Below are 230,686 nucleotides of genomic sequence, written 5' to 3'. Positions count from 1 at the left end.
GCTGCAAGCTGTGATTAAACAAGCCTTAAATCTTCATTTGACCTTATCTATTGGCACACGTCCAACGGTCGTATCCGCTTGTATCTTTAGCTATGTGCCGTCATTATCTGAGCAGGCATACGAAATAGTTGTTGATCAGAGCGGTATCGTTGTCTCCTATAGCTCACCTGTCGGTGCCTTCTACGCAGTAGCCACTCTGAAACAAATCATTGAACAAAGCGGCAGATCTATTCCTCATCTGCATATTCGCGATGAACCTGATTTTGGAGCTAGAGGGATAACCGTTGATATCAGCCGCAATAAAATTCCAAAGCAAGAAACCTTGTACCGAATCATTGACCTTATGGCCGATCTAAAGATGAACCAGCTTCAGCTATATATAGAAGGTACGCCGTTCGCGTACGAATCTTTCCCTCAAGTGTGGGAGCTTGAGACTCCAATCACAGGAGAGGAAATCTTGCTTCTAGATGCCTACTGTAAGGCGCGTTATATTGAGCTTGTTCCAAACCAGAACAGCTTTGGACATATGGAAGGCTGGCTTTCCCGTCCTGAATTCAATGCTTTAGCTGAAATTCCAGAGGGATTTATGCTTCCCAAGGAATTGTACATGGGAGATGTATATCCAGAAGGACTATTTATGCATCCCGGTACGTTTGATACCGAAGATCCTGCCGTGCTCCCTCTGCTAGAAAAAATGTTCGACGATCTGCTTCCATACTTCTCCTCTAATCAATTTAATGTAGGCTGTGATGAGACGTATGAGCTTGGTCTTGGCAAAAGCAAAGCGCTGGCTGAATCACAAGGTAAAGGTCAGATCTATTTATCTTTTCTTCAGAAGATTTATGAGCTTGTTACGAAACGCGGCAAGACGATGCAATTCTGGGGTGATATTATTATCCAACATCCCGAACTGATCCCTCACCTACCTAAAGATATTATTGCTATGGAATGGGGTTACAGTGCGGAACATCCTTTTGAGTCCGATACCCTCAAATTCCGTGAAGCAGGCATTCCTTTCTATGTCTGCCCAGGTACCAGCTCATGGAACTCCATTACAGGGCGTAGCGACAATATGTTTGCCAATCTGCGTAGTGCAGCTATTCATGGCAAAAATAATGGTTCTATCGGCTATCTCATTACCGATTGGGGTGATCATGGGCATTGGCAGCATCTCCCAATCAGCTACACTGGATATGTTTATGGTGCTGCGCTTTCCTGGAATGTAGATAACAATCTAGATGTAGACACTGCAAAATATTTAAATACATTCATCTTCGCGGATCGTTCCGAGGGTATTGGTCAACTACTCCTTGATCTCGGCAATTACTATCAGCTTGAATCCGAGATTATTCGTTCAAATGATACGGAAATGTCCCTGCTTCTTCGTACTAATCTCGACAATTTGTTAATTGTAGAGAAGCTTACCGAAGAGCATTTCAACAATCTTGAAGAATACATGCTCTCTATCGAGGCACGTCTCTCGGGGCTTGATCTTCAATGTGATGATGCTGATCTTGTTCTTAAGGAACTGAGTAACGGAATCCATTTTGTGAAGCACGCTGTGCAGCTTGGAAGAATTAAACTGCAGCTGGCATCCGCGCCAGATTCGATTGACCCTAATCTGATTACGGAGCAAATCAATGATTTGAATGTTCTTCTTCATCAATATCGTCTATTGTGGACCGAGCGCAACCGAATCGGTGGCTTAGATCAAAGTATTTGGAGACTTCTACGTCTTAGAGGTCAATACGAAGCATTGAAATCGAAGTAATTTCCTTTTCATAGCTGCAATTGGCGAGTCGAACGTTGAATTCAACGTTTCCGACTCGCTAAGCGCAGCTCTTCATATTGATTTTCAAGCATTTCCCGCTCCCGCTTTTCATGCTTTTCTCTGCCGATTCCCTCTTTCATGCTTTCCTCATCCTCATAGATTTGCCACAGATCAGAGAACAAATAATCTTTGATTTCTACTGTTTTTCCATTCAATATCCCATTGGTCCAAATAAGTCCCGCAGAGGTACGCATCACAATGCGGCCGTCTGGCGTTTCAGCCTTTTGCCCCATTCGAATAGTCATAAGCATTTGTCCAAAAGTAAAGCACTCCATTCGTCCTTGAACCTCCTAAATTTTAGTTGTAATGGAATAAAGAGAAGGATATAATCAGGGCGAAAGAACCAGTTTTTTGCAATTTTATTGTAGGAGGGATGCAATGGATTGGCTAAATGATTACGAAGAAGAACTCCGCTTAGTATTTCAAGAAAGTAGAAAGATTATCTCCGAATTTCCTGAGCCTCTAAATTCACAAGGCATGTCCTATCTTGAACATTTTAACGTATTCAATGCGGAAAGCCACAAAAATTACATATGTTATCTATTACCCTTTTGGCTTCAGAAAAGCTGTGGGCTCTCAGCAGAAATTACCCGTCAAATGTCGATGGGCAATGTCTTCTTCATGCTATATTTTTTCATACAGGATGACCTGATGGACAGCAAAGAATCCTCTACATACGAAAGATTACCTTTAGCGAACCTACTCTATGTTGAATTTTTGAATATCTACAGACTTTTATTTCCGAATGACTCCTCTTTCTGGACATCGTTCAATCGTTATATCGCTCAATGGGCAGACAGTGTTAGTAATGAAACCACCAGTGATTATTTTCTTAATGATCGGATCAAGGTCCCTTATAAAGCCAGTCCGCTCAAACTATCCAGTACCGCTGCCCTTCTGCTATCTGGTAAGGATTCTCTTGTACCGCAGTCTGAGGAAATGATCGACTCTGTTCTACTTACACTGCAAATGCTTGACGACTATGAAGACTGGAACCAAGATTTATCAGAAGGCAGCTATAATTGTCTCCTCTCACTCACACGAAGCTATCTATCCACTGATAAAGCAACCACACTCACATCAAAAGAGGTCGAATTCTTCCTGTTTACAGCAAACGGACTACGTACCTATACTGAGCTAGCGCAGGATACGCATCGCAAAGTAATGGCTTCCAGCTTAGATATACCTCATCTCCTAGCATTCCACTCCATGTTGGTGACGAACTTACAACAGATCTCAGATTCTATAGAAGCAGAAAAGCAGCTTTTACAAGGTGGAGGCTTGTTTTACTATTTGTCAAAAAATATACAATAAATCTATTATTTTGTAATAAAAAGAATAGATTTAGCACAATTGCTATGTTATATTATTAAAGGTAAATATATACATTTTGGAAAGGGTGATTATTATGTCAGAAGCAGTTCTTAGAAATCAAGTCATTCAAAAGGCATGGGAAGATCCAAGTTTTAAGCAAAGACTACTCGCAGATCCAAAAGCAGCTCTCCAAGAAGCGCTAGGCGTAATCATTCCCGACAGCGTTACCTTGAAAGCCGTTGAAGAAGGTTCAAATGAATTCTATCTTGTAATCCCACCAAGTCCATCATCAGATGTATTGAAAGCAACCGCAGCACCACGCGGTTCTTGGTAAGACAGCAGGATTAACCTCATAGGGAGTAGGAATCATCCGGAGCTTCTGCCAATGGCAGTATGGTAATGGATTCGGTTCCTACTCCTTTTTTGCTTGTAAATCTTACTTCACCTTGCATAGTTTCAATGATGCGGAAGGTGACCATCAAACCTAAACCTGTTCCTTTATTTTTCTTGGTGAAATATGGTTCTCCGAGTCGATGCAGAACATCAGGGTCCATTCCTTCCCCGTTATCTTTGATGTGAATAATCACTTTATTATCTTCACCGTACACCGACATATAAATGAACCCTTCTTCACTGAATGATTCAATGCTGTTCTTGATAATGTTAATGAACGCCTGCTTAAATTTCGAGGAATTTCCTTTTACCCATAATTGGCCGGATACATCCAGAATCATTTTCCCTCCATTGATGTGACACAGGGGCTGCATAATACTCTCAATATGCTTGAATTCATCATATAAATTCAGACTAGAGATCGTCTCAAATTCTGGTTTAGCAAAGGTTAAGAAATCTGTAATAATATTGGATGCACGATCTAGTTCACTTAGGGCCATTGACATATAAATTTGCTCTTCGTTAATGGATTTCTCGCTAAGCAGCTGAAGAAATCCCCGGGTGACTTGTAGTGGGTTTCTTACTTCATGAGCTACGGATGCAGCAAGCTCGCTAATGATCTCCATTTTTTCCGAACGCTCCAATTCATTGTTGAAACGCTCTAGTTCTCTAGAGTAATTAACAACCTGTTGATGGTTATAGGCTAATCTTCGTTCCAGAATTACGATCAAGGAAATAATGAAAGCAACCAGCCCCCACTTCCACAAGAACAAATCATAATTCCCTTTTTGGATGTAATACCATAATAGCTCTGCAACTACAGTAAACGCAGCGGTTCCAAATCCAATGGCAAACACAATAGCATCTTTATTTCCTTTAAGAGAGAACATAACCACACATGCGATCAGCAGGATGAATTGGAGGATAAGGATAAACCCTATAATGGTGGTAGAAATAAAATAATAGAACTCAATATAGCGATTATTTGATAGGAGATTGATTATAAGACATAACAAACAAAAAGAAGAGTAAAGCACTTGAAATTGACGAAATTTTCGAATGATACTGAATTTACCACTACCGAATAATTTCTCAAATAAAAAGGTAAGCGCTGGGAGAAGTGAAAAAAGGGCTAAGTCTAGGCAAACGTTACTAATTGGCCCCAATTTATTGTAAAAGGTATAGATGAAGGGGGAGTAGGTTATAGAAAGGATTCCGGTAGCCGCTATAACCACTGCTAGTGAAGCAACACTGGAGAAATAATCTCTGTTTATGTATAGAGCACTTATAAATAGAACGATAGCCACCAGAAAAAAAGCGCAGCCCAAAATCACATCACTTAGTCCATTCTCAATATATTCATTAATTAATTGACTATGTTCACCGATCATTACACTTTTTTTAATTCCAATTCTGTCTTGCATGGTTTCTGTCCAGATATATAGTGTTTTCCCGTTATCTTCTTTACTTAAAGGCAACAGCAAAGAATAGTTATCCTTGATATATTTACGATTTTCCTCGAAGATCAAACGATCCTCCACATACACTTTCACATGAAGAGCATATAAAGTATCGATATACACCGAAGGAGACACATAACTTAAATCGGGTAAGGAAATGCGGGTCCAAGAAGAGGATACTCCTGAAGGTAACTCTGGGAGTTCCTTCTTAGAATCTACGTTCATCCAGCTTTGCTGGCCTTCACTCCAAGGAATCTCTTGTCCTGCATTTCCTGTTTCATCCACCCATTTCATTTGCCACTTTGTAATTTCTTGAGATGAATTTGGGTTCGCTGCCGATACAATAATAGAGCCACAACCTATCAAGAGGAGTGAAAGGGTGATTGTAATGTGGAATATTCTAACCATCAAGCGCATATAGGCACCTCAGAAGGAAGTTTCAGAAACAATATTCTGTGTGTTACTACTTCGCTCACTATGCTACCCTTTCCTTCTAAAAAACGGAATAATCATTAAATTCTCCTAATTTTTTCTAGCCGTTGGCAATTTAATGATAATCTCCGTTCCTTCCCCCTTCTCACTTTGAAACTCAGTTGTCCCTTCCATCGCCTCAATTATTCGGAAGGTTACCATAAGTCCAAGTCCTGTTCCTTTTGTTTTATTAGAGTAATAAGGCTCACCCAATCGGGCCAGTTCACTACCATTCATCCCTTCTCCATTATCACGTACACTAATCATTACATGGGCTTCGGATTTCCAGGCCGTAACTCTAATAAGTCCATTATCCTGCAAAGCTTCGATGCTATTTTTTATAATATTAATAAACGCTTGTTTAAATTTGGCAGATGATCCAATCACGCAGAGTTCCGACTGCAGGTTGAGTTCAATGACTCCCCCTTGCAAATTCGCAAGCGGAGCGAGAATACCCGACACATGCCGTAACTCCTCGGATACATCAAGCCTCTCAATGGTCTCTAGCCCTGGCTTAGCAAAGGTAAGGAAGTCTGAGATAATAACCGTAGCTCTATCCAGTTCTGCGATAGCCATCTGCATATATTCCCTCTCCTTATAATCTGAGCGTTCTCCTAGGATCTGAAGGAAACCACGGGTTACCTGTAAAGGATTCCGTACCTCATGCGCTACAGAAGCTGCCAATTCACTTATAATCTCCATTTTCTCGGAACGCTGTAAATCATTATTAAACGTCTCAAGCTTACGAGAATATTCAACGAGTTGTTCATGGTTTCTCGTAAACCTTCTCCCCAGAATGACGATTAAGGATAATACGAAAACCATCATCCCCCACTTCCACCAATATAATTGATAGGATTCTCTGGATATGTAGTATACGATCAATTCGACAAGAGATATAAATGCAAAGATTGTAAAACCTGTAGTAAAAACAATAGCATCCCTATTGCCGCGATAAGTATGAATAAACGCTAAGCTTAACAGCAATATAATTTGCACAATCATAAAGATGCCTAGAACGTTAGCAGTCATCAATCTATAAAAGTCTTCCAGCTGATAAGAAAGAAGGATATTAATAACCATTAGTGAAAGACAGAATATAGAATAAACCAATTGAAACTTACGGAATCGGGTGACGATTTGCTTTTTCCCTGAACCGAATATTTTCTCAAAATAAAATGTTAAGGATGGCAATAAGGTATACAAGGCTAAATCAAAGAAAACAAGCACGACTTTCCCATAATCCCCAAGGATAATTGGCAAAAACGAAGAATACGTAACCACTATGACCCCAATGGATAAGAGAATTAACACCAACAAAAATCCGGCCGTAAAAAATCCTTTTCTCAAGAATAATGAACAAATAAACAGGACAATAGCTATAAAGATAAACGTCATCCCAATGATGATATCCATTAAGCCCTGCTTCACATAAATGGACAACAGCTCACTGTAGCGATCTACCCTTATTTCGCCTTCTATTCCTAAATCCTTGCTTCCTCCGTGTGTCCATATGTATAGTTCCTTCCCTCCATCTTCTGTGGATAAAGGAATTAGAATTTTGCTGCCGTTGAAATTGTATTTATTCTCAGAATCATATACTAACGCGTTATTCACATAAGCTTTGACGCTATTTCCATATACCTTATTAATGAATAATGCGGATTTCTCGCTCATTTGCGGCAAAGAAAACCGGAGCCACGCTGAGGATGTACCTTTTGGCGTCTCTGGTTTGTTATTATGAGGCGTTACGCGAATCCATTCATCATCTGAAGCTGCTACAGCTTCTTCGACAGTCTCTGCTTCTGTATTTCCAAATCTAATCTCCCAACTTGGCAGCGCAGAGTCTGATGATCCAGCACTCACTATCGCCGCACCGTAAGGCACTATTGCTGTTAGCAATAGAAATAATAGCAAAGTAGCCGCTATCTTTGGTTTTGGCAACTTCATCGTAGCACCTCAGTAATTCATTAGTTGTTTAAATGATCATATATGATTCTTAATTTCGACAACCTTCGCACTATTCCTGCCTATTCTTGTAAATTTTCTCGAAAAAAGACGTTATTTATCGGCGTTATTTCCCTGATTATTTATAAAACGATTCGATCATAGGCAATCGGGTAAAGATACATATGAGAAGTCCAAATCTTAACCTACCGAGGGAGTGAACGGCTATGGAAGATACACCTAATAAAACTGAAGCCGATTTTGCATATGAACGTTATATACAAGCTGATATTGATGTAGAGGATGTTGTCAATGAAGATGCCGACCCCGTGTTGGTTGGCGATAAATATTTGGCGGCGGATATTGGTTTAAACCAACCTGAGGAAACACTCGAAAGAAATGACTTACTGGAATCCGATGCATTCCTCGCCGCTGAAACGGCAGGACTAACAAGTAGCGATAATGCTGAGGACGAGGAGCTGCTAGAATTGGAAGAGGAGGATCCGCCATTGGAAGATATTCCTGATGCAGATGAGGTGTATCCTGGATCCATCATCGACCCTGCTTCACCACCAGTAGATGGCATGCCTGGAACGGACGTCTTAAATGGATCACAGGGAGATTAGACTATATAAAGCCGCCGGGCTAGGATCCGGCGGCTTTATTTGTTTTTCAATATGAGCACTTTCCTCAGTAAGGGTTACTCTTGAGCTGCCGGTTATTCTACTGAACGCGCTGCTGCAATTTGGGAATCCAGCTTACGGGTCTTAACCAATACCGCTGCTACAAGCAGCATCACCCCATTGATCACAAACACCCAGCGGATCTGGATAAAAGCCCCAAGTAATCCGCCTATAATAGGCCCGGCCATTGTCGCGAGTTGAGATGCCGCTTGGTTGAGACCAAAAGCACGTCCGCGAAACCCGGGCTCAATCACTTGTACAATCATTGCATTTACAGATGGAAGCACACCTGCATAGAACAAGCCGTAAGCAAAACGAAGAACGGCGAATTCTACATACCCTGTAACAAAGAATTGCAGAATATTACCGATACCTCCACCGATTAATCCAATGAACAAGATCATCCCGAAGCCCTTCCGGCTTCCGATTCTCCCCCACTGAGGAGCCATTAGCACAGTAGCAATACCCACAGCGGAGAATACAATTCCTGAGCTTAGCGAGGCGCTGCTTTTGGCGATTCCCATGTCTAGCAGATGTATCGGAATAAGCGGCTCCAGAATCATAACAGAAAAGGTGCTTATCCCCGCCAGCGATAGCAAAGTCATAAATGCGCGATTGCTTCGCGCTTCCTTGATATCATCACTTACATGAGACCTCGGAGCAGATCGGTCAAAATTCTCTTCTTTAGCAAAAAAAGTAGCGATAAGTGCCGAAACGAGTACAATACCTGCTGAGAATAAAAAAGCAACCCGATTGCTTGTGTAAAAGCTCACTACACCGCCGATCAATGGACCAATGATACTGCCCGTTGCTCCGGCTGTAGACATAATACTCAGCGCATAACCGGTCTTATCCTCAGGTGTGTTCGTAGCCACCATGGCTATCGCAGCCGGAACAAATCCAGCAAGCAATCCTTGCAGTACGCGCACGAGCAGAAAGACGTAAGGATCATGCACGAAGTAATTAATCAGATATAAGGCTGCCAAACTGAAGCCCGAGCGAATAAGCATCGGCTTCCGACCATATTTGTCGGCGAGGGAACCCCAGTAGGGAGAAATTAAAGCGCTGGCTAGAAAGGTTATGCCAAAACTAACCCCAGACCAAATTTCCAAATGATTCGTAACCCCAAGCTCGTCACTCAAAAAAATAGAGAGGAACGGAATAGAGATCGAATACGCCGTACTACAAAAAAAGACACCCACCCAAAGCACGATCAAGTTCCGTTTCCATGAAAAGCGCATGATCTACACATCCTTTCTTGATGTTCTCGCGGAAACATTCCTATTATTGTAAACCTCTTTTGAGAATGTGCCAATCCCACATGTCATAACTGACCTTTGCATGTAAAGGGACAAAGAGGTTATTATGAGAAGTACCTACGAGATTATTCAAGAAAAAGGAGAGATTGATTAGTGAAGTCTACACGAGCAAGATCTGCTATCCTAATGGTCATGTTATGCCTGGTGATGGTTATTGCAGCAGGTTGCGGTAATAAGCCTACCAATAACAATGCCAGCAGTAATAATGGAAGCAGCAGTGGAGCAGCAGGAAATAACGCAAGCAGCGAGACAAATGCTGGCGCTAACGAAGGACTCCCTTCAGCTACAGCAAGCCACCCCATTGTGACTATTGAGATGGATAACGGAGGCATCATCAAAGCCGAGCTTTATCCTGAAGTTGCCCCTAACACTGTTAACAACTTCATCTCACTGATTCAAAAAGGATTTTATGACGGCACCATATTCCATAGAGTGATCCCTGACTTCATGATTCAGGGCGGTGACCCTGATGGTACCGGTATGGGTGGCCCAGGATATAGCATCGCTGGAGAATTCTCTGGAAACGGATTTACTAATAACCTGTTGCATACGGAAGGTGTTCTGTCCATGGCAAGATCACAGGCTCCAGATTCTGCCGGTTCCCAGTTCTTTATTATGGATGCAGCTTATCCTAGTCTAGATGGAAGCTATGCCGCTTTTGGTAAAGTTACCGAAGGCATGGACGTGGTTAAATCCATTGTTGGCTTGAAAACAGACAGCTCAGATCGTCCAGAAGAACCACCAGTGATGAAGAAAGTAACCGTCGACACTCTGGGCGTCACTTACCCAGAACCACAAAAGGTACAATAATAAGCAAAAACGCCGTTGGCGTCCTTAAAGGACGCCAACGGCGTTTTTGCTTGTGAAAGACTAATTTAAGTACCTATGCAACTTATCCCCGTAGTGATCTTCTGCTAAGAGCATGTTGACCGTTACGCAAGAAAGTACTACGAGTATTTCTTAATAAGGAAATCCGCTCCTCTGCAAGCTGATTTGCCGCAACAGAAGTAGGAATTCCATTTAGACGTGAGATTTCCAGCACGCGGGTGATGTTATCGTAAATTTTTGAAACCTGCTTAAACGCACGTTCCTTATTATAACCATTCAGTTCATCCGCAATATTAATAACACCACCAGCATTAATCACATAATCAGGAGCATATACAATGCCCATTTCGTGCAGAGTATCGCCATGATAGGCCTCTTTTAACTGATTGTTGGCTGCGCCAGCGATCACCTTCGCCTTAATTACCCGGAGGGACTCATCATTGATCGTTGCTCCGAGTGCGCATGGAGCATAGATATCACAGTCTGTACTGATAATATCTGCGGGATCGACTGCTTTGGCGCCGTAAGCCTCTACTGCGCGCCCCACAGCTTCTTTATGAATATCGGTTACGATAAGCTGAGCGCCCTCTTCATGAAGATGCTTACACAGCGAAAAAGCCACATTCCCAACGCCTTGAACGGCTACAGTCTTTCCTTCGAGCGAATCACTGCCAAACGCTGCTTTGGCCGCTGCCTTCATCCCTTGGTATACGCCGTAAGCCGTAGCTGGTGATGGATTACCCGAGGAACCATAAGTAGGAGATGTACCTGTAACATAATCTGTCTCCTGATAAATAATGTTCATATCTTCTTCTGTAGTGCCAACATCCTCGGCTGTTATGTAACGTCCATTCAAGCCCTGTATGTATCTTCCAAAAGCACGGAACATCGCTTCATTCTTATCCTTCTTGGGATCCCCTATAATTACTGTTTTCCCACCGCCTAAATTTAGGCCGGATACTGCATTTTTGTACGTCATCCCTTTCGCTAATCGAAGCGCGTCAACAATCGCTTCCTCTTCTGTAGCATAGGTCCACATCCGTGTTCCACCCAGTGCGGGCCCTAATGTCGTGTCATGAATGGCGATGATTGCCTTTAATCCTGATGCTTTATCCTGACAAAATAACAGTTCCTCGTAATCGTCCCGCTCCAATGCTGTAAACAATTCCATTCTTAATATCCCCTATCTCTTTGTTATATTCCAGATGTTGGTTGTTACTCTTACCTCTCAAAGTATTGTAGCAGAATGTGTCGTAAAACAAAAAGAACCACGTCACCCTTATAACTTTCAAAGGATGACGTGGCTCTTATATGAATGCTACTGCACCGAATAGAGTGCAATTGTCAAAATGCGTTACAGCTTAGCAATTGTTTCTGTAAGAACAGGAACGATTTGCGATTTACGGGATACTACACCTCTGAGAAGTGCTTTATTGTCATCAAGCTTAACATTGTACGCCGTTTCTACTGCACCTGCAACACGACCCAGAGCCAGACACACAGAATCGTTATTGAGGATATCTGTAACTACAAACAAAAACAGATCCAATTCTTTTTCAGCAATAATGGAAGTAAGTGCAGTTTCCAGTTCAGCTTGTTTGGAGAGAACATCATTAATATCCACCGCGTTCACTTGAGCGATTTCAACTTTGTATTCACCCATTTTAAATTCCTTTGCATCTAAGGAAATCAGTTGAGCGATACTCTTGTCGCTAAGATCAGCTCCAGCTTTCAGCATGTCGAGACCGTAGCTTTCTGCATCTACACCAGCGATTTCAGCAAGCTCACGTGCTGCAGCTACATCTTCCGCAGTGCAAGTTGGTGATTTAAACAGCAAGGAATCAGAAATGATCGCAGACAGCATCAATCCGGCGATTTCTTTAGGAATAGCAACTCCGTTTTCTTTATACAACTTGTTAAGAATAGTAGCTGTACAGCCTACTGGCTCAGCACGATAGTATAACGGATGTGCAGTCTCAAAGTTTGCGATCCGGTGATGGTCGATAACTTCAACCACGCGCACTTGATCAATGTCATTCGCACTTTGTTGGCGTTCGTTATGGTCAACAAGAATAACCTGATTTGCTTCACCAGCTACGTTCTCTACCAGACGAGGAGCAGCGACTCCGAAATGATCAAGCGCAAATTGCGTTTCACCACTAACCTCGCCCAGACGAACGGCCTCAGCATCCCAGCCCAATTCCTTTTTGAGTGCAGCATAAGCAATTGCAGAACAAATGGTATCCGTATCCGGATTTTTGTGTCCAAAAACCAAAGTTTTTTCCATTTCCAATCTCCTTACTATGTTTTAGTGAGATTAATATACCATACATTGATAGCGGCTTCCAGATTGTGTGGTTTGAAAAATGCTTTATCGGCATTCAATTAGCCTCTTCTAAGGTTGCTCACGCCCTAGTCTTTGGAAGTGGTACCGGCTTGTCCTCCCCATGCAGTGGCTCATTATCCGAGAAAAGGTCCGGATTCTCTGTCAGCATCTGGCTTAGAATATCCGTCGTTTCTACCGTCCCACATACCCTGACTAACGCGTCTCCAAAGTTACCCTTGCGCATGGCACCGCCCTCTTCAAGCTCACGCTCCACCTTCCAAAAATGCTCCGACCAAGAGAGGCCACAATGTCTGCGAGAAGGCACCATGATTTCATCTCCACCCGGCGTCACCGTATATAGCTCCTCATGGGTATCCGTCATTCTGCCTGGAATATCGACCCACTCTTCAATGCCATGGATGAACGTATTCCGCCGAAGATCGACTCCCAGCAGTACAATTTCCGCCTTTCGATCAAGTAGCTTGCCCCATGCTGAACCACGGGCGCACGGCGTATCCCAGCGTTCATCCCCCGTAGTGAACTCCTCAGCATCTGCTCCTAAAGCCGCTACAGAATGTGTCGGATGCCAAGAGCGAATAACACCTGGACGTTTACGGAATAACTCCGGTAATATCCCTACACAAGATGGGGAATCTTGAACAGAGAACCTTGGATTGTCTGCATTAATATAAGCCCATGTATGAGTTGGCAATACGAGCAGTCCATCTTTCATATATTCACTGAGTACATCCAGTACTGTGTTCGCGCCTCCATCTACTTCCCCAATGCTTTTTAATGACGAATGGACCAGAATAGTCCCGTGTGGATCAAGCTTTAGCTCCTGCAATTGTTTCATCAAACTAGTTGTTGTGTGCATTGTACACTCTCCTTATGTATGAACTGGATTTTATGATGCATAAACATCTACTTGCAAAAATCGCATTTTACTATTAAAATTATAGTAACTTAATAATACTCACTAAATCTTTTAAAGATCAAAATATAACTTACTCACATTTAGCATTTACATGGAGGTAATTACACATGACATTAACATTAAAAGGACTGCATCACGTATCCGCAATTACAGGTAAAGCGCAAGAAAACTTTAGGTTCTATACCGAAGTACTTGGACTGCGTCTCATTAAAAAGACAGTAAACCAGGATGATATTTCAGTGTATCATTTATTCTATGGTGATGAGAAGGGTAATCCCGGAACCGAATTAACTTTCTTCGAACTCCCGATGACGGGCCGCAACCGTGCAGGCAATAACAGCATCTCCGCGCTCTCCCTTCGAGTGCCAAATGATGCTGCACTTACCTATTGGGAGCAGCGTTTCACCGAGCTTAACGTAGAGCATGAAACGATTCAAACAATCGGTGACCGCCAGGCTTTAGCCTTCCGTGATCACGAAGGGCAACGTTTCATTCTAGTATCCGACGAAAATGATAATGGTGTTGCTGGCGGCATCCCTTGGGCTAAAAGCCCAGTACCTGCTGAATATGGGATTGTTGGCCTAGGTCCTGCACATCTTACAGTAGAAAGTGCAGAGCATACGGCGGTTGTACTGGAGCAATTGCTTGGCTTCCGCCGCAAAGGCACTTATCCTTCAACCATTGCGGGCCAGCCAGATGTGATTGTATTTGAGACTGGAGAAGGCGGATCAGGTGCAGAGGTTCACCTAGAGGAACGTTATGATCTAGAGCAGGAACATCTGGGACGAGGTGGTGTGCACCATGTCGCATTCCGCGTGGATAACGAGGAGGAATTGAAGCAATGGGTCGAGCATATACGCACAGCTCAGCTTCCTAACTCCGGATTCGTGGATCGTTTCTACTTCCGCTCCCTTTACTTCCGTGAGCCTAACGGCATTCTTTTTGAGCTAGCTACAGACGGGCCAGGCTTTGCAACAGATGAGCCAATGGAAAGTTTGGGCGAATCTCTTGCACTGCCACCATTTCTGGAATCGAAACGCCAGCAAATCGAAGCTTATCTGAAGCCGCTGGATACTCGGCAATAAGATTCTTCAGCTCACTTAATAAAAGGTGTGAGTCGCTGATGCGCTCACACCTTATTTTTTATTGAAGATCCGTTGTCTTGCCTACAATGTCTAAGAGCTCCGACAGAACTCGAATTTCATATTTCGGTTGAACACCCGACGTATTCTCTTTACCGAGCGGGTTAAACCAGCAAGTATCGATCCCATAATTGATTCCGCCTTGAATATCAGAGGTTAAGGAGTCCCCTACAATCAGTACTTTTTCCTTATCCGAAATTCCCAATTTAGCAAAAGCATAATCAAAAATCCCTGTCTCCGGCTTCTGACAACCAGCCTCCTCTGAAATAATGATCTGCTCAAATGTTTCACTAAGCGGTGATCCTTGAATTCTGGAAGTCTGCACTTCTTTAATTCCGTTCGTAATGATTGCTAATCGACAGCCGGCAAGCTCCTCGCACAGCTCGATCGCTCCCTGGATCAGAAAGGTTCCCTCGCCTAAGAAACGTAGATACGCTTCACTAAACGCCTCAGGATCTAGCTCCAGCGCATTCGCAGCGAATAACCGATTAAACCGTTCCACGCGTAATGCAGCAGAACTAATCTTCCCCTGCTCCAAATCACGCCACAGCGCATGATTAATCTCCTGATAACTGGCAGCATAATCCTCAGCACCTGTGGGCATCCCAACATGTAGAAATGCGTTAGATAACGCGTGACTTTCTGCCATTCCGTAATCAAACAGTGTATCGTCAGCATCGAATAAAATAACGTCGTATTTCATAAATATCCCCCAAAACTCTTTTCTCAAAAAGGTACTACAGTGATACAATCAAGTCAACTTATCAGTCAGACGACAAAAATTTACTTTTTTAAGGTAGTTTTAAGCGAATTGTGTTATTTTAAAAAGAAAACGGTGGTGAGCGTCATATTATACGTTTTATCGTTTCTAATGTCTTTTTCTATCGTCTACTTTCTAATTCCGCCGCTCGGCAGACTAGCTTTCCGACTCGATTTTGTGGACAAGCCTCGTCAGGACGTTGAGCGTAAAATTCATAGAGAGCCTATACCGCTTACGGCCAGTTACGCCATATTCATTGGATTCTTCATTACCTATCTGGTATTTGCCCGTGAATTCTCCATGGAAACCGTCGCGCTGTTTGCAGGGGGCGTACTACTGCTGACCATAGGTACCATAGATGATTGGTACAAAACAAAAGGTAAGGATTTCCCGGCACTGCCCAAAATGATTGTGCAGGTTAGTGCGGCTGTTCTTGTTTATCTTTCCGGCAACGCATTTACAGGCTTCTACAACCCATTCTCAGGGGATTATATCGTTCTACCCGTTGTATTACAGTTTCTATTGACGATTATCTGGATCTTCGGCGTAACCACTGTCATTAATTTCTCGGATGGTATGGATGGTTTGGCTGGCGCCTTAACTGCTATTTCGGCCATAACACTATTTATTGTCGCATTAACTAAGGGGCAATCCTCTTCTGCGATTATGGCGATTGCACTCGTCGGTGTCACCATTGCTTATCTGCGCTATAACAAACCGCCTGCCAAAATCTTTATGGGCGACGCCGGGGCTACCTTTCTAGGTTTCATCCTTGCGGTAATCGCACTCGACGGCGCGTTTAAGCAAGCTACGGCCCTGTCGCTGTTCATCCCGATTCTGGCGCTGGGCGTTCCGATCTTCGACAATATTTTTGTCGTCGTCAAACGCTTTATCCAAGGCAAGTCCATTTATCAGGCCGACGCTACCCAGGCTCATTACCGCCTGCTTCGTGCAGGTTTGAGCCAGAAGCAAGTCGTTGCCGTGTTATGCTTGATCAGCGTTTGTCTATCCTTATCCTCTATCATTCTATTGTTGATCGAGACTTGATGTATTATTTGCGGATTAGTATCGTACAAGAACAATCGCATCGGCTAGTCCATTGAAGTAATAAAAACGAGCAAGTTTCCAATCTGGAAACTTGCTCGTTTATTGTTTGAAGTTCATACTTCTTCAAGCCCATAACTCTGCAGCCAAACACATCATCCAACAACTCACCCATTATTCTCTTGCGTAAACTCGGCTAACCTACGGTAAATTCCTATAATTTCCTCCATAGGCATCCTCACTAATCCACTGGAAGAGGGAGCTACAAATTCACGTACACCGTCTACCTTCGGAGGTACATCCCCTTGAAATCCCCAGTTTGCTTTAGTCCTACGACTAAACTCTGTATATACACCTTTTCCTACAAAACAGGCGACCTGTGGGCGATACAATTCCAGCTTGGAGCGAAGCAATTCTCGGCCCTCATTATATTCCTCACGGGTAATATCGTCGATTCCGTGTGTAGGCCTGGAAACAATATTTGTAAAACCATAACCCAGCTTAAGTAGTTCCCCATCCTCAGACGCGTCGTATAGTCGAGGAGTAAGTCCTGAATTGTGCAAGATTCTCCAGAAATTATTTCGTGGATTCGCGTAATGGTGCCCTACCTCACCTGAACGAATACTCGGGTTAAAACCAATAAATACAATCTGTAATCCGTGATCTAGGTGATCAGAAATTCCATCCATGTGAGTATGCCTCCTAACCAAACGATGTTCTAATTCTACAATGGGGTATACACTTTAAGACAGGAAGCCGGAATTGGGTCCGCCAGCCATACCTCATTACCCGCACAATAAAAAGTTACACCCATTTGACCAGCGCTAATCGTATCAACAGTCAGTAGAATCAATTTCCCTCTGCGGCTTCCGGCCAGACTGGCAAAATGTGTCCCTTCGGACAAATGAACATATTGACGTCCCATCGATTGGAGTCCCTCTTCCAAAATAACTGAAAGAACGCCAGCATGAGTTCCGTGATAAAGCGTAGATGGCGGAGTTCCCGGATCATAGGAAATTTTGGTATGACTATGCCCGTACCGAGCTTTGATTCGATCTCCATTGATTTCAAATCGTTGCTTCTCGCATCCTGCAACCACTTGCTGAATATCTCCCACAGTCACCTCAGACCATCTAGGAGCTTTCACAAGCACGGACAACAAATCGTCCAATGTACAGGAACCATCCTCCGGGTCCAAAAAAAGGCCATACTGCTCTGGAGTATGCCGGAGCAATTTAGTCATAAATTTGCTTAACGACACTTCTGTAGCATTGCTTAACATTATATTTCTACCTCAATTCATAACTCATTTCTATTCTATTCTCTACAGCCGTGGATCTACAGGATCAGACTCCAAAGACAGCGCAGCAAGCACACATTCATGTACGCGTTCTATCGGCTCTTTACGAATAAAACGTTCCACCGATTCCCGGCTAAGCGCACATTCCATTAAGGCATTTCGCTCTTTTTTGCTTGTTTTGCGCTGCTTGAGGCGTACAAGATTGTCCGGCTGTAAATAATCTATTCCATAGATAATATGCAGATATTTACGCCCTCTCACCTTGAGTGCAGGCTGAACCAGTTTATCTCCATTACGTGTTATAAATGTTTCCGGTTTGATAACAATCCCTTCATGCCCATCATCCGTCATCTCTTCCCACCAACGGATTATCTGTTCCTCGTCCGCTTCATTACAAATCGTGCGGTATTCAGTCTCCATAAATAAAGGTGACAACTCCGCTAGTTCACGATTATGCTCCATATGCCAAAGATGGCTGTGCTCAAAGAAAGTTTGTCCGCTATGCGCAAGCGTATGGAAGGGAGCAATCTTAATCCCCTCTAATCCACTTACGTCCCAGCAATACTTTTGGAAAGCTTCCTTAAAAAGATGAGCATTCTGGAGCTTCTCCTCCATTTCCTGTATCCACGAGGTAACATCTCGCCCTGATCTTTCAGCCTCACGCAGCTTCTCCAAAAGATGCTCCCGATCTAACAGTGCTGCTTCAGCCACATGTGCATATTGGGAGGAAATCAGCTCACGCGCTTTCAAGTTCCACGGTACGATCTCCGCATCTAGGAGCAGCAAATCCGTGTTATTTTTCGCAAAATAATTCGCCTGCACGAGATCCGCGTTCAGCCTACGTAACACTTCAGATTCAGTATCCCTGTCAAAAAAAGCTCTGCCAGTACGTGTATAAATCGTGCCTAACGACGGCCTGCCCACATACGGTAATGCTGCCTCTTCATCCCGGAATAACAATAGGATGGCCCGGCTGCCCATATGCTTTTTCTCCGCGATCATTGTCTTCACACCTTGTGCGCGGAAATAAGCAAAAGCTTCACGCGGATGCTCCAGATAGTTCTCATCTATAGACACTGAAGGCGGCGGACTCATGGTCGGTGGGATATATACCAGTTCCTCAAGTGGAACCGTAAAGTGGGAGACCGTGTCTATGGCCGCTTTAACGAATTCTCCGCGCACAGTTATTTCACCATAAAGGTCAGTCTGGACTGAGTAGCCTTCCACGAATTTACGCAGGTTAGGCGGTGAGAATCTCCCCCGCTCCCAACGTATTAACGGACTGTCCGGATCACCTGCATAATCGTGTTTCGCTTTAACACTAACAAATTTCCCTTCAGGGTAACGGTACGCAGTTAAAGATCCGCCAAATACAGCACCCTGGTCGATGTTCACTGTATTTTTTACCACGGTTGGGAAAGGTCTAGGATCATGCCCCCAGACGATGATCTCCCCAGATTCGTGTTCGACATACCATTCTTTCCTTACAGGAGCACCCTTGCCATCCATTCCATCAGTGTCCCCATACCGGCAGAAGTCCTGAATCCGTTTGGACTGCTTGCCGATAAATTCATCTCGAATTCCGGCATGGGTAACTACGACCCGCCGCACGCCATTGCGGCCAAACAACAAGTGGCTAGGCGCGGACAACAGAAACTGTTTAAGTTCATCCCTAAGCCTTTTTGCTTCCTCATCGCCTGCTTCTAGCGCAAATGCCTCCAGCTCAGCGGCGATATTCTCGTCTCCGTGACTTAATGTAACTTTGCGACCATCCAGGTAGCGGGCGATTTTCCAGCCATGGTTGCTGTCGATCATGCGGGCGATTCCAGCATCTACATGCTTTTTCCAAAACCTCATCGTCTTCAGCGATTCCGGGCCCCGGCTCATCACATCCCCCACAGAAATTAACTGCCTACCCTCGGGGTGTTTGTACAACCCTTTCTCGTCTTCCTTATATTCCAATCTTTCGAGTAGCTCGATCATCTCTTCATAACAACCATGAATGTCGCCGATTATATCAAGTCCTTTATCGATTTCAACCCAAAGCGGGTTCTGCTTACGTTCAAAATGTACTGACTCCGTATTCTTCAAAAAATAAGTCGAGGCAAAGCCCTCGTCCTTAACACTCCGTAGCGAACGCTTGAACTGTCCATATTGTTGCTTGACCCGCTGGCGTCCTCGTGGATGCTCACGCTGTACATCCCGCTCCAGCAGCGTTTCCTCTGGAACATCGAGCACCCAAGCCATACATGGAACATTATACTTATCTGCTAAATCTAAATATTGCTTACGGTATTCCTCTTGCAGATGTGTAGCATCCACCACCGTCAGTTTTCCAAGTCGGCAGCGCATGGCAATGACTGAATTCATTGCTTCAAAGGCTAGACTTGAGAGCAGCTGATAATCATTAAAAATAATATCTGCTTCTTCGCGGGGGCGATTCTTCCAATCCATAAAATCAGTGTCGCCAAGCATGCTACGGAAATCATCCGATGAGACGATTTCTGTCTGCAACAACGCACCTTCATCTACTAATCTACGCAGTAAAGTGCTTTTGCCGCTATTGGAGGGACCCACCAATACAATAATTCCTGCATGCGGAAAAAGAATGGTTCGCTGCTTTTCTTTTTGCTCTTCTGTATTCATTACAATGCTCCCTCCTTCCTAAATATCGCCATCTGCGTCGGGTATCCAAAAGCGTCAGAACCCTCGCCAATTCCTTTAAAATCAACCGAATAATCAAAGGAGCTCGTCCAGCGCATACACCACTCGGAGAACTCTGCTCGTCCCCATTCAAAACGGTGATCACTATGCCGCATTTCTTCCGATTCCATCTCATACACCTCGTTATACTCCTTGTTCGGTGTAGTCAGGATCAATACCTTAGGACTATATTCCGCCAGAATAGTCTCCATCACTCGAGCCAGCCTATATTCGTCGATATGCTCAATAACCTCACATAGAATCATAATATCCTTGTTCCGCAGCGATTCATCGAAGTAGAACAAAGAACCTGTAACAGGCGTCGGCACGGTAACTCCTTCTCGGTCTTCAAGCTTCGAGAAGCGGTCTATTGCGCGTAGCTGTGCGTTTGCGGAAGGCTCAACCGCCCAGATCTGCTTAACGCCCGGCACACTTCCGAGCCTTGCCGAAAGTTTTCCTTCGCCGGAACCAAAGTCAACAATACTACTCTTGAAAGCCAACCCTTCTACTATTTCTGCAATCGCCGCATAACGCAGATCATTTAATCTAATTTTAGGCTCAGCTGAAACCTCAGCAGGAGTAACAGTCACTTTTTCAGAAGAAGGGGTGGATTCCTCACCATCAAATTGCTTAATAAGATTAGCAAATCGTAGTGACCGCTTGAGAATTAACGCACGCAACGGATGACTATCCAACCAGCCTTCGCCATAACGCCTGATTTTCTCAATCTCATCATCACTGATAAAATAATGCTTATCATCATCTAATGCCGGAATCAGAATGAACAGTTGACGAAGGGCCGTTTGCAGCGTCTGTTCTCCCCGCAGCCTAATGTATCGAGCAGAACTGCGGCTTTTTAAATCAAAAGAATACACAGCATCTCCTCTTTCAAGCTCAAGCTCGTAGCCAAGTGCATGAAACAGTTCCTCAATCGTGTGATCAGGCAGGTTCGATGCTACTGGGCCAAAGGACAGCTCCAATTGAAATTTGTGATCTACCCAAGGCAAAAATACTTCCTTAGGCTTTCCATTAAGAGCTGTACCTAGCGCTGGACGGATATAAGAGCAGAACCGGCTGCTCGTAACAAACTCCCGATCGTTAATATATTGTGTGATGTCATTATGAGCTGTATTTCCTTTAACTAGAGCTATTGGATCTGGTGTGACATAGATAACGGCCTCTGTCTCTTCGTCGGAAGCTGCAGTGAATACTATACGCACTCTAGCTTCTTTATCGCTCCTGTCATATAAATTATGCGGGTTTTTAGCCAGCAGATGGGACAACATCCCTGCTCCTGACCCCGTCGCCTTGATAATCAAATGCATAAGCTTCATCTCTCCTTAATTAACAATTATTGAATTGTGAACTTACCAGTTCCATTGCCCCGTTTCTCCCCAGACCTCTATCAGTGCTGATCGGAACAAGATATCTAACGCTTCATCCATAACACCAACACTCTGTTCAAAAGCAGAAGCAACCGCCTCGTAATGAGCAATTCTCTCCTCCAAATAAGTATTGATAACATCCAAGCGCGGCTCCAGATTTAGTTCATCACCGGACATTTTACGAGATAACAGGTTCTGCACGGCTTCCTGTAATTCTGAACCTTGTGGAATCAAATCCTGTACAAGCACATTAAAATCGAGCGGAGGCACTTCGTTGTATTTTTCAATCCAAGCGCATGCTAAGAGTGGTCTTAATACGTAAAAATATTTCTTAATTTTAACCTCACTGCCTTGCAGATAATCCCGGTAATTTCCTCGCGCCATGTTCAAATAGTGGTAAATGCATGATTTTGGCGAAAAGCTTTGTGGCGAGAGTTCACGGATACTTTCGGCTACAGCGTATTTTTCTTCATAGCGAATCGGTGATTCTAACCATTCCAGCAGAGGCGGATTAGATTTCCGAAATAGATTAAGCCCCTTCTTCAAGTCCCAACCGTTAATATCAAGCATGTCACTGATCGGCCGTTCTATTACATCCCTGTGCTCAAAAATAGATAAATACGCCTCAGGTCTTCGTATGTATAAGAATCTAACATCATAATCACTATCTTTGGATGGAAATCCCCAAGCCCGGCTCCCCGATTCACACGCATACAAAATGCGGACTTGTTCTTCAGATTCAATGGTCCGAAGTTGCTGAATGATCGATTGATGTATTTCCGACATATTAACCCCTCCCTTAAACCTTCTAAATATGCAAAAAAGACCATGGACTCCATCGTCCATGGCCGGGCTTCACCTAAATACAGAACTCCTTACCGGTTAATATAGCGTTGTTGATTCACCGGAAATGAATACACTGATTCTAAGGCTGACCTGTAAGCCAAGGTAACAGATGGACGCAAATATGGATAAGCATTATACGATGGCTGATTATTCATATTGTTATTCATCTGTCCTTACCCCCAAGTCAAATTATATTTTATTCAGTACCATTTCATCCTTAACCTATCTCCAAAAGCATAATCCAACTATCCAGTTTCTGTCAACCAGTAGTCTTTTTCTGTAATCTTCTACTCTCCTTATTCTTACCTTATTTCAGTAATACCTTCAGTTCAGGCGTCATATCCGATGCTTTTAACATTACGAAATCACTATAACCCTCCTTATACAGCAGCTTCACAATGTAGTTGCCATTCTCAACTCCATAATTGAAACGATGATCTATAATATCCGTTAATAGTGCCTTATCCTTCGTAACAACTGTAAGATTCTTTTCACGTGCAAGCACTAATCTTTGTTCAGGACTCGTAGGATTCTTAGGTGTTTGCTTATCCATAAAGTCATCTTTTACAATCTCTGCCGATTGGATATCTTCAGCGGTTGTTCGTATTTTATCGGCATAGCCTTTTTCGTTCATCCACTTTTCAAGCTCATGGAAAGAAGACTTCCACGGATAATAATAACCATAACTTGAAGAAACTTGGTTGCTGTCATCTTTTGCCTTTACCTCTGTTTGGATACCAGCCATATCAGGTTTCCCGTCCTTATCTATCTGTACTTCGTAGGACATATTCGAAATTTCGCGTTTGATAATCTCTTTTAGCTCTGAAATTTCCTGAGGATCAGAGATGGCTACTTTTTTATTCCTGTTAGTAACCCACATATAATCCAGGTCTTTGTCTAAGAGAGCTAAATTATACTTTTCATACTTGTAAGCTTCGGTATCCTTAACCGCCTTGAGCTCTGATTCAAACCCCTTATTAGGGATCCAGTATTCCCTCACTAGCTTGTGACCGTTCTCCAATTGATAGGCGATGGTAAAATATTCATAAGCGTATTGTTGTGAGGTATGTTCTGGACGTACCGCAATTACCGCTTGATGAAGTTTACGGACAACTTCTATATAATCTTTATCATCGGAAAAAGGGTCCTGCCCCATATAGGGTGTAGTAGTGTACAAATCATCCGTGGGGGTATACCAACGGTAGTTAGATCCCATATACACACCACTAATCTTATCACCGGAAGGTACTCTAGCTTCATATCCGGTAACACTTGATATCGGGATATACAGAAGTAACCCCAGCATTACTGCATAAACCGCAAACTCTGCTAACACTTTACGCGTCATAATCTGCCATGTTTTCCGAATAATCATTTCCGCAGCAACATAGCCGATAATGGCTCCAATGGCATATCCACTAATTACCCAGCCCATTTGCTGTTGCTTCATTTGTGCAAAATAATTCCCGGAAATAAGCATAGTACATAACATAACCCCTGCTTTAAACAGCGGGTTGAAATATCCAAAAGCAATAGCTTGACCCGCTTTTTCCGTATTACGTTTACGGTATAACAGGTAGGATAATCCAATAAATAAAAGGGACAATACTCCATAAATCCACAATTCTGTATTAGTAAATGGTTTGCCGGTAAAATAATACACGATATGAACAAACGGAGACCACATCTGCAAACTAGAATCACGGAAGTTTACATTTGCATTTGCATAACCATAAAGATACATGACTAAGTGGCTATTGATTAATGAGATCAGTACAACAGGAAGAATAAGCAAAATATAAATGATAATTCCCTGAAGAATAGATTGGCCCGTGCATATTCCCACAAAAACACTAAAGCAGAAGAGGAACAAAGTCAGAATACTAACTGTGATACACCATTGCCAAATATCTGCGCCCTGAAAAATATAAAAATTACCACTCCATCGCTTAACAACCGCAACCACCCCTGCAGTTAACCAAACCGGCACCAACAGTAAGGTAAGTCCACTTGTCAGATGAGCCGTAAATAAATGCTCTCTGCGTAAAGGCAGGCTATGCCATAGATCTGATGGAGATTTTGCCTGAAGGTATCGGAATAAAAAGAGTCCAGCAGCAACAGGGATCGTAATAATGAACAATGCTTGCACATTACCAGAGATGCGGAATAAATGATCGATTTCCTGCGGTTTTGCATTTGGATCGATACTCATAAACAGCTGCAATGGAAGTGCGAACATTAGGCCAAGTGCATATATAATCCCTATCCAGCCATGCTGGCGGAAATTCTGGCGAATAATACTGCTATTAAAGTAGTATCGGCTGCGCGTCATATCCGACATCCCTCATTTCATAAATAAAGATCTCTTCTAACGTTAATGGAAGCAAATCGAATACGTATGGCTCGTACACTTGAAAAGTCGCTTTAATTCGCTCACGATCCCCTTTTACTATGTACAGGTTCACGCTCCCCCGGCGTTCTTGATGTAATATTTGCAGCTTCGCTGCTAACGGAATTTCATGCCGTTCATCCCGGAAGGCCACTTGAATCTTATGTGTATCCGCCTTAAGATCATCCAGATCCTTCTCAATCAGCATCTTCCCACCATGCATAATCCCAACATGATCACACAGATCTTCGATCTCACGAAGATTATGTGAAGAAATGATTACCGTCAGCTCGCGTTCAGCAACCTCCTGAAATAGCAGGTTTTTGATCTGGCGTCGCATTACCGGATCTAACCCGTCAATCGGCTCATCCATAATAAGCACATCTGGCATACAGCTTAAACATAACCAGAATGACGCTTGCCGCTGCATCCCTTTGGAGAAACGACTAAGCTTCCGCTTCTTATCGAGCTGAAAGACGGTCCCCAAATCTTCAAAACGCTTCTGATTCCAGCTCGGATAGATCGAGCGATAGAAGGCTGCCATTTGCAGCATGGTGGATTGCGGGAAAAAGTAAGGAGAATCCGGCATAAAAATAACCCTTTGCTTAGTCGTCGGGTGTTCGAATACCGCTTCACCATCCACCTTCACGGTTCCCTTATCTGGAGAGTAAATGCCTGCCAAGGTCTTCAGCAGCGTAGTTTTACCCGCGCCATTAGAGCCGAGCAGCCCATAAATCGTCCCTTTACGTACTGTTAAAGAGATATCGTCTACTGCCTTCTCCCCTTGAAATAACTTACTGACGCCTCGAATCTCAATCATCACTTTTCCCTCCTTCTCTCTGCTTCTCCACTTGCTCATACAATGAACTAATCTCAGCTGCGGTGAACCCAAGGTATACCGCTTCCGCCATCAGTCTAAGCAACTCAGCACGTACTTCGGCTTTTTTAATCTCATTCTGTTCTTTTTTCATTGGGGCTACAAAACTCCCTTTCCCCTGCAGTGAATAGATATACCCCTCACGTTCCAATTCACGGTAAGCCTTCTGAATCGTATTGGGATTCACGGTTAGCTGCTGGGATAATGTCCTTACCGAAGGCAGTTGTTCATCAGTCTGCAAAATACCATGTAAAATCATCTCCTTAACCTTATCGGTCAGCTGCTCATAAATCGGCTTGCGACTGCGAACGTCCAATTCGAACATAACCATCCTCCTTTCACTGTCTTCCCTTAGTCTATGATGATGTGTATTAACTGTACTACTATTATTAATACAGTTTAATCTTTATGTCAACGCAAAAACCCCCACAGTTATAAAAAACTGTGGGGACTTTTTCTCATGAATAGACACTTTATTAGCCTGAGGCGGTATTCATACTCTCTTCTCTTGATTCAGAAAAATTCGAGTGCGCTCCTGCTGTGGATTATCAAAAATCTGTTCTGGTGTTCCAGACTCCGTAATCTCACCGTTGTCCATGAAAATCACACGATCAGCCACATCACGAGCAAAGTTCATCTCATGAGTGACAACAATCATCGTCATATTCTCCTCAGCAAGTTGACGGATGACGCGTAGTACCTCGCCCGTGAGTTCAGGATCAAGTGCGGAAGTAGGTTCATCGAACAATAGAATATCAGGGTTGAGCATTAATGCTCTCGCAATAGCAACCCGTTGCTTTTGTCCACCCGACAGCTTTGCAGGATACACATCCGCTTTTTCAGCAAGTCCTACCTTAGAAAGTAAGTTCTCACTTCTAGCCGTAATCTCCTTCACGCTCTCCCGTTTCAACATCCTTGGAGCTAGCTCTAGATTGCCCCGCACCGTTAAATGTGGAAATAGGTTAAAGTGTTGAAACACCATTCCCATGGACGCCGTGATCTCACGAATACTTGCTCCACTAGCATATTTTCCATTCTCCACGAGCGGCTTGCCTTGGATGAAGATGCTTCCACCCGTAATTTCCTCTAGATGTACTAGACTACGCAGCATCGTACTCTTACCTGAACCTGAAGGCCCGATAACAGCGACGGCTTCTCCCGCCTGGATATTGAAACTAACCTTCTTCAACACATCCAATTTGCCGAAGGATTTCTGTAAATCACTTACTTCTATCATGTTACTCATATTCAGACAGTCCCTCTACTCGAATTTAAAACGTTTCTCCAGTGCTTTGAAGAATAAAGTGAGCACCAGCGTCATCAGTAAGTAAATCACTCCCGCCACTACAAAGGGGGTTACAGTAAAGTCTCGATTTACTGCTGTTTTGGCATAGTTCAGTAGCTCAGGTACAGCAACGGCATACAGCAGAGCCGTATCTTTGACCAAGGAAATCGATTCATTGGCCACGGCTGGCAAAGCTACCCTAAACATTTGAGCTAGAATTACCTTGCGCAGCGTTTGCCATTTACTCAGTCCGAGTACTTTGGCTGCTTCATGCTGCCCTTTATCAATGGAGAGCATACCCCCACGGAAGATCTCCGCGAAATAGGCTCCATAGTTAAGAATAAATCCAAGACTCGCTGCAACGAAGCGGTCCATGACCAGATATTCCCCGATCACCGGAATCTGTGGTAAACCAAAGCAAAAAAATAACAATTGTAGTAAAAGTGGTGTTCCCCGCATGACATAGATATAGGTATGTGCAATCCAAGCCACGGGCTTGATCACACTCTTCGCCATCAAAGTGACTAGGAACCCGAGCGGAATCGACACCAAAATAACAATAAGAAACAATAAAATAGTTGTACGCGCGCCTTCTAACATCGGCCCGGAAATTTGTATTATATAATCCATTTTCATTTCTCCAATAAACTCTGTATATTGACCTTCTATTTTAATACCTTATTCTCACCAAACCACTTCGTGGAGATCTTCTCAGCCGTTCCGTCGTTGTTCATTTCATCCAAAGCCTTTTGAAGTTCTTCCAGTAGTGCCTCATTGCCTTTCTTAATTCCAATACCGTACTGCTCAGGAGCAAGCGATTCATCTAGTAGCTTAAAGGTATTAGGCTCTTTTGACATATAATATCTGGCTACCACTTCATCAATGACTACACCGTCCAGGCGCTTAGTCTTCAAATCTGTGAGCGCTAGCACATTATCCGGAAATTCCGACAGATTAGCAATTTGGTCTTTAATCGGATTAGCATTTAATGCATCGGCAGCGGAAGACAGACTTTGAAGTCCTACCTCTTTACCAGCCAAATCCTCAAGCTTTGAAATAGAGGAATCCGCTAATACGACCACAACCTGACTATTCTCAAGATAGGGCTTAGTGAATAACACCTTTTCCTTACGTTCATCTGTGATGGTATAACCATTCCAAATCATATCAATGCGCCCGCTATTCAGTTCTGACTCCTTAGCTGACCAGTCAATAGGCTGAAAAGTGATTTCTTTGCCCATTTTCTCAGCTGCAGCTCCGGCATAGTCGATATCAAACCCAACAATTTCATTGTTCTCATCTCTAAAGCCCATCGGAGCGAACTTATCATCAATCCCGATCACCAGCTTTCCATCCTTGCTCCCAGAAGACGAACAGCCTGATAAAGCTGCAATAACCATGATCATAAATAAAACTAAAAGTGCATTTTTCTTCATCTCTTTTATCCCCCATCGTTGACACAGTGCTGTGTGCTTTAGTTCGCTAATACGTTATCAGAGTATCATGATAACACGACAAATTAACTACGTCGATAGATTAGAGAAGCCTACATGTGTCAAATCTACAAAGATTTCAGACATCAAAAAAAAGACGGCAGATCATATCTGCCGCCGTAACAATATAAATGATTTAATTTCACTATCAGATTTAGCGCTTATCGTTCCAAAAATTGTTAGGCTCCATATCTGAAGTAATAATATGAAACGCATAGCCTTCTTTCTTCAGCGCCGCTAGGATGCGTGGAAGAACTTTAAGTGTAGCCTTTTGATCATGCATTAGAATCACCGGGCTGCTCTTCTTCAGACTATGAACTTCTCTCATAACCGTATTATAGATGGAATTACTATCGTTCTTATATCTCCAATCCTCAGAGTCAACGTTCCAATCCCACAGATGGTACCCTTGAGCTAGTATCTTATCTCTATAAGCTTTTGTTAAATAAGGTTTACTACCATAAGGTGTACGAATCAGTGTTGTACTTTGACCTGTAATCTTCTTCAGAATTGCATTATCGTCATTCATCTCTTTCAACGCAGAAGCTGGAGAAGCATAAAATTTATCTTTCACATGTGTCATGCCGTGCAAAGCAGGTGCATGTCCATCTTTCACTAAGCGTTTCACTTGAGACGCGTGTGCGTTCATGTTATTTCCTAACATGAAGAAGGTTGCCTTCGCATCATACTTCGCCAAGATATCAAGTAGTTGAGAGGTTGTAGCGGATGGGCCATCATCAAAGCTAAGATATACAACTTTCCCCTTTGTGCCTGTCGTCCCTGTAGGTACATTTTGTTGCAAAGCCTTTTTATGTTGATTCACGAATGCAGCATCGTCTAATTTAGCCCCGGAATTATACACTCTTAATAAAGATTGAGCTGGCTTAAACGAAATTGAAAATCCAAGATGAGAGGTCATCTTCACAGGAACCATCGTTCTACCATTTTCCACAAATGTTTTCAGCGGAATAGTCTTTCCATTAGGGAGAAGAGCTGTTGCGTGATCATTCAGCAGTTCGATGGAACCGTTGTTCCCTTGAACATGAATGCCAACACCCTGAAGGGTAAGATTCAGATTCAGTTCTAGGGACAAATCACGCAGTGAAACATAATATGTATCCTTTATCGACACTGCATCAATTTTAGTTAATTTATCGTTCACCCCTAATTTCAGGGATCCTGCTGCACCCGCTGCATTCACTGTATCTATCTCTCGTACCAAACCCGTACATACGAATAATACTACAAATAATAGCCACACTTTCTTTTTAAACATCTCAAAAAATCTCCCATCTCGTATATTTACCTATAACATTATCATAGATTAATAGATAGAAATTTGAGAGATTGTAACTTAATACAGAATAATTTGTTACCCTTTTTAAGACTTGCAGATATTTCGACAAAATTCATCAAATACGGATTTCGGCCAAATCCTGTCACACCAACAAAAAATGGTTAAATTCCAATCCTTTTGCACAAAATAGATGTGTCCAAATTAGCAACTTTAGTAAATTATTGAACAAAGTTTGAACAGAAATAAATAACCATTAAACAGCGTGGCTACAGTGATCTTTATCATATCATTAGGAACTTGTAACAAATTGATCACACATATTTAACTTGATCGCCATTATTAAGGTCTATTATGGCTCAGATGGAAAAATAAGTCTTTTGCTTTCTTTCTCATTAGTTCTTACTATATATGAAGGTAATGATGAGGGTTAATTAATAGAAGTATTGAAGGAAGGAGCTTAAGCATGAACAAAAAGGGACCGTTATACGCTTTATTTCTCAGCCTAATTTTACTCTTGCCAGGATGCAGTTCAATCGCTGTTCTGAATCCGAAGGGGCCGGCTGCGAGAACTCTGTCTGACACGATCATCCTCTCCATTGTTATGATGCTCGGTGTTCTAGCAGTTGTCTACATCTTATATGTCTTTGTACTTTTGAAGTACCGCGCTAAGAAAAGTAATGAAGATTATATTCCTCCTCACGAGGAAGGAAACAAATGGTTGGAGGCCATCTGGATTACAATCCCGATTATTATCGTGGCATTCCTCTCCGTGGTCACTGTCAAAACGACAGTAGATGTAGAAAACGTTGCAGCGGATTATAAAGATCAGAAACCGCTTGTAATCTACGCTTCCTCCTCCAACTGGAAATGGCATTTCAGCTATCCTGAGGAAGGTATTGAAACCGTAAACTACGTGAACATTCCAGTTCACCGCGCTGTCGAGTTCAGATTGTACTCTTTCGGTACGATCTCAAGTCTCTGGATCCCTCAATTGGGAGGACAGAAATATGCGATGAGTGACATGCTTACCACTCTGCATCTTTCAGCGGATACTGTAGGTTCTTATACCGGAAGAAATGCGAACTTTAATGGTAAGGGTTTTGCCCACATGGAGTTCGAAGCCCTTGCGATGACTGATAAGGACTATCAAGAATGGGTAAAAGACGTTAAAGAAACAGCAGGTCCATTAACCGAAGACGAATTCAAAAATCTTTTGAAAATGGAATATGTCGGACGCAAAACATACACCAACACTCACTTATCCTTTAGCCCTCCTCCAGGAGACCATGGCGACCATATGAGTAATAATGGTAAAGAAATGGATATGGATAATGGAACTATGGAACATCAGGATAATAAAGAAATTCATCCGTCTCCTGCACCATCTAGCGAGACAGAATTTAACAGTGAACCTAATCCAGAACTGGATGAACAGAGCACTACACATGAAGGACATTAGTCCATGTTAATTGAGCAACTTGAAAGGAGCGATTCCTAATGGATTGGGATAAATTTAAGGTCCATGGCGAACCCCTGATTTACGGGGCTATGGCAAGTATTGTTTTAGCTACAATCGGGATTATCGTCGGCCTAACCTATTTTAAAAAATGGGGATATTTATGGCGCGAATGGTTAACTACTGTTGACCACAAACGTATCGGGGTTATGTATATCCTTGCTGCGCTACTAATGCTTTTCCGCGGCGGCGTTGACGCTATTATGATGAAGCTGCAAACCGCAGCCCCAGACATGAAATTTCTTGACGCACAGCATTACAACGAGGTATTTACAACACACGGCTTGATCATGATCCTTTTTATGGCCATGCCGTTTATTATCGGTCTGATGAACGTTATCGTACCGCTACAAATCGGTGCCAGAGACGTTGCCTTCCCACGTCTTAACGCTGTCAGCTTCTGGCTCTTCTTCTTCGGAGCAATGCTGCTTAACATTTCGTTTGTTATCGGGGGATCACCAGATGCTGGTTGGTCTGCATACTTCCCACTAGCAAGTATAGAGTTCAGCCCAACGGTGGGTAACAACTACTACTCGCTCGCGCTACAAATATCGGGTATCGGTACACTCCTCACAGGCGTTAACTTTATTGTAACGATTCTGAAGATGCGTGCTCCTGGTATGAAGCTGATGAAAATGCCAATGTTTACATGGTCCGTACTAATCACGAACGTAATTATCGTATTCGCTTTCCCAGTGCTTACGGTTGCGCTCGCTTTGATGATGTTCGACCGGTTATTCGGCTCTCAATTCTTCACGATGGCCAACGGCGGTATGGATATGTTATGGGCCAACCTTTTCTGGGTATGGGGACATCCAGAAGTATATATCGTTGTACTACCTGCCTTCGGTATTTATAGTGAAATTATCGCCACCTTCTCCAAAAAGAACCTGTATGGATATACATCCATGGTCTTTAGTATGTTGATCATCTCCCTCTTGTCCTTCTTAGTATGGGCTCACCATTTCTATACAATGGGTCAAGGCGCTATGGTTAACAGTTTCTTCTCGATTACTACTATGGCCATTGCCGTTCCAACAGGTGTGAAAATATTTAACTGGCTATTCACCTTACGAAAAGGGCGAATATCATTTACGACGCCGATGCTATATTCGCTCGCGTTTATCCCGATCTTTACGATTGGTGGGGTAACAGGTGTCATGCTGGCCATGGCCAGCGCCGATTATCAGTACCATAATACAATGTTCCTGGTAGCACATTTCCACTACGTTCTCATTCCAGGTGCTGTATTCGCCGTTATCGCAGGTTTCCACTACTGGTTCCCTAAAGTATTCGGCTTCCGTTTGAACGAACGTCTTGGTAAACATGCCTTCTGGTGGATTATTATTTCCTTTAACGTATCGTTCTTCCCACTGTTCCTTCTCGGACTTAAGGGAATGACACGTCGACAATACACTTATTCTGCGGATACCGGATTTGGTCCGCTCAGTATGGTCTCGTTCATAGGGGCGATAGGTCTTACAGTCGGATTTGTAATTCTGGTGTATAACATCTACTGGAGTACACGTTATGAACCAAGAGATACAAATGGAGATCCATGGGATGCACGTACACTGGAGTGGGCAACGAAAAGTCCGATTCCAGCTTACAACTTCGCAGTGGTTCCAACCGTAAAAACACGCGATGCCTACTGGTTCTCTAAACAAGACAACGTACCTCTATACGAAGACAAGATTACTAAGATTCATATGCCTAGCAATTCAGGCAAACCATTTATTCTGGGTGTTATCTTCTTCATTGCAGGATTCTCTCTGGTATTCAGTCTCTGGATTCCAGCCATTCTCTCTGGAGTAGGTATCCTCATCGTTCTAGCTGCTATGTCCTTCGATCGGGATCATGGATTCTACATCCCTGCAGAAGAAGTTATTGCTACTGAAAAGAAATTGCGGGGTGAGACAATATGAAAATAGATGCGTCTAAGCCGCTTGAATACTCAACAGAAGAGAATAGTAATAAAATCTTTGGCTTCTGGGTCTTTCTAGGAGCAGAGATTGCACTGTTCGCTACGTTGTTCACTGTTTACTTTGTAATGGTAGACCGTTTTGCCAGCGGCCCTAGCGGGCCGGACCTTTTTGAAATTGGTCCCGTGATGATCGAAACATTACTGCTGTTGACAAGCTCATTTACGATCGGTCTTGCAGTTCATGCTATGCGGCATGGTTACCAGAAAGCTATGATGGTCTTTTTCGGACTAACCCTACTCATGGGTCTCGGCTTCCTTGGTATTGAAATCATGGAGTTTGTCACTTATGTTCACGAAGGGGCTACACTTCAAACCAGCGGATTCCTATCCAGTCTCTTTGTACTGCTGGGAACACACGGAGCTCACGTATCGTTCGGGTTCCTGTGGGGTGCGGCTATCTTAATCCAGTTGAAGCGTCAAGGTATTACTCCGGCTACGGCCAATAAATCCTTTATCTTCTCGCTGTACTGGCATTTCTTGGACGTTGTCTGGATCTTTATTTTCAGCTTCGTCTATCTGAAAGGACTGATGTAGCATGATGAAGCAACTGTTTCCAATTCGCCATGTGATGGGTTTCTTAGCCTCTCTTGTCCTTTCTGTGGCTGCACTTGCTGTAATCTACCTTGATCTATCTAATAGTGCGAACATGGCTATCCTGCTTATTACAGCGCTCATTCAGGCTTCCCTGCAGCTCTTCCTGTTCATGCATATTGGAGAATCAGCTGATACCAAGAAAGAACTCTACCTCAATATCGCCTATGCCTTATTCGTTGGCTTAGTTACGATCTTTGGTACGCTCTTCATCTTCGTATGGGGCTGGTATGCTTAACTCCATTCAATAACACACAAAAGGACGTCTCCAAAGCCTAAATGGCTCTGGGACGTCCTTTTTTTCATTTCGCGTTATAATTTAAATCGCGCTAAAGTCTTCTGCAGATCTTCCGCCAGCACCGCTAAATACTGAGCTGATGCGGACATTTCCTCCATAGCAGACAGTTGCTGCTGACTAGCTGCGCTGGTGTCCTGAACACCCACTGCCCCTTTATTGGATATTGCATTGACCTGTTCCATTGCTGCCGCTACACCTTGTGACTCTAAGGAGACATGCGCAACCGCCTCTCTAATCTCTTCCGTCTGCAGCGTAGCTTCTTTAATAGAACTTTGAATCTCATGAAACGCTTGAGATACGAGCTGACTTTGAGCTACGCCGTGAGAGACTAGCTCGGAGCCGAAAGCCATTGATTCTACTGCTCTTTCAGTTTGCTTTTGAATATGCGTAATAATATCCGTTACTTTCAGTGAACTGTTTCGCGTCGCTTCTGCAAGACCCCGAATTTCTCCAGCAACTACAGCAAAGCCACGTCCATGTTCTCCAGCTCTCGCTGCTTCGATAGAAGCATTAAGCGCCAGCAGGTTCGTCTGTGTTGCAATTCCGTTAATCGTAGTAATAATTGTATTTATATCCTGAGACAGCTGCCCAAGGTTACTAATAATCTCTTGGCTCTGAGTTACGCCGGAGTCGATTTCCTTCATCTGTTCAATGATGTTATCTACGGCGATTACCCCTTGATCTGTTGAACCAGAAGCGACTCCCATAAGGTCGGACATTTCAAAACTGCTACTTTCTACGGCCGAAATATTATTGGTCATAGCTTGTATAGACTGAGATGTACGATTAATGCTTTCCGTCTGTTCATCAAACCCTGCTGCAATCTCTCCAGAAGCTTCGGCGATCATTTGCGAAGCCAACGAGGTCTGCTCAGCACTAGCGCTCATCTCTTGCGATGAGGCTGATAACAATTCTGCACTCTCCGCAATGCCTTGCATCATCTTACGTAAGCTCTCCAGCATATTGTTAAAAGAGCTATTAATTTGGCCGATTTCATCCTTGGCGGTATACGTTGCTATCACGGTTAAATCCCCATTTTCCGCCCGCTTCATTAAACCTTGCAGTTCCTTAAGAGGTTTCGTAATCAGCCCAATGATTGCAACACTAAGCACGATACAAATGATCAAAGAGAAGGATATCAATACTATACTTTTAGTCTTCATGCTCTTAGCGGTATCCGCGGACTCTGAATTATGATCTTCAGCTCCCTTTAGCAGCGAATCGCTTATTCCTTTAAGCATATTGATCATTTTCTCACGGGAAATACTAAAATCGCCTGTGAATACTTTATAAGCCTCTTGACTCCCTTGGGTATCCGCAACCTGAATGATATTCTCTCTTTGTACACGATAGTCTGTTAAGGAGGACTCAAATTCCTTTATTTTACTCACTACCGTACTATCATTGTACTGGACGGTCTTCAGCTTGTTCAAAAGATCATTATTTTCCTGAACTTTCCTCTTAATGCTCTCTGACAGTTCTTTGTTTTTGTTTACATCAACGCTAATCAAGCGCTCCAAGAGAAAAGCTTCGATGGCCCGATTGTTTGTACGCATTTGCCCCACGTAAGAAACAGGCAACAAGTTTTCATTATACGTCTCTGTTGTTTTTTGGGCCATTTTGTCCATGGTAAGAAAGCCTGTTACTCCCACGATATTTAACATAATTACAGAAAACACCAAAAGAATCCCGATTTTGAATTTTACTTTCATATTCCTCATCTACACTCCGCCTTCACATGATCTTACTAACTATCTATTTTTATCGGTTGGAGAGGCGAATAGTTTGATGATTTCCAAATAAAATAATGAATAAAATGTCGAAAATAAGTTTATGTTGTCAAATATTGCAACAAAAGAAAACAAAAACGGACACTCGATCCGCTAATACTCCGAATCGTAGTGCCCGCCTAACAAATAATCAATCGTACTTATTCACCTGATGAATAATACCAATATAATGTATCACCGTTCTCTAAAATGTAGCTGTCCGCGCTGATACTTGGATCAGCATCTCTATTCGTCCTATACTTCCATCCACTGCTAGGTCCGCCATCAAATTCGGACAAACCATCTATAGATTTAACGTATTTACTTCCAGCGTTTCCGGATGATACTACCTTATCGCCCAATTGACTAATCAATAAGCTATAAGCCGTTTCACCTTCTTTTAGCGATACTGTTGTACTGTTCAGAATGGTACCCTTCTTGTTATCCCCAACGACTGAAATGTTAGCCGTAGCTTTAACAGGAGCAATAACATCTGAAGCAATGTTTAGTGACTGAGTATAACGCGCCACACTAGGCACACTATCTTTAGCATATCCGGTAACAATGATCGTATAGGTATTCGCTGGTAGACCTTGGTCAAATGCAGCTACACCCTTAGCATTTGTGATCGCCTTCTGATCACCGATCAAGACCTGCACGCCAGCGGCTGGAGAAGTCACTGGATCGGAAGTAAAGGTATCCTTATTCCACACCCATTTTTTCTGAGAAACTTTTACTGTGAAAGCTTCACCCGGCTTCGGCTGTGCAGAGGATACAACCGCAGTATCAACAACCTGTGTGGTTTCTCCGGCATAATATACAAGAACACGGTCGGATTCCTGTAATTCAAAAGCGTCCATACCTACACTTGGATAGATCCATTCACCGCTACGCCATACTACGAAGCTCCACCAGCCATCATAAAGGCCTTGAGTAACTCCATGAATGCCTGATACAAAATTACCATATGACGATTTCGTGATATCTACTTTAAAATCATTCGAAGACCCCAATTGCTGCAAAGCTTCAAGCGCATTGGAAGCCTTTAAAGTCCCCTCACCGATCAGCCCTTGCGGACCCTCAACGGTAAGTGAAGCCTTAACATTCTTAGGAATTACCTTTAGCTCTTGAGTATATTTAGCTATGGATGGCGCTTTTCCTTCACGATAGCCTGTTACAGTCAGCTTGTAATCACCTGCTGGAACATTCCCTGTGAATAACGCCTCGCCTTTAGCATTCGTTGTTATGATGCGATTTCCAATTTGGACCTGAACGCCAGAAGCTTTGGCGTTAACTGGGGAGGACGTATTCGTTACAGCGTCCCATTTCCATGTCTTACTATTTACTACAACAGTAAAAGAATCGCCCTCTTTAGGGCTTGGTTTGGACACCGTTACCGAATCTACAAGTTTAGTATCATCTCCAGCATAATAAACCAGCACCTGATCTGAATCTTTAAGCGCAAAATCACTCATTCCAACATCAGGATTGATCCATTGACCGTTACGGGATACGGCATACATCCATCCGTCATAGCCGCCGTAGCTTCCAGCCGGAATGCTTCCAATTCCTGTGACATAAGCACCGGAAGGATTCGTGATCGGCAGGTTCGTCTGAAGAGCCAACTTCTCTAGTGCACCAAGCACGTTGCTGGCATATCCATATCCCTGTGCTAATGTACTCTTAGGACCCTCTACAGTAACAGGTGCATAGATTAAGGCATTCTGAACGGATGACTTAGAAAAATCGTATAACTTGCTGTTGCTGCCTTTATAGAGCAGATTGTAGGCTACAAGCGCCTGAAGGCCTTGCTCTGTAGCTAAAATATTGCTGCTTCCGCCACGGTTATGAGCGAAACTGCCGTCAGCGAGACGGTAGCTCAGCAGGTTACCGATCAGATTCACTTTATTCTTGGTATATTCTAATCCACTTGGATCTACACCGAAGGATGTGAGACCTAGAATAGCTTGTGCAGCGCTCTCAGCACTATCTCCGTAACCTCCATGACTATCCTGAGCATTAGATAGCCAAGATACGGCTTGTAGCCCTGCTGTGTAAGCTTCTGGATTACGCTTATGTGCCGCTAGAGCGGTCAAAGCTATCGCTGTCATATCTGGCTCACTAGCGCCTGTCGTTAAGGCAAAGCCGCCATCTTGATTTTGCTTGGAGAGAATCTCAGCAATGAGCTTATCCGCTGTCCATTTCGCGTTATATGGAATGTTATATTTACCAGAGTCCAGTGCGAGCAAAGCATATACTGGATTATTAAGTGTCTGTCCACTGATTTTGTCATGATTATAGATCTTCTCTATTAAGTTATAGCCAGGTGTTGTTCCGCTTCCAGCAAAGTTAGTAGGATCAGCACCTACCGCTCTTACTGCGAGTACAATTCTCGCATAATCCGTTACGTTCGCGAAATTCCCCTCTGCATCTTTCACCTTTTTCTCAAGAGCTAGACGGTAACCTGCTGGCAGTTTGTATCCCGCTTGAGCCAGCCCAATCGCTTGCCAATCCGACTGCACGCCACCCTTTAGAATAAATTCTGCAGCTGTATAGGTCGCATCCGCAACATTAATCCGCTCCGCCTGAGCAGCTGCATCGCTAGATTCATCTAGTCCGGTGCTAACACCTGCCTCTGCGAAGATGGTTCCTGCCGGAGCAAGGGATGTTCCTAAAATTGAAATGACCATGAATATGGCCAGTCCAAGTACAAAAAACTTGGAGGTGACTATTTTCTTCATTGTTCAACCTCTTTCTATAAAGGAATGGATACTACATAAAATAAGAGCACACAACATAAAGACCGCCCCTAGAAAGGGCGGTATAACCTTATTTTCATAATCATATCTATTAATACATAGCATGTCTATAGAAAAGCTTTGTATGATTAATAAAAAAAAGAACAGCAGAACCAAACCTTTCGGCATCGTCCTGCTGATCAGAAATTCCTTTATTCAGCTGTTCCTTCCGGACTTGCAGTTGGAGAAGGTTCAGCACTTGAGTTAACACCCAGTGTATCCTTTGGAGCAGGATCTACAATCAATGTAAATCTTCCCGCCTTGATCATACTTTTCTCTACGATGGTCGCTCCCGGTTCTAAGGTAACCTCCACCTGATAGGATGGCTGTACCCCTTCTGTGACAGCTGTCGCGGATGGATCAACTGTGTTATTCTCCGCATCAGATGAAGGCGTTGGAGAAGGTGTGGCATCGGCTCCTGAGTTAGTAGCGTCCGCACCTTCAGCCGTTTCAGAATTAGCGCCTGTGGCATCCGCTGACGGAACTGGACAAGTTCCATGGCTAGCAGCGACTTTAAAGCTCTTATCCACCACATTGGATGAAGTCATCAGACTAATCTCCGGCGGATTAAATTGCACACAATCATCAGCTTTGGCAAACGTGAACACCAATATGCTGCTCCCCTTATCTCCTTCGACGCTCTGATCCTTCAAGTATACTGAAGCCGGAGGTAGCTCATTGCCTGCACTCTGAACGGGTGTCGGCTCAGGGCTCGTCCCCGGCAGAGCCGTCTTTGGATCATCCGGACGCAGCATACTGAATACGATAATTGCGATAATCACCAGAATGCCCGTGATGGAACCGGAGATCAGGAGTCGAAATCGACTGCGGCTGATCCAGCGCGCCAGCGGGGAAGCGAGCTGGGAGCGAGCTTCATTGTACACATTTTGAAGAGCAGGCCGTGCTGTAGTAACATAGCTTTTACGGAACTCACGATTCTTGAAGGCTTCGCGGTCACTGCTCTGGAAATACTTCAGAATCGCCCGGCGGTAACCCGGATAAAGCTTTTTATTCGATATCGTAAATAAAGAATTTCCTTGAGACCATGCAAAGAATCGATAGATAACATCCTTATCGGTACCGGCTTTATGCTTTACTAATTCCAAGAGTGCGTCATAATCCAGTGGACCACCCTCGCGCTGACTGGTGTAGTAGAAAGCTAGAGGCAGACGTTCAAAAGGCTCTAGCACTCGGGCTTCCTTCAGTAAACGGCGACCGAGCAGTTGTACATCGTCCAGCTCCTTTGGAGATAAGCCTGCAAAAATCTCTTCATTCGGCTTCTCTTCACCAAACCAGCGATAAGCAGCGCGGAGTGCATTTTCTTTCTGCTTGCTAATTCTATCTAGTGGCGGCTGCCAATCCACGACATTGCCATAACGTAAGAAAACAACCTCCAGTAAGTCCTCCTGCGTCATTTCAGTAAGGGATAGCCGGTTCAGCAAGAATCTGTCTGCAGATGCTGCCAGATCCTGCATGAGCGAGAGTACTTTAGGAGATACGCCTGTCCCTCTACGTCGATCTTTCTCCGCTTTATCTACAGTGCCATGAATTTCCGCCACCGCAGCAACCGGATCAGTCTCCAGTTGTAGCTTTTCTAGCAAATAATCCCTTACTGCATCCTGAGCAAAAGGCTGCTCTAACGCAGCTGGCAGAAAACGGCCCCAGTGGAGTACAAAATTCAGAATATCCACAGATTTAGATGCAGCAACTAGTCTTGATTCCATATAAGGCTCTAATAGCTGCTTGCGGAAATACGTTTCAGACATTACCCGTTGAAAAAAAGCAGCACTTAGCTCATCAGTACCCTCAATGATGCCGTAAGCTGCATTGAGAACATCTTTGCGTCCTGCTTCCACGCTGTGAAGCATTCCATTAATGAAATAATCAACGATTCTAACTTTGTAATTATGATCCTTGAGCAGAAAATAATCCTTAAAGCACTCCATAATCTCAGGATCCGGGACATTCCTTTGCCGGACTAAATCAAATTCTCGGTCGAATCGCTCCAAGAAAATATCATTCAGTCGGATTCTGGAATGAATAGCCCCCTCCGCTTTAAGATAAGAGAGCAATCCACTCAGCACCGCGCTCTTGTTCTCTGTATATAAGTGCTCATTCCCCTGCTCAATCTCATAAAATACGGCTAACTCATTATAGAGAGCGAGCGATAGTTTATGCTCAGAGCTTTCTCCACGCAGGATCTGATCGGCAAAACTTACGAAATCGTCGAGATCTCCTGGATTCAAAAGTAAAAGCTTCCAAACCAGATCAGCATACGGCTGACGGGACTCGCCAAAATCTACATTCCCCATCCGACCTGAAACCAAATCGAATGTAAAGTCCTTCTCGATGCTGCGATCACCGGGACGGAGCGAACCTTTTTCCACAAAGCTAAGATGAATATATTTACGGCTTTGCGGTTCATTCGCATACGTAATCACACCTAATCTGCGGCGGAATTCATACGGCAGCACGCTATATAAAATCTCTGTAAGCTCCACCGCACGTGCGGACAGCTCCGTGATAGGTACATTTAGAGCGATATAGATTTTTTTCTTACCTGCCACAGAGAGCATCACCGCTTGCAGCAATGCCTTAAATATCCCTTCATCAATCCCTAACAAGCGTAATCCCGCTATAGGATCAGGTCGGCGATCCGTACGTATAACTGGAATAGCAGACAGCTCCGGCAAGGTTCCGCCCAGCTCTCCTTCATAACTTTTTGCGAAATCAGCATGCAGAAAGTCCCCGTAGCTCTGAATAATCTCCTCTGAACGTGAGGCCGGAACTACAAAGTTATGTGCAAAAAAGGCGCTCCGCTGGCCCGTAAAATCCGTCGCTTGATAACGACTCGTCCCAAGAACCGTGTCGCCATTCTCTGCATGGAACAGGTGCAGCGCACTAGGATATAGAGTCTCATCCTTCTCCCCACGCGCGGCCAGCTCTGCTGGAGCATCGTAAAGACAGAAGGGATGCAGTGTTTTTTTGATAAAATTATTGTCCAGACTGTCCGATTTCGCTACTGTATCAAAACCTTCAGTGGAACGAAATAATCCGCGGCGTTCGCGGGTATACATTTGTTGGGCGATCTTAGACCCTGAGAAAACATTCACGGGCCGTCGCTCCCCTCAATATACTTCAGCTTATGCAGCAGCCAAATAAACGGCTCGTCTACACGAATCGGGCTTACTACACCCTCAATCTTCTGATTCACAGGATTACTGCCCAACGCAGATACCGCAAAATAGCCTGTATTCGAGAAGTACACATCCATCGTATCTTTAAAAGGTCTGTCCACCTTACCAATAAATCTGCGGATTTCTCCGTCGATGTTATGGAATTCATCCATATTCAATGTTTTGCGATGGACATAGTTATTGAACACATTACTGTTGGACTTGATGTAATCGCCATCCTCATCCTTCAGCGAATGCAGCATATCACTTTTCGCAAGAACGACTGCTGTTGGAATGTCAGTTTTGCTCTTTTCCTGATAGGCAATAAAATCACCGAACATCGTCAGCACAACATCACGCGGCTCGTCATATTGCGAGACCCATTCGCCCGGGCGATCACCGATATTAATATGAATCTTCTCACGGATCGAACGGATTTGCAGCGGATCGACCATAAACAGAATACCGGCAGAGTTCTTAATATGTTGACCGTGTAGTCCGAGATAATCCTGATCCACCATGCCCTCACCCGCTACATCAAAGAACACAAGTGTCAGCGGCGGCTTTTCTTCATCCTTAAAAACAAATTGAAAGATAAACGGCTCCTGCATTTTCTCCTTCTGTGTGGAAGCTAGCAGATCCCCGCGTTCAAACAGCGGTTCTTCATAGAGCGTACGGAACTTACGGCTAATCTCCGCGTTGAGCGGCATACAAGCGGCATCAAAATGACCTGCTGTCGTATGCTGCAAGGTATGAATCAGCGCGGTCATGTATACCGACTTCCCGACTTGGGAGGCTCCGATAATCGAGATAATGTTACTTGGAACCTTACCTGCAGTCACAGGCAGCTCGTTATGGCAAGATGGACATAGCCGTCTGCGTGTAAGCACTCCATAACGATCCGTAAGCCCTGTTAACACATGATCGGTATAATGATGGTATTCTTCCGGAATATCCGCCGGATTAATGATTGCTTCTATGTCATCCACCGTATCGAGCCCAAAGCGCTCACGGTATTTATTCAAGGCATCATCCTCGCCCAGCGCGTAATTCTCATCGTCCTCTCGGCTATGCATAGCCCGAAAGACTACATCCTCCGGAGAGAACTTAGTGAAGCAATACGGACACACAATATCATAAAAAAGCGGCCTTGGCTCCGGCTGATTCTTTTTCATAAAACGGCTAAAAAAAGACATCTACTCATCCTCCCAAAAGTTGTATCTGCGTATCTTGCTATGGACAGGCATTGTCCAACACTCGCTTGTACGCATAGACTGATCTTACTCCGGCACCAGCTCGTAATAAAGCCCATACCTAGGACCGTCGGTGAAAAAGATGCGTACAAAATCATCCTTACCGATCTCAATCGGCGGGAGTACATTGCGTCCAGGGGCGAAATCCTGTACAAAGGGAAAGAGAATACCATCCTCTTTCCCTGCCGGATGTCCTCCCCGTTTCTTAACATAACAGAGGACATCTCGAGCCACTGGAACTTCTGCCGTAATCGCCATATGTACGGTCTTTTGTTTTCCGAATAATCCTCTTTTTTGTTGAACGGAATAATAGATTCTGGCTTTGCCTGCACTGACCACCACACGGTTCGCACCGTCATTTTGCCTCACCAGCAGTGTCTCTCCGTTCTCAGCAAGGCGAGCGTATATGGTATAGGAGACTAGGCCGATCTCATCCAATCGATCACGGTATCCATTGTTAGATTTGTATTCCTCACGAGTGTAGAGCTTCATTCCGACCGGAGGAATATCCCCGGTGCCAATAGAAACCTCTTCTGCGGAGGTCTTATGGATGTACACCGCCTGCACGCCGTCCGGCCAGCGCCATCTCAGCGTACAGAACCGTTCATCCACTTGAGATGTCACATCCGTTATTACCAGAGCGGAAGCATTATCCTCGGCGTACCTCATCACTGTAAACCCCTTTCAACTACTAGAATCCTTTGCTATTCCGATTTCTCCGTCGATCAGGAAAGCTTTCTGACGGTGGATTAGGAGCTGCATTATTTCTTCTATTACGGTAAATACGTCCTTCACCTACCGGAATGACGCCTGTAAATAATGAGATGATTGCAGCCAATATAAGAACAGCAAGGAGGCGAATTAGGCCGTCAGTGAAATTGTGCCCGCTAAGTCCAAATTCCAGAATAAGCCCTGCGAACAACCCTGAGATCACACCGCCAATCCCGAAGCTTTTTGCTAAATGACGGTTATCAAACATAATACCAAGACCGAGTCCAAGTGCAGCACCGATTAGCATCAGCGACAAAATACGAACTGCAGCATAGTATGGACTATCTGCCGTAGCATCACTACGCACCGTAAGCAATGTCCGATCTCCCAAACGATCATAGATTTGCTGGAATACATCACCCAAAAGAGCCGTATCTGTCACATCATAATAGTGACCGCCCGTTATTTTCGCAATATCCTGCAGCAACTGGGTACCGGCAGGATCCTGCATCCCCAGACCAATGGTATTTACGGCAATTCCACGATCTATATAGGTCTGTAATTCTCGTGAGGTGTCGAAATTACTCACTCCGTCCGACAGCAAGATGACCATAGCGCCTTGATTTTTTCTGCCGTCACTGTCTATCTCCTTAAGTGCTTCCGAGATCGCACCACTTATGTTCGTGCCACCCTCAGTTGGTTTCAGATTATCAATGGCAGTCAACACCTTCTCACGATTCTGCGAATCCGAGAGTGGTGTTAACGGCTGGACGACTACAGCTTCGTGATTAAATGTCACCACCGCTACCTGATTGTCATTGTCCATTCTCGCAATTAACGCCTTAGCGGCTGAATAACGGCTGTTATCAGGATCACTCTGCGCCATACTGCCAGAGTCATCGATAGCCATTACAACATTTTTAACCGGTTTAGCACCGCCAAAATTCAGCTCATAAACGAATTCTGTTAATGCTCCAACTCCAAGTGCAAGGACAATCATCAGAGGCAGGAGCTTCCAGGATAAACCTAGGTAGCGCTGCTTCCACGAGGCTCCGTTCAGCCGTGGCGAGATCATTTCTGCAAGCAGACAACCGATGCCGATACCGAGTGCTACTATGGCAAAATAAATGCCTACGAGCAAGATGGAAGGCAGATCGTTGTACCAGCTTAGCAGCCACTCGCCAAAAAGAAAGGCGACCCCGCCGCCGATCAGACTGAAGAAGAGCAGGAGCAGATTGATTTTTCTCTGCATCGTTATACTTCCTTTCCGGGAGAAACCTGAATTGTACTCTTATGGCCTTAACATTGTTCGGGGGTTATGTAACCCGATTAACGGGCTGCCCGGATGTGTAATCATCCCCCAGATTGCACTTTGTGCAATAGAATGGAATAAAAGAAACATCTATTTCTATTCTATTGCATAATGTGCATTGGAAATAAGGAGAAATGTCCCTATTCCAGAAATCTACTTAAATCTATTGTATCAAATACAACAGAACTCTAATTAAAGGTTATATCCGATGAATCTATTGCACAAAGTGCAATAAAGAGACTCAAAGTGAGGGTACCCATCTATTACGCCATCAGCGCATCTCGGGAAGCTGCTCTTCACTCACCCCATGAAGCTGATAGCCATTCTGAGCATAGGTTTCATAATAAACCTTACCATTACGGTAATAGAGCAGGTCTTCTAAATGGAAACCACCCATCAGATTTAACTTCTCCACTCCGCTCCTGCGCTGTTCATGCACAAAGCCTAAGCGATAAATGCGGGTCGTCTCATCCACACCAAATGCATAGCGCAGGAATTCAGATGCGCTGTCTCCGAAGAAATATTTTTCCTCATGACGATGCTCTTGCGTGTATTCGAACAGTCGAACATTGATCGTCGCGCTATCCTCCAGATTATGGTACAGACGCTTGAACAATTCTTCCTTGGATAGAACCTGACGGTTCTCATAAGCAGCCGCAACATTTGCACGCCGCAGCAATTCTTCTTCGAAAGATATAGCAAACGGATCAGCCGTTAATATTTCCCGCTGACAAATGCCAATCAAACGCTCCGCTACCGCTTCTTTGCCTTGCTCTAAAAGCTTAGAAATGCTACCCATGTACTTGTCACTAAAGAATATTCCTGGCCCACGCCGGGTCTCGATCTCTTTCATTACTTCTTCTGTGACAACTCGATAGTATTCCATCACGTTCTGGCCAGTGGTTTCGTTCGTTCGCCCAATGCTGTCCATCACAGTAATACGTAGCTCTTCTTCGAGCGTCTCCATAGCTTTCACACGGGCCACACATTCCACGTGAAGCTGCTCAAGCGCAGATTCCAAACGACTGCACAGCGCAAGCTCACTTTCCATACATAATAGCTCATATTTTTTGCCATATACCGCAGAGAATAAGTAATGAATGAAGTTGCGTACCGTTCGTTTGTCAAAAAGCGGCACACGCTGGAACGGTTGGCGCTCCACACTTTCCGCATAAAGATCCTCAAGCTCATCCTGCGCGGAGACAAGTGCTGAACGCAATCCAGTCATATGCTGACGCAAAGCATGCAGCACACTGCCACCCTCATCGCGATCAGCTGTCCACTCCGCAAGCTGATAGAATGTTACTGCTGGCGTAGCTGTTTCCTGTGCCGCCAATAGGGTGCGCCATCCACGAAGAGGATGAATACCTTCTACTCTCCGGTTAGACTCTGCGACAAAATTATTACGGAAATAAGCTTCGCCCCCATCACCGAACAGCTGTTGTTCAGCTTCACGAAGTGACAACTGCTTCAGCTCATTGTAGGACGGACGTCCATGGCTCATTAGCCCCGTCATTTCACTAAGGCCGTCTTTCTCCGGGACTAGCTGCGCCCTATGCTCCCGCAAACTATCAGGATCCAGCCCTAATAGAGATTGACGCTCGCGCATAGTCCATGGACTACCCTCGCGCATATCCGCTGCAAGGCGCCGGAAGGCGTGATACAGCACGGCCAAGGCAATTTGGACATTAGGTCTTCTCACGCCAGAAAAGCCTGCGGAGGCGTAGCCTTGTCTTCCTGTGCTACCTCTAATACCGCTTTTGAAGGTCATATTGTTATAACCACCGTGTCCTGTAGCTTGATCAGAAGTCGGGCGGACACGATTCTTAAGTAGGCTAATATGGGAGATGATCTCATAGTTATCATCCATGCCGTGAGCCGACATCATGCCGCGCTCATTCTTATCGGAGAGCAGATACACAAGGTCAAATAAAGCGGAAGGACCATGACTTACTGGAATCGACAGACCATCCTCGGTTACAAGCAGCGGTGCATTAAACGTATAGTCCGTAGCTTGCATTCTGTCCAATTCACGCAGAAAAGCCAGCCCTACTGAGCTGGAATATCCAAAATTATCCCCTTGCTCCCGCTCATTGATTAAAGCGTAGAGATCCGTCTGTACCGACTTGAAGGACTGGCTGAGTATTGCTCGAGCCAGTAGTGTAATTTCTGGCAACAATACATTAAGCGGGTCATCGACCCGCGTAATGATAGAGAGATGGATCACGTCAAAAGATGAATATAGCCGTCCATAATCCGCTATACTGTTGCTCAGCCGCCGGATAACTTTATTCATGTCAGCAAGGTAACGTGTATCCTCATGAAACTTGCGGTATAGTTCATGACGCACAGTGCGTGGATCTGACCCTGCCATATCCGGCAAGGCCATGGCCAGCACCCGGTCTTTTCCTCCTGCATCAGAGCCCTTCTTACTTCTGTCTGTGTCCTCACTCTTCGTGCCTGACACAGCATGTAATGCCATAACACCGCCGGCGTTATCCCATTTTCGTTCGCAGCTATCCAGCACCGGACCGATGGCCGGAGCAACCTTGTCGCCTACGAACAGAAACAGGGCAGGGTAATGGATGCTGCTGCGTCCATCCCCTTTACTGCGCTGTGCCTCTTCCTGTACCGCATATTGTTCACCATAAGATAATGCCAGTGTTTTGATCATAGGCCTATTTCAACTTTCTGCGGATGCTGCCGAGTTTGCTAGTCATACTCTTGTAGAAACTATACATCTCATCGCCGCTCTCATACTCTACCCGTTCATACTCCAAGCTGTCGCGTGCTTCAAGGAAGGATACATACAGCCCTTCCAGCTTATAGAGCAATGGGGTTACGTCTTCAGCAGCAGTCATTTCACTCGCACGACGAGCTGCCTTACGCAGCAGAACGCTGCGGCTCTTCTCATCCAGCTCCCGGAAATGACGGTACACGGCATATTCCACGTAGCTACGTTCTTTCATCAAGTTGGCAAACGGCTCCCAAGCGTCCTCTTCTTCATCACGATCATAAACGTAGAGTGCGCCTTTCTTGATAATGCTGTCCGTATACAACGCCTCGATGAATTGGTCCATCCACTTGTCTTCGTCCAGATATTGATGGAGCAGCCCTTCAAGCTCCGTTGCTTTTGCAGTCAGCTCAGCATATTTGGCTAGCTCAACACGAACACGAGAAATCAGCTGCGGTGAACGAATTAGATTCTCCTGTGCCATTTCTTTGTTAATGCTGCCAAAAATATCTTTAATGCCTTCGCGTTCCAAGCCCTTCTCGCGCAGATTCTTAAGTTCATCAGCCGCCTTCTTCACTTCTCCGAGATTCGGACGTGAAGAATTTAACTGCATATCAAATCCACTCAATAGAGCATCCATATCAAATGGTTTCGTGAACACAACAGAGTATCTGTTGCTTGTGTTCTCGTCTACACCTTTTTCGATGATCACTCCGCTTGCCAACGCCTTTGCAAAGTCTGCACGCACACGTGCGTTATAATCACGTACACGAGAATTGACGTAGGTGTCACCCCATGATTTTTCCGGAATCGGAGAAGGCAGATACGTCCAGTTATTCTTATCCGTCATCACCAGATGGCGGCCGATCCCTTCCTTATCGAGAATGGTCCGCTCATAGTTCTCTTCAAACACCCGCAGCGGCGTGTATACGAAGAGTGGCACACCGTTGCGGGTGTTAAGCCAGAAAATACGGTTTTTCACTTGGCTTTCTTTGATTGTAAATTGTGATTTTCCAAGCGCATTATTCTGATAATTACGAATCCCTTTCAGGATGCCAGGTGCTTTAACAGGTACGGAAACGAAGCCCCATGATGGGAAATGCAAGCTGCCCGAGCTGTTGCTAAGGTGGAAGGTAGGCACAGCCTCTTCGTCCAATTTACCGGCAATAATCCGCTCTACGAACTTATCCAGCGGCTCTTCATGGCCGAATTTCATCACAAGGAAATCTTCCATCGAACGGGTGATCAGATCCCCGAACTTATCACTAAGGAACTCTGAAATCGAGCGAACGATATCAATCTCCTGTTCCTTAACCCAACGTCCGGAATGCTTCAGCATTTCACGGGTGAAGTCGCGAATCAAGTCGTCGCCGTCCTTCTGATCCATGATTTTGGAGATCGTCGCCGAAATATCCGGCACGTTAACAATGTTCCAATAATAAGTTTTGTTTCCTTTATAATCCGCTTGCTCTTCACCATTGATAAGGATGTCCCCATTCTTGGCAAAAATCGAGCTAAGCGCACTAAGAATCTCCGTAAACACACCATAAATCCGGCTGTTTTCATCGTTTAAGAGCTCGTATAAGTCCTCATAAAATTGAATCATTTGCTCAGTACGTTCTACATCGGCATGCAGCCAATACTCATTGATTTTAGCGTCAATATAGGCATTTTTCTTCTTCTCTTTGGATACAAAAGCACTGCGTGCATCGCTCAGCTTCTCATCCGCACTGTCCTGTGCCGTCTCGATATCGCGTGGCAGACGCAGCAAGCTTTCACGTAAAGCCTCAATATAAGACTGAATCAGCTTCAAAATACAGAAGCCCTTCTCGGTGTACAGCAGGCGGGAAACGTAGAACGGCCCTTGCTCTGGGTGCAGGAAGATGCGCTCCAGCTCTTCACTGAAACGTCCAACAATTTCGCCAGGCAGCTGCTTTTTCGATTTAATATATTCCTCACGGGCACGAGCCAGGAAGTTCTGCTCCAGCTCTGTATCCATACTTACCACTTGATTCTTGACTACATTGGCATGACTCAGGCGTTCGCTGTTCTCGTAACCTGGCAATGGCTCAGGCACTCGGGATTCAAAGGTTTTAATCATACTGTCGAGATCAATCCCAAGCTTACGTGCGAATTTCTCTACATCCTCTTGACCAGGCGCCTGCTGGAACATTTTTTCCATTTTATCAAACAAACGGAAGGCCAGATAAGTCGTCATTTCCTCAATCGGAAGCACGGCAGACGAGGCACCGATAATGTTGTACTCATAGTTAGCTGGATAAGTCTTATTCATCTGCGCAATATTGGTGCGGATATTACTGATATAGTCATGGATGGCGAATTCTTCGCCAGACGCTTTTTCTTCACTCGCCATAAAGTTCGTGATGTTCTCAGCTGTTACATTCATACAGTAATCATACGCATTCTCTAGCAGTTTACCTTCGGTATTCGTTGCAGAGATCAAATGGCATAGATTAAATGGAGCCAACGGTGAATTTACCGTTAAAATATTTCCGTATTGCTGCTGGAATCGCTCGCCACGGCTGTCCACATTCATCCAGTAATCCAGCTCTTTTAGCGCCGCATAACCGTTCTTGCGAATATATTCACGCGTGTGCTCGCTTAGGCTTTTATTAGACAGGTTCACGTCCGGTGTAAAGAGATAACCCAGAGTGTTCACACGGTCAATACCGGCTGATCCATAATCACGTTCAATAATACCGCGTACGATATAGGCAATATCAAGGAACGCTCCACTACCTGTACCCCCTGACAGACCTGTCAAAAGGAAGACCATCAGCTTTTTGTTCGTGCCTACGGATAAGGTCTTGATCTTCTTATCAATCGCTCCTACAACCTGATTAATCTTGGTGAACAAGAGCAGACGTCCAGCCTGCCGCACACCAGCGGCACCGTTCATACCATCTGTGATACTCAGCTCGGGTGACAGCCAATCCGTGATGTACGAATCAAGGATACTGCGGTTCTGCAGCAATCCGCCGATTTCAGCATTCGCCAGCAATACAAATTCATTCTGTGGATCGAGTCCGATCCCTTTGTATTTTTTTCCGCGATCCTGTTCATTCGTTTCAAAAGCTAGAAACTCTACATTATCCGGCTTGTCCCGCTTCTTCTTGGATATCGGATCTTCCGGCAGCTTAAAGCGGCGGTTAATCTGATATTTAAGACGCAGCAGGGCATCAATGCCCGTGCCGCCTAGTCCAATAATCAGGATCGGATTATCAATCGTATCCACCCTGATTTTATCGCTGACAATCCCGCCGCCTAGTGATACATCCAATTGCTGTATATGCTCTCTTACTACTGGTTTCATATGCTTTATCCTCCTAAAAGTTTTGCGGAAGCTGTACTTCAGATTTCTTGCAAAACCACTTCTATACTAAATATTCGAGATAAATCGTCTTATCTACCGTGTGCAGGGACACTGAAACGCGGTCACCACTCTTCAGCTCAAGACCACGCGAGGCATCCGCAGCACGTCCGGATCTCTCTACAGTAATACCTTCTCCACTGCGTAACAGCAATCGGTCATTCTTAGCTGGTGTGAAAATAATGCTCTCGCTTTCCTTCAGCTCAGGCGCTAATTGCAGCAGCTGATGAAGGGTGAACTTGCCTCTGAATCCAGCAAGTTTCTTATATTGTGGGTAGGTCTTCTCACCCGTATTGCCGTCTTTAACCTCAATTACCAGCTGTCCAACAAAACCACGTGCCGATTTCTTATTCAGAACATACCATGCGGCAGCGGCTGCCAACACCAGAAGAATACCACCAATAATGTAATACAAGGTATTGGACGAAGCTTCTTTCAGAGGTTCTTCTTTGCCCGTTCCTGTCGAAGGACTGGTAGTTGCAGCGCCACCTGCCTTCGCGCTGATTTTTACAGGAGCACTTTCACGATAGAAACTGCTTTCCTCTGCACGAACCTTCAGCTCATAGTCATGGCTTTCTTTTACCTCGAAGGTGCCCTTAAAAACATCCCCGGAGTTATCCAGTTCGATTTCTTGCACATCACCTGTATCGATATCTGTAGCAAGCAGTACCGCCTTCATATCTTGATACAAATTACTGAGTGTTACCTGAGTACCGTTGCTGAACAGATGCGAGGTGATGTCGATTTTATCACCCTTTTTATAGGTTGCTGATGGCAGCGCATCGATCTTAAGCTCCAGGTCATAGTTAAAGACTAGATTAATATCAATCTTATCCTTTGGCACACCTTTAACCTGAAGCTTCCAATCTCCTTCCTGCGGTGACAGTAGCTTAATCAAGCTATAAGTAGAAGACTTGGACAGCAGGACATTGTTTGAGGGGATCGCAACTTCTTTCCCTGACGGGTCCGTTAATTTCGCGGTCACAGGCTGTGACGACATAATTGAGATATTGGCTTCCAAAACACTGCCGTTAGGCACGTTAACGGTCACATCCTGATAATCCCCATTTGCAGTGATCGACTGCACAGGTACTACCTTTAGCTTCAGATGACTAGCAAAAATTTCACTAAGTATTTGCGGAAGATCATCTGCGGAGTCCGTCGAAAATGCTTTACCACCTGTCTCAGTGGACAGATCAGCGAGTTTCTGTTTATTCAGCTTGCCGTCTGCATTAAGCCCAATCGTATAAATGGGATAGCCATTCTTCTTGGCAACCTCCACAGCGGCGTTCAGTTCTTTATCCGATTCGCTTTGCGTCCGGCCTGTTGTTTTGTTGAAATCGTTATTGCCGTCAGCTAGCATTACGATGATTGGCTCATGTTTCGGATCGCTACCATTCTGGAGCACCTTCACAGCTTCTTCCACACCGACAGCAATGTCGGTATAAGCTCCACGGTCCAGTCCATCAATAAAATCCTTCAAATCCTGTTTATCTGTCTCTGAGTTAATTTCCAGCAGGGCCTTCTCCCGCTGTACCTTGTCGGTATAGGCAACAATACCTACTTTATCACCTTGGGTGGATAGCATATCTATGAACATTTTCATCGCTTCGTTCGCGACTTTATTCTTGTCACTAGTCTTCATGGAGTTGCTGACATCGATAAGAAGCACCGCATCAATGTGAGATTGCGCCGACGTTGCCGCATAGGCCTGAACCGCTGCAAAAGGCGAGGCAGCTAGACAAAGAGCCAGGAGCAATGCCGGAAAGATACGTAGAAAGAGAGTCTTGGTTGTTCTAATACTTTGATATTTACGAAGCATAAATAGGGCTCCTCTTGTGTTATATTAGGCACATATGACAGCTTCAGCACTGTCGCTAAAATCTGTAAATAGTATGCCATTATGATATAATTAAACCTTGTAAACTTCAACTTTAGGACCGCCGGACCAAAGTAGCAATGATGCATAGAGTTATCATTCTATGAGACATCCGGTCTGCAAGGCGTCCATGAGAAAGGACTGTTCCATGATTTCATACGTCATTCTTGGGATTACGTTCCTAATTGCCGTAATTCAGATTTCCATTTATGCCGCACATCAGCGCAAACCACTGACACGTGATGATATTAACGATCGACTGCTAGCCGCTTTGAACGGAGGCGATAAAGGCCGTGAATAAGAAAAGACCCGTTACCTTCCGGCCTTTCAAGGCCCCGCGTTACGCTTATGACAAGCTTCGTATTTGTCGCCACTGCGGACAATACACCGCTCTCGGTGAAGATCGATGCACCAAATGCAGTAAAGACTCACTTATTACGGTAGAAAAGCAAGCTGCATCTATTGCAGGAAGAAAAATGCATACGCGCCTCCTATTCATCTTACTGCTTACACTAGCCTCCGTCTATTTTGGGAATAGCATAGAGCAGATGATGTTATGTGGTGCCGGAGGGATTCTCCTCGCTGGACTATTGTACTATACGCAGCGAAAAGCACGGCAGAACGAGAATCTTCGTTCTCTTAACGAGCTGCTTGGACGAGGGATTGGCATCATCAAAGAGGGACTGGAGATCAACCGTCAGGAGGCTGTCTCCGTACTCCGTGAGGATGATGTGCTTGCCTACGAGAAGCTACGCGAACTCTCCATCCTGCTTCGTGGTGACCGGATCGCACGTCAACGTATCGCCTTGCTGCATGGATTTTTGCTTCGCAAAGATATGGATTTAGAACTGGAGCAGCTTCTTCTTAAGGATTTCGAGCCGCTACTAGCCGAATATATCGGCGAGATCGCTAAGGTCCGTCCTGATCTGATCAAAGATCGTACACTGCGATACGTAAAGAACTATGAAGTAGAAATTCGTCATATGAATAATGGTATGACCATCCTTACGGGAGTTGCCGGAGCTGCAGTAAGAATGAAGCGTTATACCCTGCTCTATTCCAATATGATCGGCCGATACGTGCAAGATCTGCCTAAAGACCGCTTTATGCGGTTATCCAAACTCATTGCTGCGAATCCCCATGAACCATGGAATGGCTTGGACCAAAGAGTAGCGGACATTCGTGAAGCCAAATACCGCTGGGACCCGGAAGTTCAATAGACATTCTTATATTTCAAGAAGAAACGGCATTGGCATCTTATTGATGGCAATTGTTCCTCGGTGAAATATAAGGATAAAGAATGATGTGAAACTATGCTTTCTTATATTTTGAAAAAAGAGGCTACTCTATATGACGTTCAAACAATTAATAACCCTGCGAAACTTTATGATCATTTTGTGTATAAGTATGTTTGTGATGCTTGGACAGAAGGTTTTTCTCATCGCCGACAAAATACAAATAACCAAGGAAGCCGACCGTCTCTATGCTGCTGGCGATCTGATAAGTGCAGAGAATCAGTATCACCTAGCGGCGGCAAACCATTCCATTCTTTATATGGAAGAAAAGGTTGCGAAGCGACTTGATGAGCTGTCACCAATCACGGCCATCCGCCAAGGTTTGAAGGCCTTGGTATCTTCCGCTAAAGCACAAGCTGCGACTAAAGATTTCACCGGATTTATGAAAAGTTATGATACTCTCCTCAGCTTAAAAGCTACATATATGAAGCCCGGTGGTCCTTATGAATCCTATTATCGCCAGTTATCGACCGATTCAGGCATTTCTGACCAGTTCACAACCTACTTCCGAGAATTTAAGGAGCAGTTTCTTACCGAACTTGCTCAGAGCCAAGACGGAAACAAGAGTGAAGAATACACTTTTAAATGGAATCTGTTGCAGATTCCCGATGCCTATTACGGAAGCGCTGCATCCAAGGAGGAGTTGCTAGCCTCCAAGTTCAAAAGTCATGATACAGCTAAACTAAAAGCCTTAGCAGGCACAGGAAACTTTACAGGCATGCTGGAGAGCACCCTCTCCATGATGAATGCTTACAGCCAGCATAGTTACGAAGCGCCATGGGTACTTGGGCAGGCAGAAAGTAGCGGAAAGATCATCCTGAACAAAGATCTAGAGAGCGATAACATCACCGCCTTTGCTGGGCATGCTGTTGCTTATCGTAATTTTGCAGGATCGGCAGGGATTACTTCATCTAAAGTACTAACCTTAGTAGATACTAGTAAAACTAAACTACTTAAAAATGCCAAGCGCATGACCAGTAAAGGTCAATATGCTGAAGCTATTCAGCTATACAGTGATCTTGCTCCGTTAGAGGATACTTCTTCAATCATTGCCGTTACAAGATTGGCTTGGAATATTGCCGAGCCTGTGCGCCTTCTCCCGGGCGGTGAAGAGCAAGGCAGATATGGGAACGTCATCTCCAGCAAGGGACTACACGATAAGAAGGTCATTGTGGCTGGAACGGATAGCAATGGTGTCCTCTATTATGCAGCAATGAATAGCGACGAAAGTGTCATAACTTTAACTGGAAATATTTTACCGAAATTCGAGAGTCTGCGCAGTCTAACTTTTAATGACCAGCTTACTGCCTCTTCAGATTCTGGTGCCCCTGTGGTTCTAGCTGAATCTGAGGTCGAAGGTGGACGTACCCTTTTTACAGCATATGAAATGAAATCGGATGGTATTTCGCAGTTGTTTTCAGTGTCTGGAGATAGCTATGAACTGCAGTCCGTTGATTCCTTACTCGTATCTAACGCGGATCTCGGAGACGGTGTCGTTGGACAGACGGCACGTTATCGTAAAGCAGATGGCAGCTATCAATTTGCTGAGATTGTTCAGGAGTATGCGGTAATTTCAGCTTCCGATGTAGCGCTTCATCCTTTTGAAAAGGTATCTTTTCACTGTGAAATCGTCGCAGATAACTTCGGTAATAAGCTGGCTTACTCGAATGGGGTTTATATTTTGCTTCAAGGAGACTTGGGTTCCGTTACAGGTAACGCGTTAGTTAGTGGTCAATATCAGAACGGTTATCAGCTTGTTGGAACGGACATGGGAGAGCAATATGTGCCTGTGTTTGTGGTGGAATCCGTGGGTAGTATGAGTTTTGGACAGTAGAATATATGAGATAACTGCTTAGTCGAATTGAGAGATCGCTCATCGTGACGAATGTGAAACTTTATATATACATGAACCTTGGATCACCATGTCCGCTTAGTTTTTTTGTCCAAGGGGTGTCGGTAGCCCGTCTATACTTGTGGTGTTCTTCTCTTGTCTATATTCTTTCAGACCTGCTTCGCCCTTTTGGATAGACCAACGTTGTAACGTATCTCGCTCACCATCATAACTCATGAATGGGACCGAAAATCCGCAGGAAGTCTGTACCTTATGAACATCAATTAAAATGATCTGTCTAGCTCCAGGCAGAGGTGTAAAAATAGGGTACAGTGCTTCCCATTCAAATGAACCAGGCAGGATTACTGTCCCTGTTCCATACAGTCTCAGAATGTTCGGCGGTCCTTCAAACGCACAAAACATAACCGTCACTCTTCCATTTTCCAGCAGATGCGCGCTCGTCTCATTACCACTACCGGTCATATCGAGATAAGCCACTTGATTAGGAGACAAAATCCGCAAGCAATCATGACCCTTAGGTGACAGGTTAACATGCCCTTCTTCAGAAAGCGGCGCTGACCCTACGAAAAAAAGATGCTGCCGAAGAATAAACTCCTGATGTGCAGGTAATATAGCCGTGAATTGTTTTCCCATTTGGTGTTCTCCGTTTCATTTTGGTTTGTGTGTGATTTGTTGGGTGGGACTGTCATGCTCCATTGAACATATTAACTCAACCAGCTACTTCGTCTACACTTCCTTAGTTCAACTCCATCAAAATTCATCCACTTCACTCAACAAGTTATTTCATTTACACTCCACTTGCTCCATCTCCTTCCAAACGGTTTGGAGCATCATTAGAGTAAATGTAGGGTATTTTTACCCTTGAAGATTGCTACTTCGGCTAGACGCAGCTAATGTGGGAGATTTTCACCGTTCTGTTGCACCACTTCGGTCTAACACAGCGAATGGTACGAATTTTTTTCCGTTTACTGGTTAACAACACATCCGCATTTAAATATGAAGCGTATTTACTCATTCCTTCTATTGATATATATTCGTTTTAATCGTTGAGTAACCCTTCACCCTCACCCAAGGGATTCAGCTCATCCGCGAAAAAAGGAACTGCCTCTCGGCAGCCCCCAAATCCCCACGAAACATTTCTTTTAGCTAAAATATCTTTCACCCGATCTACTCAATCGCAATATAAATCTCAACCTGTGTGTTAGCAGGATCAAAATTCCGCGAATCGTAAATTTCAAAATCGCCCGTATAAGTTCTTATCTCTGTAGAGCCCTTAAAATACGTCCAAATCTCCCCCCAAGCTTGCGAGACTACTTCAAATACCGGACCTTTTTTCGTCGTAAAAACCATATACTTGCTCTCTGGAACAGCCGCACTCACGATGCCGCTATCCGCTAAATGTCTCTCCCCAGCCACTTCATGCCCAATCACAACGGTATATGCACCCGACGCATCACTCTCATAATCTGTATACAAGGCATAGATATACTCAGGTTTAACCGTATCCATCTGCCCCGCAATATTACTTTGGAAATACGTTTCCCACAGCCGCGACAAGCCCCCATCAGGACCTATTTCCACTTCATTTGTCGTACGTATGCTAACCCCAGCCAAGGTCATTTTCGGTTTTTGTACAAAATAAGTATTCATCATTATCCCTCATTTCATGTGATTGAGTTCAGTATACACAGGAGAAGTGGACATCTGTCTGTCTAGTTAGAGTAGAATCATCGATTTGGGTTATAAAAGCATCATTGGGGTAATTAATAGTATGGAACTACACTCGAAGGGAATGACTACAGCATGTCAAAAATCAAATTAGCCGTCATCTACTACAGTGCCACAGGAACTAACTACCAGCTAGCACAGTGGGCCGCGGAAAGCGCCGAGAAAGCAGGAGCTGAGGTAAAACTGCTGAAGGTGCAGGAACTGGTTCCCGAGGACAAAATTGCGGCAAATCCGGCGATGAAGGCCCTGGCTGAGAAGACAAAAGATATCCCCGTTGCAACACCTGATGATATTGTGGAGGCTGATGCGATTATTTTCAGTTCTCCAACCCGTTACGGTAACATTGCTTCTCAAATGAAGCAGTTCATTGATACAACCGGAGGGATTTGGGGCAAAGGACTCACCGTAAACAAAGTCGTCAGCGCCATGAGCTCAGCACAGAATCCACATGGCGGACAGGAAGCAACGATCTTGGCACTCTACACATCGATGTATCACTGGGGAGCGATTGTCGCAGCACCAGGTTACACAGATCCCGTCACATTTGGAGCGGGAGGCAACCCGTACGGAACAAGCGTCAGTGTAGATGGAGACGGTAAAATGATCGAAGAGCAGGATCGGATCCGTGATGCTGTTTTTCATCAAGCGAAGCGTACTGTTGAAGTGGCTGGATGGGTCCAAGCAGGCAAAAGTAAAAACGCCAATAGTCAGAACTAGACGCCCACCTTCGATCGATATATCAAACACCCCTCGGAGCTACCTACGTAGCATATAAATCGAGGGGTATTATTATTTTTAAAAATTACTCTCCAGGATACTTAAGACCCCACTGCGCACGTACTTGATCCAGCAGTTGCAGAATCGCTAACGACTCATCCAGTGACATCACAGGACTCTCTGTAAATCCCGCTTGTAGACAACGCCCTACTTCCTCCGCTTCAAAACAATATCCAATAGAAGCTCGATCATCCACAAAGCTCTCTACCTTCTCATCCCCTATATAAAGCGAAGCAGATTTCGGGTTCACTAACGTCCCTTCAACAATAATACGGCCCTCTGTTCCAAACACATGTGCTTCCTCCAGCGTATTAAGACGAATACCCCCGTTCAACGAAGCGGTTTTCCCATTGCCATAATCCAGCAGCATGGAGAAATGCTCATCCACTCCAGTCTCACCAATATGCACCGTACTAGAGATAGATTCAGGATGAGGTCCAAACACCATCGAGGCAAAAGAAACCGGATAAATCCCAACATCCAGCAGCGCCCCTCCGCCCAGCTTCAGATTCAGCAATCTGCTTTCCGGATTCCAGTCGGTGCGAAATCCTAAGTCTGCCTTCACCAAGCGAACTTCACCGATTCTACCCTCGGCGATCCATTCTCTAACCTTCACAATCGCCGGGATGTAACGACTCCACATGGCCTCCATCAGGAATAGCTTATGATCTCTAGCGTAGGCCACTACTTCTTCTAGTTCTCCGCTATTCACGGTAAAAGGCTTCTCACATAGGACAGCTTTGCCTGCACGTAGCGCCAATAATGCATTTTCTTTGTGAAAAGGATGTGGCGTTCCAATATATACCGCGTCTACATTCGGGTCATTTACCAATTCCTCATAAGTAGCATAAGCATGTGGTACTCCATGATCCCTCGCAAATTTATCTGCACTTTCCTGTGAACGCGAACCCACGGCATATGCCACGCCATTGCTGGCGTGAGCTAAATCAGTAACAAACTGATGGGCAATCCAGCCTGTACTGAGAATTCCCCATCTTACCTTGTAAGCGTTATCCATTTTCATTTGCATGTTCCTCCTAATCCTTCTGCTAAGCCTCTTTAATTCTATCAGACCATTCTAATAAATGTATAGGAACTGATGCCAGCAAACACCACCGTCACCACCAAAATAGCAATATTCCAGATCCTGCTCAAAGCCGCTGAATGCTCGTTCGAGCTCTGAATAAACGCTTTTTTCAAAAGGAACTGCAGGAGTTTCATGATCATAAATCCCAAACATCCAAGCCCGCTTTGCAAAATAACCTCCAGACTAGACTTACTTACAAATCTATCAGCCATGTTCCCATCGTAATGAATCGGGACCCTATCAGGCATTTTGGAATATAGGAATAAATAAATAGCTACAGGGATTAAGGCTACCACACCGCTTAAGATCATCATCAGTTTGGTTTTGGACAACATTAATAACCTCCTTATACAGAACAATAATCTCTAGTTATTCTCCTTCCACTTCAATTAAAAATATCCGTTCCTTAAATCCACCACGACGTTCAGCTTTCTCCGCACGAAGCTCCTCCAGCTCTGCGCTGTTACTTCCATGGGTCTCCGCCAGCGCTTGAATTACTTCCAGCATGTCGGCAAGCTCCTCTAGAGCTTCTTCATTACTCACTGCCCGAAAATACTCCTCCGACTCTTCTTTCAATTTTTTACGTAGTTCAGTTATGTATTCTTTGGACTCTAATATCCTTGTTTTAAAGTCTTTACCTTGAGAAGCTATCAGGTTGGGAATTCCGTCACGCACTAGCTTTTCATATACGGGCACTTAAGTTCTTCCTTTCTACTTGATGTTCAGACTGCCTTCACACTTGATTTGCCCCCACCATTAGCCGTTCTACAAAAGGAATATCTGCAGGAGCAAAAGTGAACTGACCGAGTTCAGCTGGAAGCATCCACCTATATTCATCGTGATCGACAAGATCAATTACACCTCCCTGATACCGGGCTTTCCAAGCAAACAGTCTGATCTCGACACTTCCATAGTTGTGCTCGTTCACGCCAAAGCTTTCATAGGGAAGGATTGTTATCCCCATCTCCTCCTGAAGCTCTCTTTGCAGACAATCTGCGATGCTTTCATCCTGCTCTATTTTGCCGCCAGGAAATTCCCACAGACCTGCCTGAGATTTACCTTGCCTGCGCCGAGCAATAAGAATCTGTCCTTCTTCATTATGTATAATCGCTGCCGCCACCTGAATCACAAGGAACACCTCCTTTATTGCTATTTATTAGACAGATACTTCTATTAAAACATACATTTCATTCCAAACCAAAGAGACTCTCCCAAAAGCTATTAGGCCCGGGAAAGTCTCTTCCGTAAAGTTTCTCTATAAATTCACAGCAAAGTCTTCTTTACGGAAAGACTGCTATTTCGTCAATACAAGCTCTAATCGAACCTCAAGATTGTTCTCAGTATCCAGCACAACGGTGTGTGGATTGCTTAAGCCAAAATCAGAAAAAGCCACTGTTGTTGTACCCGACAACATCAGCTGTCCACCACTGTACGCTGCTTGAGACTGGAAGGTAACGTCCTTTTCCACACCCTTCACTGTAAGCGTTCCTTGCATTTCAACCGGCACAGTGGCTCCTTCGGTCCATTCCGTTGGCAGCTCCGAGAATGATTTAACGACAAACGTAGATTGTGGAAATTCCGTAACGGCTAGAAAATCTTCCCCTTTTACATGCTCATCTCTTTGACCATTGCCAGAGTCCAGAGTGCTCATATCTACTGACCCTTCTCCAACCATCGAAGTAGAATCATCTATATTAACTTTCCAGGTACCTTGAACTTTGTTATCCACGAAGTTTACTGTTTCTTTAGAGGTGGTTACTGACCAATATACTTTAGAAGCATCCGTAACCGTCCAATCACCGTTTAATTGATCGGCTGTGACCGTCGCTCCTGCTGGTGCTCCAGTGTTATTCGTGCTTTCTCCATTACCGGCTGTTGTGGCTTGCCCTGGAATCACGGACTCGATCTGTACATTATTGCCCAGCGATTTATCCAGCAATGTATAACCTGTGACTACTCCTACGATAATGACTCCGGCAGCGATCAAGGCTATTCTTTTTCTCTTCATCCTGTTCCCTCCAATATTCAAAATATTCTGTATATTTTCAAGCTCGTCCCTCATTCTAACAAAGCAATAAGTCGGGAAGAAGTCAGAGCAGAGCGAGCTATGATGTGTTAAACTTGTCGTAATTTTATAGATTGGAGGACCACCACTTGATGAGATCCATTCTAATTGTTGAAGATGAGGAAGCTATCTCCAGGGTCCTCAGTGCCTATCTGAAAAAAGCAGGCTTCCATGTCACCCGTGTAGCCGACGGACGTGCTGCGCTGGAGTCTTTTGCTATAACACCTCCCTCATTAGTATTACTCGACATCATGCTGCCAAACATGGACGGCTTTGAACTGCTAAAGCTGATCCGTGAAAAAAGCAGCTGTCCCGTGATCATGCTCACCGCAAGGGACGGGATCAATGACCGACTAGCCGGTCTCGACGGTGGTGCGGATGATTATATGTCTAAGCCCTTTATTCCTGAGGAAGTGGTGGCACGCGTGAATGCTGTGTTACGCCGTCCTTCGCAGTGGTCCGATGGCAGCCGCAAACGGCATTATGGCAGTTTGTTTATCGACTTTACTGCACGAGCTGTCTTTTTAAACGGGGTTGAGCTGAGTCTTAGTCCACGTGATATGTCGGTCATGTTATTTCTGGCTGAAAGACCTAATCAAATATGTACTCGCGAGCAATTAATAGAACATGTCTGGGAGATGGATTACGAAGGAAGTGACCGAGCCGTGGACTTGTCTATCAAAAGACTTCGCCAAGCGCTGTCGCATTGGCCAGTAGATGAGGGGGAAATCCGTACCCTGAGAGGGACAGGATATCAATTATGGACAACCTAAAGAAAAGCAGCCCCAAACGTACTTCGATTCTCTCCTATTGGACGATTCGTTATCTGATCATCATTAGTGTTGGCCTCCTCCTAACTGCACTAACGACGTTCTGGTGGATCCAACAAGAAGCTATGAGTAACCGGATGCAGACTACTGGATTATTAGCACAGGAGATTGCCGACCGTAGCGTAAATCGTGAGGGTTCCATAGAGATCAGCCAAAATCTTGGAATGCTCATTGAAGACCGAAAACGATTCTTCAAGTTAACCGTAGAAATGTGTGTAATCATTACGGATCAGCAAGATCAAATGCTGTACTCTATGCCACCACTAACTGAAGATGAGATGAGGCATAAACTTAATGATAGTCTTAACGACTCTCGCAGTCCGGAGTTCAAAGCTGCAGTAGCGTCCATACAATCGGATGGGAAAACACTGGGACAGGTGATTGTCCTTCAATCCAAGAAATCGCTGAGGCATATTCCGCAGGAGGAGATCATTTTTTTCTCCATTCTTTTGCTATTTCTAATCATATTAAGTTGGCTAACCATTTACCTCTTGTCTCGCAAACTGGCAAAACCGATCCAGAAAGTAGCCAAAGCAGCCGCTCAAATCAGCCATGGCCGTTATGATATCGTTCTGGATAAGGATGCCAAAGAACGAGAAATCCATGAACTGATGTTGTCTTTTGAAGAGATGGCAGGCAAGTTACAACAATTTGAGCAGTCCCGTGCGGTTATGTTAGCCGGTGTATCCCATGAACTAAAGACACCAGTAACCTCTATTAAAGGCCTAATCCATGCCGTTCGTGAAGGGGTCGTGGAAGACGATGAGGCGGTGGAATTTCTAGATATTGCTTTGCAGGAAGCTGGACGATTGCAACGGATGGTTGCCGATCTTCTGGATTACAACGCACTGACTGCAGGAATCGTTTCTGTCCGTCACGATCGACTGGATGCAGTGCCACTGTTATCTGAAATCGTGTATCAATGGAAGCTGACACAAGCAGATGAAGTTGCGGAGCCTATGCTCCATATGCCAAGAACTCCCTTATTTTTGTGTGGGGACCCGCTACGTATCCAACAAATCATCGTCAATTTACTTAATAACAGTGTACAAGCCAAAGCCCCAGACCGAATGGTGCAGCTTACAGTAGAGCTGCTTGAACAGCAAGGTCATGGCATGGCGGAGATTCGTGTTCAGGATAATGGACTGGGCATCTCATCAAATCATAGTGAGCATGTCTTCGAGGCTTTTTTCCGGGGTAGCGACAAACAGAGCACACTACGTGGTCTGGGACTCGGTCTCACCTTCAGCCGTCTTTTGGCCGAATCTATGAACGGAAGCCTTGTGCTTGAGAAGCACTCCCAGGAAGGCTGTACCTTCATGCTGTCTCTGCCGCTTGATCACTAAAAAATAGTCTGCGGGCCATCGTCATGGTATAATCATGTGCACAATCACACCGAAAACCGGAGGCTGTATATGCTTACTTTTGAACAAAAATTAGCGATTCTCGACTCTTACCCCCAACTGGAACGTAAAAACGTATCCCTTGGGCGCGTGAACTATCACTACGAGGAAAGCCAGCATGATAAGAAAACCGTTGCTTACCACCTGCATCCTAATGGGAATGGTTATGTGTTCGCAGGCTTATTGCGGGGCTATGAGACAGATGATAAGGGCTTTGTGAACATTCGCGACTACTCGGAATCCGAGCTGCGGAGTCTGCTGGATGCCTCCATCACCTCACTGTCCATTTACATTCCGGACGTCCCTGTAGCCAGCAAAAGAAAGAAAAAGGCTGCGGCAACTGCCGACTCACTCTGGACTAATGATGAGGGCCATACCCTAACCCTGAAGCTTGAGGATGATTTATGGTATGTCTATGCCAACCTTAATCTAGAAATGGCCTTTGAGACCCTTGAAGAAGCTAAAGAATATTTAGCGGAAGAGGGATTTACAGCACAGGGGTAAGCAGGGGTAATAACAACTCCTATCAGAAAAAAAATAAAAAGAGGTGTCCTAACAGCCATTTGTTTTGGCGATTTGGACACCTTTTTTCAGTTGCGCGCTTGCAAGCTCTACCCAAAACTTCGCTAATAAAAAACATTAATATCCCCCCTAACTGCCGAGACCATCATTCAATAATTTGTAGTATAAAAAGAATACTACCACTAAAACCCAAATTATGGTTAGATGAAGGGGAAGCTATATCCTAAAGGGAAAGAAGCGTGAACGCACATGAGTTTTGAAATCGTAGAAGCCACTATACCGGAGATCCAAGCTGCATTAGAAGCCGGAGAACTTACGTCAAAACAACTAGTTCTCATGTATTATGAACGCATAGCTGATCATGACAAAAATGGCCTGACGATTAACTCTGTGTTGGAGATCAATCCGGATGCATTATTTATCGCAGAATCTCTAGATGTTGAACGTACGATCAACGGCTCCCGGGGACCCCTGCACGGCATACCTGTGTTATTGAAGGATAACATCAATACAGGGGATAAAATGCATACTAGCGCGGGCTCGCTGGCTTTGGCGAATTCTTTTGCCGGGGAAGATGCGTTTATAGTTACCAAACTGCGTGAAGCCGGAGCAATCATTATGGGTAAAGCCAATATGACCGAATTCGCCAATTTTATGACAACCGGCATGCCCTCCGGATACAGCTCCCGCGGCGGGCAAGTCCTTAACCCCTACAATATATCTACACCAACAGGTGGCTCCAGTGCTGGTTCCGCGGTAGCTGTCGCTTGTAACTTTTGTACAGTTTCTGTTGGCACAGAGACCTCGGGATCGATCCTTAACCCTGGTAACTTGGGCTCCATTATTGGCATTAAGCCAACCGTTGGACTGCTCAGCCGTTCGGGAATCCTTCCGCTATCCAATACACAAGATACTGCTGGCCCTATGGCCAGAACCGTTCGTGATGCCGTTCTGCTGCTAAACGCATTGCTCGGCAATGATACTCAAGATGCAGCAATGGGAACGAATATAGGTAGAATCCACAAGGATTACACTGTATTCCTAGACGAGAATGGCTTGCAAGGCGCCCGAATAGGTATCCCGCGTGATTATTATTTCGAGGAGCTGACAGAAGAACAACTTGCACTGTTCAATGCTTCTGTAGATAGAATGAGAGAGCTTGGAGCTACTATTATTGATCCTGCGGATATTAAGACCGCCCGGGAAATTAGTTATTCTTCTGTGGTATTGAATGAATTCAAAACAGCTTTGAACGCTTATTTATCTCGTTTGGGCCCTGGGGCACCGATGCGAACGTTGAAGGATATTATTGATTTTAATCATGCACATCCTGTGGAGACTTTGAGATATGGTCAAGCTACGTTAATAGATGCGGAATATACCTCTTCCGGCACACAAACCGAACCAAAGTATTTGCTGCACCGTGCGACTGACATAAAACTATGTAAGGAAGAAGGCATCGACGCCACCATGAAGGAGCACAATCTGGATGCCCTGCTGTTCCCCGCCGATTTCGGCGCCAGAATTACCTCCAGAGCAGGATATCCGTCCATCGTTGTGCCTTCCGGTTATACATCAGCCGGCGCCCCCTTCGGTGTAACTTTCTCAGCGAAAGCTTATCAGGAGCCTACACTCATCAAGCTCGCCTATGCTTATGAACAAAACTACAAGGTGCGAAAAGCACCATCGCTAAAGAGTTTTATCTGATCACTTCTTATATCAAAAAGCCCGTAAACGGTGATGGTCTCATTCACTGTTTACGGGCCTTTACTTTTCCAAAATCTACATATACTTACTCATAGTCACGTTGATTCTCTTCATCGGCAATATTCTGAATTTCATCAGAGTGAATTAGAAACAACTCATACTCTCCTTCAGCATGCAGCTTCAGCGCCCGCTCTTTAAAAAACTTCGGACTCCCCTCCGCTGCATCCTCATCATAAAAGAGCAATATTCCGTCACTTTTGCGGAACAACAAATCGTCTCTAGCCCGAAACTGCCAGCTACCGTCATAAGGAGCATTACTGACCGCCCCGAAGAAATCCGCACCCGCAATAATACGCCGATACTCGTTCTGCTTTTCTTCTTTCCATTTCTCTTCCTGACCAGTATGCGCTGTAATGATCCCAAGCTTCAAGTCCGGATATTGCAGCTTAAGTTCGCTCACCACTTCGCATGCCCACAGATCCACACCATACTGGCCGGGCGTAATCACCCATTCCACGCCTTCTTCAATCAAAGGTTTTAATCGGTTAGCTAGTGCCTTTTTAATATAAGGAATCCCTAGATGCTTATTGTCAAAAATACCGAGCTCGTGCGCACGATACCCTGTTACTAGTAAAGTCTTCATGTGCTGCCTCTTTCCTGGTCGTTGGCTTATCCTTTAAGTCTACATATTTGTTCATTATATAACATTTGCATATTTCATTTCTTTAGGCAAACTCTCAGCGGAAATTAAGCAAACTTTCAGAACTGTTTGTTATATTTCTCCTAATCTATCTTTAACCTACTAAGGAGGAATAAAAAATGAGAAAGTTCGTCCCTATTCTAATATCTGGAGGCCTACTCGCTTCTCTATTATTGGCTGGCTGCAGCGCGAATTCGGAGGCCGAAGGAACAACTGCTGCAAATGACCAAGCAGACAGGGGTTCAGCAGCCAAACAACCACAAGCAAACGGCGATCAACAGAATGGCGGACCTAATATGTCCATGAATTTCGGTAAGATTAAGAGTGTAAGCGATACTACCCTTACCATCTATAAATCGGACATGTCTATGCCCCCACAAGGTGCTGGAGAAGGTGACGGGCAGAACAGTCAAGGCGGTACCCCGCCGGAAAGACCTGATGGCGATCAAAGTACAGGAAATGGCGCTGCGCCCGAGGGTGGGATGCCACAAGGGGAAATGCCGGAAGGTGGCGGACAAGGCGGTGGGCCACAGGGAGGTAGAATGCAGCAAAGCTTCTCCGATGAAACCACAGACATTACGATTGATGCGGATACTAAAATCGTAGCGGTTACCTTCGACAATGGCACGCGTCAAGAAAATGCGATCACCTTAGCAGAACTGAAGGCTGATGATATTATCCAATACACACTTAAATCAGATTCCACCGTGGCGGAGAGCATTACATTAAGTAATGGCAATCTCGGTGGAGCTACTCCAGATGACAGCGCGAGCAGCAGCAGCTAATGAAATGCTGCACCACAAAAAAAGATCTCCGGGGACAAGTTGGTTCCCCGGAGATCTTTTTATATATACTACGAATTAGTTCTTATCCGACAAAATCAATACTCCACGGGCTGGCACAACACAAGAACCGCTAACCTTATTGCCAGTCAGAAGATCCGTACGCTCATCAGCACCAATATCCGCACTCAAATCACCAGTGGTGTGGTTCAGCAAGAATAGGTAGGATACGCCTTCCTTCACACGTTGCACAGATTCGATACCTTCCGGTGCAGTTACTAGCGGCTGAATGTTCTTGTCGGCACACAGATTGGCTAAGAATCCTTTCAAGAATCCCGCTTCTGGGCTGGTAGCCACGTAATACGCTTTACCTTCACCAAAGTTATTCACAGTCAAGGCTGGCATTCCTTTATAGAAATCAGATCCGTACTCTGCCAAAACCTCAGCGCCTTCGGCATGAATCAGATCGCAGAGCAGATCACATTTGTAAGAACCACTCAAATTGCCCCACGCTTTGTCCATCACAATCTCATTGCTCATCCCTGGCAGCAGTGCATCAATTTCCTCTGCCCAGATCCCGAGTACGTTGCGCAGTTCCCCAGGGTAGCCACCTACGGTTACGAGGTCGTTCTCATTAACAATTCCGCTGAAATAAGTCGTAATGAATGTACCGCCTGCTTTTACAAAAGCTTCAACCTTCTCAGCAAAACCCGGCTTAACCATATACATCACAGGTGCGATTACAATCTCATATTTGAACAGATTCTCTTCTACACCGATCATATCGGCTTCGATATTTTGTTGGTAGAGTGCATCATAATATTTATGAATCTCATTCACATAATCCAAGGCTACGGATGGTCCGCTTGAAAGGTTGATGGCCCAGCGGTTTTCCCAGTCATAAATAATCCCTACTTTAGCTGCACTCCGCGCATCCAATAGCTGATCTCCAAGCTGTCCCAGCTCTTTACCTAGCTCAGCGCATTCACGGAATACACGCGTATGCTCATGTCCCACATGCTCAATAACAGCTCCATGATACTTCTCACATGCACCAATTGAACGACGCAGCTGGAAGAACAGAACAGTGTCTGCACCACGCGCAACAGCCTGATAACTCCACAAGCGCATAACCCCTGGACGTTTCAAAGAGTTATATGGCTGCCAGTTCTGCTGGCTTGGCGTTTGCTCCATCAGCATGAAAGGTTGTCCATTCTTCAATCCACGCATGAGATCATGCGTCATGGCTGTGAAGCTGACTGGTGTATCCAGTGAAGGATAGTTGTCCCAAGAAATGACGTCCATATGTTTAGCCCACTCAAAATAGTCCAATTCATCATAAAAGCCCATCAAGTTAGTGGTAACAGGTACGTTAGGACTGTGCTCCTTAATCGCATCGCTCTCAATTTTGTAGCATTCCAGCAAGCTATGAGACATAAATCTACGGAAGTCTAATGAAATGCCTTGGAAGTTGGTGCGGTTGCCATCCCATTCTTCACTCAGCTCACTAGGCAGTACAATTTCTTCCCAATCATAAAACGTATGTCCCCAAAAACGTGTATTCCATGCTTTGTTTAATACATCCAGAGAACCATAACGATCCTTCAACCAGACACGGAACGCCGCTTCAGATAAATCAGAATAATCATAGTTACTGAACTCATTCGAAACGTGCCAAGCTACAAGCGCCGGATGATCCTTATAACGTTCAGCCAGCTTTCCTGCCAGCTTCGCTGCAAACTTGCGGTAAACCGGACTGTTTGGATTCGAGTTATGACGTCCACCGAACTTGCGTTTTCTGCCCTTCACATCAACACGAGTAACTTCAGGATAACGATGAGCCATCCAAGCTGGGTGCGCTCCTGTACCTGTTGCCAGACATACGTAAGTACCATTTTTATATAGTCTATCCATTAATTCATCTAGTGATGAGAAATCATAAGTGTCTTCGGAAGGTTGGATCAGCGCCCAGGAAAACACATTAATTGTGGCAACATCAATTCCTGCCAGCTTAAACATACGCTCATCCTCTGCCCATACAGGCGCATCCCATTGCTCTGGATTGTAATCTCCACCGTACCAAATCTTAGGTAATTTATCGTTAATCACACTTCGCACATCCTTTATAGTATAATTATATATATATTGTAATCGGTTAACCTTACGCTATAAATATAAAATAATCTTCCCAGCATATAAGAATATGGAACCAAGAGGAGATGGAGTCATTGAAGGGAATCGTGCATCGTAGAATTGTGTTCCCCCATGAGGGTGGACAAGATCTACCTATCACAATAGACAGTATCGGTCACAATCATCAACAGGAAAAAGTATCCCGCTTAGATGGCTACGAAACCTATCATTGGCTCCAAACGGCGTCTGGTGAAGGGGTGATTCATTTTGAGAATAAAAGCTTCTCCCTTCCCGCAGGCAGTGGTGTATTACTTCTCCCCTATACTCCACATCGCTATGAAGCTTCGGCTGCTAACTGGAGCACCTCTTATTTAACGTTCGGAGGCAGCTCTGCAGGGTCTATTTTGGAGACGCTGGGGATGAATATGAATTCTTTTTACCGCTGGGAAAAAGAGGCGCCTCTCTCCAAGCTGCTAAGAGAAATACTTGATCAGTATGATGCCTCACAGGACATGTTTGGTCTGACTGCCTCCACTGATGCTTATCGCTTTCTGCTTACTTTAAGCAAATATGGGCAACTGCATAACAACACAACGATATCCCGCAATGTGGATAAGCTGCAGCCGCTTCTGAAGTGGATGGACAGCCATTATGGTGATCCTGATCTCGGACTTAACGATCTAGCCGATCAGCTCGGCGTCTCAGGGCGATATCTCAACAATCTATTCATACAAACCTTTGGGCTATCTCCTTATGCCTATTTCGTACGGCTACGTATCCGTAAAAGCAAAGAAATGCTCGTAAGCCAGCCGGATCTTACTGTAAAAATCATCTCGCAGAGAGTCGGCTTCCGTGATGTTAGCCATTATGTTGCCACCTTTCGCAAGCAGTCAGGGACTACACCGGAGCAGTTTAGACGACTTCACTAATACTCTAAGGTGTACAGCTTAATCGCCTCCTGCGTAGTGAAATGCTACATAAGGTTGTGATGATAGAGCTTATCGCTGTGTGAATCTCATTAGTATGGGCATGTGCGTCAGAGTAACTGCATTTTGTACACTTAAATCAGCCTGTTCAGCAGAAAATATCCATATAAGTGTATTCTGTGCAGTTATATTCTCAGCATTTGGCTGTGAACCGCGATACTTCGCATTATAGCTGCACTAAATACAACTAAATCCTTTTCATAGCCCGAGAGCATAAAATAAGTGTAGAAAGTGCAGCTATTCTGTATCAAACCAACTCTCCATTCCTTCTAGTTCAGCTATTCTGCATCGTACCAACTGGCTTGTCTCGACAGCTACAGTCCCCGTAAAACAGTGTATTCTATTGCACTTAATACATTAGAATGCACTTTTCCATCTCATTTCGAGCATTCTATTGCACAGAGTGCAATCACAAATCTCAATCTCAATCTCAATCTCAATCACAAGGGTTAACCCCCAAGGAGATAAAGCCCTCTCCCCATCAGCAATTACTTAAAATCTTTTACATCTCCAGAATATCCACACCATACGGCTCAAGCTGCAGCTCTCCTGAACAAATCAAGTGATTCAGCAGACTGTTATACTCCTGTGGCAACGGGATCGTCACAGACTCCCGGCTCAGATTAAGCAAGAATAAGAAGCTTCCTTGATCTCCCGAACGCACAGAGGTCTGTACTCCATCCGGCAAACCCTCAAATCTAAACAGCCCCTGCTGTTTGGAAAGGCGCTCCAATAAAACTGACCAGAATCTCTCTTCCATATGAGTCCCAAAGTAATAAACCTGACCTTTTCCAAAAGCATTGACGGTTACAGCCGGAGTTCCGCTATAGAAATCATCGCCATACCAAGCAATCGGCACTGCCACAACAGGCCTTAGGATGTCGCACCACTGCGTGCATTCATATGGGTTACCCTCAGCATCAACAACCTTATGGGTCTCAGTACCAATCGGATCATACTCCAGCACTTCAACCCCTGTGCAATAGCTCAGTAGCCCCGGTAGTGGCTGCATGACTGCGATGTTATTTGTAGTTTTCACGCCACTTCGATTGGTAATAAGCAAAGTTCCGCCAGCGAGTGCAAAATCCTCCAAACTACGTACGATCTCCTCATCCAGTAAATACAAATTTGGAGCAATCACTACTTTATACTCATCCAATGGTTGTCTAAGATCGATAACATCACAACCCATACCAAGCTTCGTCACCGCACGGTGAATCTGCTTAATATTCTCATAATAATCAAATCCCTCAGCCTGCGGCTGAATATCTAGCGCAGCCTTCTCTTCATGAGAATGGAGTATAGCTACTTCATTCTTTAGCGTCGTTCCAGTCAGCTTCTCCCCGAGTGTATTAACCTCATGGCATAACTGAGTGAACTCCGCAAACCTGCGTCCTGGGACATTGCTGTGATCAATCAGTCCGTGCCAGAATTGCTCTGCTCCCGCGACTGCACTACGCCAGCGGAAATGAACGACGGTATCAGCACCTCTGGCTATCGTCTGCCACGCATAAGCACGAATCATCCCAGGATACGGCGTTCTCCACATCGGCATCCAACAACCTGGTGAACCACTTAGCTGCTCCATGATCCAAAAGTTTTGACGTTTAATACCACGGGTTACATCTAGTGAAAGTGCTCCGCTATATGGTGTTGTCGCTTGCTTGGTTGGAGAAGTATTCGGATAATAGTCAAATGCAGCGACATCCAGATCAGCACCGACTGCGTACATATCCAGACGCTGCGGATAGCTATGAAAGTTATGAGTGATAAAATGCTGCGGACAAACAGACCGCAAAATATCAATCTGCGTCTTCTGGAATGCTACCACCGAATCCCACTGAAACCGCTGATAATCTAGCAGGAATGATGGATTCTGGTGTGGTGATCCGCCCAGTGGAACAGTAAGCTCATTCCAATCGCTATATTCTCCACTCCACACAACCGTTCCCCACTCTGCATTCACCCGATCAAGGCTGCCATATTTGGCTTTCACCCAATTGCGAAACGCTATATTACAAGCATCACAATGACAATCTAACATCCCGAATTCATTATCAGTCTGCCAACCAATAACGGCCGGGTGTTCACTATAGTGCTCCGCAAGTCGCTGCGTGATACGACTTCCGTATTCGCGCAAAGATGTACTATTATAGCAGCGGTGTCCGCGTACCCCTGGATGAAAGGTCTCTCCCTTCGCAAATACCGGCAACACGTCCGGAAATTTCGTAGTTAACCATCTAGGAGGTGTAGCTGTGGGCGTACCAATCACAACCTGTAATCCATACTTATGAAAAAGATCCAGCGCGCGGTCCAGCCACCCGAACTGGTAATTGCCCTCCGCTATCTCTAACCGGCTCCATGCAAACTCGGCGACTCGAACTACCTTGACACCTGTTTCCTTCATTAATCTGATATCCGGTTCCCACATGGATTCTTCCCAATGCTCCGGGTAATAGTCCACACCTATCTGAATAAGATCATATCGTTTCATCGACGTCCTCTCCCCCTATCTTGTTATCATCAAAATAAAAGGCGCTCCCCGTCTCATAATGATGAGGTATACGGAGAACGCCTTTGTTAACCACTAGTCCATTTTAATCTTCTTTATGAACGAGCTTCACTTATTTCTTAAGCTTGTCCCAAGCTGCTTGCATGCCTGTCATCCAGCCATTCACATCAACCTTGCCAGCGATCATCTGTTGAATCACACTAGCAAATTCTTGAGTTACACCATCAGGGAATTTAGAGGATTGCAAACCATACACTTTGTCTTCTTTTACATAGTTCCATACGTCAGATCCAAGCTTACCGATATCTTCAGGAGTTGCTTCGATGGTGGACAACGCAGGGATGAATTTCCATTTTTTAACGATGTACTCTTTACCCATATCTGAAGTTACCAACCAGTTCAAGAATGTTTTAGCTTCTTCTTTAGATCCGGAATCTTTGTTGATAACAAGGTTTGCAGGAATACCTACAGTCATTTTGTCATTCTTTGCAGCATCTTCATTGATTGGCATAGGGAACATACCGATGTTCATGTCAGGTGTAATGTTATCAACAAGGGTTTGTGCCCAGTTACCTTCTTGCATCATTGCAGTTTCACCTTTAGCAAACATAGCCAAGTGAGTGTTAGCATCTGTAGTCAACGGATTTTTTTGTCCGTATTTCAAAGTCAAGTTGAGCAAGTTGCTCCAATCTTCAAACACTTTGTTACCTACGATTGTACCCGTACCGTCATTCAAGCTCTTAATGAAGCCATTTACATCATCTTGTTGAGCAAATGCTACGCTGATCCCTTGGTTACCAAGGAGCCACCATTCTTGATACGCATTACCAAAAGGAGTTACGCCAATCGCTTGCAATTTCTTAGCTGCATCTTCTAGTTGTGACAATGTTTTAGGAGTTTCAGTGATGCCTGCTTTTTCGAACAGGTCTTTGTTATATACAAAACCAATTCCTTCAAGGTTCATTGGCATACCGTACACTTTACCGTCTTTAGTCATTGGCTCTGCTGCCATAGGAATCAGATCTTTCACCCAAGGTTGATCGGACAGATCTTCCATCTTATCTCCCCAAAGCTCCATTTCAGCATATCCACCATTTGAGAAAATGTCAGGCGCGTCGCCGGAAGCAAACTTAGTCTTCAGTGCTGCAGCGTAATCGGCACCACCACCAACGGTTTGAATGTCCAGCTTGATGTTAGGGTGTTCTTTTTCAAATTCAACCTTAAGCTCATTAAGACCTTCAACGATTTCAGTCTTGAATTGAAAGATCTTAACCGTCTTTACTTCACCTTTATCTGTGCCAGCGCTTCCATTTTGTGAGTTACTAGAAGCGTTATTGCCTCCACCGCATGCTGTTAATGCTAAACTCATAGCCATTACTGCCGAAAGTGCAACTGCCGAGCGTTTCTTATTCATTATATTTTCCCCCTTAAGATAGTGGACTACTTATGAAATATTTGGAACGGAGGGCTCGGTGTTAACCTTTCACCGAGCCAGCCGCTATTCCCTCAACAATGTAACGCTGCATGAACAGATAGAAAATGATAATTGGAGCAATCCCGATTACGAGAGCCGGAAGCGCCATATCCCATTGTTTGGTGTATTGACCAAAGAAGGAGAAGGTCGCCAGCGGAATGGTCCGAAGTTCTGGTGCCTGAAGAATCAAGGAAGGCAGCAGATAGTCATTCCATATCCCAAGTGCATTAAGCACGATCGTTGTCATTACCATTGGCTTCAGCAAAGGAAGTACTATGCGGAAGAATACGGTAATTGGATTACATCCATCAACTGTAGCCGCCTCTTCAATTTCAAGCGGAACGGACTTGATAAAGCCGTGGAATAGAAAGATTGCCATTGGAACACTGATCCCTAGATTCGTGATAATCAAACCCAGAAAGGAGTTGTTTACTCCCATTACATTTACAACTTTCAAGATTGGAATCATGATCGTTTGAAACGGAACAACCATTGCGGCTACGAACAACAGTAACAAAAACTGATTAAATTTCGTATTCGCCCGAACCATACGATAAGAAGCCATCGCACTAAACAGAGAGATTAGAATAACACTGATAACAGTTATGATAACCGAATTTCGGAAAGCTTCACCGAAACGTGCCAATTTCCAAGCACTTGTATAGTTCGACCACATAAATGTCTGTGGCCAGCTTGCAGCATCACTCAGAATTTCACCGAACGATTTCACTGAGTTTGCTAGCAAGAAATAAAATGGAGACAGGAAGAGCAGGGCCAGAAGAATCATCAACACTTCCACGCCGATATTCCATCTGCTTTTTGTCTTGGCGTTCATTAAGCTTCTACCTCCTTGCTCTTCGTAATACGGACTTGAATCAGGGTGATAATCGCCACGATAACGAAGAACAGCAGCGCTTTAGCAGTACCCAGACCGTAACGATTGTTCAGGAAGGCTTCATTGTAAATATTCATAGCAACCGATTCAGTAGATTTGAACGGTCCACCTTTCGTTAAGGAAAGGTTAAGGTCGAACATTTTGAAGGACCAAGAAATGGCTAAGAACAAACCAATAGTTACAGCAGGCATAATTAATGGAACTACAATGTTGCGTAGTACCTGCCAACGAGAGGCACCATCAATATCAGCTGCTTCCAGGACTTCTTTCGATACGTTACTGAGAGAAGCGATGTAGATAACCATCAGATAACCGGAAGACTGCCAAACAAAAACCATTACAATCGCCCAGAAGCCGGTTGTTGCATCACCCAGCCAAGGAAGATTAAAGAACGACCAGCCTGTGAGTTCTCCCATTGTTGCGAACCCTTTGATGAAGATAAATTGCCAGATGAACCCGAGCAACAATCCCCCAATAACGTTCGGCATAAAGAAGATCGTCCGAAGCATGTTACGTGTCTTTAATGGTTTCGTTAACAGATAAGCTAGGAAAAACCCTACCACATTAGTCAAAATTACACCTAACACAGTAAATCTTACGGTAAACCAAAAGGAAGACCAGAAGTCGGGGTCATTCGTAAATATAGTGGTGAAGTTTTGAAATCCGACCCAACTTACATTACCGGATACACCGTTCCAGTCTGTGAAGGAGTAATACATCCCCATGATAAATGGGATAATCGTTATTAAGGTAAAAAACAAAACTGCAGGACCAACGAAGAATACCTGTTGACCTAACTGGGACAACTTAGTGCCGCGCATTTATTGTCCCCCCCTTTCTTTTGCTCACTTACTTGTTTATGCTTTATACACATATTATCTGTTTTTTTGAGCGCACCTCACACCTACGGAAGTGATCTTTCAGGTGTAAAATATTGATCGGATGTGACAAATTTCGATGAAATGGAACACGATTCGCACAAAAATGATCGTTTTCATCCTACTTCCAACACTAATTTGTATTATGGCCACGATGTTTATAAGCTACCACTTTAGTACTCAATCCTTAAGAACAAGAGCAGTAGATGAGAATACGAACCTTCTCTTTCAAGGTACTAGAAACATTGAAAGTCTGATTCAGGAAATCAATCGACTCTCCCTTATCGTCTATTCAGATTCAGAATTCTACAGATCTCTCGAAGCTGGATACGAGGATATGCTAGCAAATGCACGAATTTATTCTTCTCTAAATTACATTTCATCATCTATGCCTGACATATCTCAGGTCTATTTATACGGTGTCAAGGACAGCAAAGCCACTCTGCTCACCCAAAATACACCAAAACGTTGGCAGGGTGTTCCACCTTATCCTGACTCCAAGATATCTACCGATTCTGCGGTATCCTTACAGAGTACGCATTTAAGTCATAGCTACGGCCTAACGGCACCGATCCCGCAATTTATACCGGAGCCAGTGTTTACCTTACACAGAAGAATCGAAAGAGTCCCTACCACAAAAGCGCTTGGCTACCTGTCGATTGATGTCAAGCTAACGGCTCTAACCGACATCATCAGTCAGTTATCTGATCAGAAGCAGGAGAAAATCTGGCTGCTGGATGGCAACGGAAACATTGTCTACGGGGACAATAGTGAAGAATACGGCAAGAAACTGAATGCAGCTTGGTACGATACGAATATCAGGGACAAGCAAAGCTCACAAGGATACTTTGAAGAGGACAAAGCTATGTTTATCTACCAGAATATCGAAGGTCCAGGGTTAAATTGGACGCTGGTGAAGCAGATTCCCGTATCTTATCTTTTCCGAGAAGCCAATGAGGCGGCAACGATCAATATAGCACTGATGGTCCTGCTGCTGATTACAATTACAACGTTAACGATCCTAATCTCTTTTCGAATCACCGCCCCGATTAAGCAGTTGACCCGCTATATGAATCAGGTCCAGACCGGGAAGCTTGATATCGATATCCGCCCCATGGGCAAAGACGAGATCGGTGTCGTTACAGAACGGTTTCGCAGTATGATGGATACGATCAACAATCTGATCCTGAGAGAATACAAGCTGGAATTAACTAATAAAACGAATGAATTGCGGGCTTTGCAAGCGCAAATCAATCCGCATTTCCTTAACAACACCTTGCAGATCATCGGTACGCTTGCCTTGGAGCTTAAAGTACCCCAAATCTACTCACTTCTTTCTGCACTAGCGAAAATGATGCGCTACAGCATGTACAATGAGGAGAAGATTGTCACGGTTAAGGATGAACTGGATCATGTCAAAGCTTACATCGAACTACAGAAGGAACGTTTTGAAAATAAATTCAGTTTCCGTTACGATATGGAGGAAGCTCTTTTAGAGAAATTTATGCCTAAGATGATTCTGCAGCCTATTGTAGAAAACTATTTCAAACACGGTTTTAACCATTCCCGCTCAGACGGATTTGTTGAGATCACCGCGGCCAAATTGGGCGACAAGCGAATGGAAATCTGTATTCAAAACAACGGAAATGCTATTCCTTCAACGAAACTGGATCTTTTGCGGCAGAAGCTTCAACATTCCACTAGAACAGATATAGATTTATTAAGAAATACAGAGCAAGACAAGGAAGCTACTGGATCTGGTATTGGTCTGCCGAACGTTCTGGCTCGGCTCAAGCTCGTATGCGGAGATAGCGCCATCTTGACGGTGGACAACCTCAGAGCAGGTGGAGTGGTTGTAAGACTGGAAATAGACATTATAGCGGAGCGTGAGACGATATGAAGGCGTTAATTGTTGATGACGAGGCGAGAGTTAGAAAAGCTGTTAGACTTCTTGTCGACTGGGACGCACATCAAATCAATGAAATTCTGGAAGCCGGAAACGGAAATGAAGCTATTGAGATCATTCGGCAAGCGAAACCAGCCTTGGTCATTATGGACATGATGATGGAATCCGGTAATGGCGTAGAATTAATGACATGGGTTAACGAATTTGCCGGCAACATCAAATTCATTGTGGTCAGCGGACATAATGATTTCGAGTTCGTGCGCCAGACTGTTCGTCATGGTGGAATTGATTATATCCTTAAGCCCATTGAATCGGAGGCAATCAATGTAGCAATCGCTAAGGCAGTGGCTGCTTGGCGTTCAGAGGAAGCTGACCGTAGCGAACGACAGAAGCAGAACATTCAGCTTAATGAGTTCAAGCCCATCTACGGAGAAAAACTGCTATCCGCGCTAATCGATGATCCGATCAACTCGGAATTATCTCTTCGAAGGTTGCGAAGCGATGGCATTATCCCGGACAACGTCCTCTCTTCGCGCCTAATACTGGTGCAGACAGATACAGGAAATAATCTCCTACTTAACCGTTTTGGAGGAGACACCGGTCTCCTGAACTACGCTATCGTCAATATTTGTAATGAATTTTTGCAAGGTCAGCGTAAGGGTGTGGCTTTTCGTTACTGGGGAGGTCCTTCGGAGATTGCCATCATTCTATGGGATATCCAAACGTCTGTTTTCGAGCTTATAGGGAGAATTAATCAGGGTATCTACTCTACTTTGCAGGTCCGAATGCATTTCGGAATTAGCTGCATCGGCAGCCTGCCTAAGCAATTATCTTATCAGCGTGCAGAGGTGGCTGAGGCCTTACAGCGTAGAAATTTATTAATTCATGAGGATTACTGCCATTTTTCTACTTCCTCCGAAGAGTTTAAAGAGCGCAATGAAACCGCAAAGACAGAAATTCAAGGACATGCATCGCCGACGATCTTCGCACATGTGAAGGAAGATTGGAAAATGGCGGTCATCAGCGGAAGCTCTGATGTATTGTCCGCGGCAGCACAGCACTGGGTGGACGAGCTTAGCCGATGCGGAATTGTTACACCGGAGATTCTAAACTCGTGGAAGAATGATGCACTCTTATTTCGTTCCCAGTTGGTACGGGAAACGTTAGGTCCTGATGCCGATAGCGCACTTGCCGAGTTAGAACAGGCCGACCAGCTTCACCCAGCTCCTTATACGAATGGTTACTCGTTCTCCTTATTTGCTTGGCGTGACTGGTCATTTGATCTGATGGAGCGAATATCAGAAGTGATAGCCGCTAAACAAGCTAAAGAAAGCAATCCTATGCATGATATCGTGAAATATATCGAACTTAATTATGCCTCAGATCTATCCTTGCAGGAGATTGCCGGAAAGTTCTTTGTTAGCCGCGAATATATTTCACGCCGATTCAAACAGGAATACGGCATTAATTTCTCCGATTTCATCGTTAACGTCCGGATAGATAAAGCTAAATTGCTTATGCAGAACCCTCGTCTAAAGCTGTCGCAAATTTCCGAAATGGTGGGGTTTCATGATGTGAAGTATTTTAGCAAGGTATTCAAGAAACAGGTTGGTGTATCACCCAAGGACTATCGAAACCAGTTTTAAATTTAATTAATACCACGCTACGAGAAACGGTTGTCTCCTTTATGGAAGACAACCGTTTCTCGTAGAAATATAAAGATAATGTATAGCGTGAAACTTATATTTTCTTATATTTTTAAAAAGGCGTCCGCAACCGTCTTACCGGCTATGCCGTTCGGATGCGGGTCGTCTGTTCCACTCATAAACTCTGGTCTGATCCGGTGATCGTCTGGTGCTGGCAATGACAATAGGCTTGCTATATCAAACACCCGGCTCACACCTATAGGCGGATTAGACAAAATCTCACGATTCACCTTGCGCCAAGTTTCTTCTCTTTCACCCTGAAAATTGAACGGTGGCACCGTACTTAGAATAATATTTGCTTCAGCATTTGCCCCCTTGATCTTAGAAATAATGGTCTGCAAGTCACCAAGAAGCTCGTCCGCCGAACGGCAACCAATATCAATATCATTTACTCCAAGTACGATCATCACTTCATCACTTTGCTTAGTTTTGTTTAGCCATGGACCATCCGCGGCGACATCATAAGCTCTAGCCCAGCCAGAGCCAAGATTCCATACACCAATATCCGTGCCAAGGCCTTCCGCAATTCTCGCGACCCAATATTCGTACTCATCCTTTAATGTCCGCACACCTTGAGTAATCGAATCCCCCAAGAATATTAGTTTCTTGGTAACAGATTTCTTATACCCAATGAAGCTTGGCAGTACCAAAAGATTATCAGACGCTGTAAAACCATCCGCTGATTGTTGTGCGGCAAGATTTCCGGGCGCGTCATAAGCTGAAACCAGCATCCCTTCAACATTGAAAGGAATCGATTTACCTGCAGTGAGTGTCTTAATCGTCCACGTAAACGCCAAGTAATGCCCCTCCGGTAGAACAATGCTTGTCTCATCACTCCAGAAACATTCGCCAGCCGCAACGGTTTTTGAGGCTTTGCCCTCAAAGGTAAGCGCATGCTGTGTATTTTCAGTTATCGTTCCGTCTGGTTCTGTTCCTCCGTCAGCGATATAAGCTGTCTCGATAACCCAGTCGCCTCCAGGTTCACTGCCTACAGCTTCTTGCCCTTGATCCCATGTAGAATCCACCGCGTTGCTATGCCAGAACTTTAACTTCAACGTACCATTTTCCCTTAAACGAATATAAGTCCGGAAGGTATGCGTAAACAGTTCTTGCCTATTCATTATAAAATTCGCTGCAGTTGAAAGAACCGTTGCTGAGGTATATTCCGTCTGGTTCAATACTCCACTTCCCTTTGTTAAATTAGTATCCATAACGTTCCCCCGTTATTCAGTAAGATTGTAACACTAAAACCTCTCCAATAAACCAAGGGAACAGATCGTCCACCCAGTTTACAAGAGAGGTAATGGCTATATCAATATGCTTTAAGAAACAATCTTATTTCAATGTAATCGTAAACGATACGGTTTTTGCACCTGCGTTTACTTTTACTGTAGTTTCATCTACTTGCTCTGCACCTTCTACAGAAGCGATAGCTCCCAGATCTTTAAGTGAAAGCGAGAATTCTTTACCGCTACCTTCCGCAGTAACTGTTACCGTACTGCCTTTACGGTCAGCCTTCACAGTCAATTCAGGAGTACCTTTGAGATCACGAACGGTTGCAGAAGTCGTAGTGACATCTTCAAGTGAATATAAGCCGAATTTAACGCCATTCGCATAGTCGTAATCCGGTTTGTTATCCACACTGCCGATTGCCAGCAAGGAATTCTGGCGAACGAATAATGGCAGGCTAAAGAAATCATATTTCTCTTTGCGCCATGATCCACCTTGTACGGTTTCACCAGTAAGCAAGTGAGTCCAGCGACCAGCCGGCAAGTAGTACTTCGCCTCGCCGTTTTCTTGGAAGATTGGGGCTACAAGCAAGGATTCACCTAACATGTATTGACGATCCAATACCTCACAAGTAGGATCTTCCGGGAATTCCATAACCATAGCCCGCATAGAAGCCCAGCCATGTTCATGTGCCTGTCCTGCTACATCATACAGATAAGGCATCAAGCTACATTTGAGTTTGGTGAAGAAACGGGTAACATCACAAGCTTCATCATCATAAGCCCAAGGCACACGGTACGAAGTGCTACCATGCAGACGGCTGTGACTGGACAATAGTCCAAACGCCAACCAGCGTTTAAATACATGTGCCGGAGCCGTGTTCTCAAATCCACCGATATCATGACTCCAGAAACCGAAACCAGACAATCCTAGAGACAATCCACCGCGAAGGCTCTCTGCCATGGATTCATAATCTGCGTAGCAGTCACCGCCCCAGTGAACTGGGAACTGTTGGCCACCGGCAGTTGCAGAACGTGCGAACAATGCCGCTTCATTTTTACCAAGCTTCTCTTCTAGCACTTCAAATACAACCTTGTTATACAATTGAGTGTAGTAGTTGTGCATTTTCATCGGATCAGATCCGTCGAAGTAAGCTACATCTGTAGGAATACGCTCGCCGAAGTCTGTCTTGAAGCTATCTACGCCCATATCTACCAAATCACGCAGGTAGCCGGCATACCATTCACAAGCCGCAGGGTTGGTGAAGTCCACCAGTGCCATACCTGCTTGCCACAAATCACATTGATAAACGTCACCATTAGGTTTTTTGAGCAGATAACCATTTTTCTTGCCTTCTTCAAACAAGCGGGAACGTTGCCCGATATAAGAGTTGATCCATACGCAGATCTTCAACCCTTTATCTTTCAGGCGTTTCAGCATGCCTACTGGGTCAGGGAATACGCGCTCATCCCACTGGAAATCGGTCCATTGATATTCACGCATCCAGAAACAATCGAAGTGGAATACGCTCAGCGGCAGATCGCGCTCTGCCATACCATCTACGAAGGAGTTTACGGTTGCTTCATCGTAGTCGGTAGTGAAAGAAGTCGTCAGCCACAGGCCGAATGTCCAAGCTGGAGGAAGTGCAGGCTTGCCAGTAAGTGATGTATAGTTGCTGATAACTTCTTTGATGGTAGGACCATCAATCACGAAGTATTCTAGGCTCTCTCCAGCTACGCTGAATTGCGCTTTTTTCACTTTTTCCGAAGCAATCTCATAAGAAACCAACTCAGGATGGTTAACAAATACGCCATAGCCTTTGCTGCTTACATAGAAAGGAACATTCTTATAAGCTTGCTCGGAGCTAGTACCACCGTCTTTGTTCCAAAGATCTACGGTCTGTCCATTCTTTACAAAAGCGGTAAAACGCTCGCCCAAACCGTAAACGAATTCACCTACACCGAGATCCAGCTCTTCACGCATATACGTGTTGCCGTCTTGATCCGTGATATAAGCCATGGACTTGAAACCGCTGCCTGTAATTCTCTCGTCTCCACGATAGAAATCCACAGCCCATTGTTGGCCTTTGCGAATCACTACACGCAGTCCGCCGCTGATCAGCACAGTCTCGGAATCGTTTTCTTCAATCTTAACGTGATCTCCAGTACCTTTCGTGAGTTCGAAGACTGGACCGCGTTCTTGTACGCCATCATGATGAATAATCTTAACCCCTACCACACCTGGAAGCGGGGAATGAAATTTTACAGTAAGCAGGGTTGAATTCAGCGTCGCTGAACGCCCTGTGATTGGAGTTGTTTGAGTAATTGCTGTTAATCCATCTGGAGTCTTTTCTACAACATAATTTTGAACTGCACCGTTAATCGTGATACCATCACGCACCAGCCAGAGACCATCAGTAAATTTCATTGTGTACTTGCCACCTTTCAATTTGGTGTTTATAGTTGCATTATACCGATAAAAAATAAACAAAACTAATACTATATAGCTCATTTATAACACTATTTTGATGTTTTATCCGAAAGGAGTGGCATTTATGGACCGTACAACCCAGAGTTTGCTAAAAGAAAACAGAGTGCATGGCGATAGCATGTTTCCGCTTGCAGCTTATTGGATAGAATTACCGGCTGGAACACATGTCCTCGATACCCATTGGCATGAAGAAGCGGAGTTTTTTATGCTGCTCGAAGGAGAAATTCTGTTTCAGGTGGATACCGAATATTTCCCACTTAAAGCCGGTGAGGCTGTATTTATCGAGTCTGGTGATATTCACGCTGCCTATGTACTGAACGAAGATACGCCCTGCAAATTTTGTGCGCTCGTGTTTCTTCCTGATCTTCTCGCTAGTGCCCAATATGATACGATCCAGCAGAACACCATCTTACCCCTTCAGGAGAAAAGACAAAGCTTTCCTCGCCACCTAACACCGGCTGTGAAATGGCAGCATGAACTTCTCGGGCACTTAGAACGCATGATGGACGCCTACGCTGCGCAATCTCCCGGGTTTGAAGCTTTTATTAAAGGCACGTTACTCATCATGCTCTCGCTGATTGCTCCAGAGGATCGTTTTGTAAACCGCAGCCAGCTGGATGACGCTGATACTACTAAGATCAATCGACTTAAGAAGATTATTCTCTATATTCAGGATAACTATCAGGAGCCGATTCGAACTCGGGACCTCTCCGACCTTATTCCCATGAGTGAAGGACAGTTCTGCCGCTTTTTCAAAGAAATGACCCGTAAGACTCCAGTAGATTACATTAACTCTTACCGAATTCGCCAAGCCGCCGATCTACTGCAACAAAGCAACAGAAAAATATCCGACATCGCATTCGAGGTCGGATTTGATAATGTGAGCTATTTTATTAAAGTGTTTCGCAGAGCGATGAAATGCTCGCCTTCGGAGTTTAGGAAGGGGTCCCATTAACATCTTATTGTTCGACTTCTATTCATCGGTCGTTCTGAAGCTAACGGCTCTCTTTATTAATTCTTCCTGCTGATTTTCCGATATATTATAGATAGATCTTATCGTCGTAGGAGGAGAATGAGCTATGCATATAACGAATATGACCTCTGCTATGGGAACGAGACTTAATGTAGCTGTTAGTCACCAAACTAACGATAAAACCATAAATTCAAACAGCAAGACAAGTGGTAGCGGAGACCACTTATCGATAAGCAAATCTGCAAAAGCAGCTTTTCAAAATCAATCTAAAATGAGCGGAATGGTTGATTCTCTACTTAAACAAAAACAGAGTATCATCGATAGCAAGAACAGCCTAATTGAAAGAACCACCAAAAGCTCACATAACCTTGATTCTATTCAAGATCAACTTAAGGAATTCGATAAACAGCTCCAAACGATTGACCAACAAATTGCGAAGTACACCTTTGAAGAGCAACAAAAGAACTTAGAAAAAGCTCAAAAAGAAGATCTATCGGATGAACCTAAAACCGAGCAAGAGATACAAAACGAAAGATTGAATACGATTGTTGCTATAAGCCAAAATGTTTCACAAATGGAGGTAGTTTCTTCTACCCATTCTAAGATGCATGGCGAGGCAAGAGTTCTGACCAAGGAAATCGAATCGGATGAAGCTCGTTCTACTCATTCTGCAACAGCCAAACGTGAGCAGTTATCCAAAATCGAAGATAGAATATCGGAAATGAATGAAACGTTAGGCGATACCATAAAAGACACCGGAGATAAAATTAAAGATCAGGAACGGACTGAGAAATTAGCCACCTACCAAGAAATTCAGCGTTTAGCCGAAGATTCTGATAAGTCGCAGCTAGAAATACTAATCTAACAAAGACAAAATTCTCTATATAGAAAAAGCAATCGGACCTCTACCACATCAAAGGGGTTGCCGATTGCTTTTTTATATGCAGATGATGTTATCTTTCAACTATTCCTTCCGAATCACGATAAAGCAGGTGCTGTCTGGCAAGGCCACTTCCTGTCCGCTCTCATCCATGAACCTTACTCTATCGCGCAGCGCTTCGGTATAACCTTCTTGCAAGTAATGCCGGAAGACTTCAATCTTCGCCTGCTTTCCTAAAGTCTGTTCAATAAATGAGGCAAACTCCGTTGGGGTAAAATAACCAAACTGTTCTTGGACCTCATGAATGTAGGCCTCCTCGCCCCAGGTATACGTATATAAAAATTCCATGGCATCATTAACAGGCATGAGTACTTCTTCTTCCCCTAATCTCTGATACTGAAGCTGACGTCCGGCAAAATCCTTCGCATAACGCTCCAGCCACGCCATACCGTCCTCCTCCAGAAAACGAACTTTCCGCAGCAATGCTGTGGGTTCGGTCATAATCCCATCACGGATAATGATAGCCCCGCCCACTGACAATACATCAAAGGCAATTCGCAGAGCGGCCGAGACGGTGTCATGATTGAACTTTTTACCATTAAGCGGTACATAAGAATATAGCTCATGCAAAATCGAAGAAAAAATTACCGTACCCACCGTTCCAGCCTCTACGAAATCTTCAAGGTTCAACGCATCTCCCTGCAGGACCTCCCACTGACGACCTTCCCGTTGCTTGCGCTGCCGCAGAGCTTCCACTACATTGCTCGATATATCAATGCCGATAGGGGTAACCTCTGGCATCCTCTCTTCCAGTAAATCCAGCAGCACACCGCCGCCTGGGCCGATATCCAGCACTTTTTTCCCAATGACATGCTCCAGAATCACAGCCTTATAATCTGCTGTATTATTCATTTGACTTAAGTAGGTATCTTCATTATGAAAACGGTCGAAGGCGTCCCTGCGTAGCTCGAACAAGTCGAATAACAGCAATACAGCACGTTCATACAAGGGCGATTTTTCAGCTTCCATACAGAATTCGATCAGCTTCTCTGCCGCTGCCGAGAATTGAAACTGAAAAAACACCGTGTCTGGCAGATGTTCCTTAGCGTATGGACGAAGCATTAGATGAGGATTCTCATCAGGTAAAGTCCCTTTTTCGATATCCTCCCATCTAAGCTCCGATAAATATTTTTCTATAATCCGCTTCTTATAAACATTGATCTTCTTAACACCCTTGTAGTCATAGTAAATACTGTTCATAACCTGCTCGAAGCTGATATGACGTAGGGGTTCATTCTGAGCCCTTTGAGCTGCAAGCAACATCACCTTCAGAAATTGCTCCAACGAGAAGGTCTGCATTGCAGATTCCACATACCAGAAGATAGTGTTACTTAAAGACTCCAACCGTTCCGCATGGAAGCCTTCCTGTGTCAGCTTTGCCCATTCCGTAGTGAAATCCTCTCCTCTAGAGATCGGACCTAGCCGCATTCTGCGCAGTCTTTCTTTCATCGGCATTGGACTAGCAAGTTCACCGGTTGCGATCAGAGTAATAAGCTGTTTCACTTCATGCTCTACATTCAGCCATAGCTCGGGGGATACAGCTCCGATGATGCAATGATTGAGTACGGTTAGCAAGCGTTCAAGTTCCTCGGCAGTCAGTAACTGTTCCTCCACAAGATCACGAAGCGGCTTATTTACTTCCGGAGGCACCTCCCCACGGATTTGCTGTCCTATCAGTCCATGGGTTTCAATAAGCCGATGAACCAGTGCACTTTTGTCAGAGACCGTACCGCTCAAATGTTTCCCGTATAACTGTGCGGAGCCAATGTTATGTACAAAACAGTTAATGCCTTCCTCCTGCCAAAGTAACCGCTCCTTCAATGTGCCACCCTTAGCTGCTTCTGACCAGATTAATGTTTCTTCCACAAGCTCTTTGATCCAAATCGAACGGGGAAGCTGGTCTAGCAGCTGCAAACTGCGTTCCACATAATCCAGCACGGGATTCCTGTGGTCCAACTCCTCCAGAGATTCCACACGCTCCAAATTTACAATCTGCTCCTCGGCTTGGACAATAAGCTTCAGCCAGAGGTTATCCTCCAAATGATCTTGTATTCCTTCACGGTATAAGGTGATGGCTTCCAACGATTTCAGCATATACTCCTCCTTCGCTCCAAAGTGGAGACTATAAAGACTTATTATTATATATACACTCCCGTTAATTAAAAAACAGAACCAGGATTCATGAAATTGCCATGTCCCGATTCTGTTTATATTCCAATCCTCAAGTTCCGAACCGTTGCCGATATCCGCACTTGCGGCACAGCTCTTCTACTGCCTCTCTACGAGAGAACCCGTAAAACAGATTGTTCGCTCGCTCACCCTCTACGATTTCTGAGAAAGGAGTCTCATGAATGTTTCCTAGGTTAATGACTCCTTCACCATCCAGACAGCACGGTACAACGGTACCATCCACGAGGATTGCCGCTTGGCTGCGTAGTGCATGACAGAACCCTTTTCCGTCATCTTCCGGCTCGTTCAGTGCAGGCCAACGGAACTCATGGTCCTGATTGAGATATACCCGTGGGGCAACCTTGACGCCGCTGCCAGGTACAACCTTTTCTTCGATCTTGAAATCAAGGTTAAAGGCTTCCTCCAGCACAGCAAGGGTCTCACGGTTCCGATTCTTCTCCAGATTGGTCAGATTATCCTCCGTCAAATTCCACAGCCGGAAGGAAATAATGACCCCTTGCGCGGAGGCTTCCCGTACAAAAGAAATAATCTCCGACAAATACCCTTCGCGGTTCTCAGATCCTTCATGCCCATCAAAGCTATGCAGAGAGAAGTTCATCTGTCGAAGTGCAGGTTTGCCGAGAATCTTAGGGCCAGCCTTATGAATTAACGTACCATTGGTAGTAATATTGACCTTGAACCCTTTGGCATGTGCCGCATCCAGCAGCTCACCAATCTTGGGATGCAGCAATGGCTCACCTTTTACGTGAAGGTAAATATGATTACTATGTGGCTTAATTTCATCTAATATCGTATTAAAAGTATCGAGCTTCATAAAGTTCTTCGTTCGGGCGGTTGGTGGACAAAAGCTGCAGGCCAGGTTGCAGACGCTTGTTATCTCAATGTATACCTTTTTAAAAGTCTTCAAGTGCTGCTCCCCATTCTATTTATAGATCTGCGGCATAGCGGAGGCCGATCTGTGCTCTGGCTTCCTCCATAACTTCTGCTACTGCCAAGGAATTCGCATGTGTATTAACTCTGCTTTCCCGTTCACCATTCTTAATTAAGTTGATAAATTCCTCAACCTCATAATACATAGACTCGAATACTTGAGGCTGCGTAAGCTCCTCGACGGTTCCGTCGCGATAATGAATCTTCACTTGGTAGGGTTGGTTGATCTTATCGATCACCATTGTACCACTTTCCCCTTGAATCTCGGCTGGCAAATAGGAATCAGCGATCTTGGAATGCATCACAACTGCATCCATATCATCATATTGCATGACAATACTTCCTTCTCCATCCACTCCAGAAGAGAGCATTAGACCCACAGCCTTTACAGACTTCGGTTTCCCGAACAACACTACCATAGGATACAGGCAGTAAACACCAAGATCCATCAACGAGCCATTAGAGAAGGCTGGGTTAAAAGCATTTAATACCGTTCCCTGTCTATAGGCGTCATATCTCGATGAGTATTGACAATAGCTCGCAAAATAACGACGTACTTGACCAATCTTATACAAATTGTCTCTGATCACTCCGAAATTCGGCATGAAGGTCGATTTCATCGCTTCTACCAACAACACATCATTGTTCTGAGCGGCTTCAATCATTGCTCTAAGCTCCGCACTGTTTGAGGCAGCTGGTTTCTCACAGAGCACATGTTTGCCATGATTTAAGCACATAATCGCCTGCTCAGCATGCATGGAGTTCGGGCTTGCAATGTAAATAGCATCGACATCTTTACTGGAAACCATATCTTCCAAATTCGTATAAATTGTAGCTCCAGCATATTTTGCAGCAAAGGCCTGACCTTTCTCCATTGTGCGGGAGTACACGGCTGTCAGGATAAAGTCCTCATTCTCCAAGCCGGCTTGCACGAAGCGGTCTGTAATAAAGTTTGTTCCAATGACCCCGAAACGAATTGTCATGATAATCCCGTCCTTTTTAGTTCTTACTAAAGCTCTATATGCTATTTTCTCACTCTCAGGGTAGTCATGTCTACTTTTCAGGACAAATTTCCGACAAATTCCGATAGATCCACCTTGTGAAAAAAAGCACCACCCCTTCATCTTTTGTCGATAAGAAACTATTCCTGGTAGACTGCGACATGATTTGTCGAAGGATGCAGTAAAAAGGCTCCCATTCTTAACTTAAGAACAGGAGCCTGCTGAGCCATATGGATTTACAACTTATTTATAAAAAGCCTGCAATTGACGCACAATTTCATCCTTGTCATGATCCACTACGGTTTGGTGTTGTGGCATCTCGAACAACGCTTTAATTTGTGCCGGGAATTCCTGCTTAATGTCAATCAGAGTAATCGCCTCATCAAACTTAGCTGGATGTGCGGTCGCGAAGGTAATCCCAATCTCATCCGAGCCATTAAAAGCTTCGTAAGCTGCGATTCCACATGCAGTATGCGGATCAAGTAGGTAGCTATATTCTTTTTGATACTTAGCAATTGTATTCAAGCATTGATCATTCTTCACGCCAAGCGCTGCAAAATCCTTCTGCACCTGCTGAAGCGCCTCGCCTTCAACCGTAATCTTGCCCTCGGTTTGCAGCTTGGACATATACGCGGATAGTTTCTCGGAATCCTCGCCTACCAAATAATATAGATAACGCTCAAAATTGCTCGCCACTTGGATATCCATCGAAGGACTGTATGTGCTTGTGAAGCTGCCCGGTTTGTATTCACCCGTGTTCACGAAACGCTCCAAGATGTTATTTTCATTTGTAGCAATAATCAGTTTGTTAATTGGTAATCCCATTTGCTTCGCCAGATATCCGGAGAAAATATTACCGAAGTTGCCGGAAGGCACGCTGATGTTAATCTTCTTCTCGCTACTGCCATCGACATGCAAATACGCATAGAAATAATAGACAGTCTGCGCCAGAATACGTACAAAGTTAATGGAGTTGATCGCACGCAGATGATAGCGACTCTTAAAGTCGAGATCCGCGAACAGATCCTTAATCACCTTTTGGCAATCATCAAAGTTACCATGAACAGACAGGTTCAGTACATTGCTGTCATCAACCGTAGTCATCTGCAGCTCCTGCACTTTACTAACCTTACCATGCGGATGAAGAATACAGATCTTGATTCCTTCTTTGCCGCGGACACCCTGAATCGCAGCCGCTCCAGTATCCCCCGAGGTTGCTCCGAGGATGTGGATGATCTTGTTCTGCTTTTTGGAAATATACGAGTACAGCTCACCCATAAACTGCAGTGCTACATCTTTGAAGGCAAAAGTAGGGCCATGGAACAATTCCAGTACATACAGGGAATCATTCACTTGGTGAATAGGCGTTACTTCCGGCGTGCGGAAATTGCCATAACTAGTATTGACCATTTCCTCCAAATCTTCTAAAGGAATCTCATCATTAGTGTAATAGGCGAAAATCTTCAGGAACAATTCCTGGTAGCTAAGACTTCTCCACTCTTCTAAAGTAGCTGCTGAAACGACAGGAATCTCGGAAGGAACCATCAATCCGCCGTCATCGGCAAGTCCCATCAACACCGTATCGATAAAGCCTTTAGGTTCCACATTGCCTCTTGTGCTTATATACTTCATGCTCATCCTCCTGAACCCCTCTATATACTATATATAAATATAAGTTTCACTTAATCGTTGCCTGTTTTCCCTATATACTACCACGTTTACGCGCTAAAGTCCGTTAATTCTTTGTCTTATTTTGCAGCTCTTTCCAGACGGTTTTGTTGCTGTACTGCCGTTCCGTGCTGACATCCTTGCCGAACCATTCCGGCGCCTTGAAGCTTTCCGCTTCCTCCAAAGATTCAAATTCAACCTCCAGAACGGACAACTTCAACTGAGAATAGACGTCGATCTCAACCGTTGTGCCATTCCACACCGCCGTAATCCGCTCTTTGACCAAGGCTACCGCATTAACCGCTTCAATCATCTGATTATATAAACCCTCCGAGATAAAATATTCGATCTCTTCGCGTTTGATCCCTTTGCCATCCTTAAACGTGTGTGTATACGTTACCTCACCTGAGTCCAGATCCGTAATTTTACGCACACGCAGCTCTTGTCCACCGTCTATCGCCAGATACGTCTGATCGATATTATGCCGGGTCACAATCTTCAATTCGCCTTCTTGAATAAGCTGCTCCGGAAATTCCGGCAGCAGAAACTTGCGTTCGATCTCCAAAGCCATGATGTTTCGCTCCTCTTCGTGCCATTTATTTTATATTAATAATCATCATAGGGGTGAGACAAACCCAAGTCAATGTAGATTATGGGGAAAAAGTTCTTGTTCTTATCGAATTACCTCAATAATAGAAACAGCGGCAGTCATGGACGTGGAGACAAAGCCCTAGACTGTCGCTGTTTAGTTGAGCTATAGTTACCCGTTAGATTAACGAATAGTGGTTAACTTTACGTTATCTAAAGATTTCCTAACAAAGCGGACATATTTTTTTGATTTTCCGCAAGCCAAATCATTTCCTTCGCAAAGCGAGCTGGCGGTACACTATGTTGATCCATGTTAGCATTAATCCACCATGTGCTTTCCATATACCACAACAACTGTAATGAATGTGTTAAATAGCCCTCTACCACGTCGTGTTCCTCACTGTACCCTTCCATAAACGCCGAAGCCAGGGAGACATCTAAATTATCATCTAAGGCACATGACATCACAGCACGAGCTACATCAAGCTGCGGATAGTCATATTTTAGTCGATCAAAATCTAGAATTGCAGATAATCCGTTATCATTAAATAAAAGATTATCTACCCAAAGGTCACGATGTGCCCAGCCTGTTTGAAGTAATTCGAGTAGTTCTATATTCATTTCTTCAGTAGCTTTAAATTGAGTTTCTATATCAGCAAGCAGCTGAGGTTTACCAAGTCCCTTAGTCTTTTCCCAAACGGAGTTCCAATGTGCTAAACGCTCCTCACGACTTGGAGGAATAAATTGTGGACTATTTTTAATGCCAAGTGTCCCGTCATTTAACAATCGATGCATTTTTCCTGTTGCTCGACCTAAATCATATATTTGATGGACATTGATTGTACCTGGTGAAATTAGTTTTCCCTGGCAATACTCCATCACCAGGAAGCGTTCTCCATTATCAGATTCAAGCAAAATACTTTCATTCTGTGATAGCACTTTGGGGCACGCTAGACCTTGGTCATACAATCTAATCTGTTGAGAGAGTGCTAACAATATCTCCTCTGACTTATATAATTTATATCTTTCTTTATTGTATTGTTTAAGTAACAATTCCCCTGCATCCGTCGTAACTTTCCACTTTAAGTTTAACCAGCCTCGTTTTATCGAAGTAGTTTCAATTACATTCAAACCGAATAAACGATGAAATGTTTTTAGTAGGTCATCCAAGATCATTTCCTCTGTTAATATTGTCTCCATCTGGTCAACTCCTATATTTATAGTGTATAAGTTTTTATTCCTTATGGAGACCTATATAACCTCTGGGATAAATCTAAGTTTTTGCGTTAAACTGCCTTTAATAATCAATCTGTTATTAATTTTGAATACATATTGAGATCTATAAACTTCCCGTTTACTCTTTCATACCTTCTTAAGGTTCCCTCAAACATAAAGTTCAGCTTTTGCAAGACTTTTACTGAATTCACGTTTTCGGGTTCCACTTTTGCTTCGATTCGATTCAGCTTCAAAGTTGAGAATGCGTAATCTAACAAAGCACTTATAGCTTCTGAAGCATAGCCTCTTCCCCAAAATGCTCTAGCAATGTCATATCCAATCTCCGCTTTCTCATTTTCAAAGTCTAAGGAATTAAAGCCACAAGAACCTATGATTTCATTGGATTCCATTTCAATTATAGAGAAACGAATAGCTTTGTTATCTAGAGAAAATTCTTCAAGAAGTTTTATCATATCTTTAGCCTGATTTTCATCAGTAAAACTATCAATATTCATGAACTTCGTAACCTCTGGATCAGACCAAATTTTAAACATACTTGGCGAATCCGATACCTTCATTTTTCTTAAATGTAATCGTTCTGTGTGTAACTCTGTAGTTAACATTATTTTTACCTCCATTAAATTTTAATAGTTGGTTTAAAAATAATGATCTCTGCGCATAGTTCAGTCCCTTCATTTTTCATTCCCCATTAGAATATCACACCATCGTTAAAACGAATAATATACCTCTTTCCCCTCAAGAAAATCCCGACATAACGTGCTGCATATTTTGGAGGCATGCTCTTGAATCCAGCCGTTCCTCTCAGGGTCATGAATAAAAAATACGTAACTAATAAAAATATCCATAAATATTTGTCCTTCAATGTACCGAATCTCATCAAGCGAAAAGCTTGATTTAGAAGCATAACCATCCAATAGCGTTTTACGGAGCTCACTTTTCAGCATGGAAGATGCAGAGCCCAAATCAAACAGGTAGTAACCATAACCAAATAAACAATAATCTATTAAGATAGGATTTTGTTCTGACACAACGACATTACCCAGTTGAAAATCAGCATGAATGAATCCCCATGAGTTGTCCCTAGCGTCTAGCTCTGCTAATTGTTCTTTTACTACGAGTAGAACGCTACTAATAACTTCGTAATCCTCCTGATTAAGGGCTCCATTGTCTGTTCCCTTTCCAAGTTCTATTAAAGTTTCATCAATCTTTGTGACATTGTATACAGGTCTATGTAACTCCAAGGGCATTAGCGTTCGTGAGAATTCATGTAGACTGGCAAGATTTCTACCTAATCTATAAACAATCTGTTCAATGTTATCTTCATCTTGGGTTAGCGTCGAGCCTTCGATCCATTCTAAAAGAGTGGCCAAACTAGTACCAAATTGCTCTGAACTATATTCAGTAACCAGTTCCCCTTTTTGATTTAGAACAGGTCTTTGAACTTTTAGTATGTTCTTCTGATCGATTTCTCGCAGAAAAAACATTTCTGCCTGTAATCCATCTCGGGTATGTTGTAAGCCTGAGAACCCTTCAGATATTGGTTTATGTATACGTAACAAATAATTCTTGTTATCCGTTTTGTCGGTCACTTTAAATGTAATATTCTCATTATGTCTAATGAATTCAATGATGGGATCGATGAACGAATACTGCAGCAATACTTTCTCAGCTTCAATGATCATAAGACTTCCCTCCTTCAAATCTAGAATATTCTTTATATTGTACCTGTTGCTCGTTGTATTTTGTTGGAATTAATAACTATATTTAAAAAGTATCCTTTTGAATATCTTCTATAAAAAAATAGAGTTACATATTAGTTCTCTAATACGCAACTCCATTAATATCATTATTTATTCATAGCGTTAATGTAATATCAATACACCAAAGCCTTCCATAGTAACCTCACCCGATAACGTTGTCCCGCTCAGTAAATCCATTTTGGTCTCATGAAGATGGATCGCGACAGGAGCTTCACTATAATTAAGCAAAAAAGTATAACTGGAAGAAGTCCCGTTACGAACTTGCAGCTCTACATCTTCAGGGAGCACCAGCCAATCTACTGGCGACTGCAGGCTGACTTGATCTATGATTATGGACGCTGCTTGTTCATTAAAGACTGCTCCGTAATACCAAACCTCGCCTTTGCCGCGACGATTTCTTGTAACCGCCGGTTTTCCCGCATAATAGTCCGAGGCATAGACCGCCATGACTTCGACCGAATCATCCTCAATCCGGAGAATATCATTAAAATCATCTGCCCCAGTAACCCCTTCTGCCGCACCCGACCAGCTAATCGTCGTTGGCTGACGACTACCTTTAACCATTGTGAATTCTTCGACTGTGATCCCGCATAGATCTCTAGCAGCACCTGGGAAAGGACGCATATAACATTGACCGCGTTCATCCTTATAGCCGGTTCTGCATCCGAAGATCAGTTTTCCACCTTGCTGAACGTATTCATCCAGAAGCGACGCTGTCTCATCTGTCATAATTGCCGGGTGAGGATAGATAAGCACATCGTACCGTGCGAGCTCTTCCAGCGTCGTCTTTTTGCGTAAATAGAGTACGTCATTCGGGATATGCTTCCGCTGGAGTGCCTTGTACCACTCCTTATTGCTCTTCCACATAAATGGACCATGCCACACATCATACTCTCCATCCCACTCATTAGCATAATCACGAACAATAGCAACGTTAGCCTGATTACGGGTGCCGATAAGTGCTTGCCCTGCCCCCGCCAGCTCTTGACCGATCTGTCCCGCTTCCCGTACTCTTCGGTTCGGCTGGTTATGGTAGTCGTTAATGCCATGCCAATAAATTTCATTGCCCATCGTGGCTGTCCGCCAGCGGAAATACAGCACCATATCTGCGCCATGAGCGATCGATTGATAGGTCCATAACCGCATCTGTCCCGGCTTCGGAGATGGCATATCCATCCGGTTCACCCAGCCACCCGGTCCCGACTGCTGCTCCATAATACAGAAATTAGGGGAAATAGAACGGACAACAGATAATGAAAGTCCCCAGCCTCTGTCATTCAGCGTATTCCGCTCATTCGGATCATAAAAAATAGTCGAGAACTGCGGATAGGAATCATAGCTGAAGAAATCCAGTAATTCATCCGTCAATTCATGGCTGTCGAGATGCCCGAACAGACCGTTCGTTGTTACCCACTGCTTAGGGGCAAGTTTACGGATGATATCCGCTTGGTTTTTGGCAAAAGAAATCGTATTGTCCGATATAAACCGCTTTTCATCCAAAGCCTGATGGGGATTGGGCTGCTTGGGTGACGGGGTAGGGCGCGGAAGATACACCTGAGACCAATCACTATAACTCTGATTCCAAAAAACAGCCCCCCAAGCCTCGTTTAGCCGCTCAAGCGTGACATATTTCTGCTGCAGCCATTCCCGGAAAGCCTTATGGTCACTCTCTGAATAAAATTCACTGATCTCGCAGTTGAGCTCATTATCAATTTGCCAACCGACCACACCTGGATGATTGCCATAATGTTCAGCCATCTGTTCCGTAATCCGAGCACACAGCTCACGGTATTTTGGGCTACTGTAATTATAATGACGGCGCATGCCATGCTGTAGGGTAACACCTTCATACGTCACGTTTAATACTTCTGGATACTTATGGGTCAGCCAAGCTGGAGGTGTTGCCGTCGGCGTACCGAGCACAATCTGAAGACCATGTTTATGAGCTAAATCAATCGCCCGATCAAAGAGCCCGAACTGAAATTCACCCTGGACTGGTTCAAAAATAGACCAAGCAAACTCCCCGATCCGAATGATTGTAAAGCCTAGTTCTCGCATCCGGCGATAATCGTCCTCCCACATGCTTTCCGGCCAGTGTTCCGGATAATAACAGACGCCAAGCTCGAATTTTTCTGTTGCGACAGGTTTCTTCATGATTACCTCCAAAGTATTAAAAATATGCTTTCAGTATTTCATAATTCTATTGTAGTATCAGTATTAATAAGGCTTATATAACAAAATATTGCGATCATATAACTATCTTGCGTTAATTACCTTAATCCAACTAGCGCTCTGATGCGCGACAGAAATGAGTGCCATATAACATGAAGAAACAATGGTATTTGCCGACGCCAGCTTTTTCAAAATATGTCTGTTATCCTGAATTTTTGGGACATTACAGTCACTTTCCACAGCATACCGAGAGAAGAAGTGAAGGATTCCTGGGAAGCTATAACCTGCATTTAATCTTTGGTGGGGAGGGTTATGTCTTCCATGAGGGCGAACGTATTCCGATGAGCAGAGGACGAGGGTTTCTTTACCCTAAAGGGGCCTACCAGCAGTACGGCTCTGATCCCGGAGAGCCTTGGGATGTTCGTTGGGTTCATTTTAGCACTCAAATTGTACTCCCCTTATTAGAAGAAGTGGACCAATCTAGTGCATACCTGTTCACTTTTGATTTGGACGCTAAGCTGGACGAGCTATTCGAGGAAATGTATTTGCTGAGCGCTTCCTATGTAACACGTAGTGAACCAAGACTATCCGCGCTTCTGTACGAGCTTCTAGTGAAATTGCTGCAGAACTCCGAACCGCTTCACGGCTCAGTACCGCACGAGGTCAGGCAGTCTATCCGCAGTGCCGCAGATATCATTCATGTCGAATGTGCCCGTCCTTGGTCACTGGAGTCGATGGCAAGACTAACCGGGTATAGCAGCTATCATTTTCTACGGCTGTTCCGAATGGTTATGGGCAAAACACCAAACCGTTATTTAACGGATTGTCGACTGGCCAGAGCCAAGCTTCTACTGGTTTCTACTGGACTCTCCATTGCTCAGGTTGCGACTCAGTCCGGTTTTGCCCAGTCCAGCTATTTCATTAAAGTGTTCAGAACGTTCGAGGGGATGTCCCCCGTAAAGTACCGTCAGGCTTTTGGATCATAATTCCTTAAACGTTAAACGAGAAAAAACCGAACGACAATCAGAGAAAACCCTGAAGTTCGTTCGGCTCAACAGTCATTTACTTAGCTTCTTCCATAAATACTCTGAAGTTTTCTACGATCCCTTTTGCTTTAGTACGATATAAATAATGACCTTCTTCAAATGTCAGCACTTTTCCATGTACAGAGTCTTTTACTTGCTTTTCATGCTCTGGTATCCATCTATCCGTTGCTGGTTGATTCGCTTGTATAAAGAAAATAAGAGGAAGATTTTTAGGAAATGTTAAGCTTTCAGCTGATTTAAAATTAGAATACATACTTCCAGCTTCATTTAATTGGGTGGGATTAAATATGTTTTTGCGATTGATCAGTCTCATTTGTTCTTTTGTTTTATCATCAAATGGTAGTTCAGCAATTGGGTCAGCACTAAATTTCATTTGCAATCTGATTAAACCTGATTTTTTGAGCAGATTTATAGTTCTTAATTCCGAAGCTTCGATCTTCCTCTCGCTTATCGATGGAACACTACTATCAAGCCCGACAAATGCACTCACTTCATTTTCATATTTGTTAACATAATCTAGTCCATATATGCCTGAAATAGAGTGGCCCATTAGAATATAACGGTCAATATTAAGAGCCTGTAAAGCTTCATGAATTTCACTTACAATATTCTCCGTGCTGCGCTCCTTTTTGGTCAGATCACTTAATCCATACCCAAAAGGCTCAATCATGACAACTTTGTAAAACGGCGACAGTTCATCTATTAATGCTTTAAAATCAAGAGCTGGCGCTGCTGTGCCATAACCCGGTAGTAGCACGACTGTTTCTTCACCTTTTCCTTGAATATAAACATTCATGTTTTTCCCATCTACGGGTACTAACTGACCATAGGGTTCTATTTTATTTTGTTCCGATTTATTGCTGATCAAATTAACTGTATAGACAATAGCGAGAAAAAGCACGATTGCGATGATTATTGCTCCTACTACTTTAAGTAGTATGTTTAGTATTTTACTTGTTCTCGTGCCCGCCTTCACACTCATTACCTCTCTTAGTTTCACTCACATCTTCTCCTGTCATCCTCTGTCTATTGGACCACCATAACCGACTGCTACAGTAAGGTTAACCAATGAAGATGTACTCCTCATGTCTTCAATATGAACGGAATATGAATTAACGAAAAAACGATACAGCATCATACTTTCATGAGTCCTCGAATCACTCACACAATGAAAATATAACGTGCTCTAAATCATCCATATCCATGCCCTCCGCAGGACTAGAGACTGGAGACTAGAGACCAGAGGCCAGAAAAATCCTGCAATAATACAGTTTTTTGTTAAGAAATCCTGATCACTATGTCCAAAAGCTGCGAAAATACAGGAATATCCCTACATATGGCTCGAGGGCTTTTTCTAGAGCAAGAATAACTGCAGATTTGCAGGAATATATTACTTTTGCCAACTTAGTACCATTAAAAACTGTACTTTTGCAGGATTATACCCTTGACCAGTCCTTGCATCTACATTAAAAAGCCAAGAGCCGGGCTCTTGGCTTGCTTTTTATTGAAAAAATAAAATATCTATTGCCACATCTTCAATTTAAAGCATCCGCTAACATAATCCTGCTGGACATCTGGCAGTGCCAGTCCTACCTGCCTTAGACCGTCACCGCCGAAGAAATAATCCCTCATCTTCCTGAATTGAAATCCCCATGCGATAGTCCTTCTCTCCTTAAGATTTACAGTAAATCTTCGCTCACAAAACCAACCATCGATTGAACCCTCAGCCCCTTAGGAGTGCCTGGAATCCAGTCCCTTCCATCGTTCCCGCGTTCCGAGAACGTTATCGTCTTGGGCTGCCCTGGGAGAAGATCAAAGTAATTGTCAGAGAATATTCCTTCATCTTCTGAGGTCAGGTATACGCCTCTAGCTAATACATCGCTTGTCACAGTGAAGCTTAGACCTCCGCTATCTGGAGTTTCCGTTATATTAATTACTGAACGCTGCAACCGAATTTCTTTTTCCGGGATAAAATAGTGCACCTTACGATCTATCATCTCGCCATTAGCCTGCAAGCTGATCTCAAGCAATACATCGTTCGATCCATGACCTTCTAACAATTCCGCCACTGGAGACGAGAATACGATAGCCGCTGAATCGGCTCCCAGCTCAACAGGATATGTCCACTCTCGCAGTACCGAACCGTTAAACTGATACAATTTAAGCCCCAAATCAGCGGTGACTGCTGTTCTTAAATCAGATACGACATGAACGTCTATCCGCTCGTGGTCGGTACCATCAATAGACAACAGAACATCTTGAAAGCTTGAGCGCACGGTATATTGCAATGCTTTCCAGCGTCCGTTGTAATCCATCCCCGCCCAAGAAGCGACCGGCCAGCAATCATTCATCTGCCAGTATAAAGTACCCATACAGTAAGGTTTATTTCTTCTGTGACTTTCAATCGCGATTCGAATCGCTTCGGCCTGCAGAATTTGACTCATATACAGAAATGCTTTAAAATCCTTCGGCTGCGGCAGATACATATCCATGTATTCCTTGATCAGCAGATTTCCGCGTCCATTCTTCTGATGAGCCAGCATCACCTCTGAGGTAAGCTCCAAATCCTTCTCTTCAGCATAGCTCATTACGGTCTTTAGTTCCGGGAACGACTGGAATCCGTATTCACTCATAAAGCGGCCAACCTTGGTATTATAATTCTCAAAAGGCTCAATCCCGTGCCACACGCCCCAGTAATGAACATCCCCATCGCCCACAATCCGCGTCGCGTGTTGATTCATATCTCCAGTCAAATTCCGCATCGGTGAAGACGGCCAATAGTCCACACCTGGATGGAACGCGGCTACAGCCTCCGGTAGAATCCGGTGGAATATTTCCTCATAATCAGCCCACATTGTAGCTCTTTGCTCCGCGCTGAGTTTTTCTTTCCAGCCCCAGCCCATATTTTCCTCGAACTGTGACCAGGCCGAATCAATCTCGTTATTGCCACACCATAGGGCGATGCAGGGATGATTGCGCAATCTTTTGACGTTATACTCAGCTTCTTTTTTCACATTCGCAAGAAACGCTTCATCCCCCGGATACATGCTGCAAGCGAACATGAAGTCCTGCCAGACCAACAGCCCGTATTCATCACAGAGCTTGTAAAATATCTCCTCTTCATAAAAACCGCCGCCCCACACTCGCAGCATATTCATGTTTGATTCTGCGGCCGTGGCAATTTCATGCCGATACCGCTCCTCAGTTACTTCTGTGATGAAGCTGTCATTCGGAATATGATTGGCACCTTTGGCGAAGACCGACACACCATTCAGTACAAAAGAAAATGAAGTCCCTTTCGCATCACGCTCCCGAATCAATTGAATGCTGCGGAGACCGGTTCTTACACTTTTGCTAACTTCAACTTCCTTACCTTTCACCAAATCCGCTTGGAATGTATATAAATGTGGCTTGCCCAGCCCTCTACACCACCAGAGCTGCGGCTGATCTACCACGATATCCATCTCTATTTGTTGCTTGCCACTCTTTAAGGAAACCGCTTGCATCGACTCTAAACCATCAGCACTCATTCGCAGCATTCCCTGCCATGCCGCAGGAGCATCTACTTCAATAATTGCGGTTAATTGAGCCTCTTCCTTTGTGATCACATTTTGGCGGATATAGAGATCTATGATTTGAACTGAATCACGTCCCTTAAGGGCCGCCTTACGCCATATTCCACTGGTCAAGAAACGCGGACCCCAATCCCAGCCGTAATGATAAGGTGCTTTGCGGGCAAAAACACTAATCCGCTGTTCCTCTAGTCCCCCAAGCTCGGATTGATCATTCGGTGCAGGTAACGCATACCCCAGCTTCTCTAGCTTAGGTAGATCCTCTTTAACTACAGAGCGGAATCTCACTAGTATATGGTTTTCACCAATCTTCAACTGATCTTTAACATCCACTCTCCACGCCAAAAACATATTGTCTGCAGCGAGCACATGTACATTATTCACATACACGTCTGCATATGTATCAAGACCTTCAAAAATCAGTTCTGTGCAAGTAAGCTCCAACCACTCTTCACCAAGCTGCAAAGTGGTTTGATATTCCCAATCCTTCTTATCAATCCACTGTAGGTTATGTTCATTTGTTCCATAGAAGGGATCTTCAATCTTTCCGTTCTTCAGTAAATCCGTATGGACCGTGCCTGGCACAGTAGCCGGAAGCCACTCCTCGTCACCACAGCTTCTAAATTCCCACTTCGCAAGATTTATCTCTAGATGTTTCATAATATCCTCCTAATTGCTAAAAGTTTTGTAGAGCATATGCTTCTCCAAGTGACTTCGTACAAAACTCACTTCGAAAGCGTCTGCTTAAGTTTTGTAAGCCTATTCATCTTTCAAAATAACATACCTCTTCTAGCATTTCATTGAATCCACTTGTTATTCTTGGTATTTTGTTATCCATTCGTTAGGTATACACTAATTATAATCGTTCAAACAAAACAAATAAAGACAATAAATAATAATACAATACATTTCTAAACGCTTTATTTAAAGCTATAATGTTCATGTAAACGCTAACAAAATAATGAAAAGGGGATTAAGTTATGAGAAATAAGTTATTTTCGTTATCTTTTGTTATGGTTATGGTTTTATCATCAACGCTGGCTGGCTGCGGCTCGAACAATGGCAACAGCACCAATAACGGGGCTTCTGCAACCGATAAGCCCGCAGCAACTAACACAGAGACTACCGGCGGTGACACGACAAGCAACGCAACAGCCGAACCTGCAGCAGGAGCTGACATTAGCGGCAAAATCATCTTCCTGACTAACAGAACAGACATGATTGGTAAAGAATACGATGAATATTTAAAGCGCTTTAATGAAAAATACCCGAACGTTAAAGTCGAATTCGAGGCTTCCCAGACCGACTATAATCAACAGGCTAAAGTCAGAATGGCCAGCGGCGAGCTTCCTGACGTTATGTTCATTCCTACCATTCCTAACTCCGACCTACCGAAATACTTCGCTTCACTGGATGATCTCGGCCTGAACGATCAAATCACCTTTAAAGACTTCAAATCCTTTGATGGCAAGCTGTACGGAATTACCACAGGGAACTCTACATCCGGGATTGTTTATAACAAAAAAGCATTTATGGATGCTGGCATCACAGAAACCCCTAAGACTTGGGATGAATTCCTGGCTGCCTGCGAAAAGCTGAAAGCAAAGGGTGTCATTCCGCTGTCCTCTAACTTCAAAGATAAATGGCCACTGGGTACATGGGCTTATGACACTCCGCGCCTAATTGCAGGCAACCCCGACTTCCCTAATGAGAAGCTGAACTCTGAAACACCATTTACCATGGACAACGGCTATGGTAAAGCCTTTAGCCTGCTCAAGGTGCTCAACGAAAAAGGGTATCTGGAAAAAGACATCAACTCCACCAACTGGGAGCAATCGAAAAAAGACATCGCTTCTGGTAAGTTCGCCATGTACTATCTCGGCAACTGGGTCATTAACCAAGTTATTGGAGTAGGAGCTCCTTCAGACGATGTTGGCTTCTTCCCGTTCCCTTATGACAATTCAGGTAAACCATCCGCTACTCTTAGCCCTGACTTCTTCTATGCTGTTGCTAAAAACAGCAAAAATTTAGAAGCTGCCAAAGCTTTCGTAAAATGGATGATTGAGGATTCCGGCTATGAGGACTTCGCGGGCTTTATCTCCCCACTAAAAGGAAAAGAATCTAATCTGGCTCAGCTAAAAGAATTCCAAGCTACCGGAGTAGAGTTAGTAGAAGGAACAGTTGACGATGCGAAGGTTACAGAAATCGGCAACAAGGCACAATTAGATCTCCCTGCTGTTGTACAGGAATTTGTGCTTGCCAAAGATCCACAAACTGTATTAGACAAATGGAATAAAGCCTGGGCTAAAGCTAAGAAAGATCTCGGCTATTAATACAAACTTTTGACCAGAAGTACAACACGGTGCAAAATGGATTATCGCCCTTACGGATAGTCCATTTTGCCTTTCCATACCAAGCTTTTATGAAAGAAGGGCTAGCGATGTTCGGAACACTTTCCTATAACAAACAAAAAATGATAATCATTGTATCATTCCTTACGATCCCATTGTTGCTCCTTGCGACATTCACGTATTATCCAGCGCTTAAGCTGATCTATTACAGTTTCACCAATTGGGATGGCTATAGCCCAGAGAAACCATGGGTCGGACTTGCTAATTACCGCGAGGTCTTCTCTAATCCTGATATTTTCAAAGTATTTACACATAACTTTGCTTACTTCGCTATGGGAATTGTTCAGAACATAGTCGCGATTTATTTTGCGGTTGTTCTGAATAGTAAGCTCAAAGGGAAAAACGCATTCCGAATCTTACTTTTCCTTCCTTACATCATGAACGGAGTTGCCGTTGCTTTTATGTTTGGTTATGTCTTTGACACTACTAACGGATCTCTGAATATGTTCCTGAATAGCATCGGTCTAACCGGACTAGGACAGACCAGCTGGCTTGGAACAGAAGGACTGGTCAACTATTCTCTGGCATCCACAGGATTTTGGCGTTTCATGGGTTATAACATGGTCATCTACATCGCCTCCTTGCAGGCCATACCAAACGATATCTATGAGGCTTCAAAGATTGATGGTGCTGGACCTTTCCAAACCCTTTGGAGAATTACTTTACCGAATATTAAGCCAGTCATTCAGCTTAACTTATTTCTTACCGTCACAGGAGCACTGGAAGTCTTTGATCTCCCGTTCGTATTGACCAAGGGTGGTCCTGCAGGCGCCAGCGAAACTTACGTACAGAAAGTTGTAGACACTGCATTTGCTTACAACAACTATGGTCTCGCTTCTGCCATGAGTATTATCTTGCTCTTCTTTGTCGTCATCGTACTATTAGTACAGCAACTAGTTCTTAGCCGGGGAGGAGACAAATAGACATGACAAACTCCAAATTCCGCTTTACAGATGTTATTAAATACTTCTCGCTAATCATCGGCGTATTTGTCGTGCTTTTCCCTCCTTATGTAGTTATCGTAAATGCCTTCAAATCGACTGATGAATTTAACAGTAGTAGCTCCATGGCACTGCCAAAAAGCTTTTTTAATTTCGATAATTTCATTGCGGTGTTCCAGCGTGGAGGTTTACTTAACGGATTTGGTAACGTATTAATTATTATAGCTATTACTTTAATTCTGAACATTCTATTTGGAACTATGGTAGCATTTGTACTGGGACGCTTCTCTTTTAAATTAAAACCTGTTGTCTTTGGTGCTTATCTAATAGCCACTATCATTCCTAGCATCACGACGCAAGTAGCCACTTTTGGTATCATCAAAAGCATGGGGCTTTATAATACACTCGGCGCCCCTATCGTGCTATATATCGGAGCAGATGTGATTCAAATTATTCTTTATTTGCAATTTATCCGTAACATTCCCGTGGATCTAGATGAGAACGCGATGGTAGAAGGTGCATCTCTTTTTAAAATCTATCGCTCGATTATTTTTCCATTATTGACGCCGGCTACGGCTACTTTGATTATCTTGAAGACGATTAGTATCTATAATGACATGTACATCCCTTATCTATATATGCCAAAACAAAGCCTGGGCGTAGTTACGACGATCCTGATGCGTTTTCAAGGGGTCAATTCGGGCGAATGGAATTTGATCTGTGCGGCCATTCTGCTTATCCTGCTCCCCACAATAATTCTGTATTTCTTCCTACAACGTTACATCTTTGAAGGCGTAACCAGCGGCGCTGTTAAATAAGGAAGCTCACTTTAAGAAAGGACAACGCAAATGGTATCATTCATCCGGCTAGCCTTACGAAAAATGTGGTTGTTCCTTGCCAATCTTCCGATGGAGCGAAAACTGATCGTCGTATTTGTCTTTCTGATCTCGCTTCCAATCACTTATGTTAGTTATTTGTCCTCCCGCTCCATGTTCAATTCTGTTCTTGTGAATGCAACGGAAGGCGCGAACCAAATGACATCGAATGCCTCTGATACCATTGACCGTTATGTTGCCGATCTAAAAAGATACACAGCGCTACCGCTGTATAACACCGATGTACAATTCTACCTAACCCAGCAAAATACCGACTGGGATAAAAGTACTGGCATGGCGATGTTCCTGAGCTACTTGAAGCATACGAAGGAAGAGATCATCGCCGTGTACATGGTGGATCAGTACGGTTCTGTTTTTTATGATAGAGTCCCCGGGATTCACGAGCTGTATCCTGAAGAACGACTAGCCGAATGGAGAACCTTAAGTGAAGAAGCTGGGGCCGCTCCTGTCATTCAAGGCAGACATACGATACGTATAAACTCCAATGTCCATAGAGAGGTTTTCAGTGTACTTCGCACCATTAATTCTGTAAGCACGCTAGATAATATAGGAATTCTCGTATTTGATGTAGACATCAACTTGTTTAAGGGGATCATTGATCCCGTAAACGCAGTTACACAAGGCAACACACTAATTGTAGATAATAACGGAAAATTGATCTATGACGGTGAAGACGCCTCAAATTCGATGCAAACCGGTGAGGGGCAAAGTCTGAACAAGCAGCTTTTGCTGCAGCATGTGAATCAGCAACAGGATCATTTTCAAATAGAAATGAATGGCCAGTCTTATCTTGCAGTATATACTGTCTCGAAACAGACAGGTTGGACGACTATGGTTACGATTCCTTTGGCCCGAATCCTGTCACCTGTACAGAAAAATCGCAATGCTCTTATATTAACTACACTGATCATTATTGCGTTTGCACTTTGTGTTGCGACGTTCATCTCCCATGCGCTGACCAAACCCCTTAAATCTTTGGTCCGTCTAATGAAACGGGTACAGCACGGTAATCTAGATGTCTGGCAGCACTCCAAATATAATGATGAGATTGGAATGCTTGGCAGTCATTTTAATCGAATGATCATAAGGGTCAAGGATCTGCTGCAGGAAGTATCTCTCACCGAGAAGCGTAAGCAGAAGGCTGATATGAGGGCACTTCAGAATCAGATCAATCCCCATTTTATTTATAATACGCTGGAGTCTATCCGTATGCTGGCAGAGAGCAATGATGACCCCCGTGTAGCGAAACTCACCTATTTGCTTGGACTTCAGATGCGTTACAGTATTGTCCGAAGCGAAGAAGCCGTTACGATCAGACAAGAGCTGGATCATGTACGAAATTATTATCATCTGCTACAAATCCGGTTTCCAGATAAGTTCAAGCTACACATTGATGTGCCTGAGAAATATCTACATCTTCCTGTAATCAAGCTTGTCTTCCAACCCATTGTGGAGAATGCAGTTTTTCATGGCTTAGATCAAAAAGTAGGTCTCGGTACCTTAAGCATCACCGCATGGAGTGAGCATGGAAATGTCGTATTCTGTGTAGAAGATGATGGCATCGGTATGGATGCAGCTACTCTTCGTTCCTTAAATAATAGTCTGCAAAATGGGACTGAAAGTGAAATGTTTGGTATTGGCCTACGAAATGTGAATGAGAGGATCCGTCTGCATTACGGCAGCTCATTCGGGCTCCTTGTAGAGAGTAAGCTCGGAGTGGGTACTCGTGTTACGCTGCGTATTGAGGACATTACCTTCACTACTCCTAGTGAAGATGATATGAATTACAGAGAGGAGATGCTCTGATTGCTGCGTATTGCAATTGTTGACGATGAAATCCTGATCCGCGAAGGTCTGGCCCGAATGATCAGCAAAGAAAATACTGAATTTCTGGTCATCGGCACCTACTCCGATGGGAAACATCTACTTGACGAGTTACCTTCACTTCAACTTGATGTTGTGATTACTGATATTCGTATGCCGCAAATTAACGGCTTGGAATTAATAAAACAATTAAAAGCCAGTCACCCACAAATCCGCTCCATTCTAATGAGTGGATTTGTTGAATTTAATTATGCCAGAGAAGCCATACGCAGCTCTGCAGTAGACTATTTATTAAAGCCAATCGATAAGGAGCAATTATTCGAGCTGCTTTATCAATTGGAGGAAGAGCAGCAGTTCTCTCGTGACAAGGAGGTACGTCACCGTTCTGGTCTCTTACTGACCCTTCTTCAAGGCGACGAGCCCCCTTCACCCTTGCTTTTGTCGAGCCTTACTTTGCCCCAGCCTTATTTCTCAGTTTTTGTGTTCAAAGGAAGATCAAGAGAACCCGTCTGTTTTTGTGTAGACCGTCTGCGGCAAGAGATGGCATTTAGTATCGACAGCTTAGAGATTCAAAATGGACTACATGTCTGTATCCTGTATTCTTCAAAGCAACTCTCAGATAGCGATAGGAATGAAATCGGCGACAGAATCCGTATCTCTGCCAATGGTATGATACTGCATGTAGGTACTAGCAGTTCCTATAATGATACCGCCAAGCTTAGACAAGCATATCTAGATGCTAAGTTAGCCTGCAGCGTCGGCATTTATAATCCTGACCGATTGCACTATGCAAATATTCAGAACATTCAGCAGCCAGAGATAAAAATTCTTGAGCCTTTTAATGCGATCAAGGAACCATTAATCCATGATCTGCAGATCCTGAATATGGAGGGTGCTTTAGAGCACGTGCATAACTTATTCTCAGTGCTGAAATCACTACAAGCTGCGCCTGATCAAATTCTCCGTGTCTGTCGATGGATTGTTGAATCTGCACAGAATGAATTGCAAGAATTTGAGGCCCTCTACAAAGGTGCACCCTATCTTGGGCTGGATGAAAGCATCGCGTCCAGTATGAGCTTCAGTGAAATCGAGCGTAGTTTCACCAACCATTTCTCAAGCATTCTTTTTGAGATCAGAGCCCATCGCCTAGAGATGTCCGGTACAGCTGTAGAAACCATAAAGCGCTGGATATCAGCCAACTATAATCAACATGCGGATCTGAACACCTTAGCGAATATGGTTTTTTTGACACCAAGCTATTTAAGTAAGCTGTTCAAACAAGAGACTGGACTTACATTAACAGACTACATCACGGAAATCCGGCTACGTAAAGCCAAGCATCTGCTCAAGAATGCCCCTGACCTAAAGATTCACGAGATTGGTGCAGAAGTTGGATATAGCGATCCTGCCTATTTCAATAAGCTTTTTAAACGTGTAGTCGGCGTTACACCCAATGAATATAAACGAATTTCTATCGTATAAGGAGTTTGATCACTTGCAATCACAGATTCACACAAGTAGCGATAATCATGAAATCACCGTCTATGACACCACCGAACTATACGGTGAACAAGGTGCGTTCCGCGTCATGCAGTTTTCCAATCAGGCCATTCAAGGTGCGCTGGATCTCAATCACCCAGAACGAGTTGTGTTTGAATATCCGCGAGCCATCATTCACTTGATGGAATGCAATGCTCCCTCTTTCGAGGATGCCTTTCTTATTGGTCATGGGATTGGAACGATTGCTGGGCATTTTCTAGACAAAAGATTTAAAGTAGCTGAGCTAGACAGTGAAGTAGTCGAATTAAGCCGCCGCTATTTTGGATACATGCAAGATAACGTAGTGATCGGTGACGGACGTCAGATCCTTGAAGGTGAAGAACCACAGAAATATGATTACATCATCTTGGATGCTTTCACCGCCGCGGGCACGCCGAGGCACTTAATCTCCAGTGAATTTTTCAGCATCGTGTATTCAAAACTGAATACTGAAGGGTATCTCCTAATGAATCTAATGGGAAAAGGTGAAAATGACCCACATATTAACGCGATTCACACCACGCTCGCGGAAGAATTCACCTATATCAAATCCTTTTCACTGCCTTCAGATGGGGCTGCGGATATCAAAAACATCATTATTATAGGTGGATTTAAGCCGATCCGCTTTCAAGCTCGCCACATGGCAGGCTTTAAAGAAATTCAGCTTGGGCAAGGATATCTTATTCGGGATTAAAGTTTTGCAAATAAAAATGACCTCATCCTCCACTTCACTGTGGGTTTTGAGGTCATTTTTGGGTTGTTACTATCTGATATCCTTTACACCGGATTAGGGACAAAACTGCCACCTCGGCAATACTTCAAATAATTTAGCGCATGTACTTGTCCAGTCATTTCTAGTTCACCCTGATAGACAGGATCATGCCAGCCTTCAATATCAATAGTTCCCTTATAGCCGGCTTGGCGCAGAATCGAGATGATATCCACCCAGTTCGTATCTCCGAAGCCAGGTGTCCGGTCCCACACATAAGACTTAGGTCCGTGAATTCCGTATTCCTTGACGATATCCCAGGCAATAGTGGCATCCTTGCCATGTACATGGAATACCTTATTCACCCATTTGCGTAGCTGCGGAATCGGATCAATGAGACCTATGAGCTGGTGGCACGGTTCCCATTCCAGACCCAGATTGTCTGCTGGTACAGCATTGAACATTTTCTCCCAGGCTGAAGGATTGTGAGCGATGTTCCACTCTCCGGCCTGCCAGTTTCCACCCATAGAGCAATTTTCAAAAGCAATTCTTAAACCACGATCGGCTGCCCTTTTGGACAATTCACTAAACACCTCTGCAAATCTCGGAATCGACTCGTCAATCGAAGATCCTGGAAGGCGTCCGGTGAATCCGCCGATAATATCTGTGCCGAATAAATGGGCATGATCAATCAATCGCTCCCAGCTGGCGAGTGTGTCAGCGTTGTCGCCTGTTCCTGAAAGTGGATTGCCATAAATCCCAACAGAAGAGATGACAAAATCATGTTCAGCAGCCAGTTCCCTAAGTCGTGCAGCTGTTTCTACAAGATTGGTTTCACCTGTGGTCTGCCAAAAGTTCAGGTTAAAGGATTCAAAACCATGCTGAACGATTTGCGGAATCACGGTGACGGCCTCCCCGCCACGAACCAGAGTACCTATTCTCAATGTGTCTTGCATTTGGGTTACCACTCCAATGATAGCGTTTATAGTCAGTATTAAACCTTAAGTGTTTTGAGCATCTTGCAAGAGCCTCGCTTGAGCAATACCGCATCGTAGACAATATGCTGATGACCTGACCGTCCAGAAATTAGATCAAACAGAACGCCTACACTGGATAAAGCCATTTCTGTACCCGGTTGGCTGATCGTATCAAGTGAAGGATGAAAATATTCAGCCATTTCGATCCCGTCAAAGCCAATGATTGAAATATCATCCGGAATAGACAACCCCGCGGTAAGCACCGCTTTGGCAGCACCGATAGCAATCGTGTCGGAGGCTGCAAATATTGCGGTTACTCCCTTATCCCTTTTAAGCAATCTTCGCGCTGCATCAAATCCAGAGCTAGGACTGTATTCACAATCTTCCACAAGCTGTGCATCATAAGGCAGATTTTGTTCTTCCAGTGCTTTTTTGTAGCCCAAATAACGCCGGTTGCCTGTCGTTTCATCCAGTAATGGGGACTTGGCTAGAAAACCAATATTCTCATGCCCAAGTGATATCAAGTAATTGGTGGCCTTATAAGCTTCCTTCAATTCATTAATGGTGACACTGGAAAAGATATCAGGGTCCACCTCTTGTGTAGAGGTGATCGTCGTCAGTACAAATGGGACCGTCAGCTGCTTGAATTTCTCTTCGGAATGATTGTAAGTTCCGCCCATGAAGATGATCCCGCATAGATTCTTTTCTTTGGTCAGCTGAATCGCCGCATTAATTTCATCCGTTCCATCCTCTACCTGATGAATGAGGAAAGGGTACCCTCGCAGATTAGCCTGCCGCTCGATTTCTTTGATCATATTAGAGAAGAACGGATTCGTAATCCCTTTAACCATGAGCGCAATATTCTTAGACTCCGTCGTTTTTAAATTTCTTGCATTGGAATTAGGAATGTAATTGTATTCCTTAACAACATTCAGAACCTTTTCCCGTGTAGCCTTGCTCACCAGCCCCTTATTGTTGATGACCCTGGAAACCGTCGAGATGCCCACTCCGGAAATCCGCGCGATATCCTTGATATTTACGTCCACTATACTCCCCCACTTATAAGTAAGGGAGCTATATGCTACTATAGCTCCCTTACACCTTTTAACGTTCTTTAGTTCACTGGAACAAACTCAGCCAATTGCTTTTCTACTTCGGCAATAACCTTGTCAATTCCTGCTTTTTTCAGTTGCTCACGGTATTCCGCTACAGCAGCTTTAGGATCTTTGCTTGTTTTACCAAGCATCAATTGAACACCAAGCTGGGAATTTACGTTGGAGATCGAAGCAATCTCTGTAGTAACATTCGCTGGATCGAAAGTAAAGCCGTTGTATGGATCATTGATAGCCACTTTATCCCACTCTGCGAACAGAGAGTTACGGATTGGGTTCTCTGTGTCCGTAGGAACTACGAATTTGTCATTACGAAGTGACCAAGCAGCGAAACCTCCGCCGTCTGTTTTTTCGTTGAAGCCTGCAGGCTGCTTTTTAACTCCATTTTCCATGACATATTGCTTACCTTCAATACCGTTTTGGATGAGGTTGTAGTAGCTTTCGTCAGTCATGAACTTCTCGATTACCATCAAAGAACGCTCTGGATTCTCAGAGTTGACACTAATTACGGTAGAGTTATCAACACCCATTTTACGTTTAATCTTCTTGTTAGCTTCTGCAAAAGTATAGAAATCAGTTTCTACCCCTGGTAGTGCCGTCTTATCCCCGCCATATTGACCGAGCCAGTCCTGAGTATGCGTCAAGTAACCCGCGGAGTTTGCTGCTCTGAAGTTATCCTTGCTTCCAAGTGATGAGGACAGTACATCTTTGCCCCAGTATCCCTTGTCTGCCCATTCACGCATCTTCACAGCCCAATCTTCGAATTCTTGGGTGTAGGCTGGAGAGAACACTGTTTTGTAGTCCTCTGCGCTCTTAGTCACTAAATTGATTTCATTTGTTGAGATCCCTGGTGCATTAAGCCACTGACCAGTAGTATCTACGAGCATTCTGAACATATTTTGTGCATCTTCAGCTTTACCATTAATAGGTGGGAATGATTCATTGGCAACTACATTGTCCATGTATTTAACCATATCGTCGATAGATGCAATTTTTTCCATGCCGTATTTTTTCAGCAAGTCTACACGATAAGCATAACCGCTTGGTGTATATTCGCTATAAAGACTCGGAACACCATAGATTTTACCTTTGACCTTCGTATTTTCCCACACACTTGCTGGAATTTCTGCCTTCAGCTTAGGAGCAACTTTATCGAGCATGTCAGTAATGTCTACCAATGCACCTTCACTTGCTAATGTATAGTAGTTTACCGGTGCTCCAGGAGAAGCATGTGACAAATCAAATGTTTCACCAGAAGCAAATAGCAATGGATATTTCGTTGCAATATCTGGCCAGTCGATATATTTAATTTCTAAAGTTGTATTGATATCTGCCTTGAGTTTTTTGTTAATCTCAGCTAGAATCGCCTTATTTTGAACACCTTCACTGCCCCACAAGTAGTACGTCAGCTTAGCTTCTTTGGAAGTATCGACTCCTCCTGTATTGTTAGCAGATGTTTCTGGTGATTTAGTAGCTGCTGCATCATTGCTAGAAGCATTGTCTTTGGATGATGAGCAAGCTGTAAGTGCCCCCGTAAGCATTAGGACAGCTAGTAAAGAAGACGCCGTTTTTTTACCTTTCATTAGGTAAACCTCCCTTTTTTTCTGTTAATAATGATTGCTTGATTTATAATAAACGCCCTATGAAAAGGAAACGTCCATTAACCCTTTACTGCCCCGATTGTGAGGCCTGTTACGAAGTAACGCTGCACAAATGGATATAGAAGAATAATAGGTCCAGTAGCTAGCACAGCTGTAGCCATTTTAATGGATTGCGTCGGAAGATCAGCAGTATTGATTACCGCCCCCGAATTGACTAGCGCTCCGAGATTCGCCTGATTGACCATTCGCTGCAAGAAGTATTGAAGCGGATACTTCGTCGGATCGTCGATATACAACATTCCGTTATACCATTCATTCCAAAAACCCAGTGCCGAGAACAATCCAATCGTAGCTAAGGATGGAACTGCTAGTGGAATGAATATCCGCCAATAGATGCGGAAGTCACCGGCGCCGTCAATTGTAGCGGATTCATATAGAGAATCCGGAATAGCTTTCATAAAGTTACGCATTAGGAAGATGGACCAAGCGCCCACTACACCCGGAAGGATCATGGCGAATAAGCTGTCCTTCATATGAAGATGTTTGACCATCAGGATATACGTTGGAATCAAACCACCGCTGAAAAGCGTTGTAAAGTAAATCATAAAGGAGAAGAAATTACGATATTTGAAATCTTTTCGGTTAAGTACGAACCCAGCCATTGACATCATGAATAGTCCAAGTACCGTACCTACTACGGTGATAAAAATCGTAACCTGATAAGCACTTACTAGTTTGCCAGAGTTATTTAACAGCAATTCATAAGCCTTTATTGAGAATTCCTTTGGCCAGAGCTTATAGCCTTCACGGACAATTTCCTGTTCATTCATGAACGAGGAAGAGATCATTAATGCAAAAGGAAATACACAAAATAGTGCAAAGATTGTAATGCAGAGATAGCTGACCGCTTTAATGAGAATACTGCCAGAATCCTGCTTGATTTTTGATTGTTCCACTGATATCACCCCTATTTCGTTTCTGAATTTAGAATAAAGCGCTGTCTGGTTCGACCTTACGAACAATAAAGTTTATCACCAGTACCAGAATCAGACCGAATAAGGATTGATAGAAGCCGACTGCCGCACCCATGGAGAAGTTGAATTGCCCCACTAATGAACGGAAGACATAGGTATCAATGATATCCGTCTGCGGATACAGCACGGAGTTAGTACCAATCAGGTTGTAGAATAGGTCGAAGGAGCCTTTAAGAATGCCACCCAATCCGAACAACAGCAATAGAATAAAAGTAGGCTTCAGAATTGGAAGAGTCATGTAGCGAATCCGCTGCCAGGTCGTAGCCCCATCCATATAGGCCGCCTCATACAAATCATGATTAATTCCTGTAATGGTTGCCAAATAGACAATCATACCGTATCCAGTTCCAGCCCAAATCTTAAAGGCAACAATGATATACTTCCAAATCCCAGGGTCAGAGTAAAATTCATAACGATCTAACCCCAAGCTTACAAACATCGTATTAATAAAACCTGAGTTGAAGTTGAACAAGTTGTAGGCAAATACACCGACGATAACCATTGAGATAAAGTTTGGAAGAAGAATGACGGACTGCGTTATCTTCTTGAACCACTTACCTGCTATTTCAGATAACATAATGGCGAAAACGATTTGAATAATATTCCCCAAGGCAAGAAATACAACATTGTAGAGTAGTGTATTTTTGGTAATATTCCAGAGATCACCGTTTTGAAACAGGAACTCAAAGTTCTTAAGGCCAATGAAATTACTACCGAAAATTCCCTTGTTTAGTTTGTAGTCCACAAATGCGACGTAAGCGCCAGGCATTACGGCATAGTGAAAAATAATGAAGTATAGGATTACAGGCAGCAACATTAGAAAAAGCACTTTGTTCTTAATGACTTCCCGGACAATATTTCCACCTGCAAGCTTAATTCTTGACAATGAGCCCACCTCCAATTTGAAAGATGCATTTCATCACATGCATAACTTAGCTTCCTTTCTTGTCCCGCAACCAGCTTAAAACTGATTGCTCATCCTTTATGATAAAGCGTATCGGATGATATAGAAACGTTTCCATAATTTCTTTGAAACTCCCTGTACGAAAATCATACTCCCTAGATGTATGCGCTGTCAATTCATTTTATTTTTGTTTTTCTAGTAATAAAAATCACATTTTACAACCTAAATATAATGAATCGGCCGATTTCGCGAAGATAATTGACTTTTTATGGTCTTCGGACTAAGATCGATATGTATCGTTAATGGAAACGTTTCTATCTGTTCTTTCACAGACATGTCAGTCTTATATATGATGTCTGACAATGAACTCCCCGTACCGATCTATTACATGTCTCATCCAATAATATTAATCTGCGTATGCACACGGAACAGGGTATTGAAAGCTATCCTTTACTCGGAATCCTCTCCCGCTTAAAGTAGCGGCGAACAGAAATCGCAAGCGCTTTCTTATTGGTATAGCACATCTAATTTTCACAATAACTTTCAATGCGCTCACGAGGAAGGTGTTAACCATGACTAAACTGTTTATCCAAGATCTTGTGAACGATATGACTCTAGAAGAAAAGCTGGCCCAATTAACCCAGCTAGGCCCTCACTATTGGGGTTTGGATGATACCGTAGATTTAACCGGTCCATTCAAGGAACTGAACATTAAGCCGCAGGTAATGCAGAACATCGGAAGCGTTCTGAACGGTATTGGAGCCAGGAATGTGATTGATCTACAGACCCGGCATTTGCAAGCCAGCCGTCAAAAAATCCCCTTACTCTTCATGGCGGATGTGATTCATGGTTACAGAACGATCCTACCGATCCCGCTTGCGATAGGTTGTAGCTTTGACATGGAGGCCTGTGAAAGGTTCGCTGAAATTGCAGCCAAGGAGAGTGCAGCTGCCGGTATTCACCTCACTTTCTCGCCTATGACGGATCTTGTACGCGATCCGCGCTGGGGACGGGTGATGGAGACATCCGGTGAGGACCCTTATCTGAATGCTCGTGTAACTGAGAGCATGGTACGGGGCTATCAGGGCAAAGACCTAAAAGAAAAAGGTCGTATCGCTGCCTGTGTGAAGCACTTCGCCGGTTATGGCGCTCCCGAAGGCGGTCGAGAATACAATACGGTAGATATGTCCCTCGGCGTATTACGTGAGTTCTATCTACCAGCCTATAAAGCTGCTGTTGATGCTGGTGTAGCCATGGTGATGGCCGCATTCAATACGATTGATCGTATACCTGCAAGCGGTAATTCCAAACTTCTCCGCGGGATTCTGCGTGAGGAATGGGGCTTCAATGGCGTTACCATCGCCGATTTCAATTCCGTAAATGAACTAATCCCTCATGGCGCTGCCGAAGATGGCCGTGAAGCAGCGGAGAAAAGTCTGGCTGCCGGACTAGATATTGAAATGATGTCCACCCATTATCTAAACCACGGTGCTGCTCTCGTCGAGGAAGGCAAGCTTGATATCTCCTTGATTGATGAGGCGGTCATACGGGTGCTAGAACTCAAAGACGCGCTCGGCTTGTTTGACAATCCGTTCAAAGATGCAGATCCGCTGGTAGATGAAGCGCCTACACCAAGCGCGGAGCATTTGCAAGCCGCGCGAGAGCTGGGTGCCAGCTCAGTGGTGCTGCTAAAAAATGACAATGATGCTCTGCCCCTTAAACGCGGCATGAAGATTGGTATGGCAGGTCCCTTCGCCACCTCCATTCATGTGCTAGGCGGCTGGTCTGGAACGGAAAAAGATCCTGCCGTATCACTCTACAATGGCGTTTCTCAAAAAACATCTGCCACAGATATTATTACAGCCATGACTGGTGAGCTGGGAAGCATGTTGGAGGGTATTTTTGATGTGGAGGATGAAATCGAAGAAGCCTTCCAGCGCCTGAAAGATTGCGACGTAATTCTCGCTGCTGTCGGTGAGAATCAGCAGGATACCGGGGAAGGCGGAAGCAAAACCAATCTGCGCTTGTCGACCAATCAGGAGAAGCTGATCTGGCGTCTAAAAGATACCGGCAAAAAGATTGTTACCATTGTATTTAGCGGCCGACCGCTGGAACTAAAGCCTGTTCTTGAGGCCAGCGATGCTTTGCTGCAAGCCTGGTTTCTGGGTACGGAATCCGGAAATTCATTAGCTGATGTGCTGTTCGGAGATTATAATCCGTCCGCTCGTTTATCTATGAGCTTCCCTTACTCGGTTGGGCAAATTCCTGTTTATTACAATGCCTATCAGACGGGACGTCCCTATGATCCCCTATATCCCAATGTGCGTTATGTAACCCGATATCTGGATTGCCCTAATGACCCTCTTTTCTGTTTTGGCTATGGTCTGAGCTATTCCAGTTTTGATTACAGCAACTTCAAGGTTGATGCTGCCGAGCGGGTTGTTGCCTCCATTGAGGTGGAGAATACTTCAGACATCACCGGCAAGGAAACCGTTCAACTCTATATCCACGATGTCAGCGCAAGTGTCGTCCGCCCGGTCAAAGAGCTAAAAGGCTTCCGACAAATTACACTCGCAGCGCATGAGAAACAAGTAGTTTCTTTCGAGATCACTAGAGATATGCTGATGTTCTACGGAAAAGACGATCAATTGGTCTTTGAACCCGGGGAATTTGATATTATGATTGGTAGAAGCTCCGGAGACCATTTCACCCAGCGGATCTGGATCGGCTAACTATATTAGACAGTAAGGGAGATAACCCCAATGAGACACAGCTTATCATTTCAGCAAGATGGAACCTTGAAAATTGTACAATTCACTGATCTTCACTGGATGGATGGAAGAGCCGAAGATCAGCGTACCCGTGAACTGATGGAACGCGTGCTGGAAGCGGAACAACCTGATCTTGTCGTTTTCACGGGAGATCTAATTTACACCGCCCCTGTATCACCTGGTGAAAAGGCTTGTGAAGACCCCGCCCAAGCTTTTCGGGATGCTGTCGCTGCTGTAGAAAAAACAGGTACCCCTTGGGCCTTCGTATTTGGTAACCATGATACAGAAACCCTGATTTCCCGTAGTGAATTGATGCAGATTGCCTTAGAACATCCCCACTGTCTGGCCGAAGCCGGTCCAGAGGATCTTGAAGGTTCAGGCAATTACACGCTTGAAATAAAAGATCAGGATGGCCAAGCAGCCGCTGTCCTTTATTTTGTTGACTCGGGCAGTTACTCCGAGATGGAGCATATCCCTGGCTACAATTGGGTTAGCCGGAATCAGATTAACTGGCTAACTGCTGAATCCGCTCGGTTGAATCCTAAAACTGCTGAGAACAGGCTGCCTGCATTGGCTTTCTTCCATATCCCGATTCCGGAATATCGTGAGGTCTGGTCTACACAAGTCTGTCATGGGTATAAGTATGAGCGTGTATGCTCACCTGAGGTTAACTCGGGATTATTCTCGGCTTTGCTTGAAATGGGTGATGTGCTTGGCACCTTCTGCGGACATGACCATATCAATGATTTTACGGGCAGCCTGTATGGCATACGTCTTTCCTATGGCCGTGCTACCGGCTACAATACTTATGGAAAAGAAGGCTTTATGCGGGGCGCACGCGTCATCAGACTGACCCAAGGCACCCAAGACTTCGATACCTGGCTTCGTCTTGAAGACGGATCTGTCCTGCTGGAACAGCCAATTCATCAGCCTGAACCTGCTGCCGGTTCAGAACATTAATCGTCTTACTTTATTGTCTGCAATCTTTTTGCTCATTAATAGTTATAAAAAAGAACCCGCATAGTGCTGGTTCTTTTTTATGTTCCAATATTAGCTTGTTCCCATACTCCCCATTACATCGCTTTTTTTGTTAAAATAGAGTAGTCGACGTATTAAGCACTACAGCGTCAGTCATGGAACGGAGGCAAGTACCTGTGGATTATATTATTCTGGACATCGAATTCAACGGCCGTAAGTTTGCCAGCGAGCACCCTATGGAGGTCATTGAGATTGGAGCTGTCCGGTTAGACTCTTCATTGCAGTATAAGGATGAATTTTCTTCCTTGATCAAACCCATATATTTCTCCACCCTTAATTCTTTCATTAAGAAAAAAACCGGTATTCCTCAAGAGGAAATCGATATCGCAGCCCGCTTTCCGAAAGTCATCACTGCGTTTAGAGAGTGGCTCGATCTAAGTACAAACGGAGTTCTGCTGCTTACTTGGGGCGGCGAGGACATGAAGCGAATCATTCAGGATGTGCGTATGCACAAGATGGACGAATCCTATTGGATGTCTGCTACGTATTTGGATTTGTTAAAAGGTGTGCTGCGAGCACGTGGGCTTAGCAATGATATTAGTGTCGAAGGCGCTATGGCATTGTTCGAGCTTGAGCCTTCCGGCTCCGCTCACCGGGCACTGGATGATGCACGAATGACATCGGAGATTTTCCGTGCGGTGTTTAACGAGCTAGATTTCGAGCGCTCCCAGCATTATGTAGATACCTTCTCCAACGCAAAGGAACGCAAAACGGTCAAAGCTGCCATCAAAGCCATAACCGCGCAAAAAATAGTACCTACCTGGGAGCTTGTTGTTGAGCATTACTTCTCAGACCCAGCAACCCTCGCCGATCCACGTAAACTAGAGGAATTGCATAACTATTTCGCAGCACAAATGGGACTTAAAAAGGTTCAATAGTCTACTAAAACAGCATGTAGGACAACCTAAACAGCGGCAGTCTTCCCAATGAGCACTCAGAGGATGGCTGCCGCTATTTTGAGTTAATATAACAAAGTACTAAGGAACTTATCTCTGAAACTGTGGTAGAAAGTCGGCATTCTGCTCTAGAATATCAGCTAGCACCGCCTTGGCAATTCGTTCATCGCCGACCAGCGGGTGGAGCGTCAATGCCTGAAGAGCAGAAGCATAATCGCCTTTCACCGCAGCTTCAATCGTCAGCTCTTCATAGGACTTCACCACCTGAAGCAATCCTCTGATCTGTGGAGGCAGTGGCTTAACTAGTCCCAAAGCATGTGGGCCATCCGATTTAATGACACAATTGATCTCAATGGATACATCATCCGGAAGACAAGGTATTGCCCCTTGATTGCGAACATTTACAGTCTGAATATCGCCTGTATCATTATAAATAGACTTCATGAGCTGAACGGCCGCTTCAGAATAATAAGCTCCGCCACGTTTCTCCAGCTGGGCAGGCTTTTCATGTAGTTCCGGCTGTTTATACAGCTCAAACAGCTCCGCCTCTACTTCCTTCACATCATCTGCACGAGTTTTGCCTGTCGCCTGATAATATTCTAGCATCTCGCCGTACATTTCTTCCTTCATATAATAGTAACGGTGATAAGCGCAGGGAAGGGCACCTACCGAATGAATAAACTCAGCATCCCATTCCAGATCGGGAATATTGGCTGGCGAAGATTGACCGATGCTGCCAAGTCGGGTCATGAAATCCTCTGTCACATCATCACCATCAAGCACTACCCGGGTCGTCCAATTCAAATGATTAATTCCGACAATCTCAATGAACATCCGCGTTTGCTCCACCCCGTATAGCTCGGCAATCTGCATTTTTGTACCAATAGGTAGATTGCATAACCCAACGGACTTAACCTTAGAATACTTGGAGACAGCTTCTGTAATAATACCGGCAGGGTTAGTGAAGTTAATCATGAATGCATTGGGCGCTAGCTCTTCAATATCACGGCAAATACCAAGAATGACTGGAATGGTACGGAGAGCTTTGGCGAAGCCACCTGCTCCTGTCGTCTCCTGACCGATCAGCTGATGAGACAACGGTATCTTCTCATCTCTTGAACGTGCGTCTAACATCCCTACCCGAATTTGTGTCGCTACAAAATCAGCATCTCTGATCGCTTCGCGCCGATCCAAAGTCGTATACAATGTAATCAGCTTTCCACTCGCATTAATCATCCGCTGAGCCAGTTCGCCAATAATCCGTAACTTCTCTGCCCCTTGCTCGATATCGGCTAAATACAGCTCAGTGACCGGAAACACTTCATGATAACGGATCAGCCCCTCAACCAGCTCCGGTGTATAGGAGGAACCTCCCCCAATAACTGCAATCTTTAAGTGTGACTTCTTCATTTATTGTTCTCTCCCTCTTGCACTCAATTAGTTTATAGTAACATCGTCATATCTTGTTCCTACAATTTTTTCTTTTGTCTTCTAATAAAATACTTTGAACAAGGTTAGGAACATTCACTATTCCAATATTAGTAATTTATTCGTCGTTTTCTTAGTTAAACCGCATTTATTTTATGTTTCCTCCGATTCTTCATCCGTGATATAATATAACAAATATGTAATCGGAGGATGTTTGTAATGACAAAGAGAATAAATAACTCATTATATTCCATCATAAAAGAACAACTTCTGAAACAAATTCAGTCTGGAGTATACGCAGTTGGAGACAAGCTTCCTACTGAGGCTGAGCTATGTGAGATGTTCTCCGCGAGTCGAACAACAATCCGCCTTGCCCTTAGCGAGCTTGAAAATCAAGATATTTTGGAGCGGTATCAAGGGAAGGGAACTTTCGTCAAACGTAAGGAGCTTCAGCTCAACCAGGCGCGCAGCTTCACTGAGGATGTGCTGATGAGTGGCAAAGAGCCCACCAGCAAAATTATCGAAGCCAAAGTAATACCAGCCGAAATGCCGATTAATGAATATCTTAATATCCCTTTAAAGGCACCCGTGAACCACTTGCTGCGGATACGTTATGCCGACAATGAGCCATTACTTTATGAAAATACTTATATCGCTTGGGATCTGGCACCTGGTCTTATCAATGACTACAAGGAGGGTTCGCTGTTTTCCTTTTTAGAGACAGAGCATAATCTAAAAGCCCACCGTTCCGTTGAACAGTTGAAACCCGTTCTAGCCAATAGTACCGCCAGCAAGCTGCTTGGAGTTAAGGAAGGCTCGCCCTCTCTGCAGGTAAGGACATTTACTTATTTAGCTGATAACTCCCCACTGGAGTACAGCTTTGGCGTATTCCGTGGTGATTTTCCCATCTATACAATTGAACGACAATTTTGAGGCTCATCACTGGCATCAGCTAATAATTAGCTAGAAGTAACCTGCCTTGAAGAATGCGAAGCGCCCTTGCGGGCGCTTCTTTCTGTACTCACTCTTTTATAATTTCAAAGTAGCGTCCCATCCAGTATGGCAGGGTGAATACCGACCCGGCTTCTATGCTACCCGTGCGATAGTTGTAGTTTGGATTGACGCCAGTGGATTGGCTCTCATTAGCAAACGGATTGGAATTGTGCTTAATAATCCGACGCTCATCAGGAGCGAGTGCGTAATTTGTCTGTTTGGCTTTATCGCGGTCTCCAGGTTCAATATAAAATACATCCTGGCGATCCCATTCAACAGGAAACTCAATCTGGAATTCAGGGAACCGGTAGAGGAATCGAACGGCCGACTGTAAATCTACATCTGTTTTGTCAGGATGCGCGAGCTGATACAGGAAGGTATAGAACGGATTCTCCTCCCGGACTTCGTTAGAGTACCACTGATCATAAGCCTCTACGATCTTGGCGTGTCTAAGCTCATCCTGTTCCAGTGTGACAAGTATAAATACCGGGAACCATCCAAGCTCTTCATCGGAATAGTTGATATATTGGGTCCAGTCATTGTGCAGCGTAGCATTGGCGTTGGTACTGTCGCCTGCATTGTCCATGGTTACCACCTCATTGCCGTTATCACTGTAAGCATTGGTAGCTTGGCGCACAATTCTCCGTTCAACATATTCCAACGCCATATCTATATAGCCCAGACCGTTCACATACGGATCTTCCTTACTATAGCTGCTAGCAAAAGCCTGTTCATATGCCATCTCGTATTTGAGCGAGTCCGCCGGATATCTTTTTTCAGTGACGAAGCTAGCTGTTTTCAGTACACCCATTACCTCGAGAGCATTGAGCGGTGCATCTTCATAGCCATAGGACAGTGCATCGTTCCCATCCTTATCGACACCAACACTGAATTCCCACTGTTTCTGCTTCTCCATAGTGCTAAGACTGTCGTTAAAATACTTCCCGAGCCATCTCGACCACTGTGTCGATTTGCCAGTAGCATCCTCAATATAGTAATGGTCATCCTTCAGAATCAGCTCTGTCATACGGTGCGTAGTTTCTTCAATAAAGGATTTCAGCTCTAACAATTCGGGATCATTACTGTCCCCTACCAGATATTTGAAGGCTGTATAGAACATAGCATAGTGGCCAATCACTTCATCTGATGAAGTATCCGCTTTATAGACGATCTGATTCATATCAATATGACCATCTACAATTACGCTACTAGGGAACAAATCATTGAAGAAATCAGGAATTTGCTCATACACAGGTGCTGTCAGCTGAAACAAAGGTTTATTCGTTTCGCTCGTTGTCTTATCTTCCTTTGCGGTGCTGTTGTTGGTGGCCGCCGTAATCACTGGAAGCACTTGATATACCGGACCGCTTTCCGTTGTTTCAACGATGGTTTTAATATCAATGCCTAGCTTCTGCCCCTCGGGACGTGTCAGGTTGAGCTCATCGATTGATGCTTGACTAAGACCGAGCCCATTATAATTCATTACATCAGTACCACCACTCGGGAATAACGTCGAGCCTTTTTTGTTCTCCGCATCCTTAGTCACCCTGACCATCGAATAGCCTATGGGTTCTACACCGTCATTGCGTTGCATGCTTGGAATAATCCCATTTGGATTATTCTTATCCGGACCGACGAAATTCTGGAACCAAAAACCATTCGTCGATTGATACCCATACACTGTATTTCCCACCGTAGCTGCAGTCGCCTCGCTAGTTAGCATATAGGAACGAACTGGGAAGCCATTTCCGCGGCCCGACACATAATCTAGTAGCAGCACTGCTTTGGTGGCACGGAGTGCAGCAGCCTTTGCGTCATTTATTTCCGCCACCTGCTCTGAGGTCGGATTGGTGCCGTATTGCTCCTGCAGCGCCTTATAGCGGAAGACCTCGCCCATCGCATACATTGTCGTCCATAAGCCATCATTATCACTGGTCGTAGGTGTTGAATTGAAAACACCAGTTGCCGAATTGTAGTTTACAGCATCTGTTGTGTTGTCCGTGTCAGTAAAGGTAAAGCTTGTGCCATGAACCATACCGCGTCTGTCCAGAATAGTCTGAACTAAATCCTCATAAATGAATGATTTCTCATGCAATGTTTGCTCCGGCATAGCAATATGCGTCACACCACTTGCTGTCCGCGCCCAAATACCTCCCGCTTCGTCACTAGCTAAACCAGTAACATGATTATCTCCGCCATACAAATATCTTGGACCTGCCATGTATTGAACGATATCCTTTGTATCACTTGCATTAAAATCGACCCGCTGTAGTCCATTCTGCGTACCAATCCAATAGACGCCTTCCTTATCGAGAACGACACTTGTCACATCACCGATCACTGACAGCGGCAAAAATTTCAACGCACTTGCGTCCGTAATCCAGTCAAGCGTATTCGGAATGGAAGCTGAGCCATTTTTATAGTAGGTCATTTTCTTTGACTGCACGGCCTCCAGCTGAACAGGTGAATAGCTAGCTCCAGGCAGCTTTGCTGCCCCTACAGGTATTGCCGACAGTGTGAATAACGTAACAGCAAGCAATGCGCCTGTTATTTTTCGAGCGCGTTTCTTCATCATTTGCATAAATTCATTCCCCTTCCCTTATTGATAAATATGCGATACACCTGTTTCCGTAATGGCCAAAACACCTGTGCTGCCGTCAGAGATTAGCAGAAGCACTTTATTATCCGTTAACTGCTTAGTCTCAGCTGTATAAGCTAGCATTTCATTGGTGGAAAGCTTAATTCGAGTAACCCCACTATCGGTTCCAATCCATAGGTACGTCCGATTTTTATCTAAAACTGAGCTGTTAATTCCTCGAAGGGAGGCAAAAATAGAAGGCTTAGCGTTGAATTGGTAGTTTACGAAGGTAATAGCGTTGGTGAGATCAGGCATAACTACTGCTGAGTTAGCGATTGAAGGTTTATACGAAGGATCTTGAAGAAAAGTTATATATTGCTTAGCCGTTCCTTCTGCCCCAGTAGAGCTAAAGGATTTAAGTACCTCTTCATAGCTGTACAGTACGGTAGCTTTTGGTTCGGGATCAACCGTACCAGGTTCTCCCGTTCCAGGATTTCCTGTACCCGGGTTTCCTGTACCGGGATTCTCTGTTCCCGAGCTACCGGAACCAGAACCGCCAGAACTACTCGACGTATTAGGCACCCCATTACCGCTGCCTTTATAATCGTGACCGTTTATTGTCACTTTACTAGCATTCACCGTCAGCTTGTTCGGCATCGATGCCAAGGAAACTCCCTCAGCATTCACTTCAGCTTCTGCAATTGTTCCTTCACCAGTTACTTCAGCCCCACCGTTAAAGAACAACTTCTTAATGCTCGCACCTTTCACAAGCTGAATTCTTGACTCTGCTGCTAAAGAGGCGACCTTAAAACTAGTGATTTCGCCACCATTAAAGACAAAACGTGTCTTTCCGGCAAGATTTAGCTGATTTACATTTCCATTCAATGAGACATCCGCAAGCCCATTTGTTAGTACATTAATTGTATCAATTGGGTTATTGGATTCATTAACAACCTGCGATTCCGAGAGGACATCTATAAGTGGGAGTGTCGTTGTCCCTTTAAGTACAACTCTTATTGGAGAGGACGGTTTATTGATTACAATTCTTTTTATTTTACTGTCCGTAATTGTGATACTGTTCGCACCCCCGCCGTTTATGTAAACGACGCCTCCGATTACTGCACTTTGCAGACTCAAATCTCCTTCCCCAACACCCGGAGTTATATATAAATTGCCTGTAAGGTTCAGATTGGATAGGACTGCTCCGGGCCTGTTGACAATCATACTGCTGCTAGAGATACCGGAATGTTCTCCGCCATCGGTGATCAGAATCCCCATAGCTCTATTAATCATCTTCACTGCCTCTGCACGAGTCAGCTCCTTCTTCGGCTGAAAGGTAGCCTCTAGTGTGCCTTCCACATAGCCGGCTGCCTTCATCGCATAGACCGCTTCCTTAGCCCAACTGGAGATTGCTGCATCATCAGCAAATGCGACACCACTGCTTGCCGAAGTCGCAACATTAAACACTCTGCTAAGAATAAGAGCAGCCTTCTCCCGGGTAAGTACCTCTAGCGGTTCAATGCCTCCCTCCCCATTGCCGAGAATTGCCCCAGCAGCAACCGCCTTGCTAATTTCTGGCGCATACCAAGCAGTCAAAGGTACATCCTTAAAGGTTTCACTACTCACTGCACTGAAATTAAAGATGCGATTGATCAAGGTAACGAATTCTGTCTTTCGAATTCCTTCGTTAGGCAATACCTTGCCGTCTTTATCACCTTTGAGTAGCCCCATTTCCTTCCACGAGGCAATTTCTGTTGCAGCCCATTTTGGAATAACCTCCGTCGTGTCTGCGAATGCGGCTGACGTGTACGCCATAGATGATGTAACAGCAAGTATAGCGAGTGCCTGCTTCAAGCTGAACTTCATATGCGCTCCTCCTTCATATTTTTGCTTTTAGTTTCACCATATAGAAAACTCAAATGCTAATATTATGTCACCTCCATGTAATATTCTCATAATTTGTAGTAACGTTTAATCACATTCTATTTTTAATCATAACAAATTGTCAATAGCTTATTTAGAGTGCATTCATTTTAATTTTATTCAGCATAATTCAAAACCCTTTAGAATATAAACCCTTATACATCCACTTTTGTTTGCGCTTTCATTCACTAATGTTAATTTTTAAAGCCCCCGGATTACAGTTAGCATTCCTGCATTATTTTTCTTATTAAAATCTCAAAAGTGATTGACATCACATTAAATATAATCAATAATGAGAACTAAGTTGTTACTACATTTATTTCATCCAATTTATTACTCCTCTTAGCTCATGCCAACATCGCCCTCCTGTGTTAACTTAAATCACACGAAAGCTAATGGAAGAAGAAACTTAGGCACTCTTAGCAGTATAGGAAGTAAGCACGATGTCAATTTCATTATTGTTTCTATTAAACTCAAGGAGAGATGATCGATTGAGAAAATGGATGATTGGACTAGTTGCATCAATGCTGATTACTACTTTGGCAGGCTGTTCCTCCACCTCAAACAAAGAGAGCACAGCAGTAAACACAGGCACTACTGAGGGAAAAACGCAGACACTTCGCATTGCCATGGGTTCACCAGGTGAAGGTTTAATTAAAGTCTGGGAGGACATTGGAAAGGAATTCGAAAGCCAACATGCGGGGATTAAAGTTGAGTTCAACTATCAGGATGATGATACATACCAGACCATCGGGCTACCCAATCTACTCAGCGGCAAAAATGCTCCCGACCTCTATTTCGAGTGGGCTGGACAACGGCTACAGACAAGAGTAAGCGATGGTTATGCCGCAGATATTACCGAACAACTACAAAGCTCAGGCCTGAAGGATATGTTTGCTGACGGCACCTTCAACGGTATGATTGTCGACGGCAAGACGTATATGATTCCAACAGCAGGCGATGTGACAAATGTGATCTTTTACAATAAAGAAATCTTCAGTAAGCAAGGTCTTGAACCGCCTACCACCTGGGAGGAGTTCCTTACAGTGTGCCAGAAGCTTAAGGATGCCGGCATTACGCCGCTTGTTATCGGTAACTCCGATCTATGGACAGCCGGCAACTGGATTGCCCATGTCATTTCTAGAGTAGTAGGAGAAGATGCTTACAGTGAAGCGCTGCAGTTAAAGCAACCGTTTCATTCAAAAGATTTCATTAAAGCATACACCTATGTACAGGAGCTATGGGATAAAGGCTACATCAACGACAATGTGAATGCCCTCAACGACAGTGAAGGTGACATGATGTTCCTGAACGGTAGCGCGGCCATGCACCCCATTGGTAGTTGGCTTGTCCCAACCGCTGTTGAAGAAAACCCTGATCTTCAGCTAGGCTACTTCAATACTCCAGTCATGCCGGAAGGTAAAGGCAATCAGGATAGTGTAATCGGCGTACTTAATGGTATGGTCGTCAACAAGAACTCTAAGCTGATCGACGAAGCCATTGATTTTATGAAATTATATAGTTCAGCTGAATCGTCTAAAAAGCTATCCGATGCCGGGGCTGTACCGATCACTAAAGATGGTATTAATACCGAAACGACCCACCCGCTCTCGTTAAGCTTAAATGATCTGATGGAAAATGCACCTGCTCTAGTATCGCCTCCTGATACCGGCTATTCCATCGAGGTTGCAAATGCCTTAAATATGGCTACATCTCAAATAATTGGTGGAGCCAAATCCCCGGAAGACGCATTATCCGAATTGGAAACAACCATAGCCCCACTTAAATAAACATTCCTCATCCTTTATATAAGTCTCATCAGACCGCTCATCAGCAGTATACCTTGGGCGGTCTCCTCATACTTATGAACTGGAGGTATTGTCATGTCCGGCAAAAGTAATAAGCTTTCCCCTTACTTGTTCACAGCCCCCGCTGTATTGATATTTGCCTTTGTCGTGCTTGTGCCTGTTCTCATGACCTTCGTATTCAGCTTCTATGACTGGAACGGGATCGGCGCAATGACCTTCACAGGCTTCGACAACTATATTCGGGCTTTTCATGACCGTATTTATATTAGCTCCTATGGACATACACTTATCTATATTGTTGCTACGGTATTTGTGGAAGTATTAGTCGGACTTGGACTTGCAGGTTTAATAACAATGGGTCGCAAAGGCAGCGGACTATTCCGACTCGCCTTCTTTGTTCCTGTCATGTTACCAATGATTGTTATCTCCTACCTGTGGAAATTTGTTTACAATTCCGATTTTGGGATCGTCAATATGCTGCTGGACACAATCGGCCTGGAGAGCTGGACACGCGTCTGGCTAGGCAACCCTGATACCGCACTATACGCAATTTGTATTGTCTCCGGATGGGTATATGCTGGATTCTATATGACTATCTTTTATTCTGGCATACAGCGTATTTCCAAGGAGGTCTATGAATCTGCTTATCTGGATGGTGCAGGAGAAAGACATATTTTTTTCAAAATTAAAATTCCAATGATTCGTAATTTGGTGGAAACGGGAATCCTGCTATGTGTGTTAACTGGGTTTCAAGCCTTCGACCTGTTCTATGTTATGACCAATGGTGGTCCTTATAACTCAACGGAAATTGTTACTACCTATCTCGTCAAAGTCGTGTTTACTCATATGAGCATCGGCTATGGCTCCGCGCTGGCTGTCATCATGACGATTGTTATCGCTGTGATCGGACTCGTTACCGGCAAATTAACTAAGAAGGACTCCGACGCGCTGGAGTATTGAGAAAGGAGAACTGTATATGCCCCCACTAACCACCACTGTCATTCCTATTAAAAAAAACAGCAACTCCGTCAAAGCTACGTCCAACAATAAATGGTTCTCGCATATTGGATACTATATCTTCATGATCGTGCTCTCGTGCTTCTATTTCTATCCGATTGTTTGGCTGATCCTTTCATCCTTCCGTGAAAATAATAAGATCTTCTCAACTCCGTTTGCACTACCGGAAACGATTAATCTACAGAACTGGTCAAAAGCCTGGAATATCGGCAATATGAGTACCTACGCTAAGAACAGCATCATTGTCACGATATTAACTGTCATTGGCATTCTGCTATTCGCAAGCCTCGCAGCCTTCGCCTTTAGCAAGCTTCGCTTCCGTGGAAGCAGCCTCCTAATGCTGATGTTCGTATTCGGTCTGTTTATGCCTCTGCAATCGTTTTTTATTGCACAGAGCTATATTTTTGAGCAACTGAATTTGAAGGATTCTTATTGGGCACTGATTATACCTTATATTGGAACTGGGCTGCCACTTGCGGTCATCCTGCTTAAAGCCTATTTAGACTCCGTTCCCAGAGAGCTTATGGAGGCTGCACGCATGGATGGCTGTGGTGACTGGTTGCTCTACCGAAAGATCATTTTCCCTCTGTTGATCCCTAGCATGGCTACGGTTGGCATTTTCTCGGCGTTAAATTCCTGGAATGAACTATTGCTTGCCATGCTGTACATCCAGAATGATGCCTTAAAAACCATCCCAGTCGGACTCTTGGCGTTCTCCAGCAGGTATATGACCGATTACAAGCTACTGTTCTCCGCACTCGCTATCATTACACTGCCGATGATTATTGTGTATATCTTCTTTCACCGCTATATCGTTGCGGGTCTGACCGAAGGTGCACTTAAATAGTCTCCTATCACAACATAAATAATATAATTAAACAGCGGTAGTCTTCCCAATGATCATTCAGAGGGTAGCTGCCGCTGTTTTTGGTAACTATAAAATAATATTTGACCTTTACGCTACGTAAAGGTGTACAGTGAATTTGTGGGAGGTGATACTACGGAATACACAGTGCAGAAGCTTGCGGAGTTAGCTGGTGTTAGTACACGGACCTTGCGATATTACGATGAGTTTGGCATTCTTAAGCCGGCTAGAATCAACTCTTCCGGGTATCGTATTTACGGTCAGCGTGAAGTAGATTTGCTGCAGCAAATTCTATTTTATCGAGAGCTTGGTTTAAGTCTAGAGAACATCAGAGAGATTGTTACACAACCGTCCTTTGACGGAACGAGAGCACTACGAAAGCATCATGATAAGCTACTGGAAAAGAGACAACAGCTAGATCTATTAATTGCTAACGTCGAACAGACGCTGGCTCATAAGGAAGGACAAATTATAATGAGTGATAAAGAGAAATTCGAGGGCTTTAAGCAAAAGCTGATTGAGGATAACGAGAAGAAATATGGTCAGGAGATTCGGGAAAAATACGGAGACAGCACGGTAGATCAGTCCAACAAGAAGCTGAAGGGTATGACTGAAGAACAGTATGCGGCTATACAGCAGATCGAGTCGGAAATGTTCGAGTTCCTGTTGCAGGCGATGGAAGCTGGAGATCCTGCTAGCGTATTGGCACAAAAGAGTGCTGACTTGCATCGCCAATGGCTCTCCTTCTACTGGAATTCTTATACCAAAGAAGCACATGCGGGTGTAGCTCAAATGTACGTGGATGATGAGCGTTTCACAGCTTACTATGACAAGCACCGTCCTGGACTTGCAGCGTTCTTAAGAGATGCAGTGCATGTGTATACAGGAGCAAAATAATGAGATAAAAATAGAGCAGTGCCGGAATTCCGGTCCCTGCTCTATTTTTTCGAATCTCTGTTGATACCTCTTACAAGCTACGATGCAGCAGCGATAAAACATTCCGAAGCTCAGCTACAGCGACCTGGCCTGGTGCAGACGGCTTATGCGTGGCCCCAAACGTTAATGCTGAACCGAAGATTTCACCCGACAGACGGCTGACTACTCCTGCTCCTGCCATGGACATCGTAATAATCGGGCGATCTGCATGTTTAGTTTTCATAATATGAGTGGCTTCTAGCAAGGTCAGAACGTCACCTGCATCTTGAGGCATAACTGCTATCTTAGGCAAGTCCCCACCAAGCTCCTGCATCTTACATAGACGCGAGATTAGCTCCTCTTTGGGAGGTGTTTTATGAAAATCATGATTCGATATGATAACAGCTACGTTATGAGCGTGAGCAGCCTCAACTAATCCTCGTACATCCTGTTCCTCATTAAACAATTCAACATCAATAATATCTACTAGCCCACTCTCAGCAGCAGCAACATTAAGAGCTATGTAATATTCTATACTGACCTGCTTCTCTCCACCTTCCTTCGCACTACGGAACGTAAAGATCAGCGGAAGATCCGGAATGATCGCGTGAATATCACTTAACGCTGACTTCACTGCTTCTAAATCCTCCACTTTTTCAAAAAAATCCGTACGCCACTCCACCAAATCAGGATTTAGCTCTTTTAAGGCTTCAGCTTCCTGCTTCAGTTCAGTAAGGGTAGCACCAATTAACGGGACGCATATTTTAGGTATTCCTTCACCGATCACTACATTTTTAACGATTAATGTTCTGCTCATGATTTTAGCTCCTTATCATCCGATACATGCTTTATAAAATTTTCAACCTCAGGCAAATACGGCAGTGACGGTATTGCACCTGCTTTCCCAACAGCCAAAGCACCGACAGCATTCGCGAAGCGTAACGCTTCCTCCAATGACTTACCTGAGACTAACTGCTGTGCGAGTGCACCATTAAAGGAATCTCCCGCAGCAACTGTATCTATTGCCTTTACCGGGAACCCAGGAACTAACTTGGTCCCCTCAGCATTAACTAACAATGTGCCTTTAGCACCTAAAGTTACAATAACGTTCTTAACACCCTTTTGTAGCAAAATACGGGCAGCCTGCTCAGCCGTCTCTATACTATCGACAGTCATCCCAGCTAGAATTCCTGCTTCCGTCTCATTTGGCGTCAAATAGGTTACTTGACTTAACATCTCATCCTTAAGCCTTCTGGCTGGTGCAGGATTTAAAATGATTGGAATCCCATAACCATGGGCAATAGCAACAGCCTGTTCGGTCATTGCTAAATCCATTTCAAGCTGTAGCACGATTAACTTAGCTTGTTGAATTACAGGCGCCAACATCTGAATATCTTCCGCAGAAAGCTCCATATTCGCCCCAGAAACAACTATAATACGATTCTCTCCATCTTCTTCAATAACGATTGAAGCTACACCTGTTGCCTCCGTTTCACTCACTGAGATATGTTCTATATGAATACCTTCCTGCTTAATAATCTCCAGCATTTCGCTTCCAAAGGTATCTTTTCCGACGCTGCCGATCATACTAACCTCAGCACCCAGACGTGCTGCGGCAACGGCTTGATTCGCTCCTTTTCCACCGGGAGATAGAGCAAATGCTTGTCCCATAAGCGTTTCTCCTGCATTCGGTGCCCGGTTCGTACGTACTACCATATCCATATTTAAGCTTCCAATCACAACTATACCCAACTTAAACACCACCAATAATTATTTCTTCAATCTCTTTATCTTAGGGTCTTCCCTTCACTTTATCAATCACTTCCGTTGATTTTGCCCCTAATTGGCTATTTTCACCAAATTGACGTTATGCTTTTGTAGATAAAGTGTGCTAGAATGATGGTGCAATCGCTTCCACAACGATTGATGACTGTTTTTTGAGCAAACGTTTGCATCGTAGATAATGCCAGCAGCTTTACTGCAATTCAATCTAATCCGCGATTAGGAGGCTTATCAAGTGAACGAACAAAAATTACCATCAGTAGCTTATTTCAGTATGGAGTACGGGTTACATTCCGATTTTAAAATGTATGCCGGAGGGCTTGGAATTCTCGCCGGAGACTACATTAAGGGAGCTAAAGACATCAATGCTCCTATCATCCCTATCGGGCTGAAGTGGAAACAAGGTTATACGGATCAAAAAATTGATGCGAACGGTAATCCATACGACTCCTATCACAATTATGTTTATGATTTTCTTGAAGATACAGGGGTGAAGGTAACCGTAAAAGTCAGAAAGACCGATGTGGTGTGCAAAGTATGGAAGATTGATTATTTTGGCAACAGCACGTTGTATTTACTGGATACGGATATCCCCGAGAATAATGATGCTTGGATTACTGGACAATTGTACGGCTGGTTCGGTGAGGAACGGATCGCTCAAGAGATCGTACTCGGGATCGGCGGAGTAAAAGCTATGCGTGCTCTCGGCATTCCGATTGATGTCTATCATTTCAATGAAGGCCATGCAGCCTTAGCAGCCATCGAGCTCATTCGTGAGAAGATGTCCGGAGGCAGCACCTTTGAGGAAGCTTGGAAAGCTACTCGGGAAGAGGTTGTGTTCACTACACATACGCCGATAAAAGAAGGCAACGAAACCCATCCGCTCGACCGCTTAGAGTATATGAGTGCATTCAATGGCTTAACCCGCGACCAGATGGAGCGTATCGGTGGTGAGCCGTTCAACATGACGGTTGCCGGTCTGCGACTCTCCCGTATTTCCAATGCAGTGGCTCAGCTTCATGCGGATACAGCCAATAAGATGTGGAAAGAGGTTGCCGGAAGATCGGACATCATTGGCATTACTAATGCCATTCATACCCCTACCTGGGTAGATGAAAGAATGACACAAGCCTATGAACAAAATGGCGATTTATGGGCAGTGCATAAAGAAATTAAGGGTGAACTGATTAATTTCATCAAAGAACGGTCCGGCATTAGTCTAAATGCTGACAATCTACTCATTGGCTTCTCACGCAGAGCCGCTCCTTATAAACGCAGTGACCTGATCTTCTCGCAGCCAGAAATTATTGAGCCTTATCTGGAGTCCGGCAAAATACAAATTGTCTTCTCTGGCAAAGCTCATCCACTCGATGATAACGGCAAAAAAATCGTCAGCAATTTAGTGGCGATGATGAAAAAATATCCGAAGAGTGTTGTCTTCTTGGAGAATTACGATATGACTATCGGCGCACAGCTGACACGCGGTTCTGATATTTGGCTCAACAATCCGCGTAGACCATTGGAAGCAAGTGGTACCTCCGGGATGAAGGCAGCCATGAACGGCGTATTGAACTGCTCTATTCTAGATGGCTGGTGGCCGGAAGCCTGTATAGATGGCGAGAATGGCTGGCAGATCGGAGACGGCTTCGAGACTACTGACTTCGAGGTTCTGGATAAGCATGATAGTGATGCGCTATACGACACCCTATTGAATCGAGTACTCCCAACCTATTATGAGAATCGTGAACAGTGGGTACAAATGATGAAGAAGAGTATCGAAACCACTCGCACCGAATTTGCCACCAAAAGAATGCTGGATGAATACTATAACAGAATGTACATTAAAAACTAAGTACAGAAAACGGATATTCCTATATCAAAATAGAACAGCGCACCCTCCAGTGATGGTAGAGGTGCGCTGTTTCTTTTTTAACTCTGCTTAGTAATTAATCACTCTATCTATCATATATATCTGAATGGGACGACGATTACCACATACTGTAATGTGTCAATTATTCAAAAAGTGTTGCATTTTCCCCAAAAAACATTAATATAGAACTTATACTAAATCTAAAATCAAATCTTACGAGGTGATTCTATTAATGAGCTCCAATAATAATAATCTTACGACCAGCTGGGGTGCTCCAGTAGGCGACAATCAAAATTCAATGACAGCCGGTGATCGTGGTCCTACTTTGCTGCAAGATGTCCATCTGCTTGAAAAATTAGCCCACTTTAACAGAGAACGTGTTCCTGAACGTGTCGTTCATGCTAAGGGTGCTGGCGCTCATGGGTATTTTGAGGTCACTCAGGATTTAACTCAATATACAAAAGCTAATTTTTTATCTGAGGTAGGCAAGCGTACCCCACTGTTCATCCGTTTCTCAACGGTAGCTGGGGAGCTAGGTTCTGCTGATACTGTAAGAGACCCACGTGGTTTTGCTGTGAAGTTCTATACCGAAGAAGGAAACTATGATCTCGTAGGTAACAATACACCTGTATTCTTCGTTCGTGATGCAATCAAGTTCCCCGACTTTATTCATACACAGAAGCGTGATCCACAGACACACTTAAAGAACCCTAATGCGGTTTGGGACTTCTGGTCTTTATCGCCGGAATCTCTACATCAGGTTACGATTTTGATGTCAGATCGCGGAATTCCAGCTACGCTAAGACATATGCACGGGTTCGGAAGCCACACCTTCAAGTGGGTAAATGCCGAAGGCAATGCTGTCTGGGTGAAATATCATTTCAAAACAGAACAAGGCATTAAGAACCTTGCTCCAGATCTTGCCGCCAAAATAGCTGGGGAGAACCCAGATTATCATACAGAAGACTTGTTCAATGCTATTGATAAAGGAGATTTCCCAGCGTGGAAGCTCTACGTGCAGATTATGCCGATCGAAGATGCGAACACTTACCGCTTTGATCCATTCGATGTAACCAAAGTATGGTCGCAAAAAGATTATCCATTAATTGAGGTAGGCCGCATGGTACTGGATCGTAATCCAGAGAATTACTTCGCGGAAGTAGAGCAAGTTACGTTCTCTCCTGGCTCGTTCGTCCCTGGTATTGAAGCTTCTCCTGATAAATTGCTACAGGGTCGACTGTTTGCTTACGGCGATGCTCATCGTCACCGTGTAGGTCCTAACCATAACAGCCTGCCTATCAACCGTCCAAAAGTAGAAGTGAAGAACTATCAACGTGACGGTGGCATGGCACTCGGCAACAATGGCGGATCCGGTGCCTATTACGAACCTAACAGCTTAGGTGGACCTAAAGAAGCACCACAGTACAAAACATCACCTTTCGAAGTATCTGGAAATGCCGAAAGTGTCTCCTACAATAGTGATGACCATTATACACAACCTGGTGACTTGTATCGCCTGATGAGTGAAGAAGAACGTACCCGTCTTGTTCAAAATATCGTAGGCGCTATGACACCAGTTGAAAGTAACGATATTAAACTTCGTCAAATTGTTCATTTCTATAAAGCTGATCCGGAATTGGGACAGCGTGTTGCATCCAGCTTAGGATTATCCGTTCCAGACGGAATATAAGACTGTAATTGCACTTATACAATCAAAGAGGACCTTTACCCGTAAATGGGAAAGGTCCTCTTTTTTCATAAGAAAAGCTAAAACATATAATATATAAGAACGATCACAATGCATAGCGTGGAGACAACAGATAAGCACGAAAAAAAAGTATTCCAGTTATTGCCCTTCATTTGTCTTATACACGACCAGTATACTGCTTCTTTGATGCTCTGCCCCATCACGTGAAGATTTAACTACCGAACCGTAACAGATATTCACAACCTGTTCCTCACGCAGCCCTGCCAAGAACTCATTAGCCTTATTCTCAGCATACGAATTATCAGCATCTACAAACTCTTTTACTTGAATCATCCTGATCTCTCCTTTAATAAATTATAGTTACTTTTTATGTCTAGATTCTATAGGTGAACTCAACGAAATGTACATGGCGTATCACTCCCCTGGTAACATTTAATGTAAAATTATCTTCGAAATATAGTATAGGCATTCCGCAGTTTTCTACGAAATGCCTATAACATCAGCCTATCATAGCACCCAACTATACAATAGTCAAACGTTTTAAATACAATATTTAGTAAGAATTTATTGCCTTTGCAAAATGGATTGGATTTACATATAGAAGCTGTTATACTGATCAGAAGGTTCCCTCTAGGGGACCTCTATTTGTATAGGGGGGATTTTAATATGGCAACGCGTCATAACAAATTTGCAAAGAATGTGCTACTTAGAGGGGGTGAAATCTACTATGAACCATAGTCTAATTTATGAAGGCTCAAGGACACAACTGGTCCAGCAGCTTATTTATTTTGATGAGGAAAAAATCGCATTTCTAAATCAGTATTTCCCGGAACGAAGCAAACAAAGAAGTAATGCTGAAACGCTGTTGTCCCATTATTGCTCCGAGCTGGAACAATTACTTTCCCGTTTTAATGGTGAAGAATTGAATTCACTCGTATTGATTGGAAGTCAGCTTCAGCTACGCTACTTAGACGACAATACTACAGATACCTACACCATCGTATTTCCAAACCAGGCAGAACCCAATGATAACAAGATTTCAATGTTCTCGCCTATTGGCATGCAGTTGCTGTTAGCTCAGATCGGCAGTACATGTCAGCTAGCTATTCCTTCAGGTGAGTTATCAGTAAAAATCGAAAGTATTAAGTTTGTGAATTGTGGTGAGGTAGCCGTTCTTATTTAAGCCCACTCGCATATATCACCAACATTAACAGCGTCCCTTTCCAATCTTATGGAAGAGGACGCTGTTAATCTATTCAGCCTGCTAAGCACACTTCATACTTTTATTTGAGCCTCAATCCTTCACCCAGTTTACTGACTGATTTTTCGATACGAGATGCTCTGGTCTCAGGTCTTTTCGCCGCTTCGATCCAAGATACATATTCCTTCTGATAAGAATAAGCCAGACCGTTATAATAAGCTTCTGCCTGCTCATGGCTACTCAACGCATCAAGGAAATCCTCTGGGGCTTCTACCTCCCGTAATTGATGATCTTGCTCCATCGTCACATGCACAATATCACCGGGTTGAGCTTTGGCTAGATCCCGTAGTTCTTTCTTTACCACCATAAAATGCTTTCCGTTTCCATGGGGCATAAGCGTTCCTCTATAGGGGATTCCATTTACACTTCCTTTTACCTGTATTCTGGACTTTGTTTCAAATATTTGTTCGGCATCAAAAGGGACGTTAAGATAAGTCCAGCTCCCACTTGCATCAGGTCGCACTAATTTAGCTTCAAATTCAAACATTGCTACCTCCTCAACTAAAAGCCCTAAGTTCTATTGTATCCATATGAATGTAACTATACAAAAAAACACCTGCCTATAATAGACAGATGTTTCTTAATTATAAGCGGGTGATGGGAATCGAACCCACGCTATCAGCTTGGAAGGCTGAAGTTCTACCATTGAACTACACCCGCAAAGGTATAAAATCGGGATGACACGATTTGAACATGCGACCCCCTGGTCCCAAACCAGGTGCTCTACCAAGCTGAGCTACATCCCGTCAAAACATGTAATTACTTAGTAATAAAAATGGCGCGCCCTGAGAGATTCGAACTCCCGGCCTTTTGATTCGTAGTCAAACGCTCTATCCAGCTGAGCTAAGGGCGCAAAAATTATGGAGCGGAAGACGGGAATCGAACCCGCGACCCTCGCCTTGGCAAGGCGATGCTCTACCGCTGAGCCACTTCCGCAAAATATGGTGCGCGTGAAGGGACTTGAACCCCCACGTCGTGAAACGCCAGATCCTAAGTCTGGTGCGTCTGCCATTCCGCCACACGCGCACACTTTAAAAATAATGGTGAGCCATGAAGGACTCGAACCTTCGACACCCTGATTAAAAGTCAGGTGCTCTACCAACTGAGCTAATGGCTCTCATAAATGGCTGGGGATATAGGATTTGAACCTATGCATGACGGAGTCAAAGTCCGTTGCCTTACCGCTTGGCTAATCCCCAACAATAATTAACTAAATGGCGGAACCGACGAGATTCGAACTCGCGATCTCCTGCGTGACAGGCAGGCATGTTAGGCCAACTACACCACGGTTCCATAGACATAATGCATAAGAGTAAATTGGTTGCGGGGGCAGGATTTGAACCTGCGGCCTTCGGGTTATGAGCCCGACGAGCTACCGGGCTGCTCCACCCCGCGTCATTTAATAATTATATACTATTCATTCACACTAAACCAGCTAGTCCCAAAACATCATGCTTAAGGAAAATTTGGTTGCGGGGGCAGGATTTGAACCTGCGGCCTTCGGGTTATGAGCCCGACGAGCTACCGGGCTGCTCCACCCCGCGTCGTTCTTAAATGAATATGGTGGAGGCTGAGGGGATCGAACCCCCGACCCTCTGCTTGTAAGGCAGATGCTCTCCCAGCTGAGCTAAGCCTCCATGTTATGACCCGTATGGGATTCGAACCCATGTTACCTCCGTGAAAGGGAGGTGTCTTAACCCCTTGACCAACGGGCCATGCTAATCTTATGTTCCAACGAACCACCAAGGCTTCTCATCCCTAACAGGGAAGTAAATTCATGGCGGAGAGAGAGGGATTCGAACCCTCGAGACGCTTGTGGCGCCTACACGATTTCCAATCGTGCTCCTTCGGCCAAACTCGGACACCTCTCCATAAATGGCTCCCCGAACAGGACTCGAACCTGTGACAACTCGATTAACAGTCGAGTGCTCTACCAACTGAGCTATCAGGGAATATGGTGGGCCTTAGTGGACTCGAACCACCGACCTCACCCTTATCAGGGGTGCGCTCTAACCAGCTGAGCTAAAGGCCCTTTTTAAGACACATCAATATTAAGGGCAAAAAAAATACCACGGGTAATGTGGTTGTCCGCTTGGCGACGTCCTACTCTCCCAGGACCCTTCGGTCCAAGTACCATCGGCGCTGGAGGGCTTAACGGTCGTGTTCGGTATGGGTACGTGTGGAACCCCTCCGCTATCGCCACCAAACGGGCATTTACATCGTAAATGCTCAGGCTTGATGCCTGAAAACTGAATCCGAATTGAATTTGCGTTCTAAGTATAGGATAAGCCCTCGACCGATTAGTATTGGTCAGCTCCATGCATTACTGCACTTCCACCTCCAACCTATCTACCTCGTCGTCTTCAAGGGGTCTTACTAATTGGGAAATCTCATCTTGAGGGGGGCTTCACGCTTAGATGCTTTCAGCGCTTATCCCGTCCGTACGTAGCTACCCAGCCATGCTTCTGGCGAAACAACTGGTGCACCAGCGGTACGTCCATCCCGGTCCTCTCGTACTAAGGACAGCTCCTCTCAAATTTCCTGCGCCCACGACAGATAGGGACCGAACTGTCTCACGACGTTCTGAACCCAGCTCGCGTACCGCTTTAATGGGCGAACAGCCCAACCCTTGGGACCTACTTCAGCCCCAGGATGCGATGAGCCGACATCGAGGTGCCAAACCTCCCCGTCGATGTGGACTCTTGGGGGAGATAAGCCTGTTATCCCCAGGGTAGCTTTTATCCGTTGAGCGATGGCCCTTCCATGCGGTACCACCGGATCACTAAGTCCGACTTTCGTCCCTGCTCGACTTGTAGGTCTCGCAGTCAAGCTCCCTTATGCCTTTGCACTCTTCGAATGATTTCCAACCATTCTGAGGGAACCTTGGAACGCCTCCGTTACTCTTTAGGAGGCGACCGCCCCAGTCAAACTGCCCGCCTGACACGGTCCCCGTACCCGATTAGGGTACTAGGTTAGAACCTAGATACGATCAGGGTGGTATCCCAACGGCGCCTCCACCGAAGCTTGCGCTCCGATTTCTACGGCTCCCACCTATCCTGTACAGATCGTACCCAAATTCAATATCAAGCTGCAGTAAAGCTCCATGGGGTCTTTCCGTCTTGTCGCGGGTAACCTGCATCTTCACAGGTATTAAAATTTCACCGGATCTCTCGTTGAGACAGCGCCCAAGTCGTTACGCCATTCGTGCGGGTCAGAATTTACCTGACAAGGAATTTCGCTACCTTAGGACCGTTATAGTTACGGCCGCCGTTTACTGGGGCTTCGGTTCATAGCTTCGGGTTACCCCTAACCACTCCCCTTAACCTTCCAGCACCGGGCAGGCGTCAGCCCGTATACTTCGCCTTGCGGCTTCGCACAGACCTGTGTTTTTGCTAAACAGTCGCTTGGGCCTTTTCACTGCGGCCCCCTCGTGCTATTCACACTACCGGGGCACCCCTTCTCCCGAAGTTACGGGGTCATTTTGCCGAGTTCCTTAACGAGAGTTCTTCCGCGCGCCTTAGAATTCTCTTCTCGCCTACCTGTGTCGGTTTGCGGTACGGGCACCTTCTCCTGGCTAGAGGCTTTTCTTGGCAGTGTGAGATCATGACCTTCGCTACTGTAATTTTCGCTCCCCATCACAGCCCAGCCTTAATGATGTGCGGATTTGCCTACACATCAGCCTCACTGCTTAGACGGACATATCCATCAGTCCGCGTCACTACCCTCCTGCGTCACCCCATCGCTCATAGCGGATTACGGTGGTACAGTAATTTCAAACTGTTGTCCTTCGACTACGCCTTTCGGCCTCGCCTTAGGTCCCGACTTACCCTGAGCGGACGAGCCTTCCTCAGGAAACCTTGGGCTTTCGGCGGATCAGATTCTCACTGATCTTTTCGTTACTCATACCGGCATTCTCACTTGTATGCTGTCCAGCGCTCCTTACGGTACACCTTCAACCCACATACAACGCTCCCCTACCCCAGATACATACGTATCTAGCCATAGCTTCGGTGGTGTGTTTAGCCCCGTTACATTTTCGGCGCAGAGTCACTCGACCAGTGAGCTATTACGCACTCTTTCAATGGTGGCTGCTTCTAAGCCAACATCCTGGTTGTCTGTGCAACTCCACATCCTTTCCCACTTAACACACACTTGGGGACCTTAGCTGATGGTCTGGGCTGTTTCCCTTTTGACAATGGATCTTAGCACTCACTGTCTGACTCCCGGCAATAAGTATATGGCATTCGGAGTTTGACTGAGCTTGGTAATCCTTGCGGACCCCGCACCCAATCAGTGCTCTACCTCCACTACTCTTATACCGAGGCTAGCCCTAAAGCTATTTCGGGGAGAACCAGCTATCTCCGAGTTCGATTGGAATTTCTCCGCTACCCCCACCTCATCCCCGCATTTTTCAACATGCGTGGGTTCGGGCCTCCAGTGCGTGTTACCGCACCTTCACCCTGGACAGGGGTAGATCACACGGTTTCGGGTCTACGTCCACATACTCATTCGCCCTATTCAGACTCGCTTTCGCTGCGGCTCCGTCTTCTCGACTTAACCTTGCATGTTAAACGTAACTCGCCGGTTCATTCTACAAAAGGCACGCCATCACCCATTAATAGGGCTCTGACTTTTTGTAAGCACACGGTTTCAGGTTCTATTTCACTCCCCTTCCGGGGTGCTTTTCACCTTTCCCTCACGGTACTGTTTCACTATCGGTCGCCAGGTAGTATTTAGCCTTAGCAGATGGTCCTGCTGGATTCATACGGGGTTTCACGTGCCCCGCACTACTCGGGATCCGTCTCGGAGAGAACACAGTTTAGGTTACAGGGCTTTTACCTCTATCGCGGGCCTTTCCAGACCTCTTCACCTACCATATTCCTTTGTAACTCCATGTGAGACGTCCCACAACCCCTAAGAGCAAGCTCTTAGGTTTAGGCTGTTCCGCGTTCGCTCGCCGCTACTGACGGAATCACTATTGTTTTCTCTTCCTCAGGGTACTTAGATGTTTCAGTTCCCCTGGTCTGCCTCTACATCTCCTATGTGTTCAGAGATGAGTAACTGCGAATTACCACAGCTGGGTTTCCCCATTCGGACACCCCCGGATCAAAGCTTGCTTACAGCTCCCCGAGGCAGTTTCGTTGTTCGCCACGTCCTTCGTCGGCTCCTGGCGCCTAGGCATCCTCCGTGTGCTCTTATTAGCTTAACCTTGATTTTTCCGCAGGAAAATATCATACAATGACATTCTCTTTGGAATCATCTCACTAATAACATTTACTTGTTTGCACAAGTTGCTAAAAGATGTTCTAAAACGCAAATTCGTTTCGGTATCCAGTTTTCAAGGATCAAGTCTTACTGAGAGCTTAAACTCTCAAAACTGAGCAACGAGTGAGTTGTGGAAGCTTAGCTTCCGATTTGAATGTCTTCATTGCAGAAGACGATTCTCCATAGAAAGGAGGTGATCCAGCCGCACCTTCCGATACGGCTACCTTGTTACGACTTCACCCCAATCATCTACCCCACCTTCGGCGGCTGGCTCCCTTGCGGGTTACCCCACCGACTTCGGGTGTTGTAAACTCTCGTGGTGTGACGGGCGGTGTGTACAAGACCCGGGAACGTATTCACCGCGGCATGCTGATCCGCGATTACTAGCAATTCCGACTTCATGCAGGCGAGTTGCAGCCTGCAATCCGAACTGAGACCGGCTTTGATGGGATTGGCTTCACCTCGCGGCTTCGCTTCCCGTTGTACCGGCCATTGTAGTACGTGTGTAGCCCAGGTCATAAGGGGCATGATGATTTGACGTCATCCCCACCTTCCTCCGGTTTGTCACCGGCAGTCACTCTAGAGTGCCCAACATTACTTGCTGGCAACTAAAGTTAAGGGTTGCGCTCGTTGCGGGACTTAACCCAACATCTCACGACACGAGCTGACGACAACCATGCACCACCTGTCTCCTCTGTCCCGAAGGCCGCCACTATCTCTAGTGGATTCAGAGGGATGTCAAGACCTGGTAAGGTTCTTCGCGTTGCTTCGAATTAAACCACATACTCCACTGCTTGTGCGGGTCCCCGTCAATTCCTTTGAGTTTCAGTCTTGCGACCGTACTCCCCAGGCGGAGTGCTTACTGTGTTAACTTCGGCACCAAGGGTATCGAAACCCCTAACACCTAGCACTCATCGTTTACGGCGTGGACTACCAGGGTATCTAATCCTGTTTGCTCCCCACGCTTTCGCGCCTCAGCGTCAGTTACAGCCCAGAAAGTCGCCTTCGCCACTGGTGTTCCTCCACATATCTACGCATTTCACCGCTACACGTGGAATTCCACTTTCCTCTTCTGTACTCAAGTCACCCAGTTTCCAGTGCGACCTCAGGTTGAGCCCAAGGTTTAAACACCAGACTTAAATGACCGCCTGCGCGCGCTTTACGCCCAATAATTCCGGACAACGCTTGCCCCCTACGTATTACCGCGGCTGCTGGCACGTAGTTAGCCGGGGCTTTCTTCTCAGGTACCGTCACTCCGGTAGCAGTTACTCTACCGGACGTTCTTCCCTGGCAACAGAGCTTTACGATCCGAAAACCTTCATCACTCACGCGGCGTTGCTCCGTCAGACTTTCGTCCATTGCGGAAGATTCCCTACTGCTGCCTCCCGTAGGAGTCTGGGCCGTGTCTCAGTCCCAGTGTGGCCGTTCACCCTCTCAGGTCGGCTACGCATCGTCGCCTTGGTGGGCCGTTACCCCACCAACTAGCTAATGCGCCGCAGGCCCATCCCTCAGTGACAGATTGCTCCGTCTTTCATTCTTTCTTCAGGAGAAAAAAGAAATTATCCGGTATTAGCTACCGTTTCCGGTAGTTATCCCAGTCTAAGGGGCAGGTTGCCTACGTGTTACTCACCCGTCCGCCGCTAAGTTATTTTGAAAGCAAGCTTTCAAAATAACTCCGCTCGACTTGCATGTATTAGGCACGCCGCCAGCGTTCGTCCTGAGCCAGGATCAAACTCTCCAATTAGTATTGAAAAGAGCGATATGCTCATTTTGAAACATCTGACGAGAAAATTAATTCTCTAATTTTGGATTTCACTTTCGTGATTTCCTACTCACTCGTTGTTCAGTTTTCAAAGATCAAGTTCTCGTTGGCGCCGTTTAATGTCTCAGCAGCAACTCTTATACTATATCATGTTCAGCCGTTTAATGTCAAGCTCTTTTTTCAACTTCTTTTTCGAGCTCGGCATGTGTGTTTCTCGGCCAGAAATAGAATATATCATGTATAGAGATTCATTGCAAGCATTATTTCAAAAAATCATATTATTTCATATTCCGTTACTTCTCCATCATAATACTCCGCTAACTTTGGTAGCTTCTTGGTCAGCGTAAGGCTTCAAATAAAAATCTTATTAAACACAAAGGGGCCTCAGCCGATTAGCTGAGCCCCCCTTTGTTCGATACAAACTAGGCTTGAGTTCATTTCACGCAGATAATAGTTTACTTTTGCCCTTTTTCTAATAATGCAAGGATTATGGTAACCGCCTCTGCTCTTGTTGCCTTCTGGTTAGGTGCAAATTTATTCTGCCCTACACCATTCACAAGGCCTGATTTCGCTGCTGCTGCAATATATGGCACTGCCCATGCTGGTACATCCTTAGCATCATTGAAGGTTAATGTCGCTTTAGGATCTACCGTAATACCAAGAGCACGAACAATCATAACTGCTAATTCTGTACGTGTTAGCTCCTGCGTAGGACGGAATGTTCCATCATCATAGCCACTGATAATTTGCAGAGATACAGCCTGTGCCACAAAAGACTTAGCCCATGCTGGAATCTTCGCAGAATCCTTAAAGCTTGAAGTGTCACCATTCTCCGGCAATTGCAATGCACGTGCCAGCATTGTGATAAATTCAACCCGATTTACTTTCTGATTCGGACGGAAAGTATCATCCGGATAACCACTAACGAAGCCAGCTGCTACTGCTTTCTCGATAACAGCAGCCGCCCAGTGATTGCTAGTATCCGTTAAAGATGGCTTACTAACTGGCGTCGCAGTTGGTGAAGGCGCCGTTGTCGGTGCTGGTGTAGCTGTTGGCGCTACTGTTGGTGTTGGTGTTGGTGTTGCTGTCGGTTTTGTTGTTGGTGCTGTTGTTGGCGCTGTTGTTGGTGCTGTTGTTGGTGCTGTTGTTGGTGCTGTTGTTGGTGCTGTTGTTGGCGTTGGTGTTGGTGTTGGTGTAACTCCACCATTCTCATCGCCCTTAACAATACCGAACTCTTCAAGAACATATGGTTTAGCCTCATTAACATTCTGATCAATCTCATAAGATACAGCTGTCAGCTTCCCTGCATCTACAGTAATACCAACAAAGGTCTGAACTTGACCGCGCATTGGACGCGTAGCATCACTTGGGTCCGCTCCGTATTTAGCTGCTGTATTCTCATTGGCTACTTCAAAGAGATTATAGTAAGCATCTCCCAATTCTTTCTTCATGTTCTTATAGTAAACCTTCGCTCCTGCCGTAGCTGGAATCAGATATATTGTTCCATCTGGGTTTACTGTGTACTCTACCGTTTGACCATTGAAGCTTTCCTTGATTTTCACTGTGTCTGCTGCAGTTCCGTCGGCCTTGATTGGCTTCGTCCGTGCATAAATATGGTCGTGGCCTTGAAGAACCAAGTCAATGCCCAGTTCAGCCATCATTGGAGCGACTTTCGCTCTTTCTCCATTAGCGCCCATAATATCTTTGTCAGTAGCATGGTTAGAGGTTGTATATGGTCCTTTATGCATAGCGACGATAATCCACTTCGCTCCAGCAACCTTCGCTGCTTTTACATCGGCCTTCATCCAATCCAACTGTGCTTTGCTGAAGTTAGCATATTCATCCGAATTCTCATTCGTGTTCAAGACTACAAAGTGCGCATTGCTGTAATCATAGGAATAGTATGCTCCTGTTTCTGTTGGTGAGCCTGCAGCTTCCTTAATATTGTAGTGCTCATAGAAGGCATTCGCTTTATCCTCATGGTTCCCCGCAACTGGAACAATAGTCGTATTGAGCAAGGTTTCCTGCGAATGGCCAAGCAACCAATTCCATTGTGATTCATTGGTTCCAGTATCTACGATATCTCCGTTAATCGCCACAAACTCAGCATTCGGGAATGTCGTAAGTGCTTTTGCCATCGTTTCTCCAGAAAGAATAGCCTCATCTTCGGTCTTAGCTTGTGTGTCCGCCAGATCGATGAAAGTAAATGCACCTGTCTTAGCAGCTGTTTCGAAAGTTCCCACTGCACTCCACAATCCCAGTGCTTTATCACCTACACGGAAGTAGTATTTCGTATCAGCCTTAAGGCCAGAAGCTTCAGCTTTATGAACTAATTCATCCTTTGAATTTCTGGAAACAGCTGAACGTCCTGTAAACTCAGCAGCTTTTGTAAAGTCTGGAGTAACGCCCGTGTTCTCTACAACCTGCAGGTCGCTTCCTGAAGATTTCAACGCTGTGTACCAAGTGAATCCTTTTGCACTCACTGGGTCGCCGTTAAAGGTAACTGTAACTTTTTTGATAGAGTCGGTAGAAGCAATTTTAGCTTCTGAATTGGTTCTGTCACTTACAGCTTTAATAACAAATTGATAGGTTTGGTTCGGATTAGTATTTTCTACAGTGTAACTATAAGAAGTTTGACCTTCCGTATTAGGAACACTGAGAGTCCAGTTTGCAGATATCAGATCATTTTGCTCATAAATGCGATATCCTGATACCGGTGCACCGGATGCAGGCGCATCCCAAGTTAACGTGATTTTACCGCCATCTGCTACAGTAGCTTTTGCATTTTGCACAGGTTTAACAGCTACGTCAGACTTATGAATGCTGTATTTATCATACAAGTCAGTAGATCCACCAGTTGTCGTGGTGTAGGCTTCGTATGAAAATTCATTATTCGTTACAGTCATTCCTGTGAACATTTCCTTACCAGGCTGCTCGTATTTAGCTGCAAAAGGAAACGGACCTGCGCCAACATTATATTTTTTATTACCCGCTGCATTTGTAATCAGGTATAACGTACCCTTAGGATCAGTTACCACTCCGTTTTTGTCCGGCTTAATATCCGTCAACGGCTGATTGTTGTACATTTGATAGCTTCTAGTATAGGTGTGGTCATGTCCTCCGATAACCATGTCAATACCAAGCTCATCAAATACCTTTGTCAAATTAGCTCTGTAATAGAGTACATCTGTATCATTTGTGTGACTGGCAACTGAATAAGGTGATTTATGCAAAAGCACAACCTTCCACTTCTGATCGCTTTTCGCGGCTTCACTGCGCAGCCACTCTACTTGTTTTTTGTAAATTTCGTTATTCTCAAGACTCGAGCTAGCACCATAATATTCTGTATTAATAACCATAAAGTGTGCTGAACCGTAGTCAAAAGAATATACAGAGCCATCTGGTTTTGCGCCCGTATTCGAGACATTAGGTAAATTAAAATGAGTTGTGTAATTGCTATAACTCTTACTTTCATGATTACCTACCAGTGGAACCAATGGAATATTTGCTAGAATATCCTTTGGTTTATTGAAGAACCATCCCCATTGCTCCTCAATATCACCGTTGTCTACCAAATCACCGGAATTCAGAATGAATTCGCTTGTCGGGAATTTAGCCAATCCTTCTTGAAGGGTATGATTCCAAATATCAAAATCACCTTCAGTTGTTCCTTGAGAGTCCGTTGTATATAAGAACTTAAATGCCTGATTACTGGAGCTTTCTGTTGTAAACGTTCCGATGTCACTCCAATTGTCAGCTTGTCCATCCCCAGCACGGTAAGCATACTCCGTTCCCGGCTGCAGGTGATCAGCAATGACCTTATGACTAGTCAGTACTACTGGTTTCTTGGCTGACTTATCCGCTTTGGTCATATACACGCTTGTTGTAACCGATGTTCCTTCGTAAGTTTGAGCACCTACCGGGAACTGACCGTCCACTAATTTAGAAGCTTCTAATACTTCAAGCTTGGTACCCGTCACACTCTCAGGTGCATACCAGTTGAATCCCATACTAGTCTGAGGGTTTCCGTTAAAAGTAAGTGCGATAGACTCAGGCTTACCAACTCCAGGTTCTACAGGCTCTACTACCGGATAAGCAATCAGGTTCATATCCCAATAGAGGTCAGAGCTACCATCACTCGACTGATGCACCTCAGCTGAAAGCTCATTACTTCCATCCTTCAAGTTAGCCTTTACTACTTCGGTAAGGTCTACCTTGGTATATTCGTTTGGATCACTTAAGTTAGTTGAACTTTTTGTTTGAAAATTAATTTCGCCCGCTGGCATAGCCTCACGGTAGATTTCTTTGCCGTTCAAATATAGTACAGCTCCGTCATCAAATGCGAAGTTACCCAAGATTTTATCTGATTTCGCAATCTCTTCCTTATTCACCGTTACGATTGTACGGAAGTAAGAAGTACGATATTTCATACTCTTATTAGAACCGTAGCTTATATTTGTATTCAGAGCACCAAATTGCTTGCTGCTGACTCCGGATCCACTATCTTTATAACCAAGCGGCGCTTGGCCAGACGCCCATGTTGAATCATCGTACACGGACCGCCATACCGTCCCTTGATCTGTTCCGTGATCTAGATACTTCCACGTAGAATTCCCTGCCAATAATGTAACAGGCTCTAACGATTGTAATTGCAGTAGTCCAGCATCCCCATTGCTGTCTTCAGCATAAGCTGGTATTCCTGTGAATGTAATTCCCAGTACCATAACGAAAGCTAAGGTCATGGATACAGCTTGTTTAAATAACCTGTTCATAATCAGTCTCCCTTACTGTTCTATGAAATGCTTGCATCCATTTATAGTAACTATTAAATATTTTCGCAATGTCTTTATAAACATAGAAGTTTGTAAAGTACATCGTGTATGTATTCTTACAAAAGTGGTTACAGTAACGGCAAGGTTGCCAATCAAGGAGGATAAACATGGACGATACTCATGCTTTTGTAGAAAAAGTACACGACACCCAAAAGAAAGCTGAAAAGAATAAAGAAAATCACGGTAAAAGTACACCAAGTCAAAAGCTGCCAAATAAACAGCACAGTAAGTAAAAGCGTTTAAATCATTGGCTCCCAAACACGAAAAAAAAAGCAGCAAGCCTCTTCAACTACGGGAGACTTGCTGCTTTACTTTTTAAGGCACAAAGATAAGTGCTAATGAGGGCTTATTTCGTCCATTTCACTACATTTACTGCTACTTTTTCTAATTGCGTCTTACTCAGTGTTTTATTCGGGGAACTAATAGTAACAAAACGATCATCCAGTTTATAGGTCAAGAACAACGAATCGGTGGATGGACTATACCATTTAGCTTCGGTTCCGTTAGAGAGCTTTACGGTTTCACCTTTATATTCGTAAGCGTAATCACGAGGAGAAATGTTCACCTTCATCTGCTTAAACAGAAAGTTCACACCATCATCTGAACCCACTACTTTTTGAAATGCGTCTCCACTCACCATTTGAGTAGGTGCATAGGCTGTTTCAAAACCTTGGAAATTGGCGAAGGCTTTAACAATCTCTTCTTTCTGAGTGTTGCTGTATTGTACTGGAGTCAGAGAAATAGTGTCAGTCACCGAGCCTCCTGTGCCAAGAATAACCTGATTGTTCACCGCATCAAAGGTCACAGGCACCTTCATCACATCAGCAATCGCACGTACAGGAAGATAGGTTGTATTGTTATACGTAATTGGTGCCAGTGCATTTCCTTTATTATCAACTGGCGTATAAGCCGTGCCATTCACCTTAAATCCAATGCTGTGATTGAGATATGCCGTAATTTTCTGAAGTTTAGTTCCTGCGTACACACCGGCTGATCCTGTGACTACCATCCCAAACACCATTGTTGCTATAATTTTTTTTTTGTTTTTCATAAGTAAGCCCTCCTCGAAAGTTCAATCTTTGTTCTTACTTTAGCTCAAACAAAATAAGATTATGTCTCTAAGTTGTTTCTTACTTGTACCCATTTTGTAATTAAAAAAATCAAAATATCATTAATTCAAAAAAAATAAAAACAGCAACCCGCTTGTCCTAAAAAGGATCGTACGGATTGCTGTTAGATTAACTTTGATACGGCGTTGTAACCTTATACACTTCTGTATATAAAATTTCTCTATAAAGATTGAATTCTTCTACATCGACAGGGTTAGGGTAAGTCATAATTTGAAGCGGTAAATCCGCATTTCCCTCACGCAGAGGGGGCTGCACATAAGCATAAGGATTCAAATGGAAGCCCAGTCGCTCATAAAAGCCAATTCTCCGTTGTTCCATTTCACCCAGTGGCGGCTCTACTTCAAGAAGCACAGGCTTGCCCGACTGACGGATATATTCTTCCATCAGCTTTTTACCAATGCCCCCACCTCTTATACTTGGGTCCACGGCAATATGTTCTACAAATCGAAATCCTGGAAACTCCCAGCAAGCTATAAAAGCAATGATTTTCCCCTCAGCATTCACTTCGGTAATCAATCGATAATGTGGAACATCCAATAACTCCTGTTGCCCCTCATAGGTTCTGATCTCGGAGGTAGGAAAAGAGGCTTCCATAATAGCGAATATTTCATCAAAAGTTGTGTGATTCATAACATAGTTCTCACTTTCTGGATTTATATTTACACAAGTTATCTTAACCTTCTGAACCCTATGATATCAAATTTAGGCATCAAGGTACTAGTACCTGGTACTAGGATAACGTGCTATACTAAGCATAACAGTTATACACATCTTGTTTTATATAGGAGAGGTTCATATTGAATAATCAGCAGTGGATCGCACCTGAGTACTACAATCTCACTTCGGAAATGGAACGTCATGCTCCGGAAAAGATTGCGCTTAAGTGGTTGAATGAACAAGGAGACTACGAGGAGATCACTTACGGAGATCTTCGCAAGCAAGCTAACCAGCTTGCCGGAGGGCTCGCAGCACTCGGCCTTCAGCAAGGGGATCGTGTTCTTGTAATGGTTCCCCGTCGAATCATCGCTTATGTCATCTATTTAGCATGTCTGAAGCTAGGACTTGCCATTATCCCTTCATCAGAAATGCTTCGCGCCAAGGATCTATCTTATCGTCTGCGGCATTCCGAAGCCAGAGCTGTTATTGCCTGGTCCGAGGTCACTGATGAAGTTAATAAAATCTCGGACGATCTGCCTGCTCTGGATTACCGTCTTTCCGTATCCGGCGACCCTGACGAGCTCGGTCATGGATGGCTAGATCTGGAAGGCCTAATGATTGATCAGCCAGATAAATTCACTGCAGTCGAAAGCCACCGCGACGATATGGCGATCTTGGCATATACCTCTGGAACAACTGGCAACCCTAAAGCAGTCGTTCACAGTCATGGCTGGGGTTATGCTCACTTACGTATCACATCGCCTCAATGGCTTGATATCAAAGAAACCGACACCGTTTGGGCAACAGCAGCACCGGGCTGGCAGAAGTGGATCTGGAGCCCCTTCCTAACCGTCCTTGGCAACGGGGCGACCGGCTTTGTATATAGTGGATCTTTTCATCCCAAAAAATATTTGCAGCTGTTACAAGATCACAACATCGAGGTATTATGCTGTACGCCAACCGAATATCGCTTGATGGCCAAATTAGAAAATCTCAATCAGTATGACTTGTCCCACCTTCGCTGCGCGGTTTCCGCTGGAGAGCCTTTGAATCAAGAGGTTATCAACACCTTCCAGCGGGAATTCAATATCACGATTCGTGATGGTTACGGTCAAACAGAAAGTACGCTTATTATCGGTACTCTCAAAGATACACCTATCCGAATAGGTTCTATGGGTAAGTCTATTGCTCCGGGTCTAATTGAAGTGGTAGATGAAGACGGCATTCCGTTACCTGCTGGAGTTGTTGGAGATATCGCAGTGCACCTAAGCATGCCAGCGTTATTTCATACCTATTACAAAGACCCTGGCAGAAAAGAAAGCTCTACTCACGGCGAGTTCTTCATAACTGGTGACCGGGCACGGAAAGATGAAGAGGGTTATTTCTGGTTCGAGGGCCGTGGAGATGACATTATCATTAGTTCGGGCTACACCATAGGTCCTTTCGAAGTAGAAGAAGCCCTTATGAAACATGCTTCGGTTAAGGAATGCGCGGTCGTAGCAAGTCCGGATGAAATCCGCGGACACATCGTTAAAGCTTTTATTGTACTAAAAGATGAGACCGCCGCTTCTCCAGAGCTTGTGAAGGAGCTGCAATCCCATGTTAAAGAGTGGACCGCTCCTTATAAATATCCACGCAAAATCGAGTTCATTCAAGATCTTCCGAAGACGACCTCCGGAAAAATACGGAGAGTAGAGCTTCGCGAGCAGGAGAAACGTGCTGCACAGGAGTAACATAACAGTAGATATTTAATATACAAAGAGCAGCTAGTCCGTAATAGGACTGCTGCTCTTCTTTATAGGGTATCAGCTTGTTACTCGGACCAATATTTCGCATCCGGGTTTAGAGCCGCGCCTACTTCGCCCTCTTTTACTAAATCGCAATCGAGGTAACCCTCTTCATCCAGGAAATAAACCTCCTGCTTGTAGAACTCACATAAAGTCTCCATGAACTTTTCAGGTGATTCATACATGACAATCAGATCCCCAAAATCATGCAGCAGGTCACATACACGTTCCACACCATCTGCAGATTTATAGTAACAAATGAAGTCGCTACCGTAGTTCGTTAAGATCGGCAAGATAACGCCATCCGCTTGATGGCCTTTTTCCTCCAATATTCCAGCTAAAATCTTCATCTCTGCTTCATATTCATTAATATGAATTAGACGATACCCTGGAATAAATTCGATCAGACTTGGTTCTTCTTCCTCACTGCTTGTACCCGAAACTGTGTTATAAATGGCCTTCAGCAGTTCAGGGGCTTCCGGAAAAATCGCCGTAATCTTCGCTTCATTATCACCCTTACCTAAGCTGGCAATATAGTCAGGACGTAAGTCAGCGGAAAGCTTGAGATATTCTTGAAATTGTTCTGTCAATTTGTTAGTTTGCATGTTGTCATCCTTTACTTGTTCGAGGAATTCCACATCTTCATCAGCCAAGCGTCAAAGTCAGCGCCCTTTTCGCCTTCGTAAATATCGTACACGTCGATTCTCATCTTCTTCAGTTTCTCTTTGAAATCTTCGTACGAATGATCTCTTGGCAAGCTCTTCTTGATTCTCAGGAGTATTTTGGATACGCCTTTTACTAGCTCCGGTTTATTCTTGGACGGTGCTTTAACATCTTCGCCGAATGCCTTCAGTTTAAGGTAAGCCGCTTCTTGAACTGTATATACAGGATCGCTCTCCATTAAACGCGTCAGGATATCGATAATTTGTTTGTGGTTAGTCTGTCCCAGTTCTTCAACAGCTTCTAGACGGGCTCTCCAATCCGCAGAGCGGTTGGCAGCTTTCTTTAATTCCTCGTAATTCTCCGGTAGTCCATTATTGTTCAGTTCTTCGATCATTCCGTTCAATCCCCTTCTATTCAAAACTATCTATCTAACATTAACAGTATAACCAACCATTGCGCAAGCTAAGAGAGGAAGATCTTTGCATGACCTTTTCCTTCAAACATATTTCCACAAAATTGGGGTAAAGTATTCGAAAGAAAGTGTCCCGCAACATTCTATATACTCTTTACGTTAGTTAACTAGAGAAACGTAGATCAAACACACCAAGGAGAGTGACCTAATTGAAAAAACATACCTTCATTCTAGCGTTAACTATTGTATTAAGTGTAATGCTTAGCGCCTGTTCCAGTAGTAACAATGAAGCCGTTATCGAAACCAATCTGACGCCGAAAGAAATGATCGACGAGATGCTCACAAAAGTGGAACAGCCTTCATTAATGGAAGTTGAAGAAGATATGGTGGCTCAGCTGTACCATCTAGCTCCATCATTACTTGAAGATTATAGCATTAGAATGCCAATGATGAATGTGAAAAGTAACGAAATTGCCATTTTAAAAGTTAAAGATGCAAAAGATATCTCTACTGTCGAAACCGCCGTCAAAGAGCGTGCAACTGATATTCAAAAGCAATTCGAACAATACCTTCCGGATCAGTATGAGAATGCCCAAAATTATAAGCTGGTCACAAAAGGCAATTACATCTTATTCGTGATTTCGGAGAGTGCTGATCAGCTGGCGACTGAATTTGATACCTTGTTTACTAAAAAATAATTAGCGATGGTATTCAGCAGCCTACTGTTCCTATTCCTGTTCCTGCCGGCTGTCCTTGCACTCTACTATGTTTCGCCTTGGCGAATCAAAAACCTCATATTGTTCTTAAGCAGTCTGGTGTTTTATGCTTGGGGCGAACCCGTCTACATTGTAATTATGTTGCTGTCCACCATTACGGATTACGGCTTTGGTCTACTTCTTAGTAGACCGAAGCTAACTAAGGTACAGCGCAAGTGGATTGTGGTTAGCTCTATGCTTATTAACCTGGGCTTATTGTCGTATTTCAAATATGCAGATTTTCTCATCCAAAATGTAAATGAACTCCTCGGTACTCATATCCCATTAACTGATTTACCACTACCTATTGGGATTTCGTTCTATACCTTTCAATCCATGTCGTACATCATTGACGTATACAGAGGAACTGCTAAAGCACAGCGAAATTGGATTGATTTCGGTACGTTTGTAGCCTTGTTCCCGCAATTAGTAGCCGGTCCTATCGTTCAATACAACACCATTGCAGAGCAATTACGAGCGCGTTCGGTGGATATCTCCATGTTCGCAGAGGGTGTACGAAGATTCATTATCGGACTTGCCAAAAAAGTGCTGCTTGCCAATAACATCGGTTTGCTCTGGCACACCATTTCCAGCTCCAATCTAGATTCTATACCTGCTTTAACCGCTTGGATTGGCATTATTGCATTTGCTTTTCAGATCTATTTTGATTTCAGTGGATATTCAGATATGGCGATTGGCCTCGGACTTATGTTCGGCTTCCGTTTTAACGAGAACTTCAACAAACCTTATATTTCACAGAGCATTACCGACTTCTGGCGGAGATGGCATATTTCCCTTAGCAGTTGGTTTCGTGACTACGTATATATCCCGCTTGGAGGCAACCGCCGGGGTTTAGGCATTCAAGTGCGCAATATCCTAGTCGTCTGGCTGTTGACGGGAATCTGGCACGGAGCAAGCTGGAATTTTTTACTCTGGGGATTATACTTTGGGATTATTCTTATCTTTGAAAAATGGTGGGGATTAAAGCTACTTAGCCGCCTACCGCGCTGGGTTAGGCATTTCTATGCCATTGTACTCATTCTCATCGGATGGGTCTTGTTCGCCTTTGAAGAACTTCCACTGGTACTTAGTTACTTGCAAGCGATGCTCGGCTTTAACGGTCAGCCATTGTGGAATACCACTACTTTATACTTTACTTACACAAACGCGATTCTACTTGTAGTACTAACTTTAGCATCTGTACCTTTGAAACTCTCCAAGCGTATGGATAATAGAACGATTCCTTCTCTGGTTTGGTATGGCGTGCTGTTCTTCCTATCTGTCGCGTACTTAGTGGATGCTACCTTTAACCCATTCTTATATTTCCGATTCTAGGGGGTGATTGTTTATGAAGCAGAGGACGGATCGAATACTAGTGGTGGGATTTGTCGCGACGCTGTTTCTGGTGGGTATAACCTTTTTCTTACTGCCTGTTCAACGTTTCTCCGAGTTAGAGAATCGATATTTGCAAAGTGCTCCCCATTTGACATGGGACAATTTATTATCCCACACCTACGCGGAAGAGGCGGAAAGCTTCGTAACCGATCATTTCCCTTTTCGCGCCAAATGGGTATGGGTGAAATCGGCGATGGAGCAAATGAGGTTGCAGCAAGAAAATAACGGAATATATAAGGGGAAAGACGGCTACTTATTCGAAAAATTCGAGGCACCTGATCACAATAAGGTTCAGCAATATGCAGCGGCTGTGAAGCGTTTTGCCGATAAAAATGCTGAAGCCAAAACGACCTTTCTGCTTGCGCCGACATCGGTAGGCTTGTACAACGAGCGTCTGCCCTGGTTAGCACCCGTATATTCGCAAGCCGAGGTGAATCAAACGATTGCTGAGGATGTAGGGGATAGCCTTACTTTTATAAATGGATTTGATGTTCTTGCTCCGCATGCCGCAGAGGACATTTATTATCGGACCGATCATCACTGGACAACCTACGGCGCTTATTTGGCTTACGTAGCTTATGCTAAAAGTATGGGATGGCAACCTCTGTCCCAGAGCGAATTCGAGATTGAGACGGTAAGCGATTCGTTCCTTGGAAGCTACCATACGCGGAGTCAATTTATCGGAGTGACGCCAGATTCCATTCAAATGTATAAGCCAGTTCATGATGTATCCACCAAGATGCATATTGTAGATACGGGTGAGAATTTAACAAGTATGTACGATCCAAGCTATCTGGAGAAAAAAGATAAATACTCTTATTTCCTAGGCGGCGTTCATGCCCTTATGAAAATCACAAGCCAGCTTGATCCAAAAGTGGTCAAACAGGAGAAGCTGCTCGTCATCAAGGACTCCTATGCGCATAGTGTCATCCCTTTTTTGACTCAGCATGTACCGGAAATCCACGTGATCGACATTCGTTATTATAACGGGAGTATCAGTGAGTACATTGCTCAGAATGATATTAAGGATGTATTGATGCTGTTTAACACAGCTACTTTTGTTGATAATTCGGCGATTTTAAAGCTTAATTGATGATATAGTGATGGATTAGGTGATGGCTATGGAGATAATACGATAAATCTGGTGATGGGACGTAACTGCGGGAATGTTTGGACTTTCGGTCGCTGTTGTCTCCAGATTTCTTTATTTATACCGTTTCTAACGGTTGAAATCCGGAGACAAAGGCGAACGCTCCGCTCCTACAGTTCCAAAATTCCCTCCGTTACTTTCCACCATATTTATGGGTTAAATATCAAGATCAAAAGCACCAAATAAACTACACGATTTTTCCAACTGCACTATGCCCCACCAAACAATAAATTAATTGCCATCTTCTAACACGTATGTCCTTATTACTGTATCACCATCAAATACATAAATCCTTTCGCAATCAATGCATCTCCATATATCATATCGGGGAAACGGTATTGTAACCGGGTCAATTGAATCTCCTAAATTTATAATTTTGTCCCATTCTCTATCTGTATAGACCCTTAATTCAACGTCATTGGGTGCATTTGAGTTTGAAAGTGCTTCACCACATTTACATTGTAATCTTGCCATTGACGCTCCTCCTTTTAAGGAATTGTGATAATTCCTTCACTCATCCAAATTTTCACCTTGTCGGGAATTGATCTGCATCTTCAACATCAAACCAAACACTAAAACTAATATACGAGTCCGCTAATGTGGCTTCATATTTGAGATCATTCTTAGCTAGAATCTCCGCGACAATAGACAGGCCAAGTCCAGTTCCGGAAATTTCTTTGTTTCGAGACTCCTCAATAACATAGAACGGGTCCCAGATATACGCTAGATGCTTCTCTTTTAGGCGCGTGGTTTTATTAGTGATGGTGAATTTCAAAGTGCCGTGGGTATCATTCGCTACTGAGATTCCAAAGACATTCTCTTCCCCATATTTAATGGCATTACTAATTAAGTTGTTGAATACAATTTCTATCTGGCTAATATCCTCTTCAACGATGGATTGTTCAACCGAATGGAAGTCGGTCTGTAACGTCAGGTTTTTATTTTTAAGCGTAATATTATATTGTGAGATCACTTTGAGCAGAAGCTCTTTAAGATCGAATTTTTCTTTATACACTTCGGTCTTTTGAATCTTGGACAGCTTAATTAAGTAATCTACCATATCCGAAGTGTATTTCACCTGCTCCAAAATGATATCGGTATACGTACCATCATCCAAATCGTCTTGAATGCCAATGGTATACGCCTGGATTAAGGATAACGGTGTTTTTACCTCGTGTGAAATGCTTGAGATCAGTGTGTTTAAGCTTTGATTTTTCTTTTCCAGCTCTGCATGGGCGCTTTTCAAACGCTGACTCATCTGGTTAATGCTTTTGGATAACTCTTCGATTTCATCCCCCGACTTAATCGTCACTTGTTTAAAATCAAGATTGGAGATATCCTTCGCTACATCCTGCAATTGCTCTAACGGAGTAATGATTTTCCTCGAAAAATAAGCCACTAACAGCAAGCTGATAATAATCCCCAAAAGAATAGAATAGAAGCTGAATTGATTTACGATGTTTAAAGCATCTGTATTATGCACAACCACAGTGCCGATGAGGATTAGACTGCCATCCTGCTCGTATATTTTCGTTAATAGACTGGACTTCAATTTCCCCTGATTAAATAATAGATTCACCGTTTTTCCTTCATTTACCTTTTGCAAAACTTCTTCCGTAATCCAAAACTTATTAAGTGCCACTTTATCTTTGTACAACGCAAATTGAATGTTCTCGTTGATTATTGTTGCGCTTCCGTTGTTCTCAACCCTAACTATCGTTACATTGTTATTGTTCTCGATCGCTGTTTCTTTCTCCATGAGCTGATCCAGACTGAGATCCTTTACTTCGTCATATATGTCGTTAATTTTGGTTTTCATTTTGTAAAGGTAATAATCAGACGAGAAAAAATTGTGCAATGAATAGGACGTCCCAAATACAATCAGCAGAATAATACTTACCATAATCAATAACTTCGTGCTTATTTTATTGATTTTTATCATGGAAGCTGTACCCCATTCCCCTGTGTGTAATTACGTGGTCAGCCCCAATCTTATCGCGTAATCTTTTGATATGTGTATCCACGGTTCTCTCTTCACCAAGATAATCCATCCCCCAAACGGAAGATAACAAAGAATCTCTGGACAAAATCCGCCCTTTATTCTCGTATAGGAAGGTTAGCAGTTCAAACTCTTTTTTATATAGGGACAGCTCCTCCCCATTCTTGAACACTTTTTTTCGCTCAAAATCAATTTCTAAGTCCCGTATAGCAGCTACTTTTTCGGTACCCAGCATTTTTTTGATTCTCAGCATTAAGATCCGTGGATCGAATGGTTTTCTTATATATTCATCTGCACCGATATCTAATGCGCTAAATTCATCGTCATAGGAAGATCGAGCGGTCAACATGACCACCTTAGCTAAACTAACCTGCTTGATTTCATTGCACACCTCAATCCCGCTTCGCTTAGGCATCATCCAATCCAGTACCACAAGGTCGATTTTATTCGAAAAAAAGAGCTCCAGCGCCTCCTCCCCATCCGCCGCTACCCAAACGTTATAGCCCTCTTTTTCGAAATAAGTCTTCAATATAGTGGTCATATGTTTCTCATCATCGGCAATTAGAATGTTCAAGTAGCATCATTTACTCCTTTCCTTCAAGTCCTTTCTTCAATACTTCCCATATCGGGCTATCGACTACTTTTCGAGGAGGCTGTTCGCCATTCTCTATCGCTTGCCAATATTCCCAGGTTGGGGGCTTACTTCCCAATTCATAATCCATACCGTCCCAAGTATCCTCGCGGAAAGCATAAAACGCCCAATGCCAGCCGAAATCATCAAAAATCGAAATTAAATCAGCCATGTATTGATCTGCACCTTTTACTAATCGATTCGTTCCAAACTCTTCTGCAACAATCCGATTTGCGGGGATGTTATGTTCCTTTGCCCACTGCGCAACAGGTTCCAGAAATTCCTTTAAGGCTTCCTTGTTAAAAGCTTTTTCCGTTTTATCTTCTCCGACTTTTATCGTTCCAGGATATTCATAGGTTAACCCTTTTTTCTTATTTTGACTGGTTAACTCGTAAGGCTCGTACATATGAAAAGCATACAACACATTCTCATCATCGATCGGTTTTAAATATTTAAAAGCCCAAGGTGTAGCATACAGCCCAGAATTTACGATAATTGGCGTCTTGGTATCTACGGTACGAATAGCGGTCACTATCGTCTCATATAAAAGATTCAAATCCGCAGGGGTATTCTCTACTGAGCTATACCATTCGCTGTAGTCCTGTGTCCAGAAGTCATTAAATCCCGTGGCGGTCTCTGGATGTGGCTCATTTATCAGGTTATAACCGATTACCGCAGGATGATCTTTCAACCGGCTTGCTAGATCTCTCCAAAACACTGCCGCTTGTTCATGATAACTGAAATCTTTCCATATCCGATCATCATTTTTGTAATTATTGAACTGTCTCCAGCGATCTCCGGGGAGACTGAGGACGGTCAGCACCACTTTGGAGCCCCGAGCTTCGGCTGCATCTAAGTCCGCTTTTAACTCGGCAAAATCCTCCTCAACAATCCCTTCATACTTATCTGCATTCCCTATTAGAAAATCTTTATCCGGGTTCGCATCCGGTTTGTCATTAAATAAATAGTCACTGTCTTTTGCCCATTTATCTGGTGCCAAACGAATGAATTCAATATTCTGCTCTTTGGCAGCATCATAGTTTTCCGGTAAAGATTTTGAATTCATGAAATTGGTTCCTGTTCTCTGGCCATCCCAGAAGGCTAACTTCTCATTCCTTTCTTTCGTTTCTTCCTTATTCTCTTCTTTCTTCAGTTCTGGATTGGCTAGCGGTGGTACCGAACTGCATCCGACAACCAACAATAAGATCAACACGATAAAAGCTTTAGAATTCTTCATTTTCTCACCTCGTAGCCTATCGTAGCGAATCTCTGTTACAAGAGTGTCACAAGGGGTGGAAATCAAACAACAGATCCAAAATTCGTTCATCCGCTTGGCGGTTCTTGCCTTTATAAGGATAACAATGAATATGAATCGCTGGATTAAAATTGATCTCAATAATGCTGTAATTGGTACCCTTCGCCTCTTCCCTAATATCATCAATCATCATGTCTACTCCACAAATAGTGGCTCCTGCAGCTTTAGCTGATTGAATGGCTAGATCTTTATAGCTGCCCGGAATCTCATCAGTAAAGTCTAAGCTATCTCCACCGGTACTAATATTCGAATTCTCCCGCAGGTAGATGATCTCATTCAATGGAGGGATATCGCTCCAAGTCATAGTGTGATTCTTTAAAAACATCTCTTCTGCTTCGCCAATCCGAATCTTCTCAAGCGGAGTTTTGTAGCCACGACCTCTTAGCGGATCCTTATTCTTTTCGTGGGCCAGCTCTTCAATCGTATGTACACCATCACCGACCACATTCGCCGGAACCCGGTGCAATACTCCGACTACTTCATCACCCATGACTAGAAAACGATATTCTTTCCCCGTCATAAATTCCTCAAGCAGCACTGTTCGATCATGCTCGAAGGCGATTTCGAAGGCTTTTTGATAATCTTCTTTGGAGAAATCATCTGTAAAAATAGTAATGCCGAGTCCAAAGTTGGTTGATTTGGGTTTGATCACTATTCGCTTATTACGATAAGTGCCATATGCATTCATTGCCGCTTCCAGATCTCCAAATGCCTCACCTGAGGGAACACGAATGCCTTGTTGTTTGAGAACTTCCTTCGTAACAATTTTATTCTCCATAATTAGTACCGTGCTGTAAGAATCCAGGGATGTCTTCGTAGCCTGCTTAACGTATTCTTTATGATCGCCTTTCGTAAGTACAACGAAGTTCTCTTCCCGATCGAGCAATTGGAACTTAATCCCACGTTTAACCGCTGCCTTCAGTAGAAGCTGTGTAGATAGCTCCAAATCCTCATATCCTACAAATCGGTATCCATTCGCAAGACTTTCCTTAGCATATTGTTTGGCTTTATTCAGATGATATTTAATAAAAGAGGATTGTTGAACTTCCGACTTCACAATCCCCGCAAAGCTCTGATCTGGATTTAGAATCTTATCCTTAGCCCCGTTCAGAACGTTCGAGAGCTGTTTATCCTCTGGGTTCAATAGCTGAATCATATCCTGCATTTCTTGCATACAAATTAAAGCCTTCTGTTCCATTGTCCCGCAAGAATCTCCGTAATCATGCAAACAGCCTTTGATCCCCTCCATGATCAATTGATCATGATTAAGATTCGCCATCTTCTGATCCTCTACTCCGAACGGTTCATCCTCTTTTAATAGCATATACAGGATAAACAGATGAATGAAAGTCATTGATTCTTTGCTAATTCCTATTTTATAGAGTGGATTGAGATCAATAAAACGAAGCTCCAAATAGGCAATCCCATCCTGCAGCAGCTCCTCTAACGGATGTTTACCTCTTGCCGTCTTCACTCTAACCGGGCTATAGAACTCTTTTACACTTAATAATTCTTCCGATTCAATCAACGCATGTAAATCATGTACATATTCCGTAAGCGAGTCAAAAGACACATAGAGAGGCTTTTCATTCCGATACCCGCATTCGCTATTTCGCAGTGAATTCATATTCAGATAATAGAAGCTTTTATCATCATCCGATTCACCACGTGCCACACATTGCTCCATATAAGTCTTATCAAAAACAGGACTAGCACCTGTTAAATAGATTAGAAGCCAGCGGTATCGCAATAGGTTGCGGGCTATTTTTAAATAGGTCGCATCTTTGAAATCTTTAAAACTCTCTTGTGGATCAGCGATATCATGAAGCTTTTTTAGAAATTGTTCATCAAAAGAGAAATTATAATGGATCCCACTCAGCAATTGTCTTTTACGACCATACTTATCGGCTAGCTGATGTCTATACTCGTCCTCTACCGGATTACCCATTTTGGCAATGGGAATGTCCTTATCATTCGGCAGCATGGGAGGATTACTACTCGGCCACAGATATTCTTCATTAAGCTCTAGCGACACAATATCCTGCAGTGCCTCCAGAAAGTTATAAGTCTCTTCAATAGAATCAAAAGAGGGTGTCACCATTTCAACCTGACTCTCTGAGAAATCCGTTTGAATATAGGGGTTCTCCAGCTTGTTTCCAAAGGCTTTTGGATGTGGTGTCAGCGCAAGTCTTCCCTCTGGATCCACTCTGACATTTTCTTTTTCCAGTCCAAATTCTCCGTGAAAAATCTCCTTATTCAAATGGTTATCCTTTAAAAGCTGTATGAGTTTACGATTTAATAAAGCCATTCCTACGCTCATCCTTTGCTTAGTAGTTTGCCTGCTGTTTATTCATTCTGAACAAAGATCTTCTAAACCAGAACACAAGAATAACACCCTTGAACACACTGCTTAGCGCAATCGACATCCACACCCCATTCAAGCCAAAAGGTTCGGATAAGAGTAAGGCTAGTGGAATTCGGAGTGCAGTAAATGAAATACTAAAGATCGGTGGGATGTGGGTTTGACCCATGCCGTTAAAAGCACCTACTGTCATCAATTCCATACACATGAATAATTGTGAGTAACCGATGATCCGCATATAATCTGCGCCCAATTCCAAACTTGTCTGGTCTGATAAGAACAATGAAAATAGCTGCTGCGGGAACGCAATAAATATAAGCGACACGATCACGCCAAAAATGGAGGTTAAAATTAAGGCCTGACGATACCCCTGCCCAATACGATCGAAGCGACGTGCTCCATAATTTTGACCAAAAAAGGCAGCAATAGCTCCCTGTAGTCCGCCAATGGTCATATAAGAAATGGATTCAATTTGGATTCCTACTTTTTGAACCGCAATAGCATCGGCTCCAAATCGTACAATGATCTTGGCAATGATGATCGATATGATCGTAAAGGTGACCCGTTGGATCGTTATTGGTAGCCCCATGCGGATGACTTCTTTCATTTGACGACTGTCCCACGCGGATGTGTTTGAAATGAGTTCTGACTTTCTTGTCTTCACGATAAAAAGAGCCGTAACCAAAATGTTCGCCGTTAATGTTGCAATAGCTGCCCCTGCTACTCCCCATCCTTCAAAACTGCCCCAGCCAAAAATCAAAAATGGATCAAGGACAATATTAACCATAAGACCAATGGAGAAGATCTGAAACGGTTGTTTACTATTTCCCATAGCGTTTAAGAGCGTTGCGAATAACGTATTCACGATGGAAAATACCGATCCAAATATCGAAATCACTAGAAATTGTCTAGCCATCCGCTCTACTTCATCACTCCCAAGATCAAAAAAACCAATCAACTGATTCTTAGTTAGTAGCACTAAACTCATATAGAGAAGTCCTAATAAAATAGACATCATAAATCCGTTCTTTATATAAGATTTAGCCTTCTCTAACTGACCAGATCCCATACAATGCGCCACCTTAATCCCTGTGCCGATCGTAACCATAGTCGATAAAGCAATCGCTAGATTAATGAAAAAACTCGCTGTACCAATCGCGGCAACCGGACCACTTCCTAATCTTCCAACCCAAATCATATCGACTAGACCATAAGTAGTAGAGATGAAATTCGTCGCAATAATCGGAAGCGTTAATTTCATTAAGGTAGGCATAATAGGACCCTGAGTCAAATCGTTTGTGTCCTTCAAGTCTAATTACACCTTCTTCATCTAATTTCAAATCCATTATATAACCATAAGCTTATATAAACAATTGATTATATTTGAACAATATTTTGAGTTCGGATTTTTCGGCGAAATGGCTATTGAAAACAACAAGAAGTTCGTTTACAATAAAACAAATAATAAGTTCTATATTTATCGAACTAGTAATTAATTCAGTATCTCACTGAAAGAATGGAGCAGCTCATGGATTATAAAGTAGAAGTCGATTTTGCACCCATGTATGAATGTGTTAGTAGTATGACTGTCTTTCTGAGCAAGCAGAACCATACTGCCATGGATTCCGGTAAGCTCTGGGTACGGGATGTTCAAGCAAGATTTGCACCCCTGCTACTTCGTAAAATGCAAGAGGTCGTTAAGAAACTTGATGATTTCAGTTTGGCTCCCTACATTTGGTCTTGTCCGGGCGAGCGTTCGGTAGAGGGCTTTTTGGTATGGTTCGATGCTTTAACATCTGGAGAGCTATATGAAATTTCCGGACGTTTCGGCCAATCGGTTCCCTCCAATCTTGCGGAGCTTAGGGATACTGCTTCTGATATCCTGCGCGAATGGAACGCGGGATACTTCAGTGGAATCGATCCTAATATCATTAAAGGACTTGAGCAGGAAGCCGAATCAAGACGCGCGATGCTAAACGGGAACAATGATATGGAGATCTTTGAAGCAGCAACTGCTGGAATGCGACTTTATCCAACCGAACATCTGAAGCAAGTCATTATCATTCCGCAATATCATGCTCGTCCACTGGTTACGACCGCTATGTATGATGAATTCGTATTCACAAGCTACTCTTGTGATGTTCTCCCTCCAGAAGCTGGACGGCCTGCGCCTGCATTACTCCGCCTTACCCGTGCGTTGTCAGATGAGACCCGGCTGTATATCCTTCGTTTGCTCACAGGCAAACAGCTCAATTTCACAGAAATCGTACGTGAGGTAGGACTTTCAAAAAGCACAATCCACTACCATCTTATCGCGCTGCGTGCAGCTGGGCTGGTCATTGTCCATACCCATGGTAAAAGCGCTTCGTACAGCCTACGTTTAGAAGCCTTAAATGGACTGCCTCAGCAGATTGGGGCGTATCTGGAGAGTTAAGCATAAACGTCTTTGGCGTCCTTATAAGGACGGTAAGCGTATTTGCGAGAAATATAAGATAGTATAGGTGCAAAACTTATACTTTCTTATTTTAAGAAAGGAGCTACCAAGCAATGATCAAACGCAGCTATTATGGTCTACTCTCCACCATCACTTTAAGCGCTTTTGGAGATGCTTTTGGCTTACTGGCTATGGAATGGCTCGTCTATGAGCTAACCGGTTCTAAGCTAGCGATGGGAGCACTCGCGCTCAGCTCCGGCATACCTGAGCTGCTGTTGCGCTTGCTCGGTTCACCGTTGTCCGATCGGCTGCACCGGGTCCGTTTTATGGCCTGCTTGGCAGCCATTCGCTTGCTGGCTATAGCACTGCCACTCGGCATGGGCCTGGCTGGCCAATTGCAGCTGTGGCATCTGTTTGTCGCCGCGGGTCTCAGCGGATCTTGCGCCGCATTGTTCATGCCAACAGCAATGGCTGTTATTCCTGGCGTTGCCGACAGCCGTAAGCTGGTGCGGGCTTTTGCTATCATTGATGGCAGCAAAAGCGCAGCAGTCCTGCTGGGGCCTGCATTAGCAGGTGCGTTGACCGCTGCTAGTGGAGCACTGCCCGCCCTTGGCATCAACATGATATGTTACGCAGCCGCCATCACTACCTTGCTGTGCTTACAAAAGCTACCGCAACCTTCTCCACCCCCAGGTCGTTTCTCCATCACCGTTTACGTTCGCGAGATAGCCGAGGGTTTTACCTTCTATAAACAATTCCCTGCAATGCTTACGATTATGATCATGGCCTCCATCAGTAATTTAAGCTCAATTGCCGTCTGGACGATGATGGTCCCTTTTGTACGCGAAGTGCTCCGCCGTGATGCGGCGACGATGGGCACGCTAAGTACAGTTCTCGCCCTGGGAACGTTAGTCGGGCTAAGTGTGATTTCCATAATAGGGGAAATTAAAAAAAGGCGGCTTGTTATGCTTGGCAGTCTGGGGACCATAGGTTTAGTGACTACCTTATGGGGGTTATTTCCTAGTTTTTCTTTTGCTCTCGCCGCCGTATTTGCTACCGGAACGTTAGGTCCCTTCTTCGGTTCGTTAAGCTCTTCACTCCATGGACGTCTAGTTCCGAGCCATCTGCAAGGAAGAGTCAATTCTATTCGCTTTCTGATCGGTGGCGGCTTGCAGCCTTTTGGTGCTTTTGCCGGTGGCGCGATTGCCCAGCATTATGGGGTGCCCGCACTTTTTGTAATCGCCGGACTGCTTCCAATGCTCTGTGCTAGCGCAGCCTTACTGCTCCCTGGACTAAAAGCACTGGATGGTGACCTTTCCACCCTTGAGGCTACCCATAGACGACCCGTTGTGGAAGTTCCGTCACAAGGTGTTGTAACTGAACGATAAGTGGGGATAAGTAGAAGAGTTCACTGATTCTAATAGAAACAGCGATAGCTTAGGACAAGGAAAGCACGTCCTAAACTACCGCTGTTTGAAAAATATTGTGTCCCGTTAGCTTAACCTACGAACTTCGAATAATAAGTATCCTTATTTTTTTCAATAATTTCATCGAGCAGATACTCCTCAGGCAAAATATACAGAAATTCATTATACGGTGTTTCTAACCCTTCAACTAAACAAGTGAATTTATGATGCAGATAGCTATAATGATCCTCCTTGGCTAGCAATAAGCCTATTTCGATCCATTTTCTGTTCTCTTCTAAACCATAATCGAGTAGAAATCTAGCATAGAAATAAATCGCTTCAGTGTAATAGTATCGAATAGGCTGCAAATCATGAATCGCTGACTCATAATATTTAATGGCTTTATTGAAATCCTTCTCTATGAACGCTAACATTAATGACTTAAGACCAGACGTATATTTGTTCGTAACAACTAACTGATTAATCGTTTTTTTGTCTATTCTCCCCATTTTCGCTTTAATATAATGGGTTTGCATCAGTTGTACGTACTCTTTTCTATACAAACTCTTTAATGTTGATTCCAACTCATTATATTCCAGCTTATTCAGATTAAACTTCATTTCCATGAATATAAATGGTAAAATATTACTGTATGAGATTAACGTCTCTAGCTTACTGTATTCCCCCGCCAAATACAATAAGGACGCTACCTGATCATGACTGTAAAAATTGCTCCTGATAATAAATTGCCTTACCTCATTTATATTACCGTACTGATAGATTTCAAGCGAGTATAAAATAATCTTCCTCTCTAGATCCTGGGTGTGATCAAGTTTATACAAATCTTCAATCGACACAGTTTTCTTTAATTGATCAAAACCTTCCTCAAATTCGACTTCATTGTATTTTGCATTTGCTATCATTGCATCAAATAGAATGTCAGATCTTTCTAAATCAAAATGATGTTTTATTTTTTCAAGTTTCCTACAGAACTGCTGGCTTTGCTCAATTTCGCCGAAAAATGAATAAATTATATGTATAAAGTTTATCTTCTCTTCTTGTGAATCTTTAAAATCAGTTATGTAATCAAAACTTTTAATGAAGTTCTCGACATTTTGATCGAAAATGCTCAATCCTAATGTTCGATCATCGTCATAAATATTATCAATCGTATTTGCCATGAAGTTCATAAAATCAAACGCCCGTTTATAAAAGTCGACCTTTTGTACTTCCGGCCTCTTCACAAACTGATGCTCCGCAAATCTCCCAATAATCGATTGTAGCTCAATAAAGCCCCGGTTGATCTCAATCAACGACTTGTTCTCCAACGAAGTGATTTCACGGTCCGTAATTTTTTTTGAATCTAATTTATAAGTATCTTGCAAAAAGAAAGTTTTCATATTGTTCATATGTATGCCATCCGGGAATAAATACAGCAATTCGAACAGCAGCTTTTCATTGGATGTCAGCCTGTTAAAGGAATACGCAATGGACTGGTACAGTGACTTTGAACGTTCGATATTAGCATCAGACTCGTCATCAAAAATGTCTTCGTAGCCATCCTTCGTAATATTAAAGAAATCTTTCTCCAGCTCATTCTTTAAAGCGATCATGTTCTTAGATTTGGGCAGGTTTCGGGCTGTAATTTTGATAGCTAGAGGGTTGTTGTTCAGCAGCTTTCCCAATATGTCATCCTTAAGAATTTTGTTTTCTTCCGGATTCAACCCTGATTTGTAATACTTGCCGAACAGTTGAAACGCTTCTTCGTTCGTAAAAGCCCTCAGCTCATGACGCTCCTCAAACTCCAGCCGTACCCACTCCCTAGATGTGATAACGACATTTGCTTGGTCGCATATAAAAGCCACGAGAGACTTGATCTCTTCTCTATCGTTGATATAGAGCAGTGGCTCGAAATTGTCCAAAATAATCATGGCGTCAAGTTCGATATTATTTTGTAAAATATGTTCCTTCAGATTAATCGTACTCTCGACGCTGAAACACTGAGCTATCTTGTATTCGAAGGATTTATAGTTTGTGATAAACTCGCAGTCGATGAAAAAAATCCCATCTGGGTAATATCCTCTCTCATATAGCTCCGTCGCAACCTTTTTAACTATAGTTGTTTTGCCAATGCCGCCCGACCCTTTAATGGTCAAAACTTGCTTATTGGTATCAATGATCTTTCTAGTAATATCCTCCAGATCTGTTTTACGGCCTACGAAATTGACCAGATTTTTAGTATCAATATTTTCGGATAGAATTCGTTTTGAATGGTCGACTCGTGTTACAGTTCTCGAAGCTCCCTTTTCCACCGCCTCTAAATCAAACTTTTCCTGATTGATGATGAACCCGTCTGTGAACTTATCCAATGCTTTCTTTTGGAATAGCTTAAAAAACACGCTACTCAAATCTTTCTCCCACAAGACTGCCATTGGTATTGAAATAGGGGACTCCGACAGCCGAATTTGCTTATCGGTAAAGATAAATAGCCCCTTTAAATGGTCCGTAATAAGATTGTCCTCGATCTCTTGCGGTGTTATCAGTTTACTTTTCAGGTACTGATCCTCAATGAGGAATTTATTCTTCACCGTCTGGGAGAGAATCATAATATAATCGAATTTCTCTAAATTTCGTAAAACCTCAATGGAGAAGTAGAAGCACTCGACGGTGACCTTAAATTTAGCGAGATGCTTGGTTACTTTCTCAACATGCGGCTTATTTTCTTGATCAATGGGGGCCGCTATTAACAGCGCAATTGATACCTCTTTGGCTTCTAAAGAAGTAAGTGATGCAGTCGTAAAGCTGGATAAAGTTTCTGATGCTACGCTAGCTTGGGTTGAAGCTTCTTTAATTTCAATTAGGCTGTCTAAAAAAGACCCTAGTTCATCCCAAGCGTTCAAGCTAATGGGTTGCACCCCATGTACCTCACTTGGGGATTCGTCTACGGTCAGATAGAAATGCTGTTTAGAAAACCCTTTGTAAATGGCATGAATGTATTCAAATTGTTTCTTAACATATTCGTCGGACAGGCTGAATCCAATAAAAAGGATCGTATGATCCGAAATCAGACTTTTAAGCTTTTCAATGGCGGCGGTATTATTGTACAATTCCTCATAATCCTCCTGAAATAAAATGCATTTCTCGGGATTTTCTATGCAACCGTGCAGCTTAAGAAGGAAATTTTCTTTGTCCTGCAAATTTGCAATATGATAGGTATTGTCAAACACAACCTTTTTAAAACTCGTCGCGGTCTCCAATAATCGGTCATAATTTGTTGTAATAATTTTAGAGGAGAGCTTGCCAACTTTTCTGTGAAGCTCAAGATTCAGCCCGTCCATTGGCCTGTCAATTTCACGATCCAATACCTCATATATCTGCTTCTTCTTGTCTTTGATTTTATCCAACAGTTCCAAGGAGGTGAACAGACCGGTATTTAAAACGTCATCTAATCTTTTATACTTGTCATCTTCCAATCCTAAATCTTTCAAAACAAGACTGATAAGTCCGTTCCAACTTGGAAAACCCAGTGGCTGTGAAAACCCTGCGCCAATGAACAATAGCAGTTTATCTTCTCTGATAGCCTCGATAATTTCCCGCTTCATAATGCCCCCCGTAAATTGAAGATTAATCGAATATTGTTAATTAATTCTTATACTAACTTATCTATCACTATATTACATCTATGGAAAATGAATAATTTAGCAATTGTCTGATATGATTTCATTCTCAATAAGAGCTTTCAAGTAACATTTTCGACTATATATTGGTAATGAGTAGGCGTGTCTTATTTTAAAAATCAAACTTTCTTACCATTCTTATCTATCGAAAATACCAGCCTCTAAAGGGACTGGTATTGGCTCACCATTTAGATATTCTGAGGGCTGACAATTTGAGTTTGATACTAACTATTCTCAATCAAATAGTTACTTACTAAGTTATAAATCTTCCTAGCGGCAGCAAAGACAGAATCGACAAAAAAAGGCGACGCCGATATTACCGGATCATCACCTATGGCTGCATTATTAAATATGATTCTAGGCCGACTAGAATCATATACTGTTAAAAAATACCACATCTTCTTTAATAGTGGCTTGATTCGTAGCCACTATCTGTTTTCTATCCCCCTTCGGCTAAAACCGAAGGGGGATGCGTTGAGCCTTTTGCTTTTTTATTTGTGCTTGTGTTTTAGTTTTTCGCGCTATGGCAGCGGAGAGAACGGACTGATTGTGGAAAAGCGGAGCGCTCGCCTTTGTCTCCGGATGTACACTACTAAGTGTAAAATCAATACATCTGGAGACAACAGCGATTGTAACAACAGTCCGTTCTCGGAGCGTCCGCCAGCGCAAAGCGACAGCACCCAGCACAAACACCCTAAGGCTCAATCAACCCATACTTCGTTTTTATCCGATCCAACTTTTCAATCATAGGGTTAGCAATGAAAAAGAGGAACACCACCGTAGAAATTGCATGCACCATATCAAACCAAAAGGCGGAAACATAAGTCGTCATCAAAGCCGATAATGAGAACTCAGAAGTGAACATCATCAGCGAGCCTATATTGATAATGCCACCATATACCAAGAATGTCGCTAGCCCTCCGAATATACACAGCGATAGCTTAGTCTTTTTAAGCAGACCCTTCTTGAAGAAAATGCCCGCCAGGAAGCCAATGATGCCAAAACAAAACATTTGCCAAGGCGTCCAAGGTCCCTGCCCAAAGAAGAAATTGGAGACGAAGCCCGCAACAGCACCGACCAGAAATCCTGCCTCAGCTCCCAAACTCACCCCTGCGATGATGACAATGGCAACAACCGGCTTAAACTGCGGCAACATGAAAAAGGCTGCGCGTCCAGCAACGGCAATAGCTGCTAGCACCGCTATGACGATTAGTTCCCTTGCCTGCGGCTTCCGATTCTCGAACACCAGCGCAAACGGAATCATCGTGTAGAGGACGATCAATAGGCTGATAAAGTAATATTTGCGATCGTCTAGGACAAAGATCCCTAACAAAATTGTAGCTGGAATAACTATAAAGATTAGCAGTCCCGCTAATAAAGTTCGACGACTCAAACGACGACCCGTTACCTGCTTCGTTGACATAAACCAATCACACCCTCTATCGTTACTCCCTCGCTCCAGACATGACGCGCCATTCGGTTGGCGGCAGTCGTATAGAAGCTGTTTCCAGCAAAAAACTTCTGGGCATCATTCGTAGTGATGATACTTCCATCAAAGAACATCGCGCAGACCTCCGCATATTTGGCACAGAATTCAACATCATGCGAAACCATTACGATGGTAACACCTTCAGCATTAAGCTTCTGTAAGAATAAAGCTAATTTCTCTTTAAAAGGTCCATCCAGTCCCTTCGTCGGTTCATCCAGCAGCAGAATCTTTGGTTCTAACAAAAGCACCTTCGCTAATGCCGCACGCTGCTGCTCTCCACCACTAAGGTCATACGGATGCATCGAGAGAAGATGTTCCAGTTCTGCGAACTTAACCACAGCCTCGACTTTAGCCACCTTTTCTTCCTTCGTTAAAGGAAGCTGGGATAACATTTCGAATAGATCTAGCTCGACTGTTTTTTTCACAAATAAGGTTTGTGGATTTTGCGGGAGAATACCCATATTGTTAGTAAACAGTTCCTTTGCGTTCATCTTCGCTGGATTCTTCCCACCGATTAGAACCTTCCCTCTGTACGGCTGAAGAATGCCACTCATCAGCGACAACGTCGACGTCTTCCCCGTTCCATTTCCACCAACAATAGAGTAGAATTGCCCCTGCTTCACTTCAAAAGACAAATCTTTTATGATATCGGGTCCGTGTTTATCATATTTAAACCATACATCTTTGAACTTTATGACAACAGGGCCGTCCTCTTTCATGCTTGGCTGAGATTCTGTCATCAGTGCAGGTGTCTTATCCTTCAAAAAAGCATCCAGCCATTGGCGACCTTCCTTCACAGTAACAGGCCATGCTAAGCCATTTTCTACGCCTGCGTATATCTGCATCGGTGAGGGCATGGACAGGAACATCGGATGATTCAGCTTACTTAAAGCCTCGCCCACCCTTTGTGGGGTATCATCAGCAATCACGATGCCCTCATTCAGCACAATCAGCCGATCTGTAAGCGGAAGAACATCCTCTAGACGATGCTCGCTCATGATAACGGTTGTTCCAAGCTCGCGATTAATCTTTTTGACCGTCTCCAAAAAATCGGAAGCGGCGATGGGATCTAGCTGAGAGGTAGGCTCATCAAGGATTAGAACCGAGGGATGCATAGCCATAATCGCTGCTAAATTGAGAAGCTGCTTCTGGCCACCCGATAGCTCTGTCACACTTTTATGGAACCAGGTCTGAATTCCGAAAAAGCTCGCCATCTCAGCCACGCGCAAACGAATCGTAGAATTGTCATAACCTAAGCTTTCAAGGCCAAAGGCCAACTCATGCCACACCTTGTCTGTCACAATTTGATTGTCCGGACTTTGGAGTACATAACCGATTTCCGCTGCTTGTGTCCGTTGATCGATCTCCTCTACAGGTTGACCCTTATAATAAATCGACCCTTGGCGTTTGCCATGTGGGGTTAGGATTGTTTTCAGTTGTCTTAGTAAAGTACTTTTGCCGCAGCCTGACTTTCCACACACAGTAATAAAGTCTCCGCTTGAAATCGTAAGATTAATATTCGAAAGAGCCATCTGCTCTTGTTCAGGAAAAGCAAAGCTTAGTTCTTCGATTCGATAGATTTCCATTTCATTGCCTCCACCATATTGATGAGCACAGGGATCATACATAGCGCAAAATAAGCGATATATACAAGGATACTAAAAGGTGTAATTGCGCTCGCTTTAATCGACGGATAATATCTCATCGTGTTCTCACCCATCGCTGCGCCGATGGCTACCATCGCAATTAAGCCTGTCATGATCAAGAGGGCTACTTTGTCCCGGGCATCTAGACGGAAGATCGAAAAGCTTGTACGTCCAGGCAATCCATATCCTCTTGATTTCATGGAATCCGCCGTCTCAATCGCATTTTCCAGAGCCCAGGTGGTCATTATCGATAGGATCGTAATCCCATTGCGCGCTCGAGCGAGGAGATTTCCCTGTGTGACATCCCGGCCTATGCAATTTTGGGCATTCGAAATCACCTTGATTTGCGCTAAATATCTAGGAACAAAACGAAGCACCATCGAAAAAATCAACGACAGTGCCGGCAGTATTTTTCCGAATATATAAATAAACTTATCCGAGGTCATCACGACGTTATAACAGGAGAACCATATGATTACCGTCACAAACATGCACGCCGCTGCTACACCATAAAGAATGGATTCCTTCGTAATGGGATTTCCATTGTTCAAATAGAACAAGATCGTTACCCCTTGATGATTAAAAACAGGGTTCATAATCGCCATAAATAGTAGAAAAGGAACCATGTACAGCAGATTAAACCGAACGGCTTTCTTTCCTTTTAACATAAAGGAGTAGACTACTGCACTGATAAGGGCAATCACCTGAAATATGGGATGCATGAACACCATGCTAAACAGCAATACAACGACAAAATATAGAAAATTCACAAACGGATGAAAGGTAGAAAAGCTATCCTTCATTATTTCTGAGCTCCTCCTGTGGCTACATAACCACCTACATCTCGACCTAAATCACAAGTGTATACCCATTCAACGACATCGCCATCCTTGAGAACATAACGACTACTGCCGTAGTTAGGGAACCAGCCATTTACTTTGTACATCCATCCACTAAGCTCTCCAGCATCAAATTCATAAAGATTATTTATGCCTTCAATATAATTACTGTTATAGATCGGAGTCATACTGAATTCCATATGGATTTTATTCTTCTTCATCTCTCTTAGCAAAACATCAAACACAGACTCACCTTCATAAAAGGTTACCTTCTGCGCTTTATAAATGATACCATCTGCCGGCAATACTTCAACCTTATCCTTATTGAAAATATCCATATTATCTAAAATCGTTGTTGCCGACACGGACAAAGTAGCCGTTAATTGCTTCTTCTTATCTACCGTTGCATCTTGCCATTCCACGGGCTTAGGTTTCCCGCTCGGCACTGGATCGGTAAGGAATTTATCCTTTTTCGGTTCCTGCTTTGTTTCTGTTGTCGCTACTTTTGAATCCGGCTTGGTTACTGGTTTTGCCGTCGCCTTCGTTTCCGGCACGGACGTTTTAGCCGCTTTCGGTGTTGCGGTTGGTTGTGCCTGTGTATCCGATTTAGGTGTTGCGGTCGGCTTTTCAACCTCTGTTGCCGCAGTTTCGGTTGGCGTTACCTCTTCAGTTGGTTTTACCGTTTCAACGGGCTTAGCTGTTTCATCAGGTGTAGCTGTAGGAGCTATCTCCGTTGTCTTGGCATCACTTGAGGTTGTAGGCTCTACATCAACATTCTGATTGGAGGTCGTATTGGCTGATCCTACAACTTGAGACTCAACACTGTTACTCGCAACCTTGTTCGGGCTCTTCTGATAATTCCCGCCCCAAAAGAAGGCAATCGCCAACACACCAATAATTAGTATCGCTGTTAGCCATTTTTTCTTGTTCATTTCTTAAGTTCCCCACCTTAAATAATAAGCAAGGGTATACATGCTACCCTTGCTTATCTCTTTAAATAAAGTTCTATTTAACGTCTGTCATGTCATAAAGACTCGTCTGACCCTTAACGAACCGATCATAAGCAACCAGTGCATACATCGCTTGATCCGTAGCCATAAGATCTACTTCTCCGGGTTTCGCGCCTCCGTTGCCTACGCCACCCTGCTTCACGTGATAAAAACCACCTTCAGGTGCAGCAAAGCCAAGCAACGCATCTACCGCTGAACGGCCATTTTTAATAAATCTGGAATCCTTATGCGGATCTATACCAAGTCCAGTTAAAGCTACAATAACCTGAGCAATGCTCTCGGAGTTCGTAGATTCCCAGCTTGCAAAGCCACCATCTGCTGTTTGCGTTTTGGATAACCAAGCAATTCCACGATCCACAGCAGCCGTTACTTTGGCATTCGTTTTGTAATAAGGGGTCAAGCCTTGAATAACCATTCCCGTAATATCCGGATCGGCCTCAGTAGCATTACTGCCTAGTGCCCATCCCCCGCCGTTGATCTCTCTGCCTAAAATGTAATCAATGAGCATCTCTCTTGTTGTCTGCGTCTTAACATCCTTAACCACTGGAATGTCGTAATGATTACTATCCAGTGCAATTAAGGCAAACACAGGTCCATTAATACCTTGCTTGATTACAGTATCAAAATCCGCGAGCGGTTCCAGTAGGTTATAACCCGCCACTTTATCAATATTTTTGCCGATTGAAGTTAATGCCAAAATAACTCTATCATATTCCGTATATTTTACGCTATGCAGCTTCCCAGCTTTTTCTTTAAGGGTGGCTTCTACATTCGCATAGTACTTAGCGTAATAACTATCTGGAACCTTCACACCAGAACGTGCCAGCCCGAACACTGTCCAATCCCCGCCAACCGAGGAGATGACCGGGTTTGTTACTGTTTTTTGCAAAAAGGCTGCTGTGTTTTGAATATATGGACTAACTGCTTTGTCGCCACTCTTATAATCATGGGTTCTAGAAGCTACAACAGCTGCCATTTCTCTAGTTACAAGCTCTTTAGGCTTAAACTGATTATTATCACCTAACATAAGTCCGGTGGCAACAATGGTTTCCACATCTGCTTTTGCCCACGCAGACACTGTATTGATATCTTTAATAGCTGTACCTGGCTTCGTAGCCGGGATTGATAATGCTCTGACAATAATGGCTGCCATCTGCTCGCGAGTAATCTTGTCATTTGGCTTAAATTCATTATTAAAACCTGTAATTAATCCTGCTTTATGAGCAGCATTCACATATGGATAGAACCAGTCACTTAGAGCGACATCCTTGTAGGTAATTCCTTTGTCACTCTTGATATCCAGTTCCAATGCTGATACTAGGATCTTAGTAAATTCTGCTCTTGTAATATGATCTTTCGGATTCACCTGACCATTGTTACCTTGGATGTACCCTTTTACTGTAGCTGTTTCAATCGCTGAGAATGCCCAGGATGAGATCTTATCGGCGTCTTTATACACTTGCTTGATATCGTTAGGAGTCGCTGTTGGAGATGGACTCGCTGTCGGATTACTGTTATCTTCCGGAATAGTTACATCACCCGGAGCAGGAGTACCGCTAGGTTTAGGCGTTGGTTTTGGAGTCGGACTCGCTGTTGGTATCGGTGCATTTAGATCCACACCCAAATTCGTAGTATAACGCCACTGAATTCTATCCCCGGCACTTAGATTATATGAAGATGCACCATAATTAGGATATTTTCCATTTACATTATACATCCATCCACTACCGCTACCATGGTCGAATTCTCCATCACCAGCTATGGATTCAACATACACACTTCCAAATGTACTGTTCCAAGAATATCTATAGTCGATACCGCGGCTATCTAGTACTCTTTCGAATACAGACCACACTGTGTCACCAGATAGTAGCTCTACCTGTACAGATGGAATAACATATCCTTTCTTAATCGTAAGCTTATCCACGGATAGGGTTACGTATGGCTTAGATGGAGTGGTTCCTCCATCGCCGTTACCGTTACCATTACCGTCACCACCAGGTGTTTGTACTGCAGTGGAGGAATACGCAATGTAATCAGTGAAATGATTGGTTTTTACGATTAAATCATTTCCATTATCGTAGGCATACTCTGACTTGCCGCTTGCCAAACCTAAGTCATCACTTGCAAATTTTTGAATCGCATGAGGTGTGCCGTTTTGAATATAAGCAGCATCTTTTCCTTTAAGGTCCTTAAAGGTTAACGTAATAAATTGACTGAATTCTACTCTTGCGCTGCCTCCCATGGAAAATGCTTGAACGATGCTATCAAGCTTCTTGTCCCCAGGAATAATTTGATTCAGACTATCTTTTAGTGCAGATTCTGTCCTTGTTGTAGGTGAAATCAATTCAACCTTTGAAGAATCTCCCTCTATAACCTGTGTACCCTTAGGGATGACTACAGATACGTCACCTTTGGTAACCTCTAATTTAGGCAGATTACTATTGCTAGGTAAATTAACACTTACCGAGGATTGCTTATATTTCGGGATTTGCACTGTAATTTCTTTGTTGCTATCCCCTGAATTTATCGGAAGAATATATTTATTATTATTTTGAAAAATGACAACTTTGGGTGTATCACCTGAGGGTAACTGTACTTCTATTTCTTTCGTTTCCTCTGGTTGCTGAATTACTATATTACTCATATCAAATAGACGGTTCTTATGATTGATCAGACGATCGTAAGCAATAAGTGCATACGTACCTTGATCCGTAGCCATTCCATCTACTTTTCCGGTTAGAATATGCTTAAATCCGCCATCCGGTCCAGCGAAGGTAAGCAACGCATCAATAAGCGAATTCCCTTTTTTCACAAACTTAGGGTCACTGTGTGGATCTACGCCTACGCCAGTTAAGGCTACTATTACCTGCGAGATACTTTCACTGCTTGTACTTCCCCAGCTTGTAAATCCGCCTTGATCATTTTGCGTACTCGATAACCAATTAATCGCCCGATCCACAGCAGCTTTTACATTTGGATTCGTTGCGTAATAAGGTGCAAGTGCTTGCATCGCCATCGCGGTCATATCAACGTCCGCTTTGGTTACTCCTAAAGCCCAGCCACCGGCATCTGCTGCACCTTTTTTAACCTCTTTATCCAAGATGTACTGAACCAGATTTTCTCTTGTGCTTTGGTATATTACTCCCTTTTCATCAGGATTAGGGAATAATACCGGGATGTCGTAGTTATGACTATCTAAAGCAATCAGAGCAAATATAGGACCATTATTCCCTTGCTTCTGAACATATTTATAATCAGCGAGTGCATTGATTAGATCATAACCCGCAACATTCGTGATATCTTTTCCGATAGAGGTAAGTCCTAGAATCGCTCTGGAATGCTCTGTGCTTTTAGTAGCATCGAGTTTTCCATCCTTCATTAATTCTTTTACTCTCTTAGCTACATTGTTGTAATAGAGATCATAATAACCACTTGGCACTTCGTAGTTGGCCTGTGCTAGTGAAAGAATTGACCATTCTCCGCTACCTGTTCCAAATGACGGATTCTTTACGGTGTTTAGAATATAAGCAAGGCTCTTATCTAACTGTTCTTTGACTCCCGTTGTAGCATTTATTTTGTAGGTAACTTGATAAGTTTGTGTTGTTCTATTTTCTGCTCCGTCTACTGCTGTGACAGTGATTACATTACCACCTGGGTTAAGAGAAACCTTATACTCACCATCTGTAGCAGATAGAGTGACTCCATTTAGTTTTACTACTGGAATGATACCGTTATATACATTATCTGTGACAGCTACTCTGAAACTTAAATCTTTATCGGATACTTCCTGTTTATCCTGCATACCACTTACAGTAATAATAGGTGGCTCAATATCTAAAGAATGGGTAAGCCCGACCAGCGCATGATCTACACTTAATTGAGAGCTTTCCATATTTTCTAGCACTGAATAAGCTTGGTAAACTGCTTTTTGTACTACTGTTTTGCCCAAAATACTTTCTTTATTCGGATCACTGTTAATTTCTGCGATTTTCGCAGTTAATGCATCCTTATTGGCAAATGGAAATGGAGGTTCTCCCCAGCCACCAAGATCAGAACTATAGCCATAAGTGGTGAACTGTGTTCGGATGATGTCACCGTCTTGAGGGTGATAATCAGACATCCCGAACGGAGGAAATTCATTATTTACGGCATACATCCAACCCGACATGTGAGTGTAGTCAAACTGACTTAGCCACTCTTGGTCTGCTTTAGTTCCGACTGTATTCCCATCGGCTGAAATCATATCTAAAATATACTGCGGTATATTGACTTCACTTCTGCCACTATCTTTAACTTCAGATAAATAAAAACTACTAGCTATACTTCCAAAGTTTCTATAATTACCTTCTCCTAGCGCACGTGTTATTAGTGATGCGCCATTATCCCCTTCGTAGAATGGAACTTTAATAGGATCCTTAATATATCCTTGACCCAATGTGAACTTCTCTACGGATACAGTGACATACCCTTTAAGTGTAGAGCTTGCTTCATTCGCATGAGCCGGGATTACGCTTGTAGAGAACGTCGTGATAAATACTGCTACAATAAGTAACCAAGCTAAAAACTTATTTTTCTTCATGTTTCCATAACCCTTCCCTTCTCTTTCTATGTTAAAAAACAGAATAAACTTTCATAGCACTACAAAAAAACCACTCAACATAACGTCAAGAGGTTTAAGATAGTGAACCGCAACAATAGCAGGCATATACTATATCAAACACCTCTCTATCGCTCGTAGAGTTTAACGGTGTATCAGAAACAGGCAGATATTCTGGCTCAAGTATCATCACCCTTGCTACCTTCCCAGTTTCCCAGTGGTACCTTGCAAGGACTCCTCTTTCACAGCGGCGGGACCGCGCGGGATTCACACCCGCTTTCCATTTAACCAATCTATGATTGTATTTCCGAAACATTCATAATTGGCACCTATTGCTAATATTAATTTTTCCATGCTTCATCATATCTAATATATATGCTTTTGTCATGCAATATTTGTTTTTTGTATAACGAGTAGTTAGCGATAATCCTATTGAATATCAAATCATTTTAACCACAATATACTCTTTTTCTCTCAGCTCAAAACCATCCTCCAGTGACAAAGAGGCCAAATCAAAGATTCGATCATACTTTTTATTACGTGGGAGTCCTTCTTCCTCAGCCCAGCATGTATAAAGCTCAAACTCGGCACCAGATACCCCATAATCTGTCATAAGCCTAAATAACTCCCGACAACACTTGAGTGAGGCGTTATACGATCCCGGTAGAGTATCTTTTAGCTTAGGGGATACAGAGAAGCCGCCCCAATTCGGTGAAATCCGATACACATATGGACTCCGAAAATGCTTGCGAATCTCATCGTTCCAATACCCAAGCTCCTCTATAAAAATACCCGCTGCATCTTCTTCCGAGTCGTATAAAAGACAGTCCTCATCTCTTAAATGAGACAGATCTGCGATGTCATCCAAAGGAATTATACCTTGCAGGCGCAGAGCCTCTCTTTGTTTCTTATACTCCGGGGAATTTTTCACTTCATTATATGTCTTTGCTGACGGTACACTGCCTCTTTCTCCTAACGGAAGCTCTGTAGCCGAGCCTATGTAATGAAATCTGCTCACTGGATTGCCCTCCATAACTTTGGAATCACTGCAAATCACTAATTCATATATGAATTTACCACAAATTAGTAAGGTACTCACAGCAAATGTTCTATGTTAGGGTATTTGGTAAGCGTTTACAACAGATTATTGGAGGTGTACGTGTTCATCTAAGCACCAAAGTACTAAGGAAGGTCAGGTTTAAGCATCCTCAAAAATGATCTTACAAAGGAGAATTCAATGACTACTCGAATCCAGAAATCCTTCTTATCATTGACCCTTGTCACCGCTCTTCTGCTCTCTTTGTTCTCATCCATTGCCGCCGCTGCCACTAAGGACGAGCAACAAGCTAAGGCAGCACCAAAGAGTAAGATCCAATCCTATGTAGACGATATGCAGCCCGGATGGAACCTTGGCAATACTCTAGATGCTACAGGTGAGGATGAAACCTCCTGGGGCAATCCGCGTGTGACCCAAGAACTGATTAAGAAAATCGCCGCACAAGGCTACAAAAGTATCCGGATTCCTATCACTTGGGATTCACACATAGGTGAAGCACCGAACTACACCATTGATCAAGCTTACCTCGACCGTGTCGAAGAAGTTGTAGGCTGGGCGCTAGACGCCAAACTATATGTAATGATCAATGTCCATCACGACTCCTGGTTATGGGTAAGTCATATGGAAGAGAAGCATGATGAGACGCTGGCGCGTTATAATGCAGCATGGACTCAAATTGCGGACCGCTTCAAGGATAAATCCGATAAGCTGATGTTCGAAAGCATTAATGAACCTCGTTTCACGGATGGCGGAAGTACGGATGAAGCGAAGATGGAACAGATGCTTGCAGAGCTCAACAATTCCTTCCATCAGATCGTTCGAAACTCAGGTGGAAAGAATGATGTCCGTCCGCTAGTGCTACCTTCATTAGAGACTTCTCCTACCCAACCTAGAATGGATCAGCTCTACAAGACGATTACAGCTCTTAACGATCCGAACATAATTGCGACCGTTCACTACTATGGCTTCTGGCCGTTCAGTGTGAATATCGCTGGTTACACCACGTTTGAAAAAGATACAAAAAACGATATCACCCAAACTTTTGATAACGTTCACAACACATTCGTAGCCAAAGGAATCCCTGTTATCGTTGGTGAGTTTGGACTGCTAGGATTCGATAAAGATACAGGTGTGATTGAACAAGGCGAGAAGCTGAAATTCTTCGAGTACCTTACCTATTATTTAAAAGAAAAGAAAATGACCTCCATGCTCTGGGATAACGGGCAGCATTTCAACCGCAAAACGTATAAGTGGTCCGATTCTGAGCTGCAGGGTGTATTAATGTCTGGTCTGAAGGAACGTTCCTCCAGCATTGAAAGCGATCTGATCTATCTAAAAAAAGGTGCAGCGATCAAAGACACCAAGGTGAAGCTGAACCTAAACGGCAATAAGCTAACCACGATTAGTGCAAATGGGAAGTATCTAACAAAGGGAAAAGATTACACCTTGAATGGCGAGGAGCTCACACTCAAAGCCAGTCAACTCAAAAAACTCACAGCTTCCCAAAAATACGGTGAAAATGCTGTGTTAACGTTGAAATTCAACAAAGGTGTTGCGTGGAGACTAAAGATCATCGTGAATGACACTGCCAAATTAAATGATGCCAAAGGTACGACTGAATCGTTTGCGATTCCAACTACCTTTAATGGTAACCAGCTTGCCACGATGGAGGCTGTCTATACCGCTGGTGGCAATGCAGGCCCGCAAGACTGGACACCATTCAAGGAGTTCGGCAATACGTTCTCACCCTCTTATAACACGAAAGAAATCAAGCTGCTTCCAGCCTTCTTTAAAGATGTTAAAGATGGAGAGATCATCTTGAAATTCCACTTCTGGAATGGTGATATCCTTACGTACAAGATCACGAAGAGTGGAACAAACGTTGTAGGAAAGTCTTCTTAGCTTTCGCTGTATAATATAAAAAGGAGTGTCCCTTCACGGGGACACTCCTTTTTTAACTACATCATACATATACTTCTTCATACGTCATCAACATCAAGCGATAGACCAGATATACTCCAAGATAAGCTCCCGTTAAAAGGAACATTGGATTCAAAAAAATCGCATGGATCGAGGTCATAAATACCGTGTTATCTCTTAATATTTCATATATAGCTAGGGCAGAAATATTACCTAAAATAAGCGTAGACAACACAGAAGCTACATTAAAAACAATACGCCACTTTATCCATTTCCGTTGTATCATTAGCATGGCGACGGGAACCACTATACTGCCAAATACGATTAGAAATTTCATTTAGCCAGCCACCTCAGTATCTCTTTAATCCTCCAGTTCAACACTTTCGATTTGCCCCTCGGCATTCACTGTCCACTCGATATCAACACCTGGCATCAGTCCAAGCTTGTCCTCATCTTCGATCACTACATGATCGGGGATGGTTAGGGTCTGCTCTCCCCCACCTTCGACTTTAACGGTAACCTGTTTACCATTAGACGTAGTAATCTTCCCATCATATTCAATCTGCTGCAAAACAATCTTTTGGCTCGGATCCGTAATGGTAACCCGCTTGCCGCCGTCTGTCAGCAGCTCAATCTTTTTATGATAACCATCCTTTAAAGTGACTTCCTTAATAACTCTCTGAACGCTAACATCCGCCGGAAGTCCCTCTGTATTTGTACCGGATGATGCATTGGGTTGTTCTGTTGCATTGTTCGTAGCCGCAGGTGCAGTGGCTTCTGTTATAGGCGTTGGAGTTACTTGTGTGGTTTCATTGGCAGCTTTAGAGCAGCCACTTAATAGGACGGTGCAGGCACAGATCAAACAAAGAATTGAAGTTCGAATCTGGCGTTGTGAATTTCCTTTATTCTGTATCATCATTTACCTCCGCATTTAAATTTCTTCCAGTTCTATTTTGTGAACATAGTTTTACCTCTTCCCTTCCTTTTATTCACCAGAAAATGGACCATCTGAATTACTCTCTGATTATCACAGCGTCATAGCACGCCCATATCTAGCTAAATACTCTTCCTTCTCCTTATAATCCGGCATGAGACTTCCAACCTTTCGCCAAAAAGAGCGGTCATGATTCATATGAAGTAAATGACACAGTTCATGAATGATTACATAATCGATAACATCCACTGGAGCCATCGCTAGGCGATAGTTAAAGGTTAGCTTTTTATCCGAGCTACAGCTTCCCCACTTGGTTCTAGATTCAACAATATCAATCGTCTTAGGCTTTACTCTAAGCTGTGTCTGATATTTATTGATCCGTTCAGCTACAACCTTCTTACAGCTAGCGAAATAGAATTTCTTCAGCTTAAGTTTAAGCTCTTCCTCATTTAAATCCCCTGTCTCTATTAGCTCTTGCAGCGAATAATATTTGCCTAGATAGAGGAACTTCCCCTCGTCTTCATACTCTTTGAGCTTTGGTGTTTCTCGGTTCGCTTCAATACTTTGCAGCTTCTCCACTATTAATTTCCCATTACGCTCAACCACGCCTTTAATCGTCTCTTCACTTGTTTTCTTGGGAGCTTTGAGCGTTATACGCCCTGAAGAATCTATGTGAATGGAGATTTTCTTGCCGTTTCCATATTGAACATTAAACTCGATCACCTGATTGTCGTACTCAATCTTCATACCCACCATCGTTTCTATAAGGTTATTCGCAAAAAAAGGAGAACGCGTTTAAGCGTCCCCCCCTATTTTAACATGATTCCTCAATACACTGGATATCCTGCCACAAACATCGCTAAATACAAAAGACTCCCCGCAACAGAAACTACAGTAAGGATAGCATCCTTTGATTTCTCTTCAGTGATCGCGACAGCAGCAAAAGCTAGTGGAAATGCAACAAGCAAATACCGCGGGGCTGACAGCAGCCAGGTAGCTCCCACTACGAACGCAAAATACACGATGAAATAGGCGGTGTATGAAGGTCGTATCTTTTTTGCACCCATGAACATGATAATTAGTGCTGAGAATATAGCGATTAAATTAGGCAGCCATAAGCCGAGAAAAGAACGACTATCTCCACTCTTAAAGGTGCCCACAGCGTATTCCATCTGATATCTTACCGTATCAAAAAAGAGATAAAACCGCTGAGACCAATGCTCTCTCTGGTAAATACTGAACTGAAACGCATTTCCCGTCACGTGATAATTAATAAACAGATAGGCCAGCAAGCCCGTTGATATGATAGCGAGAAAACTTACAGCGCTGATGATTCTATGTATAAAGACTTTTTTACTTAATAGCTTATAGTTGCCCATCAGATCCCGTCCAAATTCAATCGCAACCGGTACAATCAGAAGCACTCCGGGAGAACGTGTATAAGCTGCAAGTGCACCGCATAAGCATCCGATCAGCCATTCCTTTTTTCTCACAAAATATAAACACATCAAAGATAATGCCAGAAATAGAGCCTCGGTCATCGGAATGAAGAAAAAGAACGCGGCAGGGAATATGAAAATGTATTTCACGACCCGCATGGCATTCTTTCGATGCATGTCTAGTGCAGCAAGCTCATAAGCGACCAGGGCTGCGACAATTGAAGTGATATTTGAAACGATGAATCCAGAAACGAGATAATTCCCTACGAATGCCTGAACCACTCTTATTAAATTTGGAAAAAAGGGAAAGAACACGATATGGAATCTCGCATCACCCTCGGTCACGTATCCATTCTCAGCAATGCCCAAATAACTAGAAGCATCGATTCCAGAGATATGCCAAGTCTCTGCCATTTTGCTAAGCAGACCACCTGAATAGCCATTCTGTATGATCAAAAATGAATACCCGATGAGCATAAGCAGGATACGACTCACCAATATCCATCCAATAATATAAAGCCAAGCCTGTCTTCTATCCTGCTCCTTACACTTCCAAGTCACTTCAGGTGCTGGATTCGTCAAAACAAAATCCGTCAATACAGGTATAGTGCGGAGCCCCAATAGCGCAAAAAGCCCGAAACAGACCACAGAAGCGAGGGTGCCCAACATGGTCCAGCTCTGAGTCGAAATGGCCCAGTAAATAGCCGTCACCATCATAACAAGTATGAAGATGAAGGAAATGATTTTGTCGTGCTTTTTCATTTGATCCTCCAGTTATTTAGTCCGAACAATTGTTTAGGAAAAAAAGGATAGAATTACCTATAGAAATATAATAGTCTTTGTGTATTTTTTTGTAAATCACATCTTATCTCTTCGTTACTTACTCCTCTCATAGCTGAAATAAAAGTTCAAAGGCAATTCATCATCACTTTGAAAACTGTTTGACATCCTGTAGGTTATATACAATTTATCCTCACCCTTGCCGCATGACCATGATTCTTCAATAGAGCCTATTGATGGCTTTAGCGGAAGAGCCATCCTGTCAATCGTTTGGACTGATTTCTCGACTTTCTCAGCCTCTTCATCTTCCACAGGTTTGTAATGCTCCAGAAAAGCGCGCACCAGTTCTCTCGCATTTTGATAGCCGCTTTCCGATCTGGGAAAGACCGTTCCCACCCGGTAACCAATGATTTTATTGGTCTTAACATCTACCACAATCTGCTGTATAAACTCCTTTTGATTCACGGATAAGATATCATCCTGCATAATTGTACCCAAGGTTGTATCGTATTCACCCACAGCATCCGCAATTTGCAAAGCAGCAAGCCCCTCTTCACGCGGCTGCATGAACACAGCCCGATGCTCTTCCACATGTGTGAAAAGCTCAGCATACTTGGGTCTTTCCTTACTGCATGCAGTGAATACCAGCAAAAGAATGACTATTCCACAAATGAGATTGAAATATGCTTTTTTCAAACGAATACACCTCCTGGCCTGACGAAACCGGTTTGGTTGATCCCCCATAAACCTTACCATATATTTGAAAAAAGACACAGATATTCATGCCTTATATTAGAAAAATGAAGCCTGCCCACGGCAGTGGGCCCCAAAGAAAAAGCCCGAGCGTTTATGCTCGGACTTAATATCATTCAAATGGATAGATCCAGAAATGCTCTGTTCCAAAACGATCTTGGATTTCTTTATCCTCTAGCGTTTTGCTGCCTAACAGTTCAGCGGCTTGGAATTGGGATTTATGCGCCTGAATGGATGCCATCTTTTGCTTCAGGAAATCTTTCACTTCAATGATAACCTGAGGCTTTCCAATCTCTTCAATATTATTGGCGAAAGCTATACAGTGAACAGGAGGTCTCTCTGCCTTGGGCATTCTTCCAACCGTTCGAACCACTGCAGCTCCGGTAGCATCATGATCGGGATGAACGCTGTACCCCGGATAGAACGTAATGATCAGTGAGGGGTTAAGCTCCTTCAGAAGCGCATCAATATGGCCCTCAAGCAGAGCTTGATCCTCAAATTCAATCGTCTTATCGTGGAAACCAAGCATTCTCAAATCCTGTATTCCAATCGCTCGGCAGGATTCTTCCAGCTCCTTTTTACGGATCTCTGGGAGGGTTACCCGATTCGCAAATGGCGGCACGCCCATATTCCGGCCCATCTCTCCAAGTGTCAGACAAGCGTAGGTGACTTGGGTGCCGTTTTGCACATGTTTAGCTAGTGTTCCAGATATACCGAAGGCCTCATCATCCGGATGCGGTAATATAACTAGAATATGTCTTTCCACTGAACTCCTCATCTCCTCTACCATTAGAACGGCTCCCGGCTTAATTGCAAGGATACGACCAGTTTGCCTTGGCTGTCATGACCGGCCAGAATTAATCTTTCGTTCTCACTCTCTTCATAGTGAGTTAGTCCTTCCGAGTACACCCAGCCTTGTGACATTTTTAGGCCTACGCGATAAGGTCCATGACCGGAAATCGAACCATGAGAATATCGGATCACAGCATTAGTAATGAAAGTAGCCGCTGGGTGCTTAGAACTATCGAAATGGGCAGCGTATGCTCCCGTCGTCATCTCAAGATGGATATATAGATCCTGATCTTTAAGCAGGTCGATCCTCTCTTGTATTTCGGATTGATTGATTAGCTGCAAGGTTGCGCCTCCATATCTGAATGAAAATATACCTACGAAAAATAAGATCCCTGCCTTATTAAGGACGGATCTGTTAAAGGATAAGCGGGTCCGTATTTCTCATCAAAGTATAACTTGCATAGCTTTTTTATTCAAATAGAAGCGGTACGCTGCAAGCTTAAACATTGTATTCAGCCATTCATTCTTTCAGCCTTTTATCCAGAATTGGGCGGATGAACCAGATATAATAAACCAGACAGAGAAGCAATACTACAGATGTCAGAAAAAAGGGGATTTCATAATCCTGTCCAATCAAAATCCACCCCGTAAGCAGAGCGGCGCCGGATGATCCGAGGCTTCGAAATACGGACCTCATCCCTGCGTAGAGATTCCTCTCCCGCTCCTTAAAGGCAGACATCAACTGACTATCCAGCAGATTAGACAGCATCGTAAGCCCTCCCCCGCGAACCAGAAACACGATTGTGAACATCCAGACTGGCATAGCCCAGGATAATGAGGCGAACACGAGTATGTTAACCAAAAAGACAGATACGATGGCCACATTGTGGCCAAAACGCTCTAATACGTAAGGCGTCATTAAAGAAGCTGCAAACAAAACAACTCCGCTTACCGCCAGCAGAATGGACACTTTATCATCCATCCAGTTCAGTCTATACTTCACAATTACATTAAGAAATGACCCAGTGATGGCTATCGCTCCTCCGAGCAGGGCCATGAATACCGAGAACAGCCAGAGTGTGCCGGAAGGCAGATTTTTCCTCAAACTAGAGACTTCACGGTTCACTTCCAGAACTTCAGAGGTTCTAACCGTTTCGCTTTCCTTCCCCTCAGAGGGAAGCCAGAGTCCTCTAATCATACTGTGAACAACGAAAACCAGTGCAGCAAGCAGCAGCGTAAGCCCATATCCATCCCCGCTATCAGCCGAATTCGGCAAGTATCCAGCAGCCAGGGTTCCTGCCCCTGTAAATGCAGTAAACACGGCAAACATCAGGGAGAAAGCACTTGCTTCTTCCTTGCGCGAGGCACAATAGTGAAATAACAACTGCACCTCCGTCGTCTCCACAAGAGTAAGGCCAATCGAGACCAAAGTTTGAGCCAAATAGAATATGCCGGAATGATTACCAATCGCATAAAGTGCACTTCCTGCCGCTATAAACATGATGCCGGATACTAGCAGCTTTTTACGACCTATACGGTTTGCCGATATGGATACAGGAATAGCCAATGCACCCATGATCAGTATACCTATGGACATGAGCAGCCCGATTTCATCCTCCTTCATTCCTTTGGACAGCAAATGCAAATTAAGAACTAGCGAATACATACCGATGCCGATGCCATACATGGCTTCGGTCATAAGAAACCGGCGGACGCCGACAGACAGGCGCAGCAAGTTCCTCATATACCCAGACATACCCATAACCCCTTTCTTTGGTGATACAGTCAAATAGGAAGGGCTCCAAACGGAGCCCCTCTACTTTCAAATGTATATTTTAATTGTAGGGACCAAGCCCTATTCCGGCTGTGTCTTCTTTAGATAAGCCCGCCATGTAATACACCACTTTGCAGGATCATCAAGAGAAGATTCCACATTCCGGTGAACGGTGCTGTTGTGCGGAGCTAATTTGACGATATGCGGCTGCGTGTAAGCTTCATTCGAAATATGGGTCAGCGCCTCGATATATTCATCAAGATCTTCCTTCGAATAAGATTCAGTCGGCTCCAGGGTGAACGGCTGCGGAACGATGTACGGATGATGGGAAGTCCAATAATGCAGGCCGAAATCACACATCCGGCGGGTGATGTCTTCTGTCGTTACCCCAGTCTCATCCGTAAGCTGCTTCCAACTGTACCTTACCTGTTCAAGACGTCGACCTTTGATGTAAGGAGCGCTGGCTCCGCGGATTTGCAGAATTTTGTGATACAGGTAGTTATTATTCAATACAGCGATTTGGGCCACATTCTTAAGACCGTCTGGCCCCAGACTCATAATCCAAGCGTAGGAACGAAGTACAGTCTGGGCCACGCCGTGGAAGCTGCGGACTTTGCCGATGCTATCACCGCTTTGCTCTACAAGGACATAACGACTGCCGTCCCAGTCAACAAGCGGACCGGGCAGGAAACGCTTAAGGGAATCGGTTACCCCAAGAGCGCCTGTAGCCGGCCCTCCACACATGTGAGGTGCGGCAAAGGTCTTATGCAGGTTGAAGAAACACATGTCAAAACCGGCTTCCTTGGCCCGGGTGATACCCAGCAGCCCATTCGCGTTCGCCTGATCGTAGAAGCAGATTCCTCCTGCTTCATGAACCACGTCCGTGAACTCACGGATACGATGATTGTATATACCTGTGTCTTCCGGATTGGCCACGACGAAACCCGCCGTGCGTTCAGAAATGGCATTCTTCAGCTTCTCCAGATCCGGGAATCCGTCTTCGTCAGGATGCAGTGTAATAATCTTATATCCTTTAACAGCTGCGGTCGCCGCTTGGGACGGATGTGAAAAGATCGTCGTAATGATCTCATCCCGCTGTTCTCCCTCGCCACGTGAATCATGATATGCGCGTACAATGGAAGCCATGGCCAGCAAGGCCTGGGTGCCACTGCTTGGCTGGAACGAGAAAGCATTCATCCCTGATATTTCACGCATCGCCTGGTCCAGCCTATAGTAGATTTCCAGAATTCCTTGAACGGATCCAGCATCCTGCAGAGGATGCAGTTCCATCAGATTTGGGGTACGTATAAGCATTTCATTGATACGGGGAATATATTTCATAGTACATGTCCCCTGTCCGATCTCTACATTAAGGTCGGAACCCAAAGTCTCTTGAGAGAGTCTTAAATAATGCCTAAGAACTTTGGCCTGACTGATCTCGGGCAGCGCCGGTGCTTCTTTTCGCCGCATCGCTGATGGAATTCGGGCGGAGCCTTGACCGACAACCTCGGCAATCCCAGCCTCGGTGCCCGGCGGGATCACTCCGCGCTCACCCGATCGGTGAAGCTCGAAGATCACCGGTTCATCCCATTTGGCCTGGTGAAAGCGGCGCACCTTATGATCTCTACGAATCCGTTTCATGGCTTTCCTCCTACTCTTCTGTACTATTAATTCTTGCAGACAATGTTCTCGATAGCTGAGGCAAGCCGGTCCAGATCTGCCTGCATATGAATTTCAGTTACGCAGTATAGAGCACATTGTCCCCACTGGGGATAGGCGGAGGATAGATCCTTTCCTCCGAAAATCCCTACTTCCAAAAGACGCTTGTTAATCTCAGCAACAGATATTCCAGTCTCGTTGAAATCTAAGACAAATTCTTTGAAAAAGGCTGTATCTTTAAAGCGCAAAGAGATCCCGGGAATGGCACACAGCTTATTCGCCGCATATTGAGATTTCTGAATAATGGTCTCCCCTACTTCCTGCATCCCCACTGGTCCAAGCAGGGATAGATAGACTCCGGCGGTAATTCCCCACAGGGCTGTCTGTGTTCCCACCGACTCCTTCCCCTTCTCCCGTTGGGCAAAGGATGTACGCTCATAGGCTACATCACCGAAGCCATATTCACCTTCCACTTCAGTAGGAACAATACCGAACAGGCGGGACGGATATTCCATCACATAAGTCTCTTCATCCCGGGTAGCGATGAATCCGGCTTGACCCCCACCATAGTTCATATGCATGCCCAGCGGCTGCAAATCTCCACAGACAATATCAGCACCGTAGCGGCTTGGAGGTTCCAGTACGCCAAGGGAGATCGGATCAACGCCCACAATAGAGATAGCATTTACCGCGTGCACAAGCTCAGATATTTCAGCACCCTGATCCTCAATAATTCCGAGATAACCTGGATTCTCGAAGTAGAACGCCGCCGTTCCTTCCTCAAGCTTGCCCTGCAGATCATCCAAATCTATTTTTCCTGTCACCGGATCAATCTCCACGTACCTAATCTCCATTACAGGTGTACAGTAATTGGTAATGATCTTGGCTTTATCCGGATCGACGGATCTGGAGAGCAGCGCAATCCTGCGGCCTGTAATCCGGCCAGCCATTCGGATGGCCGTGGAGGCGGCCTGTGCCCAGTCGAAGGTAGGGACGTTAACTACGTCCATATCGACGAGTTCGGCCATCAGGCTCTGATACTCGAACAAGGACTGAAATCGGCCGTGGTCTTCGTAAGGCTCTCCTGCATAAGCCGTCACGAACTCCGAGCGCTGATTAATTTCGTCGCATACAGCCGGAACGAAATGCTGCCAGCAGCCAGCCCCGAGAAAGTTGATATAATCGGCGCCATGCTTGTTCTTCGCAAGCAGAGCCTCGATATGTCGACGAAGCTCATATTCATTCATAGCTGGAGGAAGATTCATCTCCCGCTTAAGCTTCAGACTGTCTGGAATTGCATCATGCAGCTGGTCGACGGAGCTCAGGCCGATTTCCTTCAGCAATGCCTCACGGACTTCCGGTGCTGTATTCGGGATATAGGGATGGGCATAAGTTCTGTGTTCAGACAAGGTTAACGCCTCCGTCCTTAAAAGGTTGATTTAAAGTATTTATTTCTTTAACCGTTAGGCAATGCCGCCGCCATCCACAACAAGTACGCTTCCGGTGACCCAGGAAGACAGATCGCTAGCTAGGAACAATACCGCATTTGCGATATCACGTGGTGTACCCAATCGCTCCAATGGACGTCCCCCAGCAGAGGCTACGAGGAAGGTAGCTTCGTCCTGTTGAAGCTGCTTGGCTTCATCGCGTAAAAGCGGCGTATCCGTGTCGCCTGGGGACACGCAGTTCACGCGAATGTTCGCGGGACCGTGGTCAATGGCCATGGCTCGGGTGAGATTGACCACTCCAGCCTTGGCTGCACAGTAGGAAGCGGCACGGTCCCCGCCTTTAAGGCCCCAGCCGGAGCCGGTATTAATGATACTGCCACCGCCTCCGTGCTCCATCACCGGGATTATATATTTGGAGAGTAGATAAACTCCCTTAAGTGATACATCCATTACCAGATCCCAGTCGGCTTCCTCAAGCTCGACAACGGTCTTACGGCGGATAATCCCCGCATTATTGAACAGAATATCGACTTTGCCGTACGCGTTCTCAATCTCTGAGGCAGCACGCTTACAGTCCTCCGAAGAGGAGACATCGCAGCGGTGGAAGCTTGCTTTCCTTCCCCGCTCTATCATCTCATGAACAGCCTGCTCCCCTTGCCTTACATTGATGTCCAGCACAACCACATGTGCTCCGAAATCCGCAAGCAGTCCGGCCGTAGCAAGGCCAATACCTGAAGCACCTCCGGTAACAACAGCTATCTTTCCGCTTAAATTGAGTACATCCTTTGTGTGGAGCATGCTGTCCCCTCCTCTCATTGATGCGATTGTGGTAACCCGTACAGCATTTGTCTACCAAGCCACTCTGGCGTGGTATCTTCTGATAAAAACGGAGTGAGCAGAATACGGAATGTAAAAGCTTCCGATGTTACCTTATGATCCGGCATCTGGGCAGGTCCACAACTGTTGCTGCCCAGCCCATTCTGCCGGTAATCCAGATTCAGCGTGACGAAGTCACGCGGAACAAGCTCGCTTGCATGTTGTGCCTCTTCAAGATCCTTGTCCGTATAACGGCGCGCGCTGAATTCAAGCGTCGGACTACCTGCAGCAAGTAGACCAAGTCCGGATGCGTCTGTGACGGATAACCATCTGACATCCATCCGGTTCCCATTCTCCTGCGGATATATATATGGAGTGAATAGTCCATCAATTGAAGCTGTGTACACTCCAACACGGCATGCCTCTTTGCTGTCCGAATAATTCTCACCAGGTCCCCGGCCATACCATTTCACTCGATCCATGTCGCCTGGAATCTCCATCTGAAGTCCAATCTTAGGCAGCATTTCTGGCGGCTTGCCCTCCGGTGTGCCCTGCACATCCATAGTGATTTGCCCTATACTGTTTACGGTATAGGTGTTTACACACCGGAAACCCCAATCAAAAACTGGCGGAGCAATCCTTGAACTCACAGTGATGCGGATGTTCCCTTCATCAAGCCAGGCCCAGCTAACCTCATCAACACGTTCTGTTAGCCGGTCCAGGTGTGCTTTGCGCCAGTCCGGTAGCACATACATGTCATTGTCGATCGGTGCACGCCAGAAATTCAGCCGCGGTCCGGCTTTCATTAGTTCCTTGCCATTCAGACGAAGCGAATCGATTCGCCCGCTCCGCGTGTCAAAGATCATCCGGAAGTCCTCATTTGCGAGAATGATCTGTCCAGCAGCTTCTGTGCAGTGAAGATTCCGCCTGATCTGCTGACTTCTCATCCCAATAGCAGCATTGGAATGGTCATCTGAATGCCCTGTATGATTTTCGCCAACACGATTTCCCAACTCATCCTGCATTAGAAACTGAGCCCAAGCCACTTCATGCCCCTGCTCCGCCCAAAGACAGTCAGCGGCGATCGAGAAGCTGATGTTCAGCCACTGTTCCGCATCCTCACTGCGAAGGAGAGCATCAAGACTGTGGTCATAAGGAATCTCCACTTCTGCCTGTCCGCCCGCTTCAATCTCTGGCAGTGCAAGAACCCCGCTTTGAACGGTACGTCCATCCATGGTAATGCTCCAATCAGCATATAGGTGATCCAGTGTCAGGAAATCATAGCGGTTAATCACATTAACCTTGTTCCTGCTTATATACTCGACGCGAACCGGCTCGATAATTTTCTTATATTCAAGCAGGCCCGGTGATGGCGTTCGGTCCGGCCGGACTAGACCATCTATGACGAAGTTGCTGTTATTGGGCACATCCCCGAAGTCCCCGCCATAAGCATAATCAGCCTTCCCATCCGCCGTCTTCCAGCTCAGCCCGTGGTCAATCCATTCCCACACAAAGCCGCCCTGCAGTCTATCGTACTTGTCAAAAGTATCAAAATAAGGTCTTAATCCACCGGGGCCGTTGCCCATGGCATGCGCGAATTCACACAGAATATGCGGCTTCGGATGATCAGTCAACTGACCGAAGCCTTCCATCTTCTCAACGGAGGAGTACATCGTGCTTACCACATCACAGACCTCAGCTTCGCGATCTTCTTCGTAATGAATAAGCCGTGTTGGGTCAGCTTCTCTGCACCACTGCGCCATCGCCCGGAAATTGCAGCCGAAGCCGGACTCATTCCCAAGCGACCAGAAGATCACGGAAGGATGATTCTTGTCGCGCTCAACCATTCGCTGAACGCGCTCCACGTAGGCTTCCTGCCAGGCAGGATCATCGCTGAGTCTGGAAATGTTGCCTAGCAGTTCGAATCCGTGTGTCTCCAGATCGGTCTCTTCCATAACATATAAGCCGTACTCATCACACAGATCATAGAACCGGGGATCATTCGGGTAGTGCGCGGTTCTTACAGCGTTAATATTGTGCTGCTTCATCATCTTGATGTCCTGTAGCATGGTGGAGACGGTGACTGTGCGACCTGTATCCGGGTGATGATCGTGACGGTTGACTCCTTTGAGTTGAATCGCCTTTCCATTCACCAGGAATTGTCCGCCGCGCACCTCAACTGTGCGGAATCCAACCCGCTGAGCCGTCATCTCTACCGTATCTCCACTTTCATCCAACAAAGTGATCTTCAGATGGTACAAATTGGGGGATTCCGCACTCCACAGTTCCGGCTGTCCTACCGGCATTATAAGCTGCACATTCTTTCCTGCAGTAACCCGATCCTCAGCCCATGCAACAGATTCACCACTTCGTTTAAGCAGTTCAAGCCGCAGACTGCCCTGTTCAGCAGCTTCCCCTTGTATGTTCACATGAACAGACAAGATCCCATCACGGCTTGATTCATCCAGTTCCGTTATAATCCGATAATCGGCAATGCGGAGCGAAGACGGCTCGGAGAGCAGATACACATCTCTAAAAATTCCGCTCATCCACCACATATCCTGATCTTCCAGATAACTGCCGTCCGACCATTGGTACACTCTAACGGCTAAAGTATTGTGGCCCGGTTTCACATAAGGAGTGAGATCGAATTCTGAGGTTAGGCGGCTGCCCTGACTGTATCCGACCGGTTTGCCGTTTACCCAGATATGAAACGCACTATCCACCCCGTCGAACTTAATGGCGACATTCCGTCCGTTCCAGGATTCAGGCAGCATGAACTCTCTAACATAACTGCCTGTCGGATTCTCGTCAGGCACATGCGGGGGGTCTGCCGGAAACGGATAATATAGGTCCGTATAATGTGGAGTTCCGTATCCCTGTAGCTGCCAGTGCCCCGGAACCTGAATCTCATCCCAGCCGGAAGTATCATACGCCTCCTCGTAGAAATAATCCGGAGCCCACTTTGGCCCTTTTGCATAATTGAACTTCCATATGCCATTCAAGGATTTGAACCAGGGGGAGCTTCCCCTATTGTAAGTTAGTGCCCCTGACCAGTCAGAATAGGGGATGAAGTAGGCCCGGCTTTTGGCCCGCCCTCGCTGAAGGATGCCAAGATCATCCCAATCCCTCCTGATAGTTTGCTGTGACATGGTTCATTTCTCCTCTCTTTTCTCTACTCTACTCTGCGCTGTGTGCTGTTATTAGATTTTCCGAACCCGCTGCGGCGAATTAACCTTTAATGCCCGTAGTCGCAATGCCGCCAACGATGTAGCGTTGAGCGAAAAAGAAGATTGCCAGCGGCGGAATCGAGATCAGAACTGTAATCGCCATAATGGACTGCATATCCACACCGTACATCCCTTTGAACTGTGAGAGCCCTAGGGTCAATGTGTATTTCGTCTGGTCGTTAAGGAAAATGAGCGGACCCAGATAATCATTCCAACATCCCATAACCTGGAACACAGCGACCAGGATCAGCGAAGGCCCCATCAGCGGGACAATAATCCGTGTTAATACGGTCAGCTTATTGGCTCCGTCGATTGTAGCTGCTTCGTCTAGCTCCCGCGGGATGGTGAGAATGAACTGCCGCAGCAGGAAAATGAAATAGGCGGACCCGAAGAAAGACGGTACAATAAGAGCTTTGAGCGTATTAATCCATCCCAGAACGTTGAACAGCATATACTGCGGGATCATAGTGACTTCCCAGGGAATCATCATGGTTGCCAACACAACCAGGAACAGAAAGTCCCTGCCCTTGAACTGAAATCTGGCGAATCCATAGGCTACGAGCGTGCATGAAATCAGTTGACCAAACGTCGACAGGATGGTAATAATCAGTGTGTTTTTCAGAAACATATTGAAAGGTTGAATGTTCCACGCCTCTGCAAAATTGCTGAACTTCCATACAGAAGGAATCCATTTAGGTGGAAAAAGATACAGCTCGGACTGTGACTTGAGCGCAGTCGTAACCGCCCAGAACAGCGGGGCTATGAACAACAGTGAAAAAAAGAGCAGCAGGACGTATACGAGTATTTTCTTCACAAAGAACGTCTCCTTCCTTGAGCCTTCAGCTTCTCCTGAGGATTCTTCTTCATTTCACCTTCGTAGAACACCCAGGCTTCCGAGGATTTGAACACAAGAAAGGTCAAGCCGAGCACGATCAGGAACATGAACCAGGCGTTAGCTGCCGAATATCCCATTTTGAAATACTTAAACGCATTCTCATACATGTACATGGCATAAAAATAGGTTGCTTTCATTGGACCGCCTCCGGTCAGCAATAAAGCCAGGGTCAGCTGCTGGAAGGCTGCAATGATGGATGTAATTAAGTTAAATAAAATCGTCGGAGTGATCATCGGAATCGTCACACTGAAGAATTGTCTGAGCTTACCTGCCCCATCAATGGAAGCGGATTCATAAAGATCTCTCGGAATCCCTTTGAGGCCAGCCAGAAAGATCAGCATCATCGAGCCTTGTCCCCAGAGACTTGCGACCACCATCGCTACTAATGACCATTGCTTATCGTTGAGCCAATCAGGGCCCTGAATTCCGATCAGGGACAGGAAGTAATTCAGAATCCCATAATCACCGCTGTACACCCAAGACCAGATCATAGCCAGAGCGACACCAGATATAACAGAGGGAATATAAAAGGCGGTTCGAAATATAGCACTGCCCCTTGTCTTCTGATTCAGGAGAATCGCAAGCCCAAGCGCCACAATGATGTTCAATGGAACGAACAGAGCCGCAAATTTGAGGGTGACCCCGAGTGAGGTCCAGAATAACGGGTCATCCGTAAACATTTCCGCATAATTGCCAAACCCGATAAAGTGCACTTCGCCGACAATCGGCCAATCAAAAAAAGAGATGATAAGGGAAAATAACAATGGCCCCAAGGTGAACACGAGGAATCCGAAGATCCAAGGAAAAATGAAGAGGTAGGGAACAGCCCTACCCCAACTACGTTTTCGTGTAGGCTTGAGCTGGGCCATAGGCTCCCCTGCTTGATGCAGAAAGGTCTGAGCCATCTCTTAACCTTCTTTCTGTAAATGTGTTATTTCAAATAACGTTGACTATCTTTAACAGCCTGATTTAGCACTTCCTGGGCATTGCTGCCGTGCATAACCGCTTCCACCGCAGCAGAGAGCTGGCGGTTCACTTCATTCCATTTCGGATTGAGCAGGAACGCAGGTGTATTGCTGGAGCGTTCCAGCATCGTGTAATACGGTTTATAGAGCGGATCCTGATCTTTCTTCAGCTCGTTTACGACACTGACCCTTACAGGCAGATCTGCCACACGCATCTTGATCGAATCATTAGACACATAGAATTTCACGAATTCCCAGGCCAGATCTTTCTGCTTCGAATCCTTGGCGATGGACAAAGCGGACTCCGCGAGCACGCCTTTGACCGGTTTGCCCGGGAACGCCGGGATTTCGACCGTACCTACATTTATGCCTGCTGTCTTGAACGATTCCAGCGGCCAGATACCGCTCTCCCACATAGCGATTTTACCCGCTTTAAAAATGTCATCTCCGCTCTGCTGGCCTTTGCCTCCGGTCAGCACAGCCGAGCCGTTCTTAACCATGTCGCCGAGCATCTGGATGGACTCAGCTGTCTCTTTGCTGTTCATAAATCCTTCAATCGTTTTGCCATCATCAGAGATGAACGAGCTTCCGTTGCTCCATACGAAGCTCTGAAGGTCATACGTATCGTTCTCTGCGCGAACCCCGAACCCGTACTGCTTCTTCGACTTATCGCTGAGCTTGGCCGCGATGTCCTGGAACTCCGCCCATGTCCATCCATCCTTCGGATAAGGGATCTTGGCATCATCGAACAACTTCTTGTTGTAATAGACGACGCGTGTGGTGAATCCTGCCGGAATGCCATATAGCTTGCCGTCAATTTTTCCATAGTTGAACAATCCCGGATAGAAATCTTCGATGTTCAATTCTTTATCTTTGCTCGAATAGCTGTCCAGTGGTTCCAGGGATTGATGATAGGTCGGAAAATCCCACATATACATCACATCTGGCGGATTGGTTGCCCCGAATCCGGCGGCAAGCTTCTGGTCAAAACCGTCTGCATAAGCCTCTACCTGAACCTTCGTACCCGGATGGGCTGCTTCAAATTTCTTGGCGATGTCTTGCTCAATCTTGAGCGCGTCTCCGGTATCCCATGTCGCAAAACGAAGCGTCTTCGTCTCCCCTGAGCCTGCAGCACCTGTGGATGATGAAGGCTCACTGTTCCCCCCGCAAGCTGTGACCATAGTTGCCATTAACGTAGTGGCAAGTACAATAAGAGAAATTTTCTTTTTCACTGTGGCAGCCTCCCCTTTGAATGAGGTAATAATAATTGAACCGCTTTCATATTAACTTTTATGAAAGCGGTTCAAAACCGATATCTATTCGAATGTTTGCGTACTTTTGTTCGATTTACAGATCGGGGTGTCCATCTGTTCGAATCACGGCGTCTTTTTGTTGTATTCGGTAATGACTAGGCGTCTGACCCGTGCAGCGCTTGAACCATTTGCTGAAATATTTGCTGTCGCCAAGCCCTGTCCGCTCCGCAATATCCTGCATCGTCAACTGCGTATCCCGCAGCAATGCCTTGGCAAGCTTAAGCTTTCTTTTATATTGAAAAGCCACAAAGCTGTCGCCAACCGTCTTCTTAAATAGGATCGAGAAATGGCTTCGGCTAAGTCCCACCTGGCTCGCCAAATCGCTAACCGACCAATCCGCTCCAGGGTTCTCATGCAAAAGCTTCACGGCCTTCCAGATCGGTTCAGGCCAGTCCTGAGACGAAATACCATGCAGCTTCTCCACTTCCGCTTCCTTGTGAAGCGCCATGAAGGCCTTGCTTAAATCTTCAGCGTTGCCCAGCGGTCCTCTCTTGGCCCACTTCAGCTTCTCGATTTGGCTTTTCATCTGAACGAGCAGACTGTCCGCAATCTCCAGCTCGTCACCAGGTACAATCCAGTAGCAAAGGTCCTCACCGTAAGGGATGATAACAGATGCGCTGTGGCGCATACGGCTATTCTCATCCTCATTAAGCTTGACGAGATCCAGGTAAGTACAATCGCATCCACAGGTCTTGATCAGATAAATGTACAAGGGTTCCCTATTCAGCGGCAGCTTCTCCCTAATGAGCTTATCTATTTCGTCAACAAATTTGCTGCTGTGTCCACTCTGCCAGGCAAACAAGAGAGAGCCTAGACGTTCTCCATAGATTTCGCTTGTTTCAGCATCCGCTACGGGAGCAGACGATGTCAGCTCCCTCTGGAACTTCTCCAGCATTCCTTCCAGCTCTTCATCTTCAAAGGCCGTCTTAAGCAGATATCCTGAAGCCCCAAGCTTAATTCCTTGCTGAGCAAATTCGAAGTCACGGTGACAGCTCAGCAGAATAATCCGGGTATCCTTATCGACCTCTTTAACTTTGCGTAACAGTTCAATCCCATTCATCTCCGGCATGACGATATCGGTAATCACTATTTGAGGCAGGTGAATCTGATAGGCCTCCCAAGCTTTAAGGCCGTTCGGCGCATCAGCCACCACTTCCATCCCATACTTATGCCAAGGAATTGTAGAGCGAAGTCCTTTTCGCACGATACTCTCATCATCTGCAATTAACACTTTAATGGTCTTGGTTGTCTCCATGCGGACTCTCCTCCTTCTTGGGCCACCGAATTACGATAGTAGTGCCTTCACCTTTCGTAGAATGCACCGTCAATCCATACTGCTGTCCGAAATGAAGCTTGAACTTCTGATTCGCGTTCTGAACACCGAGTCCTCCGCGTCCCTTCGGTTTGCTTTCCGGCTTTGCACGCATAAGCGCCTTCAGCTTCTCTTCAGTGATCCCTGCACCGTCATCAGACAATGTTAATAACAGATGATCGCCTTCCTCCCGTACACTTAACGAGATGTTACCCTCCCCATCTTCAAATCCATGAAAAAAGATGTTCTCGAAGAGCGGCTGAAGGGTCATACGAGGAATCAGATACGGCTTAAGCTCTTCGTCACAGGTCTGTTCATAACTGAATGCGGACCCGTAACGGATCTCTTGTATTTTCAGAAAATGCTCAATCATGCGGAGTTCACGGCCTAACGTGATCAACTCCTGAGAGATATCCAGATTACCTTCGAGCACCATCGTCAGATGATAGAGCATCTGGCGGATATCCTCTGCCCCTTGGAGCCTTGCCTTCCACTGGATAGAATTCAGCGTATTGAAGAGCAGGTGTGGATTAATTTGGTAGTGAAATGCCTTAAGCTCGGCCTCCTTCTTCAGCCGCTCACTCTGCTCCACTTCCTGCACAAGGGATTGAATTCCCCCCACCATACGGTTGAAGCTGGTATCCAGGCTGCCGAGTTCATCCTTGCCTTCCACCAGGGTCCTCGTGTGTAGCTTGCCAAAGCTGACCTTCTGCATCGAGTCTTTCAGCCTGCGAATTCGAGCTGTGAATTTCGATGAGAATATATAAGCTAACCCAAAGGCAAGCAGACAAGAAACAATGGCTACAAGTACTGTGTTGGAGCGGATCAGGCTCGAGGAAAAATAAAATGCTTTGGCCGGCAGCCTTGCTTCAATCTTCCATCCGTTGGCTGCCAGTGTCCTATTCCACACCACGTCACTATCGTCTGGAGTGAATGGAGAATCTGACTGGTAAATGGGTTGCCCTTCAGAACCAGTTATCGTCAAATGCGCTTTGGTATCTTCCTCAAACATATGGAACATATCAAGAAGAACCTGCGCATTCTCTTCTATTAAGATTGTGCTTCCATGCTGGGTTCCAGCCGGATTATTAATCCGTACAGCGAGCCCCAGTATAGGTTCTCCGGTATCCGAAGCTTCCATGCCATGATTCATAGGATAGAAGCCCAGCCAATAGGGCCCTTTAGATGAATAAGTAATGGCCCGCCAGGCGGGGATATCATTAAGCTTACTGACATCCAGATTATTCTCTCCATAGTAATAGCCAGAGCGGGTAATCAGATAAATACCTCTTGTCAGATCCGTCTTAAGTGATTTAAGCAGCGCCTCGAAGTCATCTTTATCCATAATCTCCTGATACGTAGTTGGAACGTGATCACCTAGTCCCACCCGTGCAGGATCAAGGAGATACGAATAGATTGTTCCTGTCGTCTGATTCATCCGGTTCAAAGCGGAGCTGATCTGCTGATCAAGTTGTGCCACGGTGTTCTCCCCGTATTTCCCGAATTGAGAGTTGATGACTATAGCGGATTGATAATAGTTCAAGGCTCCCAGTGACAGTAGCGGAATAATCGCGACAATAAGAAAGCAAAAGAGCAGCTTAGTCCGGATGCTGAAATAAGAGCGAATAGAGAAGCGATGATATAACTTCTTAAAGAAATAACTCCACATGACTTCTCATCCCCGCCTTATAAATTTCATTTTTATAGTTGAAGTGTAGCACGGACTGGCACACTCGGGAATATCTCGGAAAATGGGAAAGCACTTCCCCTCACGCCGATCTTGACCAGGAGGAAGTGCCCGTATGTTTTTAAGTTGTATACTCGTGCCCTAGGATTAAAAAGACACTTGAGGTCCAAGTAAATGCCCTGTCGCGAAGGCCTTGACCCGTCAGGGCATCGAAGTTCTCGGCCATGCCACTCTTGTTCAGCATATTGCAGAATCGGCGGGCTACCTCGCTTGCCAGTTCAACATCCCCTGCCGCGGCCACACCTTCCACGAGCAACATGGTTGATGGCGCCCAAATCGGGCCCCGCCAATAGCCATCCGGCGTGTAGTAAGGGCTCTTCACACTCTCTGTAGCCCAGCCGTTCGGCGTCAAGAAGCGGCTCTCATCCCGCAGGCCATCCAGCAGTGCGCGCAGGATTTGCTCCGGCAGCCGCTTGCCAAGCAGAATGGGCACGAAGAGCAGCAGGCTGTCGCCGTCGGATGCTTCGTGAGTTCCAGAACGGCAAGCGGTGAACCTCCCATCCTTCCAGAAATGACGTAGCATTTTCTCCAGGGTCTCCTCGCCTAATCGTCTCCATGCGGTGCTTTCGTCGGTAAGCCCCAGAAGCCCAGCAATTTCGGCAAGCAGTTCAATCTGCAAGATTAAAAATGCTGCCAGATCCGGACTCTCCACCGGAATCCCGTTATTAAAGGCAGTACTGTTGTCCCAACCCGAATCGTTTCCATGATTGTACTGTGGTATACCGTCCTTGTCGTTATCCCGGTAATGGAACCACCAGTTCGTCCACTTGCTCAAGGGCCCATACACTTCACGAAGATGGGATTCCTTAATATAATCCGTCCGCTGCATCATCCAGGCCAGCGTCCAGCCATGAATAGGCGGTTTGTTGCAGTTCCAAAGCTCGTACTTGTCGTTGATAAAGTCCGGAATCAGGCCACTCTCATCCTGGCGGTCGAAGAAAATCATAAACTGGTCCCAGGCCAGCTCCGGGTGATGTCTGACCAGAGCCATCGCATTGAAGCAGTGATCCCAGCTCCAAATATTCGTCATCCAGTTCTTCGACATATACATTGCTGGCCGGGTCAAACATCCTTCCGCGGGAACCAGACAGGACCAGGTAATATAAGCCGCCAGTTCACGGCCGTCTTGCCAGCGTTCGGGAACGGTCAAGCTGGCACCCAGCCACTGGTCATATTCCTGTTGCACCGCTAGTACCGCTTCCTCCCATGGTGTCCAGGCATCACGCCGTTCCCATACCGTGCGGAATTCTTCCACCGCGAACTCGGCAATTTCCTTACCCGCTTCGGGGGTGAACTCCGCCACAATGCGGGAACTTTTAATTTTGTCCCAAGGTACCTCCATCCGGAGAGCCCCGGTTAACCGGGTGAGCATGAACCGGCATTCATGGGTGAAGCTGTTTACTTCAAAGCTGCCTGCGCTGTGTTCATAAGCATAATCATAGGCTGAGGTACGAAAGGTGAGGCGAATGCCACATCCTCTGCTCTTGAAACGGACCGTACGGCCATCTGTGATACAGATCTCCGCATAGATATTGTCGGTATCCGTATTCAAACGAAGCAGTGCAGGCTCTGCCTTAGCCTCGTACGGAATATACTGATTACTCTCGTCCAGCAGTTCAATTTGAAAAGCTTCACCAAATTTATCATCCCCACCACGCACGGTCCGTAAGTAAAGCCCCTCCGCCCTGACATCCGATTCAGGTAGTTCAGAAATAGCCAGAAAGGTGCCTCTTCGGCTGAAGGGTACCGTGTTAAGATTAAAGTTCATATCGTTGGACTCCTTTCCAAAGGAAGTATGCGCTTTCAGTTTATCCAAGGCGTCAGAATTACGAAACAGACAGGTGTTAGCGATGGGGAGTCATATTGTTGGAGTGAGAAGTCTGAGGCGTACACGGGTGTCTTTTTGTTAGATGATCAGGGGGACAAATGTTAGCACGTCTTTGTAAACGAGCATGTCGATAGGGAAACGGCATATGAGTTTGGTAGAAAAAAAGGTTATCCGTAATACCTCATGTAGGCATTAACGGGATAACCTTCTGCTGGTAATTTAATTTAATTTAATTTAATGGGATCGAATAAAATAGTCTAGATCCTTTGTTGTTGGTATACCATACAATTTTGTCGCCGCTAACAATAGGGCTGCTTTCTGATAGTACAAAGTTCTTAATCGTTTGGATACCGCCAGTGGTTGCACCCGCTCCATCTATAAGAACATATTTCAGGTCACCCGGATGATTCTCTTTATCAAACTCCTGCCACAGCACCATCATTTTGTCGTCTGTGATTTTTACTAGTTTAGGGATGGACGCGATCAGGTTCGTACCAACATATTTAGCCAAGGTGATGTGGTTCACTGCTGTGCTAGACAGGTTGGCTTTTGGCAGAACACTAAGAACGATATCTCTCTGATCCTTCTCTAGTCCCACCATCTCATAAGACGTATATTCTTTGACAAGCGAATGGTCAATCGTATTCATAGCGACAATATAGTTCGCCGAAGACATCTCAAATCCGCCTATAGAAACGCCTGTGGTGTTCGCTCCGATTTTGCCGGGAATATTAAACAGGTCTACCTCGTTATAGCTGGTTCCATTTCCTTTATTCAGCACAATCGAACGAGGATAGGCATCACCATGATCCACTAGAACATGCGTAGCACCATCAAACAATACATATTGATCAAAAGAGTGGCTGACATGATTCTTCTGGAATCTTCCCAGATCATTCGTCACGGTCATTGTTTGGGTATTCACGATAATGGTCAGCTGGGATTGATGATTTAGTTTATCTTCTGTCGTGTACCTTGTACGTGAAGTGTGGAATACAAGCGTATCACCAGTCTCGGCCATACTACCAGAGCCAGAATCAAAAGGGCTAACCGTATAACTCTCGCCACCCTTAACGGAGACACTATCTACTCTATTGAAGCTTTTATCATAACGGACAATACGAATCACTTCTTTGCTATCATTCTCTTCGCGATTCTCTTGTCCAAAAGCAATATAGTTATACTTCTCCCCACTATAGAAACCACCAAATATCGGAAGCTCAAAAGGGATACTCTTATTTCCAGTTAGTTCAAACTTCTCATTATATGATTCAATCGTAACTTCCTTATTCGCCTCAAGGACACTTACAGTCCCGTCATTATTATTCACGAGATAGGAAGTGGCCGTACTTTTCCATCTGGGAAAATAAGAAGATACAGCGTTACTTTCGGTTTTCACCGCCGTCTTTACCCGGTAAGCATGATCTGGAACTTTTGAGAACAAGGATATTCGATCAGACTGAACGTCATATTCGATATCGAATGGAATTTTCCCCGCCAAATCTCGCAACTGAACATAGTTATTCTCGTCAATATTGTACGCCGTAATCGACTGTAGCTGTCCGTTCACTAGCACTTTAGAGGTCGACAGCGTAGCTGAATAATTTCTATTGCGACTATAGTAGTTGCTGCTAGCTTTCTTTTCGGGAGTATAGGCTTGCCCGGTTATGATCTCTATCGCATTGTTTGCTTTATTCCAAGTGATATCAAATTGACTGGCTGTTCCCGAGAAATACTCCGCTACATCGCGCAGCCGGAAATAATTGTTGTTCGAGATATTGAATCCGTTCAGGTCCCTTTGTTCTCCGTCAAAATATGTACTGCTCTCGGTTACCTTAGCCTTCACCGTACTGCTCGCAAAGGTTGTAGTGCCGAGCGCTGGTATAACCAGTAATACAATTAGCAAAATACTAAAAATCCTCTTCATCCAACTTTTCCCCCATTTATATATAAATAAAAATACTATAATTTTTATCGGTATTTTATTCCTATTCCTCCACCACATAACTTACAAACGCCAAGCGCTTACTATCCGGAGACCACGAATTCACGTTAATCGTACCTTGTCCTCCAAACAATTGTAATAGTGTGCGATAATCTCCTCCCGTGCTTGCCATCAATCGAATCTCAACATCCTTATTCGCAGGGTGATCGCCAGGATCTACATCTCCTTTGCGGTAACTCAGGTAGGCTATCGTCTGACCATCTGGCGATACATGCGGGAACCAGTTATTACTCTCATCAAAAGTCATCTGTGTTTGCTCACTGCCATCGGCATTCATTCGCCATATCTGCATCAGCCCTGTACGCACCGAGTTGAACCATATATGTCCCCCATCTGGTGAATATTCAGGCCCATCATCCAGCCCAGGCGAATCCGTCAGTTGTACCTCTACTCCCCCGTCTACTGGAATGGTATAAATATCATACTGACCATTGCGCTCTGCACAGTAAGCTAACTCAGCACCGTTTGGAGACCAACCATGTAAATAGCTTGGAGCATTCGGTGTAACTAGAACCGGTTCGCCACCCTCCATGGGAAGAATATATATACGAGATTTACCATCTTCTTTCGTATGGTGACTAATTGCGATCTTACTGTTGTCAAAAGACAGAACATGATCGTTATTACATTCCGCAGCAAACCCCGAGTCAATTTGAACAAGCTCACAGGTTGCGATGTCGAACGAATAGAGACAACCTCGACTATTATAAATAAGACGCTTACCATCGCTAGTCCAATTGGGTGCCTCGATTAAATAATCAAATGAGCGGAGCGCAGTACGTTCTCCAGTCTGTACATCTACGATTTCTAATGTGCTAATCACTTTCATTGTCCTCTCTCCCATCGTTAAAATATGTACATAACCCACTTCGACAGCTATTCTAAATCCCCTTTCTTTCTTGGTAATGCAATTATAAAGACAAAAAGATCTGCCTCGAAGAGAGTTCACTCCTCAAGGCAGATCCATAATCATCTTATAAACGTCCAGCCGCTTTTACTTTTACCAGCAAGGCATTGCCCGGCAAGTATGCAATCGGAATATCCTCAGACAATACGATCTGAACGGTATTGCGATCTGCACCGGCTAGAACAGCTTGCTCTATTGCATGGCTGCGGGCATCTTCCTTAGCTTCATCATAAGACATTTCGTCCAGGGAATAAATGCGCTCTGTCTCCCCGCTCACCTCACCTAACGCAGCGCCAATCGCATTCGCAGCATCATAGTGATCCGGTCTTACAATCCGTGATACACCTTCAAGCTTGTCTGCCACAAGAATACTTCCGCCACCGACCAAAATGACGTCAACAGGATCTGAGCTTGTCTTCATCCGATCAATCGCTTCCTCGATATCCCGCGTAATGATCTCATCTGCTCTTTTGCAGATCGATTCATCAAGTGCCTCAGTCTGCGCATCTTTCCACTCGTATCGATTAAGCTTCACCGCCACATCAGTTGCGGTGAGCGTATCACCACCAAAGATGAGGCCGCGCTTCAATAGCTCGTACCCCACGCTATCCGGACCCACTGTTACCTGATCCTGCGTTTCATCTAAGCGAACGATTGTACCGCCGCCGATCCCGATCGATAAGATATCCGGCATGCGGAAGTTCGTGCGAATCCCGCCAATCTCAACCGCAGCGGAGGATTGACGCGGGAAGCCTTGCATCAAGACGCCGATATCTGTCGTGGTGCCACCAATATCAACAACAAGTGCATCATTCAGACCTGACAAGTGTGCCGCACCCCGAATGGAATTCGTCGGACCGCAAGCAATCGTCAGAATCGGGTAACGAAGCGCATATTCACTGTACATCAGTGTTCCATCGTTCTGACAGATGTATAGGCTCGCGTCAATTCCATAAGTGTGAAGCGCCTCTTCGAAGCCCTTTACGACTCCAGCAATAACGTTAAGTAATGCGCCGTTCAGCAACGACGCGTTCTCACGCTCGAGCAATCCAATACTTCCAATCTCATGAGACAACGTCACAGGCATATCTGCGCCAAGTACTTGCTTCGCAAGTTCTTCGACACGTTTCTCCTGCGAGGTATTCACGGGGGAGAACACACCACAGATCGCAACCGCTTCGACTTCACCCTTCATTTTCAAAAAGCAGTCTAGAATCTCTTCTTCATCCATTTCAACAATCGTGCGCCCATCATATTCATATCCACCATGAACAACATAAGCATGTGGGCAAACCGTTGCCTTAAGTGTATCGTCCCAATCCGCAAGTGGAGGAACCGCAGTTGTTGCCGGTGCCCCGATTCGAATCAAGCCGACTTTCCCCAAGTGCTTGCGCTCCACAATAGCATTCGTACAGTGCGTAGTTCCGAGCATTGCATAACGAATCTGCGCCGGATTCACACTACTCTCTGCTAACAAACGACGGATGGATTCAGTAATACCTTCATTCACATCACGTGTGGTATGCACTTTTATCGTATGAATGGTGTTTAGCTTGGAGTCGAGCAAGGCTGCATCTGTATTTGTCCCGCCGACATCAATCCCAATGCGGTATATTTCTTCCATGTTGTTTACATTCGTATGAGACATTACTCTGCTCCCCCTTTCTCTGCTGCCAATTGTTCAATTGGAACATAAGGTGCATCATAGCCAAAATATTGTGGACCTACCGTCTCGAGGCCCTTTGGTGAACGCCATTTCGGATCACAAGGGAAACCAACCACACTCACCCGGGCACCGTATTTCAAATTCTCAGTCGTGATTGGCATACCGGTATCCTGGTCAAGCACAGAGATCAGGTCAGGAGTAATAGCAATTGAATGTCCATCTTCTGTGGCAAGAAGGAACTCATTCTGGAAGAACAAAGTCATCGTACGTCCCTTTTTAGCATCTGTACCTTCGAAGATCGCTTCACCGCGTGTAAATCCGCCTTCTGTACGACGGCGAATGTCTACTGCCTTCCCCTGGAACAACGCATATCCATTCAGCTGCTTCAGCAGCATTTCAATTGGATTCTGCTTCAATTCCTTGGACTCGAACAATGTTTTTCCGATTTCATACGCAAGCGTCAAGGTATGTGGGATTGCACTTTGCTTTACCTGCGCTCCAGTTACCGGATAATCACAAATCGAAGCTGATCCGCCCATTTGAATCGTAACTGCACGCGCCATCCGCTCTTCCCAAACACCGTCGATCGCATGCATAAGCACACCGTTGCCGCGTTCATCTGCCATCGTAATCGGACTGCAGTCAATACCGTCCAAGTAGAACGTCACCATTTGCGATTCTGGAAAAGCCCGTCCCATGGCATCCGCATCTACGATAGGAATATTGCGTTCCGCAGCCGTAATTACGGGAACCAGAGAGTTACCACCACCGACCTCAATCGGCATAATGGCGCTCACCTTGCGTCCAAGCTCTTTCTCAATCATATCTAAAGGCTTGATCATTTGCTGAATCGAAGGAATCTTCTCATTCATAACCGTAGGTGCGCCAATCATGGATATAGGAACAACCAATGCATCGTCCTCCAGATCCTCAGGACTTACTAAACGAACAGGACCATATTTGCGAATGGCTTCCATCGCCATCAATTTACCAATATGCGGGTCACCGCCCCCGCCTGTTCCAAGAACGGCTGCACCAACAGCAATGTATTGCACCGCTTGTTCATTTAATTCTGTTAGTTTGTGATTTGTCATGTTGTTATCCCTTCTTTGTCATGATTTTGCCGATAATCCACTGCACAATAAAGGCGAACATAAACGCATCTAATGCCGGAACGCTCGTGATTTGGAACCATCCAAATCCATCTGGCGCTGCGGTTGTCATAAAAGCGAACAACGTAGCTGCAACCCATACCGCTAAGGAGCGAATCACCCAGTTTTTGTTGCGATCCAAACCTTCAAAAGTGAATTTTTTTCGATCTACAAGCAAAAATTCGGACGTGTAGATCCCCCCGATTGGAGAGACAAACACCGTAATAATATTTAGGAAAGATAAAAACTTATCATAGATGCCAAGTACGGCAAGCAACGTAGCAAAGATACCTGCCACAATAGTAATTAGCTTTTTCGGAACCTTTTGGAACACGACAGAGAACCCTAGCGAAGCAGAATATAAATTGTTCGTGTTTGTCGTCCATTGGGCAAGGGTTAAGACGATAATGGCTGGAAGCCCAAGTCCTAGCGCAATGAAAATATTCGTCAGATCATCTGTGTCCATAATTCGAGATAGGAAAATAGCTACAATCGTCATGAAGCTGTTACCCACAAAGAAGCCGATAAAGGCCGCGGTTATAGCATGCTTAGGTGTGCGCGCCCAACGAGCGATATCCGGTGAAAGCACCGTGCCGACAATAAAGATACCAATAACAAGCGAGATCGCTGTCCCCATCGGGATCGCTGCTCCGCTAATCGGTTCCCACACGGCTGAAGCTCCTTTGGTGTGGAACGCGGAATAAATAGCCACTCCGATAAACAAAATAAGCAATGGTACGGACCAGGTGCTTAGTCGTTCAATAGATTGATATCCCCAAATAGCTGTCGACATCATTAGAAGCCCACCTATGAATGAAAGCAGCCCTAAGGACAGATGAATATCCCATAATTGACTAAAAGCAGTCTGCATATTCGAAGCGAAGAACCCGACCTGCACCCCAAACCAACCGAGTGAGAAAATACCGAGGATAACTGCTACGACACGTGCACCCACATTTCCGAATAGAAACCGAGAGATCATCGATGTCGATAACCCTGTTTTCGCTCCTACATACGCACATAACGCTCCGATCACCCCTAGGATTAACGAACCGATTATTGTTGCTGTGAGGGAATCCGTCAGATTCATTCCATTGCCAAGCTGAGCACCCAAGAACATCGCTGATAGGTCAATCCCGATGGCGATCCAGACGAGCGACATAGATAGCCATTTTTTACGCAAATGCGCTGGAACCGGCTCTCTCTCAAAATCCCCCGAGCTAAGCTCGTTCCCCTTTACTTCACTTACTTCTGCCATTCTCCCCATCCCCTTGTTGTTATCTTCTTCTGTAGCGCTATGAGGACGCACCCTTCCAATACATTTCAAACGCATGGTTTAGCTTACGCTCATAAATTCCTTTAGAAGTGTAATAGAAATACTGCATGCTTAATCCATCCATCAAGTTGAGAAAAGCATCTGTGAGAAGCTGCACGGATTGATCGCGAATTACGCCCTCTTCCATCCCTTTTGAGATGAATTGTTCAATGATCTTCGTCAGCATCGCGTCGGACTCTAGGAATGCTTCCTCAATCGTTTCCTTTAAGAATGCCGGTGGGAAGACCACATACCTCAGCACAATTTTGCTTGCTTCAGGACTCTTCTGATAGAACTCATACTGTCTAGACAATATGCCTCGTAGACTTTCCTGGGCACTCAGTACTTTCTGTTCTTCCGACAGCTCTTGAATATAAGTGTTATAGGACTGCATAGCCTCACGAAAGACCGTCATAAACAAATCCTCTTTATTCTCAAAAAAGGCATAGATCGCCGGAGTCTTCACGCCAACTTCCTTCGTAATTTCAGAGAGAGCCGTACCCTCGTAACCCTTCTCTCCGAATAGTCGCATCGCTACTTCTTTCAACTTGTTTTTGGTCAAGACATTCCACACCCCTTACTTACTTAATTAACGTTAATTAAAAAACACTATACATCTTTATGCATAATAATTCAATGTTTTTCATAAAAAATAGCCATCAATACATACAAAAAAGCCGACCAACATCAGGATAGTCCCTGAATTATGATCAGCTAAACGGTGAACTGGGTTTACTTTAGAAGCAAAGTTGTTAATGTAATCTTTCATCAAACATGAGTTGAATTTGAATACCAAAGGGATCTTCAATGATACCGTAGGCTTTACTAAACACATTACTAGATAAAGGAGCAATAATTTTTACGCGCTCATCCGTGATTAAGCTTTTATAGAAGTGTTCAATTTCCTCTAGGTCAGCACTTTGAATACATAATGAAGTGTTATTACCCACTGTATATTTCTCATTCGTATTCATTGTATCTTCTGCTATCATTATTTTTGTTTTTCCGATTAACAGGACAGAGTGAGTAATATAATCCTTATTTTCATCCGTAAGCTGTATGGAGCTGTCACGTTCTGCTAGTTGTTGATAGGTGACACGTAACAATTCCTCTGCGTTAAAATGTTTTTTGTAAAATTCTATAGCTTCCTTGGCTCTTCCCTTCATCGATAAGAAAATAGCTACTTCTAATGTTGTACTCATAGTGTAAATCTCCTTCGTATATTTGATATGTGATCTTAAACTTATTATCATATATAAAGGTATCAAAACATGACACCTTAATAAGGAGTTTTTTATATGAAGAAATCAGAACGCTTAAATGACATGATGAGATACTTAAACGGGCGAGAGTTTTTTAATCTAAGTGACCTTATGGAGAAATACAATATTTCAAAAAGCACAGCGCTACGTGATGTTACTTCATTAGAACAATTAGGTATGCCTATTTATTCAGAACATGGCAGACACGGACGTTATGGTATTTTGAAAAATAGATTGTTATCTCCTATTATTTTCACGATAGATGAAGTCTATGCACTGTACTTTGCTATGCTGACGCTAGAATCTTATCAATCTACACCTTTTCATTTAAGTGTTAATAAGCTAAACGAAAAGTTCGAGCACTGTCTATCGAGTACACAAATCAACCAGATTCATAAAATGAAAAAAGTTCTACAATTCGAAATGTATCAGCATAAGCATGTCAGTCGTTTTTTAGATAAAATCCTGGCAAGTATTCTAAATGAATGTGCCTGTACCATTGAATACACAAAAAATAACCAGACAAAAAGCTACCCTGTACAATTCTTCAGAATTTCCGCGAAGTTTGGTCAATGGTATGCTACCGGAATAGAGTTAAATACGAATACATATAGGGTGTTTAGATGTGATCGAATAACCTTCATTGAAGAAGAGGAAAGCAAAGCTCGTTATTCTATAGAAGAACTTCTTAGTCGTTCCTTAGAATTTTATCAATCCGAGAACAGTATTCACTTTGAAGTTGAGATTGCGGAGCAAGCCAAAGATATTTTTTATAAAGAGCATTATCCCTCTATGGAAATAGAAGCTGGACCGATAACCGTCATTAAGGGATTCTATAATCCAGGCGAAGAAGAATTTCTAGCTAATTATTTCATGCGTTATGGTCAGTATGTTAGAGCGGTGAAGCCTGATGCCTTGAAACAAATGATTCAGGATAAAGTTGACAATCTCTTAAATCATTATCAGAAATTATAAATTGGAAAAAGAAAAGAGGGGCCTACGCCCCTCTTTTTTGTATGAATTATGATTTTATTTTTCCAATGGATAGACTCACTCGATAATTGCCATGCTTCAAAAGTTGTGCCAGAAATGCCTCAAGCTCCTCATTCGTAGCAAAATGTCCAGTTAACACATAACATCCTTCTCCGCTAATTCGATGTACTTCGGAAATAGCTTCCTCCTCCATCACGAACTTATGGAATAAAGGATGATTGGTTGATTCCACAAAAAATGTAATAAAGGCCGTGATAGAAAGACCTAGCTTTGCTTTATTAGTAACGATCGTATATTGTTCGATAACCCCTAAATCTTCTAAACGCCTAATGCGATTTCCGACCGCTTGGCCGGTCATGTGTATCTTTTGGCCGATGTCCTTCCACTGAATTCTGGAGTTTTCTTTTAGTAATGCTAGTATCGCAAAATCGATATGATCAAAAATAAAAATCAATCCTTTCGTCATGAAAGCAAATGGATATATAGCGTTTCGCCAACTTATTCAGCATTTAAGCATGAATATCTATACTTAGTTATATCCTGATTCACTAGTTAGTAGCCATTGAAACAGTGATAACTAAAACACTTCAAAGGAGGCCCAAGAATGCTATTACAAGAAATTTTGGAGTATAACGATCAGTTCGTAGAAGACAAGGAGTATCTACCTTATGAGGGAACGAAATTCCCTAAAAAACGCATGATTGTCGTAACGTGCATGGATGCGCGACTGATTGAACTGCTGCCTAAAGCCCTAAATATACACAATGGGGATGCCAAAGTCATCAAAACAGCAGGTGGAACGATTACCCATGCATTTGGAAGCATCATGCGCAGTATCGTAACGGCTGTCTACGAACTGAATGCGGAAGAAATTTATATCATCGGTCACCACAATTGTGGCATGAGTCAAAGTAACCCTGAAGGAACACTTCAAAAAATAATGGACCGCGGAGTCGCGACACCAGAAATTCTTTCTTCACTTGAATATGCAGGTATCGATCTTCATAAATGGTTGTTCGGCTTTACGAATGTCGTAGATTCGATTAAAGGAAACATAGATCTGGTGCGTAATCATCCGCTCATTCCGAAAGAGGTAGCTGTTCATGGTCTGGTGATTGCACCAGACACTGGTAAACTCGATCTGATTGTAAATGGATATGAACAAATAACAGGCCACGACAAGCACTAAGCGATACTCATTATACTAAACTAAAGGGAGCAATGAAAATGAATAGAAAAGAAGCGACACAACAGATATTGGACGCTAAATTTGCAAAAGGATTAACTTGGGGCGAAATCGCAAAGGAAAGCGAGCATTCAGAAAGCTGGGTTGTAACTGCACTGTTGGGCCAAGCGACAATGATGCGTAATGAAGCAGATAAAATGGGGAAATTGCTTGAACTCGACGAACAAGTTGTTCAAGCACTCACACAAATCCCACACCGTGGCGATGTCATCGATATGCCGCCTACAGATCCAGGACTGTATCGCCTATACGAAATGCTGCTTGTATACGGTCCAACGATTAGAGAACTTGTTTTGGAGAAGCTTGGCGAAGGTATCATGAGCGCGATCGATTTCCAATTCGACGTACAAAAGCAAGAAGATCCAAACGGTGACCGCATCATTCTGACGATGAACGGAAAGTTTTTGCCATATCGCAAATGGTAATAGATTAAGAAGCGAGCCAGCCACCTTTTAACGATTTCACATCGAAAGGTGGCTTTCATTTTCCGTATAGATTGTATAGTTAACAATAGTAAAGGTGAGTTGATATGGAGAACAAACGTGTTACCGATAGTCTCAGCACTGTACAATGGTTCATTTTTTTGCTAGCCAATGCAGTGGCTCTGCCCATTGTCATTGGAGGTATTTTTCAATTGTCGTTTGAACAAATTTCAACCTTAATGCAGCGGACATTTTTCGTTGTAGGAATCAGTTCATTTATTCAGGGATGGTTAGGACATAAATACCCTATTGCAGATGGTCCTGCGGGATCATGGGTAAGTATCTTTGTCATATTAGGCAACTTAGCCTTAATTCAAGGGCAAGATCAAATGTATGCATTACAAATTCTAGAAGGAGGATTAATCGTAGCCGGGCTTGTTCTCTTCGTATTAGGAACTACAGGGCTAGTTTATAGGCTTCAATTTTTATTTACACCCTTAGTTTCGGGTTCATTTTTATTCATTCTCGCCTTGCAATTAAGCGGTGTATTAGTCAAGGGCATGCTTGGGTTACAGGGAACAAGCGCCGAACCAGATGTTATGGCAGCACTCATATCCTTTTTTATTTTTGGACTTGTTATTTTTCTCTCTATTAAAGGGAGAGGATGGATTAGTAGTTACGCCGTACTGATTGGAATCGGCTTGGGTTCGGCATTATTTGCAGCATTCGGGAAAGTGGGGCCAACATTTACAGATTCAACTTCCGTCTTGAAGTTCCCTCATATTTTTGCTTGGGGAGTACCTCAATTCGATCTAGGGATCGTGATTACCTCACTGTTGTTTACGTTTTTGTTAGTATCCAATACAATTTCTTCTATTTCCGCTGTAAAACATGTAGTTCCGGTTTTACCGAAAGATGAAAAAACAGCATTAAGTCGAGGGATTTGGACGGGAGGGATCTCTCATATACTAGCCTCCCTATTCTCAACGATAGGAGTTGTTCCATTGCCAGCCTCGGCGGGCTTTATGAAATTAACAGGGCAAAAGCGAATTGGGCCATTTCTTATGGCCTGTATGTTACTAACCGTTATCGCGCTTATACCATCCGTTGTCAATGTGCTAGCGTTACTTCCAGCTCCGGTAGCCAGTGCAGCACTTCTAGCTACTTTTGTACAAATCGTAGGGATTGCATTCCAATCCTTGCTACAGGAACAGCTTGATCATCGCCGATTAACGATACTAGGAATAACGTTGTTGGTAAGCATTGGACTTATGTTTTTGCCTCCAGCGGTATTTCAGAGTCTTCCTTCCACACTTCGATATATTTGCAGTAATGGTCTGCTTTTCGGCACTATACTGGCCATGCTTTTAGAGCAAATTTGGAAAGGTGAAAAGAAAATAAGCCACTATCAGAAATTATAAAGCTACTCAAAAGTGGTAAAAAACACATCTTGAAGAATGGCCTTAGCTTTCTTAAGATTGCGTGTATCAAGTTGGTTAAGCATGTCTACGATTTGACTCATTTCATCGATTTCCATTGCCTCAAGAGATTCTCCAGCATTTAATGGTTCTTCTTCAGCAACCGATTCCGGATGAACCCATGATGCTTCTAAAGTATCCTCGAACGCTTGGATCAGAAATAACAATTCATCTGTGTTATATCTCTGTAGAAACCGATTTATCCCTTTATTCATCTCCTTATGTAGTGCTTGATGCAAATCGAATATTTCTTTTCCAAGAGGTGTTGTAAGAAACAGCACTTCTTTTTTATTATCGGGGAGAAACTCCGTGCGAATAATTTGCTGCAGAACTAATTTTCTAGTGATTTTGGACACGCTACCTTTCGGAATTCCGAAATGCTTCGAAATGGTAGTGCCATTCACCGGCTCAAGCTGTCCAATTGCATCGATTACATGCAGCATCATGACTGTGGAGTCTTGGAGGAAATCAATGATAAGGGGATTACTACAGTTCTGAATCAACCACGCCTTCTCTTCATCATCCTCCGATTGAAATCGCTTTTGTAATTGGGGAATCATATCTATCAATTTTTTTATCATAATATCCTTATTAGGTAAGTTCTCGAAAGAATGCGTCACTGTTAAGTCTCCTCGTAAATTCATCTTATGCTCATTTTAACAAGACACAGCTCATAAATAAAGTTTCCTAGAAATAATATTGACAACAAGGAAACTTAAAACGTATTATTGTTTCCATAGTTAATATTTTATTTCTAGGAAACAATAAAACGAAGAGAAGGTATTATATGAATGTCTTAATTATTTTTGATCATCCATATGGAGCATCAGCGTCCGAGAATATCCCCCATCAGCGAAGCTATTCCGCAGCCTTATTAGCCTCCGTAATGCGAGGTCTTACCACCAAAGGTCATACGATTGATCTTATCGATCTGCATGCCGATGGATTTAATCCAGTCATGTCGCGCGAAGAACTTGCTGCTTGGCGACAAAAGAAAACCACCGACCCCCTAGTCGCCAATTATCAGCAACGGCTTATGGCAGCAGATCATATCGTCTTCCTATTCCCCATTTGGTGGGAGGCCATGCCCGCTCTTACCAAAGGCTTTCTTGATAAGGTATTCGCAAAAGGTATTGTCTACGAGGAAATTAAACCTGGACGGCCCTTCAAATGCTTGCTCACGAATCTTAAAGGAGTGTCACTGCTGACCGTAATGAACACGCCCGACTTCTTTTATCGCTGGATTTTTGGCAACCCCATCACCAAAATTCTGTTCAGAGGGACCTTCCGCAAAATGGGAATACGGAAGAACCTCCGTTGGTATAATTATGCCGGGATGTCAGATCGCAGCTTAGAAGAACGGGTGAAGCATCTTAATAAAACAGAACAACGTTTTGCACGACTAGAGTAGATTAGATTACTGAAGCCGGGACTGATTTCGAGAGCTGAACCTCAGGTTTGTTCGCCTCCCTGAGCACCAGCAATCCGATGAATAAGGATACAACACCAATAATGATCAGCAGTGCTCCCAGCTCCTGACTGTAGGCTGTTAACGCCACATCCCGAAAAGCCATCCCGCGTATAAGACGATTAAGCCAGTTCATCGGCAATGCCCAAGCGGAAATTTGAAAAAACTCCGGAAACGCTAATGGGCTCAATTGGATTCCAGTGGCAAGAAACGACGGATACAATACGAAATTAGTTCGTAAATTTACTTTGGATACGTCTTTGGCAGTATAACCAATCAACAGGCCCATAAGTGACAGAGCAGAGGCATACACAAACAGCGGAATAATAAAAAGATAGGGCTCTGCTTCAAAGCGCATTCCCCCCACCTGCTTTAACAAGCCATAACACAGGAGCAGCGAGATCGTTGATAAAACAGCGTAAGGTACACTGCGAACCCAAATCTGCCAAGGAGACTTCCCGATTGCAAAAAGTTTCCCCTCCTGCCGTAAGCGAGGGGCAATTGAACCTGCTGCGCTTGTTGTAATCATCAGCACCACAATATTCACAAATCCAATGACCATAAAGCTCACATAACTTGTGGTCGGATTAAACAACATCCGCTGCTGCAGGGACAACGGAGAAGCAAGTCCTTTAGAGGTTTCGGCATCCATCCCCTTTTGGAGGAGACGGGTCATAGAAAGAGTCATATTTTCCGTCTGGATGACTTCCTGAATCGCAGTTCGGATGCCGGTTAGACCTGATGGCATGGTGTTATCCATTAAGATGCCGAGATTCGTTGATATCCCCTGCTGCTGATGCAGCCCTAACGCTTTGGGAAGGGTGATGACCGCGACAGCCTGCTCATTTGCCAATAATGTTTCTGGATCTAAGGGGCTGGCATACACATTAGTTACCTTCATATATGGAGAAGCATTTATTTTAGAGATCAGCTGTCGTGAATACGAGCTGTGATCCTCATCAATGACTACAACATGCGATTCGCTGATTTGATTCTTCGAGAACATCAAGCCAAAAAATATAGCCGCGATAAGCGGACCAATAAAAATCAGGCGTAAATACTTACTGCCCGCCACGTACTTCCACTCGTCAATCAGTGATTTCATCGAGCTTCACCTCCGCTGTCATCCCCGGAAGCAAATCAGCATTCGCATCCATAGCTATACGGACAAGAAACATGCTTAAATCGGCTTGCCCTTTTTCACGTGACATGCGTAAGCTCGCAAATTGAGGGGCGGCTGCGATGGAAGTAACCACACCCGTCACCTCGGCTTTATGGTCCAAATACGGAAAATGAACGTCGATACTTTGATTCACCTTTAGCTTTTGGATTTCGCTCTCCTGTATGTAAAGGTCTGTATAAAAGTTGTTTTTTTGCAAAACCGCCATTGGCATTCCTAGCTGTATTTGATCTCCCGGCTTTACAACAATCCTGTTGACCGATCCGTCCTCCGGCGCGAGTACATCTGTTTCTCCTTCTTCAGTGGATTTAACCTTGAACAATACCTCTCCCTGTTTTATAGAATCACCTACAGCCACACTGACCTCTACAATTGACCCTGGACTGTTCTGATAAAATATAGTCTTTTGCTCTGCATCAAGAATCCCTTGTTTCCTGCTCTCAGCTTGACTGACAGCATCCTTTCCTTTTATAGCAAGTAGCGAACCTCCAACGATTAACGCAATCGCAATTCCAATATATAAACCTGCTTTTATCTTCATTTCCCACTCTCTCCCCTTACCATTTTTTTAGCCGTATTTTCGGCAGCTTCCATAATCACTTCTCCCAATGTGGGATGAGGGTGAATGGTCATCGCCAAATCCTCTACAGTTGCTCCCATCTCAATGGCAAGGGCAAGCTCCGACACCAGTGTAGATGCTTCTACTCCAACAATTTGGGCACCCATAACGATTCCCGAGGTCGGGTCCGCTACAATTTTGACGAACCCTTCCGTTTCCCTCAAGGCCAATGCTCTCCCGTTAATCCCAAAAGAAGATTTGCCAATAACCAGCGGGATGCCTTTTGCCTTTGCTTCTGTTTCACTTAAGCCAACACTGGCCAGCTCTGGATCAGAAAAAACAACAAGCGGAATGGCTCTATAATCAACCTCGGAGGAAAGACCTGCAATGGCTTCTGCCGCAATTTTGGCTTCATAGGACGCCTTGTGAGCAAGGGCAGGACCCGACGTAATATCCCCAATTGCAAAAATATTCGGAATAGCCGTTCTGCACTGTTCATCTGTCTCAAGGAACCCCCTGCTCGTCACTGGCAAACCTATACGGTCCAGCCCTAAATTGCCATCTGTATTTGGTTTTCTGCCGACAGTGACTAACACATATTCCGCTGTCACATGCAGCTGCTCCTGATTTTTCAAATAATGCAGTGTAATGGCGTCTGCACTCTGCACTACGTTCACAGCTGTCGCTCCGGTAATCATCTTAATCCCATCAGCTTTCAACTGCCTTCCAACAGGGCTCACAAACTCCGCCTCAAATCCAGGCAGCACTTGATCTCCTCCCTCCAGAATCGTTACCGTTGTTCCAAATTTGGCATACATTTGCCCCAGCTCAACGCCTATATATCCACCGCCAATAACTACTAGGCTAGTTGGAACTTCACGGAGCGACAGAGCTTCTGTCGAAGACAAAACACGTCCGCCAACTGGAAAGGCTTGCAGCTCAATCGGACGTGATCCTGTGGCTAAGATGGCATTTTTAAAAGAAATGCTTTGCTCTTGTCCGGACTGACTGATAATAGCGGTATGCTCATCGACCAATCTGGCCTCCCCTTCCAAAATGCTCACACCTGCAGTCTTTAATAAATAGCCAACTCCACCTGCCTGCTTATTCACAATTCCTTGCTTGAAATCCTGAGCATTCTTAAATGACACTGCCGCATCCGCAGAGCTGAACGGTCTAAGCAACTCGTAACGATGGGATTCAGCAATTAATGCTTTGGAGGGAATACACCCAACATTAGTGCAGACCCCACCTAGCTGATTACGTTCAACAATCGCCGTTCTCATTCCAAGTTGTGAAGATCGCAGCGCCGCCACATACCCACCCGGACCTGATCCAATGACCAACGTTTCTACGAACTCAAGTTTCCCCATCTCCTGATACCTCCTGTACCTGCTATTTTAAAATATGATGATCGTAATATATTATTACCATCATATTTTAAAACCGTCAACAACCGTGTTTATCCTTTCATAAGCAGACAGTGCTCAGAATCGTTAAATTGACAGGCTTTATTATGATGCATATAATATTTTAAAAGTAGAATTATGAAGCTATGGAGTGATTATGATGCCCTATCCCAAAGGCCATAAAATAAAAGTACGGAATACGATTGTTGAAAGTGCTGCCCAGGCTTTTCGCACCCATGGCATTCATGATGTAAGTGTTCCATTCATTATGAAGGGAGCCGGATTGACTCACGGCGGGTTTTATTCACATTTTGACAACAAAGAACAACTCGTCGCCGAAGCCTGCCGGTATGCCATCAGCGATACCATCGCACTTTTGCAGAAGGTCGCGGACCAGGAAGAGCAGAACCCCAAAATCAATGCGGTCATTGACTATTATTTAAGTCCGTATCACCGCGACAAAACGGAGATGGGCTGTATTATCCCTGCCCTTTCTGCCGAAATATCTCATTCTTCCGAAGAAGTTCGACAAGTATTCACCCAGGAACTAGAGCGGATGATTGCTTTTATCTCCGATCTGGCGGGAATTGAGCCCTCCAAAGGTAGCGCACTGTTCAGCACCATGGTTGGCTCTCTAGTTCTTGCAAGGACTGTAAATGACCCTGAACTGAGCGACAGCCTTCTTTCGTCAGGCAAACGGTATGCTAAAGAGCTGGTTATGATCTAAAAACAATAAACACCCCAAACAAATGAATCCAACTCAGAAAATTTTCGTAATATTATGAATTATAGATAACTGAGGGGTGTATCCAATGAACGAGCAGTATGCTGCAAGGGTTGAATTGTTCGCAGAGAACGCGCAGAGGATCAAAAAGGCTTTTCCTTGGCATAATGCAATGGTTAGCCGTTTGGCGGGGTTACTGTACACAGCAGAGAATAAAAGGGCAGATGAGGATGCGATTCGTGCGAGCCACGAGCTTATTAAAGAAAATACCGGAATGTTTTCTTCGTTTAGGGGGAACTCGGCAATCAGTATTGCTACTATGCTCTCTCTTTCTGCTGACAAGGAACAACAGCTTGCAAACACACTGACCGTGTATGACTTATTGAAGGACGTCAAATTTAGAGCCTCTGATTATCTCGTCGTTGCCGCTTATCAAATCGCCGCTAATACGACAACAGATCAGTATCAGCGTACGGTAGAACGCGCAAAGATGTTTTACGATAGTATGAAAGCGAAGCACCGTTTCCTTACCGGACATGATGATTATATCTTCTCTGCCATGCTCGGCCTTTCCGATATCGACGTGGACAGCGGCATCGACCGGATGGAGCAGCTTTACACTACACTAAAGCCTGAATTTATGTCGGGGAACAGTGTGCAAGCTCTGACACAGGTACTGGTTCTTGGAAAAGAAGCTTCAGAAGCAGCGGATCGTGTACTGGCATTACGAGATGCGTTCCGTGCACATGGCATCCGGTTAGATAAGGAATATACCCTTTCTTCGCTGGGCGTGCTAACTTTGCTCTCCTCCAACAATAAGGACATGGTTACTGAAGTCTCAGAGACCTTCGAATTACTGCGTACCAAAAAAGGCTTTGGCAGCTGGTCCATTGTAAAGCAGGAATTGCTACTGCTGTCAGCTGCGCTGGTAGCCTTCAAATATGTAGAGGATGTGCAAAGCGGCATTGTAACCTCGATGCTTTCCACCAGCATCACTAATATTGTGATCGCACAGCAGGCTGCTCTTGCTGGGGCTGCGGCTGCGTCGGCTGCGGCTGCAGCTTCATCTTCTTCGAATTAAGTGGAAATGTGAGGGAAGACATGGACTCGATACAACCAATCACCGCTAGAAATGAAGAATGTTTATACCGTCTACTGAATATTTGGGAGTTATCTGTGCGGTATACCCATCTATTCCTGTCTGAACAGGACATTGATACGTTGCGGCCACTGGTTATACAAGGGATGGAGCATATAAGTCATCTGCTTGCTTTTATAGATGACCATGACCAATCGCTTGGATTCATAGGGATTCAGGATAACAAGATTGAAATGCTATTCGTAGAACCTGCTGCAATGGGAAAAGGAATTGGAAAATCACTCGTTGCTTATGCTATACAGACACTGAACGTACGCTACGTTGATGTAAATGAACAAAATCCGCAGGCCTTAGGTTTCTATGAACGTATGGGTTTTCAAGTTTTTGAGCGTTCTGCACTGGATGAACAGGGGAGTCCTTTTCCTATCCTGCATATGAAGTTATCGATCGGCTCACGTTAAAAGATTCCATCGCCTCTCAAAGCAAAAGAGACCGCTTCGAGTAGCCATAACAATGGCTGTTCGAAGCGGTCCTTTGTGTTTAAGTAGGATCAACTTTTGTTTTTGGTGTGGAAGCTCCGCTTATTCTACCGACTTCAACGCCTCAATCATATGAATCCGTTTGAGCTTAATGTGCATGAAAGCCATGACTATCCCTGAGAACAGCAGTGTTAGGAGTGCGGCATACACATAGCTTGGCCACTTAATAATCGGCGCGAACATCGTCGCATCCAGCTCAGCTGTATTCAAGACGAAGCTGTGCAATATAATGCCAAGACCCGATCCGGCTACAATGCCAAGTAGGCTTAGCAGCATATTCTCACGGTAAATATACAACGTTACTTCCTTATCATAAAATCCCAATACCTTGATGGTTGATAGTTCCCTGATCCGTTCAGAGACATTAATATTGGTCAAATTGTAGAGGACGACAAAAGCCAAAGCAGCAGCCGATACAATGAGTACCAAGGTTACAACATCCATACTCTTCATGGTGTCATCAAAGGCAGTACCTACGTTGCTGGAAAAGCTGACCGCGGCCACTCCCTCATTGTCCGTTAGCTTCTCGCCGAACTTGTCCTCCCATGCTTTATCGTGCGTGGTATAGTTCAGCAGCTCTGTGTTGAACACCGGTTCTTGTCCAAATACGGAAGAATAATACGCAGGTGTCATATAAACATAGTGCATTACATAGTTCTCTGTAATCCCTATGACCTTAATCTTGAATGTCTCGTTATCCTTGTCCACCACATTCAACTGGTCGCCGGGCTCAAGCCCGTATAATTTAGCCAGCTTCTCCGAGATTATAGCGCCCTCGTCCGAAAGCGTGCGTTTTTCTCCACTCACTCGATCCCGCAGCTCCACATAATCGGATATCGCATCAACAGATGCAGGGATGAACATATGCACATCCTGATCATTTACACCACTGCTGTGCGCTTTCATCGTTTCCTGTGCCACACTTAGTGATCCAGTTATAGTGGACTCGCCAGTGATCAATTGCTCGTAGGCATCCCGCGCATCAGCAGACGCATCTTCATGCAGCGCTACAAGTGCATCATATTTCATAATCGTGCCGAACTGCTGAGGGGCAATGCTGCCGATCGAGTCTTTAAGACCAAACCCGGTCAGAATCAGCGCCGTACAGCCGGCCACGCCGAACACAGTCATGAACATCCGCTGCTTGTAGCGGAATAAATTCCGTGCGGTAACTTTCTGAACAAAGCTCAGCCGTTTCCATACAAACGTAACTCTCTCCAGTAGAATCCGCTGCCCGCTCTTTGGCGCCTTCGGACGCATTAACACAGAAGCATTGCTACGCAGCTCTACACGTGCGGCAATCCAAGCCGTCAATGTAGTGCAGATAAGCGCCACTATAATGGAAATGATGGAATACGACGGATAGAAGCTTTTGATAAGCTCCGGCAGATTATAAAGCGAACTGTACGCATTATAGATAATGGTTGGAAACATGGTAAAACCGAGCGCAAGTCCCGCAACCGAAGCCGTCAAGCTGGCAAGTGTACCATAAACCAAGAATTTGGCCATAATGTCACGGTTGCCATACCCAAGCGCTTTAAGTGTCCCGATCTGCAAACGATGCTCCTCGACCATTCGAGTCATAGTCGTCAAGCTGACCAGCGCAGCAATCAGGAAAAAGAATACCGGGAAAGCACTCGCAATTGCCGATAATCGATCAGCGTTGTCTTTATATTCGGCATATCCCGGATTGGCACTGCGGTCAGTGACATAGACCTTCGGGAGCCCTAGTTCTGCAAGCTTTTGCTCCCCTGCAGCCAGTTCCGCCTTGGCAGAGACCAGCCCATCAGCAATGGCTTTCATGTTTGCAGCTTGTCCCTGCTGCACCACTTCTGGCTGGCGCTTTAAATCGGCGAGCTGCTTCTCGGCGGCGGCCACCTTGCCTCGTCCACTGGACAGCTCTTTCTCACCTTCCGCGCGCATCTCCGCAAGCCGAGCTTCCGGCACACTGGACATCGCCTGCTCTACAGACTTGGTATGCTGTTCGATCAATCCCTCATACTCTGGTGAATAAGCCTTCACTCCGGTTGAATCCTTGAAGGATAGATAGGCTTCCGTATAGACCGGGAGCTTAAAATCTGACTCTGGGATCGCTGCGAATGCATCCGCCGTCCCTTTACCAATTCCGCTGGTACCCCGGGTACTCTTCTCTATAAATTGAGGACTTCGCACAAAGCCCACAACAGTAAAATTCAAAGTTTCAAAGTTGTTCGACAACTCCGCATCCGTTCCAGCTCCGCTGAACGTTATTTTGTCGCCCAGCGCATACTTTCCAGCCAGCTTGTCATCCAATACGATTTCTCCGGAATCCTCTGGAAGACGTCCTTCAATCATACTGTACTGGTTAAGAGGCTTATCTGAATTGTAAGAATGGACTTTGAGTATCAAAGCATTATCGCCGCTGAACACATCTGCGCTGTAACCCGGCTGGACTTCATCGATCCCCGGTACATCGCTCAGCAGTTCGATGTTATTTTCGGTCAGACCATAGTTGGTCTGCACCTTCAGATCCATTAGTCTAGTCTCTTGATAAAAGGTTCCGGCTGTATCCAGCATATCTGGACCGGCTGACTTGATGCCAGAAAAGAAACTAACGCCCAGCATGATAATTGCAAAAATCGAAATAAATCGGGCCTTAGTGTGCCTAATTTCACGAAAAATATCTTTCCATAACGCACGCTTTTTCATAGATGCCTTCTCCTTACCATTCGATATCTTCAACGGATACTGGCGAAGGATTGGTTACCATCTTCCGTACCTTAGCATTGTTAATCTCAATAACCCGGTCTGCCATTGGCGCAATCGCCAAATTATGCGTGATTACGATGACCGTAGTGCCTGTGTTACGGCAGGTATCCTGAAGCAGCTTAAGCACTTGCTTACCAGTATTGTAATCTAGCGCACCAGTTGGCTCATCGCAGAGGAGCAGCTTCGGCTGTTTAGCTAGCGCTCTGGCGATAGCGACACGTTGCTGCTCGCCACCAGACAGCTGAGCCGGAAAATTATCCAGCCGTGCACCTAATCCCACATCCTCCAGCACCTTACGCGCATCTAGTGCACGCGGGGAAATCTGAGAAGCAAGCTCAACATTCTCCAGTGTGGTAAGATTCGGCACTAAGTTATAGAACTGGAACACAAAACCCACGTCATTGCGGCGGTAGCCCGTCAACTCCTTGGCACTGAACTTGGCAATGTCCGTACCGTCCACAATGACCTGGCCTTCGTCAGCAGAATCCATCCCGCCAAGAATATTAAGCACCGTCGATTTACCCGCACCGCTGGGGCCGACAATCACTGCAAACTCACCTTTATTTATCTCAAAATCAATTCCGTCGTTGGCAACAATCACACTTTCACCCATTTTGTAACGCTTGTACTCATTTTTGACAGCAACAAAGCTCATTTTCCATCCTCCTGTCTCTATCCAAACCAAGCCTAATCACTTTACATTGTTTCAGTTTATCATAATTAGAACGCCCAAGCCCGAATGGCAAACCCTCATTACTCAAGGATAAATTCACATCATTAATAAGTTCATTTTTTTGTAACAATAATGTAACAAGGAAATTTTACCGTAAACGATACTTAGTCAATTGATAATGTTATAATCACTTTGTTTTATTCACTCTTTTCAGGCAAGAGTGAAAGAACAAGAACAATCAGAAACAGGTGATCAGATGTTCGAACTGAAATGGCTATGGCAGAATTTAGAGGGCAACCGGACACGGTACATTCTAGCGCTCTGCCTCTCAGTAGTGGGTTCAAGTCTTACGATTGTAAACCCTTACATCAGTCAGCGCATTGTCGATACGTTTATAGCAGGTGACAATGCGCTGCAGAATCTTACACAAGAACGGCAATTATTGATTATGCTCTGTCTGGGCATGATTGGATTTTCTCTACTGCGCACAGGACTTGCTTATATTACAACCATGCAGTACGAAAGATCCTCGCAAAACATGATGTACAATATCCGTATTTTTTTGTACAACAAGATTCAAGGACAGGACAGAGAATATTACGACCGTAACCGTACCGGTGATCTCATGACCAAGATGACCGGGGATCTGGACATGGTTCGGCACTCGATGGCATGGATTTTCAAAAC

Annotated in this window: 177 protein-coding genes, 15 tRNA genes, 3 rRNA genes and 1 riboswitch (2 of these 196 running past the window's edge); of the genes, 60 read left to right on the top strand and 135 right to left on the bottom strand. The window is 44.4% G+C overall.

What is annotated here, in order from left to right; all coding sequences use genetic code 11:
• Nucleotides 1-1,771 carry the 3' portion of a family 20 glycosylhydrolase gene (locus tag NYE25_RS25645; RefSeq protein ID WP_341147177.1) on the top strand. 140 nt of this gene lie to the left of the window's left edge, so the window shows 1,771 of its 1,911 coding nt (coding positions 141-1,911); the start codon falls outside the window, past its left edge; it ends in the stop codon at nucleotides 1,769-1,771.
• Nucleotides 1,772-1,812: 41 nt separating this feature from the next.
• On the opposite strand, the gene NYE25_RS25640 is transcribed toward NYE25_RS25645, so the two are convergent.
• Nucleotides 1,813-2,106 (bottom strand): hypothetical protein, encoded by a 294-nt coding sequence (locus NYE25_RS25640; RefSeq protein ID WP_341147176.1) that lies wholly within the window; start codon nucleotides 2,104-2,106, stop codon nucleotides 1,813-1,815.
• Between the two features lie 103 nt (nucleotides 2,107-2,209).
• Here NYE25_RS25640 and NYE25_RS25635 point away from each other — a divergent pair, with 103 nt between their 5' ends.
• Entirely contained in the window at nucleotides 2,210-3,145 is a 936-nt protein-coding gene (locus NYE25_RS25635; protein WP_341147175.1) for a hypothetical protein, read from the top strand.
• A 94-nt stretch (nucleotides 3,146-3,239) separates the two neighbouring features.
• Entirely contained in the window at nucleotides 3,240-3,479 is a 240-nt protein-coding gene (locus NYE25_RS25630) for an NHLP leader peptide family RiPP precursor (RefSeq protein WP_170880314.1), read from the top strand.
• Nucleotides 3,480-3,495: 16 nt separating this feature from the next.
• On the opposite strand, the gene NYE25_RS25625 is transcribed toward NYE25_RS25630, so the two are convergent.
• Together NYE25_RS25625 and NYE25_RS25620 are read right to left on the bottom strand one after the other, a co-directional pair.
• Nucleotides 3,496-5,406 carry a HAMP domain-containing sensor histidine kinase gene (locus tag NYE25_RS25625; protein WP_341147784.1) on the bottom strand — a complete coding sequence of 637 codons (1,911 nt, stop codon included), beginning with the start codon at nucleotides 5,404-5,406 and terminating at the stop codon, nucleotides 3,496-3,498.
• 114 nt (nucleotides 5,407-5,520) lie between these two features.
• Complete coding sequence (locus NYE25_RS25620) at nucleotides 5,521-7,419, bottom strand: ATP-binding protein (RefSeq protein ID WP_341147174.1); 1,899 nt, start codon at nucleotides 7,417-7,419, stop codon at nucleotides 5,521-5,523.
• Nucleotides 7,420-7,643: 224 nt separating this feature from the next.
• On the opposite strand from NYE25_RS25620, the gene NYE25_RS25615 reads away from it, so the two are divergent.
• Nucleotides 7,644-8,042, top strand: a complete 399-nt coding sequence (locus NYE25_RS25615) for a hypothetical protein (RefSeq protein ID WP_339800753.1) — start codon at nucleotides 7,644-7,646, stop codon at nucleotides 8,040-8,042.
• A 92-nt stretch (nucleotides 8,043-8,134) separates the two neighbouring features.
• Here NYE25_RS25615 and NYE25_RS25610 read toward each other — a convergent pair whose 3' ends face one another.
• Nucleotides 8,135-9,340: an MFS transporter gene (locus NYE25_RS25610; RefSeq protein WP_341147173.1), complete on the bottom strand. Its 1,206-nt coding sequence runs from the start codon at nucleotides 9,338-9,340 to the stop codon at nucleotides 8,135-8,137.
• Between the two features lie 204 nt (nucleotides 9,341-9,544).
• On the opposite strand from NYE25_RS25610, the gene NYE25_RS25605 reads away from it, so the two are divergent.
• Nucleotides 9,545-10,228, top strand: coding sequence for a peptidylprolyl isomerase (locus NYE25_RS25605; protein WP_076299216.1), 684 nt, complete (start codon nucleotides 9,545-9,547; stop codon nucleotides 10,226-10,228).
• An 82-nt stretch (nucleotides 10,229-10,310) separates the two neighbouring features.
• Here the strand turns inward: NYE25_RS25605 and NYE25_RS25600 are convergent, their stop codons facing one another.
• From NYE25_RS25600 to NYE25_RS25590, 3 genes are all read right to left on the bottom strand, one after another.
• Nucleotides 10,311-11,417: a Glu/Leu/Phe/Val family dehydrogenase gene (locus NYE25_RS25600; protein ID WP_341147172.1), complete on the bottom strand. Its 1,107-nt coding sequence runs from the start codon at nucleotides 11,415-11,417 to the stop codon at nucleotides 10,311-10,313.
• Between the two features lie 183 nt (nucleotides 11,418-11,600).
• Nucleotides 11,601-12,533: a manganese-dependent inorganic pyrophosphatase gene (locus tag NYE25_RS25595; RefSeq protein WP_341147171.1), complete on the bottom strand. Its 933-nt coding sequence runs from the start codon at nucleotides 12,531-12,533 to the stop codon at nucleotides 11,601-11,603.
• A 118-nt stretch (nucleotides 12,534-12,651) separates the two neighbouring features.
• Entirely contained in the window at nucleotides 12,652-13,449 is a 798-nt protein-coding gene (locus tag NYE25_RS25590) for an AAC(3) family N-acetyltransferase (protein WP_076299129.1), read from the bottom strand.
• A 167-nt stretch (nucleotides 13,450-13,616) separates the two neighbouring features.
• On the opposite strand from NYE25_RS25590, the gene NYE25_RS25585 reads away from it, so the two are divergent.
• Nucleotides 13,617-14,594 carry a ring-cleaving dioxygenase gene (locus tag NYE25_RS25585; protein ID WP_339800740.1) on the top strand — a complete coding sequence of 326 codons (978 nt, stop codon included), beginning with the start codon at nucleotides 13,617-13,619 and terminating at the stop codon, nucleotides 14,592-14,594.
• 58 nt (nucleotides 14,595-14,652) lie between these two features.
• On the opposite strand, the gene NYE25_RS25580 is transcribed toward NYE25_RS25585, so the two are convergent.
• The gene (locus tag NYE25_RS25580) at nucleotides 14,653-15,354 is read right to left on the bottom strand and encodes a YjjG family noncanonical pyrimidine nucleotidase (protein ID WP_042185133.1); all 702 of its coding nucleotides are present in this window, start codon (nucleotides 15,352-15,354) and stop codon (nucleotides 14,653-14,655) included.
• 168 nt (nucleotides 15,355-15,522) lie between these two features.
• On the opposite strand from NYE25_RS25580, the gene NYE25_RS25575 reads away from it, so the two are divergent.
• Nucleotides 15,523-16,458 carry an MraY family glycosyltransferase gene (locus tag NYE25_RS25575; protein WP_042124401.1) on the top strand — a complete coding sequence of 312 codons (936 nt, stop codon included), beginning with the start codon at nucleotides 15,523-15,525 and terminating at the stop codon, nucleotides 16,456-16,458.
• 164 nt (nucleotides 16,459-16,622) lie between these two features.
• On the opposite strand, the gene NYE25_RS25570 is transcribed toward NYE25_RS25575, so the two are convergent.
• The 12 genes from NYE25_RS25570 to NYE25_RS25515 all read right to left on the bottom strand — a co-directional run bounded on the left by NYE25_RS25570 (nucleotide 16,623) and on the right by NYE25_RS25515 (nucleotide 30,009).
• The gene (locus NYE25_RS25570; protein ID WP_341147170.1) at nucleotides 16,623-17,144 is read right to left on the bottom strand and encodes a mismatch-specific DNA-glycosylase; all 522 of its coding nucleotides are present in this window, start codon (nucleotides 17,142-17,144) and stop codon (nucleotides 16,623-16,625) included.
• A gap of 35 nt (nucleotides 17,145-17,179) precedes the next feature.
• Entirely contained in the window at nucleotides 17,180-17,737 is a 558-nt protein-coding gene (locus NYE25_RS25565) for an RNA 2'-phosphotransferase (protein ID WP_341147169.1), read from the bottom strand.
• Between the two features lie 42 nt (nucleotides 17,738-17,779).
• Nucleotides 17,780-20,401 carry a polynucleotide kinase-phosphatase gene (locus NYE25_RS25560; protein WP_341147168.1) on the bottom strand — a complete coding sequence of 874 codons (2,622 nt, stop codon included), beginning with the start codon at nucleotides 20,399-20,401 and terminating at the stop codon, nucleotides 17,780-17,782.
• Nucleotides 20,401-21,783 carry a 3' terminal RNA ribose 2'-O-methyltransferase Hen1 gene (locus tag NYE25_RS25555; protein WP_341147167.1) on the bottom strand — a complete coding sequence of 461 codons (1,383 nt, stop codon included), beginning with the start codon at nucleotides 21,781-21,783 and terminating at the stop codon, nucleotides 20,401-20,403. The genes NYE25_RS25560 and NYE25_RS25555 overlap by 1 nt, the downstream gene beginning before the upstream one ends.
• Before the next feature lie 42 nt (nucleotides 21,784-21,825).
• The gene (locus tag NYE25_RS25550; RefSeq protein WP_339800721.1) at nucleotides 21,826-22,629 is read right to left on the bottom strand and encodes a nucleotidyltransferase domain-containing protein; all 804 of its coding nucleotides are present in this window, start codon (nucleotides 22,627-22,629) and stop codon (nucleotides 21,826-21,828) included.
• 367 nt (nucleotides 22,630-22,996) lie between these two features.
• Nucleotides 22,997-25,021 carry a hypothetical protein gene (locus tag NYE25_RS25545; protein WP_341147166.1) on the bottom strand — a complete coding sequence of 675 codons (2,025 nt, stop codon included), beginning with the start codon at nucleotides 25,019-25,021 and terminating at the stop codon, nucleotides 22,997-22,999.
• The gene (locus NYE25_RS25540) at nucleotides 24,996-25,898 is read right to left on the bottom strand and encodes an ABC transporter ATP-binding protein (RefSeq protein WP_341147165.1); all 903 of its coding nucleotides are present in this window, start codon (nucleotides 25,896-25,898) and stop codon (nucleotides 24,996-24,998) included. The genes NYE25_RS25545 and NYE25_RS25540 overlap by 26 nt, the downstream gene beginning before the upstream one ends.
• A complete protein-coding gene (locus NYE25_RS25535; RefSeq protein WP_076283874.1) occupies nucleotides 25,891-26,280 on the bottom strand; it encodes a GntR family transcriptional regulator in 390 nt (129 codons plus the stop codon). Before NYE25_RS25535 ends, NYE25_RS25540 begins: the two co-directional genes overlap by 8 nt.
• A 168-nt stretch (nucleotides 26,281-26,448) precedes the next feature.
• Nucleotides 26,449-27,201 carry an amino acid ABC transporter ATP-binding protein gene (locus NYE25_RS25530; RefSeq protein WP_445667152.1) on the bottom strand — a complete coding sequence of 251 codons (753 nt, stop codon included), beginning with the start codon at nucleotides 27,199-27,201 and terminating at the stop codon, nucleotides 26,449-26,451.
• 15 nt (nucleotides 27,202-27,216) lie between these two features.
• Nucleotides 27,217-27,876 (bottom strand): amino acid ABC transporter permease, encoded by a 660-nt coding sequence (locus tag NYE25_RS25525; protein ID WP_042185116.1) that lies wholly within the window; start codon nucleotides 27,874-27,876, stop codon nucleotides 27,217-27,219.
• 29 nt (nucleotides 27,877-27,905) lie between these two features.
• Nucleotides 27,906-28,676 carry an amino acid ABC transporter substrate-binding protein gene (locus NYE25_RS25520; RefSeq protein WP_076283872.1) on the bottom strand — a complete coding sequence of 257 codons (771 nt, stop codon included), beginning with the start codon at nucleotides 28,674-28,676 and terminating at the stop codon, nucleotides 27,906-27,908.
• Nucleotides 28,677-28,887: 211 nt separating this feature from the next.
• Complete coding sequence (locus NYE25_RS25515) at nucleotides 28,888-30,009, bottom strand: polysaccharide deacetylase (protein WP_341147164.1); 1,122 nt, start codon at nucleotides 30,007-30,009, stop codon at nucleotides 28,888-28,890.
• Between the two features lie 484 nt (nucleotides 30,010-30,493).
• Between NYE25_RS25515 and qoxA the strand changes: the two genes are divergently transcribed.
• Genes qoxA through qoxD form a run of 4 tightly spaced genes read left to right on the top strand, consistent with a single transcriptional unit; the run spans nucleotide 30,494 to nucleotide 34,359 of the window.
• The gene (gene qoxA, locus NYE25_RS25510; RefSeq protein WP_341147163.1) at nucleotides 30,494-31,489 is read left to right on the top strand and encodes a cytochrome aa3 quinol oxidase subunit II; all 996 of its coding nucleotides are present in this window, start codon (nucleotides 30,494-30,496) and stop codon (nucleotides 31,487-31,489) included.
• A 38-nt stretch (nucleotides 31,490-31,527) separates the two neighbouring features.
• On the top strand, nucleotides 31,528-33,471 hold the full coding sequence (qoxB, locus tag NYE25_RS25505) for a cytochrome aa3 quinol oxidase subunit I (RefSeq protein WP_042185110.1): 1,944 nt from the start codon (nucleotides 31,528-31,530) through the stop codon (nucleotides 33,469-33,471).
• Nucleotides 33,468-34,064 carry a cytochrome aa3 quinol oxidase subunit III gene (qoxC, locus tag NYE25_RS25500; RefSeq protein WP_076283869.1) on the top strand — a complete coding sequence of 199 codons (597 nt, stop codon included), beginning with the start codon at nucleotides 33,468-33,470 and terminating at the stop codon, nucleotides 34,062-34,064. Before qoxB ends, qoxC begins: the two co-directional genes overlap by 4 nt.
• Nucleotide 34,065: 1 nt before the next feature.
• Nucleotides 34,066-34,359, top strand: coding sequence for a cytochrome aa3 quinol oxidase subunit IV (gene qoxD / locus NYE25_RS25495; RefSeq protein ID WP_179085737.1), 294 nt, complete (start codon nucleotides 34,066-34,068; stop codon nucleotides 34,357-34,359).
• 74 nt (nucleotides 34,360-34,433) lie between these two features.
• On the opposite strand, the gene NYE25_RS25490 is transcribed toward qoxD, so the two are convergent.
• From NYE25_RS25490 to NYE25_RS25450, 9 genes are all read right to left on the bottom strand, one after another.
• Nucleotides 34,434-36,140, bottom strand: a complete 1,707-nt coding sequence (locus NYE25_RS25490) for a methyl-accepting chemotaxis protein (RefSeq protein WP_341147162.1) — start codon at nucleotides 36,138-36,140, stop codon at nucleotides 34,434-34,436.
• 209 nt (nucleotides 36,141-36,349) lie between these two features.
• A complete protein-coding gene (locus NYE25_RS25485; RefSeq protein WP_341147161.1) occupies nucleotides 36,350-38,929 on the bottom strand; it encodes a DUF4430 domain-containing protein in 2,580 nt (859 codons plus the stop codon).
• Nucleotides 38,930-39,138: 209 nt separating this feature from the next.
• A complete protein-coding gene (locus NYE25_RS25480; RefSeq protein WP_341147160.1) occupies nucleotides 39,139-42,099 on the bottom strand; it encodes a GAP1-N2 domain-containing protein in 2,961 nt (986 codons plus the stop codon).
• Complete coding sequence (locus NYE25_RS25475; RefSeq protein ID WP_042124368.1) at nucleotides 42,096-43,358, bottom strand: TRAFAC clade GTPase domain-containing protein; 1,263 nt, start codon at nucleotides 43,356-43,358, stop codon at nucleotides 42,096-42,098. Before NYE25_RS25475 ends, NYE25_RS25480 begins: the two co-directional genes overlap by 4 nt.
• A gap of 84 nt (nucleotides 43,359-43,442) precedes the next feature.
• Nucleotides 43,443-44,084, bottom strand: a complete 642-nt coding sequence (locus tag NYE25_RS25470; protein WP_341147159.1) for a beta-mannanase — start codon at nucleotides 44,082-44,084, stop codon at nucleotides 43,443-43,445.
• 22 nt (nucleotides 44,085-44,106) lie between these two features.
• Nucleotides 44,107-45,378 (bottom strand): vWA domain-containing protein, encoded by a 1,272-nt coding sequence (locus NYE25_RS25465; RefSeq protein ID WP_042185102.1) that lies wholly within the window; start codon nucleotides 45,376-45,378, stop codon nucleotides 44,107-44,109.
• Between the two features lie 331 nt (nucleotides 45,379-45,709).
• The gene (locus tag NYE25_RS25460; protein ID WP_341147158.1) at nucleotides 45,710-48,112 is read right to left on the bottom strand and encodes a transcription initiation factor TFIID; all 2,403 of its coding nucleotides are present in this window, start codon (nucleotides 48,110-48,112) and stop codon (nucleotides 45,710-45,712) included.
• A gap of 4 nt (nucleotides 48,113-48,116) precedes the next feature.
• Nucleotides 48,117-51,506, bottom strand: coding sequence for a tubulin-like doman-containing protein (locus NYE25_RS25455; protein WP_076299116.1), 3,390 nt, complete (start codon nucleotides 51,504-51,506; stop codon nucleotides 48,117-48,119).
• A 61-nt stretch (nucleotides 51,507-51,567) separates the two neighbouring features.
• Nucleotides 51,568-53,385, bottom strand: coding sequence for a vWA domain-containing protein (locus NYE25_RS25450; protein ID WP_341147157.1), 1,818 nt, complete (start codon nucleotides 53,383-53,385; stop codon nucleotides 51,568-51,570).
• A 205-nt stretch (nucleotides 53,386-53,590) separates the two neighbouring features.
• On the opposite strand from NYE25_RS25450, the gene NYE25_RS25445 reads away from it, so the two are divergent.
• The 3 genes from NYE25_RS25445 to NYE25_RS25435 all read left to right on the top strand — a co-directional run bounded on the left by NYE25_RS25445 (nucleotide 53,591) and on the right by NYE25_RS25435 (nucleotide 56,571).
• On the top strand, nucleotides 53,591-53,743 hold the full coding sequence (locus NYE25_RS25445) for a hypothetical protein (protein ID WP_155986556.1): 153 nt from the start codon (nucleotides 53,591-53,593) through the stop codon (nucleotides 53,741-53,743).
• A complete protein-coding gene (locus NYE25_RS25440) occupies nucleotides 53,736-54,662 on the top strand; it encodes a hypothetical protein (protein ID WP_341147156.1) in 927 nt (308 codons plus the stop codon). Before NYE25_RS25445 ends, NYE25_RS25440 begins: the two co-directional genes overlap by 8 nt.
• 130 nt (nucleotides 54,663-54,792) lie before the next feature.
• Nucleotides 54,793-56,571, top strand: coding sequence for a hypothetical protein (locus NYE25_RS25435; RefSeq protein WP_341147155.1), 1,779 nt, complete (start codon nucleotides 54,793-54,795; stop codon nucleotides 56,569-56,571).
• Nucleotides 56,572-56,667: 96 nt separating this feature from the next.
• Here NYE25_RS25435 and NYE25_RS25430 read toward each other — a convergent pair whose 3' ends face one another.
• Both NYE25_RS25430 and NYE25_RS25425 read right to left on the bottom strand, forming a co-directional pair.
• The gene (locus tag NYE25_RS25430; RefSeq protein ID WP_341147154.1) at nucleotides 56,668-57,222 is read right to left on the bottom strand and encodes a pyridoxamine 5'-phosphate oxidase family protein; all 555 of its coding nucleotides are present in this window, start codon (nucleotides 57,220-57,222) and stop codon (nucleotides 56,668-56,670) included.
• A gap of 534 nt (nucleotides 57,223-57,756) precedes the next feature.
• Entirely contained in the window at nucleotides 57,757-58,242 is a 486-nt protein-coding gene (locus NYE25_RS25425) for a GyrI-like domain-containing protein (protein WP_341147153.1), read from the bottom strand.
• 150 nt (nucleotides 58,243-58,392) lie between these two features.
• Between NYE25_RS25425 and wrbA the strand changes: the two genes are divergently transcribed.
• Nucleotides 58,393-59,034: an NAD(P)H:quinone oxidoreductase type IV gene (gene wrbA, locus NYE25_RS25420; protein ID WP_076299112.1), complete on the top strand. Its 642-nt coding sequence runs from the start codon at nucleotides 58,393-58,395 to the stop codon at nucleotides 59,032-59,034.
• Nucleotides 59,035-59,119: 85 nt separating this feature from the next.
• On the opposite strand, the gene NYE25_RS25415 is transcribed toward wrbA, so the two are convergent.
• The 5 genes from NYE25_RS25415 to NYE25_RS25395 form a co-directional block, all read right to left on the bottom strand.
• Entirely contained in the window at nucleotides 59,120-60,118 is a 999-nt protein-coding gene (locus NYE25_RS25415; RefSeq protein WP_445667151.1) for a Gfo/Idh/MocA family protein, read from the bottom strand.
• A gap of 44 nt (nucleotides 60,119-60,162) precedes the next feature.
• On the bottom strand, nucleotides 60,163-60,516 hold the full coding sequence (locus tag NYE25_RS25410; protein ID WP_341147152.1) for a DUF1648 domain-containing protein: 354 nt from the start codon (nucleotides 60,514-60,516) through the stop codon (nucleotides 60,163-60,165).
• Nucleotides 60,517-60,550: 34 nt separating this feature from the next.
• Nucleotides 60,551-60,877 carry a nucleoside triphosphate pyrophosphohydrolase gene (locus NYE25_RS25405; RefSeq protein ID WP_341050147.1) on the bottom strand — a complete coding sequence of 109 codons (327 nt, stop codon included), beginning with the start codon at nucleotides 60,875-60,877 and terminating at the stop codon, nucleotides 60,551-60,553.
• 37 nt (nucleotides 60,878-60,914) lie between these two features.
• Nucleotides 60,915-61,310, bottom strand: a complete 396-nt coding sequence (gene mutT, locus NYE25_RS25400) for an 8-oxo-dGTP diphosphatase MutT (RefSeq protein ID WP_341147151.1) — start codon at nucleotides 61,308-61,310, stop codon at nucleotides 60,915-60,917.
• Between the two features lie 165 nt (nucleotides 61,311-61,475).
• Nucleotides 61,476-62,189, bottom strand: a complete 714-nt coding sequence (locus NYE25_RS25395; protein WP_341147150.1) for a YceI family protein — start codon at nucleotides 62,187-62,189, stop codon at nucleotides 61,476-61,478.
• A 149-nt stretch (nucleotides 62,190-62,338) separates the two neighbouring features.
• Between NYE25_RS25395 and NYE25_RS25390 the strand changes: the two genes are divergently transcribed.
• The 4 genes from NYE25_RS25390 (at nucleotide 62,339) to NYE25_RS25375 (ending at nucleotide 66,708) form a co-directional block, all read left to right on the top strand.
• Nucleotides 62,339-63,019, top strand: coding sequence for a response regulator transcription factor (locus NYE25_RS25390; RefSeq protein ID WP_042193322.1), 681 nt, complete (start codon nucleotides 62,339-62,341; stop codon nucleotides 63,017-63,019).
• Nucleotides 63,007-64,422 carry a HAMP domain-containing sensor histidine kinase gene (locus NYE25_RS25385; protein ID WP_341147149.1) on the top strand — a complete coding sequence of 472 codons (1,416 nt, stop codon included), beginning with the start codon at nucleotides 63,007-63,009 and terminating at the stop codon, nucleotides 64,420-64,422. Before NYE25_RS25390 ends, NYE25_RS25385 begins: the two co-directional genes overlap by 13 nt.
• A 69-nt stretch (nucleotides 64,423-64,491) precedes the next feature.
• The gene (locus NYE25_RS25380) at nucleotides 64,492-64,983 is read left to right on the top strand and encodes a hypothetical protein (RefSeq protein ID WP_341147148.1); all 492 of its coding nucleotides are present in this window, start codon (nucleotides 64,492-64,494) and stop codon (nucleotides 64,981-64,983) included.
• Between the two features lie 267 nt (nucleotides 64,984-65,250).
• On the top strand, nucleotides 65,251-66,708 hold the full coding sequence (locus NYE25_RS25375; RefSeq protein ID WP_341147147.1) for an amidase family protein: 1,458 nt from the start codon (nucleotides 65,251-65,253) through the stop codon (nucleotides 66,706-66,708).
• Between the two features lie 85 nt (nucleotides 66,709-66,793).
• Here the strand turns inward: NYE25_RS25375 and NYE25_RS25370 are convergent, their stop codons facing one another.
• Nucleotides 66,794-67,351, bottom strand: a complete 558-nt coding sequence (locus tag NYE25_RS25370) for a DUF1273 domain-containing protein (RefSeq protein WP_042185074.1) — start codon at nucleotides 67,349-67,351, stop codon at nucleotides 66,794-66,796.
• Nucleotides 67,352-67,527: 176 nt separating this feature from the next.
• Between NYE25_RS25370 and NYE25_RS25365 the strand changes: the two genes are divergently transcribed.
• Entirely contained in the window at nucleotides 67,528-68,193 is a 666-nt protein-coding gene (locus NYE25_RS25365) for a hypothetical protein (protein WP_341147146.1), read from the top strand.
• 75 nt (nucleotides 68,194-68,268) lie between these two features.
• Here NYE25_RS25365 and NYE25_RS25360 read toward each other — a convergent pair whose 3' ends face one another.
• Entirely contained in the window at nucleotides 68,269-70,299 is a 2,031-nt protein-coding gene (locus tag NYE25_RS25360) for a beta-galactosidase (RefSeq protein WP_341147145.1), read from the bottom strand.
• 119 nt (nucleotides 70,300-70,418) lie between these two features.
• On the opposite strand from NYE25_RS25360, the gene NYE25_RS25355 reads away from it, so the two are divergent.
• Nucleotides 70,419-71,252, top strand: a complete 834-nt coding sequence (locus NYE25_RS25355) for an AraC family transcriptional regulator (protein ID WP_341147144.1) — start codon at nucleotides 70,419-70,421, stop codon at nucleotides 71,250-71,252.
• A gap of 559 nt (nucleotides 71,253-71,811) precedes the next feature.
• Here NYE25_RS25355 and NYE25_RS25350 read toward each other — a convergent pair.
• The 4 genes from NYE25_RS25350 to NYE25_RS25335 form a co-directional block, all read right to left on the bottom strand.
• The gene (locus NYE25_RS25350; RefSeq protein ID WP_341147143.1) at nucleotides 71,812-73,803 is read right to left on the bottom strand and encodes a beta-galactosidase; all 1,992 of its coding nucleotides are present in this window, start codon (nucleotides 73,801-73,803) and stop codon (nucleotides 71,812-71,814) included.
• A gap of 130 nt (nucleotides 73,804-73,933) precedes the next feature.
• On the bottom strand, nucleotides 73,934-75,235 hold the full coding sequence (locus NYE25_RS25345; RefSeq protein ID WP_042185065.1) for an ABC transporter substrate-binding protein: 1,302 nt from the start codon (nucleotides 75,233-75,235) through the stop codon (nucleotides 73,934-73,936).
• 61 nt (nucleotides 75,236-75,296) lie between these two features.
• Nucleotides 75,297-76,130, bottom strand: a complete 834-nt coding sequence (locus NYE25_RS25340) for a carbohydrate ABC transporter permease (protein ID WP_042185063.1) — start codon at nucleotides 76,128-76,130, stop codon at nucleotides 75,297-75,299.
• On the bottom strand, nucleotides 76,130-77,011 hold the full coding sequence (locus tag NYE25_RS25335; RefSeq protein ID WP_076283845.1) for a carbohydrate ABC transporter permease: 882 nt from the start codon (nucleotides 77,009-77,011) through the stop codon (nucleotides 76,130-76,132). Before NYE25_RS25335 ends, NYE25_RS25340 begins: the two co-directional genes overlap by 1 nt.
• 136 nt (nucleotides 77,012-77,147) lie before the next feature.
• Here NYE25_RS25335 and NYE25_RS25330 point away from each other — a divergent pair, with 136 nt between their 5' ends.
• Together NYE25_RS25330 and NYE25_RS25325 are read left to right on the top strand one after the other, a co-directional pair.
• Nucleotides 77,148-78,968: a cache domain-containing sensor histidine kinase gene (locus tag NYE25_RS25330; protein WP_341050164.1), complete on the top strand. Its 1,821-nt coding sequence runs from the start codon at nucleotides 77,148-77,150 to the stop codon at nucleotides 78,966-78,968.
• On the top strand, nucleotides 78,965-80,620 hold the full coding sequence (locus NYE25_RS25325) for a helix-turn-helix domain-containing protein (RefSeq protein ID WP_341147142.1): 1,656 nt from the start codon (nucleotides 78,965-78,967) through the stop codon (nucleotides 80,618-80,620). The genes NYE25_RS25330 and NYE25_RS25325 overlap by 4 nt, the downstream gene beginning before the upstream one ends.
• Before the next feature lie 104 nt (nucleotides 80,621-80,724).
• On the opposite strand, the gene NYE25_RS25320 is transcribed toward NYE25_RS25325, so the two are convergent.
• Together NYE25_RS25320 and yicI are read right to left on the bottom strand one after the other, a co-directional pair.
• Entirely contained in the window at nucleotides 80,725-81,891 is a 1,167-nt protein-coding gene (locus NYE25_RS25320) for an SGNH/GDSL hydrolase family protein (RefSeq protein WP_341147141.1), read from the bottom strand.
• A 124-nt stretch (nucleotides 81,892-82,015) separates the two neighbouring features.
• Entirely contained in the window at nucleotides 82,016-84,337 is a 2,322-nt protein-coding gene (gene yicI, locus NYE25_RS25315; protein ID WP_341147140.1) for an alpha-xylosidase, read from the bottom strand.
• 127 nt (nucleotides 84,338-84,464) lie between these two features.
• Here yicI and NYE25_RS25310 point away from each other — a divergent pair, with 127 nt between their 5' ends.
• Entirely contained in the window at nucleotides 84,465-85,355 is an 891-nt protein-coding gene (locus NYE25_RS25310; RefSeq protein ID WP_341147139.1) for an AraC family transcriptional regulator, read from the top strand.
• A gap of 124 nt (nucleotides 85,356-85,479) precedes the next feature.
• Nucleotides 85,480-86,238 (top strand): hypothetical protein, encoded by a 759-nt coding sequence (locus NYE25_RS25305; RefSeq protein WP_341147138.1) that lies wholly within the window; start codon nucleotides 85,480-85,482, stop codon nucleotides 86,236-86,238.
• A gap of 99 nt (nucleotides 86,239-86,337) precedes the next feature.
• On the opposite strand, the gene NYE25_RS25300 is transcribed toward NYE25_RS25305, so the two are convergent.
• The 9 genes from NYE25_RS25300 to NYE25_RS25260 form a co-directional block, all read right to left on the bottom strand.
• A complete protein-coding gene (locus tag NYE25_RS25300) occupies nucleotides 86,338-88,407 on the bottom strand; it encodes a class I SAM-dependent methyltransferase (protein WP_341147137.1) in 2,070 nt (689 codons plus the stop codon).
• A 127-nt stretch (nucleotides 88,408-88,534) separates the two neighbouring features.
• Complete coding sequence (locus NYE25_RS25295; protein WP_042124302.1) at nucleotides 88,535-89,410, bottom strand: radical SAM/SPASM domain-containing protein; 876 nt, start codon at nucleotides 89,408-89,410, stop codon at nucleotides 88,535-88,537.
• 19 nt (nucleotides 89,411-89,429) lie between these two features.
• On the bottom strand, nucleotides 89,430-90,416 hold the full coding sequence (locus tag NYE25_RS25290) for a Gfo/Idh/MocA family protein (protein ID WP_076299094.1): 987 nt from the start codon (nucleotides 90,414-90,416) through the stop codon (nucleotides 89,430-89,432).
• A 261-nt stretch (nucleotides 90,417-90,677) separates the two neighbouring features.
• Entirely contained in the window at nucleotides 90,678-92,066 is a 1,389-nt protein-coding gene (gene thrC, locus NYE25_RS25285) for a threonine synthase (RefSeq protein ID WP_341147136.1), read from the bottom strand.
• A 103-nt stretch (nucleotides 92,067-92,169) separates the two neighbouring features.
• Nucleotides 92,170-92,673 (bottom strand): CYTH domain-containing protein, encoded by a 504-nt coding sequence (locus NYE25_RS25280; RefSeq protein WP_076283838.1) that lies wholly within the window; start codon nucleotides 92,671-92,673, stop codon nucleotides 92,170-92,172.
• Nucleotides 92,674-92,903: 230 nt separating this feature from the next.
• A complete protein-coding gene (locus NYE25_RS25275; protein WP_341147135.1) occupies nucleotides 92,904-93,890 on the bottom strand; it encodes a phosphotransferase in 987 nt (328 codons plus the stop codon).
• Nucleotides 93,891-93,994: 104 nt separating this feature from the next.
• Nucleotides 93,995-94,543: a GNAT family N-acetyltransferase gene (locus NYE25_RS25270; RefSeq protein WP_341147134.1), complete on the bottom strand. Its 549-nt coding sequence runs from the start codon at nucleotides 94,541-94,543 to the stop codon at nucleotides 93,995-93,997.
• A gap of 90 nt (nucleotides 94,544-94,633) precedes the next feature.
• Complete coding sequence (locus NYE25_RS25265) at nucleotides 94,634-95,608, bottom strand: phosphotransferase enzyme family protein (RefSeq protein ID WP_341147133.1); 975 nt, start codon at nucleotides 95,606-95,608, stop codon at nucleotides 94,634-94,636.
• 180 nt (nucleotides 95,609-95,788) lie between these two features.
• Complete coding sequence (locus NYE25_RS25260) at nucleotides 95,789-97,840, bottom strand: beta-galactosidase (protein ID WP_341147132.1); 2,052 nt, start codon at nucleotides 97,838-97,840, stop codon at nucleotides 95,789-95,791.
• A 170-nt stretch (nucleotides 97,841-98,010) separates the two neighbouring features.
• On the opposite strand from NYE25_RS25260, the gene NYE25_RS25255 reads away from it, so the two are divergent.
• A complete protein-coding gene (locus tag NYE25_RS25255) occupies nucleotides 98,011-98,844 on the top strand; it encodes a helix-turn-helix transcriptional regulator (RefSeq protein ID WP_076283833.1) in 834 nt (277 codons plus the stop codon).
• 76 nt (nucleotides 98,845-98,920) lie between these two features.
• Here NYE25_RS25255 and NYE25_RS25250 read toward each other — a convergent pair whose 3' ends face one another.
• Together NYE25_RS25250 and NYE25_RS25245 are read right to left on the bottom strand one after the other, a co-directional pair.
• Complete coding sequence (locus NYE25_RS25250; protein ID WP_445667150.1) at nucleotides 98,921-99,904, bottom strand: alpha/beta fold hydrolase; 984 nt, start codon at nucleotides 99,902-99,904, stop codon at nucleotides 98,921-98,923.
• A 679-nt stretch (nucleotides 99,905-100,583) separates the two neighbouring features.
• Nucleotides 100,584-103,136 carry a beta-mannosidase gene (locus NYE25_RS25245; protein WP_341147131.1) on the bottom strand — a complete coding sequence of 851 codons (2,553 nt, stop codon included), beginning with the start codon at nucleotides 103,134-103,136 and terminating at the stop codon, nucleotides 100,584-100,586.
• 320 nt (nucleotides 103,137-103,456) lie between these two features.
• Here NYE25_RS25245 and NYE25_RS25240 point away from each other — a divergent pair, with 320 nt between their 5' ends.
• The 6 genes from NYE25_RS25240 (at nucleotide 103,457) to NYE25_RS25215 (ending at nucleotide 110,781) form a co-directional block, all read left to right on the top strand.
• Nucleotides 103,457-104,809, top strand: a complete 1,353-nt coding sequence (locus NYE25_RS25240; RefSeq protein WP_341147130.1) for an ABC transporter substrate-binding protein — start codon at nucleotides 103,457-103,459, stop codon at nucleotides 104,807-104,809.
• Nucleotides 104,810-104,916: 107 nt separating this feature from the next.
• Complete coding sequence (locus NYE25_RS25235) at nucleotides 104,917-105,810, top strand: carbohydrate ABC transporter permease (RefSeq protein ID WP_341147129.1); 894 nt, start codon at nucleotides 104,917-104,919, stop codon at nucleotides 105,808-105,810.
• Nucleotides 105,811-105,812: 2 nt separating this feature from the next.
• Complete coding sequence (locus tag NYE25_RS25230) at nucleotides 105,813-106,646, top strand: carbohydrate ABC transporter permease (RefSeq protein WP_042185023.1); 834 nt, start codon at nucleotides 105,813-105,815, stop codon at nucleotides 106,644-106,646.
• A 30-nt stretch (nucleotides 106,647-106,676) separates the two neighbouring features.
• On the top strand, nucleotides 106,677-108,530 hold the full coding sequence (locus tag NYE25_RS25225) for a sensor histidine kinase (RefSeq protein ID WP_341147128.1): 1,854 nt from the start codon (nucleotides 106,677-106,679) through the stop codon (nucleotides 108,528-108,530).
• A complete protein-coding gene (locus tag NYE25_RS25220; RefSeq protein ID WP_341147127.1) occupies nucleotides 108,531-110,030 on the top strand; it encodes a response regulator transcription factor in 1,500 nt (499 codons plus the stop codon).
• Nucleotides 110,002-110,781, top strand: a complete 780-nt coding sequence (locus NYE25_RS25215; protein ID WP_445667149.1) for a spermidine synthase — start codon at nucleotides 110,002-110,004, stop codon at nucleotides 110,779-110,781. The genes NYE25_RS25220 and NYE25_RS25215 overlap by 29 nt, the downstream gene beginning before the upstream one ends.
• A gap of 83 nt (nucleotides 110,782-110,864) precedes the next feature.
• On the opposite strand, the gene NYE25_RS25210 is transcribed toward NYE25_RS25215, so the two are convergent.
• The 5 genes from NYE25_RS25210 to NYE25_RS25190 form a co-directional block, all read right to left on the bottom strand.
• Nucleotides 110,865-111,752, bottom strand: coding sequence for a sugar phosphate isomerase/epimerase family protein (locus NYE25_RS25210; RefSeq protein ID WP_076299082.1), 888 nt, complete (start codon nucleotides 111,750-111,752; stop codon nucleotides 110,865-110,867).
• Between the two features lie 38 nt (nucleotides 111,753-111,790).
• A complete protein-coding gene (locus NYE25_RS25205; RefSeq protein ID WP_341050196.1) occupies nucleotides 111,791-112,819 on the bottom strand; it encodes a LacI family DNA-binding transcriptional regulator in 1,029 nt (342 codons plus the stop codon).
• A 68-nt stretch (nucleotides 112,820-112,887) separates the two neighbouring features.
• Nucleotides 112,888-114,468 (bottom strand): DUF3502 domain-containing protein, encoded by a 1,581-nt coding sequence (locus NYE25_RS25200; RefSeq protein WP_341147125.1) that lies wholly within the window; start codon nucleotides 114,466-114,468, stop codon nucleotides 112,888-112,890.
• A gap of 77 nt (nucleotides 114,469-114,545) precedes the next feature.
• Nucleotides 114,546-115,442, bottom strand: a complete 897-nt coding sequence (locus NYE25_RS25195) for a carbohydrate ABC transporter permease (protein ID WP_197069743.1) — start codon at nucleotides 115,440-115,442, stop codon at nucleotides 114,546-114,548.
• A 28-nt stretch (nucleotides 115,443-115,470) separates the two neighbouring features.
• Nucleotides 115,471-116,406 carry an ABC transporter permease gene (locus tag NYE25_RS25190; protein WP_256716269.1) on the bottom strand — a complete coding sequence of 312 codons (936 nt, stop codon included), beginning with the start codon at nucleotides 116,404-116,406 and terminating at the stop codon, nucleotides 115,471-115,473.
• 590 nt (nucleotides 116,407-116,996) lie between these two features.
• Here NYE25_RS25190 and bglX point away from each other — a divergent pair.
• The 3 genes from bglX (at nucleotide 116,997) to NYE25_RS25175 (ending at nucleotide 121,111) form a co-directional block, all read left to right on the top strand.
• Nucleotides 116,997-119,156: a beta-glucosidase BglX gene (gene bglX / locus NYE25_RS25185; protein WP_341147124.1), complete on the top strand. Its 2,160-nt coding sequence runs from the start codon at nucleotides 116,997-116,999 to the stop codon at nucleotides 119,154-119,156.
• A gap of 30 nt (nucleotides 119,157-119,186) precedes the next feature.
• Nucleotides 119,187-120,155, top strand: a complete 969-nt coding sequence (locus tag NYE25_RS25180; RefSeq protein WP_341147123.1) for a metallophosphoesterase family protein — start codon at nucleotides 119,187-119,189, stop codon at nucleotides 120,153-120,155.
• A 194-nt stretch (nucleotides 120,156-120,349) separates the two neighbouring features.
• On the top strand, nucleotides 120,350-121,111 hold the full coding sequence (locus tag NYE25_RS25175) for a 3'-5' exonuclease (protein WP_341147122.1): 762 nt from the start codon (nucleotides 120,350-120,352) through the stop codon (nucleotides 121,109-121,111).
• A gap of 108 nt (nucleotides 121,112-121,219) precedes the next feature.
• Here NYE25_RS25175 and NYE25_RS25170 read toward each other — a convergent pair whose 3' ends face one another.
• The gene (locus NYE25_RS25170; RefSeq protein WP_076283820.1) at nucleotides 121,220-122,539 is read right to left on the bottom strand and encodes a 6-phospho-beta-glucosidase; all 1,320 of its coding nucleotides are present in this window, start codon (nucleotides 122,537-122,539) and stop codon (nucleotides 121,220-121,222) included.
• A 237-nt stretch (nucleotides 122,540-122,776) separates the two neighbouring features.
• On the opposite strand from NYE25_RS25170, the gene NYE25_RS25165 reads away from it, so the two are divergent.
• The gene (locus NYE25_RS25165; RefSeq protein WP_076283819.1) at nucleotides 122,777-123,490 is read left to right on the top strand and encodes a GntR family transcriptional regulator; all 714 of its coding nucleotides are present in this window, start codon (nucleotides 122,777-122,779) and stop codon (nucleotides 123,488-123,490) included.
• An 88-nt stretch (nucleotides 123,491-123,578) separates the two neighbouring features.
• On the opposite strand, the gene NYE25_RS25160 is transcribed toward NYE25_RS25165, so the two are convergent.
• Nucleotides 123,579-126,131: a hypothetical protein gene (locus tag NYE25_RS25160; RefSeq protein ID WP_341147121.1), complete on the bottom strand. Its 2,553-nt coding sequence runs from the start codon at nucleotides 126,129-126,131 to the stop codon at nucleotides 123,579-123,581.
• An 18-nt stretch (nucleotides 126,132-126,149) separates the two neighbouring features.
• Entirely contained in the window at nucleotides 126,150-127,994 is a 1,845-nt protein-coding gene (locus NYE25_RS25155) for an S-layer homology domain-containing protein (RefSeq protein WP_341147120.1), read from the bottom strand.
• Between the two features lie 548 nt (nucleotides 127,995-128,542).
• On the opposite strand from NYE25_RS25155, the gene NYE25_RS25150 reads away from it, so the two are divergent.
• From NYE25_RS25150 to NYE25_RS25135, 4 genes are all read left to right on the top strand, one after another.
• Nucleotides 128,543-129,841 (top strand): ABC transporter substrate-binding protein, encoded by a 1,299-nt coding sequence (locus tag NYE25_RS25150; protein ID WP_179085735.1) that lies wholly within the window; start codon nucleotides 128,543-128,545, stop codon nucleotides 129,839-129,841.
• Between the two features lie 93 nt (nucleotides 129,842-129,934).
• A complete protein-coding gene (locus NYE25_RS25145; RefSeq protein WP_076283815.1) occupies nucleotides 129,935-130,819 on the top strand; it encodes a carbohydrate ABC transporter permease in 885 nt (294 codons plus the stop codon).
• 16 nt (nucleotides 130,820-130,835) lie between these two features.
• Nucleotides 130,836-131,723: a carbohydrate ABC transporter permease gene (locus NYE25_RS25140; RefSeq protein WP_081382815.1), complete on the top strand. Its 888-nt coding sequence runs from the start codon at nucleotides 130,836-130,838 to the stop codon at nucleotides 131,721-131,723.
• Nucleotides 131,724-131,861: 138 nt separating this feature from the next.
• Nucleotides 131,862-132,638, top strand: a complete 777-nt coding sequence (locus NYE25_RS25135) for a MerR family transcriptional regulator (RefSeq protein ID WP_076283814.1) — start codon at nucleotides 131,862-131,864, stop codon at nucleotides 132,636-132,638.
• A 70-nt stretch (nucleotides 132,639-132,708) separates the two neighbouring features.
• Here the strand turns inward: NYE25_RS25135 and aroD are convergent, their stop codons facing one another.
• Together aroD and rbsK are read right to left on the bottom strand one after the other, a co-directional pair.
• A complete protein-coding gene (gene aroD / locus NYE25_RS25130) occupies nucleotides 132,709-133,473 on the bottom strand; it encodes a type I 3-dehydroquinate dehydratase (protein WP_341147119.1) in 765 nt (254 codons plus the stop codon).
• Complete coding sequence (gene rbsK, locus NYE25_RS25125) at nucleotides 133,470-134,396, bottom strand: ribokinase (protein WP_256716273.1); 927 nt, start codon at nucleotides 134,394-134,396, stop codon at nucleotides 133,470-133,472. The genes aroD and rbsK overlap by 4 nt, the downstream gene beginning before the upstream one ends.
• A gap of 277 nt (nucleotides 134,397-134,673) precedes the next feature.
• On the opposite strand from rbsK, the gene glgP reads away from it, so the two are divergent.
• Together glgP and katA are read left to right on the top strand one after the other, a co-directional pair.
• Nucleotides 134,674-136,290 (top strand): alpha-glucan family phosphorylase, encoded by a 1,617-nt coding sequence (gene glgP / locus NYE25_RS25120; protein ID WP_341147118.1) that lies wholly within the window; start codon nucleotides 134,674-134,676, stop codon nucleotides 136,288-136,290.
• 250 nt (nucleotides 136,291-136,540) lie between these two features.
• On the top strand, nucleotides 136,541-137,998 hold the full coding sequence (gene katA, locus NYE25_RS25115; protein ID WP_341147117.1) for a catalase KatA: 1,458 nt from the start codon (nucleotides 136,541-136,543) through the stop codon (nucleotides 137,996-137,998).
• Nucleotides 137,999-138,154: 156 nt separating this feature from the next.
• Here katA and NYE25_RS25110 read toward each other — a convergent pair whose 3' ends face one another.
• Nucleotides 138,155-138,349, bottom strand: a complete 195-nt coding sequence (locus NYE25_RS25110) for a sporulation protein Cse60 (protein WP_042184993.1) — start codon at nucleotides 138,347-138,349, stop codon at nucleotides 138,155-138,157.
• Nucleotides 138,350-138,743: 394 nt separating this feature from the next.
• On the opposite strand from NYE25_RS25110, the gene NYE25_RS25105 reads away from it, so the two are divergent.
• Nucleotides 138,744-139,199 (top strand): GreA/GreB family elongation factor, encoded by a 456-nt coding sequence (locus tag NYE25_RS25105; RefSeq protein WP_076299073.1) that lies wholly within the window; start codon nucleotides 138,744-138,746, stop codon nucleotides 139,197-139,199.
• 100 nt (nucleotides 139,200-139,299) lie between these two features.
• Here NYE25_RS25105 and NYE25_RS25100 read toward each other — a convergent pair whose 3' ends face one another.
• From NYE25_RS25100 to NYE25_RS25005, 20 genes are all read right to left on the bottom strand, one after another.
• Entirely contained in the window at nucleotides 139,300-139,764 is a 465-nt protein-coding gene (locus NYE25_RS25100) for a YdeI/OmpD-associated family protein (protein ID WP_340974179.1), read from the bottom strand.
• A 102-nt stretch (nucleotides 139,765-139,866) separates the two neighbouring features.
• Nucleotides 139,867-139,937: transfer RNA gene (locus NYE25_RS25095), tRNA-Gly, on the bottom strand.
• Nucleotides 139,938-139,949: 12 nt separating this feature from the next.
• A tRNA-Pro gene (locus NYE25_RS25090) sits at nucleotides 139,950-140,023 on the bottom strand.
• Between the two features lie 30 nt (nucleotides 140,024-140,053).
• Nucleotides 140,054-140,130 (bottom strand) — tRNA-Arg (locus tag NYE25_RS25085).
• A gap of 8 nt (nucleotides 140,131-140,138) precedes the next feature.
• A tRNA-Gly gene (locus NYE25_RS25080) sits at nucleotides 140,139-140,213 on the bottom strand.
• 6 nt (nucleotides 140,214-140,219) lie between these two features.
• A tRNA-Leu gene (locus NYE25_RS25075) sits at nucleotides 140,220-140,303 on the bottom strand.
• Between the two features lie 15 nt (nucleotides 140,304-140,318).
• Nucleotides 140,319-140,394: transfer RNA gene (locus tag NYE25_RS25070), tRNA-Lys, on the bottom strand.
• Between the two features lie 7 nt (nucleotides 140,395-140,401).
• Nucleotides 140,402-140,476, bottom strand: a tRNA-Gln gene (locus NYE25_RS25065).
• 16 nt (nucleotides 140,477-140,492) lie between these two features.
• Nucleotides 140,493-140,570: transfer RNA gene (locus tag NYE25_RS25060), tRNA-Asp, on the bottom strand.
• Between the two features lie 25 nt (nucleotides 140,571-140,595).
• A tRNA-Met gene (locus NYE25_RS25055) sits at nucleotides 140,596-140,672 on the bottom strand.
• Nucleotides 140,673-140,744: 72 nt separating this feature from the next.
• Nucleotides 140,745-140,821: transfer RNA gene (locus NYE25_RS25050), tRNA-Met, on the bottom strand.
• A gap of 17 nt (nucleotides 140,822-140,838) precedes the next feature.
• Nucleotides 140,839-140,914: transfer RNA gene (locus NYE25_RS25045), tRNA-Val, on the bottom strand.
• Between the two features lie 6 nt (nucleotides 140,915-140,920).
• Nucleotides 140,921-140,992, bottom strand: a tRNA-Glu gene (locus tag NYE25_RS25040).
• A 63-nt stretch (nucleotides 140,993-141,055) separates the two neighbouring features.
• A tRNA-Ser gene (locus NYE25_RS25035) sits at nucleotides 141,056-141,148 on the bottom strand.
• Between the two features lie 5 nt (nucleotides 141,149-141,153).
• Nucleotides 141,154-141,229 (bottom strand) — tRNA-Asn (locus tag NYE25_RS25030).
• A 3-nt stretch (nucleotides 141,230-141,232) separates the two neighbouring features.
• Nucleotides 141,233-141,309: transfer RNA gene (locus tag NYE25_RS25025), tRNA-Ile, on the bottom strand.
• A 58-nt stretch (nucleotides 141,310-141,367) separates the two neighbouring features.
• Nucleotides 141,368-141,484: ribosomal RNA gene (rrf, locus tag NYE25_RS25020) — 5S ribosomal RNA — on the bottom strand.
• A 73-nt stretch (nucleotides 141,485-141,557) separates the two neighbouring features.
• A 23S ribosomal RNA gene (locus NYE25_RS25015) occupies nucleotides 141,558-144,486 on the bottom strand.
• Nucleotides 144,487-144,728: 242 nt separating this feature from the next.
• Nucleotides 144,729-146,286, bottom strand: a 16S ribosomal RNA gene (locus NYE25_RS25010).
• The 16S, 23S and 5S rRNA genes sit together here with 15 tRNA genes alongside, the layout of an rRNA operon.
• A 473-nt stretch (nucleotides 146,287-146,759) precedes the next feature.
• Nucleotides 146,760-151,076 carry an S-layer homology domain-containing protein gene (locus tag NYE25_RS25005; RefSeq protein WP_341147116.1) on the bottom strand — a complete coding sequence of 1,439 codons (4,317 nt, stop codon included), beginning with the start codon at nucleotides 151,074-151,076 and terminating at the stop codon, nucleotides 146,760-146,762.
• A 167-nt stretch (nucleotides 151,077-151,243) separates the two neighbouring features.
• Between NYE25_RS25005 and NYE25_RS25000 the strand changes: the two genes are divergently transcribed.
• Nucleotides 151,244-151,369, top strand: a complete 126-nt coding sequence (locus NYE25_RS25000; protein WP_052404154.1) for a DUF4023 domain-containing protein — start codon at nucleotides 151,244-151,246, stop codon at nucleotides 151,367-151,369.
• A gap of 113 nt (nucleotides 151,370-151,482) precedes the next feature.
• Here NYE25_RS25000 and NYE25_RS24995 read toward each other — a convergent pair whose 3' ends face one another.
• Nucleotides 151,483-152,187 (bottom strand): hypothetical protein, encoded by a 705-nt coding sequence (locus NYE25_RS24995; RefSeq protein ID WP_341147115.1) that lies wholly within the window; start codon nucleotides 152,185-152,187, stop codon nucleotides 151,483-151,485.
• A gap of 187 nt (nucleotides 152,188-152,374) precedes the next feature.
• The gene (locus tag NYE25_RS24990; RefSeq protein ID WP_076300319.1) at nucleotides 152,375-152,896 is read right to left on the bottom strand and encodes a GNAT family N-acetyltransferase; all 522 of its coding nucleotides are present in this window, start codon (nucleotides 152,894-152,896) and stop codon (nucleotides 152,375-152,377) included.
• Between the two features lie 164 nt (nucleotides 152,897-153,060).
• On the opposite strand from NYE25_RS24990, the gene mbcS reads away from it, so the two are divergent.
• Complete coding sequence (gene mbcS, locus NYE25_RS24985) at nucleotides 153,061-154,656, top strand: acyl-CoA synthetase MbcS (protein WP_076300318.1); 1,596 nt, start codon at nucleotides 153,061-153,063, stop codon at nucleotides 154,654-154,656.
• Nucleotides 154,657-154,736: 80 nt separating this feature from the next.
• Here mbcS and NYE25_RS24980 read toward each other — a convergent pair whose 3' ends face one another.
• Nucleotides 154,737-155,315 (bottom strand): hypothetical protein, encoded by a 579-nt coding sequence (locus NYE25_RS24980; RefSeq protein WP_341147114.1) that lies wholly within the window; start codon nucleotides 155,313-155,315, stop codon nucleotides 154,737-154,739.
• An 11-nt stretch (nucleotides 155,316-155,326) separates the two neighbouring features.
• Nucleotides 155,327-155,767, bottom strand: a complete 441-nt coding sequence (locus NYE25_RS24975; RefSeq protein WP_042184977.1) for a HEAT repeat domain-containing protein — start codon at nucleotides 155,765-155,767, stop codon at nucleotides 155,327-155,329.
• 227 nt (nucleotides 155,768-155,994) lie between these two features.
• Between NYE25_RS24975 and NYE25_RS24970 the strand changes: the two genes are divergently transcribed.
• From NYE25_RS24970 to NYE25_RS24960, 3 genes are read left to right on the top strand one after another with little or no spacing between them, the layout of a single operon-like run.
• Complete coding sequence (locus NYE25_RS24970) at nucleotides 155,995-156,483, top strand: DUF4358 domain-containing protein (protein ID WP_341147113.1); 489 nt, start codon at nucleotides 155,995-155,997, stop codon at nucleotides 156,481-156,483.
• Nucleotides 156,484-156,489: 6 nt separating this feature from the next.
• A complete protein-coding gene (locus NYE25_RS24965; protein WP_341147112.1) occupies nucleotides 156,490-157,875 on the top strand; it encodes an MBOAT family O-acyltransferase in 1,386 nt (461 codons plus the stop codon).
• 13 nt (nucleotides 157,876-157,888) lie between these two features.
• A complete protein-coding gene (locus NYE25_RS24960) occupies nucleotides 157,889-159,028 on the top strand; it encodes a DHHW family protein (RefSeq protein ID WP_341147111.1) in 1,140 nt (379 codons plus the stop codon).
• A 288-nt stretch (nucleotides 159,029-159,316) separates the two neighbouring features.
• On the opposite strand, the gene NYE25_RS24955 is transcribed toward NYE25_RS24960, so the two are convergent.
• From NYE25_RS24955 to NYE25_RS24930, 6 genes are read right to left on the bottom strand one after another with little or no spacing between them, the layout of a single operon-like run.
• Nucleotides 159,317-159,559: a hypothetical protein gene (locus NYE25_RS24955; RefSeq protein WP_341147110.1), complete on the bottom strand. Its 243-nt coding sequence runs from the start codon at nucleotides 159,557-159,559 to the stop codon at nucleotides 159,317-159,319.
• A 52-nt stretch (nucleotides 159,560-159,611) separates the two neighbouring features.
• Nucleotides 159,612-161,027: a sensor histidine kinase gene (locus NYE25_RS24950; protein WP_341147109.1), complete on the bottom strand. Its 1,416-nt coding sequence runs from the start codon at nucleotides 161,025-161,027 to the stop codon at nucleotides 159,612-159,614.
• Nucleotides 161,011-161,658 carry a response regulator transcription factor gene (locus NYE25_RS24945; protein ID WP_341147108.1) on the bottom strand — a complete coding sequence of 216 codons (648 nt, stop codon included), beginning with the start codon at nucleotides 161,656-161,658 and terminating at the stop codon, nucleotides 161,011-161,013. Before NYE25_RS24945 ends, NYE25_RS24950 begins: the two co-directional genes overlap by 17 nt.
• A 10-nt stretch (nucleotides 161,659-161,668) precedes the next feature.
• Nucleotides 161,669-162,952: a glycoside hydrolase family 5 protein gene (locus NYE25_RS24940; RefSeq protein ID WP_341147107.1), complete on the bottom strand. Its 1,284-nt coding sequence runs from the start codon at nucleotides 162,950-162,952 to the stop codon at nucleotides 161,669-161,671.
• 46 nt (nucleotides 162,953-162,998) lie between these two features.
• Entirely contained in the window at nucleotides 162,999-165,338 is a 2,340-nt protein-coding gene (gene gshAB, locus NYE25_RS24935; protein WP_341147106.1) for a bifunctional glutamate--cysteine ligase GshA/glutathione synthetase GshB, read from the bottom strand.
• Between the two features lie 19 nt (nucleotides 165,339-165,357).
• A complete protein-coding gene (locus tag NYE25_RS24930; RefSeq protein ID WP_341126204.1) occupies nucleotides 165,358-166,701 on the bottom strand; it encodes an MATE family efflux transporter in 1,344 nt (447 codons plus the stop codon).
• A 219-nt stretch (nucleotides 166,702-166,920) separates the two neighbouring features.
• On the opposite strand from NYE25_RS24930, the gene NYE25_RS24925 reads away from it, so the two are divergent.
• Both NYE25_RS24925 and NYE25_RS24920 read left to right on the top strand, forming a co-directional pair.
• A complete protein-coding gene (locus NYE25_RS24925) occupies nucleotides 166,921-167,826 on the top strand; it encodes an ArsR/SmtB family transcription factor (protein WP_341147105.1) in 906 nt (301 codons plus the stop codon).
• A gap of 113 nt (nucleotides 167,827-167,939) precedes the next feature.
• The gene (locus NYE25_RS24920) at nucleotides 167,940-169,214 is read left to right on the top strand and encodes an MFS transporter (RefSeq protein ID WP_341147104.1); all 1,275 of its coding nucleotides are present in this window, start codon (nucleotides 167,940-167,942) and stop codon (nucleotides 169,212-169,214) included.
• Nucleotides 169,215-169,324: 110 nt separating this feature from the next.
• On the opposite strand, the gene NYE25_RS24915 is transcribed toward NYE25_RS24920, so the two are convergent.
• From NYE25_RS24915 to NYE25_RS24885, 7 genes are all read right to left on the bottom strand, one after another.
• Complete coding sequence (locus NYE25_RS24915) at nucleotides 169,325-172,834, bottom strand: SIR2 family protein (protein WP_341147103.1); 3,510 nt, start codon at nucleotides 172,832-172,834, stop codon at nucleotides 169,325-169,327.
• 769 nt (nucleotides 172,835-173,603) lie between these two features.
• Entirely contained in the window at nucleotides 173,604-174,332 is a 729-nt protein-coding gene (locus NYE25_RS24910) for an ECF transporter S component (RefSeq protein WP_042184957.1), read from the bottom strand.
• Nucleotides 174,314-175,984, bottom strand: a complete 1,671-nt coding sequence (locus NYE25_RS24905; protein ID WP_341147102.1) for an ABC transporter ATP-binding protein — start codon at nucleotides 175,982-175,984, stop codon at nucleotides 174,314-174,316. The genes NYE25_RS24910 and NYE25_RS24905 overlap by 19 nt, the downstream gene beginning before the upstream one ends.
• Nucleotides 175,957-176,847 (bottom strand): energy-coupling factor transporter transmembrane component T, encoded by an 891-nt coding sequence (locus tag NYE25_RS24900; protein WP_341147101.1) that lies wholly within the window; start codon nucleotides 176,845-176,847, stop codon nucleotides 175,957-175,959. Before NYE25_RS24900 ends, NYE25_RS24905 begins: the two co-directional genes overlap by 28 nt.
• On the bottom strand, nucleotides 176,847-177,815 hold the full coding sequence (locus NYE25_RS24895) for a DUF4430 domain-containing protein (RefSeq protein WP_341147100.1): 969 nt from the start codon (nucleotides 177,813-177,815) through the stop codon (nucleotides 176,847-176,849). The genes NYE25_RS24900 and NYE25_RS24895 overlap by 1 nt, the downstream gene beginning before the upstream one ends.
• A 73-nt stretch (nucleotides 177,816-177,888) precedes the next feature.
• The gene (locus NYE25_RS24890; RefSeq protein ID WP_341147099.1) at nucleotides 177,889-182,475 is read right to left on the bottom strand and encodes an S-layer homology domain-containing protein; all 4,587 of its coding nucleotides are present in this window, start codon (nucleotides 182,473-182,475) and stop codon (nucleotides 177,889-177,891) included.
• A 165-nt stretch (nucleotides 182,476-182,640) separates the two neighbouring features.
• A riboswitch (cobalamin riboswitch) is annotated at nucleotides 182,641-182,841 on the bottom strand.
• A 91-nt stretch (nucleotides 182,842-182,932) separates the two neighbouring features.
• Nucleotides 182,933-183,511, bottom strand: coding sequence for a hypothetical protein (locus tag NYE25_RS24885; protein ID WP_341147098.1), 579 nt, complete (start codon nucleotides 183,509-183,511; stop codon nucleotides 182,933-182,935).
• Between the two features lie 219 nt (nucleotides 183,512-183,730).
• Between NYE25_RS24885 and NYE25_RS24880 the strand changes: the two genes are divergently transcribed.
• Nucleotides 183,731-185,452, top strand: coding sequence for a cellulase family glycosylhydrolase (locus tag NYE25_RS24880; protein ID WP_341147097.1), 1,722 nt, complete (start codon nucleotides 183,731-183,733; stop codon nucleotides 185,450-185,452).
• A 61-nt stretch (nucleotides 185,453-185,513) separates the two neighbouring features.
• On the opposite strand, the gene NYE25_RS24875 is transcribed toward NYE25_RS24880, so the two are convergent.
• The 25 genes from NYE25_RS24875 to NYE25_RS24755 all read right to left on the bottom strand — a co-directional run bounded on the left by NYE25_RS24875 (nucleotide 185,514) and on the right by NYE25_RS24755 (nucleotide 215,401).
• Nucleotides 185,514-185,807, bottom strand: coding sequence for a hypothetical protein (locus NYE25_RS24875; RefSeq protein WP_042184951.1), 294 nt, complete (start codon nucleotides 185,805-185,807; stop codon nucleotides 185,514-185,516).
• Nucleotides 185,808-185,831: 24 nt separating this feature from the next.
• The gene (locus NYE25_RS24870) at nucleotides 185,832-186,389 is read right to left on the bottom strand and encodes a hypothetical protein (protein WP_143759536.1); all 558 of its coding nucleotides are present in this window, start codon (nucleotides 186,387-186,389) and stop codon (nucleotides 185,832-185,834) included.
• Nucleotides 186,390-186,497: 108 nt separating this feature from the next.
• Nucleotides 186,498-187,151 carry a M48 family metallopeptidase gene (locus NYE25_RS24865; protein ID WP_341147096.1) on the bottom strand — a complete coding sequence of 218 codons (654 nt, stop codon included), beginning with the start codon at nucleotides 187,149-187,151 and terminating at the stop codon, nucleotides 186,498-186,500.
• Nucleotides 187,152-187,231: 80 nt separating this feature from the next.
• Nucleotides 187,232-188,605, bottom strand: a complete 1,374-nt coding sequence (locus tag NYE25_RS24860; RefSeq protein WP_341147095.1) for a hypothetical protein — start codon at nucleotides 188,603-188,605, stop codon at nucleotides 187,232-187,234.
• Between the two features lie 114 nt (nucleotides 188,606-188,719).
• Entirely contained in the window at nucleotides 188,720-189,319 is a 600-nt protein-coding gene (locus NYE25_RS24855) for a hypothetical protein (RefSeq protein ID WP_341147094.1), read from the bottom strand.
• Between the two features lie 169 nt (nucleotides 189,320-189,488).
• Complete coding sequence (bshB2, locus tag NYE25_RS24850; protein ID WP_341147093.1) at nucleotides 189,489-190,142, bottom strand: bacillithiol biosynthesis deacetylase BshB2; 654 nt, start codon at nucleotides 190,140-190,142, stop codon at nucleotides 189,489-189,491.
• 23 nt (nucleotides 190,143-190,165) lie between these two features.
• A complete protein-coding gene (locus tag NYE25_RS24845) occupies nucleotides 190,166-190,510 on the bottom strand; it encodes a YojF family protein (protein WP_341050264.1) in 345 nt (114 codons plus the stop codon).
• A gap of 178 nt (nucleotides 190,511-190,688) precedes the next feature.
• The gene (locus NYE25_RS24840; protein WP_341147092.1) at nucleotides 190,689-191,924 is read right to left on the bottom strand and encodes an MFS transporter; all 1,236 of its coding nucleotides are present in this window, start codon (nucleotides 191,922-191,924) and stop codon (nucleotides 190,689-190,691) included.
• Between the two features lie 99 nt (nucleotides 191,925-192,023).
• Nucleotides 192,024-193,583 (bottom strand): aminomethyl-transferring glycine dehydrogenase subunit GcvPB, encoded by a 1,560-nt coding sequence (gcvPB, locus tag NYE25_RS24835; protein WP_341147091.1) that lies wholly within the window; start codon nucleotides 193,581-193,583, stop codon nucleotides 192,024-192,026.
• Between the two features lie 26 nt (nucleotides 193,584-193,609).
• Nucleotides 193,610-195,010 carry an aminomethyl-transferring glycine dehydrogenase subunit GcvPA gene (gcvPA, locus tag NYE25_RS24830; RefSeq protein WP_341147090.1) on the bottom strand — a complete coding sequence of 467 codons (1,401 nt, stop codon included), beginning with the start codon at nucleotides 195,008-195,010 and terminating at the stop codon, nucleotides 193,610-193,612.
• A 54-nt stretch (nucleotides 195,011-195,064) separates the two neighbouring features.
• Nucleotides 195,065-195,847, bottom strand: coding sequence for an SDR family NAD(P)-dependent oxidoreductase (locus tag NYE25_RS24825; RefSeq protein WP_341147089.1), 783 nt, complete (start codon nucleotides 195,845-195,847; stop codon nucleotides 195,065-195,067).
• Nucleotides 195,848-195,861: 14 nt separating this feature from the next.
• On the bottom strand, nucleotides 195,862-199,017 hold the full coding sequence (locus NYE25_RS24820) for a glycoside hydrolase family 2 TIM barrel-domain containing protein (RefSeq protein ID WP_341147088.1): 3,156 nt from the start codon (nucleotides 199,015-199,017) through the stop codon (nucleotides 195,862-195,864).
• Nucleotides 199,018-199,096: 79 nt separating this feature from the next.
• Nucleotides 199,097-199,909, bottom strand: coding sequence for a carbohydrate ABC transporter permease (locus NYE25_RS24815; protein WP_076286144.1), 813 nt, complete (start codon nucleotides 199,907-199,909; stop codon nucleotides 199,097-199,099).
• Nucleotides 199,906-200,859, bottom strand: coding sequence for a carbohydrate ABC transporter permease (locus NYE25_RS24810; RefSeq protein ID WP_076286178.1), 954 nt, complete (start codon nucleotides 200,857-200,859; stop codon nucleotides 199,906-199,908). The genes NYE25_RS24815 and NYE25_RS24810 overlap by 4 nt, the downstream gene beginning before the upstream one ends.
• A gap of 62 nt (nucleotides 200,860-200,921) precedes the next feature.
• Nucleotides 200,922-202,145: an ABC transporter substrate-binding protein gene (locus NYE25_RS24805; RefSeq protein ID WP_445667183.1), complete on the bottom strand. Its 1,224-nt coding sequence runs from the start codon at nucleotides 202,143-202,145 to the stop codon at nucleotides 200,922-200,924.
• A gap of 157 nt (nucleotides 202,146-202,302) precedes the next feature.
• Nucleotides 202,303-203,523, bottom strand: coding sequence for a response regulator transcription factor (locus NYE25_RS24800; RefSeq protein ID WP_341147086.1), 1,221 nt, complete (start codon nucleotides 203,521-203,523; stop codon nucleotides 202,303-202,305).
• Nucleotides 203,501-205,249 carry a cache domain-containing sensor histidine kinase gene (locus tag NYE25_RS24795; RefSeq protein ID WP_341147085.1) on the bottom strand — a complete coding sequence of 583 codons (1,749 nt, stop codon included), beginning with the start codon at nucleotides 205,247-205,249 and terminating at the stop codon, nucleotides 203,501-203,503. The genes NYE25_RS24800 and NYE25_RS24795 overlap by 23 nt, the downstream gene beginning before the upstream one ends.
• 139 nt (nucleotides 205,250-205,388) lie before the next feature.
• Nucleotides 205,389-207,095, bottom strand: a complete 1,707-nt coding sequence (locus NYE25_RS24790; RefSeq protein ID WP_341147084.1) for an amylo-alpha-1,6-glucosidase — start codon at nucleotides 207,093-207,095, stop codon at nucleotides 205,389-205,391.
• A 289-nt stretch (nucleotides 207,096-207,384) separates the two neighbouring features.
• Nucleotides 207,385-209,082 (bottom strand): hypothetical protein, encoded by a 1,698-nt coding sequence (locus NYE25_RS24785; RefSeq protein WP_341147083.1) that lies wholly within the window; start codon nucleotides 209,080-209,082, stop codon nucleotides 207,385-207,387.
• Nucleotides 209,083-209,143: 61 nt separating this feature from the next.
• Complete coding sequence (locus NYE25_RS24780; protein ID WP_341147082.1) at nucleotides 209,144-209,989, bottom strand: TolB family protein; 846 nt, start codon at nucleotides 209,987-209,989, stop codon at nucleotides 209,144-209,146.
• A 145-nt stretch (nucleotides 209,990-210,134) separates the two neighbouring features.
• Nucleotides 210,135-211,715 (bottom strand): hydantoinase/oxoprolinase family protein, encoded by a 1,581-nt coding sequence (locus NYE25_RS24775; protein ID WP_339800461.1) that lies wholly within the window; start codon nucleotides 211,713-211,715, stop codon nucleotides 210,135-210,137.
• On the bottom strand, nucleotides 211,715-212,827 hold the full coding sequence (locus NYE25_RS24770; protein ID WP_341147081.1) for a DUF917 domain-containing protein: 1,113 nt from the start codon (nucleotides 212,825-212,827) through the stop codon (nucleotides 211,715-211,717). Before NYE25_RS24770 ends, NYE25_RS24775 begins: the two co-directional genes overlap by 1 nt.
• Before the next feature lie 4 nt (nucleotides 212,828-212,831).
• Nucleotides 212,832-214,142, bottom strand: a complete 1,311-nt coding sequence (locus tag NYE25_RS24765; RefSeq protein ID WP_341147080.1) for a cytosine permease — start codon at nucleotides 214,140-214,142, stop codon at nucleotides 212,832-212,834.
• Between the two features lie 37 nt (nucleotides 214,143-214,179).
• The gene (locus tag NYE25_RS24760) at nucleotides 214,180-214,761 is read right to left on the bottom strand and encodes a TetR/AcrR family transcriptional regulator (RefSeq protein WP_042184917.1); all 582 of its coding nucleotides are present in this window, start codon (nucleotides 214,759-214,761) and stop codon (nucleotides 214,180-214,182) included.
• A gap of 190 nt (nucleotides 214,762-214,951) precedes the next feature.
• On the bottom strand, nucleotides 214,952-215,401 hold the full coding sequence (locus tag NYE25_RS24755) for a VOC family protein (protein WP_076286136.1): 450 nt from the start codon (nucleotides 215,399-215,401) through the stop codon (nucleotides 214,952-214,954).
• Nucleotides 215,402-215,497: 96 nt separating this feature from the next.
• Here NYE25_RS24755 and NYE25_RS24750 point away from each other — a divergent pair, with 96 nt between their 5' ends.
• Nucleotides 215,498-216,436, top strand: coding sequence for a helix-turn-helix transcriptional regulator (locus NYE25_RS24750; protein ID WP_341147079.1), 939 nt, complete (start codon nucleotides 215,498-215,500; stop codon nucleotides 216,434-216,436).
• Between the two features lie 46 nt (nucleotides 216,437-216,482).
• Here the strand turns inward: NYE25_RS24750 and NYE25_RS24745 are convergent, their stop codons facing one another.
• Nucleotides 216,483-216,920, bottom strand: coding sequence for an Lrp/AsnC family transcriptional regulator (locus tag NYE25_RS24745; RefSeq protein WP_341147078.1), 438 nt, complete (start codon nucleotides 216,918-216,920; stop codon nucleotides 216,483-216,485).
• 138 nt (nucleotides 216,921-217,058) lie between these two features.
• Between NYE25_RS24745 and NYE25_RS24740 the strand changes: the two genes are divergently transcribed.
• From NYE25_RS24740 to NYE25_RS24730, 3 genes are all read left to right on the top strand, one after another.
• The gene (locus NYE25_RS24740) at nucleotides 217,059-217,643 is read left to right on the top strand and encodes a beta-class carbonic anhydrase (RefSeq protein ID WP_042124173.1); all 585 of its coding nucleotides are present in this window, start codon (nucleotides 217,059-217,061) and stop codon (nucleotides 217,641-217,643) included.
• Between the two features lie 38 nt (nucleotides 217,644-217,681).
• Nucleotides 217,682-218,125 (top strand): cyanase, encoded by a 444-nt coding sequence (cynS, locus tag NYE25_RS24735; protein WP_341147077.1) that lies wholly within the window; start codon nucleotides 217,682-217,684, stop codon nucleotides 218,123-218,125.
• A 104-nt stretch (nucleotides 218,126-218,229) separates the two neighbouring features.
• Complete coding sequence (locus NYE25_RS24730) at nucleotides 218,230-219,543, top strand: purine/pyrimidine permease (RefSeq protein WP_341147076.1); 1,314 nt, start codon at nucleotides 218,230-218,232, stop codon at nucleotides 219,541-219,543.
• Nucleotides 219,544-219,545: 2 nt separating this feature from the next.
• On the opposite strand, the gene NYE25_RS24725 is transcribed toward NYE25_RS24730, so the two are convergent.
• Entirely contained in the window at nucleotides 219,546-220,220 is a 675-nt protein-coding gene (locus NYE25_RS24725; protein ID WP_341147075.1) for a MarR family transcriptional regulator, read from the bottom strand.
• A 167-nt stretch (nucleotides 220,221-220,387) separates the two neighbouring features.
• On the opposite strand from NYE25_RS24725, the gene NYE25_RS24720 reads away from it, so the two are divergent.
• On the top strand, nucleotides 220,388-221,011 hold the full coding sequence (locus NYE25_RS24720; RefSeq protein ID WP_341147074.1) for an NAD(P)H-dependent oxidoreductase: 624 nt from the start codon (nucleotides 220,388-220,390) through the stop codon (nucleotides 221,009-221,011).
• A gap of 1 nt (nucleotide 221,012) precedes the next feature.
• On the opposite strand, the gene NYE25_RS24715 is transcribed toward NYE25_RS24720, so the two are convergent.
• From NYE25_RS24715 to lpdA, 3 genes are read right to left on the bottom strand one after another with little or no spacing between them, the layout of a single operon-like run.
• Nucleotides 221,013-222,173: an ABC transporter permease gene (locus NYE25_RS24715; RefSeq protein ID WP_341147073.1), complete on the bottom strand. Its 1,161-nt coding sequence runs from the start codon at nucleotides 222,171-222,173 to the stop codon at nucleotides 221,013-221,015.
• Complete coding sequence (locus tag NYE25_RS24710) at nucleotides 222,157-222,789, bottom strand: HlyD family efflux transporter periplasmic adaptor subunit (protein ID WP_341147072.1); 633 nt, start codon at nucleotides 222,787-222,789, stop codon at nucleotides 222,157-222,159. The genes NYE25_RS24715 and NYE25_RS24710 overlap by 17 nt, the downstream gene beginning before the upstream one ends.
• A complete protein-coding gene (gene lpdA, locus NYE25_RS24705; RefSeq protein ID WP_341147071.1) occupies nucleotides 222,786-224,180 on the bottom strand; it encodes a dihydrolipoyl dehydrogenase in 1,395 nt (464 codons plus the stop codon). Before lpdA ends, NYE25_RS24710 begins: the two co-directional genes overlap by 4 nt.
• Before the next feature lie 196 nt (nucleotides 224,181-224,376).
• Here lpdA and NYE25_RS24700 point away from each other — a divergent pair, with 196 nt between their 5' ends.
• From NYE25_RS24700 to NYE25_RS24690, 3 genes are all read left to right on the top strand, one after another.
• The gene (locus NYE25_RS24700; RefSeq protein WP_341147780.1) at nucleotides 224,377-224,943 is read left to right on the top strand and encodes a TetR/AcrR family transcriptional regulator; all 567 of its coding nucleotides are present in this window, start codon (nucleotides 224,377-224,379) and stop codon (nucleotides 224,941-224,943) included.
• Between the two features lie 85 nt (nucleotides 224,944-225,028).
• Nucleotides 225,029-226,021: a DUF4003 family protein gene (locus NYE25_RS24695; protein ID WP_042184901.1), complete on the top strand. Its 993-nt coding sequence runs from the start codon at nucleotides 225,029-225,031 to the stop codon at nucleotides 226,019-226,021.
• Between the two features lie 20 nt (nucleotides 226,022-226,041).
• Nucleotides 226,042-226,500, top strand: coding sequence for a GNAT family N-acetyltransferase (locus NYE25_RS24690; RefSeq protein ID WP_341147070.1), 459 nt, complete (start codon nucleotides 226,042-226,044; stop codon nucleotides 226,498-226,500).
• 120 nt (nucleotides 226,501-226,620) lie between these two features.
• On the opposite strand, the gene NYE25_RS24685 is transcribed toward NYE25_RS24690, so the two are convergent.
• Nucleotides 226,621-229,266: an FtsX-like permease family protein gene (locus NYE25_RS24685; RefSeq protein WP_341147069.1), complete on the bottom strand. Its 2,646-nt coding sequence runs from the start codon at nucleotides 229,264-229,266 to the stop codon at nucleotides 226,621-226,623.
• Between the two features lie 13 nt (nucleotides 229,267-229,279).
• Nucleotides 229,280-229,981 carry an ABC transporter ATP-binding protein gene (locus NYE25_RS24680; protein ID WP_042184895.1) on the bottom strand — a complete coding sequence of 234 codons (702 nt, stop codon included), beginning with the start codon at nucleotides 229,979-229,981 and terminating at the stop codon, nucleotides 229,280-229,282.
• Nucleotides 229,982-230,255: 274 nt separating this feature from the next.
• Between NYE25_RS24680 and NYE25_RS24675 the strand changes: the two genes are divergently transcribed.
• Nucleotides 230,256-230,686, top strand: the 5' portion of a protein-coding gene (locus NYE25_RS24675) for an ABC transporter ATP-binding protein (RefSeq protein ID WP_339268748.1). Its footprint extends 1,345 nt past the window's final position; only the first 431 of its 1,776 coding nucleotides appear in the window; its start codon is at nucleotides 230,256-230,258; the stop codon falls past the right edge of the window.

Origin of the sequence: Paenibacillus sp. FSL E2-8871 (assembly GCF_038000345.1) — a bacterium.
GTDB lineage: Bacteria > Bacillota > Bacilli > Paenibacillales > Paenibacillaceae > Paenibacillus_AQ.
Note: the sequence above shows the minus strand (reverse complement) of the source record. Positions and strands in the feature narration are given on the sequence as shown.

Excerpts from the sequence above, each read along its gene's own strand:
- NYE25_RS25630 (WP_170880314.1), top strand. The coding sequence starts at position 3,240 with ATGTCAGAAGCAGTTCTTAGAAATCAAGTCATTCAAAAGGCATGGGAA.
- NYE25_RS24890 (WP_341147099.1), bottom strand. The coding sequence starts at position 182,475 with ATGAAGAAAAATAAGTTTTTAGCTTGGTTACTTATTGTAGCAGTATTT.
- NYE25_RS25490 (WP_341147162.1), bottom strand. The coding sequence starts at position 36,140 with ATGAGGAATATGAAAGTAAAATTCAAAATCGGGATTCTTTTGGTGTTT.
- gcvPB (WP_341147091.1), bottom strand. The coding sequence starts at position 193,583 with ATGAAACGGATTCGTAGAGATCATAAGGTGCGCCGCTTTCACCAGGCC.
- NYE25_RS24825 (WP_341147089.1), bottom strand. The coding sequence starts at position 195,847 with ATGCTCCACACAAAGGATGTACTCAATTTAAGCGGAAAGATAGCTGTT.
- NYE25_RS25230 (WP_042185023.1), top strand. The coding sequence starts at position 105,813 with ATGACAAACTCCAAATTCCGCTTTACAGATGTTATTAAATACTTCTCG.
- NYE25_RS24785 (WP_341147083.1), bottom strand. The coding sequence starts at position 209,082 with ATGAAGAGGATTTTTAGTATTTTGCTAATTGTATTACTGGTTATACCA.
- NYE25_RS25545 (WP_341147166.1), bottom strand. The coding sequence starts at position 25,021 with ATGACGCGCAGCCGATACTACTTTAATAGCAGTATTATTCGCCAGAAT.
- NYE25_RS24920 (WP_341147104.1), top strand. The coding sequence starts at position 167,940 with ATGATCAAACGCAGCTATTATGGTCTACTCTCCACCATCACTTTAAGC.
- NYE25_RS24790 (WP_341147084.1), bottom strand. The coding sequence starts at position 207,095 with ATGAACTTTAATCTTAACACGGTACCCTTCAGCCGAAGAGGCACCTTT.
- NYE25_RS24995 (WP_341147115.1), bottom strand. The coding sequence starts at position 152,187 with ATGAAAAACAAAAAAAAAATTATAGCAACAATGGTGTTTGGGATGGTA.
- NYE25_RS25595 (WP_341147171.1), bottom strand. The coding sequence starts at position 12,533 with ATGGAAAAAACTTTGGTTTTTGGACACAAAAATCCGGATACGGATACC.
- NYE25_RS25385 (WP_341147149.1), top strand. The coding sequence starts at position 63,007 with ATGGACAACCTAAAGAAAAGCAGCCCCAAACGTACTTCGATTCTCTCC.
- NYE25_RS25000 (WP_052404154.1), top strand. The coding sequence starts at position 151,244 with ATGGACGATACTCATGCTTTTGTAGAAAAAGTACACGACACCCAAAAG.
- NYE25_RS24800 (WP_341147086.1), bottom strand. The coding sequence starts at position 203,523 with ATGGAGACAACCAAGACCATTAAAGTGTTAATTGCAGATGATGAGAGT.
- NYE25_RS25170 (WP_076283820.1), bottom strand. The coding sequence starts at position 122,539 with ATGAAGAAGTCACACTTAAAGATTGCAGTTATTGGGGGAGGTTCCTCC.
- NYE25_RS24980 (WP_341147114.1), bottom strand. The coding sequence starts at position 155,315 with ATGCAAACTAACAAATTGACAGAACAATTTCAAGAATATCTCAAGCTT.
- NYE25_RS24900 (WP_341147101.1), bottom strand. The coding sequence starts at position 176,847 with ATGAAGGATAGCTTTTCTACCTTTCATCCGTTTGTGAATTTTCTATAT.
- NYE25_RS25210 (WP_076299082.1), bottom strand. The coding sequence starts at position 111,752 with ATGCAAGACACATTGAGAATAGGTACTCTGGTTCGTGGCGGGGAGGCC.
- NYE25_RS25580 (WP_042185133.1), bottom strand. The coding sequence starts at position 15,354 with ATGAAATACGACGTTATTTTATTCGATGCTGACGATACACTGTTTGAT.
- NYE25_RS24730 (WP_341147076.1), top strand. The coding sequence starts at position 218,230 with ATGGAGAACAAACGTGTTACCGATAGTCTCAGCACTGTACAATGGTTC.
- NYE25_RS25215 (WP_445667149.1), top strand. The coding sequence starts at position 110,002 with ATGAATATAAACGAATTTCTATCGTATAAGGAGTTTGATCACTTGCAA.
- NYE25_RS25110 (WP_042184993.1), bottom strand. The coding sequence starts at position 138,349 with ATGATTCAAGTAAAAGAGTTTGTAGATGCTGATAATTCGTATGCTGAG.
- NYE25_RS25445 (WP_155986556.1), top strand. The coding sequence starts at position 53,591 with ATGATTTCATACGTCATTCTTGGGATTACGTTCCTAATTGCCGTAATT.
- gshAB (WP_341147106.1), bottom strand. The coding sequence starts at position 165,338 with ATGGCTTTATTAAATCGTAAACTCATACAGCTTTTAAAGGATAACCAT.
- NYE25_RS25570 (WP_341147170.1), bottom strand. The coding sequence starts at position 17,144 with ATGGATGGAATTTCTGATCACCTAGATCACGGATTACAGATTGTATTT.
- NYE25_RS24975 (WP_042184977.1), bottom strand. The coding sequence starts at position 155,767 with ATGATCGAAGAACTGAACAATAATGGACTACCGGAGAATTACGAGGAA.
- NYE25_RS25155 (WP_341147120.1), bottom strand. The coding sequence starts at position 127,994 with ATGAAGTTCAGCTTGAAGCAGGCACTCGCTATACTTGCTGTTACATCA.
- NYE25_RS25410 (WP_341147152.1), bottom strand. The coding sequence starts at position 60,516 with ATGTTGTCCAAAACCAAACTGATGATGATCTTAAGCGGTGTGGTAGCC.
- NYE25_RS24895 (WP_341147100.1), bottom strand. The coding sequence starts at position 177,815 with ATGAACAAGAAAAAATGGCTAACAGCGATACTAATTATTGGTGTGTTG.
- NYE25_RS25225 (WP_341147128.1), top strand. The coding sequence starts at position 106,677 with ATGGTATCATTCATCCGGCTAGCCTTACGAAAAATGTGGTTGTTCCTT.
- NYE25_RS25535 (WP_076283874.1), bottom strand. The coding sequence starts at position 26,280 with ATGTTCGAATTGGACGTTCGCAGTCGCAAGCCGATTTATGAGCAGCTG.
- NYE25_RS25265 (WP_341147133.1), bottom strand. The coding sequence starts at position 95,608 with ATGATCATTGAAGCTGAGAAAGTATTGCTGCAGTATTCGTTCATCGAT.
- NYE25_RS24765 (WP_341147080.1), bottom strand. The coding sequence starts at position 214,142 with ATGGCAGAAGTAAGTGAAGTAAAGGGGAACGAGCTTAGCTCGGGGGAT.
- NYE25_RS25610 (WP_341147173.1), bottom strand. The coding sequence starts at position 9,340 with ATGCGCTTTTCATGGAAACGGAACTTGATCGTGCTTTGGGTGGGTGTC.
- NYE25_RS25165 (WP_076283819.1), top strand. The coding sequence starts at position 122,777 with ATGACAAAGAGAATAAATAACTCATTATATTCCATCATAAAAGAACAA.
- NYE25_RS24780 (WP_341147082.1), bottom strand. The coding sequence starts at position 209,989 with ATGAAAGTGATTAGCACATTAGAAATCGTAGATGTACAGACTGGAGAA.
- NYE25_RS25450 (WP_341147157.1), bottom strand. The coding sequence starts at position 53,385 with ATGCTTCGTAAATATCAAAGTATTAGAACAACCAAGACTCTCTTTCTA.
- NYE25_RS25245 (WP_341147131.1), bottom strand. The coding sequence starts at position 103,136 with ATGAAACATCTAGAGATAAATCTTGCGAAGTGGGAATTTAGAAGCTGT.
- NYE25_RS25565 (WP_341147169.1), bottom strand. The coding sequence starts at position 17,737 with ATGTTAAGCAATGCTACAGAAGTGTCGTTAAGCAAATTTATGACTAAA.
- NYE25_RS25275 (WP_341147135.1), bottom strand. The coding sequence starts at position 93,890 with ATGGAGACAATATTAACAGAGGAAATGATCTTGGATGACCTACTAAAA.
- thrC (WP_341147136.1), bottom strand. The coding sequence starts at position 92,066 with ATGAAGTATATAAGCACAAGAGGCAATGTGGAACCTAAAGGCTTTATC.
- NYE25_RS24680 (WP_042184895.1), bottom strand. The coding sequence starts at position 229,981 with ATGAGCTTTGTTGCTGTCAAAAATGAGTACAAGCGTTACAAAATGGGT.
- NYE25_RS24875 (WP_042184951.1), bottom strand. The coding sequence starts at position 185,807 with ATGAAATTTCTAATCGTATTTGGCAGTATAGTGGTTCCCGTCGCCATG.
- NYE25_RS25240 (WP_341147130.1), top strand. The coding sequence starts at position 103,457 with ATGAGAAATAAGTTATTTTCGTTATCTTTTGTTATGGTTATGGTTTTA.
- NYE25_RS25525 (WP_042185116.1), bottom strand. The coding sequence starts at position 27,876 with ATGAAAATGGATTATATAATACAAATTTCCGGGCCGATGTTAGAAGGC.
- NYE25_RS24710 (WP_341147072.1), bottom strand. The coding sequence starts at position 222,789 with ATGAAGATAAAAGCAGGTTTATATATTGGAATTGCGATTGCGTTAATC.
- NYE25_RS24685 (WP_341147069.1), bottom strand. The coding sequence starts at position 229,266 with ATGAAAAAGCGTGCGTTATGGAAAGATATTTTTCGTGAAATTAGGCAC.
- NYE25_RS25585 (WP_339800740.1), top strand. The coding sequence starts at position 13,617 with ATGACATTAACATTAAAAGGACTGCATCACGTATCCGCAATTACAGGT.
- cynS (WP_341147077.1), top strand. The coding sequence starts at position 217,682 with ATGAATAGAAAAGAAGCGACACAACAGATATTGGACGCTAAATTTGCA.
- NYE25_RS25340 (WP_042185063.1), bottom strand. The coding sequence starts at position 76,130 with ATGAACGCCAAGACAAAAAGCAGATGGAATATCGGCGTGGAAGTGTTG.
- NYE25_RS25200 (WP_341147125.1), bottom strand. The coding sequence starts at position 114,468 with ATGAAAGGTAAAAAAACGGCGTCTTCTTTACTAGCTGTCCTAATGCTT.
- NYE25_RS25235 (WP_341147129.1), top strand. The coding sequence starts at position 104,917 with ATGTTCGGAACACTTTCCTATAACAAACAAAAAATGATAATCATTGTA.
- NYE25_RS25425 (WP_341147153.1), bottom strand. The coding sequence starts at position 58,242 with ATGATGAATACTTATTTTGTACAAAAACCGAAAATGACCTTGGCTGGG.
- NYE25_RS25455 (WP_076299116.1), bottom strand. The coding sequence starts at position 51,506 with ATGAAACCAGTAGTAAGAGAGCATATACAGCAATTGGATGTATCACTA.
- NYE25_RS25415 (WP_445667151.1), bottom strand. The coding sequence starts at position 60,118 with ATGAAAATGGATAACGCTTACAAGGTAAGATGGGGAATTCTCAGTACA.
- NYE25_RS25100 (WP_340974179.1), bottom strand. The coding sequence starts at position 139,764 with ATGTTTGAATTTGAAGCTAAATTAGTGCGACCTGATGCAAGTGGGAGC.
- katA (WP_341147117.1), top strand. The coding sequence starts at position 136,541 with ATGAGCTCCAATAATAATAATCTTACGACCAGCTGGGGTGCTCCAGTA.
- NYE25_RS25270 (WP_341147134.1), bottom strand. The coding sequence starts at position 94,543 with ATGGAGGTAAAAATAATGTTAACTACAGAGTTACACACAGAACGATTA.
- NYE25_RS24755 (WP_076286136.1), bottom strand. The coding sequence starts at position 215,401 with ATGAGTACAACATTAGAAGTAGCTATTTTCTTATCGATGAAGGGAAGA.
- NYE25_RS25475 (WP_042124368.1), bottom strand. The coding sequence starts at position 43,358 with ATGTCTTTTTTTAGCCGTTTTATGAAAAAGAATCAGCCGGAGCCAAGG.
- NYE25_RS25350 (WP_341147143.1), bottom strand. The coding sequence starts at position 73,803 with ATGAAACGATATGATCTTATTCAGATAGGTGTGGACTATTACCCGGAG.
- NYE25_RS24775 (WP_339800461.1), bottom strand. The coding sequence starts at position 211,715 with ATGTCTCATACGAATGTAAACAACATGGAAGAAATATACCGCATTGGG.
- NYE25_RS25310 (WP_341147139.1), top strand. The coding sequence starts at position 84,465 with ATGGACCGTACAACCCAGAGTTTGCTAAAAGAAAACAGAGTGCATGGC.
- NYE25_RS25395 (WP_341147150.1), bottom strand. The coding sequence starts at position 62,189 with ATGAAGAGAAAAAGAATAGCCTTGATCGCTGCCGGAGTCATTATCGTA.
- NYE25_RS24925 (WP_341147105.1), top strand. The coding sequence starts at position 166,921 with ATGGATTATAAAGTAGAAGTCGATTTTGCACCCATGTATGAATGTGTT.
- NYE25_RS25460 (WP_341147158.1), bottom strand. The coding sequence starts at position 48,112 with ATGATCAAAACACTGGCATTATCTTATGGTGAACAATATGCGGTACAG.
- NYE25_RS24950 (WP_341147109.1), bottom strand. The coding sequence starts at position 161,027 with ATGATAAAAATCAATAAAATAAGCACGAAGTTATTGATTATGGTAAGT.
- NYE25_RS24860 (WP_341147095.1), bottom strand. The coding sequence starts at position 188,605 with ATGAAAAAGCACGACAAAATCATTTCCTTCATCTTCATACTTGTTATG.
- NYE25_RS25520 (WP_076283872.1), bottom strand. The coding sequence starts at position 28,676 with ATGAAGAAAAATGCACTTTTAGTTTTATTTATGATCATGGTTATTGCA.
- NYE25_RS25325 (WP_341147142.1), top strand. The coding sequence starts at position 78,965 with ATGAAGGCGTTAATTGTTGATGACGAGGCGAGAGTTAGAAAAGCTGTT.
- NYE25_RS25290 (WP_076299094.1), bottom strand. The coding sequence starts at position 90,416 with ATGACAATTCGTTTCGGGGTCATTGGAACAAACTTTATTACAGACCGC.
- NYE25_RS24695 (WP_042184901.1), top strand. The coding sequence starts at position 225,029 with ATGAACGAGCAGTATGCTGCAAGGGTTGAATTGTTCGCAGAGAACGCG.
- NYE25_RS25370 (WP_042185074.1), bottom strand. The coding sequence starts at position 67,351 with ATGAAGACTTTACTAGTAACAGGGTATCGTGCGCACGAGCTCGGTATT.
- NYE25_RS25180 (WP_341147123.1), top strand. The coding sequence starts at position 119,187 with ATGAGACACAGCTTATCATTTCAGCAAGATGGAACCTTGAAAATTGTA.
- wrbA (WP_076299112.1), top strand. The coding sequence starts at position 58,393 with ATGTCAAAAATCAAATTAGCCGTCATCTACTACAGTGCCACAGGAACT.
- qoxB (WP_042185110.1), top strand. The coding sequence starts at position 31,528 with ATGGATTGGGATAAATTTAAGGTCCATGGCGAACCCCTGATTTACGGG.
- NYE25_RS24955 (WP_341147110.1), bottom strand. The coding sequence starts at position 159,559 with ATGGCAAGATTACAATGTAAATGTGGTGAAGCACTTTCAAACTCAAAT.
- bglX (WP_341147124.1), top strand. The coding sequence starts at position 116,997 with ATGACTAAACTGTTTATCCAAGATCTTGTGAACGATATGACTCTAGAA.
- NYE25_RS24960 (WP_341147111.1), top strand. The coding sequence starts at position 157,889 with ATGAAGCAGAGGACGGATCGAATACTAGTGGTGGGATTTGTCGCGACG.
- NYE25_RS24805 (WP_445667183.1), bottom strand. The coding sequence starts at position 202,145 with ATGGCAACTATGGTCACAGCTTGCGGGGGGAACAGTGAGCCTTCATCA.
- qoxC (WP_076283869.1), top strand. The coding sequence starts at position 33,468 with ATGAAAATAGATGCGTCTAAGCCGCTTGAATACTCAACAGAAGAGAAT.
- NYE25_RS25335 (WP_076283845.1), bottom strand. The coding sequence starts at position 77,011 with ATGCGCGGCACTAAGTTGTCCCAGTTAGGTCAACAGGTATTCTTCGTT.
- NYE25_RS25345 (WP_042185065.1), bottom strand. The coding sequence starts at position 75,235 with ATGAATAAGAAACGCTCGGCAGTTGCACTTTCGGCAGTAATGGCTATG.
- NYE25_RS25590 (WP_076299129.1), bottom strand. The coding sequence starts at position 13,449 with ATGCACACAACAACTAGTTTGATGAAACAATTGCAGGAGCTAAAGCTT.
- NYE25_RS25255 (WP_076283833.1), top strand. The coding sequence starts at position 98,011 with ATGAAGAAACAATGGTATTTGCCGACGCCAGCTTTTTCAAAATATGTC.
- NYE25_RS24940 (WP_341147107.1), bottom strand. The coding sequence starts at position 162,952 with ATGAAGAATTCTAAAGCTTTTATCGTGTTGATCTTATTGTTGGTTGTC.
- NYE25_RS25300 (WP_341147137.1), bottom strand. The coding sequence starts at position 88,407 with ATGCTGAAATCGTTGGAAGCCATCACCTTATACCGTGAAGGAATACAA.
- yicI (WP_341147140.1), bottom strand. The coding sequence starts at position 84,337 with ATGAAATTTACTGATGGTCTCTGGCTGGTGCGTGATGGTATCACGATT.
- NYE25_RS24810 (WP_076286178.1), bottom strand. The coding sequence starts at position 200,859 with ATGGCCCAGCTCAAGCCTACACGAAAACGTAGTTGGGGTAGGGCTGTT.
- NYE25_RS25555 (WP_341147167.1), bottom strand. The coding sequence starts at position 21,783 with ATGCATTTGATTATCAAGGCGACGGGGTCAGGAGCAGGGATGTTGTCC.
- NYE25_RS25375 (WP_341147147.1), top strand. The coding sequence starts at position 65,251 with ATGAGTTTTGAAATCGTAGAAGCCACTATACCGGAGATCCAAGCTGCA.
- NYE25_RS24910 (WP_042184957.1), bottom strand. The coding sequence starts at position 174,332 with ATGTCAACGAAGCAGGTAACGGGTCGTCGTTTGAGTCGTCGAACTTTA.
- NYE25_RS24750 (WP_341147079.1), top strand. The coding sequence starts at position 215,498 with ATGAAGAAATCAGAACGCTTAAATGACATGATGAGATACTTAAACGGG.
- NYE25_RS25365 (WP_341147146.1), top strand. The coding sequence starts at position 67,528 with ATGAGAAAGTTCGTCCCTATTCTAATATCTGGAGGCCTACTCGCTTCT.
- NYE25_RS25305 (WP_341147138.1), top strand. The coding sequence starts at position 85,480 with ATGCATATAACGAATATGACCTCTGCTATGGGAACGAGACTTAATGTA.
- qoxA (WP_341147163.1), top strand. The coding sequence starts at position 30,494 with ATGAACAAAAAGGGACCGTTATACGCTTTATTTCTCAGCCTAATTTTA.
- NYE25_RS24770 (WP_341147081.1), bottom strand. The coding sequence starts at position 212,827 with ATGACAAATCACAAACTAACAGAATTAAATGAACAAGCGGTGCAATAC.
- NYE25_RS24690 (WP_341147070.1), top strand. The coding sequence starts at position 226,042 with ATGGACTCGATACAACCAATCACCGCTAGAAATGAAGAATGTTTATAC.
- NYE25_RS24905 (WP_341147102.1), bottom strand. The coding sequence starts at position 175,984 with ATGGAAATCTATCGAATCGAAGAACTAAGCTTTGCTTTTCCTGAACAA.
- NYE25_RS25615 (WP_339800753.1), top strand. The coding sequence starts at position 7,644 with ATGGAAGATACACCTAATAAAACTGAAGCCGATTTTGCATATGAACGT.
- NYE25_RS25380 (WP_341147148.1), top strand. The coding sequence starts at position 64,492 with ATGCTTACTTTTGAACAAAAATTAGCGATTCTCGACTCTTACCCCCAA.
- NYE25_RS25260 (WP_341147132.1), bottom strand. The coding sequence starts at position 97,840 with ATGAAGAAACCTGTCGCAACAGAAAAATTCGAGCTTGGCGTCTGTTAT.
- NYE25_RS25470 (WP_341147159.1), bottom strand. The coding sequence starts at position 44,084 with ATGAGGTACGCCGAGGATAATGCTTCCGCTCTGGTAATAACGGATGTG.
- NYE25_RS24820 (WP_341147088.1), bottom strand. The coding sequence starts at position 199,017 with ATGTCACAGCAAACTATCAGGAGGGATTGGGATGATCTTGGCATCCTT.
- NYE25_RS25575 (WP_042124401.1), top strand. The coding sequence starts at position 15,523 with ATGTCTTTTTCTATCGTCTACTTTCTAATTCCGCCGCTCGGCAGACTA.
- NYE25_RS24745 (WP_341147078.1), bottom strand. The coding sequence starts at position 216,920 with ATGACGAAAGGATTGATTTTTATTTTTGATCATATCGATTTTGCGATA.
- NYE25_RS25485 (WP_341147161.1), bottom strand. The coding sequence starts at position 38,929 with ATGAAGAAAATAGTCACCTCCAAGTTTTTTGTACTTGGACTGGCCATA.
- NYE25_RS24720 (WP_341147074.1), top strand. The coding sequence starts at position 220,388 with ATGAATGTCTTAATTATTTTTGATCATCCATATGGAGCATCAGCGTCC.
- NYE25_RS25145 (WP_076283815.1), top strand. The coding sequence starts at position 129,935 with ATGTCCGGCAAAAGTAATAAGCTTTCCCCTTACTTGTTCACAGCCCCC.
- NYE25_RS25605 (WP_076299216.1), top strand. The coding sequence starts at position 9,545 with ATGGTCATGTTATGCCTGGTGATGGTTATTGCAGCAGGTTGCGGTAAT.
- NYE25_RS25530 (WP_445667152.1), bottom strand. The coding sequence starts at position 27,201 with ATGAGTAACATGATAGAAGTAAGTGATTTACAGAAATCCTTCGGCAAA.
- NYE25_RS25635 (WP_341147175.1), top strand. The coding sequence starts at position 2,210 with ATGGATTGGCTAAATGATTACGAAGAAGAACTCCGCTTAGTATTTCAA.
- NYE25_RS24740 (WP_042124173.1), top strand. The coding sequence starts at position 217,059 with ATGCTATTACAAGAAATTTTGGAGTATAACGATCAGTTCGTAGAAGAC.
- NYE25_RS25600 (WP_341147172.1), bottom strand. The coding sequence starts at position 11,417 with ATGGAATTGTTTACAGCATTGGAGCGGGACGATTACGAGGAACTGTTA.
- NYE25_RS25550 (WP_339800721.1), bottom strand. The coding sequence starts at position 22,629 with ATGTCGGAAATACATCAATCGATCATTCAGCAACTTCGGACCATTGAA.
- NYE25_RS25625 (WP_341147784.1), bottom strand. The coding sequence starts at position 5,406 with ATGGTTAGAATATTCCACATTACAATCACCCTTTCACTCCTCTTGATA.
- NYE25_RS24840 (WP_341147092.1), bottom strand. The coding sequence starts at position 191,924 with ATGTCTGGGTATATGAGGAACTTGCTGCGCCTGTCTGTCGGCGTCCGC.
- NYE25_RS24700 (WP_341147780.1), top strand. The coding sequence starts at position 224,377 with ATGCCCTATCCCAAAGGCCATAAAATAAAAGTACGGAATACGATTGTT.
- NYE25_RS25320 (WP_341147141.1), bottom strand. The coding sequence starts at position 81,891 with ATGGATACTAATTTAACAAAGGGAAGTGGAGTATTGAACCAGACGGAA.
- lpdA (WP_341147071.1), bottom strand. The coding sequence starts at position 224,180 with ATGGGGAAACTTGAGTTCGTAGAAACGTTGGTCATTGGATCAGGTCCG.
- NYE25_RS25515 (WP_341147164.1), bottom strand. The coding sequence starts at position 30,009 with ATGTTTAAAAAGAAAGTGTGGCTATTATTTGTAGTATTATTCGTATGT.
- NYE25_RS25105 (WP_076299073.1), top strand. The coding sequence starts at position 138,744 with ATGAACCATAGTCTAATTTATGAAGGCTCAAGGACACAACTGGTCCAG.
- NYE25_RS24965 (WP_341147112.1), top strand. The coding sequence starts at position 156,490 with ATGGTATTCAGCAGCCTACTGTTCCTATTCCTGTTCCTGCCGGCTGTC.
- NYE25_RS25005 (WP_341147116.1), bottom strand. The coding sequence starts at position 151,076 with ATGAACAGGTTATTTAAACAAGCTGTATCCATGACCTTAGCTTTCGTT.
- NYE25_RS24865 (WP_341147096.1), bottom strand. The coding sequence starts at position 187,151 with ATGAAGATTGAGTACGACAATCAGGTGATCGAGTTTAATGTTCAATAT.
- NYE25_RS25435 (WP_341147155.1), top strand. The coding sequence starts at position 54,793 with ATGACGTTCAAACAATTAATAACCCTGCGAAACTTTATGATCATTTTG.
- NYE25_RS25465 (WP_042185102.1), bottom strand. The coding sequence starts at position 45,378 with ATGCAGAGAAAAATCAATCTGCTCCTGCTCTTCTTCAGTCTGATCGGC.
- NYE25_RS25540 (WP_341147165.1), bottom strand. The coding sequence starts at position 25,898 with ATGATTGAGATTCGAGGCGTCAGTAAGTTATTTCAAGGGGAGAAGGCA.
- NYE25_RS25430 (WP_341147154.1), bottom strand. The coding sequence starts at position 57,222 with ATGGGAAAACAATTCACGGCTATATTACCTGCACATCAGGAGTTTATT.
- NYE25_RS24990 (WP_076300319.1), bottom strand. The coding sequence starts at position 152,896 with ATGAATCACACAACTTTTGATGAAATATTCGCTATTATGGAAGCCTCT.
- NYE25_RS25160 (WP_341147121.1), bottom strand. The coding sequence starts at position 126,131 with ATGCAAATGATGAAGAAACGCGCTCGAAAAATAACAGGCGCATTGCTT.
- qoxD (WP_179085737.1), top strand. The coding sequence starts at position 34,066 with ATGATGAAGCAACTGTTTCCAATTCGCCATGTGATGGGTTTCTTAGCC.
- NYE25_RS24795 (WP_341147085.1), bottom strand. The coding sequence starts at position 205,249 with ATGTGGAGTTATTTCTTTAAGAAGTTATATCATCGCTTCTCTATTCGC.
- NYE25_RS25620 (WP_341147174.1), bottom strand. The coding sequence starts at position 7,419 with ATGAAGTTGCCAAAACCAAAGATAGCGGCTACTTTGCTATTATTTCTA.
- NYE25_RS25330 (WP_341050164.1), top strand. The coding sequence starts at position 77,148 with ATGAAATGGAACACGATTCGCACAAAAATGATCGTTTTCATCCTACTT.
- aroD (WP_341147119.1), bottom strand. The coding sequence starts at position 133,473 with ATGAGCAGAACATTAATCGTTAAAAATGTAGTGATCGGTGAAGGAATA.
- NYE25_RS25390 (WP_042193322.1), top strand. The coding sequence starts at position 62,339 with ATGAGATCCATTCTAATTGTTGAAGATGAGGAAGCTATCTCCAGGGTC.
- NYE25_RS24880 (WP_341147097.1), top strand. The coding sequence starts at position 183,731 with ATGACTACTCGAATCCAGAAATCCTTCTTATCATTGACCCTTGTCACC.
- NYE25_RS24715 (WP_341147073.1), bottom strand. The coding sequence starts at position 222,173 with ATGAAATCACTGATTGACGAGTGGAAGTACGTGGCGGGCAGTAAGTAT.
- NYE25_RS25140 (WP_081382815.1), top strand. The coding sequence starts at position 130,836 with ATGCCCCCACTAACCACCACTGTCATTCCTATTAAAAAAAACAGCAAC.
- NYE25_RS25560 (WP_341147168.1), bottom strand. The coding sequence starts at position 20,401 with ATGAATACAGAAGAGCAAAAAGAAAAGCAGCGAACCATTCTTTTTCCG.
- NYE25_RS25640 (WP_341147176.1), bottom strand. The coding sequence starts at position 2,106 with ATGGAGTGCTTTACTTTTGGACAAATGCTTATGACTATTCGAATGGGG.
- NYE25_RS25280 (WP_076283838.1), bottom strand. The coding sequence starts at position 92,673 with ATGGCTTTGGAGATCGAACGCAAGTTTCTGCTGCCGGAATTTCCGGAG.
- NYE25_RS24870 (WP_143759536.1), bottom strand. The coding sequence starts at position 186,389 with ATGATGATACAGAATAAAGGAAATTCACAACGCCAGATTCGAACTTCA.
- NYE25_RS24915 (WP_341147103.1), bottom strand. The coding sequence starts at position 172,834 with ATGAAGCGGGAAATTATCGAGGCTATCAGAGAAGATAAACTGCTATTG.